The sequence below is a fragment of the Variovorax sp. W2I14 genome, assembly GCF_050435205.1.
GTDB classification, from domain to species: domain Bacteria; phylum Pseudomonadota; class Gammaproteobacteria; order Burkholderiales; family Burkholderiaceae_C; genus Variovorax; species Variovorax paradoxus_C.
In genome coordinates this window covers 5939205-6169890 of sequence record NZ_JBNDJX010000001.1, presented here as the reverse complement: position 1 = coordinate 6169890, position 230686 = coordinate 5939205, and the positions used below count along the sequence as shown (strand labels likewise).

Sequence of the window (230686 nt, the reverse complement as noted above, 5' to 3'; positions counted from 1 at the left end):
GCGTGGTCATCGTCCACGGTGCGTTCGCCGACGGCTCCGACTGGGCCAAGGTGATTCCGCTGCTGCAGGCCAAGGGCGTGAACGTGGTGGCGGTGCAGAACCCGCTCACTTCGCTCGACGACGACGTGGCCGCCGCCAAGCGCGCCATCGATGCGCAGCCAGGCAAGGTCGTGCTGGTCGGCCACTCGTGGGGCGGCTCGGTCATCACCGAAGCGGGCGCGAACGACAAGGTGTCGTCGCTGGTCTACATCGCGGCCTTCGCACCCGACGCGGGCCAGACCTCGGCTGAGCTCGGCAAGGACTACCCGGCTGCGCCCGGCTTCGCGCACATCAAGGCCGATGCGAGCGGCTTCCTGTCGCTCACGAAGGAAGGCATGTCCAAGCACTTCGCACAGGACCTTCCCGCCGCCGCCACCTCGGTGATGACCGCGACGCAAGGGCCGATCCAGGGCAAGTCGTTCGAGCAGAAGCTGACGGTGGCCGCCTGGAAGACCAAGCCCTCGTGGTTCCTGGTCGCGAGTTCGGACCACATGATCCAGCCGGCGCTGCAGCGCGACATGGCCAAGAAGATCGGCGCGACCGTCACCACGGTGAACAGCAGCCACGTGCCGCAGCAATCGCAGCCGGCCAAGGTGGCGCAAGTGATTCTGGACGCCGTGAACCAATCCAAGTAAGGTGCCCGGCGCGCTGGCCCAGGCCGGCGCGCCCTCTTCCTTTTATTCTTCGATGTCTCCCGTGCAGCCTGCGCCCCATATCCCGGTCTTCGACGCCATCAAGGCCCTTGCATTCGTCGGCGACCTGAGCATGGGGCAACCCATCGACCATTCCGCGCGCACCGCGTGGATCGCCTCGCAACTCGCAGCCGCCCTCGGCCGCGATGCCACGGTGCAAGGCCATGCGGCCTGCGCCTCGCTCCTGCGATGGTCGGGCTGCACCGCGAATGCGCCCGAGTTCTCCGACCTGATGGGCGACGACGTCGGCGGGCGCCGCGCGATGCTCTCGAACGCATCGGCGAGCGCCGCGGCCGAGCTCGCGGCCTCCGTCGGTCCGATGGCGGAAATTCATTGCGAGGTGTCCGGCGACATCGCACCACGTTGGGCATGCCGCCGGAGGTCGAGCGCACGCTGCGCCACATGTTCGAGACCTTCAACGGGCAGGGCAAGCCGCACGGGTTGCGCGCCTCGCAGATACCCGAAGAGGTGTTCATCGTGTCGGTCGCGGGCGACCTTGAAATCTTCTCGCGTGTGCACGGCCTCAGCAACGCCTTGCGCTACATCGCCGACCGCGCCGATGCGCGCTATCCGGCCTTCGTGGTCGATGCGGTGCAGCAGCACGCGGTCGACTGGCTGCATGCACTGGAGCAAGGCGCGGCGGCCGACATGCAGTCGCCCTCCGATGCGTTGCGCGAGGCGACCGCATCGCTCGAACTGATCGCCGACGTGATCGACCTCAAGCTCCCGTGGATGACCGGTTTCTCGCGCCGCGTGGCCGATGCCGCATTCGCATGCGCTGCCGGCGTGGGACTGGGCGATGTCGAGCAGGGGCAGGTGCGGCGCGCGGCGCTCATCCACGGCATCGGCCGCGCGTCGGTGCCGAATTCGGTGTGGGATTCGCCAACTGTGCGCAGCGAAGCCGACAAGGAGCGCCTGCGGCTCGTGCCCTACTGGACAGACCGCGCGGCGCGCCGCATCGGCACGCTGCGAACCGAAGCGGAGATCGCCTCGTTCGTGGACGAGCGCCTCGACGGCTCGGGTTTTTTCCGCGGCATCAAGGGACCGGCCATCGATGTGGCGGGCCGTGTGTTGGCCGTCGCTGCGCATTGGGTGTTGTTGCGCACCAGCCGTCCGGGGCAGGCTGCGCTCGACGAAGCCGATGCGATTGCGGCGCTGAAACGCGAGGCGGAACTTGGGCGGCTCGATGCGGCGGCTGTTGCTGTACTGACGGGACATCCGCAGAGCGGCGCCATGCATGCGCCATCGAACGAAGCAGCCGCGCTTCTCTCCAGCCGCGAAGTCGAAGTGCTCGGGCGCATCAGCCTGGGCGACAGCAACAAGGAGGCGGCGCGTGTGTTGGGCATCAGCCCGAGCACCGTGCGTGCGCATCTGGAGAACATCTTTCGCAAGCTCGAATGCACGACGCGGGCTGCGGCTACGTTGAAGGCGTTGGCGCTCGGGTTGCTCTGAACGCAAGCTGCTGGTCAGGGTGGGTGCACAGGCCACCGGGTACTCCCCTCCGCGAATGTCCCCCGGGCTTCGCCCTCCTCCTTGATTTCGCTGCGGGGAGCACCCGATGCCCTGCGCACTTGCGCGCGCCGCTGGTGTATCGCTGATCAACGACGGCTCTGAAAACGAGCGTGCCGATGGGGTGCCTTGCGCAGCGAAATCAAGGAGGAGGCCGCAGGCCGGGGGACATTCGCGGAGCAAGGTACCCCGTCGGCGCGATCGCCGCCCTGAATGGCTTCCTTCAGCCGAAGGTGAACGCGTAGGCCTGCGCCCCGCCGTCCAGGAATTCGATCTCGAACAGCCGGTCGCTCGCACCGTTCTTCTGTCGCACGAGTTGGTAGAGCTTCTGCGCCTCGATGGTTCCGTAGCCTTGCGCGTCGGTGTCCGCGCCGTGGTCCGCGAGCGGCGCCTTGCCATCCACCAGCACGCGGAAGCGCACCGGCTTGCCATCGGTCATGGGACCGAGCACAAGGTGCAGATCACGCGCCTGGAAGCGGTAGGCGATGCGGCCGTTCGGCTGGTTCGCCACGGCGCGCTCGGACTCCACGGTCCATTCGCCGGCGAGCGCCCACTGGTTCGGGCGCAGCATCACGGGGCTTTGGTAGAGATGCGCGCGACCGTTCACCAGACCGCCGGGCGATGCGAAACCTTGCGCGCGTTCGGTGCCCACATAGGTCTCGCCCGACATCGCGAGTTCGTCGCCCGGCGCGGCCTGCGTGCCCTCGCCCTTCGGTGCGACCACGCCAGCCGGCAGGTTGCGTTGCCCCGCTTCGGCGAGCAACTGCTGGAGGATCTGCTCGGCCTTGTCGTAACGGTTCTCGCCGAACTGGTGATGGCGGATGCGCCCTTCTGCATCGATGAAATAGAACGCGGGCCAGGCCTGGTTGTCGAAGCCGCGCCAGATCTTGAAGTCGTTGTCCAGCGCCACCGGGAACTCGATGCCGAGGTCCTTCGTCGCCTTGCGCACGTTGGCTGAGCGCTTCTCGAATGCGAACTCCGGGGAGTGCACGCCGAGGACGACGAGCCCCGCGTCCTTGTACTTCTCGGCCCAGGCGCGCACGTAGGGCAGTGTGCGCAGGCAGTTGATGCACGAGTAGGTCCAGAAGTCGACCAGCACGACCTTGCCGCGCAGGGCTTCGGGGGTGAGTGGCGGCGAGTTGATCCATTCGGTCGCACCGGCGAGCGAAGGGAACGGGCCCTCGATGCCGAGCTTGCGCACGGGCGCCGGTTCGGGGAGCACGGCGGCTGTCTTCACGAGGCCGGTGTCTTGTTGCTGCGGGGCAGATTCGACCAAGGGCGTGGATTGCGGTTGCGGCTTCGGCATGTCGATCTTCTCCACGAGTGCTTTTTCGAGTGCAGAGGTGGTGCCCACCGAGAGCTGGCTGAGCACGCCGGTGTCGAGCCCCAGCGCGATCGCGCCGACGCCCACCAGCACGGCGACGCCGGCCACGCGGCGCACCCACTCGCCGGTGTGCAGCGACCGCTTCATGACTGCGAACAAGCGTCCGCCGAACAGCAGCGCCGCCGCCAGCGAGGTGCACGCGCCGGCCGCGTACGCGAACAGCAGCACGGTAGTGCCGACGCTCGCGCCGTTGAGCGCGGCGCCCGTGAGAATCAGCCCGAGGATCGGACCCGCGCACGGCGCCCAGAGCAGGCCCGTGCCGACACCCAGCAACAGCGGCGAGAACACCGAAGCCTTGGCGTTTGGTCCGTCGGGTTGCGCTTCCGCCAGGCGAATGCCCAGCGCGACCAGCGGCCGGCTCATGCGGTCGGCCAGGCTCGGGAACAGCAGCGTCACGCCGAAGAGCGCGAGCATCGCGATCGCCGCGTAACGCCCGTACTCATTGACCGTGACCACCCAGCCGCCACCCACTGCCGCCAGCGTGGCGATGGCGGCGAAGGCCACCGCCATGCCCAGCAGCATCGGCAGGCCGTGCGAGCGGAACGGGCGGTCGGCGCGTGCGAACACGAAGGGCAGCACCGGCAGGATGCAGGGGCTCAGGATGGTGAGCACCCCGCCCAGGTAGGCAATGAGAAGGAGCAGCAGCATGGTTCGGGTCTCGTTTGTAGCGGTCGGTGCGCGCCCTCGGGGCGTGCGGGGTCTTCACGGTCTCGACGCACGAGCCGCGGTTGCAAAAAACAGTGGGCGGAGACGGCCGCAGCGTGCGCGGCCCGCTTCCTCTAGGCGATTCGCGTGGGCATGGTCAGGCGTGCCTCCAGTCCGCCTTCGGGGCGGTTCTGCAGCTTGAGCTCGGCGCCCATCGCCATCGCCAACTGGTGCGCGATGGCAAGGCCGAGGCCGGTGCCGCCGGTGCTGCGGTTGCGCGAGCTTTCGACGCGGTAGAAGGGCTTGAGCACCGCGCCCAGTTCGTCGGGCGGAATGCCGGGGCCGTTGTCTACCACGGCGATGGCCAGTTGCCCATCGCCGGGTTGCACGCGCACCCGCACATCGCTGCCGAAGATCAGCGCGTTGTCGATCAGGTTCATGACGATGCGGCGCATCGCGTTCGGGCGGCCGACGATCGGCGTGCCCGCCTTGCCTTCGAGGTGCACCGTCTTGCCGGCGTCCTCGTAGTCGGCCAGCATGCTTTCGAGCAGCGCGTCGGCGTCCATGCGCAGCGGCGGCTCGGTGGCGCCGTGCAGGGTGCGCGCATAGGTCACACCTTCGCGCACCAGCGAATTCATCGCGTCCAGGTCCTGGCGGAACTTGGTGCGGTCGTGCTCGTCGTCCATCATCTCGGTGCGCAGCCGCATCCGCGTGATCGGTGTCTGCAGGTCGTGCGAGATGGCAGCGAGGATTTCCACGCGCTCGGACATGTAGCCGCCGATGCGCTGCTGCATCGCATTGAAGGCGCGCGCGGCGTGCGCCACTTCGGTGGGGCCTTCTTCCGCGAGCTTCTGCGCCTTGAGGTCCGGGCCCAGGTCGTCGGCCGCGGCGGCCAGATCGGCCAGCGGCCGCGTGACCAGCCGCACCGCGAACCAGGCGCAGACGGCCAGCACCAGCAACTGGATCACGAGCACCCACATCACCCAGCTCGACACCGGCATGCCCACCCGCATGGCGTGCACCACGACGGAAGACCCATCGTGCAGCCGCACCTGGATCTGCAGGCCCTCGGGCGGATGGGCCACCTGCCCGACCTTGACGATCTCGAACGGCCGCATCGCCTCGACGATGGCGGTGGCGAACTGCTGCGACAGCAGCGACTGGGGCGCCACGCCTTCGGCCATGCCGCCCAGCACGAAGCGGTAGTTGCGCCGCTCCAGCTTCTCGAGCCAGGCGGGGCGTTCGGCGGCAGGCAGGCGGTCGAGGATGGCGACCGAGCTGGCGATGTCGCGCTCTATGCCGATCATCATCAGCTCGCGCATCGCCATGTCGCGCTCGTAGCGGATGGCGGCGAAGGTGAGCAACTGGGCGATCGCCAGGCCCACCACGATGATCAGCGTCACGCGGGAGAACAGCGACCGCGGCACCAGCCGGCGCAAGCCGCCGGTGGTGCTTGCAGGAGGATTCACGACGGCGGGACTGGCGGGTGGGGTGGACATGGGCTCGTTTATAGACCCGGGCCTCGCCCGAAAGCCCATCGCATGTATCGCAGTGTGTTCAGCAGCAAGAAGCGACATGGAACATTACCCGTTCGGCCTCGTCATGCGCCCTGTCAGACCACGTTGATGGTGACGTCGATGTTGCCGCGCGTGGCCTTGGAGTACGGGCAGGTCTGGTGCGCCGCATCCACCAGCGACTGGACGACCTCGCGCTCGATGCCGGGCACGCTGACGTTCAGGCGGGCCTTCAGGAAGTAGGCGCCATCGGTGTTGGCCAGGTCGACCTCGGTGTCCACGGCCAGGTCGGCGGGCAGCTTGATCTTCAGCTTGCCGGCTGCCAGGCCCATCGCGCCGATGAAGCAGGCGGACCAGCCGGCGGCGAAGAGCTGCTCGGGGTTGGTGCCGGTGCCCGGGCCGCCGGGGGACGAGAGCTTGACGTCCAGGCGACCGTCGCTGCTGGTCGAGGCGCCGTCGCGGCCGCCGGTGGTGTGGGTCTTGCCGGTGTAGAGGATCTTTTCGGTGGAGGTCATGGTGTTTCCTTGGAAGGGTTGGTTGGGAACGGACCGGATTGTTGGGCCGCCCTTGACCCCTGGGATCACCTTGCGTATGCCTCTGTATCTGCCGGAGAAACCCACACAGTACGTTTCACTGCCGGGCTGCGCCGCGGTCGCAATGGCGGTATCTCTCCTCGAAGGCACCCCTTCCTGCCATCGGCTTTCCGATGAAACGTAGTGTGTGGATTTCTCGCGTCGATACACGGGCATACAGCCTTCGGATCGGAGAGGGAAAGCACGGCCAAAGATGCGCCCGTCCGTTCATTCGGGCGGCCCGCAAGGCCTTCTCGCTTCACTCTCAATCGACGAAAGAAAGATCACCATGTCTTCTGTTTCTTCTGTGCCTCCAGCGCCCACGCGGCGCCACTTCTTCGCCACCACCGCCGTCGCGGGTGCCGCCGGTTTCGGGCTGCTCTCCAACCCGGCTTTCGCACAGGGCTCGGGCGCTTCGGCCGCTGTCGATGTTCCCGCCACGACGAAGCCTCGCGCGCCGACCGGCGACACGTCGATCCGCCCCTTCCGCATCCATGTGCCCGAGGCCGTGCTGGTCGACCTGCGCCGCCGCATCCAGGCCACGCGCTGGCCCGACCGCGAGACGGTCAACGACCAGACGCAGGGCGTGCGGCTCGAGAAGCTGCAGCCGCTGGTGCGCTACTGGGGCACGGGCTACGACTGGCGCAAGGTGGAGAAGCGCCTGAACGCCCTGCCCCAGTTCATCACCGAGATCGACGGGCTCGACATCCAGTTCGTGCACGTGCGCTCGCGCCATGCGAACGCGATGCCGCTGGTCATCACGCACGGCTGGCCGGGCTCGGTGATGGAACTCCTGAAGGTCATCGGACCGCTCACCGACCCGACGGCGCATGGCGGCCGTGCGGAAGACGCCTTCCACCTCGTGCTGCCCTCGATGCCCGGCTACGGCTTCTCGGGCAAGCCGCAAAGCACGGGCTGGGGCGCCGACCGCATCGCGACCGCGTGGGACGTGCTGATGAAGCGCCTGGGCTACACGCGCTATGTGTCGCAGGGCGGCGACTGGGGTTCGGTGGTGGCCGACAAGATGGCGCGCCAGGCGCCGCAAGGCCTCTTGGGCATTCACGTGAACATGCCTGCGACGGTGCCGCCGGACGTGGCGAAGGCGCTCAACAACGGCGACCCCGCGCCGGCCGGCCTCTCGGAGAAGGAGAAGGCCGCCTTCGAATCGCTCAAGTATCTCTACACCAAGGGCGGCGGCTACGCGGCCATGATGGTGACGCGCCCGCAGACGCTGGGCTATGCGCTGGAAGATTCGCCCGCTGGGCTGGCCGCCTTTTTCTACGACAAGTTCAACGAGTGGACCTACAGCGGCGGCGATGCCGACAAGGCGCTCACACGCGACGAGATGCTGGACGACATCACGCTCTACTGGGTGACGAAGACCGCGACCTCGGGCGCGCAGCTCTACTGGGAGAACAACGCCAACAACTTCAACGCGGTCGATATCTCGATTCCCGCGGCGGTGACGGTGTTCCCCGGCGAGATCTACCGCGCGCCCAAGAGCTGGACCGAGCGGGCGTACCGCAACCTGATCTATTTCAACGAGGTGGACAAGGGCGGCCACTTCGCGGCGTGGGAGCAGCCTGAGCTGTTCGCGGTGGAGATCCGGGCGGCGTTCAGGTCGCTGCGCTGAAGAGCCAATGAGGCGGAGGTCGCGAAACATAGTGTCGCGACCTCCGCCTGCAGATACTTGCGAATACAAACCCCCGGCCCGTTCGCGGCGGGCGAGATACATTGCGGCTGCGGCGCACTTCACACCCCTACACAGCCATGACTCCCAAGACCTCCGATCACATCCTCATCGTCGACGACGACCGGGAAATCCGCGAACTGCTCACGACCTACCTGGTCAAGAACGGCCTGCGCGTGGTGGCGGTGCCCACCGGGCGGCACATGCGCGCGGCGCTCGAGGAGTCGGGGCCGTTCGACCTCATCATCCTGGACCTGATGCTGCCGGGCGAAGACGGGCTCACGCTGTGCCGCGATCTGCGAACCGGCAAGTACAAGGCCACGCCGATCCTGATGCTCACCGCGCGCAGCGAAGAGGCCGACCGCATCCTGGGCCTCGAGATGGGCGCCGACGATTACCTGGCCAAGCCTTTCTCGGCGCGCGAGCTGCTCGCGCGCATCCGCTCGGTGATGCGGCGCACGCGCATGCTGCCGCCGAACATGGGCGCGGTCGAGCCGTCGCAGAAGCTGGCCTTCGGCGACTGGCATGTGGACACGGTGGCGCGCCACCTGCTGGACGACAGCGGCACGATGGTGGCGCTGAGCGGCGCCGAGTACCGCCTGCTGCGCGTGTTTCTCGACCATCCGCAGAAGGTGCTGAGCCGCGACCAGCTGCTGAGCCTCACGCAGGGCCGCGAGGCGGAGCTCTTCGAGCGATCGATCGATCTGCTGGTGAGCCGCCTGCGCCAACGGCTGCGCGACGATGCGCGGGAGCCGCGCTACATCAAGACAGTGCGCAGCGAAGGCTACGTCTTCGCCTCGGCGGTCGAAGCGCGGGACGACTGAGCGCCGCCCCTCGCCCTGCGCCTTTTCATGAACGGGCGCGTTTCCGAGGGCCCGCCAACTCGCGGGCCGCGATGCATTGGCAACTCACCGGGTTGCGGACTTCGTGCGCGAAGCCGCCCGCGAAGAAAAGCAGCGCGAACCAGAGCTTCTTCATCTCAGCCTCCGGTGGTAGCAGTGGGAGCAGCAGCAACGGCCGGCGACGGCTCGGCCAGCAGCGCCTGGATCTTTTTCTCCGTCGTGCCGTAGCTGCCTTCGCCGAAGTGCGAATAGACGATCTTTCCCTGCTTGTCGATCAGGTAGACCGCGGGCCAGTACTGGTTGTTGAAAGCCTTCCAGGTGCCGTAGCTGTTGTCCTGCGCCACGGCGTGCTGGATCTGCAGGCGCTTGATCGCGTCCTGCACGTTCTTGGTCGACTTCTCGTAGGCGAACTCGGGCGTGTGCACGCCCACGACGACGAGACCCTTGTCCTTGTACTTCGCGTTCCAGTCCTTGACGTACGGCAGGTGGTTGAGGCAGTTGATGCAGGTGTAGGTCCAGAAGTCGACGAGCACGACCTTGCCGCGCAGGTCCTGCAGCTTCAGCGGCTCGGAGTTGAGCCACTTGTCGATGTTCTGGAATTCGGGCGCCTGCAGCGCGGCGCCCGCGGGAACCTCGCCACCGGGAGGCGGAGCGGCAAAGGTGAGAACGGCGACCGAGGCCGCGACCGCCGCAACGGCGAGAACTACATTGGATCGAATGCTCATGATGATGTTTTCCTGGACACGGAAGTGGAGGGTGGTTGGCGAAAGAACGAGCGGATTGTTCGCCGCACCTCGCGCCTCGGGCACGCATTGCGTATGCCTCTGTGTCGGCCTTGAAAACGAACACACTACGTTTCACACGCGGCGCTTTCGCCCCCTTGCGAGACCTCCGGAAAATTCAGACTTGGCCTACAGACACCCGATTTCCAGGGGAACATCGTCGGGCCATGACACATCCGATCGAACTCATCATCGAGGAGCCGGTGCCCGGCTCGTTCGTCTGGCGGCTGCTGGAAACCGATGCGAACGGCGCGAACCCGACCGTGCTTCGCAGCGCCTTCGATGCGGCCGACAGCTACGAGGCCGCGCTGGCCTCGGGGCAGCGTGCCCTGCACAGCGAAATACGCAACATCGCCGCCAGCGCGCACTGAGGCGCGGCGCGGTCGCCACCTTCATCTCCATCGCCGTCTCTTGCGGAGAAGGTGCGCGCATGCGTACACGCCAGATGCCGCGCGTCAGCATGTGCTTACGGCTGGTTCACGAGGCGTCCTACCGCTCGCTCGTCGCCGCTTCCTAGGATGGTTTCAGGCGCCGGACCCGATGCAACAACCAACACCGGCGTCAAGGAGATGACCATGCAAAAGTTCCTGCGGATATGCGCGACCGCGTCGTGCTTCATGGCGATTGCGGCCCATGCGCAAACAACCCCGCCTCCGGCGGCAACGATGGACCCCGCCGTGGCGGAGCTCAAGGCCGGGCGCGACAAGATCGCCGCCGACTACAAGGCCGACAAGGCCGCCTGCGATGCCATGAAGGACAACGCAAAGGACGTCTGCGTCGAGGAAGCCAAGGGCAAGGAAAAGATCGCCAAGGCCGAGCTCGACCAGAAGGTGCGGCCCAGCGACAGCAACGCACGCAAGGTGGCCGAGGCCAAGGTCGAAGCCGCCTACGACATCGCCAAGGAAAAGTGCGACGACCAGAAGGGCGACGCCAAGTCCGCCTGCGTGAAGCAGGCCAAGGCCGAAGAAAGCAAGGGCAAGGCCGACATCAAGGCGATGAAGAAGTAACAACAGCAGCAACAGCCGGCGCGCTCGCGCCTTGGCGGAACTGCCTTGGCGTGACGCCGATCTGCTGTCGAAATCGCCGGCTGAAATAGTCGGCATCGCTGAAGCCGCATTGCTGCGCGATGTCGCCGATGCGGACGCTGGAGGTCAGCAGCAATTCCTTTGCGCGCTCCAGTCGCCGCTCGGTGACGAGTTCGGTGAAGGTGCGGTCGGTCTGCTTCTTGAGCAGATGCGCGAGGTAGTTGGGCGACAGCATCGCCGCAGCCGCCGCTTCGTTGAGCGACATCTCTTCGCTCAAGTGCTCGCGCACATAACGCATCACACGCTGCAGCGCATCGCGCCGCGAACTGCGGCCGCTGTGGCGTGCGGCTTGCTCCAGCAATGCTCCTTCGTGCCGCTGGCAGGCCAGCGCGATGAGCTGCAGCAGGATGCCGCGGATCGCGCCCGCGGTGGCGAAACCCCGCGCGCGGTTCAGAGCGGAGAGTTCATCGAGCCAACGCAGGATGCGCGCGAAATCCGCTTCGTCGAAAGAGAAGTCGACGTACTCCTGAAAGAGGAATGGCGCGAGTTCGGGATGCCGCGCGACGGACACCTCTTCGAGGTCGAGCGGCTCGACGGCCAGTTCGGGCCAGAGAAAGCCCTGGTCGAAGTTCACGATGGCGTAGCGTGCACCGACGGGATGCGGCACCACGTGCACGCGGTACGGCAGCACGAAGCTCAGGTGCCCCGCGCGGAACGGCCGCACCGCGCCGCCGATGAGTTGCTGCTCGCCGCCTTCGATGCTCACCTGGATCTGGAAGTACTCGTGCCGGTGCGGCCGCGCGAGCACGTCGCGCGCGCCTTCGAAACGGATGTCGAAGTCGAGATGGTTCGCTCGCTCCTGCATGCCGTAGAGGCGCGAGCTGGAGGCGCTGGACTGATGGGGAGCCGGCATGGCGCGATGGTAGCGAGAGGCGTGGGCAACGGCTTTGGTGCGCGTGTTGCTTGCGTCCTGTTTTTGCGTAGATGCGTGCGGCGCGGCGGCCTTGCCTCATCCCAGAATCGACGACGCGCTTTCAGACATAACCCCGAAGGAGACACAGAACATGTCCAACACCTCATCACGTCGCGGCCTCCTGGCCGGTTCCGCCGCCATGGCCACGGGCGCCATTGCCGGTTGCGCGCTGCCCGCCGGTGCCGCGCGCGCGGCGCCCACGCCTTTCGATGTCGCCGCATCGACCGTGCCGATCGTCGGCAGCGAACAGGTGTACCCGGTGCGCCGCATCTATTGCATCGGCCGCAACTACGCCGCCCATGCGCGCGAAATGGGCTCGGACCCGACGCGCGAGCCGCCCTTCTTTTTTCAAAAGCCGGCCGACGCGATCCAGGTCGTGATGCCGGGCAAGGTGGCCGACCACCCCTACCCCACGCTCACCAAGAACTATCACTACGAGGTGGAACTGGTCGTCGCGCTGGCCAAGGGCGGCAAGAACATTCCGGCGGCGAGCGCGCTCGACCATGTGTACGGCTACTCTCTCGGCCTGGACATGACGCGGCGCGACCTGCAGCGCGAAATGGGCGACCAGAAGAAGCCGTGGGAAATCGGCAAGAGCTTCGACCACTCGGCGCCCATCGGGCCGATCCATCCGGTGGCGAAGGTCGGTCATTTCGCCGACGGCGCGATCTGGCTCAAGGTGAATGGCGAGACCAAGCAGAACGCCACGCTCAAGTACATGATCTGGTCGGTCGCCGAGCAGATCAGCCGCCTGTCGCAGGCCTTCGAGCTGATGCCCGGCGACATCATCTACTCGGGCACGCCTGAGAACGTGGGGCCGGTGGTGCGCGGCGACCTGATCGAGATCCATATCGACGGGCTGCCGAACCTGTCGGTGCGGATCGTCTGATCCGGCTTACTTGCGCGCCTTCTCGATCTCGGCCATCAGTTCCTTGACGGTGGCTTCGCCCACCGAGGCCGAGTACTTGTCGATGACCGGCTTCACCTTGGCGCGCAGCTTGGCCATCTCTTCGGGCGGCAGTTCGGAGACGGTCATGCCGGCCTTCCTGAGCGCATCGAGCGCGCTGTCGGCCGCCCCGCGCGAGGCCTGGCGCTGGAACACGGTGGCCTCGGCGGCGGCGTCGGAAATGATCTTCTTCTCTTCGGCGCTCATGCCGTCCCAGGTCTTCTTGCTGACGAGGAGCGCCTGCGGGTTGTAGATGTGGCGCGTCTGGGTGATGTACTTCTGCACCTCGGCGAACTTGGACGAGAGGATCGTCGTGTTCGGGTTCTCCTGCCCGTCGACCGCCTTCTGGTCGAGCGCCGGATAGAGCTCGGGGAACGGCAGCGGCGTGGCATTGGCGCCGAGCGCGCTGAAGAGGTCGATGTAGATCGGCGACTGGATGACGCGGATCTTCAGCCCCGCGATGTCGTCCGCCTTCACGATCGGCCGCTTGCTGTTGGTGAGGTTGCGAAAGCCCAGGTCCCAGTAGCCCAGGCCGTGCAGGCCCTTCTCTTCGAGCCTGGCCATCAGCTTCTGGCCGAAGGGACCGTCGGTGACGGCATCGGCTTCCTTGCCGCTGTTGAAGAGAAACGGGAAGTCGTAGGCCGCGAACTCCTTCACCTGCGCGGAGAGGATGCCGGCGTTGAGCACGGTGATCTCGACCGTGCCGCCCTGCAATGCGGACACCGTCTGCAGGTCGCCGCCGAGCGAGCCGCCCGCGAACAGCTTCACCGTGATCTTGCCGCCCGACTTGGCCGCGACGATGTCGGCGAACTTCTGCGCGCCCTGCGCCTGCGGATGGCCGGTCTGGTTCTGGAACGCGAACTTGAGCGTGCGCTCCTTGATCTGCGCGAACGCGCTGCCGGTGGCGAATGCGGCGACGGCCGCAATGGTGGCCAGCACCGCGAGCTTGCGAATCGAATTGCTCTTCATGGCTTGTCTCCTTTTATGTAAGCCGACTCAGGCTCTTTTCTTGAACAACGCCGATGCGCCGCTGGCACGCGCAACGTCTTCGGCGGTCTGGAGAAGCGCGGGTCCGAGCGCTTCCATCCGTTGCGGCGTCAGGCGGCTCAGCGGCCCCGCGATGGTGACGACGCCGATGGCCGTGCCGTCGGCGCCGCGCACCGGCGCAGCCATGGCCGTCATGCCCGGCGCGAACACTTCATTGATCATGCTGAAGCCGCGCTGGTGCGCAGCCTTCACGAAGGCCATCACGGCCTTGATGGAGGTGGGCGCCTTGGGGCCGTAGTCCTGCGGCGTGCCCAGTCCCTTCTTCGCGACGAGCACGGTGGCGGCGTCCTCGCTCATCGTCGAGAGCCATGCGTGGCCGGCCGCGCTGCAGGAGAGGTTGACCGACAGGCCCATGTCCGGGTCGTAGCGAAGGCCGCGTGTGGCGCCCTGCGCCTTCGCCACGAAGGTCAGGTCATCGCCATCGACCACGGCCAGCCGCACCAGTTCGCCCGAGGCCGAGGCCAGTTGGTCGAGCAGGGGCTGGGCAATGTCGACGATGCCGGAGCGGCTCAGGAACGACAGGCTGATCGAGACGAGCTTGATGGTCAGCAGGTAGTGGCCATCGCGCGGGTCTTGCCGCACGTAGCCGCAGCGAATGAGTTCCGTGAGCAGGCGGTGCGACGCGCTCAGTGGTATCTCCAATTCGCTTGCCAGGGCAGAGAGCGCACAGCCCTCCGGATGTTCGGCCAGGTATTCCAGCACCTTGAAGCTGCGTTCCAGTATCCCGCTCATATCGCTCTTTCGAATTTCATTTCACAGACGACGGTGATCTTGCCCGGCGGAGCGTAACAGACAGGGAAGGGATTTCCATAGTGGAAACGCTTTCCAAGAAAATCCATAATCGCGCCCAATCGGTTTTTCCATCTCCTTGAGGACCTCTTGTGAAACTTCTTCGTACGCTTGCCATTGCCAGCTTCTGCGTCGGCCTTGCCGCTCCGTCGTGGGCGCAGCAGGATCGCGTGATCCGCTTCGGCCACCTGAACAACGCCGACCACCCCGTGAGCTTCGGCGTCAAGCGATTCGCCGAGCTGCTCTCGGCCAAGAGCGGCGGCAAGATGAAGGTCCAGGAATTCCCCGCCTCCCAACTGGGCAACGAGATGCAGCAGCAATCTGCCCTGCAGGGCGGCGTGCAGCAGATGTCGGCACCGGCCACCACTTCGCTCGCTGGCATCGTCAAGGAGTTCGGCCTTGTCGACTTCCCCTTCTCGGTGAACTCCTTCGCGCAAGCCGATGCGCTGCTCGATGGGCCGCTCGGCCAAGCCCTCATCGCCAAGCTGCCCGAGAAGGGCCTCGTCGCTCTCGGCTACTGGGACCTGGGCTTTCGCAACGTGACGAACAGCAAGCGCCCCATCACCAAGCCCGAGGACCTCGAAGGCCTGAAGATCCGTGTGATCCCGAACCCGGTGTTTCTTGAAACCTTCAAGGCCTTCAAGGCCAACCCGGTGCCGATGCCCTTTGCGGAGCTGTATGGCGCGCTCGAAGCGAAGGCGGTCGATGGCCAAGAAAACCCGTACGCCGTGATCCTCTCGAACAAGTTCTACGAAGTGCAGAAGTTCGTCAGCGCCACGAACCATGTCTACGCGGCCAACATCGTGCTGGTGAGCAAGAAGTTCTGGGACTCGCTCACCCCCGCCGAGCAGAAGATGATGAACGACGCGGCCAACGAGGCACGCGGTTATCAAAGGCAGGTGAGCCGCGCCGCAGCGCAGAAGGCCGTGGGCGACCTGCAGGCCAAGGGCGCGCAGTTCAACGAACTCACCCCCGCCGAGCAAGCGCGCATGCGCACTGTCGCCAAGCCCGTCGTCGACAAGTTCGCCGCACAGTACGACCCCGCCATCGTCAAGCTCTACAACGACGAGCTCGCACGCATCCGCAAGTAAGCAAAAAAAGCCCTCTCACCGAAGCTCCCCATGAAGATCCTCGTCCTCCACGGCCCCAATCTCAACCTGTTCGGCCGCCGCGAACCCCACATCTACGGCAAGACCACGCTCGCCGAAATCAACGCACAACTGCAGTCGCTCGCGGGCGAACTCGGCGTGACGCTGGAGACGATCCAGTCGAACCACGAAGGCGACCTGATCGATTTCCTGCACACGCACATCGACGATGCGCAGGGCGCGCTGGTCAACCCCGCGGGCCTCACCCAGCATGGCGTGCCGCTGCACGACGCGATCAAGGCGATGCCGTTCCCGACCATCGAGGTGCACATGTCCAACATCGCCGCGCGCGAAGCGTGGCGCGCGCACTCGATCATCTCGCCCGCGGTCAAGGGCACGGTGCAGGGGCTCGGGCCGCTGTCGTACCTGGCCGCGCTGCGCGCGCTGGTGGAGATGCAAAGAACAGCCTTGGCCGCGGCCGCGCCATGAGCCGCTGGATCGACCGGTGCTGCACCGGCATCGAGGCGCTGATCGCGGCCGCGCTCGCGGTCATGGTGGTGCTGGTGTTCGGCAACGTGGTGCTGCGCTACGGCTTCAACTCGGGCATCACCGTGTCCGAGGAAGTCTCGCGCTGGCTCTTCATCTGGATGACCTTCCTCGGTGCGGTGGTCGCGCTGAAGGAGCACGGCCACCTGGGCGTGGACATGGTGGTGCAGAAGCTGCCACCCATCGGCAAGAAGATCTGCCTGGCCGTCGGCCACGCCGTGATGCTCTACATCGTGTGGCTGCTGTTCCAGGGCAGCGTCGCGCAGGCGCGCATCAACTGGGACGTGACGGCACCGGTCACCGGCGCGTCGATGGCCATCGTGTATGCCTCGGGCGTGGTGTTCTCGGTGCTCGCGGGTTTCATCCTCGCGCTTGACCTTTTGCGCCTGCTTACCGGGCGCATTGCCGAGAGCGAACTGGTGATGGTGCAGGAGTCGGAAGAAGCCGTGCAGCTCCAGCAGATCCTGGGTTCGCAGAACGAGACGCCGGGAGCACGCAAATGACCATCCTCGTCTTTGTCGGCTCTCTCCTCCTGGCCATGGCGATGGGCATTCCCATCGCCTTCGCGCTGCTCGCAAGCGGCGTGGCGCTCATGTGGCACCTGGACCTCTTCGACGCGCAGATCCTCGCGCAGAACGTGATCGGCGGCGCCGACAGCTTTCCGCTGCTGGCCGTGCCCTTCTTCATGCTCGCCGGCGAGATCATGAACGTGGGCGGTCTTTCGAAACGCATCGTCGACTTCGCGCTCGCGGTGGTCGGCCATGTGAAGGGCGGGCTCGGCTACGTGACCATCATGGCCGGCTGCCTGCTCTCGGCACTCTCGGGTTCGGCGGTGGCCGACGCCGCCGCGCTCACCGCGCTGCTGCTGCCGATGATGGTGAAGGCCGGCCATGACAAGCCGCGCGCAGCCGGCCTCATCGCGGCCACGGGCGTGATCGGGCCGGTGATTCCGCCGAGCATCGGCTTGGTGATCTTCGGCGTGGCCGCCAACGTGTCGATCTCGAAGCTGTTCCTCGCGGCCATCGTGCCCGGCCTCATGATCGGCGCGGCGCTGTGGCTCACCTGGGCCTGGCTGGTGCGGCGCGAGAAGATCGTGCCGCCGCCGCGCAAGTCGTCGGCCGAGATCTTCGCCACCTTCCGCAAGGCGATCTGGGCGCTGATGCTGCCGATCATCATCCTCGTGGGCCTGCGCATGGGCGTGTTCACGCCGACCGAGGCCGCGGTCGTGGCCGCGGTGTATGCGCTCTTCGTCTCGACCGTCATCTACCGCGAGATCACCTGGCGCGACCTGTACGGCATCTTCGTGAGCGCGGCCAAGACCAGCGCGATCGTGATGTTCCTGATCGCCGCGGCGATGGTGAGCGCCTGGCTCATCACGGTGGCCGACCTGCCTTCGAAGATCGTCGGCCTGCTGGAGCCCTTCATGGGCAACCAGATCCTGCTGATGATCGCGATCATGGTGATCGTGATGGTCGTGGGCACCGCGATGGACATGACGCCCACCATCCTGATCCTCACGCCGGTGCTCATGCCGGTGGTGAAGGCGGCGGGCATCGATCCGGTGTATTTCGGCGTGCTGTTCATCATCAACAACTCGATCGGACTGGTCACGCCGCCGGTGGGCACGGTGTTGAACGTGGTGGCGGGCGTCGGGAAGATATCGATGGACGACGTCACGCGCGGCGTGGTGCCGTTCATGATCGCGGAGTTCGCGATCCTGTTCGTGATGGTGGCGTTTCCGCAGCTGGTGATCGTGCCGGCGCGGTGGTTCGGGGGCTGAGATGCGCGGCGCTCTTCTCTCCGCCATGCGGCCCGCGTGGCTGGCAGCCCTCGCGCTGTCGGTGCAACTGCCCGCCGTTGCGCAAGACCCCGAGCGTGAGGTGCTGCCCGAGCAGCGCCAGGCGCTGGCCTTCGTCTCGCCCACCGGGCTGGCATCGCTCCAAGGGAAGATGCTCTTCAGCGCCTTCCACATCGCGTCGGGCCAGGAGCTGTGGATCACGGACGGCACCAGCGCGGGCACGCGCATGCTGAAAGACATCCGCCCGGGCTTCCGCGGTTCTTTTCCTGCCGGGCAGACGGTGTTCAGGAACCACGTCTACACCACCGCCACCGATGGCGAGAGCGGCCTCGAACTCTGGCGCACCGACGGCACGGCCGCGGGCACCACGCGCGTGATCGACCTGCGGCCCGGCGAAGAAGGTGCGATGCCGAGCGAACTGACCGTGTTTCGCGACGCGCTGTACTTCGTGGCGGACGACGGCAAGACGGGGTTCCAGGTGTGGAAGACATCGGGCACGTCGGAGACCACGACGCGCGTGTCGTCGATCGACGCCGGGCCGCGCGCGGTCGCGCGGCAGGTCACCGTGGCGGGCAAGCGCCTCTTCTTCACCGCGACCACGCGCGAGCACGGCCACGAACTCTGGGTGACCGAAGGCACGCCCGAGAGCACGCGGCTGGTGAAGGACGTTCGTCCGGGCGCCGAGGATGCGGGCATCCAGGCGCTGACCGCCGTCGGCGACGACATCTACTTCACCGCGCACGACGGCGAGCACGGCATCGAGCTGTGGAAGAGCGACGGCAGCGAAAGCGGCACGCGCATGGTGAAGGACATCCGGCCGGGAACGTCGCCCTCGCGACCTTCGCACCTGGTCGCGGTCGGCCGCACGCTGTACTTCGCGGCCGACGACGGCGCACACGGCACCGAGCTCTGGAAGAGCGACGGCACCGAAGCCGGCACGACGCTGGTGAAGGACATCCGTGCAGGCACGGGCGGTTCGATCTCGAGCCCGTTCGCAACGATGGGGGCCCGCGTCTACTTCGCGGCGACCGACGGCGCCTCCGGCGCGGAGCTGTGGCGCAGCGACGGCACCGCCAAGGGCACCGTGCTGGTGAAGGACATCGCACCGGGCGCCGAGAGCGGATCGCCCGCGCGCTTTGCGGTGATCGGCTCGACGCTGTGGTTCTCCGCGAACGGCGGCGGCACGACGGGTGTCGAACCGTGGACGAGCGACGGCACCACGGCCGGCACGCGCGCGGTCGCCGATGTAGCGGCCGGTGCGCGCAACGCGCTGCCGCTGGGCTTTCGCGCGCTGGGCGATGCCGTGCTCTTCGTCGCCGACGACGGCCATGGCAACGAGCGGCTGTGGACGCGCCGCAAGGACGGCCGCGTGACGCTGATTGGCGATCCGCTCAAGGAACGCTTGCGCTGAAGGTCTGCGTGTTCGCGTAGTTGCAGAGCGCCTGCTTCATCGCGGCGGCGAGCGCGGGATGCGTGGGGTCGTGCCCTGCACCTTGCGCCCATTGCAAGGTGGCCCGCCCGTGCAAGACCCGCGCGAGTGCCTGTGCGCCTTGCGGCGGGCACATGGCATCGCGCGTTCCGTGCACGATGAGTGTGGGGACCGCGGGCAGCGCGGCGCATCGCGCGAGCAGCGTGGGCGCGCGGAGCCAGCACCCGTGGTGCAGGTAGTGGCTCAGCACGCGGTAGCGCGGCACCAGCCGCTGCAACACGGCGTCGTCGGGCGTTGCAGCGGTGCCGCCCGAGAAGCGCTGCTCCCACGCGAACCAGCAAAGCGTCGCGCGCCGCTGCGCCTCCCACGTTCCGTGCGCGAAGATGTCCGCGAGCACCGTCGCGACCGGGCATCGGCGCCGCCGGGCTTCGTTCCACAGCACGCGCCATTCGGGACCGCCGCGCCGTGCGGCCTCGGCGAAAAAATCGTGGATGTCTGAAGTGCGCGCGAGGAACACGTTGCGCAGCAGGAGCCCGGCAATGGCGGAAGGCTGGTCCAGCGCGTGCAGGAGTGCCAGCGTCGCGCCCCACGATCCGCCGACCACCAGCCATCGGTCGACATGCAGATGTTCGCGAAGCAGCCGCAGGTCGTCGAGCAGATCGACGAGCGTGTTGTGCGAAATCGACCCCGTGGGCGTGCTTCGTCCCGCGCCGCGCTGGTCGGGGCAGATGATGCGGTAGCGCGTGGGATCGAAACCGCTGCGCAGAAGCGGCGAGCTTCCCGAGCCGGGCCCGCCGTGGAGCACCAGTGCGGGCAGTCCCTCCGGATTGCCGTGCTCCTCGACATGCATGACATGCCCGCCGCTCAACGGCAGGCGATGGACGATCGTCATGTTCGAGCCGGCTCAGCCGCGCGCATTGGCGTCGGTGCGGAAGACGAGTTCACCCGCACGCCGCGCGCCCGGCACGAAACGGATCGGCGTGCCGGCGTCGCGTGGGTCCGAGGCCGCAGCGACCATCGCCTCGACCTCCGCATGCTGCGGACTCTTCGGGCACACCGGGTCCGTCGCAGCCGCATCGCCGGTGAGCAAAAACGCCTGGCAGCGGCAGCCGCCGTGGTCCGTCTCCTTCTCTTCGCAGCTCTGGCAGGTGCCGCTCATCCAGGCGGTACCTCGGTAGGCGCCGAACGCCGGGCTCTCCTGCCAGATCTCGCGGATGGAGTGCTCGCGCACGCTCGGGAAGTCGAGCCCCGGCAGCATGCGCGCGCTGTGGCACGGCAAGGCCACGCCATCGGGCGCGACCACGAGGAACACGCTGGCCCAGCCGGCCATGCAGGGCTTGGGCTTGCCCTCGGCGTAATCGGGCACGACCCAGAGAATCTTCATGCGGCCATCCAGGCGCGGCCGGTGCTCGTCGACCACCGCCTCGGCGGCGGACAGCGCCGCGCGCGTGGGCATCAGCATCTCGCGGTTGCGCCATGCCCAGCCGTAGTACTGCACGTTGGCGAGCTCCAGGAAGTCGGCCTCCATCGACTCGGCCATCTCGATGATGCGGCCGACGTGCGGCAGGTTGTAGCGGTGCATCACGCAGTTCAGCACCATCGGATAGCCGAGGTCCTTGATCGTGCGGGCCACGCGCTGCTTGAGGTCGAAGGTCCTGGTCGAACTGAGAAAGTCGTTGAGCTCGCGGCTCGAGTCCTGGAACGAGAGCTGGATGTGGTCGAGCCCCGCCTTCTTCAATGCCTCGGCGCGCTGCGGCGTGAGGCCCACGCCCGAAGTGATGAGGTTGGTATAGAAGCCCAGGTCGTGCGCCGCCGCGACGAGTTCCGTGAGGTCGTCCCGCACCAGCGGCTCTCCGCCGGAAAAGCCCAGCTGCACCGCACCCATCGCGCGCGCTTCGTGGAACACGCGGATCCATTCGTCTGTCGTGAGCTCGCTGTCGTAGCGGGTGTAGTCCACCGGGTTCGAGCAGAAGGCGCAATGCAGCGGACAGCGGTACGTCAACTCCGCGAGCAGCCACAGCGGGGGCTTCGCGGCGACGCTGCCGCGCTGGATGTCAGCGGATCCAGTGGCGTCCATGGGCCTGCTCCAGGAACTCGATCACGTCGGCCCGCAGGTCGGCTTCGCCGAAGGTGGTCTCCAGATCGGCGACGAGCGCGGCCACGGAAGTTTTTCCGTCGCAACGCTTGAGGATTTCGGCGGCCGGCCCGTTCAGCTTGATCATGCCTTCGGGGAACAGCAGCACATGACATTGCTGCGCGTCTTCCCATTGCAGCCGATACATCGTGCCGATCGACGGCTGTGCGCTGTCGGTCCATTGCGTGGTCATGGCTGCTGCTCTTTCGCAAGATCGTCGGGGTAGGCCCGCTCGATGGCATCGAGCATGGCCCAGAGGATGTCGAGCTTGAAGCCCAGGATCTGCAATGCGCGCTCCTGCCGCTCGCGCGTGGTGCACCACTGCATCGCGACTTCGAGGCCGTGCTCGACGTCGCGGTCGGCCAGCGGGATGCGGCTGCGGAAGTAGTCGAGGCCCGAGGTGTCGATCCACGGATAGTGCGTGGGCCAGCCCGCGAGCCGGTCCTTGTGGATGCGCGGCGCGAACATCTCGGTGAGCGAGGAAATCACCGCCTCCTGCCACGGTGCGGTGCGCGCGAAGTTGACGTACGCATCGACCGCGAAGCGCACGCCGGGCAGCACCAGCGCATGCGATTCGAGCGTCTCGCGCTGGAGGCCGGTGGCGATGCCCAGGCGCGTCCAGATCTCGATGCCGCCCGCGTTGGCGCCTTCGTGGCCGTCATGCCCGTCGTGGTCGAGCATGCGCACCACCCAGCGCCGGCGCGTCGCGCGGTCGTCGCAGTTGGAGAGGATCGCCGCGTCCTTCACCGGAATGCGGCATTGGTAATAGAAGCGGTTCGCCACCCAGCCGCGCACCTGGAACGGCTGCAACTCGCCCGCGTTGAGCCGGCGGTTGAACGGGTGATGGCTGTGGTAGCGCGACTCCATGGCGCGCAGGTTCGCTTCGAAATCCTGCGGGGACCACGCATCCTGGTGCTGTTGCTGCGTCACTTGTTCAGATCTCCAGTTCCATGCCGTCGAAGGCGACCTCGATGCCGCGGCGCGTGAGTTCCGCGCGCTCCGCGCCGTCTTCGTCGAGGATGGGATTGCTGTTGTTGATGTGGATGAGCACCTTGCGTTTTGCCGCACAGGCGTCGAGTGCTTTCAGCATGCCGGGGCCGTGCGGCCCATCGCACTGCGGCAGGTGGCCCATGTCGGCCGCGCGCTTGGTGCCCAAGCCCGCGGTGAGCATTTCGTCTTCGGTCCAGAAGGTGCCATCGACGAGGACGCAGTCGCAGGCATCGAGGCTCTTGCGTTCGGCATCGCCGACCTGTGCGAGGCCCGGCGCGTAGAGCACGCGCTTGCCGGTGGCCGGGTCTTCGATGAGCACGGCGGCGTTGTCGCTGCGCGCCTCGGTCTGGCGGCGCGGCGAATACGGCGGCGCCTTGCCGGGCACGGGCACCGCTTGCAGGCGCAGGCCGGCGATGTCGTGCCACGCGCCGCCGCCGGGTTCGAGCGGCATCGGGTGCCAGGTGACACCGCAGTATTTGTCGAGCGCCTTCAGGAGCGGCAAGCTGCCGGTGAGGTCCTCGTAAGACTCGGGCGTGCAGTAGAGCTGCAGCCGCTGTCCTTCGCGCAGGCTCAGAAGGCCCGCGACGTGATCGATCTGCGAGTCCATCAGCACCACCGCCTGGATCGGCGAGTGGCGCACGCCGTGGCGTGGCCGCGGATGTAGCGCCTTCGACGCGCGCAGCTGAGCGCCGATGTCGGGCGATGCATTGAGCAGCACCCAGTCGTCGCCGTTGGCGGACACCGCGATGGAGCTTTGGGTGCGAGGGTTTGCCCGCACCTCGCCGGTTCGCTGGCCCGCGCACAGGCGGCAGTTGCAATTCCATTGCGGGAAGCCACCGCCCGCCCCCGAACCTAGAACCAATATCTTCATACGCGCCAAAAAAAACGGCACCGGTGGAAGCCGGTGCCGTTGTGGTCCGCTCTCAGCGAGCGGAGATGTACATCGTGATCTCGAAGCCGAAACGCATTTCTTCGAACTCAGGTTTGCACCATTTCATCGCATTGCTCCTTCAGGGTTGGGGGATTGAGGGACCGTATCAATATACGACGATCTTGCCCGTAGGACGCGGGCTATGACAGTCGTTGTAGAAGTACTCGCCGGGCGCATCGAAGGTGTGGGTCGCCGATTGGCCGGGGGCCAGGCGGAAGTTGAACCGTCCTTCGAAGAACTGTGTCGCGCAATGCGTGTTGGCGTTGGCGGCCGGATTGGTGAAGGTCACCGTGGTGTTGGCCGGCACGCGCATGAAGGTCGGCGTCATCGCATTCACCGCCGTCGACTCCGTGGCACCGGGCTCGTTCGCCGGCGTTTGCACACGCGCGAGGAACACGGTGTTGGGCGTCGGCAGCGCGGCACCCTCGACCGCCGATCCGGACACCGGACGGCGCACGACGGGCGGCGTAGGTGTTGCGGGAGGCATCACCGTGCCGCCGACCTTGAAGGCCCACAAGCGGTCGCCGCGCGGTGCCGAGTCGCCGTACGGAATGCCCGTGCCGCCCGAGTACACCGCGACGTACTGCTCGCCATCGATCTCGTAGGCGATCGGGCTCGCGCTGATGGCAGCGCCGGTCTGGAAGCGCCACAGCTCGCTGCCGTCGTTGGCATCCATCGCAAGCAGGTTGCCGTCGGGCTGGCCGATGAAGAGCAGGTTCGATGCGGTGGCCAGGATGCCGTTGCCGTGCGCGAGCGAGTACGGCATCTGCTTCTTCCACTTCACGAGGTTGGTGCTCGGATCGACCGCCACCACCGCGCCCGTCATGTAGGTGCCCGGCGGGCGCAGGCCGTTGCTCGACTCGGTGAGCGAGTGCGCGGCCGACACGTAGCCCATGCCCGTATAGACGAGGCCGGTGCGCTGGCTGAAGGCCTGGTGGTTCCAGTTCGCGCCGCCGCCGTGTCCGGGAATCGAGAGGATCGGCACGTCCCAGTGCGCGTCGTACAAGCAGCCCTTCACGTAGTTGGGCACGGCGCGGTTCGGGTCGCCGGGGATGGCGGTGCCCAGCGGCTGGTCGACGATGCAGGTCTCGGTCCATGCGCCCTGGCGCGGCAGCGGCTGCGTGGGCCAGCTCGCCTGGCGGGCGTCCTGCTTCACCGGCACTTCGTCGATGCCCAGCGGCGCGCTGCCGTCCTTGCGATCGAGGATGTAGTACATGCCGGTCTTGCTGCCGTAGATGACGACCTTGCGGTCCTTGCCGTCGATCTTCACATCGGCGAGCACGGGCGACATCACGTTGTCCATGTCCCAGATGTCGTGGTGCACCGACTGGAAGTGCCACTTGTATTCGCCGGTCTTGATGTCGAGCGCGACGATGGAATTGGCGAACAGGTTCAGGCCCGGACGCGCGGAACCGTTCTGCGACGAGCCGCCGCGCACGTTGCCGAAGGTCCAGTAGATGAGGCCGAGCTCCGGGTCCACCGCGGGATGGATCCACGGCGTGGCGCCCGCGCGGTCGGACTCGGCCGCGCCGCCCCAGGTGTCGTAGCCAATCTCGCCGGCGCGCGGCACGCCCCAGAACGAGGTCAGCACCTTGCCGGTGAGCGCATCGGCCGAGAACGCGGCACCGCGGTTGCCGTCGTTGGTGCCGAGGAAGAGGCGCTTGTCGTGATAGACCAGCGCCACCTTCTGCAGCGCGCCCTGGTAGTCGGGGTCGGTGGCGCTGCTCGGGTACTGCTTGATCCAGGCAATGGCGCCGGTGTCGGTGCGCAGTGCCACGAGGCGATTGCCGGTGGCCACGGTGAAGACCAGGCCCAGGTCCTTCGCGACCGCCACGCCGCGGCGCGTGATCGAGCCGTAGGGCGTCGTCCACTTCCATTTCGTGAGGCCGGTCTTGCCATCGACCGCGATCACGTTGCCGACCGCCGACTCGATGTAGATGACGCCGTCGACCACCACCGTCGTGCTCTGGTTGTTGCCGGTGGCCATGCCGCCTTCGATCTGGTTGACCCACGCGCCGCCGAGCTTGGCGACCTGGGCCTTGTCGATCTTCGCGAGGCTGGAGTAGTTCTGGTTGCCCAGGTTGCCGCCGACTTTGGGGAAGTCCTTGTCCCCCGCGGTGCAGCAGTCCGACAGGTTCGCCGAGGGCGTTGCGGGTGCGGGCGGTGGCGGCGGTGGCGCGCCGGGGCCGGGGGGCGGCGGCGCGGGCGGTGCGGGCACCACCGGGAACGAAGGCGTGCCCCCGCCCGATGAACCGCCGCACGCGGTGATCAGCAGCGGCGATGCGAGCACGCCGCAGGAAATGAGCAGCGTGACCAATGACTTTGGTTTCATGGATGCCTCTACGCGGTGAAGGTTGGAATGCCGTTATTCGGTGCAGAAAGGCGTGAGGCCCATCGCCGACTTGACGCCCTGCACGACCAGCTTCTGGAACTCGATGGCGCCGACGCCCGAGAGGTCGGCGGTGAACGAGTGCGCGTTGTGGCCGAGGGTGGTGAGCCATGCGCGGCCGCGCGTCGTAGTACTGGCACCAGGCGACCGGATGGAAGTCCGCGTGGCCGGGGTGCGGCGCGGAGGTGAGCGGCTTCAGCGTGGAGGTGTCGACCTTGGCGAGGAACTTCACCTTCGTCGGGAAAGGCGCGAGGTTGTACCACTCGTCCTGGAAGGAGAAGCGCTTGGGCACGTCCTTGGTCGACGGGTCGTCCGAGACGATTTCGACGTCGCCCGCGCGGTTCGGTCCGTGGTTGTAGAAGTTCGCGTTGCCCAGCAGGCCTTCGTAGTACGGCCAGTTGTATTCGGCGCCGAACGCGTTGTGCAGGCCGACGAAGCCGCCGCCGCGGCGCATGTAGTTGCGCAGCGCGGTGCGCGCCGCATCCTGGCTCGTCGTGACCGCGCCGTTCCACAAGGTGTCGCGGTTCGAGCTCGCGAAGATGATCGCCTTGTAGTTGTTGATGCGGCTGCCGAGCACCGCGACGTCTTCGGTCCAGTCGACCGTGATGCCTTCGGCCGACAGCATGCGGACCAGGCCGGCTTGCATGATGTTGTCGGGGTTCATCGTCGGGTTCAGGCCCGCGCCCATCGGCGTGCCGAGCACGGCATGGCGCGGGCCGGCTGTGCGCGAATAGACCAGCACGCGATCGGGCGTGGTGGCGAATGCGCCCCAGTCGTTGTAGCACTTGGGATTGGTGCCGCGGCACACGTTGTAGTAGGGGTCGAAGCTGTCGTCCGCCTCGGCCACGGGGTCGGTCGGCGGCACTGGCACTTCGTCGGTCGGCGTCGTCGGCTGGTTGGGCGCGGCCGGCGCCACCGGCTGGATCGGAAAGCCCGCGAACGACGGACCGCCGTCGCTGCCGCCACCGCAGGCGGTCACCGCCAGCGCGAGCGCCGCGGTCGATGCAAGTCCGAAGAGAAATGATCTGGAATATTTCAAGGGAGTCTCCTTTTTTGGTCGAAAGCGGGCCGCACGGGGGTGTTTTTCCCGAGACGGATTTGCTGCTCGGCGGCGGCCGGCAGGAGCAGCAGGTGATGAGGGTTGCCGGCGGACCGGAGCGGCGTTCAGCCCGGGGCGTCGTTCGCGGCGAGCGCGAAGTGCCGGGCGGTCATTCCTTGCGGATGCGTGCGAGCTCGTCGTTGTAGAGCTTGAGGATGGCGGGGTCGTACTGTGTGGCGAACTTGTCGATGACCGGCTTGGCGACGCTGCGCATGCGCGCTTGCTCGGCGGGCGTGAGTTCGTTGAACTGGGCGCCCTTGGCCTGCAGGTCGCCCACGGCCTTCTGCGCTGCGGCGCGGCTCACCTGCCTTTGATAACCGCGTGCCTCGTTGGCCGCGTCGTTCATCATCTTCTGCTCGGCGGGCGTGAGCGAGTCCCAGAACTTCTTGCTCACCAGCACGATGTTGGCCGCGTAGACATGGTTCGTGGCGCTCACGAACTTCTGCACTTCGTAGAACTTGTTCGAGAGGATCACGGCATACGGGTTCTCTTGGCCATCGACCGCCTTCGCTTCGAGTGCGCCATACAGCTCCGCAAAGGGCATCGGCACCGGGTTGGCCTTGAAGGCCTTGAAGGTCTCCAGGAACACCGGGTTCGGAATCACGCGGATCTTCAGACCTTCGAGGTCTTCGGGCTTGGTGATCGGACGCTTGCTGTTCGTCACGTTGCGAAAGCCCAGGTCCCAGTAGCCCAGGGCGACGAGGCCCTTCTCGGGCAGCTTGGCGATGAGGGCTTGGCCGAGCGGCCCATCGAGCAGCGCATCGGCTTGCGCGAAGGAGTTCACCGAGAAGGGGAAGTCGACAAGGCCGAACTCCTTGACGATGCCAGCGAGCGAAGTGGTGGCCGGTGCCGACATCTGCTGCACGCCGCCCTGCAGGGCAGATTGCTGCTGCATCTCGTTGCCCAGTTGGGAGGCGGGGAATTCCTGGACCTTCATCTTGCCGCCGCTCTTGGCCGAGAGCAGCTCGGCGAATCGCTTGACGCCGAAGCTCACGGGGTGGTCGGCGTTGTTCAGGTGGCCGAAGCGGATCACGCGATCCTGCTGCGCCTGCGCGAGAGCGGGAACGGCCAGTGCGAGGGCGAGGCCTGCGGTGGCCAGCGAGCGGTAAAGCGTTCTCAAGATTGGATCTCCAGCTTCGATGTAAGGGATGCGTGTCGGGGCGATCCACTGGCGCCCCGACCTCTGGCGGCGCGATCTTAATCGGCTAGTGGAAAATCTTTCTACTAGTGAAAACACTTGGCAAAATGCTAAAGTTGCCCGCATGACCGCCATACTCGAACGCAGCTTCAAGGTGCTTGAACACCTGGCCGGCCACCCCGAAGGCCGCGCGCTGTCGGCGCTCTCCGCCGAGCTGCAGATGCCCTTGAGCGCCACCCATCGCCTGCTGAGCGAACTGGTGCGTTGCGGCTATGTGCGGCAGGACCAGAGCCATGGCGACTACATGCTCACGATCAAGCTCGTGTCGCTCGGCCTGAGCTTCCTGAGCAACAGTGGCATCGTGGACATCGCCCAGCCGCTGCTCGACCGGCTCGCGGCCAGTTCGGGCGAGCTGGTGCGGCTCGCGGTGGTCGACGGCGACGAACTGACCTTCGTGGCCAAGGCGCAGGGCGCCACGCGCGGCCTGCGCTACGACCCGGACATGGGCCTGTCGGTCAACCTCTCGTCCAGCTCGGCCGGCCATGCGTGGCTCTCGACGATGACGGACGAGCAGGCGCTCCAGCTGGTCGCCAGGCAAGGCTTCGGACAACCCGAGGACTTCGGCCCGAAAGCGCCGACCACGGTCAAGGCGTTGCTGGCCTTTCTGCGCGCGGCGCGCAAGCGCGGCTTCTCGATGATCAGCGAGGTGTTCGCCCCCGCGATGACCGCCATGGCCGCGCCGGTGCGCAGCGGCAACGGCGCGGTGATCGGCGTGATCACGATCGCAGGGCCGATGGTGCGCCTCACCGAGGCGCGCATGCTGGCGCTGGGGCCGCTGCTCCTCGAGTCCGCGGAAGAACTGGCCCGCGCAAGCGGCGCCTCGATGCACTTCAAGAAGCGGGCCTGACGCGCAACGCGTCCGCCCGCCAAGTCAACCGGATCCCGGAGCGGTCCAGTGGCCGCGGCTGAGACATCAGCCATGCGCGGCGTTTTCGATACACGCCTGCGCCTGCGCCGCACAGCCAATCTCATACGTTGTCCTACAACTATGTGACTACTCTTGCTGATTCCAACGACATCGTCCGCATTCCCACTGTTGACCCTGACCGAGAGCTGACTCAATAATCCGCCCGCCGCAGCAAAGACAACAGTGTTGTATGACAACTGATGACTGTGACCCCGGTAGCACGGGACATTCAACCCAAAGAGGTCAATCCATGAAACGCAGGCAATTCGCAATTTCGGTCCTGACTCCCGTCGCATTGGCGGCATGTGGCGGAGGCGGAGGCGGCAACGGCCCCGTCTTTCCATTCCCCGTTCCGCCGCCGCCACCCGCGCCCGCTCCGGCGCCCACACCGCAGGCCACGGCCGCGGCGGCGCTCAAGCGTGCAGCGAGCTACATGGACGAAGTCGTCTCCTACCGTGGCGGCTACGTGTGGTCGTATTCGCCCGACCTCACGCAGACCTTCGGGGAAATGGAGGCCAAGCGCTCCATGCTCTGGCTGCAGCCGCCGGGAACCTCCTCCATCGGCCACATCTACCTGGACGCCTACCACGCGACCGGCGACGAGCGCTTCTATCAAGCAGCCGATCGCACGGCCAAGGCCGTCGCCGCTGCCCAGCACAGCTCGGGCGGCTGGAACTACATCCATGACTTCAACGGCGAGGCGTCGCTGCAGGACTGGTACGAGACGGTGGGCAAGAACGGCTGGCGCCTCGAGGAGTTCCAGCACTACTACGGCAATGCGACCTTCGATGACGCCACCACCGCCGTGGCCTCGCAGCTGATGCTGCGCATGTACCTGGAGAAGAACGATCCCATCTACCGGGCCGCGACTGACAACGCCATCCGATTCATCACCGACGCGCAATTCGGCCCCCAGTTCGGCGTGGCCGACGGGGGATGGCCGCAGCGCTTTCCGCACAACCCCAACGCAGTCGCGTCCATGCCGCTGCCCAACCCGGCGCAGCTCCCGGCGGGCGCACGCGCAGGCATGGAAGACGGCGACTACACGCTGCACGTGACCTTCAACGACGACGTGATGGGCGAGAACATCAAGTTCCTCACGATGTGCGTGATGACGCTGGGCCGCACCGACCTCGTGGCCAACATCACGCGGGCCATGGACTGCATGCAGCGGATGCAGTGGACCTCGCCGGCGCTTTCGCAGCAGTCGGGCTGGAGCCTGCAGCACCTGTCCCGCACGACGGGCGGCCGTGCCGCCGGCGAACCCGGCGGCGCGCGCTCGTACGAGCCCCGCTCCCTGGCCACGCACACCACGCAGACCAACATCCAGCAGCTCCTGGGCTACTTCACGCTGACCGGCGACAAGAAGTACCTGTCGCAGTTGCAGAAGGCGATCGACTGGCTGAAGTCGCCCTCGATCCAGTTGCCCGCCAACGTCGCAACGCTCAATCCGCTGCTCGCCGGACGCAACGTGGCCACCTTCATCGAACTCGACACGAACGAGCCGCTCTTCGTGCACCGCTACGGCTCCAACATCCACAACGGCGCCTACTTCTTCGACAAGGACATCACCAACACCATCAGCCACTATTCGTCCGGCCGCTCGGTGGACCCCGCCGCGCTGCAAAAACGCCTGGACGAATTGAATGCGATGACGCAGCCGCAGATCGATGCGATGGTCGCGAAGTCGCCGCTGAAGGCCACTGCGCCCCGTGCGCTGCCGAAGTACTTCGCCGCGGTGCGTGAAGTGGACTTTCCCGACCTGTTCGAAGGTGCGGTGCTGAAGACGCCCACGGTGCCCGAATCCGAAGCGCAGACGATCGTGGCCGCGCTGGTGAACGGCAATTACTGGACCGCGCCCGTGCCCGAGATCGTGAACCCGTACCGCGGCGACGGCCCCGCGGCGCCGTATACCGGCACGGCCTATCGCAGCCGCCACGTCGGCGACATCTACGACACCTCGCCCTACCCGGCCGATGCGCCGCCGGAGATCGAGCCGTATGTGAAGCGCGACAAGCCGCAGTTCATCACGACGGCGAATTTCATCGCCCGCATGGGGCGGCTGATCTCGTTCATTTCACCGGTGGCCTGAAGGCCGGCCGCGGCGCCGGTTTTTCAGTACCGGCGTCCGTACGGATTGAAGGCCGGCAGCGAGCCCGCGAGCCGAGAAACCGAGGATCGCGCGAGCACGTTTTCAGCCTTGGCTTACGGCGTGCGTCGGACCTCACTGACCGTAGGAACGACGGGAGGATTTTTAACCTCCGTCGATTGCCGGGCGGGCACGATTCTGGGTCCGCCCGGCAAGCGAACAGGAGATGCTCATGAGCAATCAAGTGCAGCACCGCCGCATCCAGGTTGGCGGTGTTGAAACCTTCTACCGCGAGGCCGGTCCGCAGGACGCGCCGGTCGTCCTGCTGCCGCACGGCTACCCGTGCTCGTCGTACGAGTTCCGTAACCTCATGCCGCGCCTGGCCGACCGCTGGCGGCTGGTCGCGCCCGACTATCCTGGCGCGGGCTACAGCGCGACACCGGAGGGCTTCGACTACAGCTTCGATGGCTATGCGGAATTCCTCGACGGCTTCGTGAAGACGCTCGGCATCGAACGCTTCGCCCTGTACCTGCACGACTTCGGTTCACCGATCGGCGCGCGCCTGGCCATCAAGGCGCCTGCGCGCGTGGCGGCGCTCATCATCCAGAACGGCGATATCCCTTACGAGGATGCGCTCGGGCCGAAGTACGCCGAGATCGAGAGCACCTGGACGCTGCCGCGGGCGCAGATGCGCGCGAAGCTCGCCGAGGCGATCACCGAAGAAGTGTTCAAGGAAGAATTCCTCAACGCAGTGAGGCCCGAGCTCGCCGGGCGCATTCCACCGGACCTGTGGAAGCTGCACGGGTCGCTGGTCACGCCACGGCGCAAGGAGATCGCGATCGACCTGATCGCCGGGCTGAAGGAAAACCGCGCCTGGTTTCCGCAGCACCGCCAGTACCTTGCCGAGCATCGGCCGCCGACGTTGATTCTTTGGGGACCGCAGGACCACTACATGCCCGAGAAGTCGGGACGCGCCTATCTCCGAGATCTGCCGGATGCGGAGTTCCATCTGCTGGACGGCGGGCACTGGCTGCTGGAGACGCACCTGGATGAAGTGGTGGCGTTGATGCGAGATTTTCTGGAGCGGGTGCATGGGTCGCCCGCGTGATGCCGCCCTGCGCTGACTGCTCATGCGGTCTTCGGGGGAATGTGTTGTGAGCTTTTCCAATGCGCATGAACATCGAGTGAGCCGCGTCGCCCACCGCCCATCTCACGCGATGGTCGCGATCGCCGCTCCCACCGCCACGTAGCCTCCCGCCGCGACTGATAACGCGATGCGGCCCGCGCGATGGGCAACGACCTGCATCTCCATCTTCATCGCTTCCATCACCGCGACGACGGCGCCCTCTGCGACCTCATCGCCATCCGCCACCTTCCATCCCTGCAGCGTGCCCGAGACCGGCGCGGCCACGGCGGCGGCATCGGCCGCGACAGCCGCCGGCGCGTTGGCGACCCCGGGCACGACACCGCCCAGGGCGGAGGCTGACGACAAGCCACGCAGCAACTCCGCCGGCAGCCCGAGCGACATGCGACGCCCGTCGATCTCGATGGCCGTGCGATGCAGCGATGCGTCCGGCAGCGGATCGGGCCGCACGCCGGCCGCTTCGTCGTTCGCGAAATCCGTCTCGATCCAGCGCGTGTGGATTTTGAAGGCATCGTCCGAAACGAAGTCCGCATGCCGCATCACCGCGCGATGAAACGGCAGCACCGTCGCCAGGCCTTCGATGTGGAACTCATCGAGCGCGCGGCGTGCGCGTGCAATGGCCTGCGCACGCGTGGCGCCGGTGACGATGAGCTTGGCCATCAGCGAGTCGAAGCTTCCGGGAACTTGCGAGCCGGCGTCGACGCCGGTGTCCACGCGCACGCCCGGACCCGACGGTGCATCGAACACGTGCACCGGGCCGGGCGACGGCAGGAAGCCGCGTCCCACGTCTTCGGCGTTGATGCGGAACTCGAAGGAATGGCCGCGCGGCACCGGCGTCTCTGTGACCGACAGCGGCAGGCCTTCGGCGATGCGCAGTTGCTCGATCACGAGGTCGATGCCGGCGGTTTCCTCGGTCACGGGGTGCTCGACCTGCAGGCGCGTGTTGACCTCGAGGAAAGAGATCGCGCCACTCGCACTCAGCATGAACTCGACGGTGCCGGCGCCGGTGTAGCCGGCGGCCGCGCAGATGTCGCGCGCCGACTGGTGGATGCGCTCGCGCTGCGCGTCGCTCAGGAACGGCGCGGGCGCCTCCTCCACAAGCTTCTGGTTGCGCCGTTGCAGCGAGCAGTCGCGCGTGCCGAGCACGACGACGTTGCCGTGCGTGTCGGCGATCACCTGCGCCTCGACATGGCGCGGGCGGTCCAGGAACTGTTCGACGTAGCACTCGCCGCGGCCGAAGGCGGTGATGGCCTCGCGCACGGCCGACTCGAAAAGGCCTTCGACTTCGTCGAGCCGCCATGCCACCTTGATGCCGCGTCCGCCGCCGCCGAAGGCGGCCTTGATCGCGATCGGCAGGCCATGCTGTTCGGCGAAGGCGAGCACTTCACTCGCATCCTTCACCGGATCGGCGGTGCCCGCGACGAGCGGCGCGCCGACTTTCAAGGCGAGCTTGCGCGCCTGCACCTTGTCGCCGAGCGTGGCGATGGCCGCGGGCGAGGGGCCGATCCATGTGAGGCCGGCGTCGATCACCGCCTGCGCGAAGGCCGCGCTTTCGGAGAGAAAGCCGTAGCCGGGATGCACGGCATCGGCGCCGCTGCGCTTGGCGACTGCGAGCAGCTTGGGAATGTTCAGGTAGGTGTCGGCGGGGCGATGGCCGTCGAGGCCGTAGGCCTCGTCAGCCCTGCGCACATGCAGCGCATTCAGGTCGGGATCGGCGTAGACGGCGACCGACTGCACGCCGTGGTCGGCACAGGCACGCGCGATGCGCACGGCGATTTCGCCGCGGTTGGCGATCAGGACTTTTTTCATCGGAAGACGCTCTCGATCTGAATCAAAAAATATCGATGGGACCCAGGCCCGCCAGAAGCTGGAAGCGGACGCGGGCGTTCACGGGAATCTGCCCCGCGCGGTCCAGGTGATGGGTGGCAACGGATGCGATCACCGGGTAGCCGCCTGTGAGCGGGTGATCGGCCAGGAACAACACGGGCTGGCCGCTGGGCGGCACCTGGATCGAGCCCCTCGCCGTGCCCTCGCTGGGCAGCTCGGCGGTGTTCGCGCGCACCAGCGGCGCCTCGCCGTTCAGGCGGATGCCGACGCGGTTGGACTGCGGCGTCACCAACCACGCCTGGCCGCACAGGCGCTCGAGCGCATCGGCGGTGAACCAGTCGGTGCGCGGGCCGGGCACGATGTCGAGCACGACGTCCTCCTGCACGGTGGGCAGGTCGGCCGGCGGCGCTTCGGCGGCGCCGACGACGGCGCCGGTGGCCACCGCGCGCACCGCCAACACATCGCCCGCGGCCGCGGCGGGCGGACCGATGCGGGCCAGCGTGTCGGTCGCGCAACTGCCCAGCACCGGCGCCACGGCAAAGCCGCCGCGCACGGCCAGGTAGCTGCGGATGCCGGCGACGGGTTCGCCGAAGGTCACGGTGTCGCCGTCGGCCAGCGCAATGGGCTGGTAGCGCGGCAACGGCCATTGCGCGCCATCGGCACGGGTCAGCGTGAGCGGACCGTCGGCGCCGGTGACGGCGATCACCGCCTCGCCGCGACAGACGAACTGGAAGCCGCCATACGCCATTTCGAGGCAGGCCGCATCCGACGCATTGCCGGCCAGTCGGTTCGCCGCCTGCAGCGAGCGCTGGTCCATCGCGCCCGAAGCCGACACGCCCTGCCGCGCCTGGCCATGGCGACCGCCGTCCTGCCACAGGGCCTGCAGCCCGGCGGCGCGGACTTCGAAGGCGCTGCCGCCTTCGACATTTGCAGACGCGGGCGCAGCGACCACTTTCTCGGCCACTGGCAGCGCCACCTTCACTGACGTGGCATCGACGAAGCGCACCGTGTCGCCGGGTTGCAGCAGCGCCGGTGTCTCGCGTGACAGGTCCCACATCGGGGTGTCGGTCACGCCGATGATCTGCCAGCCGCCGGGGCTGGCCTGCGGGTACACGCCGCTGAAGCTGCCCGCGAGCCCGACCGCGCCGGCCGGGATGCGAGTGCGCGGCACCGCGCGGCGCGGCACGTTCAGACTCGGGTGGCCACCGCTCAGGTAAGCGAAGCCAGGCGCAAAGCCGGTGAAGGCGACGGTGTAGTCGCTGCCGGTGTGGCGGCGCACCAGTTCCTCGGGCGCGATGCCCAGCAGGCCGGCCACCTCGGCGATGTCTTCGCCGTCGTAGCGCACGGGAATCTCGATGCGCTTGTCGACGCGCGTCTCGCGGGCATCGAGCCGGCGCTGCCGCACGAGGTGCGCCAGCGCGGCGGCCGACAGCACGGCAGGCCGGAAGGTGATGAGGATCGTGCGCGCGGCCGGTACCAGTTCTTCGATGCCGGCGATGGGTTCGGCCCGCAGCGAGGCCAGCAGCGCGAGGGTCTGGGCGAGATCGTCGAGCTCGACCAGCACCGCGTTCAGGTTGACGGAAAGAAAGCGCATCGGCGTCGTCACGCAGTCGTCGCCGACGCGAAGGAGCGGACCGTGACGCCCGCCTGCACCAGCCGCTCGCGCACGCGCCGCGCCATCTCGACCGCGCCGGGGCTGTCGCCGTGCACGCAGACCGAATCGGCGCGGATGCGCACCACGCTGCCGTCGATGGCAGTGACCGTGCCTTCGTTCGCGAGCCGCAGCATGCGCTCGGCCACGTCGTTCGCGTCGTGCAGCACGGCGCCGGGTTCGCGGCGCGACACCAGCGTGCCTTGCGGCGTGTAGGCGCGATCGGCAAAGGCCTCGGCCACCACGCGAAGGCCCTCGGCCTCGGCCCAGCCGATGAGCGGCGAGCCCGCGAGCGCGACGAGCACCAGGCCCGGGTCGATCTCGCGGATGGCGGCGATGACGTCGCGCGCCTGGCGCTCGTCGTGCGCGATGGTGTTGTAGAGCGCACCGTGCGGCTTCACGTAGCGCACCTCGGTGCCGGCCGCTGCGGCCAGGCCCTTCAGGGCGCCGATCTGGTAGATCACGTCGGCGCGCAGGTCGGCGCTGTCCACGTCCATGTTGCGGCGCCCGAAGCCGACCAGGTCGCGGTAGGCGACATGGGCGCCGACCGCGACGCCGCGCTCCTTCGCCTGGCGCAGCGTGCGCAGGATGCCGGCAGGGTCGCCCGCGTGGAAACCGCAGGCCACGTTGGCGCTGCTGACGATGTCCAGCATGGCGGCGTCGTCGCCCATGCGCCAGACGCCCAGGCTCTCGCCGAGGTCACTGTTCAAGTCGATGTTCATGTTCGTCTCCGGCGTGCGCGCGCGCACGCCTTGGGGGTCAATGCAGCCGGCCGGCGGTCTCGCGCACGTCGTCGCGCACGGTGAGCGCGGTGCGGATCGCCACTCGGAAGGCCTCCACCTGCGCGGCCAGCGCCATGCTCGCCGCTCCGGGTTTCGAGGCGGCCTGCTCGGGCAGGTAGGGCACATGGACGAAGCCGCCGCGCGTGTGCGCCAGTGCCGGACGCGTCGCGAGGCGGTGCATCAGCGCGTAGAAGATGTGGTTGCACACGAAGGTGCCGGCGGTGTTCGACACGGCCGCGGGCAGGCCCGCCGCGCGCACGTCGCGCACCATGGCCTTGATCGGCAGCGTCGAGAAGTAGGCCGCCGGGCCGTGCTTGACCACGGGGAGGTCGATGGGCTGCTGCCCCGCGTTGTCGGGAATGCGCGCGTCGTCGATGTTCAGCGCGGCGCGCTCCATCGAGATTTCGGTGCGCCCGCCCGCCGCGCCGACGCACAGCACCAGTTGCAGCGGTGGGCCGATCAATGCGGCGTCGAGCGCGTCGATCGCGCGGCCGAACACGCAGGGCAGTTGCACCGCCTGCACCACGGCGCCTTCGCAGGCCCAGCCGTCCAGCGCGCGGGCGATTTCCCACGCAGGGTTGACCGCGTCGTTCTCGAAGGGCTCGAAGCCCGCGACCAGCACCCGGGGTGCCTCTGCATCGATGGTCATGCGCGGTGCCTCAACGGAACATCAGGAAGTACAGCAGGAAGATGTTGACCACCAGCAGCGCGGCCGCGGTCGGAATCTGCACCTTGATCACCGCGTTCTTGTCGGGCAGCTCCAAGAGGGCCGCCGGCACGATGTTGAAGTTGGCCGCCATCGGCGTCATGAGCGTGCCGCAGTAGCCCGAGAACATGCCGATGGCCGCCATCACGGCCGGGTCGCCGTGGTACACGCCCACCAGCACCGGCACGCCGACGCCGCCCGTCATCACCGGGAAGGCCGCGAAGCCGTTGCCCATGATGATGGTGAACAGCGCCATGCCCAGCACGTACACCGCGACGGCCACGAAGCGGATGTCCATGTTGATGTAGCTGGTGGTGATGTGCGCCACCGCCTTGCCGACGCCGGCATCGGAGAACACCAGGCCCAGCATGCCGAGCATCTGCGGCAGCACCACGGCCCAGCCGAGCGCGTCGGTCAGGCGGCGCGATTCGCGCATGCCCTGCACCGGCGTCTCGCGCGTCAGCCAGCAGGCCAGCGCCAGCGCCACCACGCAGCCCACGCCCAGGCTCACCAGCGTGGTGTTCTTGGGGTCGAGCAGCAGCATGCCGCCCAGCTTGATGTGGCTCATGCCCACGGTGCCGATCACGGTGACCAGCGGGATCGCGAGCGCCGGGATGAACAGCCTGTTGCCCAGTCGCGTGGCGCTGGCCTGGTACTGCGCGGGCGTGGGTTCGCGGTGCTTGCCCGCGCCGACGCCGCGCAGGCCGGCAATGACGGCCATGCCGATCGCGCCGACGCCGACCACTTCGGGCGGCAGCTTGTCGCCGACCAGGAAGACCAGCGCGTAGATCCCCCAGAAGAGCGCGCTGGTGTAGCGCTTGGGGTGCTGGCGGTCGGCCAGCGTCATCACTGCCGTGACGGCGAGGATGAAACCGACCAGGAGATACAGGTGCTGGATCGAGAGAATCATGATGATCAGCGTCCTTCCTTGGCGGGCACGGCGGTGGCAAGGGGCGCATCGGCCTCCGCGGCGCCGCCCAGCTCACGGGCCAATGCCTGGTCGAGCCGGCGCAGGCGCCAGGCGTGGATGACGAAGGCGGCAATCGCCGTGGGAATGCCCCACATCGCGACGTGCAGCGGCTCCACGTCGATGCCGGCTTCGTGCAGGAAAGTGGTCATGAGCACGATGGCGCCGAAGGCCACGAAGATGTCTTCGCCGAAGAACAGGCCCACGTTGTCGGTGGCCGCGGCATAGGCGCGCAGCTTGTGGCGGATGCGGTCGGGCAGCTTGCCGTAGCGGGTCTCGGTGGCGCCTTCGGCCATCGGGGCGAGCAGCGGACGCACCATCTGCGGATGGCCGCCCAGGCTGGTGAGGCCCATGGCCGCGGTGAGTTCGCGCGCGGCGAGGTAGACGATCAGCAGGCGGCCGGCGGTGGCCGACTTGATGCGGCTGATCCAGTTCTGCGCGTGCTGGCGCAGGCCGTGGCGCTCCAGGAGTCCGATCACCGCCAGCGGCAGAAGAATGATCAGCGGCAGGTTGCGCGTCTTGATGAAGCCGGTGCCGATGGCCGCCAGGATCGCCATCGGGCTGAAGCCCGCGGCAAACGCCGTCACGATGGCCGTGACGATCACGACCAGCATCGGGTTGAAGCGCAGGATGAACCCCGCAATGATCACGGCCACGCCGATCAGCGGCCACAGGGGGACTTCAGGTGTCATGGTTGGTCTTTCGTTGCAATGCAAAAACACCGGCTGCATGCGCCGGCGCGGTCGATTGATGCAACCTCCATGCCAATGAATGAGCAATTCATTCCTCATGAGTCACTTATTCAGAACAAGTTGTTGAACAATTTATCGAAGTGTGCCCAACAACAGTGCCAGCATGCACCCATGAAAACCCTGAAATGGATGCTTTTCGGTGCGTCGGCGCGGGGCGGCGCATTGGGCGTCTGTTACAACGCAGGCTCGCTGCGCCCGCCCTCTCTTTCCCTCGACCGACCGGCATGACCCCACTGGATTCCTCCACCTCCTCCGCCTCGCCGGCCGCCGGCCTGCTCACGCTGAACGACCGCGTGGCCGAGCTGATCCGCCAGAAGATCGTGAAGGGCGAGTTCTCGCCGGGGCAGCGGCTGTCGGAAGCCGCGCTGGCCGAAAGCCTGGAGATCTCGCGCAATACCCTGCGCGAGGTGTTCCGCACGCTGACCAAGGAGGGTCTGCTCAAGCACGCCCCCAACCGCGGCGTGTTCGTGGCGGTGCCCAGCATCGCGTCGATCATCGACATCTACCGGGTGCGCCGGCTCATCGAATGCCAGGCGCTGGCGCAGGCCTATCCGCGCCACCCCGCCAAGAAGCACATGCGCGAGGCGGTCGAGACGGCGCTCAAGTGCCGCGACGCCGGCGACTGGCTCGGCGTGGGCACGGCCAACATGGAGTTCCACAAGGGCATCGTCGAGCTGGCCGACAGCGAACGGCTCAACGTGCTGTTCGCCCACGTCCTGGTCGAACTGCGGCTGGCATTCGGCCTGCTGAAAGACCCCGAGTTCCTGCACGCGCCCTACGTGGACATGAACACCAAGCTGCTCGAACTCATCGAGGCCGGCAAGTTCGCCGAGGGCTCGGCGGCGCTGAACGAGTACCTCATCCACTCCGAACGCATCGTGCTCGCGGTGTACGCGCGGCAGATGCCGGACGGCGGGTTCGACAACTAACCGGTTCGCGCCGACTCATTCAGGGCCACGGCAGGCGGGCCAGCCGTTGTCGTTGCCCAGGATGCTGGCGCGCCGCCCTCACTGCGTGAAGTTGTCCTTCAGCAGATCCACCACATCCGACGACCGGCCGCTGAGCACCGCCTTGGCCGAATACAGCATGGTTCCCGCGACCTGGCTGAACTCCACTTTCGGTGGCATCACGAGCTCGGTGCGGTTGACCTTCACATCCAGCAGCGCCGGTCCCGGGTGCGCGAGAAAAGCGCGCACCGCATCGGGCAACTGCTCCGCACGCTCGACCTTCTGGCCGTAGAAGCCGATCACCTCGGCGAGCCGCGCAAAGTCGGGGTTCAAAAGATCGGTGTAGTTGTCGAGCAGGCCTTCGACCTTCTGCTCGAGCTCCACGAAATTGAGGCTCGCGTTGTTGTAGACCACGACCTTGATCGGCAGCTTCTCCTGCACCGCCGTCATCAGGTCGCCGAGCAGCATCGCAAGACCGCCGTCGCCCGACAGCGAAATCACCTGCCGCCCCGGGTAAGCCTTCTGCGCGCCCAGCGCCTGCGGCATCGCATTGGCCATGGTGCCGTGCAGCAGGCTCACCACCGTGCGGCGCCGGCCGTTCATGTTCAGGTGGCGCAGCGACCACACCATCGGGCTGCCGCCGTCGGCGGTGAAGATGGCATCGTCGGCGGCCAGCTCGTCGATGACCTGCGTCAGGTGCTGCGGATGGATCAGGCCTTCCTTGCCGGGCCGCTCGTCGCGCCGCAGCGTCTCGACGGCCTCCTTGCGGTGCTGCAGGCACTCGTCGAGAAAGGCGCGGTCGCTGCGCTCTTCGAGCAACGGAATCAGCGCCTCGATGGTGTGCGCGACGTCGCCGACGAGACCGAGCGCAATCGGATGCCGCCGCCCCAGGTGGCTGCCGTCGGTGTCGATCTGCAGGATGGTGGCCTTGGACGGATAGAACTGGCTCCATGCGAAATCCGCGCCGAGCAGCAGCAGCGTGTCGCAGGCCTGCAGCGCGTGATAGCCCGACTCCACGCCGAAGATGCCGGTCATGCCCATGTTGAGCGGGTTGTCGTATTCGACGAAATCCTTGGCGCGCGAGGTGTGGGCGATCGGCGCCTTCAGGCACTGGCCGAGCGCCAGCAGCATCTCGTGCGCGCCTTCGCAGCCGTGGCCGGCATAGATCGCGATCCTGCGGCCCTTGCCGAGCAAGGCGGCCAGTTGGGCCAGTTCGGCATCGTTCGGTCGCACCACCGGCGCGGCACGGTGCACGGCGAAGGGCGCCCCTTCTTCCTTGACCTCCGCCTGCGCGATGTCGCTCGGCAGAATGACGACCGCCACGCCGCCGCGCGACAGCGCCGCCTGTGCCGCGAGCGCCGTGACGCGTTGCGCCTGGTCGGCCGAATACACCTGCGCGCAGAAGACGCTGCAGCCTGCGTAGATCGACTTGAAGTCCACCTCCTGCGGAAAGTCCATGCCGAGTTCGCTCGTCACGACCTGGCTCGCGATCAGCACCATCGGCGCGCGGTTGCGGTTGGCTTCGTAGATGCCGTTGATGAAATGCAGCCCGCCCGGCCCGCACGAGCCGGCGCAGGCCGACAGCTCGCCCGACAGGTACGACTCCGCGCCGGCGGCGAAAGCGGCCGCCTCTTCGTGGCGCACATGCACCCACTCGATCTCGCTGCGGCGGATCGCATCGGTGACATGGTTCAGCGTGTCCCCGACGATGCCGTAGCAGCGTTTGACGCCGGCCTGCTGCAGGGTTTCGATGACGAGGTCGGCGACTTTGCGGTGGGCCATGGGTGCTTCCTTTGCTGCAAAGCGCAAAGGCTACGGAGCCGTCGTCCCGCGCCCGTGGGTGCGCTTCGGAAGCCTCGGTAGGATTTCGCCGCACCGGGATCGCGGCCGTCGCTGCAGTTGCAGCCGGGAGCTAAGCCATGTCGGGCTGCCCGTTCGATGCCATGAGCCCGCCATCGACCGGCAGCGCAACACCGTTGACGAAGCTCGCATCGTCGCTCGCAAGAAACGCCACCACCGCCGCGATCTCTTCGGGCTGTGCGCCGCGGCCCAGCGGAATGCGCTCGTTGAACTTGGCCATCAGCTTGCGGTCGCCCTTCATGTCCTCGGTCATCGGCGTGAAGGTGAGGCTCGGGCACACCGCGTTCACCCGCACGCCGTCGCGGCCGTGGTCGAGCGCCAGCGCCTTGGTGAAATTCACGATGGCGCCTTTCGAGGCGTTGTAGAAACCCATGCCCCAGTCGCCCCCGAGGCCCGACACCGATCCCGTGTTGACGATGCAGCCCTTGCTCTCGATGAGGTGCGGCATGGCGGCGCGGCAGCCGTGGAACACGCCGCCGACGTTGGTGGCCATGATCTTGTCCCAGCCGTCGAAAGGCGCCTCGGTGACGGTGCCCTCCACCGCGATGCCCGCGTTGTTGAACAGCACATGCAAGGCGCCGAAGCGCTTGAGGGTCGCCGCCACCAGCGCCTGCACCTGCTTGTAGTTCGACACATCGGTCACCTTCACTAGCGTGCGCTCGGGCGGCAGGTCGCGCGCCACCCTGTCGAGCTTGGCCTTGGTGTTGCCGGCGAGCACCACGTTCGCGCCTTCCTGCGAGAAGCGGCGGGCCGTGGCCTCGCCGATGCCGGAGCCGGCGCCCGTGACGATGACGACCTTGTCGGTGAAACGTTGCATGTGAATCTCCTGGTACGACGACATCGAATGCATCGCATCTTTCGACGTCTTTCACGGCAAGTTTTCACAGCCCCGCTGGCGTGTTCATGTGGGACAAGCGCCTTCGCCTTTGTCTGACATTGCTGCGGCCGCTGCGAGCGCAGCGTTTGCTCCCCTTTTGCTCTTTTTCTTCTCTTCTCTCCTCTTCGACGAAAGGAGACTTCGACATGGACGATCGACAGGCAACGCGCGACGAGCGGGACAACCGCCGCGTTTTCGCATGGGGCATTCTGGCGGCCATCGTCATCATGCTGGGCACGCTGGCGTACTTCCATGCCGTGCAGAAGCGGTTCGATGCACCCGTGCAGATCGCGCCCGCGCAGAGCGAAAGCGCACCCGCCGAAGCGCCGGCCACCACGCCGGCCAAGTAGCCGGACACCTGGCGACAAGACCGGACACCATGGCCTCACGCGCACCGCACGCGGACATACGGATTGGCATCTCGGGATGGCGGTATGCGCCCTGGCGAAAACGGTTCTACCCGCCCGGCCTCGTGCAGCGCAACGAGCTCGCGTTCGCCTCGCGGATGCTCTCCACCATCGAGATCAACGGCTCGTTCTATTCGCTTCAACGGCCCGAGTCGTACCGGACCTGGCACGACGAGACGCCGGATGACTTCGTTTTCGCGGTCAAGGGCCCGCGCTACATCACGCACATGCTGCAGTTGAACGACGTGCGCACGCCGCTCGCGAACTTCTTCGCATCGGGCGTGCTGGCGCTCGGAAAGAAACTGGGCCCCGTGCTCTGGCAGCTTCCGCCGCGCATGCGCTATGACGCCGAACGCCTGGAGCGCTTTCTCTCGCTGCTGCCACATGACGCCAAATCCGCGGTGGCGCTGGCACGCGAACACGACGATCGGATGACGGGCCGGTCGCTGCTGAAGGCGCCGCGCGGCCTTCGAATCCGCCACGCCGTCGAGGTGCGAAACCGCAGCTTCATCGATCCCGCATTCATTGCCACGCTGCGCCGGCACGGGGTGGCACTGGTGGTCGCCGACACGGCGGGACGCTGGCCCCTCCTGGAAGACCTGACCGCGGACTTCGTTTACCTGCGATTGCATGGCGACGAGGAGCTCTATGCCAGCGGTTATGGAGACGCCGCACTCGATCGCTGGGCCGCACGCATCGACGCATGGCGGCGCGGCCGCCAGGTGCCCGATGCGAAGCTGGCGTCGACCACCGCCGCACGGCGCGGCAAGCGCGACGTGTTCTGCTACTTCGACAACGACGTCAAGGTGCACGCGCCCTACGACGCCGCCCACCTGGCGATGCGCCTCGGCCTGGCGACCGGCCTGGGCACCGACGACCGGTTCGCTCCGGAAATCGACACGACCGGCATCGGTTCGGCCAAGGCCTTCTGGACAAGCGCCTGATCTCGCGCGCGCCTGCACGCAGGCCATGCGTGCGATCAAGCCGTCTGGGCAACGGCTTTCCTTGCGCGCGCCGGCGCAGCCCTCTTGCGCGCTCTCGGCGGCGCCTTCTCGAAGATCGCCGATGCCTGCGACAGGTCGTCGAGCCACGCCTTCCAAGCCTCGGCCCGCTGCTCGGGATCGCCGCGCAGCAGCGCCGATGGATGCAGCGTTATCAACACCCGCCGGCCCGCCGCGTCTTCATGCCAGCGGCCGCGCTCGCTCATCACGGCCACGTGGCGTCCCAGCAGCGAGCGCGCCGCGACCGCGCCCAGCGCGAGCAGCGCGACGGGCTCCACCAGTGCGATTTCGCTTTCGAGCCAGTGGTGGCAGGCATCGGCTTCGCGCTGCGCGGGTGTCTTGTGGATGCGGCGCTTGCCGCGCAGCTCGTACTTGAAATGCTTCACCGCGTTGGTCACGTAGAGCCGCTCGCGCGACCAGCCGAGTTCCGCGACGGCGCGATCGAACAGTCGCCCGGCCGGGCCCACGAAAGGCCGACCCGCCAGGTCTTCCTTGTCGCCCGGCTGCTCGCCGACCACCATCAGCCGCGCATGCACGGGCCCTTCGCCGAAGACCGATTGCGTCGCACGTTCGCCCAGCGGGCACTCGCGGCAGGCATCGGTCGCGTCGCCGAGCTTGCGCAGCGCGATCTCTGCCGGCTTCAGGCCGCCACCATGCGCCGGCATTCCGCTTCGCACTGCCTGCAGGCTTCGGCGCAGCGCTGGCAGTGGTCCATGTCGTGGGTGGCGCATTCGGTGCCGCAGAGCTTGCAGATGTCGGCGCAGAGGCTGCACACGAGGCCCACGTTCTCGCTGTTGCGCGCCATGACGCCCGCGGCAGTCGTGCAGATCGCCGCGCAGTCCAGGTCCAGCGCGATGCACCGCGCCATGGTGCTCGACGCTTCCTCGACGCAGGCCGCGGCGCAGTGATTGCACGCCACCGCGCAGGCGTTGCAGAGCGCGATGCAGCGCGAGAAATCGTGCGGCTTCATCACGAGCCGCCTCCGCGCCGGGACTGGGTCTGGTTGCTGCCGCCGACATGGCTCTCGCGGTCGTGGCGGCTCTGGGGCGTGCGGCGCGGCTCGTTGCGGGAGGTGGGGTCCTGATGGCCTGCCTTGTTGTGTTCCGAGGGTTTGGTGTCGTCGTCGTTTCCGTCGTTGGTGGTGGCATCGCTGCCGCTCGCGGCATTGCGGGTGTTCGGGTTCGCCATTGCTGCTGCTCCTTGGCAAGTTGAAAACCACTTTTCTCTTCCCGCGACGAGCCGTGGCGTGTGGGAAGAGACCGACCCCGGGCGTCGGTCGCGCCTCGCGATGGCGGCAACGATGTTTTGCGGCTTCCCCTGTTCGGTCCTACACGGCCGGAAGCCGCCCACCGAGGATTTGCGTTGCATGGGTTGCCTACCTTGTGCCGAAGTTTCCTTTTCTTGCTTTCTGCTTTCGAAACCCAAATAGACCAAGCACGCCTGCGCATGTTCGAACTGGTGAGCGGTGAGTTCGCGAGAACGGCTGCCCGGCTTCAGGTCGGCGCAGCAAGCAGGTGCCACAGCTTGCGGCGCCGTGAGCTCCAGCTTCTCCGGGACAAGCATCACGGCTCGCGCCCAATCATCTGGCGAAGCACGTCGGCAAAGAAGATTTCAGTATTTTTGGATTCCGACGGGCACCAGGCCCGGCTGAACACTCACCAGGCGCCGGCAAACTCCGCGCTGAGCGTCGCCACCAGCTCGGCAACCGACGGCACGGTCGATACGCCGGAGACCGAGTGCCCCGCGCTCCAGAGATCGGCCCAGCGCTGGATCGTCGCGCCCTCGGAGCCGCCGCCGAAACGGCTTCGGGCTTCCTGCACGGACACGGCCTCGTCGAGCTCTGCAGGGTCCAGCCCCGCCTGCACGACGGAAGGCCGGAGGAAGTTCGCCGGCAGCCCGGTGAATGCACGCGTGGTCATCACGTCGTCCAGCGAACTCCGCGCCAGCATCTGCTTGTAAGGCACGGAGCCGAGGCTCTCGCGCGTCGCGATGAAGCGCGTGCCCATGGAGCCGAGGTCACAGCCGAGCACCGCGGCCGCCTTCAGCGCGACGCCGTCCGACAGGCCTCCGGCCAGCACGATCGGCCCGTCGAACAGCGCCCGCACCGCGCGCACGAATGCGAACGGGTTGACCCAACCGGTGTGCCCCCCGGCACCCGCCGTCAGCAGCACCAGGCCGTCCACGCCGGCCTCGAGGGCGCGCTCGGCGTGGTGCAGCGAGGCCACGTCGGCGAGGACAAGGCAGCCGCCGTCGTGCAGCGCGGGAATCACCGAGGCGGGCGAGCCGACGCTGGTGATCACCACTTCGGCCCGGTGGCGAACGATGATCTCGACCTCGGCCCTCACCTTCGCCGGGTCGCGCCGCATGATGAGGTTGGGGCAGTACGGCGCGTGGTTCCCGCCCGCCGCTTCGGCCTCGGCGTTCAGCCGCCGCAGCCAGGCGTCGAACTCCTCGAGCGAGGCACAGTTGGCGGTCGGAAAGGCGCCGACCACGCCGGCCCGGCACGCCGCCGATACCAGTTCGATGCCCGACACGCGAAGCATCGGCGCCGCGATGACCGGCACCGTGAGGCGGTCCAGAAAAGGCAATCGCTGCCTGGTCATGCCGGAACCTGTTGGAGTGAAGAAAGCCGACCGAGCGCTGTGCGCGCTTCGCCGAGCAGCTGGGCCACGATGGCCGACAAGGGTTCGATGCGCTGCGCGAACGCAATGGACGGGCCGAGCGACAGCATGCCGCGCTGCCAGTCGCCGTTCGCGTAGCAGTGATCGCGCGCCGTGCGGCCGCTGATCAGATCGCCGAAGGCCGCGTGGTCGGCCGCGCCGGCACGCTCGATGTCGTCGATGCGCCGTGCGGTGTCGTTGCGCAGCACGCGCCAGGTGTTGCCCAGCGTGTGCAGCAGGCGCACGGTGGAATGCTCGTCGCAGCCGAGCAGGTGCTCCTTGTAGCGACGGTGCGCGCCGATCTCCTCGCACACCAGGAAGCGGCTGCCCATCATCACGCCCTCGTGGCCCTGCGCGAGCACGGCGGCCAGTTGCCGCCCGTGCCCGATGCCACCGCCCAGCACGACGGGCACGCGAAACTGTTCGACGGCCAACGCGCCCATCAGCATGGTGGGCAGTTCGTTGGTGCCGGGGTGGCCGCCCTCTTCCATGCCGATGAGCGCGACCGCATCGGCCCCCGCACGTTCGGCCGAGAGCGCGTGGCGGATGCTCGGCGCCTTGTGCAGCACGACGGCACCGGCCTCGTGCAGCGTGCCGATGAGTTCCGTCGGCGCGTAGCCGGCCGTCTCGAATAAGCGCACGCCGTGCGCCAATGCGATGTCGAGCCAGCGCCGCACCGCCGCATTGGCCTCGGGGCGGCTCGACAGCGTGAGGTTCACGCCGAAGGGCTTGCCGCCGGTCAGCGATGCGCAGCGCACCAACGCCCTGGCAAAGTCTTCGTCGCTGTCGAATGAACGCGGCGTGATGAAGCCCATGCAGCCGGCGTTGACGAGCGCGGCGACGTAGTCCGCGTCCGAAAGCCACATCAGGCCGCCGCCCAGGATCGGGTGCGCAATGCCGAACAGCTCGGTGATGCGCGTTCTGAAGACCGGCGCCACGGCGTCAGTTCCGCGCGCTGTCGAGGGCCGGCGCGCCGCCGAGCCGGCCGGGTTGCACGCCGGCCATGGGCACCGGGTACCGTGCCACGGGCAGTACGCCGCCGGCCTCGAACTTGCCGCGCTGCGCGAACTGCGGCAATGCGGCCACGCGCGAGGGCTCGACCACCGGCGCCGCAGGCACGTCGTGTTTTTGCAGCAGTGCGAAGACCTCGTCCGCGTCGCGATCCGCGAGCACCTCGGCGATGCGGGCGTTGATGGCGCCTGCCACGGGCTTGCGCGCCTTCATTGCGCGGAAGGCTTCGCCGTTGTAGGGCGCCAGGTCGAGTGCCTCGCACAGGCGGGCCCAGAAGTGATCTTCGAGCGCGGCGATGGACACATGCCGCCCGTCGCGGCACGCGAACGCACCGTAGGCGGGCTTGACCAGCGTGGCCTCGCGTTGCGCCTCGAGGCTGTGCGCGCCGGCCTCGCGCCAGGCGCCGACGCGCGGGTTCATCCAGTGCAGTGCGCAGTCGGCCAGCGCCACGTCCAGGTGCTGCCCCTGGCCCGTGTGCTGGCGCTGGTACAGCGCGGCGAGCGTGGACGACAGCGCATACATCGCGCCGCACAGGTCCGCCACCGGCAGGCCGAAGCTCTGCGCCGGCCCGCCATCGGGCACGCCCGACACGGCCAGCACACCGGCCGCGGCGAGATAGTTGATGTCGTGGCCCGGCAGGTCGGCCCATGGCCCGGTCTGCCCATAGCCGCTCAGCGACACGTACACGAGACGCGGGAAGTCGGCCCGCAAGCTGGCCGCATCGAGCCCCAGGCGCGCCATCACGCCGGGCCGGTACGACTCGACCACCACGTCGGCGGTGGCGATGAGCGCACGCACCTCGGCGCGCTGCGCGTCGTCCTTCAGGTCGGCCAGCAGGCTCTGCTTGCCGCGGTTGACCGCCTCGAACACACCGGGGCCCATGCGGCGCACGTTGTCGCCACCGGGCGGACGCTCGATCTTGACCACGCGCGCGCCCAGCTCGGCCAGGCTCTGCGTGAAGAAGGGGCCGGGCAGCAGTTCGCTGAAATCGACGACGGTGATGCCGGCCAGCGGCGGCTGCGGCACGCTCGCCGCACTCATGCGCCCTGCTCCACGCGCTCGATGATCACGGCATCGAGCGGCATCGCGCCTTCGCCCTTCGCGCCGACCCAGACCGGGTTCAGGTCCATCTCCTCGATGCGATCGGCGTGCCGCACCACGAAGTCGGAGATGCGAACGAGCAGCGCTTCGAGCGCGGCCACGTCGGCGGCGGGCCGGCCGCGCGCGCCGTCGAGCAGCGGAAAGCAGCGCATCTCGCGCACCATCGCCGCCGCGTCGCGCGGGCCGATGGGCAGCAGCCGGCGCGTGACGTCGCGGAAGATCTCGACATAGATGCCGCCGAGGCCGAAGGTCATCACATGGCCGAACACCGGGTCGCGCGTCACGCCGATCATCAGTTCGACACCGCCGCGCGGCGCCATCTTCTCGATCAGCAGGCCGTCGATGGCGGCCTCGGGCTGGTGCTTCGCCACAGCGGCCATGATGTCGCGCCACGCCGCGGCCACCTGTGCCGCATCCTGCAGGCCGACCTGCACGCCGCCGATGTCGGACTTGTGCACGATCTGCTGGCTCGCGATCTTCGCGACCACGGGGTAGCCCATGCGATCGGCCAGTGCGCGCGCCTCGTCGGCGGTCGTTGCCAGCGCGTTCGGCAGCAAGGCGATGCCCGCGTCGCGCAGCAATTGCTTGGCCTGCGCTTCAGAGAGGCTGCGCGTGGCGCCTTCGCCCAGCGGTGCGGCGAGCGGCGGCAGCGCGACCGGCTGGATGTCGGGGTTCGCGCGCTTCCAGCGGCCGTAGTCCACCCAGCGCTGGATGGCCGAAATCGCCTTGCCCACGGAGCGCGGAGGAGCGAACCCTGCAGCCACGAGCCGCTGGTAGCCCTCGCCGAGGCGGTCGCTCATCCAGATCGGCACGATGGGTGCCGCGCAGCCCTTTTGCGCATTGATGATGTTGTCGGCCATGCGCGTGGTCGTCTCGCCGTAGTCGAGCGCGATGGGCACGATGGTCAGGCCCAGGTTCGCGTCGTTGGCCACGCAGCCGAGCGTGGTTTCCACCACGGTCTTGTCGCTCAGCACCATGGCGGTGGTGTCGACCGGGTTGTCGATGGCGGCGTAGGCCGGCAGCTTGGCGCGCAGCACCGCCGTGGTCTCGGGCGTGAACGTGGCGAGCGTGAGCCCGGCCGAGCCCACCGCGTCGGCCGCGAGCGCCGCGGTGCCGCCCGACGAGCAATAGATGCCCAGTGCGTCCTGCGCGCCCGGCATGGCGCGCGCGAACAGCCAGGCGGTGTCGACCAGTTCGTCGATGTCGTCGACCTCGATCACGCCGAACTGGCGGAACACGGCGCTGTTGACCTCGGCCGAGCCCGTGAGCGAGGCGGTGTGCGACTGCGCCGCGCGCCGGCCGTACTCCGACTTGCCGACCTTCAGCCCGATCACCGGCTTGCCGTTGGCTGCCGCGCGCTGCACCGCCGCCACGAACTTCGGGCCGTCCTTGATGCCTTCGAGCAAGGTGACGATGACCTTGATGTCGGGCGCGTCCGCCATGTAGTGGATGAAGTCGGCCACCTGCAGGTCGACCTCGTTGCCGGTCGAGGCCCACAGGCCGATGCCGATGCCGCGCTCCATGGCCTGCATCACGTTGCGCCCGAGGCCGCCGCCCTGCGTGGCCAGGCCGATGGGGCCCTGCACCAGGTCGTGCGGGAACGAGGGCGAGAAGGTCAGGCCCAGGCGCCCGTTGACGTTGGTGAGGCCCGGGCAGTTGGGGCCGTACAGGCGCAGGCCGCTGCGCTCGGCGATCTCCTTCATGCGCTGCTGTTCGCGCTCGCCCTCGGCGCCGGCTTCGCCGAAGCCCGAGCTCAGGATGACCGCGAAGGCCACGCCGCGCGCGGCGCATTCCTCGATGACGGTGAGCACGCCGCTCGCAGGCACGGCGACCACGGCCACGTCGGGCGTGCCGGGCAGCGCGGCCACGCTGGGCCAGCAGCGGCGGCCACGGATCTCGGGCCTGGTCGGGTTGACGAGGAAGACCTCGCCGCCGAACGCCGAGTGCGTGATCAGGTTGGTGAGCGTGCGTTCGCCGATGCTGCCTTCGCGGTCGGACGCGCCGACGAGTGCGATGGAACGCGGGTTGATGAGGCGCGACAGGTCGGCCGGGGTGTCGTGGGTGGGTGTCTCCATGGTGCGTGTTCCTCGCCGCGTCACGCGATGGCCGAGATGCCGAGGATCTCGCGCCCGACGATCAGCGTCTGCACCTCGGTCGTGCCTTCGGGGATGGTGCCGCCGCGGGTGTCGCGGAAGATGCGCTCGATCGGGTAGTCGGTCGAGTAGCCCAGGCCGCCGTGCACCTGCAGCGCCATGCTCGCCACCTCGTGCGCCGCCTCGGTGGCGTACAGCTTGGCGATGGAGCAGGCCATGCGCGCATCGTGCTGCGCATCGAGCGCGGCGGCGGCGCGCAGGCCGAGTGCGCGCGCGGCCTCCACGCGCACCGTCATGTCGACGATGAGCTTCTGCACCAGCTGGAAGCTGCCGATGGGCTTGCCGAACTGGGTGCGCGTGCGCGCGTAGTCGATCGACAGGTCGAGCGCCGACTGCGCCGCGCCGACCGCGCCCATGGCGATGTTGACGCGCGCGCTGTCGAGCCCCACGAGCATGCGCTTGAGCGCGCTGCCCTCTTCGCCGAGCAGGTTGGCGCGCGGCACCTTCACGTTGTCGAAGTTCAGCTCGGCGGTGCCGGTGCTGCGCAGCACCATGGTGTCGACGCGGCGCACCTCGTAGGGCGAGACCTCGCGCTCGACCAGGAAGGTCGACAGCTGCCCCTGGCAATCGGGACTGAAGGTGCGCGCGACCACGATGCCGAAATCGGCGAAGGCGCCGTTGGTGATCCACAGCTTGCGGCCGCTGAGCACGTAGTGGTCGTCCTTCAGGTCGGCGCGGGTCTGGACCTGCGCGATGTTGGAGCCCGTGCCGGGCTCGCTGATGGCGGTGAAGCAGCGACGCTGCGAGGCCAGCAGCGGCTTCAGGAAGCGCTCCTTCTGCTCGGGCGTGCCTTCCGACGCGATCTTGTGGATCGGGCCGTTCGTGATGTTGAGCATGGTGCGCAGCGACAGCCAGGCGTAGCCGGCCTCTTCCATCAGCAGGGCCCAGGTGAGCTGGTCCATGTCCATGCCGCCTTCGGACTCCGGCAGCCGCCCGCCGATGTAGCCGAACTGCGCCAGGCCCTTCAGGATCTCGAAAGGAAAAGTCTTCTCGACGTCGTGCTTCGCGATGAGGGGCGTCACCTCGCTTTTCATGAAGCGGCGAATGCTGTCGCGCAGCAGTGCCTGGTCGGCGTCGGGGGTGAAATTCATCGAGAGTCTCCTGGAGGTTGGGAAGAAAAAGAGCGCCCGCCGCGCCCCGCTCGCGCTACGGCGCGGCAGGGTCCTTGGCGTTGCGTGGACGAAAAACGAGGGCCTGCACTTCCTGCAGGGCCGCAAGAAAAGCTTCGCGCTGCTGGCGCAAGCGGTCGGTGGGGCCGGCCACCGAGAGCGCCATGGGCTCGCCGCCCACGTAGCCCCCGACGGCGAGCGCCGAGAGGCCGTCGCCGCCCTCGTTCTCGACCCAGATCCAGCCCTGCGCGCGCGCCTGCTCGACCTGCGCTTCGAGCACGGCGAGGTCGACGATGGTGCCTTCGGCGATCTTGCGCAGCGGCTTGAGCCGCAGTTGCCGCGCGGCTTCCTCGGGTGTGCCGAGCGCCAGGATGGCCTTGCCCAGCGCCGACACGTGCAGGCTCAGCTTGTCGCCGACGTTCTGCATGTAGCGCAGCGGATGCCGCCCTTCGGTGAAGGCCAGCACCTTGACCACGCCCCCTTCCACGCGGCCGCACAGGCCGGTCTCGCCGGTCTTGTCGCGCAGCAGCTCGGAGGCTTCGGAGGCCACCGCATAGAGCGGATCGCTCGAAGAGATTTCCCTGGCCACCGACAGCAGCCGCGCCGTTGGATAGAAGCGCCGGCTGCGCGCGGTGCGCAGCAAATAGCCGAGCTCATGCAGCGTGTGCAGCAGGTCGGAGCAACTGCTCTCGGGCAGGTCCATGAGCCGCGCGAGGTCCGAGTTGGACAGCTCTCGCTTCTCGCGGGCAAACAGTTCGAGCAAGGACATGGTGCGGGCGGCGGCAGGGACAAGTGTCGGCATATTTCCTCCGATATTTCGTAGACAAGCACGAATATTAACGGAGCGATGAGGGAACGTTTCCCTCTTGGTCTCGAAGTTTCTCGCCTCGGCCACCAAAATTCATCGGCACATCCTCTCTTGTTTTTCTACGAGTAATCGAAGTATATTGCGATTACTCGTAGAAATAAGAGACCAAAAACCAACTGGAGACATGCATGGACAAGTTCTGGAAACGGGCGCTCGGCAGCGTTTGCACCGCGGCCGCGACGCTGGGAACGCTGGGAATGAACGCCGCGCACGCGGCCGGCGAGGCCTGGCCGACACGGCCGATCACCTTCGTCGTGCCGTTCACGCCCGGGGGCATCACGGACAACACCTCGCGGCTGCTGGCGAAGATCCTGGGCGAGAAGCTGGGCCAGCCCGTGGTGGTCGACAACCGGCCGGGCGCCGGCGGCTCGATCGGCGTGGAAGCGGCCTCGCGCCAGCCGCCCGACGGCTACACCATGATCTACGGCACCCAGGGCACGCAGGCCGCCAACCTCGCGCTGTACAAGAACATCCGCTATGACCCGGTGAAAGACTTCGTGCCGGTGCACGCGATGTCGGAGACGCCGCTGATCCTGGTGATCAACCCCTCGCGGCCCTTCAAGACGGTGCCGGAACTCATCGCCTACGCCAAGGCCCACCCCGGCAAGCTCAACTTCGGCTCGGCCGGCCCGGGCACCGGCACGCACCTGACGGCGGAGCTGTTCCAGGTCGCCACCGGCACCAAGATGACCCACGTGCCCTACAAGGGCAGCAGCCCCGCCCTCACCGACCTGATGGCCGGCAACCTCGACCTGATGTTCGACTACCCCGTGGTCGTGATGCCCTTCGTCAAGGCCGGCAAGCTCAAGCCGCTGGCCGTGACCGGCAAGGGCCGGCTCACCGCCGCGCCCGACATTCCGGCCGTGGGCGAGCTTGGTTTTCCCAAGGCCGAATCGAGCGCCTGGAGCGCGGTCTTCCTGCCCGCCAAGACACCGCCCGAGATCGCCAAGCGCCTGGCCGACGCGATCGCGCAGGCCATCGTCGACCCCGAGATGCTGCAGGCGACCGAGAAGTTCGGCAGCGTGCCGCTCAAGGAACTGCGCGACGCGAAGCTCGGCGAGTTCGTCAAGACGGAAATGGTCCGCTGGCGCGACGTCGTCCAGGCGTCCGGCGCAAAACTGGAATGACCCTGCGTTTTCCCTTCATCCGCTTCACACACATGACCCAAGACCTGACTTCGATGAAGCCGCAGCGGCCTTCGCTCTACCGGCTGGCCGCCGACGGCCGCTCGCTCGACTTTCTCTTTGCCCAGTGCCCCGCCTGCCACGGGTTGAGCTTTCCAGCCAATGCGCCGGGCTGCATGCACTGCGGCCACCCGACGGCCGATGCCGAACAGGTGGCACGACCCGGGGGCGGCACGCTGCTCGCGTACGTGACGCTGCATGTGCCGCTCGTTCCGGGCATGCCTGCGCCGAGCATCGCGGGCGACATCCGCATCGCCGAACAGGTGGTGGAAGAAGGCGTGATCGCCGTCGGTGACGAAAGCGCGCTGCACCCCGGCATGACCTTGCGGGCGGTGGCCGTACCGCAGGCATCGGGCGACAGTTACGGCTGCGCGTTCGTGCCTGCACAGGAGGCCGCGCGATGAACAACACCAACAGCCACTGGCTCGACGGCAGCGACGGTGTCTACGTCGCGGGCATCGGCCTGCATCCCTACCAGTTCCCGAGCGACACGCCCTACACCCACCTCGGGCTCACGGCGGTGCGCGGTGCGCTGGTCGATGCGGGGCTGGACTGGAAGCAGGTGCAAAGCGCGTATGTCGGCACCACCTCCATCGGCATGGCCGCGGGCCGCGTGATGTTCCGCCACCTGGGTTCGACGGGCCTCTCGGTCACGCAGGTGGAGAACGCCTCGGCCTCGGGCTCCTTCGCCTTTCGCCAGGCCTGCATGGAAGTGGCGCACGGCATCAGCGACGTGGTGCTGGCCATGGGCGTCGACAAGCACGGCGACGGCCGCCGCGCCGCCAACAAGGACGGCCTCGAACGCCTGAGCGACACCGCCACCATCCCGGCCGTGAAGTTCGCGCTGATGGCGCGCAGCTATCTGCGCGAACGCGGCGCCGGCATGGCGTCGATGGCGAAGGTCGCGGTGAAGAACCACGCCAACGCCTCGCGCAACCCGTACGCGCAGTTCCGCAAGCCGCGCACGCTCGAACAGGTGCTCGCCTCGCCGAAGGTCGTGGGCGATCTCACCGTGCAGCAATGCTGCCCGCGCGGCGAAGGCGCGGCGGCCACGCTGCTGGTGTCGGGCCGCGCGCTCAAGCGCCTGGGCCTGGACCCGAAGCGCTGCGTGCGCGTGCGCGCCTCGTTCGCCAACAGCGAGCGCGACGAAACCACCTACGGCCAGGGCCCGATCGACCTCGTGCGCAGCAGCGCGCAGGCCGCGCTGGAAGCCGCCGGCATCGGCGCCACGCAACTCGACCTGCTCGAACTGCACGACGCGTTCTCCGTGGAAGAACTGCTCTACAGCGAAGCGGTCGGCGTGTGCGCGCCTGGCGAAGGCGCGGCGTACCTCGAACGCGGCGACTCGCAGATCGGCGGGCGCTGCGCCATCAATGCCTCGGGCGGGCTGATCGGCATGGGCCATCCGCTCGGGCCGACCGGCATCGGACAGATCGCGGAGATCACGCGCCAGATCCGCGGCGAGGCCGAAGGCCGCCAGCACCCGAATGCGCGCTGGGGCATGGCCCACATGATCGGCCTCGGCTCGGTGGCCATTGCGCACGTGCTGTCCGCGGCGCAGGCCTGAATGCACACGACACAGGAAGACATCACACCCATGACCACCCAGACCCCTCCCCCGCTGGAAACGCTGCAGTACGAGGTGCGCGACAACGTCGCCATCGTCACGCTCAACCGCCCGGACCGAATGAACACGCTCGGCGGCTCGATGAAGCCCGACCTCGCGCGCGCCTTCTTCGAGTACGCCCGTGCCGACGACCGCGTGCGCGCGGTGCTCGTCACCGGCAGCGGCGACCGCGCCTTCTGCGCCGGCGCCGACATCAAGGAGCGCGCCGGCAGCCAGGCGACCGGCACCGCGTACTTCGTCGCCCAGAAAGCCACGCACGACCTGTTCCGCAACATCGAGGAGTTCGAGAAACCCGTGATCGCCGCCATCAACGGCGTGGCACTGGGCGGTGGCCTGGAGATTGCGCTGTGCTGCGACATCCGCATCGCGTCGGAGACAGCGCGCTTCGGCCTGCCCGAGATCAAGCTCGGCGTGATACCGGCCGCAGGCGGCACGCAGCGCCTGCCGCGGCTGATCGGCGAGGCGCGCGCCAAGGAGCTGATCCTCACCGCCGACCTCGTCGATGCCGAGACCGCGCTGCGCTATGGCATCGTGAGCCGCGTGCTGCCGCAGGCCGACCTGATGCCCGAGGCCTTCGCCCTCGCGCAGCGCATCGCCGAGCACCCGCCGCTGGCGGTGCGCTTCGCCAAGCGCGCCATCAACCGCGGCATGCAGACCGACCTCGACTCGGGCCTCGAGTACGAGCGCTACGCGGCCGCCATGATCATCGACAGCGAGGACCGCAAGGAAGGCATGCGGGCGTTCGTCGAGAAGCGCAAGCCGGTGTTCACCGGGCGCTGAACCCTTTCCAATTTTTTGAACGACAACCCTCAAGGAACAACACATGAAACTCGGATTGGAAGGCCAGGTCGCGCTGGTGACCGGCGGCGGCCAGGGCGTGGGCCGGCAGATCTGCATCGAGCTCGCTGCCGAAGGCGCGCGCGTCATCGTCAACGACCTGTTCCCGGACCGCGCGCAAGCGGTGGCGAAAGAGATCACCGACGCCGGCGGCCAGGCGCTCGCCGCGCCGGCCGACATCACGCAGGCGGACGAAGTCGACGCCATGGTCGCCAAGGGCACGCAGCACTTCGACGCACCCGTGACCGTGCTGGTGAACAATGCCGGCATCATTCCCGAGCGCCGCGAGAAAGGCGGACGCACGCCGCCCTTTCTCGACATGCCCACGCTCGACTGGGCCAAGATCGTCAACCTCAATGTCTACGGCACCATGCACTGCTGCCGCGCCGTGCTGCCGGGCATGGTCGGCCGCAAGCACGGACGCATCGTCAACATCATCTCGGAAGCCGGGCGCATCGGCGAGGCCAACATGGCCGTGTATTCGGGCGCCAAGGCCGCGATCGCAGGCTTCGGCAAGGCGCTGGCGCGCGAGCATGGTCGGCATGCGATCACGGTGAATTCGGTCGCGCTCGGCGCCGTGTCGCATGCGGGCATCAAGGACGGGCCGCTCAACATCCACGCGACGGTGGAGAACGACGAACGGCTGGGGAAGATGCTGAACGTCTATCCCATCTCGAAGGGCGTGGGACGGTTGTCGCGGCCCGAGGACATCTCCGGGCTGGTCGCCTTTCTTGCGTCTGAGCGCGCCTTGTTCATCACGGGGCAAACGATTGGTGCGTCGGGCGGATTCGCGATGGTGTAGCAGGCCATGCGGCTCGGCCTCATCGATGCCGTGGAAGCGCTCCGGCGGTGGGACCCACTTGATGCGACCTCCAGGGGATTGGAAGCGCATGTCGCACCTTGTTTCTGGATAGCCCTCAGTTATCCCTCGTCGATGAGAGTTAGCCAGAGACAGCAGCAAGCGCGAGAAACAAAAAAGCCCTAAGTCGCTGATAACGCTTAGGGCTTGAGTCCACGCTAGACATGCGTGGATAGGAATTTGGTGGCCTGGGGCTCCGTCGAAAGATCCCTTGTAAGCCGCGCCAGCTCTAGAATTTTGTTCGGGTGTGATCTTGAGTTACTGCATCACTTACTGCACCCGAAAAACTGTTATGCCACGAAATCTAATCGGTTCCGACACCTCTCTCCGATCCATCAAACCCGGCGATCCGCGCAGGCGCATTTCTGACGGCGACGGCCTCTACATCCTGCTCTTCGTGAACGGCGGCGCCCACGGATGGCGCTTCGACTACAGCATCACCGGCAAGCGCAAAACGCTCTCGCTCGGCACCTACCCCACCATCGGCATCGGTCTGGCACGCGAGCGCGCCGAGGACGCTCGCAGGAAGGTGGCCCAAGGCATCGACCCCAGCGAGGCCAGAAAGGCCGTGCGTGCGGCGCATGTCCAGGCCCGTGAAGCGACGGCGCGCGCCGAGGCCGGCCTGCCTGTGCTCGACAGCTTCGAGCACGTCGCGCGCGAGTGGTACGAGGTGCGCCGCGCCGACTGGGCCGAGAGCTACGGCGTCAAGATCATCGGCCGGCTGGAGAACGATGTGTTCCCCTACATCGGCACGCGCCCCATCGCGAAGATTGATCCGCCTGAGCTGCTCACGGTCATCCGTCGCATCGAGTCTCGCGGCGTGGTCGAAACCGCCCACCGCGCGCTGGAGAACTGCGGCCAAGTCTTCCGCTTCGCCGTCGCCACCGGCCGCGCCACGAGCAATCCGGCCCGTGACCTGAAGGACGCCTTGCGCAAACCGCTCGTGCAGCACTTTCCGGCCATCACCGACCCCAAGCGCCTGGGCGAGCTGCTGCGCGCATGCGATGGCTACAAGGGGACGCACGTTGTGCGGACTGCCCTGAAGTTGGCCCCGATGATCTTGCTGCGTCCGGGCGAGTTGCGCCATGCGAAGTGGGAAGAGATCGACCTCGACGCCGGGCTGTGGACCGTGCCCGCCGCACGCATGAAGCGGAAGAAGGTTGGCAAGTTGCATGGGGCGCCTCACTTAGTGCCCCTGGCAACGCAGGCGGTCGAAGCATTGCGCGACCTGCACCCGCTCACGGGGCGCAGCGCCTACGTGTTCACCGGCGAGCGCAGCCACGAGCGCCCCATGAGCGATGCGGCGATCAACGCCGCGTTGCGTGCGATGGGCTTCGGCAAAGACGAGGTAACCGCCCACGGGTTCCGCGCGACCGCACGCACCATCCTGGCGGAGCGCCTCAACGTCGACGAGTCGGTGATCGAGGCGCAGCTCGCGCACGCCGTCAAAGACAGTCTCGGCCGCGCCTACAACCGCACAGAGTTTCGCGTGGAACGTTTTTCGATGATGCAGAAGTGGGCCGACTACCTCGATGAATTGCGCCGTGGTGCTGACGTGGTGAAGCTGCGCGCGGCTTGACGGGAACAGCCGAGAGCGCTTAAAGTTCACTCGCCTCGTGATGAGCGAGGTCGGGTTTGGAAGCCCGCTGCAATCCTGCGACGAAAGCCGCAGTCACCGCACATGGTCTGCGGCTTTTTCGTTCGCGCTCCATTTTTTGGCGGCTCGAATGGGAGGGCGCGAGCCCTGCCGGTTTCCGCAAGGATTGCCCGGTCTTCCAACCCGTTCGAGCTGCCGCCCTCTTTTGGAAGAGAGGACGGCGGTTGTAGCAAACCGCAATCCTTGGAGGCCCCATGGCCGACTCTTCTCACGCTGGCGCCGACGCAGGCTGCTCTTTCGCGAGCTATCGCCCCACCGCTCAATTCAAGCCCTTCGAATGGGTTCGAGGGGAAGGGCTGAGCCTGCCCCAGCAACGGCTCGCCGAATTTTTGAACGACGCGCGCGACGTGGTGCAAGGCACCCACATGCTCGCCCAACTGCTTTCCTGGGACGAAGACCGGCGCGAAGCGGCTTGTTCCGATGCGAGCCCTGCGCCCTTCTTTAACGCATGCCACCGCGGCGCGCTGGAACGGCTCATGTCGGTTTCGCTGGGACTTCTCGGCGCTCAGATCGAGCGCCAATGCGATGCGCTGGACAGCGCACGCCGCCATGGATAAGGAGCCGGTGATGACATCTTGGGCCTCCTCAATGTCACCTTCTCTCGGTGATCCTCATCCCATGTTCACTTCCGAAACCGTCCGCATGGCGTCGCCAACCCCTCTCAAAGTCGCGCCAGGCGACTGCTTTCTCAGGATTCAAGAGGTCGAGCGCCGCGTGTGTCTGAAGAAGAGCGCGATCTACGCGCGCATGGCGACCGGCGCATTCCCGCGAAGCATCTCGTTGGGCCGTCGATGCACAGTGTGGCTGAAGTCTTCCATCGACGGATGGATCGACGAGCAGATCGAGAGGGCCAATACCCTGGCAGTCTCGCCTGGGACCCATGGCGCAGAGCAAGCGCGGAGGGGTTGAGCGCCATGGCAGACATGCATTGGTTCCGGTGGCATCACGGGACGGTCACCGATCCGAAATTCGGATTGATCGCGAAGAAGGCGGGTGCGTCTGTGGCCGAGGTCATCGCGATCTGGGCGTACTTGCTGGAGGCGGCCAGCGCGTCCGAGGAGCGCGGCCATCCGGGCACACCGGACTTCGAATCCATCGACTTCGCCCTCGGGGTCCAAGAAGGCAGCACACAGCGCGTCTATGGGCTCATGCAGGACCGGGCCTTGATCGACAGCGACACAGGACGCCTTGCCGCGTGGGAAAGGCGGCAGCCCAAGCGTGAACGCGAGGACGAGACCAGCGCGGACAGAAAGCGCAAACAACGGGAGCGAGAAGCCTCGGGCGTGACGGCTGGCGCAAGCGCAGGTCACACCGAATCCGGTCATGTCACGCCATGTCACGCCACGTCCCGCCAAGTCACACCCAGAGGAGAGGAGAGGAGAGAAGATAAGAAAACACCCCCCTACCCCCCGCAAGCGGGGGAAGTGGGGGGCGAAGAATCGAAAACTCCCACGAAAGCGGGAACCGTCTGCCGGGCAATCAGGGCCAAGGGAGTGACCGATGTGAGCCCGTCGCATCCGAAGCTGCGCGCGCTGATCGACAAAGGCGTCGGCGTGGAGACCTTCGAGCAGGCCGCCGAGATTTGCACCAGGGCGCACCCCGCCAAGGGCGCGGAATACCTGCTTGGCATTGTGGAGCGCCAGTTGCGGGAGGCTGTGGACATCGGCGAGCGACCGGGTCTGCCGCAGGCTGCCTGGGACCAAAGCCGGGCCAGCATCGAGGCCAAGGCCGAAGCGCTTGGCATCGGGCGGTGGCGGGAGTTCAACCTCGGTCCCGATCACGAGCACTGGCCGGCGTATTTGCGGCGCGTCAAGGAGGCGGTCGAACGCGAAGCGCAGGTGCCTGAAGACCGTTGCGCAGCCGATCTGGAGATGGTGTCGAGGTGACATCGCGTGCCTTGTCGATGTCAGCTTTACTGCGCGATCCTCGCTCCATGTTCAATTCCGAAACTGTCCACATGCAAGCCCCACCCGTCCTCAAAGCAGCGCCAGGAGATCGCTTTCTCCGCATCCAGGAGGTCGAGCGTCGCGTGTGTCTGAAGAAGAGCGCGATCTATGCGCGCATGTCAGCCGGGAAATTTCCGCGCAGCGTGTCCTTGGGCCGGCGATGCACGGTGTGGCTCAAGTCGTCCATCGATGCCTGGATCGTCGAGCAGGTCGACTCGGCGAATGGCGTGAATGCACGATCCCCCAAGCTCACCGAGACGCAGGCATCGGAGGTCTGACGCGTCATGGCGGATATGCATTGGTTCAGATGGCATCACGGGACGGTCACCGATCCGAAGCTCGGGTTGATCGCCAAGAAGGCTGGCGTGTCCATGGCGCAGGTGGTCGCCATCTGGGTCCATCTGCTGGAGGCGGCGAGCACGTCCGAGGATCGCGGCAATCCCGGGGTGCCGGATTTCGAATCGATGGACTTTTACCTCGAGGTGGAGGAAGGTGTCGCGCAGCGGGTCTACGGACTCATGCAGGACAAGGGGCTGATCGCCAAAGACACCGGCCGTCTGGTGGCTTGGGAGCGGCGTCAGCCCAAGAGGGAGCGCGAAGACGAGGGAGGCGCGGAAAGAAAACGTCGGCAGCGGGAGCGCGAGACTGGGAATGCGGCCAATGGTGGCGAAGCCTCTCGCAGTCATCGAGGCCCGTCTATCGCTGCATCCACAGTTGAGGGGGAGAGCGCGGCGGAAGGAACGACGCCGGACGCGATGGCCAGTGCAGAGCGTGAAGCCCGGACGTCAAAGAAAGTGGCTGCTGTTTGCAAGGCCATCCGGGCAAAGGGCGTGACTGACGTGAACCCGTCGGATCCGAAGTTGCGCGATCTGGTCGAGGCAGGTGTCGGCGTGGAGATCTTTGAGGGGGCCGCGGAGGTCTGCGTCGAGGCAAGTCCGCCGAAAGGGATGGCATACCTGCTTGGCATCGTGAAGCGCCTGGTGCGGGAAGCAGAGGAGATCGGCGCGAGTCCAGATTTTTCTGATGTTGCGTGGGACCAGACGCGCAGCGGCATCGATGCGAAGGCGTGCGCCCTCGGCCTCACTGCATGGGACGAAGCGGCGTTCTCGGTGGGGCAAGGCGAGAGCTATCTCGCCTTCACTGCACGGGTCAAGCGCGCCGCTGAGAAAGCAGCGGAGACCGAATGCGCGTGAGTGAGGGCTTCAATATCGGCGGCCTCGCGAGCGTGCTGTTGCGGCTCAACGAGGTGTCGGGCAGGCAGACCAACGGCACGGGTCCTTCCGCAGAGGTATGCGTTACGGGTAATTCGAACCGCGCACTCGGACTGTTCACTGGTGCTCCTAAGGGGCTTAAGTGAAGGTCGGTAACGTAGTTACTAGACCCAATCGGCCCGAAAAGAATCTCCGTACTTACGACGGGCATCATCGGCTGGTCGGCTTGGCGTCTCAGGGACTTCATACCATCGCTGCCACTTTTTCTTGACCACCGACGCTTCAATGTTGAGCGCCTGACCGGCCAAACACTGCGTTTGAGAAGCCGTGATATCCGGAGCGGGTCCGATGCTGGCATGGCGCGGTCACTCTGAACGTTGGCTTTTTCAGGGCGGATTCAACCCGTCGTTGGTCGCAAGCTTCTTGGCAGCTACTTTCCGGTCGCATGCGGTCATGAGCAGCTCGCGGCTGTTCGGCGGCTATGCTCTTTGCGTCGACCCGTTAGTCGAGCTTGACCGCGAACTCTTGTTGTCCCCGGCCCATCGCTGCTCTTCGCATGCCGCTGAGTGTCATCTGCGCGTTGAGACAGCCGGTCTACTTTCCTCCGCGCTTGCGAGGCCCCGTGCGCGATCCCTGCGCAACTTCCAATGCCGACCCGTCGCGCATCCACGCACTGCTGACGACGCGGCCGTCATCCATCCATGCCACACCTTCGGCGCGGCGCCACGTGGCGGCGGCGTTGCTTCCTCCCGGCCATGCATTGCGTTCAGCCACCAGGAGCCACACGCAGCTCAGGCCGGATTCGCGTCTCAGTCGCTCCAAAGCCCCCTCACTCAAGAGCACCACATTGTCCTCTTCCGTGGATTTTCGAATGAAAACGCTCTGCCCCCCTCCGTCAACAAGCGTGCCCTCCGCACCCGGCAGGATGGTCCATCCCAATTTGTTCGCAAGCCAGGATGCCGGCAGGTACGCCCGCGCTCCGTCAGTCAGGCTGAGGTCAAGGTGCGACTCCCAGATGTACTGACAAATCGGATATGCCAACCGTATAGAGGACGGCACTTTAACGCCTCTGTCTGACCATTGTTCCATCGGTGCAATAGCCCTCCAGAAAACCTCACCGAGGTACGGTCCGTCGGTCAGTTGCGGGACTTCCCAGTCGCTAACGTCGATATCTTGGTCGTCCTTGACGGCCGCAACGAACTCTCCAAGACGCGAGGTTTCGACGAACACGGTAAAGATGCGCCGGAACTCCTGCTGGCGCATGCCATGTTCGACCGACTTTTCGCGGTATCGATCTGTCTTATGCGTGTGATCGTAAAGAGCAAACCATCGCTGGCCGTCGCCACCAACGCGCACAACCTTCTTGTCAAACTCCCTGCTTGGATCATCTCGAACGGGCCAGGCACCAAGGTCATCCTCACTGACCGCTTCCAAAGTGATCGGCTCGCCGAACATCCATGCATCACCAATTTTCGCAGTCGGCCGAGGATCGTGCAACAGCACAGTCGGGTCGACATCCCTGACAAAGCCAAAGTCCGTTGGAAAGTCGTACGGGCGCAGAGTGCGGTCCTCCTGCCAGCCAGACTCCAGACACAGCGTCGATCCCAAGCCGCACAGCAGTTCACTCAGAGCAAGCCATTGATACTTCTTGCTCAACCTCTCGACGACCGGCCGATCACTGGTGGACGTTGAATGGGGCCCATCGACCTCGATGGCGGGTCCGCCCATTTCGATGGCGCGCACAGCAACCCAAGTCTGGCAGCGCTTGAGGTCAACACGCTCGACCTGCTCTGAGCGGCTATCGGCCAACCAAGGCACCGCATCCTCTCGAAAGCTTCGGACCTCGTCCGGCGAGAGCAAGGCCAGCAATCGCTTCTCCAGAAGCTCGGCTCGAGCAATCTCCGCCTTCGACGGGGTCTTTCGCCTGAAAACTAGCTTGGTCTTACCCTTCACCATCTGCGGTATGTGCATCATCCGCAAGTGTTCCTCGAGTTCGTGAAACGCTGCGATTCGATCCATCCTGTCGGTGAGGACGATCGACCTGAAGTTTCTGAATGCTGACTCCCTTGTCGCGATAGGCAAGGTAGCCAAGGCGACCGTCGTGATCTCCCGTACTGTCGGCTTGATCTCATAGTCTCCAAAGTCACCAAGATGCAAGCACGATGAGACAATCCCCTGCGCCCCTCTGCTCATCCTTTGTTCGGTCGTTCTAGTCAGCTCACGGACCTTAGTCAGGTCGATGCAGGCCTCTGCGTATGGCGGCCTGCAACGAGTCGCGTCCACACCAGCGAGGTCTACGCCTACATGAGTTGCCAGCTCCACGATCGCGCGCGCGTAGTCCCGTAGCAGAAGGTCTTTCCGCGGGGAGGACGAGAAGACCAATTGCCATGCCACCTGCGCATACAGCTGAAGCCTCCCCCGACTCGGGTCGTTGCTGCAGGCACCGAAGGCCGCTGCCCACAGTCGCTCGAGGACGTAGTTGTCATCAACGTCGTTCAGCTTCTGTATTAAATAAGTCAGCAGATTCTCTTGAACCAGAAACAGCCGCGAAAGAGACTTCGTCGCCGTGTCACGGACCGGGCGGTTGCTGCACGTTAGGCACCAGGCAAGCGCCAGTGCAGCAAGCTCGCGAGTTCGGCTGCCAGCACTCCTGACTGCAGGGCTGGCACACCACTCTGCCAAGACATAAAACGCATGCCGCTCATCGTCTTGGCCGATCTCGTTGAGAGCCAGGCTCCACCGAAGATCACGCTCAGGCATCGACACACAACTAAGGCGGGCATGCATCCCATTAGCGTTCCATGGATGGTCTGCGACAGTCGCCAACTCAAGCAGCAGTGAGACCGCCCGCTTTCCGTAAGAATCCCACTCCTCGAACAGCTCCGTGGTCCGTGCGTTGAAAGCACCGGAAGCACGCAGTCCCAAGCTGTCCTCAAATGCCGGCTTAAGCACTTTGAACCCGCGCCACCGATTAAGGCCTCCGGGCATGACGTCAATCAATTCCTGTCCGAAGAGCTCCGGCACTTGGACGGCTAGCGCACCGATCAGTCCCGAGCCCAAAATCCGCCACTGCTTGTGGTCTGTCAGAAAATGAAGCGGTGCGTGCGGGTCGAACGCGTGCCCCAAGTCTTCGACTTGTGTTAGCAGCGCTTCAGCTATCAAATGGTCCTGGAACCGTTGAAACGCGAACCGTACAACGTTGATGCTCGCAGGCAGCGGATCACCAGCCTTCAGGTCTGGATCCGGGTCGAAGCGAAGGAGGCCGCTGCGATGAAGTACCTCGAGCCAGGTCGAGCCGCTGGGCTCTTTGAAAGAAGAAAACTGCGCACGCGCGACTGTGTCGGCAACGTCTCTGGAGACGAAGTCGCGCCGCTCTGCGGCCATCGCACGCGCGATCGCCAATACCGTATTTCGCGCGGGCCCCACGAGTTCGTTGCTGCCGTCATAGTCGGGCACGAGGTGTCGCGCGACGCTGTTGAGATACAGGCTCAGGATCTTCTTGATGCCAACAAGTCCGCGTGGGAACTCGCAAATGCCCTCCTTTCGCAACGCGATACAGACGCTGCGCAGAAAGAGCGGATTTCTGAACTCCTCAGTTAGCCATGGTGAGCTCGGACGGGCGATCCCGTTACGGTCCATGTAGACCGACGCGGCCTGTCTTTGCTCATGTGGCGTTACAAAGCCGCCCACCGTCACTTTGGCGAGGGTCTTTGCGACACCTTGGGGCACGACAAACGTCACGTACTCGGAACGGCAGCTAAGCACACATACGATGTTCGCGAATGGTCTGATCGTCTCCAGGAAGCTCGCCAGTTCCCCTTTCCACAATAGCGCGCCTGCTCCCTCGTTCAACGCGTCGACCAAGAACAGCGCTCGTTTATTGGCCGCTTCCGCTGCCGAGTCCAGTGCTTGCAGAAAAGTCTCGGGGGGCGTCCCTATCACACCGAGGCGTTCGAGGATTTGCGGCCATATGGCGCCCACATGTAGATGCTGACCCAGAACGAGTACGACCGGCCGGCCTTCCGCCACACCTCTTCGCGCTTGGTCGGCAAGAAGATGAGACTTTCCCGACCCGCCCCGTCCGTCCAGCAGCACCGCCCGATTGCGCTCAGCCTGCATCAAGGTGCTTGACCAACTTTGGTTCAGTGTTTCGAGGAGGGAGACTAGGTGGCCTAAAGCTATGAGCAGGTCTTGCTCGTCCCGACCTGCACCCCTGCCGGCGCTTTTTATGTCCTCGCGGACTAGCGTTGTCAGAATTGACACACTGCCCTGGGCGCTGCTGACCACGGATGCCCAGTTGCTCACTCCCCACGGAATCCACGAAGCAGCGTCCAGTCCCGCTTGCAGGCACAAGACTTTCTCGACGTCAGCGAAAGCGCGCCTCGCCTCTCCGGCACGCGAAGCTGGGATCCCCGGCGCCTCTGCGAGCCATCTGTTTGCGCTTTCCTGGAGCCGGTTCAAGCGCTCACGAAATTGCTCTTGGACCTTCCCGCTGCGGAGGACTACGTCGAATAGCTGTTCGACGCCCACCGGCACGTGGTCTTCGGCGTGGTATCGCTCGTCAAGATCGGCCACAGCTCTGTCGACCCGATGCGAGAGCCAGTCGGGCCTGAGAGCCAGCTGACCAAACCAATGCTCGAGCAATCCGGCCATCCGCGGTAACTCAAGCATGGCGCGCAGCTCAAACGCAGACCACGGCACGAAGGTGACTTCGTGTCCTAGCTCACTCTTCGCCAACGCTTCCCACCCCTTCTTGCGCTCTTCCCACCGTTCCCAGCCGGTCTTGCCCTTGCGGGAAGTCTTGTCGGTGAGGTCACACGCGATCGCGATGTAGTACAAGCGTAGCCGAGGATGCAGCTTCAGCGCCGTGGTGACCGAGTCGTCGATCGCTTCCCAACGAACGTCGCCCGACTTTATGTAGTACTTCGCCTGATAGCCAACCTCGCTGCCGTCATCGAGCACCCAGTAGGCTTCGACGCCGCCGTCCCCGCCGCCTCCGTGAATGCGCCTGAACTCAACCGCTTTCTCAGGTGGGCTCCGGCGTGCGAGCTGGCAGGTCAGCTCCTCGAATGCGTTGTCCTCGCCCTTAGCTGTCGAAAGAATGTCCTCGAATCGAACCGTCATATGTCTCGCTTGTTGCCTGAGTCTTCGCGGCCTTTTGCAACTCTAGCCTGCGCGGGAGATTGCGTGCAACTCGCGAGCGGCCGCTTTTGATCACACCGGCCTCTCCCCTATCTGCGGACGAAGTACAGCTATCAGTCCGAACCAGCCGTCGCCATAAGCAGCTTCGCAGCGGTTTCAGCTCAAGGGGGAGCCCCCTCAGCTTCTGGTCTCAGCCAAAATAAGGTAGTCGGGAACTAGGCAGGAGTCCGACGTCAACCACGAGGAGTCAACTTGACCGTCGGAACGATATGCGGAGAGGGTAGTCGCGGCCCCATCGACTTTGCCAACCGTGCAGGGCCGTTGACCGAGCCCCGATACACGTGAGTTGAGCAACATCTATGGAGTTTGTCGACCTGGGACGGCTATTCGTCCCGCTTAAGCGGGATGCGGACGCAACTCTCGAATGGGGACCGCACTGGGGACGCAAGTATGGTGGCTGGCTCGACTGGCAGAGTGTCCTTGGGCACTGGCGCGTGGTGCTTCTCGCAGAAGCCCTGAGCGGAAAAACCAAGGAACTGGAGCATCGGGCCGAGGTATTGAAGAGGGATGGCAAGCCCGCCTTCTTCCTCCGGATCGAGGACTTGGCTGATGACAGGTTCGAAGCGTCTCTCAATGACGAGGACAAGGCCGCATTTCACTCTTGGGTTGCTGTAGCCGCTGGGGAGGCGTGGTTCTTCCTGGACTCTGTAGATGAGGCGCGCCTGAACGGGAAGAAGCTAGTCACAGCACTTCAAACCTTCCGCACGGCGGTTTCGGGCAACCTCAATCGTGCCCATGTCATCGTGAGTTGTCGAGTTAGTGACTGGAGAGGCAAAGCGGATCGGGAGTCATTGCAGAAAGAGCTCCCTTATGTCCCACCTGCAAAGCACGATGCAACGGTCACGAATCCCGACGAGATCCTCTTGTCGCCGGTTTTTGACACCGCCACTCGAACAGCAAGATCCAAGGAGCCGCAGACCGGCGCAAACACTGGGGAGCTTCTGGTCGTCCAGTTGTCTTCTCTGACCTACGAGCAACAGGAGCGGATGGCAATCGCTGCTTCGATCTCCAATGTGCCTGAATTCTTGCAGGCCGTCCGCCGTTCGGGCCTCGAGGCGATGAGCGAGCGCCCCGGCGATCTCATTGATCTCATCGGCTACTGGCTCGATCACGGCGGTTTCGGTTCGCTCCAACAGATGACCGAAGAAGGCGTCAAGCGCAAATTGCATGAGGAGGATGCATATCGACCCGATGCTGGGATTCTGAGTCGGAACCGTGCCAGGCGAGGCGCCGAACGATTGGCAGCAGCTTTGGTGCTTGGCAAGACGTTCACCATTAAGGCGCCAGGTCAAGACCCCGACCCGACCCTTGCAAAAGGGGCGCTGGATCCGCGTGATGTCCTTTCCGACTGGGATCAAGAGGCCATCAACGCTCTCTTACGAACTGGCATCTTCGCACCAGGCACCTACGGAAGAGTGCGATTCCATCATAGATCTACCCAAGAGTACTTGGCTGCGTGTTGGTTGAGATGGCTGACTGAAAAAAACTGCCCGATCACAGAACTACATCGCTTGCTCTTTGTTGAGCCATACGGCGTTCCCACCGTGGTACCTACCCTTCGCGCGGTAGCGGCATGGTTGTCGCTGTGGCTCGTACCAGTGCGCGAACAGGTTATCCGACGGGAGCCCGTATCGCTGATAGTTCATGGTGACCCAAAGTCCTTACCACTGGAAGTTCGAGAGAAGCTGCTTGAGGCCTACGCAGCGCTGGACGCCAAGGGCGACCTCAATGTCGAGATGATCGACTTTCGGGCGGCTTGGATGTTTTCTTCGCCTGCTCTATCCGCGGCCGTTCGGCGAGCTTGGGGGGTAAACGCTCGGGCCGAGTTCAGGATGCATCTGCTGGAGTTCATCGAAGAGGGATGCATCAAAGAATGCGCGGACCTCGCGCGCGACACGGCTCTTGACCCTTCGGCAAACCAGTGGCACAGGCTCGCTGCGGCACGTGCCCTACTCGCGTGCAAAGACATCAGGGGCCTCAGAGCGCTGACAAGTGCGGTCAGGGCTGCTCCGGATCGTCTGAGCGCTCGGCTGGCGCCACAGATGGCAAGCCTGCTGTACCCCGCCTATCTGTCTACAGATGATCTTCTGAGCCTAATTGAGCGATCAGAACCAGCAGAGCCGTACCAAGTGGAAGGGTTCAGCTATCAACTAGCGTCCCTGCATGCACTGGCTCCCAGTCGCGCTGCACAGCGACAATTTTCGCTCGGCATTGCCACCCTGGTTATGAAGGCGCCATACGCCGACGAAGATTTGAGGGTTTCGAGTCGCCATGTCGAGCTTTGCAAAGGATTGGCTTCTCTCGCAAAGGCTGAACTGGATCGACGAGCGCCCGGCGACGTCGAGGACGGCTTGGTTCGTCTTCTGATGGCGGTCGAACGGGCCAGTGGCATGCACGCCGAGGAAGACGAAAGAGAGGGACTTGCCAAAAGAGTACGACAAGACAAAGCCCTCAACAGACAGCTGATCTGGGCAGACGCTCAGACTGACCGTGAAGGCAAGCCCAAAGAGACTCTACCGATTCGCATCTGGCAAGTTGGGCCCCACACGGGGCATATCTTGTGGCGAACCGACATGAGCGATCTCGAATGGCTAGTGGAAGATTCGCGTCGAATGGGTGAAGAGTACGAGCGTCGCATCGCTTTCAGCGCGATCCTGTCCGCCTTGCACTTCGCCGACCTCGCTGAGTCGAGGCGCGAGCTTCTAGATCAACTTGCAGCCGGTGATCCCGTATTGCAAGCCGATCTCGACGAATACCGAAAGCCTGCACCAGTCGACCCCTACGCTGCGGATGCGCAGGCCCGCAAGGAGAGGGCCAACAAGAAGACTCAGAAAGCCAAGCAGTCCTGGATCGATTTTCGTGACCTCTTGGAGTCGACGCCCGGAATCCTGGACGCTCCGGATGCCGTCAATTCTTGGAAGTCAGGGCGTCATCGTCTTTACGACCTGACCAACTGGATCGACATGAAGGCACGCCATGACGGCATCGAGGGGCCTGCGAAGTGGCAAGCGTTGACTCTGGGCTTTGGTCCTGTCGTAGCAAAGCACTACGCGCACGCTATGTCGCTGACGTGGCGCAGCGTCCACCCCGAGCGCCCGAAGAAGACAGGTGACAACCGGTTCAGCAGCAAGAGGGAGAACGCGCTGGCGGTAAGCGCAGTAGAGTTCGACAGCCTCAAGCCGGGTTGGGAGCACAGTCTGTCCGACGCTGAAGTCGCCCTGGCAGTACAGCATGCGTGCTTTGCCGGCACGATCCGAGCCGACTGGATGGACCGTCTTGTTCTCGCTCGCCCAAGCGCGGCTCTGCCCGTAATCATTTCCGCAGTTTCAACCGAGTACCGCTCCAACGGTACGTACTCGGATGTCATCGTGAGCGCCGCTCACAGGGACACACCAGCTCTTTCGACGATTGCCATGGAGATCTTGCGGCTACTGCGGAGGTCCGAGCCTGTAGACGACGTGACGCTGGAGCGGTCAATCCGAATCGTTCGTCGAGGACTCGCCGGGCCTGCGGCCATGCAAGCGCGCACTCTCGTATCGAGGCGCCTTGATCTTCATCTTGCATCTGCCAACGAGAAGCGCGCATTCGAGTACTTTGGAGCGTTAGCCTCCATTGATCCAGAAGAGCTCGCCAAAGTCGCCCTATTGAAACTCGCGCGAGGCGTCTCGGAGCCCGAAGCGGACTACGAGGAACGAGTTCCGCGCTGGCTAGGCGAACTCTTCGCTGGCCAGGGTGACCATGGGGTCGCCACCGATGCGCTGCCCAAAGTCCCCATTTTGTATCTTGCGCAGTTGCTACGCCTTGCGTACGAACACATCGCCGCCGTCGACTGGACCGCACGCCGATCCAGCTTGCGGCGGTCCTCGAGCGAGAAGGCGCAAAGCGCCCGGGGGACGCTCTTCAACGTACTTGCCGAGCGCCCCGGCGCGGAGGCCTACGACGCGCTACTGGCGCTTAGCGCCGACCCGGTCTTTGCTGACAGCTCCTTGCGCCTACGTGAAATAGCGCACGCAAGGGCGGAGGCAGATGGTGACTTGCCTGCTTGGCTGGCGACGGAGGTGACCAAGTTTGAGCACACTCACTCGACACCCATAAAGACTGGTGCTCAGCTCCTGATGCTCACGCAAGGGATACTCGCAGATATTCAGGCTTCGTTCACGACCGCCGATGCCAGTAGTCGACAGTTGCTTGCTCGTGCTGAGCACGAGGAAGAAGTCCAGGAATGGCTCGCCGAACGCCTCAATGAGCGCGCAAGGAGTCGATACAGCGCGGCTCGAGAGTCCGAAGTTGCGGAACGCAACGAGCCGGACATTGTTATCTCCTCGACTTCCGCAGACGTGCAGATTGCAGTGGAAGTCAAGAACGCCAACAAGAAGTGGACTGTGACCCAGCTGGAAAGCGCCATTCGTGGGCAGCTGGCACGGGACTATCTGCGCCCGGCCAATCGCCGCTACGGCATCCTCGTCGTCTCTCTCCACCGCAACAGGACTTGGCGCGTGGCTGAGGAGACGTGGGACTTTGCGCGCCTGATAGCTCACCTACAACAGATTGCCCAAGCGATAAGGGCCAACACCTCCGGTCCGGTACAAGTGTTGGTTTTCGGGCTCGACGCAAGAATTGACACGCAAAGCTCGACGAGGAAGCACAGCGGAAAACAGCGTCCTGCGACGTGACATGACGTGGTGCAAGTCAACACCGACTAGGGGTGTACGAACTATCGGTATCTCCGATAGCGTTCATTCGACTGGCAGGCTCGATCGACTGTAGTCACTCGGAAGTCGACTTCAGTCACGGGTGAAGCGATCTCTGTACTTCACCGCTCCGTCGGCGATCTTGATTGCGCCCGACGTCACAAGCGTGGCCATCACCTCGGCGACTTTTTCAGGTACGGGCTCGGGTCCAAAACGCCACTGAATTCTCTTTTCAAGCGCGCTCAAGCTTCTTGGCTTCCCTGCTTCAACGAAGTCTTTGAGTATTTCGGCGGAAATCTGAGCGACGGACTTCAGTTTCTTGGTCTTTAGCGCGAGTGGAGCACGTGAGACCGCGTCGCTGGCCGGAGGGCTTGACGTCGGCGGCGACTGCAACAGAGGCGCATTTTGAACCGGTGGAGATTTGACTTCGACAGGCAGTGACCCCAAGACTTCCACACGCTCGACCTGTAGCCCCTTCGATCGGGCATGCACGATCGCAGGGTCGTAATCTCCATCGGCCGCGATGATCACAAAGCGTGCCCTAGGCTCGTGTCGGCCGACCAGGTAACCCAGATACAGGACCAGGTGGAAATCGAGTGAGTTCTTGCCGGGTTTGGAGATATCGACGAGGGAGACCCTGTCGCCCAGTTCCATGTACTTCGCAAGCAGGCGAATCTCCTGCTCACCATAGAAAATCCAAGCCTCACCGTTCGCCCCCATCCACGACGCGACGCTTTCCGGCGCAGGCTGCCGGTTCTGCAGATCGATCAGCAGGTAGGTCTTGGTCACTGCCTGATGGCGTTGGCCACGATGAGCCGGGATGTCGCACGCGTGGCGCCGACGTAGAACAACCGCATCTCTTCCAACGCGTCGTCATCCTTGTCGAGCACCTCTTGGCCCGACACCGCCTGGCGCGCCCCCATCACCGCGACCACGGGAAACTCCAACCCCTTGCTGACATGAAGCGTCATCACCTTGATGGTGTCCGCGGCGGGGTCGAAATCGTGCGCGCCCTTGCGCACCTTGTGCGGCAAGCGGCGCCGGTCCAAGGCCCTGGAGCACTCTTCCATCAGCGTCCGGCTTCGACACAGCACCGCCATGTCGCCCCAGGCGTGCCCTTCGTTGTGCGCGCTGGCCATGAGCTCCGCGATCCGGTCGGCCTGTGCCCGGGTGCTTGGCAAGTCGATGACGATCGGCTCTGGCCCGTCCCTGCCGCAGCTCACGGGTTGCACGAGCGGCACGCCGTCGTCGTCCTTCTCCTGGGGCCGCAGAAGATCGGTTGCCATCGCACTCGCCGTCTGCAAGATCTGCCGGGTGTTGCGGTAGTTGATCTTGAGAATGGTCGTGCGGCCCTGTGCCTGCACGCCAACGCTCTTGAAGCTGAAGGGCTTGCCGCGCCGCTTGTCGTAGATGCTCTGGGCATCGTCGTACAGCAGCAGTAAGCTGTTGGTCGTGGGGTCGACCATCTGAGTGACCAGCTTGAGCCACTCGGGCGCAAAGTCGTGGCCTTCGTCGACCAGCACCGCCAAGTACTGGCCTGACGGAATCATTTTGCGGTCGACGCCGTCGATGACGTTGCGCACCATCTGGTCCATCTTGGCGCCCACGGCAAGGTCGTTTGGCGGCAGCGGCTGGCCGAACGCCACCAGCTGGTCACGGCACCATTTGTGGAAGTGTCGAACATGGACGCGGTCGGCCAGGGCCTTGGCCTGCATGGTGGCGTGCAGCTTGACGGCCAGCGGTTCGTTGTAGCAAAGCACGAGCACGGGCTTGTGCAGGTCGGTCGCGGCCTTGGCCAGGTACTCGGCGCGGTAGCCCAGGATCATGGTCTTGCCGGACCCTGCAACGCCGTGGATAACCCGGTGGCCGTCACCCAGGCTGCGCGCCAGCTGTTCCTGCTGCAGGTCCATCACACGCAGAAAATCGGGGATGGTCGCTTTGTCGTCCGCATCGTCGAAGAGCGCACCTTGCTCAGGAACGCGCACCTCGGGAAACAGGTTCCAGCGCACCCGGTCGATCTGGGGCAAGGACAACGCGCCGCGCATGAGCTGCGGAAACATGTCCCACAGCCGACTCTGGAAGGCCTCTGGTTCTGCGTCCTCCAGCATTTCGTCGGAGCAAACAACGCGGTTGGACTCGATCGCGCTCCCGAGCCCGGCGGCGTCGAACTGCTTGCGCGTGATGCGCGTGAAGGCGACGCCGTAGCTCCATGGGAAGGTGAGCATGCCCTGCCATTTGCCCTCGTGCTGGATTAGCTGCGCGTCGCGCTTGAGGGCATCGACGACCTGCAGCGCCTGATGCCGGGCCTGTTCGATCGGATTGGGAACGCTTTTGGGAACACCGTCAGGTGCAATCAACCAGTCGCCGCGGCTGGCTTTCTGGATGGTGTCCAGGCGCCAATCCTTGGTCTCCAAGATCAGCAAACCGCGACGGGGGTGCAGCACGACGAAGTCGGGATGGCACTGCTTGGGCCCGATGGGCACGTCGAACCACAGCAAGTAGTCTTCGTCGAGCTTCTGCTGCAGCCGCTCCGCCAAGCGCCGCTCACCTGATGTCATACGGGCGACGCAGGTGCTCAACGCAGGAATCAGGACAGCCATTGAAGATTCGATCGCCCTGAAGTCGACAGGGGGCAAGCAAGGGATTGAAACTTAACGTAACACGTCGATGCCGTCAATCGCCATGATCCCGCGCCTCTTTGCACCCTCGGCAGATCAACGCATGTGGTTGCATGCTCATAGCAATTGGCGTGGTGCTAGCGCCGGCGCGCGACAGTAGCTTCCGACGAGCAGAGTCTTCAGGACGGCTTTGCAGCGATTGCGAGCATTCACGATTGCTGATCGGCAGGCGGCTTTGTGCCCATAACGGCCATGGGCTCCATAGCTAGCTAAGCGGCGACCGACGATGTTGAGGGCGCTCGATCAAGTTGATGGCTAGGCAAATGATCAGCGCTCAGCTTTGAGGGCAAGCAAACTCAGCGAGGTTGAGGTGACGAGCCTTACCTTGTCGTACCGGATACCAGCTCGGGACCAGCGAGAGACGAGCCTCTCGCGGTTGTTGGACTCTCACTCGCTTTGGGGCCGAAGCTTCGGCTTTTGCTTGAGCAGCTTCGCAACATCGTCTAGCCATCTTTTGGAGAACATCCAGCCTTTGCCGCCATTACGAAGTGACATCCATCGACCTCCGATCTCCTTGAGCTTAGCTGCGAATTCCAAGCTATTTCCGCGTACGACAAAGGATTTGTCTGAATACTCTTCAAGCCAGATGCCTTCTTCCCCGTCTTTAGGCGACTTCTTTTTTGCAGGAACTGTCGGGGGCGTGTCAGCGCCAAGGTCCCCCCTCGTGGATTCGTGCGCCGCCCTCACTACACGTTCATCGACCATCGGGCTTACGGTCATGTCGCGCAATACGATTGTTAGGTGTCGAAATAGTCTCTGCTTGAGATCGTCAGTCGAAGTGAAATCTTCTTGAATTCCCTTGTCGCGAATAGACGCCTTGAATTCTTTCAACTTCTCAAGTTGTTTGGTATCGATGCGATCAAGATCTACTTGCTGCTTTGAATAATACAGCATCACGGGTTTATTTAGATTGAGAAAATAACGGATTTCCTCAACCGTTCCGCTATCCTCAACCCCTGTAGGAGACCCTAGCCTCGTCCAAAATGCCCCCACCAGCATATCGCAATTGCGAACGACCTGCTTATTAATAATAGCTTGGGGTCGGTCCCCCATTGCTGGCGCACTATGCGACTCCCACATGACTGGAAGTAGCACATATCCCATGGTTTGAGCGTGAAGCGCATTCCAATCATATAGTGTTGCTGCAATTGCACTTCGCGCCTCTGGTACATCTGAGGGCGAGGCTATGAGAACTTGCAACACTGTTGCAGAAAATGGCATTTAATTTCTCGAATGAAGGGTGAAGATAGGTATCTGCCGAACCGGCGTTGTCAATCTCATACTTGTTTGGAGGCGGAGTCTTTTTTCATCGCGTCAATCAAGACTATATCTGGGCAGTTGTGCAATTGATGCTTGGCAAGCAATCCCCTTACTTTATCAAGCTCCTTTTGACTGAAGAATAGGATGGCCTTTATGGGTGGCGTGGTTGCACGTGCTGCGTCAGTATAAATTTCAGCTTGATTTATAAGATTTTTTTCAAGTTGGCTATTTTTGGCTAACTTAAATTCGATAATCGTTTTGGAGTTGCTTCCATAAGAAACCAAAAAATCAGCCGGGCCTCTTCCGTTATTTACCTCTGCGTCCGCACTGAATTCTGAAGCAAACCAAGTAAGCTTAAACATGATTTGCAAGTCGCTTTCGCGCGATATCGGCCTTCCTTTCACGTAGAAAAGTCTGTATCCATCCTCTTTTTCGATGACATGTTTAAGAAAGGCAACCCGCTTCATTCCTTCCTCGTAGCTCGACGTGGGCGTCTTGAAAAATGCAGTTCGTTCATCTAGCACACCAATTAGGAGCGACAGATTCGCAACAAAAAGCTCTTGAGCCACTGCAATTTTTGCGGCACTTGTTTCTGTAGCTTCATCCGCCGCTTGCTCACGTAGCTTGACATACACATCCATTAAAAACGGATACTGGGCAACGACTTGTTCAACCGCCTTTTCGCGCTGTTCTTTTGTTGGCTCAATCGGCAGCTTTATTGCCAAATAATTTTCTACCTTGTGACGCAATTGTTCATTGTCTATGCAAGAGAGGACTTGGCTAAAATCCTCGATAAAGCCATTGTGTGAAATCCAGGCGTCATCTTTTGTCAGAATATCAACCGGGGTTAGCAATACATAGTCGTTGCCCAGTCTAGGTAAAATGAATTGCCTTGCCGTCCAGGACTCGGTTTCATAGTCAAATGAAACTTTGTCCACATTAAATTTTCCCAGCTTTTCCGTTGGGACATACTGTTGAGCGAACGCTTGGGTGTACTCGGCCAGAAAGCCTTTTATCAGATTGCAAGTAAAATCGCTAATCTGATCTTTTCCTACACCGTCTTTGATTAATGTAAGCTTCCCAAGATGTGTGTGCGTCGTTGTTTCGCTTCCGAAATCTTTGAATGTTTGGATGAAATTGCTTCTTAATGCCTTGGCAAAATCATTTCCCAATCCGCGACCTCGATTTCCCGACTTGCTGAATCCCATCCAATTTTGACGCACTTCTGGAAAAAAATACCAAGCCTTTAGAAGACCATTCGAAACTCCTGCGCCAGATTTTCCCTTTAAAAACATCATGTACTTGATCATCTCTTCGTGGAGTATTCGATATTGATCCTTCTCGCTATTGAAAAGCAAGAAGGGGTCTACGAATAGAGGGAGATCATTAATTAATGAGATGTCAAAAGCGCCGTATTCCTGCACCAATTCCGGCGGGACGTTGAAAAATCCCGAGAAGTAGATACGCAGCTTTTTTGTGGTCGCCATTACTGGTACCGGAGTGTGTAGAGGAAGGAGATTTGCAGAATGGAACGAATCGTTACGTTAGTGCGGCTGCTTGTCTACTGGGATATGCCCAAGGTCGTCTGGCGGTCGAGGTGATGGAGCCATACCGGATTGCTGCTGGTTCTTCATCCTGAGTTCCTCCAATGCTGCCAAGTAGTTTTGCTGGCCCCGCAGGAAATCTTCGGCGACGACAAGAGTGCGTTGGGTTCGCGGGTCTGCGTCAGGCCTTAGCCTGACGTTCCCGGACCATTTGCTTGATCAGGTCCTTGGCGGAATCGTAGGGTCGCAATGCGACGGACGATGAGCTAGAGCGGGATCTTCAAGACCATTGAGCCATTCGAACCGCCTGCGGCGTAATCCGAAGAGCTTCGAGGTGCAGGTTGCCGTGATTGCTGGCGGTTGCGGCGACCCGTTGAACTCAGGGTTTTGGCAACATTGAGCTTATGTGGGAGCCGGAACGCTCTGATCTCCTGACACAACGATCACGGCGCATGAGATGCACGAGGGGCCCACGCGAACAGGTCGCCCCAAGTGCCTCAACTCACCAACGCGGCTCGAAATGCGCTCGGCTAGCTGGCCGCCAGCGGACGCTTGCCGACCAAACTCACCTCTTTCGACTGCTCGGGGAACCAAGCGCCATCGTCGTCATTGAGCGCGTCCGGGCCAAGGTGCAGCAAGAGGTTGTGAAGGAAGTAGCCTGCCGCCATGTCGGGCAGTGAATATGCGTGCCAGGCTCGAAGGTCACGCCGGGGACGTGTCGGCGTCGTCGACCACCATTTGAAGAATTGGTCGTTCCCTAAGGCCACGTGGTCAATAACGCGGTACTGGCATTCCCGAGCCGCTGCGGCGAGCGCGTTCAAGGCTCTCTTGGGGCTAACGCCTTGGCTCTCATAGGAGAATAGACCGATAAACGCTCTTGATCCCCCTCGTCCACGACGGATGAAGTCACCGACGTCCGCCAAGCGTTCGCACGCCTGCCCGAAAAGCGCGGATGTCAGTCGAGACTTGACCTCCACAGCAGCCAAGCAAGCAGCTGGCGACACGAACACCAAATCTCCGTCTCGATACAGAACCGGATGCGCATTGTCGTAAACGAGAACATCAATCTGAGTCGACGCGCCCTCTCGCGTAACAACGAATCCACGGCCTACTGAGACCGTTGAGGGGGCAGATCTACGGATGATTGAGCGCACGACGGACTCTTTCCACTCGCCATCTGTAGGCCAGTGACCATCCTGAATCATGTAACGGACACGATTCTTCAAGGCTCCCAACTCGCCAGAGATCGAGCGAAAGTGCAGTTCAAGATTCATTGTTCACAGTTCCTCGTCCTGTGATGAATGATGCCGTGGCCACAGCGAGACCGGACATTTTTTTATCAATACTGGGCGAGCATCGTCCGCTTGCGAGAACGAGAAGATGTCGGGCAGGCTGAGCTCGATTGACTGCAACCAGTCTGTAGTCCGGAAACAATGACTACGTCGCAGCGAAAGCGGGTGTCGGGGTAACCCTGACCGTACGACAGCAACTTGGCGCCTTGCGGACAATCATCGGCAACTCACGTTGAACGCCAAGGCGATGAGCGTGCGAAGGGGCTGATACTCGCAACTTCGTCATGACACACGGGCGTCGATTCTTGGAGTACCTCCAGGTACTCGGGGATCGCAGCCCGGCGCAGGGGCAGCGGGAGGCGTTCGGAAAGATCCATGACTGCGGCGCGCCCTTGAGTTAAGGAGTTTAAGCACCATGACACAGCCGATGTTCAACATCTTTGACGCCCTATCTGCCTGGGGCAAGACGCTTCCCACTTGGCAGCATTTCCTGCTGAGCAACTTGGTGAAGGAAGTTGAACTGCCGGACGCGGTGCTCGATGAGGTCTTTTCAGAGTACCTGATTGACCAGAACCTGGCTGACCCCGACGCGGCTCGCGTGGCTTGGGACCTGGGACTTCCTCAGTTCCAGCCGGGTGCTCCTGCAGTGGTCAGTACCCTGACGACGATGACCGGCGTGTCAGGCGTCAACGCGTTGGCCGCCGGTGAAACGCTGAGCTTTGGCCCCAAGCTCACGGTGATCTACGGACCCAATGGGGCCGGAAAGTCTGGCTACGCACGGGTGCTGAAATCCGCGTGCTTTACGCGATCAAAGGATGTCGGGATCCTAGGCGATGTGAAGCTTGTGAAGAGCAAGCAGCTAAAGCCAACTGCGAAGTTCTTCTTCGACGATGGTTCAGCCGTGGACTTTGTTCACCAGGAACCCTGCCAGCGAATGCGCGATGGCTTCGCGGTCTTCGACTCGACCTGTGTACGCGTGCATCTGGACGGCCGGAACGCTTTCCAGGTCATGCCGTATCTGTTCGATGTCTTCCCGCGCATGGTGGCCGTGTTCACCGAACTGCAGACCAAACTCCGCGACCAGATCACACTGCGCACGCCTGCCGCCGACAAGTACGCCATCCAGAACAGCACATCCGAAGTCGCAACGGCACTCTCTGCCCTCACTGCACAGACGGATCTGACGCGGCTGCAAGAGCTTGCGGTGTACGGTGAAGCCGAAGCTGTCCGGCTCTCTGCGATCGAACAACAATTGGGCGAGTTGCGCACCACTGACCCAAAAGAGATCGTCAAGAGGAACGAACAGCGTATTTCCGACCTGGAGGCCGTTCAGGCGTCCATCGGTGCCCTGGCGCAGGCGATCCAACCGTCGCTCGTGCAAGGCATCGCTGAGGCGGTGTCGCGGACTACCGCGCTGATGGAGCAAGGCGCGGCGCTGTCATCGGCCCGTTTCGGCGGAGAGCCGGTTCAACCTGTCGGAACCCGCGCGTGGCTGGATCTACTGGCCGCTGCGATTGCCTATGGCGAGGAAGCGTATCCAGGAGTCCCATTTCCGCCCCAGACAGATGGGGCCCGCTGCGTGCTTTGCCAACAGACCCTGGATGCCGCCAGCGCGGACCGCCTGACCAAATTTTACGAGACGGCCACCAGCGGTGTAGAAGCTCAGCTTGCTGCCACCAGGCGCACGCTGAAATCGCACAGCGTTTCGCTTGGCAAGATCGGACTGTCTTTCTTCGGCGAGGAGAGTGCCGCGCGGCGCACCGTGCAAGAACTTGATGCGGCACTGGCGGCGGAGATCGTCGGGCACGTCGAGGGCTTTCGAACCGTTGTCGGCGTGTTGATCGATGCGGTAGCGACCGAGACGGACCCGGCACTGTCGTTGCTCGCATATGACGCCGTCTTAGACCGAGTGTCCGCGCTGGTAGATCGCCTAGATCAAGACAATGGATTGCTCCGGCAGAGCGATCCTCAGGCATTGATCGACGCGCTGCTTCTGGAGTTGCAATTGCTGAAGGACCGACAGTGGCTGGCCGGCCAGTACGTTGCCGTGGCGGAAACGGTCGAAGATTTGAAATGGGTGGTCAAAGCGAACGCATGCCTTCGCAGCCTGCCCACCATCCAGCGCGATGTCACGAGCAAGCAGAAGACCCTGGCCAAGGAACTCGTTGCACAGGGCTTTATCGCCCGATTCACCGAGAACTGCACCGCACTTCGGCTGACACTCCCGGTGCAATTCAAATTTGCAGGCGAGGCAGGGACCACGGACCGGAAGATCGAAATTGCCAACGCTGGGATGACCGGAGTCGATCCTTCGCAAGTGCTTAGCGAGGGAGAGCAGACGGCCGCTGCGCTGGCGGACTTTCTGACGGAGGTGGAACTCAACGGCGCTTGTGCGGGGGTAATCTTCGACGATCCAGTGACGTCGATGGATCACGTGCGCAAGGAAGCGATCGCGCAGCGGCTGGTGACCGAAGCCGATCGGAGGCAGGTCGTCGTCTTCACGCACGACATCCTGTTTACCAATTATCTCGCGACGGCTGCCGAGGATAAAGGCGTTGCGTTCGCCGGGCGCACCGTATGGCGCGATGATGCCAACTCGCCCGGAGTCATTGACCGGCTGGCCTTTCCACATGAGCACTACGAGGGGGCTGCGTATGACCGTGCCAAAGGCCACTACGAGTCTGCGCGGATGTTGGCGGGCGATCCGCAGCGGGACGCATTGGAAAAGGCCTGTGGCAGTTTGCGTACCGCCTATGAGGACTTCATCCAGAAGAGGCTGTTCAACAACGTGGTGAGACGTTGGCGGGAGAACATCACGTTCACACTGAATCAGGTGTACTTCGATGAAGCAATCGCGGAGCGCATTCATGATCGGATGGCTGCGCTATCGCGCTACATCGATGCCCATTCCCACTCGGAAGACTTCCACGAGGTGCCGCTCACGACCGATTCGGTCAAGAGCGAACTGGGCCTGTTCGACGCAATCAAGTCGGACTACAAAAAAACCCGTACAGAATGGGGAGAAGGCGAGGCCGAAGGCGGCGGGCGTCTTCAGTTAAATCTCTCTTGGAACACACTTGAACATGTACGACCTGCACCGCCTAGGATGGAGCAGCTTCCAGCAGCTTTGCCTCACCATCACCCGGGAAGTTCTTGGGCAGACGGTGCAGTCTTTCCTGGATTCGAATGACGCAGGGCGCGACGGTGCTTTTGCAGGAAGTTGGACTCCATCGCCAGGACAATACTTCAGCGGCAACTTCGTCATCCAGTGCAAGTTCTCCGGCAAGGCGGGGGGCTTGCTGACGAAATCCGGCATGGCAGACGAAATTCCCAAAGTCCGAAAGCTCGTTTCTGGCGGGCTTTGTGATGTCTACATCCTGATGACAAACGCTGGCGTGTCTGCAAAGCAGGAGGCTCAGATCAAAGCTGAGCTGAGCGGCGCCGGAGTGAAGGAAGTGTTGGTCTTCGGATCCACTTGGATCGAGGACCAGATCAGGGAGAACACGCGGCTGCGGATGCTCGTGCCTCGCGTGTATGGTTTGGGAGACCTCAGTCAGATTCTGGACCAGCGTGCCTACGCTCAGGCCCGCGCGGTGCTTGAATCGTTGCGTGATGATCTGGCAAAGGTCGTCATCACAGATTCCTATCGCAAGGCTGTCAATGCCCTCGACGAGCATGGATTCGTCTTGCTAATCGGTGAACCCGCCGCAGGCAAGACAACCATCGCCTCCATGCTGGCGATGGCGGCCGCGGACAAATGGAAGTCGTCGGTGCTCAAACTGGCCGACCCGGCCAAAGTCGTGGAGCGGTGGAACGTCGATGAACCTTCGCAATTCTTCTGGATCGATGATGCATTCGGCGTGACGCAGTACGAATCGCCTTTGGTGCACGGCTGGAATCACTCGCTGGCGCAGGTCAAGACGATGCTGCGCCGAGGTGCCAAGATCGTCATGACGTCCAGAGACTACATCTACAACAGAGCCCGCCAGGATCTCAAGGAAAGCGCATTTCCTCTGATCAGCGAGAGCCAAGTTGTGATCGATGTGCATGATCTGTCCGACTTGGAGAAGCAGCAGATTCTTTACAACCACCTCAAGCTAGGCAAGCAGACCGCCGACTTCCGCGCCACCCTCCAACCTCACTTGGAGTACATGGCGGCACATCCACGCTTCATTCCGGAAACCGCGCGACGCATTGCAGACCCCTTGTTCACGAACGATCTCTACATGAGCAAATACCATTTGGGCAAGTTCGTGGAAAAGCGGGAGCAGCTTCTGCTTGAAGTGATACAGGGTTTGGACGCGAGCAGCAAAGCAGCGCTGGGACTGATCTACATGAGAAAGGACCATCTTGAAAGTCCGATCATGTTGCAAGGCTCCGAGCCGCACGCCATCGAGAGGCTGGGCAGCACGTTGGGAGAGTGCATTCAGGCGCTCGATGCACTCAATGGCAGTCTCGTGACTCACATGCATGTCGATGACCAGCCGGTATGGCGATTCAAGCATCCGACGATCGGCGACGCTTACGCCTCGACCCTGGCTTTCAGCCCGGACCTGCTTGGCATCTTTCTCAGCGGCAGTTCCACCGAGAATCTTCTGTCTCAAGTCACATGTGGGAACGTCGGTGTCGAGAAGGCTGTCATCGTTCCCAAGTCGCTGTTTCCGACGATGATCGAGCGTCTGAGGGACTTCTCGGCCAGCAACCAATACAAGGTTGAGTGGATGTCCTCGTGGGGCGCTCGGTGGACGCTCTATCGGTTTCTTGCCAACCGCTGTTCGAAGGATTTTCTGGCTGCTTATCTTGAGCAATCACCAGACGTTTTGCAGCGCGTGGCCAAGCCAGGGCTGAGTCTCAGCGCCGTTCCCGAAGTCGATCTTGCCGTGCGCTTGCATGAATTCGGCCTTCTTCCTGAGGAGGACCGCAAGACATTTGTCGAGACGGTGAGCACTTATGCCGTTGACGGCGAAGATCTGTATGCGCTAAACGATCCTGGCGTTCGCAGCGTGTTCCAGGACAACGAGTTTGACGAGCTGGAGGAAGCGGTCAGAACGGATTTGCTCCCAAAACTCGCGGATGTCCGGCGCAATGCGCAGAGTAGCCACTCATCCTCAGATTCGCCGGACGGACACATGCAGGGAATCCTCGAATCATTCGGCACCCTCAAGAAGCGATTTGGCGAGGACGAACAGTTAGCCAAGCTCATTGATAAGGAAATCGATCTCGTGAACGAGTGGATCTCCGAAACAGAGCCGCCGGAGCCGAAGGTGGGACCCAGAGTCCTCGGAGCCGTGGAGCATTCAGATGAGAAGCACGGCACGCGAAGCATCTTTGACGATATTGCAGACTAGTGCTGCTCGGCGCCCGTCGGATTGGAGGATATCGTCACTGTGGCCGGCTGACATCTCGCCGCCAAGGAGCGGTTTGATGGGCAGACCAAGGTGGCCGCCTCACTGCGCCGGATGGGCGTGTTAGTGGGGCCTTGGACTGATGATGCCGGCTAAGTAATGCGGGCCGACGAAACCATAGCTGTCGCTCGGCTCATCAGAGTAGAGTGGCTCTGGCGACAAATTCGAGAAGCTGTGGACCAGGCACCTTCCCGCTGTTGCCCGTGAGGAAGAACACGACCTTGACCGCGCAAGCTGGGTCACGTTTTAGGGCTAGCAACGGCGACCCGGCGATGATCTTCACAGTCCGCTTTCGATCACAGCGGTCGTCCATTGACGGACATGTCGCTAGCAGCTCTCAGTCTGAAGGCGACATCGAAGGTGCAGCGGCAAGGTACGCACACTTTACGAACAGGCTCCACATGTCTTCAGCGTGCCTTCGGCCTTGCAGTACACAGGGAAAGAGCCGGTCATCCCCTATGCTCGAACGCCAAGCGCATAACAAATATGGAATCACTTACTTCCGAAGCAAGGCGGCGAGCTCTGGCGCTTTACGCCGATCAAATTGATGATGGTTCCGGCGGTCCGCCTTTCGACGGAACGCTGCTGCCGTATGACATCTGTCCGCTGATCGAGGTTGTGCAGTGGCGTCTTACGATGGTGGATCAACTCGTTCGCGGCGAGCTGCGTGAGTTTGCGAATACCCTCAATGCGTGGCGCGGCGAGCTTCGCCGTTGGTATATCTGGATGGGTGTGATGGAAACGTTCTCCGAGGAGGATGCGTGGTCCTTGCAATGGGAGTTCGTAGAACCGATTGCTTTCAAGTGTCTGTTCAATCCGAGTGCAGCGCGTGATCGATTCACATTCGTTGCAACCAACGCATTTCACCAGGTCCGCCTCGCGGCTGATGAGACATATTCCGACCGGCTCGATGGTGACCCGAAGAAGGCGGGAGCAAAACCTCGCTTTCTTTCGCGCACGCAGAGTGAAGAACAACTTGTGCGACTGGCAAATGCGCTGGCGCACGGCGCGGCATTTGTTGATGGCGTTCAATCACTTGATGGCGAAGGCTATCGAGATTTCACCCGCAACTTTCGCAATCTCTCCAGCCATGCGATAGCCCCACGCTTCAATGTCGGTTTGACAAATACGGTCACGCGTCGTGTTGTGAACGCGACGAAGCTGGTTGAGCAGCGCAACGGCACTTACAAAGAGGAAGAAATAGCGGGCAAGCAGGCCGTGAGATATGGGTTTGGCGGGACGCCACCCCTGCCCATGCGCGAAATGTTCCTCGCCAATTTCGAGGAGTTTGAGAAAGCACGGTCATGCTTCATGGCCTATGTCGAGGTTCTCGATACGGCACTTGGCGCGCTTCCGGCGAGCTCATGAGCAACGAAGGGGCATCCTATGGGGAGGGGGCGGGCTTTGCCCGGCTCGCCCAAACACAAAATTTCCGGTACGCTACATCTGGTGTTTCAACTTCAACAACTACCTAGATGTAGTGTTTAGGCTTCGGCGTGATGCCGACCCGAAAGGACTTCGCATGCTTGATTTGCTGCCTGAGTTTTTCCTGACCGAGCCAAAGCGTCTACTGGCGCTCGGGCGCGCAACAGCGCGCGCCGGCTGGTTCATCCTGTTCGCGGGGGCGATCGGTCATGCGGCCACGAGTGCCACGGCGGCAGTGCACAGCATCGCCAAGCAAACCGGGCTGGCAAACACGTTGGCGGACATCTATCCGTCACTTCCCACGTGGTGGGTGCCGGAATCAATCGTCGGCTGCCTGCCGGCCCTCATGCTGCTTGCGCTGGGCTTCTGGCTGGGCTCGCTCGGTAAGCAGCTGCAGCGCCTCTATCGCGGATGAGCAAGCATGCCGCTCCGACCCGTATGAAGGGGTGGCAAGGATTGTTTCCGTCGTTTGAATCTGTCAACGACGAGAGCGAGCGCGATCTTGCGACGCTTGAGCCTGCATGGGGTAAGGCTGCCGCCTTCTTTCGTACCGGGCATCGCTTCGGTCATAAATCCGGCTCCGTGCGCTGCATGTCACTCGTCGAAGTGCATCGCCTGCTTGGGGTCTTCCGCAAGCGTTACGAAGAAGGCAACACGCTCTCATTGCTGCAGGCGGTCAGCATGTGTGCGGAAGAGAATCTCCCATTGCCGCAGTGGCTTGCAGAAGCTTTCCGCACGAGCATGGACGGATTTCTGCAACCGGGCAAGGTGCATTCGCTCGACGACCTGTTCGCGGCCGACAACCTGCCTACCAAATCGGCCAAGAAGGCGGCAGCGGCCCGTCTCGACTGGCAACTCGGCGGCAAGATCTGGCATGACGTTTGGGATCTCGTACTTGCGGACGAAACACTGATCTCTTTCGACAGTGCCGTCAGCCGCACGCTGGCTGTGCAAGAGTATGGGATTGGCAAAACTAAGGCGAAATCGCTGATCAGCATGATCGAGAAAAGCCAGTCCGAGTTTCTGGCCAAGGACACTTCACTTTCGGCGTTTTTGGCGAAACGGCGAAAACTGATGACGTAGATCGAGCCGCTCCCTATCGTGGCGACATTGCGCAACAAGCGCGCTCATCACGAAAGGCCTGCCTTGATCCGTACTCCCAAGCTCACTGACATTGCTGCGCTGGTATTAGTCCTCGAACGTAATCCGTTCGGCGCGCTCGTTCTGCTCCTGCTGGCCTTGAGCATTGCGCTGATCGTCTGGGTGGCGCGGTAGCTGCAGGATGTCGCTGCGTCTGTCAGCCCGCCCGGTGCCGTATCCATTGCGCCCTGCCGGCGACGGCGACGAAGCCTGTGTTCGACGACGGGTTCGATCGTCAAGGGGGCAGCCCGACCTTTCACCGTTCAGGTCGGCGATGCAGCGGAAACCGTCCTTAGATGGTGTCGCGGCAAACGGCAGTGCAGCGAGCGCCGCGATCGGTGGCCTGCGTGTTCGCGCACCCCGTTGTGCGTCTGGCGAAAAGCCCGCGCCCGACAGGCCCTGATCAACCTGCCGGAAACCGTCCGCCCACAGATCGGCTCCGCCACGCTGTTCGGCCAGCCCGACGGCAACCAGCCACCCACCGTGTAGGATGATTTCGACGAATCAATCTGATTCGACCAGAGGCAATTGATGGACCCCGATGCCGAAGAAATTCAAGAAAAAGCACAACCAACGAAGCTCTTCGATCTGCCAGAGACAGAGGGGGTCAATGAATCCGAGCGCATCCTCACCGCCCTATGCCGACGGACCTTCTTACGCCTCTGGTCCCAAACAAACGTCTACACCGACGACGGCTTCAAGAATGGAAAGGGCGCAACGAAGGAGCTATGTGATGCGCTCGTCGTCTTCGGGAAAGAAGTCATTCTGTTCTCGGACAAACATGTCTTCTTCAACGACGCCAAGGGGCTCAAGGTCGCCTGGCCCCGCTGGTACAAGAAGGCGGTGTTCGAGTCGTGCAGGCAGCTCCATGGCGCGAAACTCTGGCTCGAGCGCTTTCCCCAGCGCGCCTTTCTTGACGCGAAGTGCACCCGGCCGCTGCCAGTCCCCGTCCCGACGGAGAACATCACCTTCCATTTAGTGGCCGTGACCCGAGGCAGCCGCGATGCCGCATTGGCGCACAACGGCGGGGTAGGTCGCGGATCGTTCGCGGTGATCAACGCGATAAAGGGAGACGCCCACAACGAGCTTCCTTTCGTCATCGGCATCCCACAACCGGAAAAGCACTTTGTCCACGTCTTCGATGAGGTGTCCATTGACCTAGTGCTCCGCGAGCTCGACACCGTCGTCGACTTCCTGGACTACCTCAAGAAGCGACAGGTGTTGCTCGGTACATCCGGGACCATGGTCAGCGCAACGGGTGAGGAGGAACTGCTCGCGGCGTACTTGCGGACGACGGACGCGCAAGGCCAGGAACACCTATTTTTCGACGTCGCCCACGGCGAAGCGCCCCCTGGCGCTATTGTCTTTGGTGCAGGTTCCTATGACGCCCTCACTGAGGACATCGGCTACAAACGGAAGCAGCTGGTTGACCGCGTTAGCTACGCCTGGGATCAACTGATCGACAGGTTCATCGACTACGGTGACCCGAAGCACCTCATGCCGTATTTGGTACAGACCAACGCCGAGACAGAGCACGGGTTGCGCCTCATGGCCGCGGAGTCGCGCTACCGTCGCAGGCAACTGGCCATGTCGCTCCTCAACGCCGTCGAACGAGTCGAGCCTGGTATGCGCCTTGGCAGGGTCGTGTATGGAGGCATTGCCGGCGAGACTGTCTTCGTCTTCGTGATCGTGCCCAAACGGTCGACTGAAACCTACGATGAGTACCGCACCTATCGCCGTGGCGTCCTCCACGCCTATGTGAGAACTGCCAAGTTGAAGGCCCCCCTTGGAACCGTCTTCGTAGGCATTGCGCTAGACAACCCGCACAAGGACTACGACGGAGGCGCGGAGGACCTGATGGTCTACTCGCAGGAGTCTTGGAGCGCGGCCGAGCTCGTCGAACTTGAGCGAAAGCGTGTAGAGCTGGGATTGTGGAAAGGCAAAGGTGAGCAGTGGCGCCTTCGCCAGGACGAGTTCCCTGGCGACGATCAGAGGGCCGCGCTCCGCAGGGTGGTCGAAGAACCGTTGGTGCCGAGTCAGAAGCACAACGCCGACAAGAAGCGGAAGGCTGCGAAGCGACAGCGCAAGGTTCAGGCCGCCTCGAAGCGGCGCAACCGTAATAAGAAGTAGGCTGTGCAGCCTTTCGGCTGGCTGCGCAGACAGCGCGAAGGCTGGGCCACGACGTGGACTATTCCGAGGCAGTCGGCCTCTGCCTCAAAGAAGCAGCAAGTCGTGCCTCGAAATCGTTGAGCATGGCTTGGAGCTGAGTCGATTCCGTCGCGCCGGGCTCGAGACCACCGCCATCGATGATGCCCTTGACCAAGTAGTACTCGGTCTCGGAGTTGATCACCCCCCGCTTCAGAATTTGCAGGTACTTCTTCGAGTTGCGTCGCCTGACCTCACTCAACGTGAAGGTGCCAGCGGCTGTGAACTTGGCATCGGCAGCGGCAACTTGGTCTGGCGTCCAGACTGTGCTCTCTTCAACAATATCGTTGAGCGCCATTTGCAACCCCTTCTTCGCATTGGCGAGAGAGGTCGCTTCTATGCGAGCCAAGAACTGCGAGGGAGAGCCTGGCGGTGTCGTCGGATATTTGGGCGCATACCACTCAAAGTGGCGATCAAGAAATATCTTGAGCGATTGATAGTCGTCGTTGGAAAGCGATTGCTTGATCATGGATCTACCTAGTTGCACTCGTTCCTGACGGGGCTACTTGGACCGTCGATTGTTCGGGAGCTGTTCGGCCGGTGATGAACAAGGCTCAGCGCGGGCTGGCTTCGACTACAGATGCAGGGAGTACTCGTCGCTGTGTCGCTCAGCAAGCGCGATGAGACCTTGCGAGAGATCGTTTAGCTGCTCGTAAGACACTGAAAACTCACAGTCCAGCGAGGCTTTGTATATGCTGATCCCCGCGTCGATTGGAACTGCCAGACTCACGTGCAGTCCGACCTTTCCGAGGGCGTCGGCAGGAAAAGCAGACACGTGAAGATGCGTCTGCGCTAAGCCCTTCATATCCTGCGTGAAATACCCGCCTTCAATCATGGCGCTTCGATCAGAAGGAACTGGATAAAGCGCGAATTTCTTCGCCGCATCATTCAGAGATTCCAGATCGACATAGCAACTACTGGCGCCTGAAAAATCTTGAAATTTGACTGTGAGAAAAAGCTCACCAGTCCCATCCTCCGCGTATTCCATTCGAAAGTGCAGGCTGTTCATACCACCCTCCAGTTATTTGAATTTAAGTTCCACATTGTTCATTCCATTGCTGAAGTAGTGGATAACCAAGAGCCGCCCATCTGGGCACTGGTGCTTGTGTTGCTTCTTAATCCACGGTCCTGGACCATAGAGCGCAATCAACCGCTGCTCATCCCCCATCTTCCCCATGATCGGCTCGCCAGCCCCCGCCTTTGCTTCGGCAAGAGCCAGTTGCTCGCAGAAGTTATTCGGTGAGACGTCTGGGATCGAGGGCTTACAGATAGCCGGAGGCTCCTCCGGTTTTGACGTGTCGCCGGACGTGTTCAGAATAGCTGCGAGAGCCACGGCAGTGCCAATAGCAGCACCGGTGCCACATCCAATCGGCCCGGCCCATGACCCAAGGGCACATCCTGCCGCCGGATTCAAGCCGAAGGGGTCTGCCAGGCCGAGGGGATTGCCTCCCACATATCCAAATCGATTCCATCCGCCGTCGAGTCCAATCGGATCTGGCTGGCTGTACCGCCCCGTCCTGGCGTCATAGCTCCTGAAATAGTTGTAGAACAACCCCGACTCCTCATCCGCATACTGCCCCGGATACCTCAGGTTGAACTTCACCTCCGAGATCCCCGTGGTGCCCGGGTTCGGCGTTGTCTCCAGATTTGCAAACCGGTTCTTCGCCAGCGTCGGCTTGTCTTCCCCGAACGCGCTGTAGCTCCACTGCCAGACCGCTTGCCCGTCTGCATTCGTGAGCTTGCGCGGCGTGTTCAGGTGGTCGCTGTGCATGGCATAGGTCGCACCATCGATCACCGCCGCAATCGGCATCGGCCCGTTGGCCGTGGGCAGGTAGATGTACTGCGCCTGGCCCGCGCTCTGCGTGCCGCCGCTTCCCACCTCTGCGATGAGGGTGCCCTGCTCGTCGTAGACATACGCATAGCCCAACTGCTCGGCCTGCGTGGTGCTCGGGCTCCACAGCTTGGTGAAGAACGCGATCAGGCTCGCCATGAAGCCCGGGTCGGCCTCGTCGCCCTGGCTGGGCGGGTACAGCGGCTCGGTCTTGAAGACGCGCTGGCCCAGCGCGTTGTGCGCGTAGCGCGTGGTCGGGCTGACATCCGTTGCGCCCGTCGTCGCCGCCGCCAAGCGCCCTTCGGCGTCGTAGGTGTAGCTGCGCAGGCCGTCGCTCAGCAGGTCGCCGTTGGCGTTGTAGCCGTAGGTGACGCTGGTGTTGCTCGCGCCGTTGATGCTTTGGGTGAAGCCCGTGAGCTGGTTGCTCGCAGCGCCCACCGTGTAGGTGCGGCTGGTGCTCAGACTGCCGAGCACGCGCGTGCTGCTCGAGCGGTTGCCGTTGGTGTCGTAGCCGAAGCCCGCGGCGTTGCCGGTGGCGTTGAAGCCGGTGATGCGGCCCACGCTGTTGTAGTCGACGGTCCAGGTGACGTTGCCGCTGCCGATGGTGCTGTGCGTGGGGTCGGCATCGCCGGGCTGGTAGAGGTTCTGCGTCAGGCTCGTGATGCGGCCGGCGGCGTCGTAGACGTAGCTGCTGAAGTCCGTCGCCGTCATGCGGCCCGCGGTGTCAAAGCTGCGGCTCGCGGCTGTCGCCGGGTTTGCAAAGGCCCAGGTCCAAGCAGTGGGCTGGCCCAGCGGGCTCCAAGCGACGTTGGCGACGAGCGGCGTGCCGTTCACGCTCAGGCCCGTGAGGCGGCCGGTGCTGTCGTAAGCATGGGTGAGCGTCGAGCCGTTTGGGTAGCCGATGCTCGCGAGCGTGCCGTTGGGGTTGTAGGCATAGCTGACCTGCTGAACGCTGCCGTTGATCAGCGTCTGCTTCTTGAGCGTCACGCGGCCGAAGGCATCGCGGGTGTACTCGGTGGTGCCGCTGCGGTCGACGATCTCGGACAGATAGCCCTTGCTGTTGGCCGTGAGGTCGTAGCGCAGCGTGGTGGTCTTGCCGTCGGCGAAGACCAAGCTGGTGGGGCGGCCCAAGGCATCGCGCGTGATGGTCGTCGCTTGGCCGAGCGCGTCGGTGATCTGGCTCGGGAGGCCGAGGTTGTCGTACTGGGTGCTGGCGGTGCCCGTGTCGCTGCTGCCTTCGGTGGTGGCGTTGCCTTGGGCGTCGCGGGCGTAGGTGGTGGCCACGCCCTTGAAGTCCTTCGCTTCGGTGACGGCGTCGAGGGCGTTGTACTTGAGCGTGGCAGTTGCACTGACTGCATCGGTTACGGCCTTGACGCGGCGCAGGCTGTCGAGGCCGTACTGGGTGCTTTGGTTCAGGCCGTTGGTCTGGGTGATCAGTTCGCCGTTGGCGTCATAGCCGAAGGAACTGGTCTGGTTCAGGCCTTCGGTCTTGGCGCTGAGGCGGTTGATGTTGTTGATGGTGCGCGCCGTGTTCCACGCCACGTTGCCGGCACTGTTCTTGATCTGCTCGGCGGTGCGGTTACCCATGCCATCGAGGGTGTAGGTGCCGGACTCGCCGCGGTTGTTGCTCCAGCCTGTGAGGCGGTGGGCGGCGTCGTAGGTGTAGGTCAGTACGAGGCCAGTGGGCAGCGTGATGGTCTCGACGGTGCCGTAGGCCTTGTAGGTGAGCGTGGTGGTTTGGCCGCCGACAGTCTGGGTCAGCAGGCGGTCGCGAGCGTCGTAGGTGTAGGTGGTGACGAGACCATTGAGGGCCGTCGAACTGACGACGCGGTTGGAAGTGTCGTAGCCGTAGCTGGTGACCTGGCCCAGCGCGTTGGTCGATGTGAGGACGTTGCCTCGGGTGTCGTAGGTGTAGCTCGACACAGCACCGTTGGGCTCGGTGGCTGTCTCAACCAGTTGCTGGGCGTTGTAGGTCCACTGCCAGAGCTGGGCCTTGCTGGTGGCGGTGTCGGTGACGGTTTTGGTCAGGGCATTGCCGACAGCATCGTAGGTGTAGGCGGTGGTGCGGTCAGCCTCAGTCACCAGTGTCGGCAACGAGAAGAGTGAATGCCATTGCGTTGCGATGGTCTTGGCTTCAGGCGTGCCGGATGCTTGCACGACAGTGAGGGGCAAGCGCCGAGCGGTATTCCAAGCCGTTGTCGTGATCACGCCCTTGAAGTCAGTCTCAGAGGTAATCAGGCCGTTGCCGTCTTGAACGCGAGAGGCGGCATCCGCTTGGCTTCGCTCCGATGGGCGAGAACTAGCAGCTACCGTGAGCTTGCCTGCTACGACGCCATAGTTGTAGCTGCGACTTGCACCCAATGGGTCAACAATGACAGCTGAACCTGTTGCAGGGTAGCTGACTTGATAGCTACCAGCTCCATCTGGCAGCGTGGAGCCGATGGCACGACCCTGCTCGTCATAGGCAAATGTGGCCCATCGAGCGCCAGTCTCATCCACGATTCCCGTGAGTGCCTGAGCATATGTGGCGTTCTCATACAGGAAGGTTCGGTTCTTGCCGTCAGGATAGAGTACTGATGCTAGGCGACCAGCACTGTCGTAGCCGTAGCTAACAATCCGGCCGTCGGGTGTGCCCAGCGTCGTTAGTTGATTTGCTCCGTTGTACGTAAACGATAAGACGCGACCGAAGGCATTGGTAACCGTGGCCAACTGGCCAGCTCCGTTGTAAGCATACGCTGTGACCCAACCGTTGCGAGCCACCGCACTCTGCAACTTGCCATCCGCAGTGAAGTTGTACGTATCGCCACTGTCGGTACGATGCCACGCCCATGTCCCAGCACCTGCTAACGCGAGCCCATCCGCGCTATCAGTAGGGGTCCAGCCAGCGCTGGTGGAAGTGCGCGTGAAGGTGCGCACATAGCCTTCGGGAAGCGCAACGGTAGCAGTCAGCGGTGCCCCAACAGGTATTGCACTCAACCCGATGTTGTAGTTGTGAGACCAAGCCTGCCCCAAACCAGAAGCCGGTCCGGTCGTACCATTGGCCCAACTGCTTCGATAAGTGCGGCTAAAGACAAGGGGGTCCGGTCCAACGGCGGACCAATCGGTTTGTGCTTCGTATTTTTCTGTGCTGCCAGGCAGGATGGGATTGCCGGCCGATGCACCGGCCATGCACATATTGGGTGGCTCTGAAAGCACTGGGGACGGTGCCGAGCCCGTTTTCAGGCAAGAAGATTGAGTGGAGTCCTCAACGTAACCGCCATAGCACAAACAAAGCCCGCCCCAGGAGTAGCTGTTTGCAGGGCAAAAAGTGGGACTGGATTCAATCAGCACAGCGCCGTTTGGCTGTACAGATCCGTCGAAAGCCTGAGTGACGATATTGCAGTTATTGCCGTCCCATACCGCCCAACCAGTTGCCCACCCTTTATATCGAGCCTCAGCCGGAATCATTGGAGAGGCCGCGCTACATGCATCAGCTTTTGCCGAGAAATAATCTGTATAGAGCAAATGCATGATCGACAGTTGTCCACGCCATTGGAATGGCAACGGACTCACTGCGGCCAGTGCGGGGGAGCTTCCTCCGCCGATAAGTAGCAGAAGGGCGATTGCAGGAAGGTCTAACCGGCCTCTGGAACTTGAACCGCGGCCAGTCAAGGGAAAGCTATCTACAACGGCAGCGCCGGCGCGTCGAATCGTTCTAAGAAATGCAAGTGCCCTATTTGCCACTTGGGCGATGCATTGCTGGCCACAAAGCCAAAGACCATGACTATCTCGGTCTGGCCGAGCTAACTTCAAATGACTCATTCCCCATCCCTCCCTATCCACTCGCATAGTTATCCAATCAATCGCGACGACCTCGTCGCGTTGTTGCGAAGGTCTGCATTTCTTGGACGATCAATCACCTACTCAGGTGGCGCGCACTGCCGCGCAGCGCTCTCCGTACAAGTTGTTTCAGATTAACCGAAAGGCAACAAGCGGACAAAGATAGATCGATGGGCACGCAGAGTTTCAATTGAAACCTGAATATAAAAGTACGCAGCGCTCGGGATTGCCGTTGTCAGAGAACGACTGGTGACGGTAAGCGGTCGCGCAAACCAAGCAAGTGCATCACCCGAGGCGGCTCTCTCGATTCAACCTGGGCTTGTGCACCGATTTTTCTACCAAACAATATATTCGCCGGACGGGCAATTCGGACCTCTCGACAAAGAGCAGTCGCTTCGAAAGCATCTCTTCACCGTCGACCCCCTGCCCGCGCCAAAGACCGGCCGCGACACTGCGAAGCACGAAGGTGAATAGGTCTCGGAGTCAGGCGCCATACCGGGAAACAGCGCATGGGCGCCCGTGGTTGCAGTAGTGGCAAGCAGCCGCGATGTTCGAAGCGATGGTACGCCCGCCATCCATCTGTCCCGTCAGGTGCTCGGCAGTCAGCCTAGACATTCGCGCTTGGTCGCGCGAGATGCCATGTTCGGCGGCGAACGCCATCACGCCTTGGCGCCACATCGGGTGCCGGCAGTAGAAACAAAGGTGGCCTTGGGCCGAGAAAGCGCTCTCGCGGAGCGCGCGGAGATTGGCTCTGTGCGTCATAAGGTTTCACGTTGAAGTGATTCCCCCGTTGACGCTTGGCGCAGCCCGGGCGCCAGCGGCACGACCGACTAGCGATGCGCCGGCAAAGTGCTGGTGCTGGTGCTGGTGCTGGTGCTGGTGCTGGTGCTGGTGCTGGTGCTGGTGCTGGTGCTGGTGCTGGTGCTGGTGCTGGTGCTGGTGCTGGTGCTGTCGGGATTCTCAGGCCCCGATCAGGCGCGAATTTATCTCGGCGCCGGCTGCATGAGCATGCGGTCGTTTCGGACGATGCCGAGCAACAGCTCTACTTCGGCAACGGTTGCGTGGAGATTTGGATTTGCCACCTCGCAGTAACTTTCACTCGCCTTTTGGTCTGAAGGCGCGGTTACTGAAGCAGTTACTGCACAATGCCTCGGAAGCACCTGGACCGATGCGGAGGCAAGCGCAATGAAAAAAGCCCTAAGTAGTTGATTTACTTAGGGCTTTTGGACTTACGCGGACAACCGCGAAAGTAATGTTGGTGGCTGGGGCGGAATCTTAAAATCGCCTGCAACCCGCACCAGCACTCGCTTTCGCCAATTCGTCCAATCTGCCGGGTACACGTTTGGGTACACCAAAACTGCCGGAAGCAGCCCCAAGTTTCAGGCATCACACCAGAGACAAACGGGCCGCCGAGACAGGATTATCTCACTTGCGAATCGGTGCTCCAAGTTACGCGCGGAGGTGCCCCAAGCCGGTTAGATGAGTGCCACAACATCGCGCAGGTGCGCTGCGGTCTGGGGCAACCCACGCTTCTCGAGCAGGGCGACTAACGCGATCGCGTCGTACCGCGGCCGGGCCCAGCGCTCGCGCATTCGCTTCAAAGCTGCGAGGGCGGTGAGCTTCTCCAGCATCAACTGGTTGAGGACGAATTCGTCAGGGGTCTGTACCTCGATGCCGAACGGGTCCAGCACTTCCCTGGGAAAGTCCTTTTCGTTCCACGTCACGATCGCATCCGCGTGCCCGGTGATCGCAGCCGCCAGCACATGGCGGTCATCAGGGTCTGGTAGCTTCAAGCCCTCGATCAGGTGTTCGTAGCCGGAGACGAGGCAGTCCGGAATGGCGTCCTCCATGGCTTGCGCAGCAGCGGCAATCTGGACGCCCATGTCAGGTCGGTCCCGCAACAAGCTGCGCGTCCACTCATCACGGATGTGGACGGACCACTTCGCGCTATAGAGGTCCGCGTCCGCCAGGCTGAGAAGCACGTCGCGCAGCAACGCCGGATAGAGGACGTTGGCGTCGAGCACCGCTGTGTACTGGGCGCTTCCGGCCACTCACAGCTCCTCGCCCATCTCCTGGGAGAGGTCGTTCAAGCGTTTGAGGGCGCCGGCCGACCGCTGCTTCTGCTCGTCCTTGTAGCGCATGAGTTCTTCGAACTCGATGCGGCGGTGCCGGTTGATCAGCCGGCACTTCAGCCGGCCAGCCTCGATCTCCTTGATCACGAAGGGACGCGACACATTCAGAAGTGCCGCCGCTTGCTGCGTCGTGAGCTCCAGCTTCTGCGGAACAAGCATCATCGGCTCGCGCTTGGCCATCTGGCGCAGCACATCGGCAAAGAAGCGCAACGCACGCGGAGGCAGGAGCAGCACTGGGGCCTGACCCTTGGTGTCCCCCTCCACTTCGATGGTCACCTTGACGGCTTTTGCCTTGGAGTGGTCCAGGGCCGCAACCAAGCACGCCGTCGCCGCGCCGGCCATCTCGGCTTCCATTTCGCTGGCTGGGTCGAGTATCTGGGTCATGCTGGGTCCTTTCATAGCTGGCGCTGTGCTGGCGCCCTTAAGCGAAATATACGCATCAAACGCAATATTCGCAACTGACCGGGCATCGAACGGAGATGCCATTCCTGCCGGTCCGGCCCTGTTGATTGCCACCCAAAACCGATCCGAATAGAGCAGTAATTTCCGTCCAAGACCGACCGCAAAACCCTACCTGCTCATTTTCGAGGCAGAGCATCTCGGAATGATTAAGACGTGGTTCGCGAGATAGCCAGGCGCACAGGCCTGTTTCGCAACAGCGCAAAGAAGTACCTGCGAGCGAGAGAAGAAATGCGGTGCTGCACCAAGCGGACAAGCTCTAGCAGGCTCGTTTTCTACGCCGAGAAGTTCGCGACCTGGATCGCGATCAGGGCCACCAAATCGCGGAAACCGCGACGCAATCTGCGGCTGGTTCACACACCATGCGCCCCGGATCGACGAGGGTGTCTGCCTAGGCGATCGTGGCGACCACCGCCCTCACGGATGCGATGGATTGGCAGGTGGCGATCGTCTTCTCTCAGCTCTCGCTCGGAAACCCGGCATAGCGTGCAAGAATGGTTTGGTCTCATCCGCTATCGACGCGCGCAAACGGAGTTTTTGTTGAGTCTTGTCTCCACGACCTCGCTTCGCTATTTCGCCGAGATCGTCCGCACCGGCTCGATCAGGGCTGCATCGGAAAATCTGTATGTCGCGGCCTCTGCGATCAGTCGGCAACTCGCCATGCTCGAGGAATCCCTTGGCGCCCCATTGCTGGAGCGACGACAAGGGCGCGGCAAGGTCAAGCTCACCGCGGCCGGCGAGCTTCTCATGCGTTATCACAAGAACATCGTGAAGGAGTCGGGGCGGCTGCATTCGGAGATCGAAGCACTCCAGGGGCTGAAACGAGGCCATGTGAATTTCGGCATGCCCGAATCGTTGACGCGCGATTTCATGCCGCAGTTCTTCTCGAGCTTCGCCAAGCACTATCCGGGCATCTCATTCAGCATCAAAGTCAGTGGCAGCCCGACGTTGGCGGAGATGCTGCTGCAGGACGACCTCGATGCGTGCTTCACCTTTGGGGAAATCGCATTCCAGGACCTATCGGTGGTCTATACAAGGTTGCTGCCGCTTTTCGTGCTTGTTCCCATCGGACATCCGCTGGCGAACCGCCGGTCCCTTCGCCTGTCGGACTGCGCCGAGTACAGCTTCTCGTCGCTCGACTCGTCCCTCTGGGCCAAGCAGCAGTCCGACGAAATGCTCGCGAAGGCCAAGATTCGCCCCCGCATCGCGCTGGAAACCAACTCCTATGAGCTCATGCGAAACGTGGCAGCCGAAGGCATGTGCCTCACTTTCACGACTCGGCCGTTGGAAGACCCCCTCGGGCCGCCCCGGGCAGGCGCCTACGTGCCGCTGAATGATCCGCGCGCCAAGCCACAGCGACTGGCGTTGAGCGTGCACAAGGGCCGGAGCCTGCCGATTCCCGTGGAGGCGTTTCTCTCGAATCTGACGGCCGCGCTTCAACAGGCGGAGCAGCGGGCCGGCACGGGCAAGGCCTCGGTTTGAGCCTTCATTGTCAAATTGCGACGCACCTACTGCGCTGCCAGCTCCGCGGGCGTCTTGTACTTCTGCACGGATGCGAATCTGCGCACTAGGTAGTCACCGGACTTGATGGGTGCATGTCGCGGCTCGCCTTGGCTCGGCAGGAATTCGGGCAGGCACGCCACCGGCGTCTCGTAGTCGAGATTGAAGAAGGTCGGAATCGAATAGCGCTCCCTGCCCGTGCGATTTGCGACGCGGTGAGCGTTGGACACGTAGGCCTCGTTGGTCCAGATCTTCACGAGATCGCCCAGATTGACCACCAGCGTTCCGTCGACATAGGGAGCCGCCACCCACTCTCCACTTCGCGTGCGCAACTCCAGCCCGCCGATGGGATCCTGCGCGAGCAAGGTGAGCATGCCGTAATCGGTGTGCGCGGCAGCACCCAGTTCAAGATTCGTGAATGACTCCTGCGGCGGGTAGTGAAAGAGCCGAGCCTGCGCCATAGGCTTCTTGGCGTACTGCAGGAAGAACCCCTCCTCCTTGCCGACGGCCGACGCGAATATCCTCAGCAGGTTTCGTCCGAGCTCGATGGTGGCGTTGAAATACGCCATGGCCGCAGGTTCCAGCCACGGCTTGTCGGCGGGCCATTTGTTGGGACCGTGCAGTGGGCGTCCGTTTGCCACATCTGGGTCAGTCATCGGCAGGTCCATGCCGAGCTCGTAGCTCTCCTTGAGATCCGGCTTGTGGCCGGGGTGCTGCGTGATCCCCATCGGCATGAATCCGCGCCGGAAGCGTTCATCGAACAGGTCCTTCAAACGCTCCTCCATCGGCAGCGACATGTAGCGACGCGTTGCATCGAATACCGCGTCAATCACGGTCTGCGGAACCCCATGGTTGCTGACATAGAAGAACCCGGTGTTGGTGCATGCAGCCTGGAACTGCTCGACCACGGGCCCGATTGGTCCGCCGGCCAGCCATGGCCCGAGATCGAGGATCGGCATCTCTTCTGCGGATGCCCTGCGAGGCGCATCCACCGCGTATTCGTTGAGGCTCATATCGTTGCTTCCTTCGTCAGGGTTGGGGATTGCTTCATGTTCCGCGAGACAAGTCGGTGAATGCGTCGGCCCAAAACACCACGCGCCGCGCGATCGCCTTCATCAGGCTGTGCAGCGCGATGCCAATGGCCGAGAGCACGAGAAGCACCGCGAACATGCCTGCCGCGTCCATCGAGAAGTTCCGCTGCAGGATGAGGTAGCCCAGTCCGGCTTGGGCACCCACGAACTCGCCCACGATCGCGCCGATCACAGCCAGCACGATGCCAATGTCCAGTCCGGCAAAGACATAGGGCAGCGCATGGGGCAGTCGGACCATGCGGAACACGTGCCATGGCGACGCCGTGAACGCGCGCATCAGGTCAATCTGGTCCTTCGGCGCCGAGCGCAAGCCCACGATCGTGTTGGCGAGCACCGGGAAGAACACGATGGTCGCCGTGATGACCACCTTTGATGTCGTGTCGAAGCCGAACCACAGGACGAACAAAGGCGCCACCGCCACCTTGGGGACCGTCTGAAAGGCGACCACGTACGGATAGAGCACCAACTCAAGCAGTGCGCTCTGGCCGATCAGCGCGCCCAGCAGGAAGCCCGCGATCGCGCCGAGCGCGAAACCCGCGAGGATCTCGTAGAGCGTCACGCCCAAGTGCGGCCACACCTCGCCCGAGCGGAAGGTCTCGTACACGGAGCGCGCCACGCCCGCAGGCCCCGGAAAGATCAAATGCGAGACATTCAGTCCGCTCACGACCAACTGCCATGTGGCGACCACGGCCACGAAGACGGCTGCGATAAGTGCCTTCCGGCGCAGCGGCGTCAGCCACGGTGCGGACGATTCGAAATCTGGCGTTGCAGCGTTCATCCGTCGAGCCCTCCACTGGCATTCAAGTTGGCCCGAATGCCGCGCACATGTGTTCCGAAGCGCTCGGTGTTGATGAGTTCGAGCGTGCGTGCTGCCGGGAGATCAACGTCAATCACCTGCGTGACTCGCCCCGGTCGCGGCGACATCACGATCACGCGGTCGCCGAGGAAGACTGCCTCCGGAATGCTGTGCGTCACGAGCATGATCGTGGCGCCGGTGCGCTCGCGCAGCTTCAGCAACTCGACGTTCATGGTCTCGCGCGTCATCGCGTCCAACGCGCCGAAGGGCTCGTCCATCAGAAGAAGCATCGGATCGTTGACCAGCGCGCGTGCGATTCCGACGCGCTGCTGCATGCCGCCGGACAACTCGCCGGGGTACTTGGTCTCGAATCCCGCAAGCCCCACCAAGTGCAGATAGTGCATGGCGCGCTCGTGCGCGACCTTCGGCTCGCGGCCCTGGATCTGCGCGGGCACGAGCACGTTTTCGAGAATGTTGCGCCATGGCAGCAGAACGGGCGACTGAAACACCACGCCCACGTCGCGGCTCGGTGCGGTATGGGGTCGCCCACCGAGTTCGACGACGCCGCGGCTCGCGCGCTCCAGACCGGCCAGGATGCGCAGGAGCGTGCTCTTGCCGCAGCCGCTCGGACCTACCACGGTGATGAACTCGCCGCGCGCGACGCTGAAACTGACGTCGTGCAATGCGACCACGTTCGCGCCATCCTTCGATCGAAAGGTCTTGTGCAGACCTTCGAAGCGGAACGCAGGCACAGCGTCCGCGGCGTCGTGCAGCGCCGCTCGCCTGCCAGGGAATTGGACGAGCGCGCTCATACGGCAGCCTCCTGCTCGCTACGCGCCACCCATGCATCAACGGCAAGTACCGCGGTCGAACGCTGCTCGGGCGTGATGAAGGCGGCCTCGAAGCTGTTGAGCGCCAGCATTGCCAGATCGTCGCGCTCGAGGCCGAGCGCCTGCTGACATGCCAGGTAGTTGTCGTTGACGTAACCACCGAAATAGGAGGGGTCGTCGGAGTTGACGGTCACGCACAGGCCCGCATCCATCAGCCTGCGCAGCGGGTGCGCGGCCATCGATGGCACCAATTGCAGCTTCACGTTGGACAGCGGGCACACCGTGAGCGGCATGCGCAGTTGAGCCAACTTCGCGAGCAGTGCCGGGTCGTCGAGGCAAGCGTTGCCATGGTCCAGCCGCTGGACCCTCAGCAAGTCGACGGCCTCTCGCACGTAGGCGGCCGGACCTTCCTCGCCCGCGTGCGCCACCACCTTGAAGCCACGCTCGCGGCAGCGACGGAAGAACTCTGCGAACTTCGACGGCGGGTTTCCTAGTTCCGCGCCGCCGAGGCCGAACCCCAGCAACCGGTCGTACCATGGGCGCAGGTCTTCGAGCATGTCGAGCGCCTCGGCCTCGCTGCGATGACGCTGCGCTACGACGATCAGGCCAGAACTGATACCGTGCTCGACACGCGCTGCATCCATCGCGCCCAGCACCCCTTCCATCACGGCGGCCAGCGGCACGCCGCGGCTCGTGTGGCCTTGCACGCCGATGAACATCTCTGCATGCAGCACACGGTCAGCGTGCGCGCGGCGCAGGTAGTCGCGCGTCACGTCGCGAAAGTCCTGCGCCTGAACGAGCACGCGGCAGCCGTCGTAGTAAAGGGTCAGGAAGTCCTGCAAGTCGGTGAAGCTGTAGGCAGCACGAAGCTCCTCTTCATTGCGCCAACGGATGGCTACGCCATTGCGGCGGGCAAGCCGAAGGAACAACGCAGGCTCGATGGAACCTTCGATGTGCATGTGCAGTTCGGCCTTGGGCAGGCCCGCCACGAATTCCTTGGGCGTCACGTCACAACCCCTTGCAGGCCTTGGCGGCGTCTACGACGGCGCTGCGGTCGAAGCGGTTGATTGCCTCCACGAAGCCCGGCTTCAGGTGGAGCATCGACTCGGGCGGCAGCGTGCGCTTGATCAATCCGTCTTTGAGCATCAGGTCCTGCATGCGGCCATAGGCAGCAGGGCTCATCGCACCGATCAGCTTGGTAGAGGTCATGGCTTCCGTGCCGGACATCGTCTCGAGCTGGGTCTGCAAGAGCGCGAGGTCCCATCTAGCGAGCGTGGCCTCATCGGCACCCGTCGGCTTGCTGCCAGGATAGTTTTTCCAGTGGATCCGGCGCGCGCACTCGGGATTGGTCTGGGCGAACAAGGTCGCCTTGGCTGCGCCGCGCGCGATCGCCTCCACCATCGCCGGATCGGCGTCGATCGTCTTCTGCATGGTGGCGAAGGTGAAGTCCGGCAGCGATCGCCACGTCGGATCGAACAGGATGCGCATCTTGGCGCCCGCATTCTGGAAGCCGGTGAGCGCGGAGCCCCAGAACATCAGGGCCTGCACGCGGCCTGCACGCAGCGCTTCCAACGCCGGTGCGCCGGCGCCGGTCGCGATGATCTGAACCTCTGTATCGGGGTTCACGCCGTTGGCGCGCAAGTAGCCCTTGAGCAGCGGCATCCCGCCCGTGCCAAGGCTGAAGATGCCGATCTTCTTGCCCCTGAGGTCGGCCACAGTGTTCACCGGGCTGTCCTGCAGCACACCGACGCCCCAGTCGATCACACCCGTCGCCATCAGACCGCGGACTGCGACCTGGTTCTCGGTGTTCGCCTGAATGAGCCCGGTGGAATTGACTTGCGCGAAGTCGACGCCGCCGCCCACCATCTGCTGGATGCCCTGGAGCGAGCCACCGGTGGTGACGATCTTCACGTCGTAGCCATCCTCCTTCCAGTAGCCCAGCGCAATGGGCAGCGTCAGCCAGGGATAGGTGACGTTGATGACCTGTGTGCCCAGCGCGATGGTCACCGGCTTCAACGGCCTGGGTTGCGCTTGCACCACTGGGACCGACAGCAGCAGCGTGAGCGCGGCGAGCGCGGCCGCGGCACGGCTGGCAAGACGAGCACAGGGGGTCAGACCGCCGAAGGCGTGTATCGAATGAGAGAACATGAACGATCCTGGGTTGCTCGGATCGTTGCGAGGTTAGCGCCGGACTCAGATTGCTTTGGATCAATATTCCGCGAGTCTTGTTCTAATTAATCGCACATTTCTCATTGCCTAAATCGCACTTCAGGCTTCGCGCACAACGTTCGGTCACTGCCGAGCGCGAACTCTGGGCGGCACGGTCAGCGCACAACCTTTTTGCGGGGGGCGATCGACCTCTTCGGGTCCTTTCTGCCAGGCGCTGCATTTGCACCGGGTGCGTTTGCGGGGGGCGGCGCACTGTCGTCCGCGATCGCCAGAATGAGTTCGATCAACCGAGCACGCTGGTCCGGCGAGAACGGCGACAATTTCAGCATCTCCATGAACCAGAGCCCTTCCGTTGCAGCGTGGACTAAGGCGCCGCGATCAAAGCCGGAGCCTGCCGAGATTTCAGGGAAGCGCTCTTTCCAATAGCGCCGGATTGGATCGGCCGACTCCTTGAGCATCGATCCTGCAGCCAGCATCTTTGTCGTGATCTTGTCGTTGTCGCCGCTGTTGTAGACCGAGGCGAGCACATAGGCCTTCAACGCGCGATTCGGCGACGGCGGCAGCCTCTCGGCTTCAGCGCTGCGCGCGTTCGCCAGCCGGCAGGCAATGGCTTCGTTCGCGGCCGTCAACAGTTCCTCCTTGAAGGGGAAGTGATACAGGAGGCCGCCCTTGCTAACGCCAGCGCGCTCCGCGACGGCGTCCAGCGTCAACGCCGGTGCACCAATCTCCTGCACCAAGGTCAGCGCCGCGTCGAGGATCTTGTCGCGCGCACTTGGCCTTCCGCGCTTGGGCTTGTTCTTCTCGTCCATTGCCATGCTTTCAAAAAATCCACCGCGTGTGTTTACTTCGGAATTAGTTTACCGTACAGTCCAGACGGTACAGTAATTCAGTTGTCATAGAGAGCGAGTCCACATTGAACCGATGGCCCTTGAACTCCTTGAACGGCGTACCGCCGTTGTCGCGAACGAACTGCGTAGAAGGGAGACACCGTGTTTGACTGGAGCGTCATCGCCCGCAGTCGCGAGGAACTGCTCAACGGCTTCCAGCTCACGGTGATGCTCGCGTGCCTGGCCGGCGGCCTCAGTCTCGTCGGCGGGCTGCTGCTGTGCGCAGCACGCCTGAAGGCACGCGGGCCGGCCGCATGGGTGCTGACAGCCTATGTCGAGCTCATGCGCAACACGCCGCTGCTCATCACGATGTATCTCATCTACTTCGGCTTGCCGATGGTGGGACTGCAGATACCGACATTCACCTGCGTGGTCGTGGTCCTGGTCATGCAGCACAGCGTGTTCGTCTCCGAGGTGCTGCGAGGCGGCTTCCTATCGGTGCCGCTCTCGCAGATCGAGGCAGGCCGCGCGATCGGGATGCGGCCGTTCGCCATCTTTCGCATCGTGCAGTTGCCACAGGCTTGGTCGGCTTCGGTCCCGGCCTTGATGTCGGTGCTTGTGCTGCTCATCCACGACACCTCGCTGGGCGCGGCCATTTCTCTGGTCGACCTCACGATGGCCGCCAAGGTGATCTCGCAACGCACGGCAGCAAGTTTCGAGCCCTTCGTCGCTATCGCCATCTGCTATTCGCTGCTGTCCTGGCTGCTGAGCCGAGCCGGCAGTTTCTTCGAACGCCGCAGCGGCATCGCAAGGTAACCCGCCATGGAAGTGACACTTCTTGTGAACGCGGCACCGCTGCTGCTGCAGGCACTCGGCCAGACGCTCGTGCTGGCACTCATCACGACGCTTCTCGCGCTGGTGCTCGGCTTTCTCATCGCCGAGGCAAGCATGCTCGGCGGACGCGCAGTGGCCTTCATCCTGCGCTGCGTGATCGAAGGCATCCGGGGCATCCCGCTGCTGGTGTTTGTCTTCCTTATCTACTACCTGCTGCCGCGGCTGGGCATCTTCATCGACACGTTCTACGCCGGCTGCGTTGCGTTGGCGCTTTTCTTCGCGACCTACGTCGCGGAGATACTGCGTGGGGCGCTTCGAACCATTCCGAAGGTCCAGATCGAGGCCGGCAAGGCCCTGGGCATGCGGCACTGGAAGATCCAGCTTGTCGTCGTGATGCCGCAGGCCGTGCGCATCGCCCTGCCTGCGCTCATGAACCTTGCGGCGATCGTGATCAAGGCCACCTCCGTGGTGTCGATCATCGGCGTGTGGGAACTCACGCTTGCCACGAACGAGGCAGTCATGCGCACCCTCGCGCCCTTCACCTTCTTCATTGCCGCCCTGGGCATGTACTTCGTTCTCTGCTACGGAACCGTGCGGTCCGCCGCGTACCTGTCCAAGCGCATGAACAGATCCCAACGGTCCTGACTACCAATCCCCTCATGATCTCCGTTCGAAACCTCTCCAAGTCCTTTGGCGCCAACGCGGTGCTCAAAGACATTTCCTTCGACGTCGCCAAGGGCAGGACCGCCGTCCTTCTGGGCAAGAGTGGCTCGGGCAAGAGCACCATGCTGCGCTGCCTGAACATGCTCGAACGCTGGGACAACGGCCACATCGAGATCGACGGCGCGGCGCTGGGGCGCACCCCTTCTACGGGCGGCGAATGGCGCCGATGGAATGCGCGCGAGGAAGCGCAGGCACGCCAGCGCATCGGCATGGTGTTCCAGCAATTCAATCTGTTTCCGCATATGACGGTCCTGCAGAACGTGATGTGCGGCCCGAAGCGCATTTTGGGCAAGGACGAGGCCACAGCGAAGAAGATCGCGCTAGCGCTACTCGACCAGGTCGGTCTCTCGGCAAAGCAGAACGCCTACCCGGCGTTCCTGTCGGGCGGCCAGCAGCAGCGAGTGGCGATCGCCCGCGCACTGGCCATGGAGCCGACGGTACTGCTGCTGGACGAGATCACCTCCGCACTGGACCCTGAGCTGGTCGGCGAAGTACTGGAGGTCGTGCGTGACCTGAAGCGACGAGGCCTGACCATGGTTTGCGTCACTCACGAGATCCACTTCGCGGAAGACGTGGCCGACCAGGTCATCTTCATGGAGGAAGGCCTGATCGTCGAGGAAGGCGCGCCGGAGTCCATGTTGACGAACCCACGCACCGAGCGCCTGCAAAAGTTCCTCACGCGCTTCCACGCCCAGAACCGCGGCGGCAAGGCGGCTGCCTGAAGACCCACAAAGATTACCCGTTCCTGTCCCGTCGTTTCTTCCATCGATCACCAAAGGTTCATCATGAAGTTCAATGCAATTCGCCAATGGCTCGCCATTGCAGCAACCGTGCTGGCTGCGTGCGCCGCCCCGGCCGCCCATGCAGACAAGCTGCAGGACATCCTCAAGCGCGGCTATCTCATCGTGGGGACCACGAGCTCGACGCCGCCTTTCGGCTTCAAGGACGACAAGGGCGAACTGCAGGGCTTCGACATCGACATGAGCCGTCTGGTCGCGAAGGCGCTGTTCGGCGACCCGAACAAGATCAAGTTCGAACTGCTCACCAATGAAGCGCGCTGGCCCGCACTGCAGAACGATCAGGTCGACATGGTGGCGCAGTTCGCCACCATCTCTCCTTCGCGCCTCGTCCGCGTGGCATTCACTCCGCGCTACTTCGACACCGGCATGACCGCCGCCATCCGCAAGGACTCGAAGATCAAGACGCTGGCCGACTTGAACGATCCCAGCGTCACGCTGGCCACGCTCACGGTGCCCGAGCAGATCGACCTGGCCAAGCGCATGGCGCCCAAGGCACAGATCGTGAGCTTCGGCTCCGTCGACCAGCAGGCGCTGGCGCTGCGGTCGGGCCGGGCGCAGGCCTTTCTCGTCGACCTGCCCATCGGGATGTGGTACGGCGCGACCAACGCAGAGATGAAAGTCATCCCCGAAGTGTTCGGCGGCTTCCAGAACTACGGCATTGCGTACAAGATGGGCGAACTCCCGTGGAGCCAGTTTCTTGACGGCTTTGTCACCGACCTGACCACGGGTTATTCGTACATCGAATACACGGCGATCTACAAGAAGTACTTCAAGATCGCCCCACCCCCGCAACGCAGCTACAAGATTCAGACCTCGAACTGAACGCCGGCGCGCCATGCGCGCCACACCTCCTGCGGCATAGGCGATGCCGCGACTCTTCCTATTTCCGGACATTCCAATGAACACAGTCGCGACTCGCGTCGGCGATCTCCTGGGCGCGATCGACACGCCCGCCCTCATCCTCGACCTGGATGCGTTCGAGCGCAACTTGCAGAAGATGGCCGATTTCGCTCGCGACGCAGGCATTCGCCTGCGTCCGCACGCCAAGACGCACCGCAGCGCCACCATCGCCGTCCGCCAGATCGAGCTGGGCGCCATCGGCCAGTGCTGCCAGAAGGTCGGCGAGGCCGAGGCGCTGGTGCGCGGAGGCGTGCGCGACATCCTGGTCAGCAACCAGGTGCTCGATCTGCAGAAATTGCGTCGCCTCGCGGGACTGGCCAAGCAAGCCAGGATTTCGCTTTGCTTCGACGCCGTCGAACAGGTCGACGCCGCGTCACGCGCCGCGCAGGAGTTCGGCGTCGAGCTCGGTGCCCTCGTGGAAATCGACCTTGGCATGTGGCGCTGCGGCGTGCCGCCGGGAGAACCCGCGGCGGCACTGGCGCGGCACATTGCGGTGTCGCCGGGCCTGCGCTTCGAAGGGCTGCAGGCCTATGAGGGTAAGGCCCAGCACCTGAAAACCTACGACGAACGCGCGCAGGCCGTTCAAGTTGCAGCGCAAGCCGTCCAGTTGAGCATCGACGCGATCGGGCTCGCCGGTCTCGAGTGCAAGGTGATCGGCGGCGGCGGCACCGGCACCTTCATGTTCGAGGGGGCTTCAAAGCTGTGGACCGAACTGCAGTGCGGTTCGTACGTCTTCATGGATGGCGAGTACGCGGCCATTGAAGGCAACGACGGCGCGCCCTATGCCGAATTCGAGCACAGCCTGTTCGTGCTTGCGACCGTGATGAGCACGGCCGGCAAGGGCCGCGTGATCGTCGACGCGGGCCTCAAGTCGTACACCTTGGAGAAGGGCTTGCCCACCATCGAAGGCCAGCCGAAGGCGCGTCTGGTGGCGGCCTCCGACGAGCACGGCACGATCGCACTGCTCTCGCCGGACGCCGACATTCCGCTGGGCACGCGACTCAAGCTGATTCCATCGCATTGCGACCCGACCGTCAACCTTCACGACCACTACATCTGCGTGCGCGGCGGCCGTGTCGAAGCCATCTGGCCCATCTCCGCGCGCGGCGCCAGTCATTGAAGAAAGCTCACAAGATGACATCCCCCGACCTTCACCCCAACTACCCCGATACGCAGCTGTTGATCGACGGAGAATGGCAGCCATCCACCACAGGCAGCACGATTCCGGTACTCAGCCCCGCCACTGGCCGGAAGATCGGCAGCGTCGCATCTGCGTCAATTGACGACCTCGAGCGCGCCGTTCTGGCCGCGCACAAGGGGTTCGAACTCTGGCGCGCCGTGCCCGCCGTGCAACGGGCTGCCGTGATGCGCAAAGCCGCGGGCCTGTTGCGCGAGCGGTCCGCCTCGATCGCACGTGTTCTGACCACCGAGCAAGGCAAGCCGCTGAGCGAAGCAATGATGGAGGTGCACGCCTCGGCCGACATCATCGAATGGTTCGCCGACGAGGGACTGCGCGTCTACGGGCGCATCGTGCCGCCGCGGAACCCAGCGATGCAGCAACTCGTGACCAAAGAGCCCGTCGGCCCGGTAGCGGCCTTCACGCCTTGGAACTACCCGGTCAACCAGATCGTGCGCAAGCTGTCCGCAGCGCTGGCCTGCGGTTGTTCGATGCTGGTGAAGGCGCCAGAGGAGACACCGGCATCGCCCGCCGCGCTGCTGCGCGCGTTCGTCGACGCCGGCGTGCCCGCAGGCACAGTGGGCCTGGTCTTCGGCGAGCCGGAGCAGATCAGCAACCACCTGATTGCGCATCCGCTGATTCGCAAGATCACCTTCACCGGCTCCACGGCGATTGGCAAGCAGCTCGCAGCGCTTGCCGGCAAGCACATGAAGCGCGCGAGCATGGAACTTGGCGGCCATGCGCCGGTCATCGTGGCCAGCGACGCCAATGCAGCCCTTGCCGTACGCTTTCTCGCACCGACTAAATTCCACAACGCCGGCCAGGCCTGCGTGTCGCCTACGCGCTTCCTCGTGCACAACAGCCTGCGGAAGAACTTCGAGGAAGCAATGGTCGCGTATGCAAAGAACCTCAAACCCGGCGACGGGCTCGCGGAGGCGACCACGCTGGGCCCGTTGGCCAATGCCCGCCGGCTGGCAGCGATGGAGCGCGTGGTCGAAGATGCCGTGCAATGCGGCGCCACGCTTGCAACCGGCGGAAGGCGGCTCGACATGGAAGGAAATTTCTTTGCCCCGACCGTGCTGACCGACGTTCCGCTGCAGGCGGATGTCTTCAACAACGAGCCTTTCGGTCCGATCGCGGCCATTCGGGGTTTCGACGACATCGACGAGGCCATCGCGGAAGCCAACCGCCTGGCCTACGGACTGGGCGCCTATGCATTCACCCAATCGATCGCCAATGCGCGACGGATCTCGCAATCGCTCGAAGCGGGCATGGTGTGGATCAACCAGCCGCCCACACCGTTCCCCGAGATGCCCTTCGGCGGCGTCAAGGACTCAGGATACGGCAGCGAAGGCGGTCCGGAGGCGCTGGAGGCCTACCTGGTGACCAAGACAGTTTCCATCATGGCTCTCTGAGCAGTGCGCGGGTCAAAGCCCCGCCCCTGCCCGCCCCCCTAGTTCAGCGATTGACGTCCACCACCACGCGCCCGCGCACCTGCCCGCGCAGCAGTTCGGGCGCGACTTCCAGCGCCTGCGCCAGCCCGATCTCGCGCGTGTTCCCTTCGACCACATCGTTGGAAAGCTCGTGCGACAGGCGCGTCCAGGCCACGGTCCTGCGCTCGAAGGACGCGTGCACGCTGTCCACGCCTTCCAGCGCCACGCCGCGCAAGATGAAGGGGGCCACGCTGGCCGGGAGATCCATGCCCTGTGCCAGGCCACAGGCGGCCACCGCGCCGCCATATCGGATGCCCGCCAGAACGTTCGCCAACGTATGACTCCCCACACAGTCGATCGCAGCGGCCCAGGATTCCTTTTGCAAGGGCTTGCCGGGCTCGCTCAGCGCTCGCCTGTCCATCACGCAGGTGGCGCCAAGCGCCTTGAGCCGCGGCGCCTCTTCCAGGCGTCCGGTCGAGGCCGTCACGGCATAGCCCAGCCTCGACAGCAGCGCGATCGCGATGGTCCCGACGCCGCCGTTGGCGCCGGTGACGAGAACGACGCCCGCCTCTGGCGTGATCCCGCGCGCCTCCAGCGCCATCACCGACAGCATGGCGGTGTAGCCCGCGGTCCCGATGCACATCGCAGCACGTGGCGACATTCGGGCCGGCAATGGCACCAGCCAGTCTGCGCGCACGCAGGCCCGCTGCGCCAGTCCGCCCCAATGGGTCTCGCCCACGCCCCATCCATTGAGCAGCACCTGGTCGCCAGGTCGGTAGCGCGCATCCGCGCTCTGTTCGACGGTGCCCGCCAGGTCGATCCCCGGCACCATCGGGAACTTGCGCACGACCGGCGACTGACCGGTGATGGCCAGTGCATCCTTGTAGTTGAGTGTGGAATACGCGATCCGCACCACGACGCTGCCAGCAGGCAGGTCGCCATTGCCCAGGGTCGCGACCCCGGCCAGCGTGGTCCCCGCGTCATCCCGGCGAAGCAGGACCGCGCGAAATGGTTCGGGGGGCGCGACCGTCGCGCACTGCGTCATCTTGACAGGCTCGGCCTGTCGGGCGCCGAGCGACGCTCCGATGCGTTCGTTCATCATTTCCGTCGTGCCGTCGGCCATGCACAGCGCCTTGGCGGCGACCAGCTTGGACACCAGGCCGCGTGCCTCGCCCATGCCCGTGGCGCCCATCGCCTGGATGCACGCCGCAACGCCGCGGAGGCATTGCTCGCCGGCAAACTTCTTGGCCATGGCGGCTGCGACAACGGCGCCGACACCTTCGTCATCCGCGATTCGTGTGGCCCGCAAGGTGAGCAGTTCCATGTTCTCGAGCGTCAGGCTGACGTCAACGAGACTCCAGCGCAGTCCCTGCTGTTCGAGCACGGGCCGTCCAAACGCCATGCGCGACGACGTGTATGCCACCGCATCACGCAAGGCGGTGGACAGGAGACCGCAGGCCATGGCCGCCACGTGCGTGCGCGCCTTGTTGACGCTCGCCATCGCCATCCGGAAGGCCGAGCCGGGCGCGTAGAGCACATCGCTGTCTGGCACTCGGTACGCGCTCAGCGCGAAGCCGCCGATGCCGGCCGGCGCCAGGCCGTGGACCGGATCTTCGGGAAGGCGCGTACAACCGGCCTTGCGCAGATCCACGATGAAGCATGCGATGCCCGCCGTACCTGCCGTGCGATCCGTCTGTGCGAATACCAAAGCGACCTCGCAGCCCCGTACATTCGCGACCCAGCGCTTCTCGCCGTCAAGCACCCAACCGTCCTCCACCCTGCGCGCGGTCGTGCGTATGGCCCCGAAGTCGCTGCCCGCCTCGCCTTCGGACATGGCCGTGCATCCGATCAGGTCGCCGTTGAGCATCCCGGGCAACCACTTCTCGCGCGCTGCGTCGGACGCGCCGAGCGCAATGCGCAGAGCCGCGCTGTGGTGATTGATGAATGCAAAGGCCAGCGAGAAATCCGCTCTGCCCAGTTCCATGGCTGTGCGTATGCGCGAGCCGAAGCTCAACCCCGAGCCGCCCAGGGACGTGGGTACTTCGATGCCGGCAAGCCCTTGCCTGCAAGCGTCCCGGATGAGCTCGCCCATCCAGATCTGCGCATGCGTGGCGCTCGCGATCTGCGTGCTGCGTGCGGCGGCGAACGCGGCCACACGCGCCTGGAACTCACGCTCCACCGGTTCGAGCGACCGGTCGAATTCTTCGATCACGTTCATGATTCAGGCCGCACCTGGAATCTTGTAGCTGCGCTGCGGCGGCGGGTCCATCCTGAAGTACTTCTTGTAGATGGCCGAGTATTCGATGTACGAATAGCCGGTGGTCAGGTCCGTAACGAAGCCGTCCAGAAACTGCTTCCAGCGCAGCTCGCCGAGCTTGTAAGCCAGGCCGTAGTTCTGATAGCCGCCGTACACCTCTGGCACCACCTTCAGGTCGGGGTTGGTCGCGGCGTACCACATGCCGATGGGCAGATCGACGAACAGCGCCTGCACGCGACCCGAGCGCAACGCGAGCGACTGCTGGTCGACCGAGCCGAAGCTAGACACTGTGGCCTTGGGCGCCATCCTCTTGACCAGATCGATCTGTTCGGGAACCGTGAGCGTCGCGATGGTCACGGCCGGGTTGTTCAGGTCGGCCAACGTCTTGATCTTCGAGTCGCTCTTGATGACCACCGTGATTCCGGTGTCGAAGTAGCGCGGCGTGAAGCCCACGCGCACGAGGCGGGACGGAGTGATGGTGGCCGAGTGCGCGAGCAGGTCGACCTGGTCGTTCTGCAGCGCGGGCCAACGCGTGTCGTTGCTGACAAGCTCGAACTTGATCTTGTTCGGATCGCCGAACAGCGCCTTGGCGATGAGCCGGCTCATGTCCACGTCGAAGCCCCGCAGCTCGCCTTTTTCGTCCTTCCAGCCGAAGGGGGGCGTGGCGCTCGTGGTGCCCACGATCAGATAGCCGCGCTTGAGCACATCGTCGAGTTTGTCCGCATGCGCCAGGAGCGGGGATGCGGCGCCGAGCACCGCGATCAGCGCGCCGGCAGCGCGCATCAGTTGCATGAGTTTCATAGACACCTTCGAACTTGGAAATGGAAAATGAATTGTTGGATTCATCCGCAACGCTGTCTTCTGCGTTCATGCTTTGCCGCGCGTGTGCTTTCAGAATCGTGCGCGCAGGAGCTGCCATGACGCCCAATTCCGCGCGCTTCGATGCGGCGCACCGCGTTCCATCCGCCTCCGCGCATGTGGGCCTGTCCATTCTTCACATCGACGGACCGGAGTACGCCGTCGCTCGCTCCGACCGGCTGCGCATCAGCTTCAACATCGGCCCGGCGTTCGCGACGCGGATTTCGGGACCAGGAAGCGATGGCGTTTTGTTCTGCCGAAGGAACGGGCTGTTGATCACGCCGCCGGGCCTGGCGCTGCGCCACCGTTCAACCTACGCTCTGAGCGCGGAGCGCGCGCCGAAGCCGGCGCGGCTCGTGGTCTTCGTGGTATCGACGCAGCTGCTGGCGGCGTGCTGCATCGAGCGAGGGCTCAGGTACAGCGATCTGGCATTGGTGCATCAGGCGCTGCTTCCAAACAGCGCGGTCCTGTCGCTCGCTCAGGCGCTGCTGGCCGACCTCAGCGAAGGAAGTCCCGACGGGGCGGCCGAGACCGAGTTTCTCGCCAAGTCGCTCGTGGCACGCGTCGCGCGGCAGCAGCGCGCGCAGTCGCCGACCGTCCACAAGGCCGATCCACTGCAGGCGGTCCGGGAGCACATCGACAGCAACCTGGCCACGGCGCTGCCGGTCTCGGAGCTCGCCGGGATTGCCGGCATGAGCCAATTCCACTTCTGCCGGGTGTTCCGCGACGCGACAGGCAAATCGCCGCATCAGTACATCCTTGCCGGGCGAATCCAGGCCGCCTGCCGGATGCTGTGGAGCACCGGCCGCCCGGATCCAGGGGCCAGGAGCATCCTGGACATTGCCCTGGCCTGCGGCTTCGGCTCGTCCAGCCACTTCTCGACGCAGTTCAAGCGGCACATGGGCCGGTCACCGCTTCAGTGGCGAGCGAGCCAAGGTTGATGGCGGGCGTCAACGCAGGGCGCGCAGCGCGGCCGCCAATGCTTCGAGTTCCTGCAACGTGTTGTAGTAGTGCGGCGAGGCACGCAGCACCGTCGGCAGTTGCCGGGCCAAGTGATCGAGCAACGCACTAGACGGCTTCGAATGGCTGATGTTGATGCCCGCCTTGAGCAGTTGCAGGTTGATCGCAGCCGCGTCGCGGCCCTGCAGCGAAAACGACACGATGGCCGAAAGCGCCGGGCCGGGGTCGTGCAGTTCGACACCTGGTATGTCGCGCAGGAGATCGCGCAGCGCCGACGACAAGTGCCTGCAGCGCCGCTCGGCTTCGCCCAGCCCCACCGCCAGCGCATAGTCGACGGCCGCGCCCAAGCCCAGCCGTGCCGCGTAGTTGTTCTCCCACGTCTCGAAGCGGCGCGCATCGGGACGAAGCTCATAGCGCTCGGGCGCCACCCACACCGCGCCGAAGTGGTCGATCATCGGCGGTTCTAGGTCGGGAATAAGCGACTTGCGCACGTACAGGAAGCCGGTGCCGCGCGGCCCGCGCAGGAACTTGCGGCCGGTGGCCGAAAGCATGTCGCAGCCCAAGCGCTCGACATCGACGGGCGTCTGCCCGACCGCCTGACACGCGTCCAGCAGGTAGGGAATGCCGTGCGCGCGCGCGATCCTCCCCACCTGCTCGGCCGGATTCACCAGGCCGCTGTTCGTCGGCATCCACGTCATGGCGATCAGGCGCACGCGCGCATCGATCATGCGTTCGAGCGCGGCGGGATCCAGCACGCCCTGAGCGTCGTCCGGAATCACTTCGATCACAGCACCGGTGCGCCGGGCGACCTGCAGAAACGCCACATAGTTGGCGGCATATTCGGCCCTGGCCGTCAGGATGCGGTCGCCGGGCTTGAAGCGCAGCGCGTAGAAGGCCATCTGCCACGCCACCGTCGCGTTCACGGTCAGCGCAATTTCGGGGGGCGAGGCGCCGATCAGGCGCGCGACGCTGTCGTAGACCGCCGCGAGCTCGCCCGATGCTTCGTAGGCGGCTTCGTAGCCGCCGATCTCTGCCTCGCGCCGCAAGTAGCCGACCATCTTCTCGAGCACGGGCTGCGCCAGCAGTCCGGCACCGGCATTGTTCAGATGGATGCGGTGCGCCACGCCAGGCGTGTCCCGCCGAAGTTGCTCGAGGTTGAAGAGCGTTGGGTTCACCGAGTTTCCATTTCTGACGATCGTCGAGGCCGGATCGCGTTTTTTGCGAGGGCGCCCACCCGAGCGAATGCCGGTTCGGTCTGCTGACCAGTACAGGCACTGCGGGGTGCCCGATGCTCGATAAGCAACGCGGATCGCTCCAGGGCATTCGCGATGCGACTTAACTATGCGGGCGGTCGCCGGCGATTGTCCGGATCCGCGTTGCGCTCGTCTCTCCAAATCCTGCGCGTGTACGACGAATCTTCAAGAACTTGCCATTGGGGGTCGGCCGCACGTTTTCGCTGAATTCCGCTGGCACACGCAAGAAACGAAACGACAGGGGCGACACCGCCTTGCAGAATCCGCCGCAAGGACCCATCGTCATGCAAAGAAACAACATCGTCGTTCTCGGTGCCGGCTCCATCGGCGCCTTCGTCGGCGGCAGCCTGATCGCCGCGCTGGCCGATGTGAGCCTCGTCGGCCGCGCCGCCATGCGCGGGCGCATCGAGTGCCATGGCCTCGTGATGTCCGGCGCGCGGGGCTGGGAAGCTCGCGTGCCCAGCGGCATGGTGCGTTTCTCCGAAACACCCGAAGCGCTGTGCGTTGCCGACCTGGTGATCGTTGCGGTCAAGAGCGCGGCGACGGCGGCCGCTGCGAAGCAGATCCTCGATCTCGTGCCCAGAGGCGCTCTGATTGTGAGCTTTCAGAATGGCATGGGCAACGTGTCCCAGTTGCGCAGCCGTCTTCCGCACCAGGCGGTACTCGGCGCCATGGTGCCGTTCAACGTCGTGCAACTCCCCGATGGCCGCCTTCACCGCGGGACGACGGGCGACATCGTGGTGGAGGACCATCCGCGCTGGCAGCCGTGGCTGCCCGTCTTCAGGTCCGCGCACCTTCCGCTCCGCCCTTGCGCGAATTTCCGTGAGGTCCAGTGGGGAAAATTGATCCTCAACCTGAACAACGCAGTCAATGCGTTGTCGGGCAAACCGCTGCGCACGCAACTGATGGACCGGCGCTACCGGGACGTGCTTGCCGCGCTGGTCGACGAAGCACTTGATGCACTTGAAGTTGCAGGAATCCACCCCGCGCAACTCGGCGGCGTAGCACCCGATCGTCTGAGTGCGCTGTTGCGCCTGCCCGATGACGAATTCGCACAACAGGGTGCCATCATGGCGAGCATCGATGCCCGCGCCCGCTCGTCGATGTGGGAGGACCTGGAGGCAGGCCGCCTCACCGAGGTCGAAGAACTCAACGGGGCCGTCGTCCGGCTTGCTCGCAGCCAGGGGCGCACGGCGCCCGCGAACGAAAGGATCTGCGCCCTCGTGCATGCGGCCGAGCGCGGAGGAGAACGCCACATCGATGCGCGCAGCATGCTCGACCATCTCGCGCTCCCCTGCCCCTCGCTACACGCCTGAGTGCGCACATCTCCGTCGTCCTTTATCCGTACCGCACGCAATGACCAGCACTTCTTTGGACGCATGGCCTGCCCACGCGCCGCGCAGCCTGCCAATTCCCCAAACCCATCTGTTCCGCAACGTGGAGATCTCCGCGCTGCGCTACGGCGAGCGGCCCTTCGTCATCTTCTACGACTCGTTGCTGTCGTTTCAGCGCTTCAAGGAGGAGACCGAGCGCATGGCTGGGTATCTGCAAAGCGAGTGCGGCGTGCGCAAGGGCGACCGTGTGCTTCTCTACATGCAGAACAGTCCGCAGTTCATGCTGGCGTTCTATGCCATTCTGCGCGCCGATGCCGTCGTGGTGCCGATCAATCCGATGAACGTGACCGAAGAGCTCGCGCACCTGGCCAGGGACAGCGGCGCGAGAGTTGCCTTTGCGGCGCAGGATCTTTTCGAGCGCATCCGCCCGATGCTTGGCGACACTATCGACCGCGTAGTCGTTGCGACCTACAGCGACTACCTCGAGCAGATCACCGACCTGGAGATTCCCGAATTCGTGACTGCGCCTCGGGCGGCCCTGAACCATCCACAAGCGGTGTCGTGGGCAGTCGCGCTCGCCACGGGCTGCGAACCGGGGCCTCTTCGCGCCGGCCCTGACGATCTGGCCGTGCTGCCTTACACCTCAGGCACCACCGGCCAGCCCAAGGGATGCATGCACACGCATCGCACCACCATGGTGAATGCGGTCACGGCGTCTGCCTGGTTCAACACGACGGCCGCGAGCGTCACGCTTTCGGTGCTGCCCATGTTCCATGTCACCGGCATGCAGAGCGGCCTCAACGGCCCGCTGTATGTCGGGTCCACAGTGGTCGTCCTACCGCGCTGGGATCGCAAGGCGGCAGCCGAGAGCATCGCGCGCTACCGCGTGACCAGCCTTGGGCTGATCAGCACCATGGCCATCGACTTCATGGCGAACCCGAAGCTCGACACCTACGACTTCTCCAGCCTGCGCCATGTCGGCGGCGGCGGCGCCTCGATGCCCAGTGCCGTGGCGCAGGCGATGAGGAATCGGCTCGGCATTGGCTACGCAGAAGGCTACGGCCTGTCCGAGACCATGGGTGCCACGCACCTCTGCCCGCCGGGCGGCGACAGGCTGCAGTGCCTGGGCATACCGCTGTTCGATGTGGACGCACGCATCGTCGACCCCGACACCTGCGAGGCGGTGGCGCCTGGCGCCGTGGGAGAGATTCTGATTCACGCACCGCAATTGATGCTCGGGTACTGGAACAGCCCGGCGGCCGACGATGCCGCGTTCGTTCGTATCGGCAACAGGCGCTTCCTTCGGACGGGCGATCTGGCCACCAGGGACGCACAAGGCTTCTTCGTCTTCGCGGACCGGCTCAAACGCATGATCAACGCATCCGGCTTCAAGGTATGGCCGGCGGAGGTGGAGGGCAAGCTCTATCAGCATCCGGCCGTTCAGGAAGCATGCGTGATTGCTTCGGGGGATGCCCGCCGCGGCGAAACAGTCAAGGCGCTTGTCGTGCTGAGGCCCGGCCTCGCCGACCAAGTGACCGAAGGCGAACTGATCCAATGGAGCCGCGGGCAGATGGCGGTCTACAAGAGTCCGCGAGTGATCAGCTTCGTGGCGCAGTTGCCCAAGTCGGCAACCGGCAAGGTGAACTGGCGCGCGCTGCAGGATGCCGAAAAAGCAGGATCCAGCTAGATTGCTTTTACCGCGTGCTGCTGATGACCTTGCCAGCTTGCCGCTCGACAACCACGCTGCTGTTCCTGCAGTGCGGTGCATAGCAAGTGGTTTGTCGGGCGACGTCCGTGGCGACGGACACGCAACCCTTCGATGAACGCGAGGCTTGCACCTTCTGCTCAGTTTCCAATCCAGACCCACAATTCCGAGCCCTGCCCATGAACGCCAACTCCCAATCCGAAATCCAGAAGCTCGTCTCCGCCGAGGAGTGGCAACTGCGCGTCGACCTCGCCGCCTGCTACCGCCTGGTGGCGCTCTATGGCTGGAGCGACCTTGTGTTCACGCACATCAGCGCGCGCGTGCCCGGCCCCGAGCATCACTTCCTCATCAACCCCTACGGGCTGATGTTCGACGAGATCACCGCATCGAGCCTCGTGAAGGTCGACCAGCAGTGCAACAAGATCATCGAGTCGCCTTACCCGGTGAACCCGGCCGGCTTCGTGATCCACAGCGCGGTGCATGCCGCGCGCGAAGACATCCTGTGCGTGCTGCATACCCACACCAAGGCCGGCATCGCGGTGAGCGCACAGAAGAACGGCGTGCTGCCCATCAGCCAGCAATCGACCTTCGTCTTGACCTCGCTCGCGTATCACGACTACGAAGGCGTGGCCTTCCGCGACGACGAGAAGCCGCGCCTGCAGGCCGACATGGGCCATGCCAACTTCCTCATGCTGCGCAACCACGGCCTGCTCACTTGCGGCAAGACCATTGCCGATGCGTTTCTGTCGATGTACAACTTCGAGACCACCTGCCAGATCCAGATTGCGGCGCAATCGGGCGGCAGCGAACTCACGCACGTCGATCCGAAGATCATCGATGGCGTGGGCCAGGCGAGAAAGGTGCAAAGCGGGGGGCTTGGTGGCATGTTCGTGTGGCCCTCTCTGATCCGCAAACTGGACCAGCTAGACAACAGCTATCGTCAATAACCTGCCGAGACATTTCCACCACTGGGCGTTACCAACGCAGCGGCGAGCGCCGACCTATTCCGGATCGTCATCGGTACGAGGCTGCGATTCACGCGTGAGCGTCCTGGCGAGCAACCGCAGGACGTTCGCCGACGCTTCAGCAGCCTTCGACAGGACAGCACCGCGACGGTAGGCGATTCCCAGGTCCATCGAGGGCACGGCGCTGGCCAGCACAGTCCTGCGGATTTTCCCGCCGTCGTGCGACCAGGGCCGGAACACCAGGTCCGACAGGATGGTCACGCCGATGTTCTGCGCCACGAGGCTGCGCACCGCTTCGATCGATTTGGTTCGGAAGACCACCTTCGGCTGGAGCTTGCTGGCGCTCCAGTAGCGACCCACGGTTTCCACGTGCTCGTCCATGTCCAGCAGCACGAAGGGAAGCTCGGCCACCGCGCGCAGTGAGACAAGCTTTTGCGACGCAAGCGGATGGTCGAACGATGTCCACAGGCGCCGCGGCGACTTCAGCAGATTCTCCCGACGGATGTCCGGTGCGCGCGAGAGGTTCGAGACCAGCACCACGGCGAGGTCGAACTCCTCGCTGCGCAGACCGCGCTCGATCTCCACGCGGTTGCGCTCCACCGGTTCGAGCTCGACCAACGGCAGTTGCGTGCGCATCGCGCCGATGATCCGTGGAAGCATGTATTCGGAGACGGTGTCCGTGATGGCGATCCGCACGCGCCCCTCCACCGAGGATTTCGAGTTGCGCGTCTCGTCCACAGCCGACGCGAGCGTGCGCAGGATGTGCTCGGCGTGCCGAAGGAACCCCTCGCCCTGCACGGTCAGCCGCAGCCCGTCCGAATGCCGCGTGAACAGCTGCACCTTCAACGTCGCCTCCAGGTTCTTGAGCGACGTGGTCAGCGACGGCTGGCTCACATAGCAGCGCTGGGCGGCGCGCGACACCTGTCGGGTCTCTGCGGCAGCCACGAAATGCTGCAACTGCTTGATGGTCACTGACATAGGCTGGCTCTATATCGCTCTATTGAAAATAGAGATTATGAATTCTTCGTGCAAATTCCTAACATCTGCCAGCACGCCATGTCGGGCGTGTGACGAGGACCCGACGGTTCCACCGCACAAGGACGAGACATGCCATCCACATCCACGCCAACGCCCGACCTCGAGTCCGGCCACCTTGCGCCTGCCGCGGGCAACGGCGCAGCCAACGCGGGGCTTCTGAGCCGCCTGGGCCTGCGCTTCACCGCGTGGGCGGAACGGTGGTTCCCCGACGCCTTCGTCTTCGCCGCGATTGCCGTGGTGGTGGTCGCCGGCGCGGCCCTGCTCAATGGCTCCAGCCCGCGTGAAGTGGCCAAGTCCTTCGGCGACGGTTTCTGGAGCCTGATCGTCTTCACGATGCAGATGGCATTGGTGGCGATCGGTGGCTACGTCGTCGCAACCTCGCCCCCGGCAGCGCGGCTCATCCGGCGACTTGCCGCTCTGCCGGTGTCGGGGCGCCAGGCCATCGCGTACGTCGCGGCGATCAGCATGATCCTGTCGCTCTTCAACTGGGGCATTTCGCTGATCTTCAGCGCGCTCTTCGTGCGCGCGCTGGCGGGCCGTCGCGAGCTGCGCATGGACTACCGCGCCGCCGGCGCCGCAGCCTACCTGGGCATGGGCGCGACCTGGGCACTCGGGCTCAGTTCTTCGGCGGCGCAGTTGCAGGCCAATGCCAGCAGCCTGCCCAAGAGCATCCTGGACATCACCGGTGTCATCCCGTTCAGCCAGACCATCTTGCTGTGGCAGTCGGCCGCCATGGCACTGGTGCTGATGGCCGTGTCGATCGCCATTGCGCTGTGGTCGGCGCCCAGCGCTCAGGACGCGGTCACGGCAGAGGAGCTCGGCGTGGACCTCTCGGAACCGAAGCCGGCGGCTACAGGCGTCGCGGTCCGCCGTCCCGGTGAATGGTTCGAGCGCAGCCCCCTGCTCACGCTGCTGCTGTGCGCCCTGGGCTTCGGCTGGCTCGCGCAGGAGTTCATGGCCAAGAGTCCGCTGGTCGCGATCTCGGGGCTGAACACCTACAACCTGCTGTTCCTGATGATCGGGCTGCTGCTGCATTGGCGCCCGCGCAGCTTCCTGGACGCGGTGTCGCGCTCGGTGCCCACGACGGCCGGCGTCATCATCCAGTTTCCGCTCTACGGCGCAATCGCAGCGATGCTGACCGGCGCCAAGGGCGACGGCGGCATCACGCTGTCGGACCGCGTCGCGCACCTCTTCGTGAGCATCTCCAGCGTCGACAGCTTCGCGGTGGTGATGGGCGCGTATTCCGCCGTGCTGGGTTTTTTCATTCCCTCGGGCGGCGGCAAGTGGATCATCGAAGCCCCCTACGTGATGCAGGCCGCGAACGACCTGAAGGTGCACCTGGGCTGGGCCGTGCAGGTCTACAACGCGGCCGAGGCGCTGCCCAACCTGATCAACCCGTTCTGGATGCTGCCGCTGCTGGGCGTACTTTCATTGAAAGCACGCGACATCGTGGGGTTCACTTTCCTGCAGTTGCTGGTGCATGCGCCGCTGGTTCTTTTCATGCTCTGGTTCTTCGGCAGGACCCTCGCGTACATCCCACCGGTGATGCCCTGACGCGACACGCTGGCTCCAGATGCAAACGACATCCACGCCCATGACGGCGACGTCCACCACAACGGAAACCAAAGCCGGTTTTTGCACGCTCTGCCGCTCGCGTTGTGGCACCCTCAACGAGGTGCGCGGCGACGCGCTGGTGTCGGTCCGGCCCGACCCTTCGCACCCCACCGGCCAGGCGATGTGCATGAAGGGAAAGTCCGCGCCCGAGCTGGTGCACAGTCCGCATCGCCTGCGCTATCCCATGCGCCGCACGCGGCCCAAGACCGACGCAGACCCGGGGTGGGTGCGCATCGGATGGGACGAGGCGCTCGCGGAAACCGCGCAGCGGCTGGCCGCGATCAAGGCCGAGAGCGGTGCCGAGTCGGTGGTGTTCGCCGTGACTACGCCCAGCGGCACACCGCTCTCGGACAGCATCGACTGGATCGAGCGCTTCGTGCGCCTCTTCGGCAGCCCCAACATCTGCTATGCGACCGAAGTCTGCAACTGGCACAAAGACTTCGCACACGCCTTCACTTTCGGCTGCGGCATGCCCGCGGCCGACTATGCGCAGGCGGATCTCATCGTGCTGTGGGGCCACAACCCTGCCAACACCTGGCTCGCCCAGGCCGGTGCCATCGCGCGCGGTCGCGCGAGCGGCGCGAAGATGGTGGTCATCGACCCGCGCCCCACCGCGCTAGCCAGGCAGGCGGACGCGTGGTTGCCGGTCCGCCCCGGCACCGACGCGGCGCTGGCGCTCGGCCTCGTCCACCTGCTGATCGCCGATGCGACATTCGACGAGGGGTTCGTGCGCGAGTGGACGAATGCGCCGCTGCTGGTTCGCGGCGACAACGGGCAGTTCCTGATGGAGCGGGACCTTCGCCCCGATGCGGAGGCCAATCGCTTCATGGTGTGGAGCGACGCATGCGGCGGCGCGGTGCCTTACAACACCGAGCAAGCCGTCGACCCCCTGGACGCCAGGCACTTTCGCCTGCGCGGCGCCGTGGTGGTCGATGCGGCAGCCGATCGACTCTCATGCACGCCGGCCTTCGAGCTCCTGGTGCAGGGTTGCGCCCGCTACACGCCAGGCGAAGTCGAACGCATCACCGGCGTCAGCGAGGCCTCGTTGCGCGCCGTTGCCGAACTCTTCGGCAGCAGCCGTCGCGTGGCCTACCACGCGTGGACCGGGATCGGGCAGCACACCAACGCCACGCAATCCGAGCGCGCGGTCGCCACGCTGTACGCGCTGTGCGGAAGCTTCGATCGCATCGGCGCAAACCGGGTGCGCACGGGCCCGCGCGTGAACCAGGTCAATGCCCTCTCCCTCTTGCCTGACGCACAACGCGCCAAGGCGCTGGGCCTCGCGCAGCGCCCGATCGGGCCGCCTTCGCAGGGATGGGTGACGGCGCGCGACACCTACCGCGCGGTCCTCGAAGGCGAGCCGTACAAGGTGCGTGCCATGGTGGCCTTCGGCACGAACCTGCCCGTGTCGCAAGCCGATACCGGCCTCGCACAGCAAGCACTGTCGCAGCTGGAGTTTCATGTCCACTGCGACCTGTTCGAAACACCGGCGGCGCGTTATGCGGACATCCTGCTGCCGGTCAACACGCCGTGGGAGCGCGAAGGGCTTCGCGTCGGCTTCGAGATTGACGACCGTGCGGCGAGCTGGGTGCAGCTGCGACAGCGCATGGTGCCTCCCCAAGGCACAGCACGCTCGGACAACGACATCGTGTTCGAACTGGCCGTGCGGCTCGGCATGGGCAACGACTTCTTCGGAGGCAGCCTCGAGCGCGGGTGGAACCACATGCTCGAACCCCTGGGCCTGACCGTCGCTGCGCTTCGCGAGCGCCCCAAGGGCATCGCCTGCGCCATCGACGCAAGCGAACGGAAATTCGCGCAGGCCACGGCGTCGGGTGTGCGCGGATTCGACACGCCCACGCGCCGCGTCGAGCTCTATTCCGAGACGCTCCTGCGCCATGGCCAACCGCCCGTGGCCAGTTTCGTGGAGCCCGCCGACACGCCGCGCGAAGCGAACGCCACGCACCAGGGCCGCTTTCCGTACGTGTTGAGTTCCGCGAAGAACGGCTTCTACTGCCACAGCCAGCACCGCAGCGTGCCGTCGCTGCGCAAACGCGCGCCCGAGCCGGTGGCCGAACTGGGCACCGCCCTTGCGGCCGCCAAGGGCATCGCGGACGGTGATTGGATTCGCATCAACACACGCGTGGGGCATGCGCGATTCGTCGCTCGCATCACGCCGCAATTGGCGGACGACCTCATCGTGGCGGAGTTCGGTTGGTGGCAGGGCTGCAGCGAACTCGACAGGCCCGAGCTGCCGACCGAAGGCGCCTTGAGCAGCAACTTCAATGCTTTGATCTCCGCCGACCAATGCGACCCGGTGAGCGGGTCCGTGCCGCACCGCTCGTTCCTGTGCGACGTCGAGCGCGACCAGGCCACGGAAAGGCGTCAGCGCAAGTGGACCGGCCACCGTCTTTTCGAGATCAGCGCGCTACGGGGCGAAGCAGAGGGCGTGCTCGGCATTCACCTGCGGGCGGCAGACGGCGGCGAGCTTCCCGACTATCACCCCGGCCAGCATGTCGAGATGCAGTTGACGCTGCCGGACGGCACCCAGGTCACACGCGCCTATTCGCTCACCGGCAACGCAGAGGAGCCGGGCCGGCGCGGCTACAGCGTCGCCGTGCGCCACCAGCGCTCGAGCCCTGGCGGCGCGGCACCTGAAGGCCTCGTGTCGAGCCACCTGCACCGCGCCTTGAAGGTGGGCGATACGCTCGCGCTGCGCGCCCCGTCCGGGGGCTTCGTCTTGCCCCGGCGCTTGCAGCAGCCGCTGGTTTTCTTCGCCGGGGGCATCGGCATCACGCCGTTCGCGAGCTTGCTCGAATCTCTGCCCGATGGCGCGCAGGAACCGGCCATCTGGCTCTACTACGCCAACCTGAACAGCAGGACCCACGCGTTCAGGGCGCGCATCGCGCAGCACCGCGCGCGGCTGCCCCACCTGCGGGTGATCGACCACTACAACGCGCCACTACCCGAAGACCGCCCTGGCCTCGACTATCAATCGAACGCCTACATCGATGCCAGCGTGGTGGACGACGCACTGATTGCACAACGCGCGCGCTTCTTCATGTGCGGCCCGCCCGCCATGATGGAAACCTTGACTGCCGGATTGGTGGCCCGAGGCGTTCCGCGGTTCGACATCTTCAGCGAAGTCTTCCGGTCGCCGGTCGTGAATTCGATGGATGGCGACGAACGCTTTGCCGTCAGATTCGACAGGACCGGCGGAGCAGCCGCGACCTGGACGCCCAGTGAGGGCACGCTCCTGACGTTCGCCGAGTCGCGCGGCCTGCAATTGCCAAGCGGCTGCCGCGTGGGGCAATGCGAAAGCTGCGCGGTGCGCCTGCTCGCCGGAAAGGTGCGCCACCTTCATGGCACCGAGCCGGAAGACCCAGCCATCTGCCTGACCTGCCAGGCAGTGCCGCTCGAGGACATCGTGCTCGATGCGTGACCGATCCCCCTCCCCTGTTCCTCGTCCTCTTCCTCATTCTTCTTCGATCCCGCCCATGAAAATCATCGACGCCGAAAGCACACGCCGCGCACTGCCGTTCGACCGGCTGATTCCAGCGCTGCGCGACATGTTCGTCGCGGGCTGCGAAGTTCCGTTGCGGCACACGCACGCACTGAACCCCACGGCCGACGGCCCGCAACAGACGGTGCTCGTCATGCCGGCCTGGCAGCAGGACCGCTACTTCGGCATCAAGACCGTGACGATCTTCCCGGGCAACGCGGCGCGCGGCTTGCCGGGACTCTTTTCGACGTACATGCTCTACGACGCGCGCACGGGAGAGCCCCTGGCGCAAATCGACGGCAACGAGATCACGTCCCGGCGCACGGCGGCGGCGTCGGCGCTTGCCGCCTCGTACCTCGCACCTGCGGACGCGCGAAGCCTGCTCGTGGTCGGCTGCGGACGTGTCGGCAGCCTGTTGCCGGAGGCCTATCGCGCCGTGCGGCCCATCGATCGCATCGCGCTGTGGGACCGAGACGAAGCGGCAGCCACGGCACTGGCCGCGCGGCTTCGGGCGCAGGACATCGACGCCGTCGTGGCACTCGATCTGGCCGCGGCCGCGGCCAATGCCGACATCGTGAGCTGTGCGACGCTGGCCACGCAGCCCGTAGTGCGAGGCGCATGGCTGCGTGCGCAAGGCCACCTCGATCTGATCGGCAGCTTCACCCCGCACATGCGGGAAGCCGACGACGCCTGCTTCGCGGGTGCCCGGCTTTTCGTTGATACCCAGGAGGCGTTGTTGAAGAGCGGCGATCTGCTGGGGCCTATGTCGCGCGGTGTATTCGAAGCGCGGGACACGGCAGGCACGTTGGCCGACCTAGCTGCCGGAAAGGTGATGGCGCGATCCACAGGGTGTGGGCGGACCGTCTTCAAAGCGGTCGGCACAGCACTTGAAGATCTCGCCGCTGCGATTTTGGTGTTGGAGCACGACTCAATGAGAAACGCTCCTTCAGATTGCTGCCGAGAATTGGCCCAGCTAACGCAGTAATTTCCGTCTAAGACGGCCCAACGGAACCCCTTGTCCTGCAATTTTCAAAGCAGGGATCTTAGGATTAATAGAGGTGGCGACATGGTTCGCGATTGAGGCAACTAAATCGCGAAAACAGCGGGACAAGCTGCGGAAGATCCACACAGGCGTTGACGGGCTAGGCTCGCAAAGGCGAACTCGCGCATCCAAGGGGCCAGCAAGATCAGATATCCAAGCTTGCAGGACACGCCTTTTAAGACGAGAAGTGGAAGCAAGCAAGGAAACTTGGAATCGAATCACAAACCGTGGCTCGCAGCGGTAAGTCGTTGATTCTGCGAGACTGGCTGAGCAGCCAAAACCCCAATTAAAGCTGGGGCGGAATCTTAAAATTGCCTGCAACCCGCACCAGCACTCACTTTCGCCAATTTGTCCAATCTGCCGGGTACACGTTTGGGTACACCAAAACTGCCGGAAACGGCCCCGAATTTCAGGCATCACACCAGAGACAAACGGGCCGCCGAGACAGGATTATCTCACTTGCGAATCGGGGCGCCGAGCCGGTTAGATGAGTGCCACAACATCGCGCAAGTGCGCTGTAGTCGGCGACAAGTTTTCGTCCACCCCCACAAGCCAGCGATCGGCGGAATTCAACAAGCAGAAGGCTTGGCCTGTGCTTGTCCCGCTGCAATGCTCCTCACTTGGCATTCAACGCCAACTGAGATCTACCCTTCTTGCGACGCCCCATCGTAGTACCGACGATTGCCTTCAATTCGGCTCCAGTTTTCGCGGATCCACGACGTGAACCCCTCCAACGCCGGCAACATGCTGGCGCCCATGTCCGTCAACTCGTACTCAACCCGTGTAGGCACCTCGGGGTACTGATGGCGACGCAACAAGCCGTCGCGTTCTAGGTTGCGCAGCGTTAGGGTGAGCATGCGCTGGGTAATCCCTTCGATGCCAGCTTTGAGTGCCGTGAACCGCAGCCGGTGGCCAGGAACTACGGCAAGGTGCGAAACAACCAAAATCGTCCACTTGTCGCCCAGCCGCGCCAGCACGCTATGCGGGGCGCAAGGCTTGAACAAGGGACCATTCGGCGTTTGGGTGTAGGGACGGCCGTGCACAAAGTCGCCTTGTGCGTTTTCGGCATCAGTATTTTCTGTCTTCGCCGGTACCATTTTTGTGCCTTAGGTTATCGAGAGTGCCTACCAACGCTTGCAGCTTCTATTCGCTCCAATCGTTGCTCTTTCTGACAAGAGGCGATCGTATGGGCAATGAAGTTTCGGTTTTCGGTGCCACGGGACAGCAGGGTGGATCGGTGGCGTGGGCGCTACTAAACGCAGGGTGGCAAGTGCGTGCGCTTGTGCGAAACCCGAATAGCGCCGGGGCGCTGGCGTTGCGCGATGCGGGGGTCACTCTCATAAAGGGCGAATTCGCAGACGATCTTGCCATGCGCCGGGCCATCGAGGGCGTACATGCGGTCTTCAGTGTGCAGCCTAGTTCCGGACAGGGTGCGGTGTTGGGAATAAGCGATGAGGAAGAAGAGAGTTTTGGCATCGCCATTGCCGACCTTGCCGCGCAAAGTGGCGTGCAGCACCTGGTTTACTCAAGCACAAGCGCAGTGAGCAGCGGGCTCACGGGCATGGGTCATTTCGATAGCAAGCTGCACATCGAAGATCACATCCGCAAGCTGCCCATCAACGCCACCATTCTGAGGCCAGCAGCGTTCATGGAAATGCTGCTTATGCCAGGCTTCGGACTGGATCGACGGCAATTCAATTTTTTCATGCGACTGGACCAGCCTATGCAGTTCATCGCCGTGCAAGACATCGGCGCGATCGTCGCAGCGGTTCTGGCTGACTCCGCGCGCTTTGGCGGCGCGACATTCGAAATCGCAAGCGCTACTGCCACGGGCGCAGACCTGCAGGCGCTGTTTAGCCAAGCCGCAGGTCGGCCCATTGCCTATGCGCGCTTTTCTGACGAGGTTTTGGCAGGGAATGCCTTCCTGCGGCGACTCACCGAGTTACTGGACGCTGGCCCGTTGGTTGGTAGTGCTGATCTGCCAGCCCTGCGGAAGCTGCATCCAGGACTCCAGACCTTTGAGTCGTGGCTTCATGGGCAAGGACGAAAGGCGTTTGAGAACGCACTGGGCGCGGCCGGGACGTGGGCCTATGGCACTGCCAACAAGGGGTAACGATGGCGAAGGCGAGCTCCGATGACTGGACGCTCACGCCAGCCGGATTATTCCAAATGCGAGCTAGTGCGGTGCTGGCTTGTTTGCTGAACAATCATCTAAGCAGCTTCAGGTTTCCCACGATCTTATTAATTGACTTGCGATGACCGGCAAGGCCGATTGACAGATATCCCAAGCGTTCGGGCGTCACATCCGCCATGACCCGGCGGAATTCTTCGTAGTCGACGGTCGTTTGACCTTCGAGGGGAAAGACGACGACGTCGCAGTTCGCGGCCGCCTTCTCACTTAGTGCGATCAACTCGCCGGGCGAAGCGCCCAGGATAGAAATTCCCGTGAAAATCACACCAGGATAGGACGTTCCTGTTCCATCCTTAAATTGCTCGCCAACCAGGGACGGATGCCTCTGCCCCAGAGTAAATGCGACAACGGCCGCAGCGTTGGCCGCCTTTCCGATCGGCAGTTCGTTATTGATGATGATGACACTTCGCTCGGGCGTTGCGCCGAATGCTTCAAGCATGAATAGACCTTAGTGGATGTTGGAATGAGCACGGATTTCATGCCGTCGCTCGGGGGACCATTCAGCGCGTTATCGATGATGGGCACCTGGTGTTGAAAAGAGCGCTACACCTGCAAACGTTCATCTGAAAAGCGACCGACAGCTACACCTGTATTCCAGTTGGCTCTGGATGTAAGGACAGCGTTGTTTTTCGTAGGATGACGCTTCGAGATGATTTTATTGAGCAACCGATTGAAGGAACGGTCATGAGCGAAGATACGAAAACTGTTCGGCGTACTCGGGACCGTCGGGGTCAGGTGGACGCCACGGACAGAAAATTGTTAGGCCTTCTGGCGCAGAACGCCGAACTCGGCTACGCCGAACTGGGCAAGAAAACTCACCTTTCCGCTCCCGCCGTCCATGAGCGAGTCAAGCGCCTCAAGCACAGCGGTGTGATTCGGGCGACAGTGGCATTGCTTGATGGCTCGAAGATCGGAAGGAGTCTCTTGGCGTTTGTGCATCTTGAAACGAGCAACTGGGAGACAACCCGGCAGGTACTCGATATGTCGGCAGTTCCTGAAATCGAAGAAATACACACAGTGGCCGGGGATACAGCCATGATCTTGAAAGTGCGTACTGAAAGCCCCGCCGCCCTCGAGGAGCTTCTAAGCAAGTTCCATCAATTGGACGGATTCAAGGGCGTCAGAACCTTCATCGCCCTCGGGACCTATCTCGAACGCGGTCCCCTACCCAAGTAACTCGCGCGCCTGCTAGCAGGCCAACTCATGGCACTCACGATAGGGTTTCGAGCTGTGATGGAGCGCCCCTGACAGCTATTGGCGAGAAGCCAAAACGCTTTTTGAACCGGACCGAGAAGCGTGAGGCCGATTCGTAGCCGACCTGAGAGGCGATATCCGCAATCGGCCGGTCCGTCACCTGCAAGAGCGTCAGTGCCGCCGTCATGCGCACATCAATCAGAATGTCGTTGAATGACTGTCCCTGAGCCGCAAGCCGGCGCCTGAAGGTCGCTTCGCTCATGGCAAGAGATTGGGCCAGATCTCTCGAAGTCCACATGTTCTCCGGTGCAGCTCCGATCATTAGACGCACCTTCCTTTGCAGATCGGAAGCCGTCTCCACGCCGAAGATCACCCCGGTATATGCCAGCCAGGCCAGCAGTTCCTGCATCCGGTGCTCCGCAACGACGTCTGGAATCCGATCAGGCAAGACAATGGTGTGCATGACGCGCTCGAACGATTGCACGAATTCATCGCCCAAGTTTTTCAGGGCGGCAATGTGTTTCAGCTTCTGATGATCAGGAAAAGCCTTCTCTACTTTCGACAGGATAGGGTTTGCGCAGACGATCCAAGAGGACTCAAACTCTCCACGCTCTGTTTCGTTTTGAACATCGCAAGTCGTGCTCGGCGCGATCGCCACGGCGTCGCCCGGTAACAGACTGATCTTCTTGCCGTTGATCTTGATCGTCTTGCGACCACGTCTGAGCAGAATGAGCGCGGGATGATCAGTGACGAAGGTGTGAACGAGCAAATCGTTTCGTTGGCGAACCGATGCAGTCAGGCCCACGTCCTGTCTGAACCATACTCTCCGTTGGATCCGGGCTTCCGAGTTCATATGCAACCTCGTCATGAGCCTAGCCGATTGGCGGACGGAGTAAATCACATTGATCGAATCGCACATCAAGTGATTGCGTCGGCACATTCAAGGAAGTGCGTCAGATCTATTCTTTCGCAGAACCTTGAACAACGGAGAAGATCGATGATTCTGTATTCCTCGCCGCTAGCCTGCTCGAGCGCAGCACACATGATCCTGCTTGAACTTGGCATCCCCCATGAAATCGCGTTCGTCGACATCTACGCGCAGCCGCACATATTGATCGAAGGCGGGACACCTTTCACTGATGTGAATCCCAAGAACTCAGTTCCCGCGCTCAGGCTGGACTCCGGCGAGGTGCTGACCGAAATCGGCGTCATCCTCCAGTACATCGCTGACCTGAAGCCGGAATCCGGCCTGCTTCCGAAAGCAGGCAGTTTGGCGCGCTATCGCGTGATGGAGTGGCTGAGCTATGTGGGCTCCGATGTGCATAAAACCATCGGGCCATTATTCCACCCGCATATGCCAGCCACTGGAAAGGAGATACACAAACAGAACCTGAATCGCAGGCTGACCTACATCGAGCAGCGGCTGGTACACGAATCGTATTTGATGGGCGAGACTTTTACCGTAGCTGATGCCTACCTGTTCGTGATGATCGGGTGGGAGCCCTACTTCAAATTCGATCTGGCGCCATATCCAAACCTCGCCAAGTTCCACAAACACAAACGGGTGGCATCGAGACCGTCATTTGCAGACGTTCTTCAGCTCATCGACCCGGTGCTTAAACGGGTGAATCTTCCGGTATTCCCGAGTGCGACCCACATTCGCGACGACGTTGTGCGGCATGCCTGATGCAGGACCAAGACCTCGTCGCTTCCACCTTCGTGAGTACATCGCGCCGCAGCAGTTCGAGAGAGTGGGGCTTGGAGAAGTGATGCATTGGAACTCCAACATCTTCGCCGCTTCCTTGCAGTAGATGAAGGACTCTATCTCCCTGGTGCGGCGAAGCGTCTGCGTATCGAGCAGTCGCTAACGGGGCGGAAGATCTGGGCGTTGAAGTAGGCCTCAGCGTTCGGCTATCCATCCGCAACGTAAGCACGCAACCGACACATCTCAACGACCGCGATCTGAGATGTGCCCGGTTGGCCTCGACGTGGTCATCAGCTTGTAGCAACATCTGCCAATGCCGAAGTACCGATGGTCATGTCTCGCTTGCGGTGAGACGAATTCGAGTGAGGTGGAGGCTTGCACCACGTGCCAGTGCCCGGCCCATGCTACGTCGGCGCAGATCACCGCGAACCGAACGAGGCATGTCGAGGGAGGCGGTCGGCTTCTGGGAGAGGCTGCGATCGGCGCTTCCGAAGATCTCTCGGCTTTCGAGGTTCTCTGCAAGCCGGTGATCTTGTTCCTCTTTGGATGGTGGCCAGGCAGGCGGCCTTAGGCGGTCAACTTGGCTTCCAAAGATGCGGCAACAGTTCGTCGATGCGGCTGTGCGGCTGTGCGGCTGTGCGGCTCATCAGTACGCGCCTGTCGCGTGCCAGAAAGAGGCGACGCCCTTGATTCAGAACCGGGCGATGTGGCTCACCCAATTGCTGGCACAGACTGAATTGATCTCATCTCGAGAGATTTTTCGGCCACCGGATTAGCCGTCCCTTCGACCTTCAACCCTTCCGAGCTTCGAACATGCGCTGAAGCAACTTCTGAAGGAGCTGCTGATCTGACGCGCTGAGTTGTTCGATGATCGGGGCCAGTGCCTGCTGCCCTTGGACACGCAGCCGCTTGACGAGCTTGGCCCCGTCGCTCGTCAGAAAAACGTCTGTCGCCCTGCCATCTTCTTCGTTCGGCGCACGCGCTACCAGTCCCCTCTTTTCTGCTCGGGCGATAAGCCCTGACATCGTCTGCTTCTCCAACCCGAGGTAGTCGGCGAGTTCGGCCATTCGCGGGCGCCGATCCCACAGGATTCCCAGGACGCGGATCAGCGAGAGAGACAGGTCGTTCTCGGCGCCAATCTTGTTGATCACGGCCATCGTGACAAAGGCGGTCGTCACAAGTGCATCGGCCAACTTCTCATCGGACGCGGGGACGTCCTTCATGGATTTTTTCTCTTTCGTCATGGCGTCATGTTGACATAGTTCGTATTACGTACCAATAATAGGTCGCATTACGAACTTTATGGTCGACGTGCCCACCGAAGGAGAACCCATGAAAGCTGCTGTCATCACCTCGTTCGGCCAACCGCCGCACTACAGCGACTACGCCGATCCCGTGCCCCAAGGGCCGGGAGAAATGCTCGTCGAGGTGCTCGCGGCCGGCCTGCATCACGTCACTCGCGGCCAAGCTTCGGGCGCTCATTACTCCGGCAGTGGCGGGCTGCCGCTCGTCCCGGGTGTCGATGGCGTCGGACGCGGTACCGACGGCAAGCTGCGCTACTTCGTGCAGAGTCCCGGGCAAATCGGCACGATGGCCGACAGGACGGTGATCGAACTCGACCACAGCATTGAGCTGCCGATCGACAGCGATCCAGCAACGATCGCGGGCGCGATGAATCCCGCGATGGCGTCCTGGCTCGCGATGCGTTGCCGCGCACCGTTTCAGAAAGGGCAGAAGGTGCTCATCCTCGGTGCCACCGGAAGCTCAGGAAGCATGGCCGTGCAAATCGCCCGGCATCTCGGAGCGTCGCGGGTCATCGCCGCTGGGCGCGACGAGGAGAGGCTCGCGAAACTGCCCGCCCTTGGCGCCACAGAGATCGTGACGCTGGGGGATGCCGGGTTGGGCGCCCTTGCGCGCGACGTCGATGTCGTGCTCGATCTCGTTTGGGGTGAGAGTGCGGTTCGCGTCATGGAGACCGTACTCAAGCAACGGACGGATCGCAGCTTGCCGATCACCTGGATACACATAGGCTCGATGGGAGGGGAAGTTGCTGCCATTCCAGGCGCCTTCCTGCGATCTGCAAAACTCCAGATCGTGGGCAGTGGATACGGCTCGGTGTCAGGTCGCGAGATCCTCATGGCGTTGCCAGCGCTGGCGAAAGAGATCGCACGCGGAACGTTCCGCATCGACGTGAAGGCCATGCCACTGCGCAACGTGGAGCAAGCGTGGTCCGGGGTGGCCAGCACCAACGAGCGCATCGTCTTCACGCCATGACGGTCGGTCGCCTGTCCTCCCTGCTCGCGACCTGCGGGCTGATCCTGCTGTTGACTGCCTGCGCAAGCCCGTCATTGCGCGCGCCTGCAGCCATTGAGCTGCCCGATGTCTGGCGCGCGTCCTTGCCCCATGACGGATCGACGGTGGCACTCGCCGATTGGTGGAAGGCATTTCCCGATCCGATGCTCGTCAAGTTGGTCGAACGTGGCCAGGCCGCCAACCCGAACGTGCAGGTGGCCGCCGCCAGGCATCGGCAGGCGCGCGCCTTGGTCACACAAGCCCGAGCCGGCCTGCTACCGCAACTTGGCCTGAATGCCACATCGAGTCGTGGCAAGAATCTCAACAGCGTCCCAGGCGTTTCCACCCAGTCCGACGCCCAGTTCAATGCCAGTTGGGAGATCGACCTCTTTGGCGGCAAGCGCGCCGAAGCCGATGAACAGGCGGCGCAAGCTGACGCCGCGCAACACGACTGGCACGCCGCCCGCGTGACACTGGCAGCCGATGTCGCCGGAGCCTACGTGAACCTGCGGCTGGCTCAGGCGCGCGAGGAAGTAGCCGAACTCGACGGCCTGCTGGCAGCTCAGCTTGCCGCGTGGGGGCGACAACAGCAGGCAGTCGGCCTCATGAACGCCAGCGACGTGGCCTTGTTGCGGACCGATGCTTCCCTCGCCACGGCCCGTCGCAGTGCCGAGCGAGCCGAAGCGCAGGTGGCCCTGCAGGAACTGGCCTTGCTGCTCGGCGTGTCGGCGGCCCCGTTGGCCACCGAGCTGCAAGCCCCCGCCTTGCCCGCCGCCTGGATATCTCCTCGCCGCTCGCTTCCCGACGCGCCCGCCTTCGCGGTCCACACGATGCCGGCACAGCTGCTGGCGCAGCGTCCGGATGTGGCCGCAGCCCATCGGCGCTGGTTGGCCGCGCAGGCCCACCAACGCAGCGTGGACGCCCAGCGTTATCCGCAGCTCAGTCTGGGTGCATTGATCGGCGAAGCGCGCCTGCGTGCAGGCGGAGAGAGCTCGGTGAGTTCACTGTGGTCGATCGGCCCGAGCTTGACGCTGCCGCTGTTCGACGGTGGGACACGGCGGGCACAAGGCCGGGCTGCGCTCGCCGCAGTCGATGAGGCGGCTGCAACCCTGCAAGCGAAGTGGCAAACCGCCGTCGCCGAAGTCGAGGAGTCAATGGAGCGCACGGCAGCCACGCGCGACCGCCAGCGCGAAGCTGAATCCGTAGCGCGTGAGTGGCGGGGCATTGCACAGCGTGCCGTCCTGCAGGCGCAGGCAGGCCTGCACAGCGGAGCGCAGCGTGTCACTTCGCAACGCAATGCATTGACGGCGCACGGCGACTTGCTTGCCGCCCAAGCGGATCAGGCACAAGCCTGGTTCCGCCTGTACCGCAGTCTTGGCGGTGGTTGGAACGCCGGCCCAAGTCCCATCGATCAACTTGCCGCTCAACCATGAAACTTCACCCCGTCTACCCCTTTTCTGCAGTCGTCTGTCTTTGCGTTGCCTCCGCCGTGCTGCTTGTCGTCACGCGCAGCGCCGCCCAACCGACGCCGTCCCCTGATGCGCCACCCGCACTGACGGTCAAGGCAACTTCCGCCGTTGCACAGCGATGGCCGCAGACACTGGCCGCAGTCGGCAGCATTGCTGCCTGGCAGGAAGTGGTGATCGGTGCCGAGATAGGTGGCCAGCGCCTGTCGCGGCTGCTGGTCGATGTCGGGGACAGGGTGAAGCAGGGGCAGCTTCTGGCGCAACTCAGCCCTGGCACCCTGGAAGCCGATCTGAACGCCAGCCGTGCTGCGCTTCAGGAGGCCGAGGTCAATGCCGCAGAGACGGGCCGCGCTGCCGCCCGCGCCAAAGCGCTACAGGGCACCGAGATCTTGTCGGCCCAGGCCATTGATCAGGCACTGGCGGCCGGCGATGCCGCGCAAGCCCGTCTGGCCGCAGCCCGCGCACGGGTGCAGGCCGACACGCTGCGGCTGGCCTACACCCAGGTGCGCGCGCCAGACGACGGTGTGATCAGCGCCCGGCCCGCTGTTGAAGGTGTGCTCGTTCAAGCGGGCGCAGAAATCATGCGCCTGCAGCGCCAGGGCCGGCTGGAATGGCGCGCCGAATTGCCGGGGCCGGAACTCGGACGCGTGGCACCAGGCCAGGCCGTGGTCATCAACCCAGGCGGTGCGCAGGCCACCGAAGGCCGCGTGCGCAAAGTCTCGCCTCAGGTCGATCCGCAAAGTCGTACCGGCATCGTGTACGTGGACCTCAAGCCCGCCGCGCCGGTGCGCGCCGGCCTGTTCGCCCGTGGTGAGCTGCTGTTGGACCAGCACACGGTACTGACGCTCCCCGAAACCGCCGTCCTGCTGCGCGATGGTTTCAGCTATGTGCTCCGCATCGAGGGCGACAGGGTGCGCCAGCAGAAAGTAGCGTTGGGCGCGAGGCGCGGTGATCGGGTGGAGATCCGCGAAGGGCTTGCCGCCGACACGGCAGTCGTCGAATCCGGCGTCGGTTTCCTTGCGGATGGCGTGACGGTGCGCGTCACCGCCGTCAGTCCGAATGCATCCCCCCAGACCACCACGCGCTGAAGGGGAAGACCATGAACTTCTCCGCCTGGTCGATCCGCAACCCCGTGCCGGCCATCCTTCTATTCGTCATGCTCACGGTGGCTGGGCTGTTCGCGTTCCACGGCGCCAAGGTCCAGAACTTCCCGGACGTAGATCTGCCCATGATCACCGTCATGGCCAGCCTGCCAGGCACTGCTCCGGCCCAGATGGAAACCGAGGTTGCGCGCAAGCTGGAGAACGCGATGGCCACGATGAAAGGGCTCAGGCACCTGCACACGAAGGTGCAAGACGGCGTGGCCACGGTCTCCGCGGAATTCCGCCTCGAGAAGCCGCCGCAGGAAGCCTTGGACGACACGCGCGCTGCCGTGGCCCGTGTGAGAGCGGACCTTCCTGCGGCCTTGCGTGATCCCGTCATCAGTAAGGTCGAGTTCAAGAATGATCCGATCCTGACCTATACGGTGGCATCGCCGCGCATGGACGACGAAGCACTGTCTTGGTTCGTCGATGACCAGATCACCCGGCGCCTGCTCGCCGTGCCCGGCGTCGGTTCCGTCATCCGCGTGGGCGGTGTGAACCGAGAAGTGCGCGTCGAACTCGATCCGGACCGATTGCTGGCATTGCGTCTGAGTGCAGCCAATGTCTCGCGCCAGCTTGTCCAAGTGCAACGCGAGGCCCCGGGCGGACGTGCCAGGCTGGGCAGTGGCGAACAGCCTGTGCGCATGGTCGTCGCGGCACCCTCGGCCGGCGCCCTCGCTGCCATGGAGATCCCATTGCCCGATGGGCATGTCGTGCGGCTGGATCAGGTGGCCACCGTCACGGATGGGCTGGCCGAGCGGCGCAGTGGCGCCTTCCTCAACGGCAAGCCGGTGGTCGGCTTCGAGATCCTGCGCACCACGGGCGCCGGTGACATCGACGTTGCCAACGGCGTGCGCCGGGCGCTCGCGGTGCTGAAGACGCAACAACCGGACATCCAAATCACGGAGGCGATCAACGCTGTCGATCAGGTGGTGGAAAATTTTGAAGGCAGCATGTCGCTGCTCATCGAGGGTGCCTTGCTCGCGGTGCTGGTGGTGTGGATCTTCCTGCGCGATCTTCGCGCGACGTTCGTCGCCGCCGTGGCGCTGCCGCTGTCCATCGTCCCCAGCTTCCTGTTCATGCAATGGATGGGGTTCACGCTGAACCTCATCACCTTGCTGTCGCTGTCGCTGGTGGTCGGCATCCTGGTGGATGACGCCATCGTCGAAATCGAGAACATCATGCGCCACTTGGCGCAAGGCAAGGAGCCCCTGGTGGCCGCGCGCGAGGCGGCCGACGAGATCGGGCTCGCAGTGATCGCCACTACTTTCGCGCTGATCGCCGTCTTCCTGCCCACCGCCTTCATGACAGGTCTGGTTGGCAAGTTCTTCGTGCAATTCGGCTGGACGGCATCCATCGCCGTGTTCTTCTCGCTGGTCGTGGCGCGTTTGCTCACGCCGATGATGGCGGCCTACCTGCTGAAGAAGCCGAGCCGACCCCATGCCGAACCATTCTGGATGCCGGCCTATCTGAAGGCGGCACGTTGGGCCTTCACCCACAAGGTCGCCACACTGGCGATCATGGTGGCCTTCGGCATCGCCAGCTGCACGCCGCTGTTCATGGGTGCGATCAAGGTCGACTTCATGCCGCCGGGCGATTTGAGCCAGACCCGGATCAGCGTCGAGTTGCCGCCAGGCAGCACCTTTGAACAGACGCGCGCCATCGCCGATCAGGTGCGCGCCGCGGTGACAGCGCATCCGCACGTGACGATGATCTACGCAGCCGTCGGCGGCGGCAGCACAGGAGGCAACTTGACCGGCGGCGTTGCCGAAGCGCGCACGGCAAATTTGACGCTGAACCTGACGCCACGCAAAGAGCGCCCGGGCCTTACCCAGCAGCATATCGAGAGCGAGCTGCGCACACGCCTGCAGGACGTTGCCGGTGCACGTGTCAAATTGGCCGCAAATGTAGGCTACACGCTGGTGCTCTCCGGTGAGGACAGTGACCTGTTGGCGCAACATGCGGCCACGGTGGAGCAGGAACTGCGCAGCCTGACAGGGATCGGCCAGGTGACCAGCAGTTCGAGTCTGCAGAGACCCGAGTTGATCGTGCGCCCGGACACTGCCCGCGCGGCCGATCGGGGGGTAACGACCGATGCCATTGCGGAGACGGTGCGTGTGGCGACCCTGGGAGACTACGACCAGTTGCTTCCGAAGCTCAACCTGAGCCAGCGCCAGGTGCCGATCGTGGTGCGGCTGCCCGACGAAGCGATGAGAGACCCGGAACTGCTGCATCAGCTGACGGTGCCGGGTGCGCGCGGTCCGGTTCCGCTGCGTGATGTGGCGCAGATGGAGATCGCCAGCGGCCCCGCGCAGATCAATCGCCTCGACCGTTTGCGCAACGTGAACTTCGAGATCGAACTCAACGGTCAGGCCCTGGGCGATGTGCAGAAGCGCGTCGCCGCGCTGCCCAGCCTATCGCACCTGCCGCCTGGTCTGTTCAAGAACGAGATTGGACCTGCGGAAACATCCAACGAGCTTGGCCGGAGTTTCCTGTTGGCGATGGGAACGGGCGTGGTCTGTATCTACATCGTGCTGGTGCTGCTGTTCCACGCCTGGGTGCAACCGGTGACGATTCTCGGAGCGCTGCTCTTGTCGATCCCGGGAGCGATCCTGGCGCTGTTCGTGACCGGCACCAACCTCAGTATGCCCGCCATGATCGGGATGATCATGCTGATGGGCATCGCCACCAAGAACTCCATCCTGCTTGTGGAGTACGCCATCGTGGCGCAGCGCGATCACGGCATGTCCCGGCTCGAGGCGCTGCTCGACGCCTGCCACAAACGCGCACGTCCGATCGTGATGACCACCCTGGCGATGGGCGCAGGGATGCTCCCCATCGCGCTGGGCTTTGGCGCCGATCCGAGTTTTCGCGCGCCGATGGCCATCGTCGTGATCGGCGGCCTCATCACCTCCACCTTTCTGAGTCTGCTGGTCATTCCAGTCCTCTATGAGGTCGTTGATGACTGCGTCCAACGCTGCACGCCGAAGCGCTGGATGGCGAAGCGCGAAGGAGTCTCGATCGTTCGCACTTTCCCCAACCCTTGAACCGCGCTTGATCGCCTGCATTGGCAGGCGCTCTGCCCCCAACGCAACCGATGCGGCGACTCAACGGCCATGTCGAGTGACGGCCCCGTGGTCAACATCCAGCGACCGAACGCTGCGTCCACCAACCTTGTGATTTTCTTTCCTCAACGCCTGCCTACCGGACATCCATATGAAAGCTCACCCTACCCTGTTGCTCGCCGCGATGGTTCTGGCCACCAGCGCGTGCGCCAGCAGTTCCGCCCCACATCAGATACAGCGCGCGTCGGTGTCCGTCGCTCCATTCGACGCCGCGCCGGCGACGCTTGCAGCAGCATTGCCACAAGATGAGTCAAGTGCCATGCGTTCCGGTGCCGACACGAACGACATTGCCTCGTCCGATCCGGATGCAGAAGCGATTTATGAACAAAAATGGGCGCGCGATCCCTGGGAGCGTTTGAATCGAAAGATCCACGGATTCAACAACGCGGCGGACAGGTGGATGCTTCGGCCGGTGGCGGTGGGCTACGACACGATCACGCCTGCGTCGGTGCAGGCGGGCGTCTCGCGCTTCTTCGCCAATCTGCGCATTCCCGCGACGGCCCTGAACCAGGCCCTGCAGGGGCGCCCCAAGCATGCGGCGCAATCGCTCGGGCGACTCGTCGTCAACAGCACCGTTGGCATGGGGGGACTGTTCGATCCGGCTTCCCACCTGGGAATTGCGAAGCGCAACGACGAAGACTTCGGCCAGACGCTCGCGAGCTGGGGCTGGCGCGACTCGCGCTATCTGGTACTTCCGCTGTTGGGCCCACGCACGGTGCGCGATACCGTTGCCATGGCGGGCGATCAACCGATGTCGCCCATCGGGCAGATTGACGACAACGGAACTTACAACGGACTCCTGGTACTGCAAACAGTCGACGGTCGAGCGCGGATGCTGCCGCTGGACAAGTTTCGTCAAGATGCGTTTGACGACTACATTCTCGTACGCGACGCATGGGTTCAGCGGCGAAACCATCAGATCCGACAGGATCTGCGGCCCCATCGCGATTGAGGTGGAAATGCAACCGCGCGTCCCCTTCGGGATAGCGATTACAGAGAGTGCGACACCGTGAACGGACGGCGGCAGCAGCCACGAGGGCGGCCGCTTGAACTCGCGCCGTTCGATGGGCGCATTGGCGGGTTTTCAGGCCCCAAGTGCAACACCGGGATACGTCTTCGGTCCGTACCTTAGGTCGCGTGGATTGCAGATGGGCGCTTCGGCAGCGCTGCCCTGCCAACCGGCCAAGCGCTCCGACGACGGCAACGTACTTGCCTGTTGCATGCCTGCCGCCTGCGGAGCACTACGTCTCGATGATTGCTTTGACCAGAACGGTTCTCGACTCGCCGATGTGCTTCTTGAGCAGCTCGCAAGCGCGGTCCACCTCGCCAAACCTGACCGCAAGAAGAATTTCCGCGTGATCGGCACTCGAGGTTGGATCCCAGTCCTCGGCGTGCGTGGCACCGATCATGTAGCGTGTTCTTGCGACATGCAGTTCCCTGATCGAATTGAGCAAGATCGGCATTCCGCAGGGCTCGTACAAGGCCATGTGAAAGCGCCGATTTGCCTCCTCCCAATCTCGCATGTTCTTGGCTTTCTCGCTCGCGGCGATGGCCGCCTTCGCCAGCGCAAGACTCTCGTTCGTCATCCTCTTCATCGCCCCGGCCAGCGCCAGCGGTTCCAAGGCTTCACGCATCATGGTGATTTCGACGACAGACGCGAGATCCAAAGGTGCGACCCGCACACCTTTCCTTGCTGTGGCAACCAGCAGGCCCTCGGATTGAAGCTGCCGGAATGCTTCGCGTACAGGGATGTGGCTCGTGCCGAACTCCTTGGCGACCGCGTCCTGAAGCACTCTTGCGTCCGCCTTGAGCGTGCCATTGACAATTCGCTCTTTCAGGATGCGCGCGATCTTCTCGGACCACGACAAGTTCGATAGATCGTCCAACTTCAGGGAAGAGGTCGTATTCATTTTTTCGGCTACAGATCAAGCGAGCCCACCGCTGCCTCGACTGCGGCGAGTATCGAACCGTCAACGACGGCCTTCTTCAGCGTGTCCAGGTCATCATGAACCCAGCGGTCCTCGCCCCATGTTGCCGGAACCACCGCTCGTACGGCTTTGAGTGCGGCCTGGCTGCCGACCCCCAACGCAAACTGCTTCAAGTTGCGCTCGCTCAGGTCGAGCGCCTGGGCCGCCAGAAGCAATTCAACCGCGACGACGGCCTGCGCATTTTGGACCACCGTGCGGCTTCGCCGGGCTGCGAAGCATGAGTTGCTGATGTGATCCTCGGTGTTGCCTTTCGCAGGCAGACTGGTCGCGCTGGCAGGACTGCACAGGCCCATGTTTTCGAGCACCAGGCCCGTTCCCATGCTTTGCACGGTCGGAAAGCCGGAATTCACACCAGGACGTTCCGCAATCAGATTGGCAGGCAGCCCGAAGTTGCAAGCTGGATCAATCAGGCGTGAGCTGCGGCGATCGCAGATGGCACTGAGATCGGTGACGACCAGCGCGAGCAAGTCCATGGCCTGTGCGATGTACTGGCCATGGAAGTGACCCGCGGAGATGATCTCGTAAGTATCATCTTCCGGAAAAATCAGCGGGTTGTCGGTCGCGCTGTTCATCTCTGTCTGGAGAATGCCATCGATGTAGTCGAGAGCGTCCAAAACGGGCCCATGAACCTGCGGCGCACAGCGCAGGGAATATGCGTCCTGAATCCTCGGCGCTAGAGGCGGATTCTGCGGCAGCCCCACCGTCGAGCTCTGGGCATTCGGCGTTCCCCACAGAACGATCTGTCGCGCAGGCTCCGTACAGCGCGCCGAATTCTCGATGAGCTTGCGGATCGATGCGGCCACGCGCCGCTGGCCTTTGTGGGGTCGCGCCAGCATGACGCGATCCTGGAAGCACGCGACATCCGCGCGCAGCGCCTCGAGCGAAAGCGCAAGTGAGACCGTTGCGCTCGAAAGCAGCGCACGGGCGTCATGCGCTGCAAGCACTGCGTACGCCAGGGAAGCAGTTGCCCCGTTGATCAACGCCGTCGCGTCCTTGGCCTGCACGTCCAGGGTAGGCGCGAGGCCCGCTCGCTCGAATGCTGCGGCCGCTGAGAGCACCTCGCCCTCGTATTCGACCTTGCTCTCGGGCATTCCCATCATCGCCCCCGCCATCAGCGCCAGCGGCGCAAGATCACCACTTGCTCCCACGCTGCCCTTAGAGGCGACGATCGGCGTGATGTCGTGATTGAGCATGTCGACCAGGCGGTCGACCATGGCCAGCCGAACACCGGAGTGATTGCTTGCGAAGGCATTCACCCGCAAGACCATCATGGCGCGCACAACCTCCTTCGGCATCAACTCACCCGTGGATGCCGAGTGTGACCGGATCAAGTTTGTCTGGAAGGCGACGACATCCTTCGCCCCGATCCGCAGGCTCTTGAGCGAGCCAACGCCGGTATTGAAGGCATACATGAGGGGCGCCGCGTCAGTCAGCCAGTTGGTCTCTATGTACTGACGTGCCTGGGCAAGCGCAGTCCTGCATTCCTTGTCCAGCTCGAGCCATTGGTGCCCTCGTGCGACCGCGACCAGCGACGCCGGGGTGAGGGTTCTTCCATCAAGGATGACAGGAGCATGTTCGGTGTTCATGGATCGCCCGCTTAGTTTCATATATTATCTATGATACTTCGCGACAATGATCCCGCCTCTGGGCGCACACCACAGCTTGGATGCCTATTCATGTTGCGCCCAACAGGTGACCCACGCGCCGCTCGACGCGACGGCATCGGGCCATGAGCCTGCCCTGCAGCCGTTCGGCGTGCTACCGGTCGTCATGATGTGGGTCGGCCGGCATTTCGACGACGCGACGGTGCTGGCCGCCGCCTTCGCTTTTGAGCAGGCAGGATTCGCGTCACTCGATTGAGCCAGCCCAGCGCGGGCTGCAATAGAGCTGACGACAAGGAACATCCGTGCCTTCGCGGGTGCCGGGTGCCGTGGCGATGTTCTGGAGTGCCCGCTGACCTCCTTCGTCCGTGATGGCTCAGCTCATGACCCCGAGAAATGCAAGCAAGAGTGAGTCGTTTGCCGGCACCTTCAAGGTGTCCTGAATCTCTGCTTGCCTTGCGGATCGCCGCCTCCGCGGAGTACGGAAAGTCGTGCGCGCTAGGCGTGGCCAGACGCGCAGCGTTCCGGCTTTTTCGTGTCGCGCTGCCCTATCGCGCCGGCCCGACCGGTCCCTTCGGGCAGCAGGTGCGCCCAAGCGTCCTGCAACCGCTCAACAGCAAAGTCAATGAATTGCCGGACACGTGGCGCAAGTTGACGGCCATGCGGAAAGACCACATGCAAAGGCTCCATCGGAGCCGCGAAGTCTTGCATCACATGCAAAAGGCGGCCGGCCTGGATGTGCGAGCCGACATCCCAAACCGACTTGAAGAAAATCCCGGCTCCCTCCAATGCCAACGACTGCGCCACATCGCCGTCGTTCACAAGAAAAGTCCCTTGGATCTTGACCGCGAGCGGTTGCCCGTTGACTTGAAATAGCCAATGGCCAGCAGGACGCGGGCCGTAGACGATGCATGCATGCTGGGACAGTTCGTCAGGTGTTGTCGGCGCACCATTGCGTGCAACATAGGACTGCGCGGCACACAGAACTCGGTAGTTCGGCGCAATTTGACGCGCACTGAGCGACGAGTCGTGCAACGTACCGAAGCGGAAGGCAACGTCGATGCCACTCTCGACCAAGTCCATGACGTCGTCACTCAGTTTCAGGTTGATAGACAACGCGGGATGCCTTGCCTGAAAAGCGGCAACGATGGGCGCCAAGTATTGCCGTGCAAACGTGCGGGGAGCGGTCAGCGTCAGCATGCCGCTGACGGTATCGCGACTGCCCGCCATCAGGTGCTCCGCGCCCTGGATTTCCTGCAGGATACGGGCGCAGCGCTCGTGGAAAGCCACCCCCTCTGGAGTGAGCGACTGGCTTCGCGTGGTGCGCAGCATCAGGCGCACGCCCAATTTTCGCTCCAGCGACCCGATCCGCTTGCTGATCACCGCCAATGACAGGTCCATATCGCGGGCTGCGGCTGACATGCTGCCGGTCGCGACCACTCGAACAAAGACCCTTAGATCCACAACATCGTCAATCATGCGGCGGCCGCTCTCAACGTTATGAAGAGAGTGTATCTATTGCTCGCTACTTTATTAACCTTCCGGAGATGAAGAAACTGGCGTTATCGCTCTCAACCCAGGAAAGTCTCGATGACTGCACGTCAATCTTTCGCCCCGATGCTCGCCGCGCTGCTGATCGCCATCGGTGCCGGACCTTTCTCATCGGCCCATGCACAGCACAGCGCCGCCGAGCCCCTGACCAAGCTTGCCAAAAGTCAGGCGGGTTTCTATCGCTTAAAAATCGGTGACATCGCCGTGACCGCTTTGTCTGATGGGACCATCCCATTGGAGACGAAGATTCTGACGAACACGAAGGGCCACCACGTCGCAAAACTGCTCAAGGATGGATTTGCCGGAACGACCATTGACGCGTCGATCAATGCGTTCCTGATTGAAACCGCGGGCAAGCTCATCCTGGTCGACGCCGGCACCGGAGAGCTCTATGGGCCGACGCTAAACAAGTTGCCCGCCAGCCTGCGTGCCATCGGCGTGGAGCCAGCGCAGATCACCGACATTCTCCTCACCCACGTCCACACGGATCACAGCGGCGGCTTGATGGACGGCACAACGCGAGTCTTCCCGAACGCCGTCATCCACGTTGAGCGCAAAGAGGTCGACTACTGGCTGGATCCACAAGCACTCGCACGAGCGCCCGAGTCTCAAAAGCAGTACTTCCAGCAAGCCAAGGCGAAGATCGGTCCCTACGCCGACTCCGGCCAAATCAAACCGTTTGACGGCGCTGTCGAATTGTTTCCAGGCATCCGCTCCGTGCCCGCTCCGGGTCATACTCCCGGCCACACGTTCTATTCACTCGAGAGCAGGGGCGAAAAGCTCATGTTCTGGGGCGATGTGCTGCACGTGGCAGAAGTACAGTTGGCGGCGCCCGGTGTGACGATCCAGTACGACGTCGACCCCAAGGAAGCGGCCGCTGCGCGACGGCGCGCGTTCGCCGACGCAGCAGCGAAGGGTTATCTGGTTGCGCCTGCACACTATTCCTTCCCGGGTGTCGGCCATCTGCGCAAAGTGGCCGATGGCTATCGCTTCGTGCCGCTGACCTATGTCAACGACGCGCTACCGGTAAAAAGATAGACCTCGGAGCCCGGTTCGCCTTGAACCGAGCGAAGGGGGCGTGGCGCGAATGGCCGAACAAGCCGCGTGTCAGGAATCTGATGTCGCCTGGGGTGCATGCCTCGCGTTTTCCATAAAGCGTCGAGCGCCTTCACCGCCTCCTTCTCTGCCCCTTGGCCACATCCTGAGCGATGGCAGCGTGCAACTTACTGCCTCCGAGAGATTTGCGCCCGTTCGCAATGGGTGAACCAGAACCGCCTGGACATGCCTTGCATGATCTTCCTCGACGAGACGGCGAACTCGTCGCGGGCGGCGTCGAGCAGCAACTGGTCAAGACGCCAGCGCAACACCGAAAAAGCCTGACCATCGTTGCGCTTGGCTTCCGAGAGGCCCAAATTCAGACGAACTGACGGCATAGCTGCGTACCATTTCTCGATCCGAAAAGCCGCGGCGGCCGGCCTATGATCCTCGCCATGTCATCCACAGAGAAGCGCGCTAGCCACACGTCGTCCCAAGCCGCAGGTCAACCGTCATTGGTGGATCCTCCCGAACGGGCCATCTTCGAAGGTCAATCGGAAGACTTGCTGTCCGACCGGCTGGCGCGGCAGATCCGCATCAGCATACTTCGCGGAGACAACCCCGCGGGCTCCCGCTTGAACCTTGACGAGATGAAGGGGCGATACGACGTCAGCCTGAGTCCCTTGCGGGAAGCGCTTTCCCGCCTTACCGCTGAAGGATTCGTGCGCTTCGAAGCAAAACGCGGTTTTCGCGTCAGCGAGATGTCGGGCGCCAACCTCGGCGAGATCACCACCATCAGGAGACTCTGCGAGCCAGTCGCGATCCGGGAATCGGTCTTGCATGGCGACGACGACTGGGAGGAGCGGGTAGCAGCTGCTGCGCACATGCTCGGCAAGCGCGTTGCGGCGGAGCCGAGCCCGATCTCGGCCGCCGAATGGGAAAGCGCCCATCGGAAGTTTCACCTCGCCGTGCTGTCGGGTTGCGGCATGCCGATGCTCATGCATTTCTGCAGCACGCTGATGGACTTGCAGGATCGCTACCGCCTGCAGCTGGCAAAGGGGGGCGCCTATTCCCGTCGGGCCGATGGCGAACATCTGGCCCTGCTCGATGCCTGCCTGACGCGCAATGCGAAGCTCGCCGAGAAGCTCGCACTTGAGCACATCGATCGCACCCACCAGGAACTGATCGCCGCGATGAGCGGCACGCCATTGCCAGTCGCGAAACCCCGGGCCGGAGCGCGCCGCCGAAAGAGCTAGCAATCGCTCAAGTGGCGCACGGCGCGCCATGCGAACGTCATGCCCGGCCCGAGAGTCGCTCCTGGGCCCGGGTAGGCGCCCCGCATCATCGAGGCCATGTCGTTGCCGCACGCATAGACGCCCGGGATCGGTCGTCCTTCGGCATCGAGGACGCGCGCGTCCGAATCCGTCCGCAGGCCCACGCTCGTTCCCAGGTCAGCGACGTGAATCTCGACTGCGCACAGGGAACGCGTGTCGAGAGGGCGCAAACACCGATTCGGTGTGCTCGTCGGATCGCCATTGTGCTGATTGAGCGCCGACTCGCCGCGATGGAAATCCACATCCACTCCGCCAGCAGCGAGTTCGTTGTACCTGGTCAGTGTGCGCTCGAGCGCACCGGGCTCGAGCTGAAGGCGTTGTGCGAGTTGGCGGGGCGATCCAGCTCTCGTGAGATAGCCCGCCCGCGTAAGGCGCCGCGGCGACCTTCGGCCTGGATGCGCCAAGCCAAGGCCATGGCGTTCGACGAATGCAGCATCGGTGATCAAGAAGAAGCGCTCGCTGCCCGTGCGTCGGTTCGATTCGAGCATGCCCTCGCAAAAGTGGTGATACGAGTCCGCCTCGTTGGCGAATCGGTTGCCGGTCGCGTCCACCGCGAGAAGACCTGGCTTGGCCCGGTCCATGACGATGTGCGGAAAGGTCGCGACGCTGCCATCCGTTCGCTTCATGGTCGAGACTGGCATCCAGAACGCAGGCGGCATGTGGTCGCCGTCCATCGTGCCGCCCAGCGAAAGCCCCAGTTGGATGCCTCCGCCGGTCCCGCCCGCGTGCGCGACGCTGTACGCACGGGCGACCGCTGGCAACCAGCGCTGCCGCATCGCCGGGTTGCCCGAGAACCCACCGGTCGCCAGCACCACCGCCTTTCGGGTCCGCACCTGCCGCTCCCCTTGCGCGTCGGAAAGCGTGCAGCCGAATCCCGACGCCGTCCGCACCACTTGGGTGACCCTTGTATCGAAAGCGATCTCGACATCCGAATGCAACAAGCTGTCGAGAAGCTGCGCGACAAGCGCATTGCCCATGACGAGCCGCGTTCCCCGGGCACGGGCGAGCCGGTCTCTCGCGTATCGGGCGACCAGTCGTGCTGCCTGCAGGAAGGCTCGCGGCTCACGCAGTGCGCTCAGCAGGATCGGGATGTCGGTCTTGGAAACCATCATCCCGCCCAAGACCATGAATTCCGGCAGCGGCGGACGTACACGCGAAAAACTACGGCCGAGCCGGCGGCCGTCGAACGGATCGGGAGCGAATGCTCGACCGCCAAGCGTGGCGCCTGGCAGCCCTTGAAGGTAGTCGGGGTGATGGCGCACCGCTTCGAGGCGTACCTGCGTCTGCTCGCGAAGAAATCGCAGAAGCTCGGGCCCCGATTCAAGGAGCGCGTCGATCTTGGCGCGGTCGGCGTCCGCCCCGATGCATGCCTGCAGGTACGTGCTTGCCGCCTGGCGGCAGCCAGTGATGTCGTTGACGTCCAGCGGGGACGCGCAAGGAATCCATAGCGTGCCAGCCGACGTCGCGCTCGTGCCGCCCACCTGGTTGGTCGATTCGACGAGGAGAACCTTCAAGCCTCGGGCCGAAGCGCACAGCGCGGCCGTCATGCCAGCCGCACCTGCTCCTACGACGAGGACATCGAAGTCCAGCGCCTGTGGCATCACGCCTCGCTTTGAAGGATGGCGCCCTGCTCCCGCAAACGGTGCTGCAGCTCGGGAATGGATGTCTCCCGGACGTCGCCTGTCCAGCTTCGATCGGTCGAGCACATCGCGGCCGCCGTGCCCGCAGCCTGGCCCATCGCCATGCAGGTGCCCATCACGCGCGCCGAGCTTTGCGCCTCGCGCGTGGCGGACAGGCATCGGCCGACAACGAAAAGGTTGCGGACATCCTTGGCGATCGCGACAGCTAAGGGAAGATCGTAGGACCCCCCTTCCCTGATCGTCTGGCGGCGATGGGAAGATACCGCGAACAGGTCGATTTCGTGGCCGCCCTTGGCGACCACATCATCGCGCTTGCGCGCGGTCAGCACGTCATCTTCATCAAGGACGTAGTCGCCCACGATCCGACGCGTCTCGCGCACGCCGATCTTGCCCGCGACACCCGAGAAGTGTGCGTCCTCGAAGCCGGGCACGCGTTCCTTCAGGAATCGCATCGATTGCTCGATCTGAGCAAAGAAGGTCGGTACTGCCGCGCTGAGCCGCCGCATATCGGTCGCATCGACATTTCCGATCTGCGTGCAGTTGATGCTGACTTCGCGGCGCGCCGTGGAGATGGGCACCACAGCGACGATCGACGTGGGGAACATCTCACCGGCCTCCACCGCCCGCTGCAGGATGCCGCGCTCGCCAAGGAGCACCACCTTGGGCTGGCCCTGTTTCCAAAGGGCCTCGGCGCATTGTTCGCGCGACATGCCCAGGCCGGGAAATTCCGCGAGTCCGTAGTCTTCCGGGTGGCTCCTCACGTTCCCGAGCAACCGGGGCGTGTCCACGCCAGTCATGCGGAAAATCAGCGACGGTGGCTGGAAGAAGCGTCCGTCCTTGCCCAGTTCCGTCTTGCCGCCGGCAGCATCCACGAGATCGGCGTCTCCGCTGGCGTCGATGACGACCTTGGCGCGCACCAGGTGGCGGCCGGACTTGTTCTGGACAAAGACCCCGCGCACCTGTCCGTCGACAGAAAGAACTCCCGTGGCGAGCGTGTAGAGCATCAGCTCGACGCCCGCCTTGTTGAGCAGACCCACGACAGCGAACTTCATCAGTTCAGGGTCGAAACACACGAGATGCAGCGATCGATAGTCGAAGACGGGACCGATGTAGCCGCCGAGCGTCTCGACCTCGCGCAACAGGTCGCGAGCCACGCCGCCGACGATCCATTCGCCGCGCGTCGAGATCATGCCCAGCATTGAGATGCCGCTGACAAGTTCTCCGCCCACCATGGGCGAAGCTTCGACTAGCAGTGTCTTCGCGCCATTGCGTGCTGCGCTGACCGCAGCGGCAACGCCCGCGCTGCCGCCGCCCACGACCAGCACGTCGCATTCGATTTCATGAGTGATGTCCAGCATGGAAAAGCTCAAGTAGTGATTTTCTTTGTGATGACGATGTCGCCCCAGCGCTTCACCTCGGAACGCAGCAGGGTCATGAACTCTTCTCGCGAGCCGGCAATGGGAGTCGACCCCAGCGCCGCAAAGCGAGCGGCGACCGCCGGATCTGCGAGCGCCTTGTCGAGCGAGGCATTGAGCTTGTCCAGCACTGCGGCCGGCGTGCCCGCTGGCGCAAGCAGCCCATACCATCCCTGGGCATCGAGTCCGGGCATCGTTGCCTCGGCGAGCGTAGGCACGTTCGGCAACTGCGGTGAACGCCGTCGGCTGCTGACCGCGAGCGCGCGCAGCTTGCCACCCTGCACCTGCGGGAGTGCCGTCTGTACCAGATCCATGACGAACTCGATCTGGCCGCCGAGTAGGTCGACGATGGCAGGGCCGGTGCCACGGTATGGCACATGCGTGAAACTCGCGGCGGTGCTGGATGCCACCAACTCCGGAAGCAGATGCGTCAGCGTGCCGGCGCCGCCTGAGCCGTAGGGAACGGGCTTGGACCTGGCCGCCGTGATGACGTCGGCGAACGTCTTGTAGGGAGAGTCCGCGCGCACGACCACGACAAGCGGAGTCTGCGCAACGCCGCCGACCGCGGCGAAGTCTTCAACTGCGTCGAAGGGCAGCGGCTTCATCATCGTGGCATTGACCGCGTGTCCGTTGGATGCCATCAACAATGTGTAGCCGTCCTTGCGTGCCTTCGCGACCAATGCTGCGGCGATCGTGCCGCCGGCACCGGCACGGTTGTCCACCACGACGCTCTGCTCGAGCTGCTGCGAGAGCAGGGATGCGGTGATGCGGGCAAGCGTGTCGGCAATGCCACCGGCGGCGAATCCCACGACGATGGTGACGGGTCGGGCGGGAAAAGCTGGCTGCGCGTGGGCCAGCGGGGCCAGGCTGGCGAGGCCAATCGCGCCGAGAAACTGCCGCCTGCGCACAAGCCATTGGGGCAGGTGAGCGCTGGGAAGCCGAGGGTCTGTGGTTTCCATTGAATGTCTCCGGTAAGTTCGAATGGCGGGGAGCCGCTGCGTCAGCGGAAGAAATCGAGCAGCCGCTGCAGCTGCCCGTCCAATACCTGCTTGCCTGGGTGGATCTCGCAGCCCAGCTTGCGCGCGGCATGAAGAAGTGGCGTGAGTTCCGGGGTCATGACCACCTCGGCAACGACGTGGAATCCACGCAGCAGATCCGTGTCAATAGGTGAACGCGTGTCACCGGCCATTCCGGTCGGCGTCGCATTGACGATCAGCTGGAAATCGGCCGCCGATGTCGCGCTTCCCGCATCGAAGCGCGTTCCCGCCGGGCCGTGTTCGGCAAGGCGCAACGCGAGCTGTTGCGCGCGCCAGCCATTGACGTCGACGACGGACACACGCGCAGCACCTTCCTGCGCAAGTGCAAGTGCAATGGCTGAGCCGACCCCGCCGGCGCCGATCACGAGTGCCGAGCACCCCTTTGTCGCAAACCCACGTCTGGCGAGCCCCGACACAAAGCCGTAGCCGTCGAAAAGATCGCCGAACGCCTTGCCGTCGCGAAACCGGACGGCATTTACGGCGCCTGCCACGCGTGCGGCCACCGAGAGTTCGTCCATCCAGTCGACCAAGGCGATCTTGTGCGGGACCGTGGCGATCCAGCCGCGCAAATTTCGAATCCGACGCGCTCCCTCGAAGACCGTTCGCAGATCCTCGCTGGATACCGGTACGGGCAGGACGAGAAGGTTCTCGCCCGCCGCAAGGTAGTGCGGATTCATGGCTTGGGGCGCCTTCACCTGCGCGATCGGGTCGCCGACGATCCAGACGAACTCGGTCGCGGCATCTATGAGCGACGCCTTGCTTGAAGCGCTTTGATCGTTTTCCATTCATCGATGGTATCCTAATCATCGATGATATGACAACAATCGATTATTCTTCGGACACTCTGATCACGCGAAATTGCGTCACTTCATACCACCGAGGAGATCACGATATGAAGCGAAGGACCCTTCTAGGCACCGCTGCGGCCAGCGCGCTGACTGCATGTGCGAATGGCTCACACACCCCTCAGGCCAAGCCGACACTGTTACTCGTGCACGGTGCCTGGCACGGGGCTTGGTGCTGGGAACGTGTTGTGCTCTTGCTGGGCAATGGCGGATATCGCAGCGTGGCAGTCACGCTGCCGGGCATGGGCGAGCGACGCTCGGAGTTGTCTGCAGCCATTGATTTGGACTGCCACATCAACGCTGTTTCCGAGGCGGCGCGCGCCATCGAAGGGCCGGTCGTTCTTGTCGGCCACAGCTACGCGGGCTTTGTAATCACCGGCACCGCAGACCGCCTTGCCGCTTCTGGCACGCTTCGGTCGCTGATCTACGTGGATGCATTCGTACCGTCCGAAGGCGAGAAGGCTTCCGACTACATGCCAGAGGAGGCGCGCACAAAACTCGCCGCAACGCTCGCGATGGGTGATCCCGCTTATCCGCCGATACGGGCGGAGTTATTCGGCCTCGAACAACCCGAAGATGTTGCGTGGGTGCAGGCCAGACTCACCGCGCAACCGGCGGCGACCTACTTCCAACCCATTCGGCTCGACAACAGATTGGGCGTCGGCATCAGGCGTAGCTATGTGGCGTGTCAGTCGCCCCGCCTCCCCGTCTTTGATTCGACCAAGGCACGGATCCGTGCGGACGCCTCGTGGATCTATCAGGAATTGCAGACGGGACACGATGCCATGATCACGTCCCCGGATCGCTTGGCCAAGTTGCTCATTCAGCTTGCCTGAGTGGAAGGTCAGCGGGTCGAATGAGCCACTTGAACGAAAAACAGCGTCTGGCGGGAAATCGTTGGAGGCTATGCCGTCCGGCCTCGCATGACCGGGAGCATCTGTGAACGCGACACGGCATGCGATCGACGCATCCAGCCGTGTCAGCCACGCGCGTGCTTGCAGACTCAATGTTGCTCCGAGACACGAGCGCGCTTGCGCACTTCCAACATCGCGGCACCCGAAGCGAGTACCGTGACGACGAGCCCTTGGCGAGCCAGTTGGCGGCGGTCTACATGGCCGGCACGGGCGAAATCTTCCGAGTGCCACTGGCCGGAGCACCCGAGGGCCTTGCGCTAGCGGAAGTTGTCGGAGCTCGGGCCGCGGCGCCCAACAGTAGCTTGAACACCCTGTCCGAGAGCCACCAGCCAGTCGCTGCTCTGGTACACACCGACGGTCACCACCACATCCCCCGCATCGACGACAACGACGCTCGCGCAGCGCGGCATCCCTGAGCGGGCCGGGCGATGGACAGGGAGCACCATGGGGATCTTCGGTGGGTCAGGCGGTGGCCGCAGCGGGTCCGGCTCCACGCGAACGCAGCAGGTCGAGCGCGACGTCGACGATCATGTCTTCCTGGCCGCCGACCATGCGGCGCCGGCCGAGTTCGAGCAGGATGTCAACGGCTGGCAGGCCGTAGCGTGCCGCGGCGGCTTCCGCATGCCGCAGGAAGCTGGAATAGACGCCGGCATAGCCAAGCGACAGCGTCTCGCGGTCCACGCGAACGGGCCGGTCCTGCAGCGGCCGCACGATGTCGTCGGCCGCATCCATAAGCGCCTTCACGTCGCAACCATGGTTCCAGTGCAGCCGCTCGGCCGCCGCCACGAAGACCTCGAGCGGCGCGTTGCCGGCGCCGGCACCCATGCCGGCCAGGCTGGCGTCCACGCGGTCGCAGCCTTCCTCCACGGCCACGATGCTGTTGGCGACGCCGAGGCTGAGGTTGTGGTGGGCATGCATGCCGGTTGCGGTTTCTGGGCGCAGCACGTCTTTGAAGGCGCGGAACCGGTCGCGCACATCCTGCATGCCCAGTGCCCCGCCCGAGTCGACGACGTACACACAGGTGGCGCCGTAACTTTCCATCTTCAGTGCCTGCTGCGCGAGTTCCGCCGCGGTGGTCATGTGGCTCATCATGAGGAAGCCGACGGTGTCCATGCTTAGCTCGCGCGCGGTCTCGATGTGCTGCTTCGCGACGTCGGCTTCCGTGCAGTGCGTCGCCACGCGCACGACGCTGGCACCGGCCGCGTGGGCCGCCTTCAGGTCGTGCACGGTGCCGATGCCCGGCACGAGCAAGGTGGCGATGCGCGCCCGGCGGACGGCGTTGCGCGCCGCTGCGATCCACTCGAGGTCGGTGTGCGCGCCGAAGCCGTAGTTGAAGCTGGAACCGGCGAGTCCGTCGCCATGGGCGACCTCGATGGAGTCGACGCCTGCGGCATCGAGCGCGGCCGCGATCTGCGCCACCTGTGCCACCGTGTAGCGGTGCCGCATGGCGTGGCTGCCATCGCGCAGCGTCACATCGGAGATGTAGATCTTCTTGTCATTCATGGAAATCTCCTCACGCGATCGCTGCGGCACGGGTAGCCAGCAGGCGCGCCGCGATGCGCTCGCCGCTCGCGAGGGCCGCGCTCGTCATGATGTCGAGGTTGCCCGCATACGCCGGCAGGTAATGCGCCGCGCCTTCAACCTGCAGGAACACGGAGGTTTTGAGTCCAGCGAGCCTTCCCACGCCAGGAATCTGCAGCGCCTGCCCGGGCGGGATGTGCTCGAACTGCACCGCCTGCTTGAGGCGGTAGCCGGGCACGTACTGCTGCACGGCCGCCACCATGGCCTGCACCGAGACCGCGATCGAAGCCTCGTCGCCGCCGGCGCTTAGCGTGTAGACGGTGTCGCGCATCAGCAGCGGCGGCTCGGCAGGGTTAAGGATGATGATGGCCTTGCCCTGGCGGGCCCCGCCTACCACCTCGATGGCGCGGGCGGTGGTTTCGGTGAACTCGTCGATGTTGGCCCGCGTGCCCGGGCCCGCGGAGCGGCTCGACACCGACGCGACGATCTCGGCATAGTGCACGGTCGCGACCTGCGCGACGGCACGCACGATGGGGATGGTCGCCTGGCCGCCGCAGGTGACCATGTTGAGGTTCGGCGCGTCCAGGTGCTCGTCGAGGTTCACCACGGGGACGCAGTAGGGACCGATGGCGGCCGGTGTGAGGTCCACCATGCGGAGGGCCGGCTTGCGCTCGCGCAGGAAGGCGTCGTTGCGGATGTGCGCCGCAGCCGAGGTCGCGTCGAACACGATGTCGATGTCGGCGAAGGCGGGGTGGCGGGCGAGCCCCTCGACGCCCTGGTCGGTGGTTGCCACGCCGAGGCGGCGTGCGCGCGCGAGGCCGTCCGAGTTCGCGTCGATACCGGCGAGCGCGACCACCTCGAGGTTTCGCGCGCCCCGCAGCGCCTTGATCATGAGGTCGGTGCCGATGTTGCCGCTGCCGACGATGGCAGCCTTGATCTTGTCCATGGAGTTTCCTTTCAGGGTCAGGTGAACCGCGCCGCGACGCGGCCGAGGCCTTCGATGTGCGCCTCGAAGAACGAGGGCCCGCTGATCGTCACCATGGGCCCGAGCGCCCCGGTGAGCACGACGTCGCCTGCGCGCAGCGGAGTGCCGAGGCGGGCCAGTTGCCGCGTCAGCCAGACGGCGGCATTCAGGGGGTGGCCCATGCACTCGCTGCCGCGGCCCTGGCTCGCCTCGCGGCCATCTTCGGTCAGTGTCATGCCCGCGTCGCGCAGGCTCAACCGGTCCAGCCGCTTCGGGTCGGCGCCGAGCACGTAGCCAGCGGCCGATGCGTTGTCGGCGATGGTGTCGAACAGGCGGATGTCCCAGGCCGCGATGCGGCTGTCCACGATCTCGAGCGCGGGCACCGCATAGGCGGTGGCCGCCAGGAGGTCGGCCAAGGTTGCGTCGCCGGCCGTCACATCCTTGTCGAGCACGATCGCGACTTCGGCTTCCACCTTGGGCCGGATGAAGCCGGCCAGCGGGATCTCCGCGCCGTCGCCAAAAGCCGTGGAGCTCCAGAGCGCGCCGTAGTCCGGCTGGTCGACGCCGAGCTGCCGCTGCACGCTGGCGGCAGTGAGCCCGATCTTGCGGCCCGTGACGCGGTCGCCGCCCGAAATACGGTGCGCCTCGTTGATGCGCTGCACGGCGTAGGCGTTCTCCTGGGTAGTCGGCCAGCCGAGAGACTCGGCACGGTGCCGCAAGGGCGTGCAGGGGGCGCGCTGCTGCTCGGCATCGCGCAGCGCCGCGGCCAGGGCTTCGGCGGGTTCGGGTGGATGTTGCATGGATGGTTTCTTTTGATGGGGTTCAGTTGAGGCAGCGCTAAACGCAGGTGAGTCGGCACCGCCCCGTACATCTGGGCCAGGCCGGTCAGGTCCGACACGCTGGCCGGGTTCACGGTGAGGTGCGCGGCTGCGCCAGGATCGTGGCGATCGCGTTTTTTCAGGGGTCACGCCACCCGGGCGCACCATGTGTTGAAAGACTCGGACTCGTGTGGGTTGGCGAGCGACGCCAGGTAGTGCGGCTTCCAAGTGTTGCGAAGGAAGCTCTCCATCGTGGTGGGCAGCGGCCGGCGCTCGCCATGGAAGCGCACACGGCGGTCGTTCAGCGCGGCAAGCGTTTGGTTTTCGTAGAGCCACAATTCCGGGGTTCCGAACCTCTGGAGGAACTCGGCCTCGACCTCCTTCCGGTTCCTGTCGATGAACCGGTATTCGACCGGGCGCTCGATCTCGCGGCTGATCATCGCTGTCACCTCCGGCATGGAGAGGTCTTGCGAACCGACCTCTCGGACGATGCGCCTGTCCCCCGTGGGATGATTCAATTCGTGGGCCGCCAGCTCGGCGATGTCGTGCGTGGCCACCCAGGGCATCCTTACGTCGGGGTTCAGCGAATAGCCGATGCGTCCATGCCTTGCGATGGCACCCGTCCAGGCCAGCAGGTTCTCCATGAACCAGCCGGCACGCAAGTGCACCAGGTCGATGTTCTCGAGCTCGTTCAGCTTCTGATCGAGCTGGTGGAAGCCGGCGAAATGCCCGGTGTCACCCTCCACTTCAGAGCCGATGCCCGTCAGGCTCACGACCAGCCGGACCGGCGAATCGCGCAGCGCATCGACGAAGCGGCGTGCGACCGCCAGATAGTGCCCGTGGATGTCGTTGGCCCAGTCAGTCTTCACCATGAGGAAGGCGGCATCCGCGCCGTGGAAAAACTTGCTCGGTTCTCCTGCGCCCGTGTCGAAGCTTCCCAAGAAAGGCTCCGCACCGGCCTGCACCAGTGCGTCGAGGGACGGACCGCCCCGCGAGAGGGCCCTGACCTGGTGGCCCGCACGCAGCAGCTTTTGAGTGAGTTGGGCACCGATTCTTCCGGTGGCTCCGACGACGGCAATTTTCATGTTGTTTCTCGAGAGGATTTCAGTTCAAAAGGCAAGGGCGTCCAGCAGGCGCGTGGTGTGCGCGATCTCGTGCGCGGCGTGGACCTCGGGCCGCATGAAGAAGTCGGACTTGGCCCGCGCAACGGGCTCGAGGTCCGCTGCGAAATGCTCCGACGTCACTTCGTTGAGCCGGATGCGCTTCGCCCGCACGCCCCGGTCGGAGTTCGCGGCGTCCGGTGAACGCAAACACGTTGCCCGCGAATTTGCTGCGCGGGCGATGTCGGTCCTACGATCGTGTTTCGCCTTTTCATACGACTGTCTCCTCTGATAGCAATGTGATTCGAGGAGAGGTTAGCGACCGGGCGATTGCGGCGGAAATGCTTTGTCGGCATGGAGCCCATGCCGATCCGGGTGTCACGGTCCGGGAGGTAGCGGTCGGCGCCAGCGCGGGTGAGAGATTCGATCTTCGCCCGGTCATCCCCGGCAGCAACCATGAGCGAGCGGATGTGTCGGGGCATTGGCGATTCCTAGGCGAGACTCTTGTTGGAACCGCCGTCTACGGCGAGCGTGGTTCCGGTCACGTAGGAGGCCATGGGCGACGCGAGGAACGCCGCCACCGCGGCGATCTCTTCCGGCTGTGCAATGCGGCCCAAGGGGATCGAAGCGACCAACTCCTGGAACTGCTGGCTCTCGCCTACGTTCGCAGCGTCGAGCCGCGGCGTCTGCACGAAGCCCGGGCAGAGGGTGTTGATGCGGATGTTATCGCCCGCGAGCTCCAGCGACAGGGTCTTCGCGAGCCCGATGACGCCAGCCCAGGTCGCAACCGACAAGCCGAACTTCGGAATCGGCTGCAGCGCAGAGAGCGCGGCGATGTTGACGATGCTGCCACCGCCGCGTCGCTTCATGCCGGGGACGACGCCACGCACCATGCGCACGACGCTCATCAGATTCTGTTCCACCGCCCGCATCCAGCGCACGTCGTCGAATTCGATCGCCTCGCCGACTGGTGGCGCTCCGTCGTTGTTGACGAGGATGTCGACGCCGCCTTGCGCTTCGACGGCGGCGAGGATGTTCGCGCAGCCGTCGGCCATGCGGATGTCGCCGACGACGGTTCGGATGGTCCCGCCGGTCTCAGCGCGCAGCCGCTCGGCGGCGGCCTCGAGCGCATCGAGCTTGCGTGCGCTGATCAGCACCTCGGCGCCTTCCGACGCCAGCGTATGAGCGATCGCGAAACCGATGCCCTGGCTCGCGCCGTTCACGACGGCAAACTTGCCGCGCAGTTTCATGTCCATGGTACTTCTCCTTTAAGTTTCTTCGGATTGGCCGGGTCCCGACCTCTTCCCGAATGCAAGTTCACCTTCTGTACTGGCCTCATACCCTTGCCAACAGCTGTTTCACCAGCTCGGGCCGGCGGATCTTGCCGCTGGGGGTCATGGGGAATTCGGTCATCACCTCGAGCTGCTCGGGCAGCTTGTAATCGGCCACTCGGCCTCTGAGCAGGCCCGCCACTTCGTCCAGCGTGAGCGACTGCCCGGGCTTGAAGATGGCGCACAGGCAGTTGCGTTCACCGAGGCGCGCATCCGGCATGCCGACGATCGCCACCTGCAGGAAGGCCGGATGCTGGTAGAGCAGCTCCTCGATCTCGCGCGGGAAGTACTTCTTGCCGGCGCGGTTGACGATCTCTTTCTTGCGGCCGGAGATGCGCAGGTTGCCTTTGTCGTCGGCCATCTCACCGAGGTCGCCGGTGCGGAACCAGCCGTCCGGCGTGAACGAATCGCGATTTGCTGCATCGTTGTCCAGGTAGCCCAGGTTCACCGAAGGCCCACGGGCGACGATCTCGCCATCCATGATGTCCACTTCCATCTGCGGCAGCACGCGCCCTACCGTGCCCATCACTGCGAGCGGGTCGTCGTCCATTCGGGTGCAGGTGTGAATACCCGTTTCCAGCATGCCGTATGCCTCCACCAGCTTCACGCCTGGCAATGCCGCCTGGAAGTCCTTGATCGCTTCCACCGACGCTGGCGCACCACCGCTGAGCATCACGCGCAGCGACGACAGGTCGTGGCGGCGCAGTTCCTCGCTGTTGATCATGGAAACCATGGCCGCTGGCGGCGTCGGAAAGTACGTGACCCGCTCGCGCTCGATGAGGGCCAGCGCGGCAGCCGCCGAGAAGCGTTCCATCAGCACGCCGCGCCCACCCGCCAGCACGATCTGCAGCAGCGTGCAGTACCCGGTGTTCAAGCCCACTGGCATGAACAGCAGGACGACATCGTCGCGCCCCAGGCGCAGTGGCATGTTCATGAATTCCGCGGTGCACAGCGTCGTATTGAAGCTGTGCAGCACGCCCTTCGGGTTGCCGGTGGTGCCCGAGGTGAAGCACATGCGCATCACCTCGTCGGGGCCCATGCGCACGCGGTCCCCGTCGGCAATCTCCGGCGTGTTCTCGAGCGCCTGCGCGAAGGAGATGACACCGGGCGCATCGACCGTATCGATGCAGATCACCGTGCGCAGGTCGGGCAGGCCGCCGCGGAGGCCCTGGATCATGTCGACGTAGTCGTAGCCCTTGAACACGTGCGGGCAGACGTACGCCGCCGACTTCGAAAACCGCAGGATGTAGTCCAGCTCCAGCTTGCGCAGGTCAGAGCTGACCTTGTTGGCCACCGCGCCGATCAGCTCCAGCGCGAAGAAGACCACCGCAAATTCGATCCGGTTGGGCAATTGCAGCGTGACGACGTCACCGCGCCCGACGCCCTGGCGGCGGAGGAATTCGGCGAAGCACTTCACCTCGGACCACAACTGTCCGTAAGTGAGGCTGCGCTTGTCGTCCTTGAAGGCGGTGCGGCCGCCGTCCTCGCGCGCACGCTGCGCCAGCACGTCACTGAAGACGCGATCGCTCCACCAGCCCTGCCGCCGGTACTCGGCCTGCAACTCCGGGGGATGGCTGCGGGATGCCTGGATCATGCTCATTCCTTGTTCATGCATGCGCTGACTGAGCGCTCAGTTTAAATAATGCACGCACCATTGTCAATGCGCGGTGCGCGCCTGATCAGGGGCTGGTATGGGGTCTGCTGGCGCTGTCAATTACGGGGCGACACAAACGTTGCACCCATTCCGATGCCGGAGCTCACATCTCGAGAGCCTTGGCGCAGCCGATGACTTAGACCAGACCGCCAAGGGAGCTGCCATTGCGACGGTGCGGCGCTTCACGACCGCGGAAACGACGCTGAAACTACTGCCGCCTTCTGCCGTCGTGTGTGGCAGCGCCGCCCTCACGGACATCACGATGTAGCAAAAGTGCTGTGCGAGCGCCTGCATCCAGATCTCCTCGTTGAGCTCCGCGATGCTTCGGAGGGGAGATCGGCCGTCGTTGCGAGCCCCCACCCATCACTCAACTCCTATGGATGCCAGGAACGAATCGGCATTGCGGAAAAACACGTCGTCGAGAACATCCTGTTCGAAGCCCTGCTCGGCCCATTCCCTCGCGATGCGTTCGTGATTGAGCATCGGATAGTCGGCACCAAAGAAGGTCTTCTTCCGCAGTCGTCTTGCAATCTCGCGCTTCAGTTCGTCCGAGAAATAGCGGGGGGACCAACCATGAAGCTCCATCCAGACGTTCGCCTTGTGGAGAGCGATCGCGATCATCTCGGACTGCCAGGGCCACGCGACGCGAGCGGCGATCACGTTCAGGTCCGGGTACTTTGCGGCGACTCGGTCAACGTACCGCGGGTGCGCGCCCTCGAGCGTGATGCCCATACCACCGCGAGTTCCCGCACCGGTTGCGGACATGCCCACATGCATCAGGATCGGTCGGTTGGCCTCGATGCACATTCTCAGACACCGATCCCACGCGGGTTCATCCGGAGTGCCCGCGGGCGTGAGCGAGTGAACCGCCAGCCCGACAAGTCCCGGGCCATCCTGCAGGCAGCGCTCCAACTCTCTGACGTGGTCCGGCTGCGTTGGGTCGATGCCGATCCAGTTGCCCAGGACGACGTCCGGGTGCTTGCGCGCGTAGTCGAATGCGTAGTCGTGCTGGTCGCGCACCGCTCCGACGTCCATCCTGTACGTAAAAGCGAAGTCGAGCATGACCCGGACGTTGTCCCTACGGAACTGCGCGGCCTGCTCCTCCTCGCTGACAAAGCTCATCTCCCATTTGAAATAGCCCTTCAAGGCCTTGCGATCTTCTGCCGTCTCGAACGGGCTGCCCTTCCAGCCTCGCTCCGTCCCCCAATGGGAGTGGAAGTCGATCATTCGGGGTGGGGTTGTGCTCACTCTGGGTACCTTTCTTGCTGGCGTGACGAACGAATGCGGATGAATCAGTTGACGTTGCGCGTCGTCTTGCGCCAGTAGGGCGCGCGCAGCGCTTTCTTGTCCACTTTCCCGACTGGCGTAAGGGGCAATGAATCCAAGACGACGATCTCTTTGGGCGCATACATCGAGCCCTTGACCTGCTTCACATGGTTCTGGAGGGCAGCCGCATCGACAACCTGCCCGGGACGTGCGACCACGAACGCAGTGACTGACTCGCCCCACTTCTCGTCGGGAACGCCGATGGCTGCTGCCGAGCTGATGGACGGGTGTTCAATCATGGCTCGCTCGACTTCGCTGGCGTAGATGTTGAAGCCGCCCGAGATGATCATGTCCTTCTTGCGGTCGACGATGTAGATCAAGCCTTGATCATCCTGGCGAGCGAGGTCACCGGTGTGCAACCAGCCGCCCTTGAGGGCCGCCTCGGTTTCGTGAGGAAGGTTCCGGTAGCCGAGCATGACGCCACGACTGCGCATCGCGATCTCCCCTACATCGCCCAAAGGAACGTCATGGCCGTCATCGTCGACCAAGCGGATTCGCGTGCCGACCATTGGTCGCCCGCAGGAAGCAAGCTGCTCCAAGGTGGCGGTCGCGTGCGCCGCCTTGGTGTGCAACGTCCCGACGCCGGCTGACTCGGTCTGACCATAGAGTTGGCAAAACACCGGTCCGATGCGCTCGCGCGCTTCGGCCAGTCGGGCCGGCGACATCGGCCCCGTCGCATACCAGATCGTCTCCAGGCTAGAGAGGTTTCTCGTTTCGGGGCGGCCGTGGTCCAACAGCGCGTAGATCATTGTCGGGATCGCGTTGGTCCAGTTGATCCGCTCGGTCTCGATAAGGTCCAAGAATCGCTCGGGATCGAAGCCCTGCTCGACCACCACGGTGCCGCCGCGAAGCAGGGCAGGCAGGACGCCGAGTCCCGTGGCGTGCGTGAGCGGCGCGGCTGCCAGGTAACGAGGCACGTGAGGCAACTCGGCGTCGGCCATGCAAGTGGCGACCGTGTGGACCATCGCGCGATGCGACACCATCACGCCTTTGGGCCTTCCCGTCGTCCCGCCGGTGTATTGCAGCCATGCGACATCTTCTTCGGTCGCCGGCCCTGAATCGAGCGCTCGGGATGGATGCGACTCGCCTTTGGGCAAGCCGCCCTCGTTCGGAATCACGATCACATGCGAGAGCGAAGCGACCTGATCGAGGATGTGGTGCGCCTGGTCCTTGAATGGTGCCGCGGCCACTAGCACGTAAGCCTCCGCGTCATTGCACACCACGATGTGCTCCTCGGCTGATGACCGGGTCTGCAGCCCTGTAAAGCGCCCTCCCAGCAGGTACACCGCAGCCGCGACGATCCAGGACTCCGGCATGTTCCCGCTCAGCATCGCGACCCCGACACCGCGGCCGACGCCTCGAAGTGCCAGCGCCGACATGAATTGCGACACAAGATCCGAGGTCTGCGCATAGGTGATACGCCGGTCGCCGGCAACGAAGGCCTCTGCCGAGCGATGCCGCGAGAGTGCCTGGACGATCACGTCGCCGAGCGACACGCCGGACGAAGCAGTCCGTGCATTTGCCGAAGCGGGTGCACCATGGGTGGCAGTGGGTTTAGACATGGTTCATCTCCTCGACTTGATACTTGCGCGCTGCAGACTATCTGCGGCCTGCTCGAATTCGCCTGCCATTCGCTCTACGAGTTCCGCTACGGTTGGCGTGTCGTAGATCGACCCGACGCCTTGGCCGGCGCTCCAAATGTCGCGCCACCTTTTCACGTCCTCCATCGGATCGATCGTTCCCGCTTCGATGGCCAATTGCGGCATCGTCGACTTGAGCCAATTCCCGCCCACTCCACCAACCTTGTCCGAATAAACGATGTCGGTAATGTCCGAATCGACTATCAGCTGCTTGTGACCTTCCTGGGCGCTGCTCTCCCGAGTCGCCGCCATCCGCGTGCCGACGTAGACCAGGTCGGCACCAGCGGCGATCGCACCCGCCATCGAGTACCCATCGCCGATGCAGCCGCCCAGGAGCAACGTGCGCTCAGGCCCCACGAGTGGTCGCAGTTCTGCGAGAAATGCAAACGGGTTGTACGTTCCTGCGTGTCCTCCTGCCCCGTCGCACACGGCGATGATCCCGTCGACATTGGCATCGAGTGCCTTTCGTGCGTGGCGCACACTGATCGCGTCATGGAAGACGAGTCCGCCGTAGCTATGAACCGCATCTGTGATCTCCCGCGTGATCCCCATGGACGTGATCAGGAGAGGGACCTTGTGATCGACGGTGATCGCCAGGTCTGTTTCCACGCGAGGATTGATCCGGTGGATGGGGAGTTGCACGCCAAAGGGGACGGTCTCGCCGACCCGGCTACGTATCTCCTTGAGCCAATCCTCGTAGCCATCAGACGTGCGCTGATTGAGCGCCGGGAAGGTCCCTACGATCCCTGCCTTGCAGCTGGCGACCACGAGGTTGGGGTTCGAGACCAGAAACATCGGTGCGGCCAACATAGGCAGACGCAAGGCGCTCTGAAGCTGCGGGGGAATCATGTTGCCCCTTGATGAGTGATTCCGAGGTAAGCCTCGGCCACGCGTGGGTCACTTACCAGTTCCGCTGCGGAGCCCTCAAGCGCCACAGAGCCGTTCTCCAGGACGTATCCGTACTGCGCAATCCGCAGGACCTTGCGCGCACTCTGCTCCGCGATCAGGACCGACGCACCAGCCGCATGAATCTCGCGCACCTTGTCCAGGATTCCGTCGAACACCTTGGGCGCCAGCCCCAGCGAAGGCTCGTCCAGCAGGAGGAGGCGCGGCTGCGTCATGAGTGCACGGCCGATTGCGAGCATCTGCTGCTCGCCGCCGGAAAGGTACGCTGCCGCTTGCCAGGCACGCTCCTTCAACACGGGGAACATCGCGAACACCTGTTCGAGGCTGCGCTCGCGTGCGGCACGGTCGCGTACCAGGTACGCCCCGAGTTCCAGGTTTTCCAGGACGCTCATTGCGCCAAAGAGCGCGCGCCCCTGCGGGACTTGCACGACCCCGAGCTCGGTGATGCCCGACGGATGGCGTCCTTGCAGCGTGATGCCGTCGAAGGCCACTCCGCCGCCGCGGATGCGATTCAGCCCGCTGATCGCGCGCATCACCGCAGTCTTGCCCGCGCCGTTAGCACCGAGTAGCGTCACGATGGAACGCTCGGGCACACGCAAACTCAACCCGCGCACGGCGTCCACGGCCGTGTAGCCGGAATACAGCTTCTCAAGCGCCAGCATCGGTTTCCTCGCCGAGGTAGGCCTCGATCACGCGCGGGTCGCGCTGGATCTCGGCTGGCGTGCCTTCGGCGACGAATGTGCCGAATTGCATCACCGTTATGCGCTGCGCGAGTGCCATCATCACGCGCATGTTGTGTTCCACCACAACCAGGGTAATGCCGCGCAGCGCTGCCAACTCGCGGGCTGCTGCGACGGCGCTGTCTGCTTCCGACTCGCTCATGCCGGAGGTCGGTTCGTCCATCAGCAGAAGCTTCGGCGCAGCGGCAAGCGCCCGGGCGAGGTCCATCCGCTTCAGAAGACCGAATGGCAACTCGCTGGCGGGCATGTCACGCACCGCCGCGAGCCCAAATGCCTCGAGGCTCTCCTGCGCCAGGTTGTGCATGGCAGCCTCAGCGTCGCGCGCAAGGCGCGTTCGCAGCGCCTGATGAAATACATTCGCGCTGGCGCCGGCCCGACCCGCGCCCACCAGCACGTTCTCCAGCACGCTCAGTTCGCCGAAAGGCTCCACATGCTGGAAGGTACGGCCTATGCCGCGCCTGCTGCACAGGTGCGCCGGCAGCCCGCCAATGTCTTCACCGTCGAGCCGAATTCGGCCCGCTGCAATCGGCACGGCTCCTGTGATGGCGTTGATCACGGTGGTCTTTCCGGCGCCGTTCGGCCCAATGAGGCCGTGGATCGCGCCAGCGGCAACAGAGAGGGAGAGAGCCTGGACGGCGTGCACGCCGCCGAAGCGAACGTCCACGGCTTCGAGGGCGAGCCGCGGCGGGGTCATGCGACCGCCTCGCGACGACCCGAATGCCCCGCCAGAGCGGCACGCCACAGCACCACCAAGCCATGCGGCAGAAGCAGCATGAATGCCAGTAGCACAAGCGCGAACACGAGGTCGTTGTATTCGCGGACGGGGCGCAGCAATTCCGGCAACCCGGAGAGCACCACGGCACCGAGCACCGCGCCCGCCAGCGAACCCACACCACCGACGACAATGAACGTCAGCTGGCGTATGGCCGCCGAAATGCCGAACTCGTTGGGATCGATGAATCCGACGAGTTGCGCAAACAGGCCACCGGCAAAGCCTGCGTAGGCGGCCGACAGGGTGAACGCCGTGAGCTTGATCCGTGCCAAGGAGATGCCGAGTGCTTGCGCAGCATGTGGGCTGAGACGCAGCGCGTTGAGCTCCCGGCCGAGCCGTGAATGCAGGAGGTTATGCGCCGTCCACACTGCTAGCACGCAACCAGCCACTACGACACAGTACACGGCGAACGGCGTCAACACCGCGCCGGGCCACAGCTCCGGCTTCGGGATCTTCAGGCCGCGTACCCCCCCAGTGACGCTGCTCCACTCCTCCAGGGCAATCTGCACGATCTGCATGAAGCCGAGCGTCGCAAGCGCGAGATAGATGCCTCCCAGACGCCGCGCCGGGAGCGCGAGCAGGGCTCCCACACCCGCAGCAAGTGCCGTACCGCAGGGGATTGCCAGCCAGAACGGCAGCCGCGCATACGCGGCGAGCAGCGCCGCCGAGTAAGCGCCGATAGCCATGAAGGAGGAGTGGCACAGCGAGATCTGCCCCGAGTTTCCCACCAGCAGATTCAGCCCGATAGCGGCGATGACATTCACCATCGCCAGCCCGATCATGTAGGCGGGGTAGCTGCCAAGTACGGCGCCGGCCAGCAGAAGTGCGGCAACGACGATCGCCGACCATACGAAGCGTTGTTCAAACACGATGCACCTCTCGCGTGCCGAACAGGCCGTATGGCCGAAAGGCGAGCAGTAACAGCAGCACGATGAAGGGCACCAGGTTCTTGAACGTACTGCCCACCGCGACTGACGCGAAGGTTTCGATCAGTCCGACTGCAAAGCCCCCGACCACGGCGCCGGCGATGCTCGTGAAGCCACCCAGGACCGCAGCCACCAGGCCGCGCAAGATCAACTGTCCGACTTCCGGATTCACACCGACCACGGGCGCCACGAGCAGGCCAGCCAGCGCCCCGATTGCGGCGCTGATGGCCCAGGCCCAGCGGTAAGTCGCATGCACCCGGATGCCCATCAATGTTGCAGCCTCCGGGTTGAGGGCCACCGCCCGCATCGCCATGCCGTTGCGCGCGTAACGAAAGAACAAGGTGAGTAGCGCCGTCACCGCCACCGTGCAGAAGACAATCCAGAGCGAAGTGGGATTTGCGCGCAAACCCGCGAACAGCAACGGATCGTCACCAAATGGACCTTCCACACTGAAGACCGTGTCGCCCCATCGCACGGAGACCGCGCTCTTGATCGCGAGGCCGATGGCGAACGTCGCGATCACGAGAGTAAAGGCGGGAGCATTCGCGATGGGCCGGATCAGCAGCCGCTCGATCACCATGCCGAACACCGCGCCACCCAGCAGCACCAGCGCGAATGCGACGCCGTACGGGAGTTGAAACGACGCGAGCACCAAAGCAGCGTAGGCCCCCATCGTCGCCAGTTCGCCTTGACCGAAGTTGAGCACACCGGAAGCCTTGTACGGGATGACGATGGCTACGGCGACGAGCGCGTAGACCGCCCCGACGGCCAAGCCGGCAATGGCCAGCTGAAGGTAGAAAGTGGCACCCATCGCAGCACCTACTCGTAGCGCTTGAGGATCTCGGTCGGGTGCGTGCTACTCCACTGCACCGGTTCCCAGTTCCCGTCACGCACTTCCACAGGCGAGAGCGTCAGGTTGCCGATGTGGTGCTTGGCTGTGAAGCTACGAGGCGAAGCGACCGGGCCTACGCGGTAATTCTGCAAGCCTTCTAGGCCGCGGATGAACGATTCCGGCGTCGGCTGCGGCCCTGCACGGCGAAGGCCTTCGACCACGACATATGCATCAGCGTAGGCCAAGGCATCGAAGATGCTCGGCCGGCCGGCGCGGGCATTCGGATATTCACGGCGCCAGGCCGCCTCCCACTTTTGCATATCCGGATGTTTGGAGCCCGGCAGCATCGGAATGAGCGCGAAACCCTTCACGCCTTCGGCACCGCCCTTCGAGGCGGCGATGACGCCCTGGTCGACAATGGCCGATCCGACGAAGATCGGCTGCTTCAAGCCGAGATCCCGTGCTTGCTTGAGCGCGATGGCGGCTTCCGGCTGGGCTGCCGAAGACGGCGATCACGTCGGGGTTGGCGCGCTGCGCCGCGATCAGCTGGGACGTGAAGTCCTTGTCGCCATTGTTGAACTCCAGGCGGCTCTCAGGTTCTATGCTGAACCACGCCTTCAGCTTCGCCACAGTGGCATCGCCCTCGTTGCGCGAGTATTCGTCGCGGCTCGTCATCAGCACGATTCTCTTGGCTTGGTAGTGCGACGCGAGGAACTCGGCGTACACCTCGCCGTAGCGGGCCGCCTCGGTGGTTGCGCCCCTGAACAGGTTTCGGGCAAACGGATAGGTGACTTCAGGTGCGGACGCGATCGACACGTACATCGGCGTGCCACGCTCCTTTACGTACCCGATCGTGCCGGCAGTCGCATTGCTGCCACCGACGGACATCAGCATGAACACCCTGTCCTGTTCAACCAGCTTCTTGACTGCCGCGAGCGCGCGGACCGGCGAATGCGCGTCGTCCTCGAACTGCATCTGGATCTTGCGACCGTTGACGCCACCGAGGGCGTTGATTTCCTTGAACGCGAGCGCTGCACCGTCACGCCCGGCCAGTCCCAAGAATGCGGCGGGTCCTGAAATTGGGCCAAAGGCGCCGATCAGGATGTGATCGGTCGCGACGCCGGCAGTTTGGGCACTCGCCGTGGTCGCGGTGAGCACGAGGTAAGCCGATGCGGCCCACAGCAACAAGCGCTTCATCTGTTGTCTCCTTCGAATATGTTTGACTGACTGAGCGCTCAGTATTAAACGGCGGGAGGGTCGCGTCAACCCCCGGGGTTATACTGACCCGGTGCTCAATCGGCAGGTTCTGAAGGAGAGTTGATGGCCGACGTGAAGGTAAAAATGGCCCCGGGACCGAAGGAGGCGCCGGCGCGACGCGGCCGGCCAGTGAAAGCCGCCAGCAAAGACGCGGACCTGGTGCGCGAAAGGCGCGGGCTCTTGGTGGCCGCTGCCGTGCGTGTCTTCAAGGAGAAGGGCTTCCACGAGGCGACCGTGCGCGACATCGGTCGCGAGGCAGGCATGACCCAGGGGACGATCTACAACTACGTCGGTTCCAAGGACGACATCCTCTACTTGGTCTGCGACCAAATCGTCTCCGAATACCAGGAGGAGACCCGCAAGGCCCTCGACAATTCGGCCGATCCGCGCACGCGGGTGCGCAGCGCGGTGCGCGCCTTATGCGAAGTGATGGTCAAGCACCAGGACGAGGTCCTCCTTACCTACCAAGACAGTCATCTGCTCGATACACGCTCGAGGCGCGTGATCTTTGCCCGGGTGGAGGAGTTTGTCGGGATGTTCGAGACCATCCTGACGGACGCGGCTCGTGAGTTGGGGCGCCCGCTACCGGAGCCACACTTTGCGGCGAATGCCATCACCTTCTTTCCGACCATGCTCGCGCTCAGGCGATGGTCGCTAAAGGCGAGGCACCGGCAATCCGAACTGATCGAGTGGCTCGTGGATTTCCTCGTGCAGGGCTTGGGATTCGACTAGCGCGACCTTCTGCGACCAGCGCAGGCCGACTCAGGCGGCCGTCTTCGACTTCGATCCAGCCACTCGCAGCAAGCTTGCTGCTTGGTCCCCACTTTTGCTGGGCGCGAGGGCCCTATCGAGCCTACTCAACTGCAAGTCCGTCATCTGCTCGGCGATCGAGATGGTCCGCTGACGCGTCGGTAGGGCGGGGACCACCGGCGAAGATGGGATGATTGGACGCTCACCCCGAAGCGGACAACCCCCCGCTAACTTGATCGAGGCCTGCCCTCGGCGAGCGCGGGAACTTGCCCTCTGACGCCAGCAAATGTTCGAACGCGAGCGGCTCAATGCCCAAAGCAGTTGCCGCTCACGCGTCTACGGCAGTAGGCGTACTCGAGCAGTACCGTCGCAGCTCGAACTTCTGGATCTTGCCGGTGGAAGTCTTGGGCAGTTCGCCGAAGACCACCGCGCGCGGCACTTTGAACCCAGCTAAGTGCTTCTTGCAGTGCGCGATGATGTCTTCGGGCGCGAGCTTCGCGCCCGCCTTAAGCTCGACGAAGGCGCACGGTGACTCGCCCCACTTAGGGTCAGGCTTGGCCACCACGGCGGCTGCCAGCACGTCCGGATGCCGATACAGGACGTCCTCCACTTCGACCGAAGAGATGTTCTCTCCGCCAGAGATGATGATGTCCTTGCTGCGGTCCTTGATCTTGATGTAACCGTCCGGGTACTGTACTGCGAGGTCACCGGTGTGGAACCAACCGCCCGCGAACGCCTGCTGCGTCGCCTTGGGGTTCTTGAGGTAGCCCTTCATGGTGATGTTCCCGCGGAACATGATCTCGCCCATGGTCTCGCCGTCCCATGGTACGGGCAGCATCGTCTGAGGATCCATCACGATGACGCCCTGCTGCAGGTGGTAGCGCACGCCTTGGCGTGCGTTCAACCGCGCGCGCTCGCCGATGTCCAGCCCGTCCCATTCAGGGTGCTTCGGGCAGACCGTCGCCGGACCGTAGACCTCGGTCAGGCCGTACACGTGGGTGAGGTCGAAGCCGAGCCGCTCCATACCCTCGATCATCGAGGCGGGCGGCGCTGCGCCGGCCACCATCGCTTTGACGCCGCGCGGCAAGCTGCTCTTCAGCTCATCAGGCGCGTTGACCAGCATCGAATGCACAATCGGCGCGCCGCAGTAATGTGTGACCCCGTACTCCCGGATCGCCTTCGCCATCGTGCCGGCATCCACTTTGCGCAGGCAGACGTTCACCCCGGCCCGCGCCGCGATGGTCCAGGGAAAGCACCAGCCATTGCAGTGGAACATCGGTAGCGTCCAGAGGTAGACGGCGTGCTTGGGCATGTCCCACTCCAGAATGTTGGACAAGGCGTTCGTGGCCGCGCCGCGGTGGTGGTAGACGACGCCCTTGGGGTCGCCAGTGGTTCCGCTCGTGTAGTTCAATGCGATGGCGTCCCACTCGTCTTCAGGCAGGGCCCAGGCGAACTGCGGGTCACCTTCGGCCACGAGTGCGTCGTAGGTCACCTCGCCGATGCGCTCCACCGGCCCGGTGTAGACCGGATCCTCGACGTCCACCAGCAGCAGCGGCGCGCTGCTCTTGCGCAATGCAAGCGCCTTCTTCAGCACGGGCGCAAACTCCGGATCGACGATGACCGCGCGGGCCTCGCCGTGATCCAGCATGAAGGCAATGCTCTCCGGGTCCAGCCGCGTGTTGAGGGCGTTAAGCACCGCCCCGGCCATGGGCACGCCGAAGTGCGCCTCCACCATCGGGGGCGTGTTGGGCAGCATGACCGCAACGGTCTCCCCTCTTCCGATGCCGCGCCGCTGCAGCGCGGAAGCCAACCGGCGGCAGCGGGTGTACACCTCGGCCCAGGCGCGGCGCAGGTTCCCGTGCACGATGGCCAAATGCTGTGGGTACACCTCGGCGCTTCGTTGGAGGAACGGCAGCGGAGAGAGCGACACGTAGTTCGCGGATGTTTGGGGAAGGTCCCGGTCGAAGAGCGGAGTGTCCATGGATGTCACCTATTTAGCCGCGGGGGAGTCAAGCTCGATCGTGACCTCCGAGCGACCTTCGACGAAGGCGTGGTGCCCGGACGCGGGAAATGTTCAGCTCCCGACAGCGGATGCCGTGCGCTCTCAGGGCCAGCGAATTTGAGATCAGTGTTTCCGATGGTTCGATCAGCAGCTTTTCCACGGCTCGATCAAGAATTTCATTCCCGTTGCGGGACGTGCGCACACCTTGAGTACTTCGGGTGAGGTGACCTCTTCCGGCGAAACACATCGGCTGTATCGGCTCGCAAATGTGGTTGTGAGCCCTGAAGCAACCCGGGGCTTTGAGCGCGTCAAGGGTTTTCCGTTGTGCCACCTTGAGATACCGAAGAACAAGCCAGCCGCCAGCGGCCCATGCGGTGCCGATGTCGCGCGGTATCTCAATCGGGCGAGGATCAAGAGTGCCGTAGACATACAGCTGTTTGAGAACTTCGGAGCCGAAACGGGTGACCACCTGGCCGGGACGGCGTCTGATGGCTGCTTCCATGCAACTCAAAATCTGCCCCCCCGCTGCCCCACCAATGAGATCGAGAGCAATCGTCGCTCCCGTGGCCGCAATAGCGTCAATGAGCTGTTCTCTGAAATGGTCGGAACTTGAATTGCAAACGTAGCGTGCACCCTGCTCTCGCAAGAGTCCCACTTTCTGCTCCGATCGCACAACGTTGACGAGCGGGATATCGTCAGCAAGACAAACCCGAAGGAGGATCTGTCCGAGATTTGACGCAGCAGCAGTTTGGACAATCGCTGTGTGCCTTTCACTGCGAGCTGTTTCAATCATCCCTAACGCGGCCAGAGGGTTGACGAAGCAAGAAGCAGCCTGTGCAGCACTAGTCCCCTCGGGGAGAACGAGGCATTTCGCCGCCGGTATACAGCGATAGCGCGCGTACATACCTCCAGCCATCGCGGCAACCGTTCGCCCCATCAAAGACTGCGCAGCATGTGAACTTCCTGCCGCCACAGTTGTACCCGCACCTTCAAGACCGACCCGCATCGGCGCATCCCCGCGCGATTGCATCGCCTTCAATGATTCCACAGGCACAGGCGAAAGAGAGAGCTCAACCTGTCCTTCGGGAGTAACAACAGAGCGGAGTTGGAGTGACGCGCCCGGAGTTTGATTTTTCATGGTGAATGCCGGGTTAAAACAGTTGCAAGGCTCGTCCGGTCGAAAAACCAAGCACGAGCACCCATGCGCCATGCAGCACGCCAGTGCGCCGACGGCTGCGCAAATCCAGTATCTGACTATCCCGGCGTCTTCCTTGAGGTTGAAGGCGCGGGCGGCAGGGTGCGGTCAAAACGGCCGCCGCTGCGCGGCCCATTCCACGCCGCGCTTCACCAGCTCTTGGAACACCGGCAGGCCCCAGGGGCCACGATAGTCGGACTGATCGGACGCGTCCGGGAACGGCTTGTCATAGGGTCGATTCGCGTGGCCGAGCGCGAGATAGAGCACGCCGCCATCGCCGACCGCCCGGCGGTAGAGCATCGGGCGATCGGCCTCCTCGAACTGAACGTCGCCGAACGCTTCGCCGCCCCAGCGCGTGTGGAGCAGCACATCGAGGTCCTTGGTGACATCCTCGATGCAATAGAGCTCGTCGGGCACTTCGAAGTTGCCGATGCCTTGGAGCAGTGGCTCTTCCGGCCGCGTCACCTTGACCGGAAAGGTCATGTACTTCGGGTGCGAGATGAAGCGCGTGCCGAGGATGCGCGGCATCGCCTGATTGCCCGCGACCGAATTGCTCGCATGCAACGCGAACCAGCGCCCGCCGCGATCGAGGAAGCGCCGGATCGTGGTGCCGGCCTTGTCGCTCACCGGCACCTGCGAGGTGTAGCTGACGAGCAGGTCAGCGCCGAGGATGCCGGCCGAATCCTCATAGTCGTTGTAGCAATCGGTGCGGATGCCGTGCGCGCCGTAGAGCGCCTGGGCCAGCTGCAGCCGCGCCCAATCGAAGTCGTGGTTGCGGTGGGGGCTGCCGCACACCAGCGCGGCGACGAGCGGGCGCGGCATCGTTCAGCCTACGCGCCCGAGGTGCCGCGTCGCGTCCTTGATCGGCAACGCCTCGATGAAAGGGGCCGGCATCAGAAGTCTGCTTTCCTGCCGGATGAATAGCGGAGCGACCTCGGCGACATACGCTTGCCACGCGGGGAGGTCGGCGAGCGCGGCGCGCCGGCGCATCCGGTCCTCGAACGAACTGAATCCCCAAATGAAGATCACTTGGTTGAGGTCCCCGACTTCCGTCGTGTAGCACCCGGCCATGTGCCCGAGCACGTCACACTGAAGGGACTTGCCCTTCTCTGCGTAGATCGCGAGGTAGTCCTTCAGGCGTGACGGCGGCAACTGGTAGGTCCGCATCTCGAAGAGCATCTTATCTTCCACCCGAGATGTCGATGACAGCACCGTGTACGTACGACGAGCGTTCCGAGGCCAGCCAGAGCACAGCGTCGGCGACTTCGTCCGCAGTGCCCGGACGCCGCATCGGGATCGTCGGCGCAATGCTCTCGATGAGCTTTGCGCCTCCGAACTCATCGTGCATTTCGGTGGCGATGACACCGGGTCGAACGCTGTTCACCCGAACGCCGAGTGGCCCGAGCTCCTTGGCGAGCGCGATGGTCATGCCGTCCAACGCGGCTTTCGTGGACGCATAGTGCACAAGCCCGGGCATGCCGCCATGACGTGCCGCGGCCGACGAGACGTTCACGATCGAGCCACCTTCGCCCCCGCTGGTGCGGCTCATGCGCCTGACAGCCTCGCGGGAACAGTAAAACGCGGAAAACACATTCGTCTCGAAGATCCGCCGCAACCTGTCCTCGTCGATTTCGGTGATCGAGCACCCGCTACCAGAGATGCCGGCGTTGTTCACCAGCGCGGAAACAGGGCCCAATTTTTGGTCAACTTCGGTGAAGAGCTTTGCGGCTCCCGCGCTGGTCGACACATCAGCGCAGATGGCAACGGCCCTGCCTCCTTGACTAGCGATGTCTCGTACGAGCGCTTCCGCCCGATCACGGTCACTCCGGTAGTTAACTGCGACCCCGTAGCCCTCCTTCGCACCAAGGAGCGCAATCGCGGCACCAATACCCCGGCTAGAACCGGTCACAACAAGCACTTTCGACACGTTCGTTCCTTCAGAAGTTGACACTTGTGACACCCTTTAGCTGCAGGCGCTCGCGCGCCTCCTCGGCAGAAGCGATCTCCAGCCCCAATCCTTCGATCAGCTTTCGCACGGCCCGGACCTGGTCCGCATTCGACTCAGCCAGCTTGCCGGGACGGAGCCAAATGGAATCTTCCAGGCCGACGCGTACGTTTCCGCCCATCGTTGCCGCCTGCGTCGCCACTCGCAGCTGCGCGGCGCCTGCACCGATCACTGACCAGTGGTACTGGTCCCCGAACAGCCGGTCGGCCGTCCGCTTCATGTGCACCACGTCCTCCGTGTGCGTCCCCGCTCCTCCCAGGATGCCGAGGACAGACTGGATGAAGAGAGGAGCCTTCACCATTCCGCGGTCCAGGAAATGCCGCAGGTTGTAGAGGTGCGCGGTGTCGTAGCACTCGAACTCGAAGCGGGTGCCCGTCTCGTACCCGACCCGCAACACGTGCTCGATGTCTTTGAAGGTGTTCCTGAACACGAGGTCGCGGGTGCCCTCCAGGAACGGCGCCTCCCAATCGAACTTGAAATTGCTGAAGCGCTCCAGCATGGGATACATGCCGAAGTTCATCGATCCCATGTTGAGCGAGGCGACTTCCGGCTTGAACTCGATCACAGGTTGAATGCGCTCGCTCACGGTCATGCCCGGCGCACCGCCCGTGGTGATGTTGATCACCGCATCGCATCGCTCCTTGATCTTCGGCAAGAACTTGCTGAATGCCTCCGGCGACTGGTCCGGGCGCCCGGTAACGGGGTCTCGCGCGTGCAAGTGGATGATGGCGGCGCCAGCCTCGGCTGCACCCACTGCCGCGTCCGCAATCTCTTGGGGGGTGATCGGCAGGTGGGGCGTCATCGAGGGCGTATGGACACTGCCGGTCACAGCGCAGCTGATGATCACTCGGTGTTGCTTCACGAAAATGGTCTCCTGGAGGGATGAATCACGCTCGTGGCGGGATCACGGGAAGAAGGACGGAAGACGGATGCGCCGGACCGGTATGGATCGTGACCCTCCCACCGAACACCGATTGCGGACGGTCCCGCTCGTCGTCGTGAACGAACGCCCCACAGCCTCGCATTTCGTGTGCGGGGTGCAACGCCATCACGGGTGGGCCGGCGTATTCGAAGTCCTTGCCACGGACGCTCAGGGCCAGTCGGTAGCCCGGCGGCACCACGATGCTCGTCGGCCAGATCTCCACGTCGACCGAATAGACCTCGCCTGGCACGAGCGGCATGATCTCGTCGTGCGCATGCCAGGGCCGCCAGGGCTTCGAGCGCCCTGCGTCCAGCTTCCGGTGCGACGCACGCAGCCACCCTTGCGCGATCGGCGTGTTCGGATCGTTGGCGCCCTGGAAGGTGACTTCCTTCATGTCAGGCGTGAACAGGCGAACGGTAAGAAAGAGATCCGCGTCGGTGGTCTCGGAGGAAATGTAGAGACGGGCTGCCAAGGGCCCCGTCACCTCGAGTTCGCTAGTCGAGGGCGGCAGCATGAACACCAAGCCCGCCCCGAGGGCCTCGTAGGTGACGGAAGCGTTGTCCACCGGGACGGAGCTGCTGAGGACGGCATGCCCTGGCTCTAGGTAATACGGGGTCCAGCGCGTGTCCGGAATGGGCCATGCCTGTTCCTTGCGTGCAACGAACCTGTCCACGTGCCGGATCTGGAGGTTCACCGGAGGTTCGGCGTCCCAGCCGTTGTCCGCGCCCTTCAGGAAGTGATCGAAGAACCTTTTTTGCAGGGCAACCGAACTGGCGATGTAGAACGAAGACCAGTGGTCGCCGCCATGCAACTCAAGCCACTTTTGCTTGGAACTCGCTTGCGTGAACCCTTCGATGTTGCCCCGCAGATGCAGGCCGAGCCCACCCCAATTGCCCGCCGAGAGAAGCGGCACGTCAACGGAGTCCCATCGTCCCGACCGAGCCTCAAAATACGGATCCGGGAGGGCCCGGCTCGTCAACTCGTGTTCAAGGTTTACCCGATTGGAACGCAGAGTCTCGTCATCCAGGGTCTCGGGGCCTGCAACCAACTCACCCGTCACGCGACTGCGCGGACCGCGATCGCCGGCGCCGTGCTGGACCTTCACGACTTGGGGTCCGTACCAGGACTTCCACAACGCCGTGCAAGCGATGCCACCATGGCGCACAGCGTCCCGATAGATGTCGGCGGCGCCTTCCCAAACACAGATCGCCGACAGCGACGGAGGACGGCGCGATGCAGTAAACCACTGGTTCACGCCGTAGTAGGAGATTCCGTTCATGCCGACTTTGCCGCTGCTCCATGGCTGCACTGCAGCCCAGGCAATCGCCTCGCAGATGTCGCTGATCTCTCGCTCCGACCAGGGATCCAGCAGTCCGGGAGAGCGGCCAGCGCCGCGGCTGTCAACGCGGACGCACACATAACCATCGCACACCCATTTCTCAGGATCCACCGTTTCCCAGTTCTGGTAGCGACCGCTGGATCCCTCCGCCACATCGGGATGGCTGCGGATCATGCCTTCCCAAGCAGCCGGATAGCCTTCCTGGAAGGCCAATCCCTTACCGTAGGGGCCATAGCTGAGGAGTACGGGGTAACGCCCATCCTCCACCGGACGAAACACGTCGGCGCGCAGAACCGTTCCGTCATCCATCGTGATGGGGACGTCCCAGTCCACAACGACGGCGTCAGCGATCGAGGCAACTTCAGACTCGTTCATTGCTTTCATTGCGTTGTCCTTAGGCTTTTCATGTAGGCAAGAATAAGAATGGCAATCCCGTTCGGGAAATGCTGTCGAGGCATGGCTGGCATGCCCTAGGAACGGCCTGCAAAAAAGCTCATCCTTTGCATGCTCTAAGCCCATGATTGCCAACCGCGTGGGCTCCGCCGAATCAGCTCGGTCTGGGCCTGTATCTGCCGACGAAGAAGACGCGCGAGCTCGAGTTTCTCGACGAGATGGATCGGGTCGTGCCCTGCAGCGCGCTGGTGCAGATCGTCGAGCCGCACAGCCCTCGGGCCAAGACTGGCCCACCGCCTTTTTTGTGTCGAGACGATGCTGCGTATCCATTGCATTCAGCAATGGTTTAGCCTGAGCGACCCACCGATGGAAGAGGCGCTACACCATGTGCCGCTGTACGGGAGTTCGCTGGCCTGGGTGATGGAGTGAGCCCCCTGCTCGACTAGGCCGCCATACTGCAGTTCGCCATCTGCTGGAGGCCCATGACCTGGAGGTCGACATGCTGCGCGTGGTCAACGGACATGCAGCACGATGCTGTGGACCGACACGACGGTGGATGCCACGCTGATCTCAGCACCGAGTTCGACCAGGAACCTTGAAGGCGATCGCGACCCGGAGATGTATTAGGCCTGGAAGGCAACCAGGGGCACTTCGGCGTGAAGGCCCACGTCGGCGAGGATGCTGCGTCGGGATTGGTGCTCACGGCGGTGGGCACGTCAGCGACATCAACGTCGCAGAAGCACTGCTGCAGGGCGCCAAGCACGCGGCCTTCGGCGACTCGGGCGACCACGAGATGCACAAGCGAGCAGAGGCCGCAGGGCCGATCTGGCATGTGGCAATGCGCCCGGGCAATCACAGGCTGCTCAACTCATTCATCGAGCCGGAGTTCGTAGCCGAGCGTGTCGAGAAGGCGGCCGCAGCGGCTGCGCCGCGCAGCAAATCGTTGCCGGCCTTGATCGATCGAACTATCTGATTGCGCCAGCACCGCTTTGTTTATTCAGCCGTGAGTGCAGAACGTGTTCTGCAGACCATCCCTAGACAGTGGCGGTTATGCGAGGAGCACGAAGTTCAAGATAAGCGGGCGACCGGAAAGTCGCCCGCTCCGATGGACTCGCGACTTTCAAGTCTGGATGTTCAACGACTTGATAAGCGGCCGCCACTGCGCCTCGTCCGCTGCGACTTGGCGCGCAAATTCCTGCGGCGTGCTCGGGGTCGGTTCAATACCCCTCGCAAGCAACTTCGAACGCACGTCCGCATCGCGCAGATAGCTGCTAGCGTACAGCGCCCATTGATCCAGCACCGGGCGAGGAGTCCCTTTCGGCGCAAACAACCCGAGCCACACCCCGAGTACCAATTTGAGGCCGGTCTCCGTCAATGTCGGGACATCGGGCAACTGGGACAAGCGCTTGTTCGCTGCCAATGCGAGCGGGCGGACCTTTCCGGCATCGATGAGGCCGCCGGATGATGCAACACTGTCAGCGAGGAAGTCGATTTCTCCGGCAACCAGCGCCTGCACGGCCTGCGGTGTTCCCTTGTACGCGACAGGCGTCGCTTTCGCGCCCAAGGTCTGCAGGTAGAGTTCGCCAATCAGGTGCGACATCGAGCCAGGACCGATCGTTCCGTAATTCAATTTGCCCGGATTTGCCTTAAGCGCTTCGGCAAGCTCCTGCGCGGTGTGGTACTTGGAATTGGCCGGCACAATCAGCAGTCCGTCCATCCGCCCAATTCCTGTGAGTGGCTCAAAGTCGGTTGTGCCGCTGTAGGGGGACTTCATGGTGACGGCGGGTCCCGTCACGATCGATGTCGTAGAGCCGTAAAGCAGCGTGTAACCGTCCGGTGCGGCTCGCTGGGCGAGTTGCGTTCCGATAATGCCGCTTGCGCCGGGGCGATAGTCCATGACGAGCGGCTGACCCGTCGCCTTATGCATTGCGATGCCGATTTCTCGTACTTCCGCATCGCCCGGCGATCCGGCTGGGAACGGAAAGATGAGCGTTACCGGGCGGCGTGGATAGTCGTTGCTACCCTGCGCGTGCAGTTGAGTTCCCAGCATCGACGCGATCGATCCCGCGATCATGTTTCGCCTGTTCATACGGCTGTCTCCTGTAGTATTTTTTGACTCGAGGAGAGACTAGCGGCCGGTCAATCGCGGCGGAAATGCTTTCTCGGCATGGGGCCCATGCCGATCCGGGTGTCACGTTAAAGGTGGCGAACGGCGCCGTCCTCTGACGGCATGAAACCCTTCAGCCTGGCAAGTGGCCAGCGACCGGTGGATATCTGCTCGTGTGCTACTTGACGAAGCATGAGTTGCATGCGCTGGCCTGCAACCGACAACCCCTGTTCGCGACCTTTGATCAAGAGCCAGGAGATCACCACGCCGTCGATGGGAGCCATGGAGATGGCACCCCGCTCAAGCAGGTCGCTCCCGGAACACAGGGGCAGGGTTGTGAAGCCCAACCCTGATTCCACCGCCTTCAGCACCAGTTGCCGAGTGTTGACCTCCATCGCCACGTTGAGGCGAAAATTGCGCTCGGCCATCGCACTCTCCACGATCATGCGCCCCACATTCGGGCGGCTCATCGCGACCATCGGCCGATCGACGAGATCTTCCACGTTCAATGGCTTGTTCATGGCAAGTCCCGATCCGGGCGGGCCGATCAGACACATTGGCTCTTCGATGAATGGGAAGGCTTCGAGACTGGCGAGCGGTTCTCCGGAGGCGACCACCGCTAAGTCCGCCCTACCCTGTGCAACCATCGACCAGGCGTCAAGGACGCCGCTCGAACCTTCGAATACTTTCAGCAAGACGTTAGGGAAGCTGGTCCTGAATCGCTGTATTACCGGAAATGCGAGCAGCTCCGACATGGACGGAGGTAACGCGATCGTCAGCTCACCGCTCGCATCGCCAGACCGGTCTCGAACCTCTGAGCGCACTCGATCGAAATGCCGCAGCAGTTCAACGGCGCTCTCGCGAAGGGATTCCCCGGCCTCAGTAAGCGTGATGCCGCGTTCGGAACGGTGTAACAGTGTCGCGTCGAGATCTTCTTCGAGCGAGCGCATCTGGCGCGACAGCGCCGGCTGGGCGATGTGCAGGACCTCCGCCGCGCGCGTCACGCTGCCGAGTTCGGCGATTTGGAGAAAGTAGCGCAGCTGCCTAACGTTCATGACTTGCCAAAAGCCGTGCCTCAGTAGCGCCGAAGTGGCGACATTGCGCTCCGATGGCGTGAGGCAGGGTCAGCAGCAGTTTACTCTGCAACAGCTATAGCGTGCGGGGTAGGCCCCACGGTCCATCAACAGGTTCTGGCCAATGACGTAGGCGGCGTAATCGCTGGCCAGGAATGCGCGCGCAATGCCGAATTCTTTCACTCCGGATCACGCGCAGCGGCGACCCGGATGCCCGACGCGTGACCGTTGTTCATAATGGGCCGTCATTCGTACGAATGACGGCCTTCCTTATCAAATCTGCCCGCTGAGACCATCGACTGCAACCTGCCTATCAGGTTGTTGGCCAAGCAACCATCCCCATCAGGTATTTCTGCTTGCAAGAGAGGCGGCTTGTGAAGAAGCGAAATGAAAACGACAAAAAACTTGGAATCGAATCACAAACCGTGACTCGGAGCGATAAGTTATTGATTCTTCGAGAATGGCTGAGCAGCCCGAGCCCCGTTTAAAGCTGGGGCGGAATCTTAAAATCGCCTGCAACCCGCGCCAGCACTCGCTTTCACCAATTCGTCCGATCTGCCCGGGTACACGTTTGGGTACACCAGAACTGGCCACAAGCAACCCCAAGTTTCAGGCATCACACCAGAGACAAACGGGCCACTGAAACAGGATTATCCCACTTGCGAATCGGCGCACCAAGCTACGCACGGAGGTGCCTCAAGCCGGTTAGATGAGTGCCATAACATCGCGCAGGTGCGCTGCAGTTTGAGGCACCCCACGCTTCTCGAGCAGCGCGACAACGCGATCGCGTCGTACTGCGACCGGGCCCAGCGCTCGCGCATTCGCTTCAACGCCGCGAGGGCGGTGAGCTTCTCCAGCATCAACTGGTTGAGGACCAATTCGTCAGGGGCCTGTACCTCGATGCCGAACGGGTTCAGCACGTCCCTGGGAAAGTCCTTTTCGTTCCACGTCACGATCGCATCCGCGTGCCTGGTAACCCGCCCGATCAATGGGTGGTCAAGAGCGCTTCTATCTGGCTCAGCAACCACCTTCGTCAGAAATCTCCGCTTGCAAGGGAGGCAACTTTTTGAAGACGAGAGCAGAAGCAAGCTTCTCTTAAAGGAAACCGGGTGCGCACTGGCTGCGCGACTCAGCCAAGAAGCGCTTCGATCGCGAGGGCCACGAGGACGCCGACGTACAACCACAGCGCGATGTTGCTCAATCGCAAGAGGTTTCTTCGAAACCGCTTGGTGCGACGGATCATGGTGCATCTCCCCAAACGGGCATGTGAACCATCTGCGGCAAAGTACAAATACAACGCGCCGACTCAGGCAGTTTGATCATGGGGCATCGGGTGAACCAGGTCACCTGGTGAGAAGACGGGCACTGCAGGTATTGGCGCGGCGGTGCGTCTGGGTTTGATCCGCACGACCAGATGAAGGTCTTCCATCAGTTGAAGATCACCACAACTGGTGCGTCGCAGCTTCACAGCCAGCAGACCCTGTAGCTCGGCGCGACGCCATTCAGCAGCGTCGTGGATTTCCGTGCGCGTCATGGCTGCGATTCCGATGCTGTGCTCCAGTTCGGCGGCGCGTAAGCAGGCTGTGACGCGCTCGACGCTCTTGAGCGTGCTCTCGATCACCTCCAAGCAACGTGCGGCCAACTTGTCCGGCTCATCCGAAGCGTTTCCGTACACGAACGCTTCGTACGGACGCGCTGCAGGTTTTGTATCAAACGGCACGAGCTAAGCCACCATCTACCCAGGCGAAGATTCGACGGCTCGATCGCCATCTGGCGGTTCAGTGCGAGACCAGATCCAAGCACTGCCTACGGCGCCACACCGCGCTGCGCACGGTTTGGCTGCCGTCGAACACGACTTTGTATTGGCATACGAGGTAATTGGCCGATCGCGGCATTTGGAACTTGAACTGGTAGTCCCACTCAGTGCCAAGCGCCCCGGGTTGTTGCCTCAGCGCCTGCCCCAGCACGGCGAGGACCTGGGCCTGATTGATCCCGGGCTTGATCTCGCGAAAGCGCTCGGGCCGCGACACGATGCCGTCGCGCAGAAAGGGCTCCTTGAAGTCAGGGCGGCGCGCCTCGACGTCGCGATAGTCCAGCTTGTCGGGGTTGCTCACGGCATCTACTGGGTTATCGCGCGCCGCCACATGGGTGGTGGCGCCGAGCAGCGCGGCGGCGAGCGCGAAGGCGGCAACGGTGGGTGATGCGTGCAGGGTCTTTTTCATGGCTAGCGTCCTCTTGGGTCAGATGAGATTCTTGGGAGAGATGCGCGCGCGAATTAGCGCTCGCGCATGGCTTCGCGCGCCTTGTTCAGCGGCTTGGTCAGGTAATCCCACACGGTCTTGCGACCGGTGCGGATGTCGGCGGTGGTCACCATGCCGGGCACGATGGGCATGCGGCGGCCGGCCTTGTCGGTGAGTGCGTCGGAATCGGTGCGCACGAGTACGGGGTAGTACACGATCTCGGGCTTGACCTCGTCGCGCTGCGTGTCAGGTGCGATGGTCACCACACGCCCTTTGAGGCCGCCGTACACGGCGTAGTCATAAGCGGTGACCTTGATCTGCGCCTCTTGGCCGGGCCGCATGAAGGCGATGTCGCGAGGCGAGATGCGCGCCTCGATCAGCAACTGATCGTCCAGCGGCACCAGGGTCAGGAGCGAGCCGTTAGGCGGCACGACACCGCCGATGGTGGTGACCTGCAAGCTCTTGACGATGCCGCGAACGGGCGAGTTCAGGGTGAGCCGCTCTAGCGAGTCTGCACGCCCGCGCACCACGGACGACAAGGACTTGACCTCGGCATCTGCCTTGGCGAGTTCTTCGCGGCTGCGCACCATGTAGTTCGATCGCGCCTCGGAGATCTTCAGCTCCAGGTCGGCGGCCTGGCGTTGCAGGCGGATGAGCTCGACGTTGCTGGCCGCGCCACTCACCTGCAGCGAGCGGGTGATGTCGAGCTCCTTGCGCACGAGCGCAAGCGCCTGGCCAAGTCCTGAAACGGTGTCGCGCATGCTGCCCTGCCGCGAGCGGAAGAGCGCGCTTTCCGAGTCGACCAGCTGCGCGTACGCCTTCAGCTCGGCGGGGAACTGAAGGGTGCTGCGCCCTTCCACCTCGGCGCGCAGGCGCACGCTGCTGGCCAGCGCGGCGCGGTAGCGCGCGGCGGTCTCTTCCACGCTCGATTCGCCGCGCGTGGGATCAAGCTGCGCGAGCACCTCGCCCTTCTCGACGATCTGGCCTTCGTGCACGCGCAGTTCGGCGAGGATGCCGCCTTCGAGCGACTGGATGCGCTGCTCACGCGAGCTGGGAATCACCTTGCCCATGCCGCTGGACACTTCGTCGATCTCGAAGCACCAAGCCCACACGAAGAACGCGAGCAGAAAGAGCGCGATGAACCACACGACGCGCGCGGAGCCGCTGGCGCGCGCCTCGTCGAAGTCGTCGGCGCCGCCGGGACCCCAGACGGTGGCGGCGGATACCTGTGCAGGCACCGGTGCCTTGGTCAATGTCACGGCGTTCATGCCTGTGCCTCCTTGCCACGGCCCGCGAGGGCCGTTGTCTCGCGCGATGCTGCCGCGCCTTGGCGCAGCCGCGCCATCACCTGGTCGCGCGGCCCGTCGAGCACGACGGCGCCGCCGTCCACCACGAGGATGCGGTCCACCGCATCGAGCACGGCCGGGCGGTGCGTGGCCAGCACCAGCGTGCGGCCTGCGGATAGCGCGCGCAGCTGCTCGATCACTTCGCGCTCGGCCACTTCGTCGAGCGAGGCGGTGGGCTCGTCGAGCAGCAGCACGCTGGGGCGGCGGAGCATGAGCCGCGCGAGCAGCAGGCTCTGGCGCTGCCCGCCCGAGAGGCCACGCCCGCCTTCCAGCAGCGGATGGTCCAGCCCCGTGGGCAGACGACGCACGAAGGCCCAGGCGCCGGTGGCTTGCAGGGCGGTGATCAGTTCGGCGTCGGTGGCATGGGGCGTGCCCATCTGCAGGTTCTCGCGCAGGGTGCCGTGGAACAGGCGCGCGTCCTGCGCGAGCAACCCGACGTCGCGACGCACGTCGGCCGGGTCGATGTGGGCCATCGACACGCCGTCGAGCACCACACTGCCTGCGCGCGGTGCGAGGAGACCGGACAGCGCCTGCAGCAGCGTCGACTTGCCCGCACCGTTGCACCCAAGCACGGCGATGCGCTCGCCAGGGCCGATGTGCAGCGCCTTCACGTGCAGCGCGGGGGTCTTGCCGTCGTGGCTGAAGACGGCGTCGCGCAGCGTGTAGTCCCCCTGCACGGCAGGCCGGTGCACACGCGTCTCGTGGGGCGGGTGGTCGACCGGGAGCTTCATGAGCTGGTCGAGCGATTCGCCGGCCACCTTGGCCTGCTGCCAGCGGTTGAGCACCTGCGTCACGCCGGCCAGCGGCGCGAGCATGCGGGTCGACAGGATCGATGCGGCCACGAGCACGCCGGTGCTCATTTGCCCGTCCATCACCAGCGGCGCGCCGAAGAACACGACAAAGGCGAAGGCGCCACCCTGCACGGTCTGCGTCCAGTTGCTCAGGGTGTTGAGCAGCGCGCGCAGTTTCAGGCCCGAGTCGGCGTTGACGGCGTTGTAGTGGTTCCACTGGTTCTGGAAGCGCGGCTCGGCCTGCAGCACCTTGATGTCGTCGATGCCCTGCACGGCTTCGACCAGCATGGCGTTGCGCAGCGACGATTCGCGCATGCCTGCTTGGGCCAGCGCGCGCAGGCGCGGCTGCGCCAGCAGGCTGGGCACGAGCAGCAGCACGCAAGCGGCCAGCGGCACGAGCACGAGCCAGCCCGCAATGAACCAGAAGAGCACGCAGAACACGAAGAAGAACGGCAGGTCGGCCACGGCCGCCACGGTCGTCGACGTGAGCATTTCGCGCACGGGCTCCAGCTCGCGCAGCTGCGAGATGAAGGTGCCGGTGGCACGCGGGCGCGCCGAGCCGCGCACGCGCAGCGCATGGCCGAACACGCGGTCTGAAATGCGCAGGTCGGCGCGCTTGCCCACCACGTCGGTGATGCGCATGCGCGCGCCGCGCATGACCCAGCTGAATGCAATGGACAGCAGCACGCCGCCGAACAGCACATGTAGCGTGGGCAGCGACTGCGCGGGCACCACGCGGTCGTACACCTGCATCGAGAACAGCGTGCCGGCCAGCGCCATCAGGTTGTAGGCGAGTGACGCGACGAGGATGTGGGCGTAGGGCCGCCAGTCGGCCAGCACGATCTGGCGCAGCCAGTGCGGCTCGACGGGGCGGATGTAGGCGTCGACCCGCGAGTCGGGCGCCGATTGCGCGGGCCGCAGCACGGCCATGGCTTCGAGTGCGGGTTGCAGCTCGTCGATCGTGCAGACGGTTTCTGCGCCCTGGTCGCCGCCGAGCATCACGCGCAGGCCCTGCGCCGAGATGGCGGTGACCACGGCCACCTGCCCGTCGCGCAGTTGCAGCACCACGGGCAGGCGCCAGGGGCTCAGGGTGTCCAGGCGCGGTGCGACCTGGCGCACGGTGAGCCCGGCCTGGCGGGCCATCTGGCGCACGCGCTCACCGATGTCTTCGTGGTCGCTCCATGCGGCAGCGCCGCGGATGCGCTCGCGCGAGGTGTCAAGGTGGTAGTGGGCGGCCACAGCGAGCACGGCATCGACCCAGCCGGCGAGCAGCTCGGGGCCGCGCGCGGCAGAAAGCTCGGGCATGGTGGCGGCGGTCATGGCCGGCCTCCGGCTACGAGGTCGCCCGCATCGACCAGCCCGAAGGCCTCACGCAGGCGGCCCGACTGATACAGGCACTCGACTGCGAGCCGCTGCACTTCGTGCGCGCTCTCGGCCTGCTCGAAGCGCGCGCCGTGGAACTCCTGCTCGGCATTGAGCAGGTCGAGCAGCGAGCGCGTGCCCAACTGCAGATATTGCTCGCGGTACAGGTCGCGCGTGCGCTGCGTGCTCTGCACGCGCGCGGCGAGCACGGGCAGGCGCTGCGCGTGGCCTTGCGATTGCACACGCGCGTCTTCGAGCCGCTGCCGCACGCTCAGCTGCGCATAGCCCAGCGCGGCCTCGGCCGCTTCGACGGCGTGCGCGGCGGCGCGCTGGCGGGACTGGCTGCGCCCGCCTTCGTACAGCGGCGCGGAGAAGTTGACGGTGAGCGTGCTTTCGGTGCCGGGCTGGCCGGCGAGCCGCGCGCCGGATTCGAGCCCCCGGTTGACGCCGGCGTTGAGCGACAGCGTGGGCAGCAACTGGGCATCGGCACCGCGCAGCGCGGCCTGTGCCATATCACGCTCGGCCTGGGCCTTCTGCACGGTCGGTGCGGGCAAGGCCGTCTGCGGCTGCGCGGCGCAGGCGCTCGCGAGCGGCGCCAGCGCTTCGCCGGCGATGTCGACCGGCATGCGGCCCTGGGTCAAATGCATGAGGGTAAGGCGCCAGCGCTCGGCCTGGGACGCGGTGTTGAGTTGCTGGGCACGCGCAGCCTCCAGGCGCGATTGCGCCTGTGCCACGTCGGATTGGCTCGTCGCGCCTTTGGCCTGACGCTCACCCACCAGGCCGGCCAGCGACTGCACGCCCTTCACCTGGGCCCGCGCGATCTCGCCGAGCATCTGCTGGCGATGGACTTCGATCCATGCCTGCGCTGTGTCGCGCACCACATCGTCGATCGCCACGAGCAGCTTGGCGCGCGCGGCCGCGGCCGAGGCCTCGGCCTCGTTCACGGCGCTCGACACCTTGCCAAAGTCGTACAGCATCTGGGTCACAGACAGCGAGGCCTGGTGCACCTGGCGGCGACCATCGGTCTGCAACTGCCGGTTGCCCGTGCGCGCGCTGAGGCCGGCGCTGACCTGCGGGTAGTAGTCCGAGCGCGCGGCAGCAATGCCCTCGCCCGCCTGCAGCGCTTGCCCGACCGCGTTGCGCACGGTCGGGTGCGAGGTCGCGGCCAGGCGCACCGCCTCGGTCATGCCCAGCGGGGTGACGGCACTGGCTTGCGCAAACGCCCCCGTTCCGGCGAGCAGGAAGAAAAGGCCCGCGGCGGCGGGCGGAAGACGACGGGAAGCAGACATGCGTAGGAACGTGCGAACAGCGTGTGGACCACAAGGTGTTGGCGCCGCATTCGGCGCCAACACCCGGTAGGTCAGTGGTGAAACGCGAGGCCCATGTGAAGCTCGTCGTCGAGCGAAGGGGCCACGGGCGGTGCGTAGGCCGTGAGCGAGTCGGCCGATGACGCCAGCGCCGGCACCGTGGGCGATGCCTGCGTGCTCGCAAAAGCCGGCGGGAACGCGGCCTGCAGCAGCGCCTGCAGCGACTCAGCCGCGGTGTAGGCGTGCAGCATGTCGGACAGCTGCGCGCCGCCCCACGGGCTGTCGCCGAAGGGGAAATGCGGCGCATCGTGCTGCTGCTCGAGCGACACCGTCACTTCGTCGACCCCGGCCAGCCCCAGCGAGTCCGCCGAGGTGTACATCGCTGCCATCCCGGTTGCACCGGCAGCGGGCGTGTAGTTGACGTGCAGCGTCTGCGTGGCCGCATTGCTCGCATCGCCGTCGCGGTCGACCACCTGGTAGCTGAGCGTCTCGTCGTAGTTGTGCGAAGCGGCGGTCCTCGGTGCCACCTGATAGCTGAACTCGCCCGAGTCGAAGTCCACGACCAGCTTGCCGCCCTGCGCCGTGGCAATGGTGACCTGGTGCGTCGCCGCGTTGTAGCTGAAGTCGCTGCCGGTGGCGGGGCCGGTCTTCGTCATCACGCCGGTGCTGCTGTCGAAGGCATAGGTAGTGCCGTCGATGCTCAGCGTGGACACATGACCACCGTCGGCACCGAAGCCCGACGAGCCGCCGAGCCCGCCGGTCAGCAGGTTGCTGACCGTGGGTGGCACGCTGATCGTTCCTTGCAGCACATTGTTCAGCTGGCTCGTGTCGGTGATGATCTGGCCGTTCGTGTTCGTGCCGGTGTTGCCGTTGTAAGCGATGGGGTCGATGAAGCCCTGCGCTGCAGGCAAGAGGTCGGACCCCAAGCCCAGTGCGAACGAGTTGATGTGGTTGTTCGTGAGAAAGTTCTTCCAGATCGTTTCTTCCGCCGCCTGGATGCCGAAGTCGGCCGAGCTGCTGCTGCTGTTGTTCGTCAGCTGGCCGGTGTTACCGTCTCCCCGCGTCGGTTCGCCGTCCGTGAGGAAGTAGGACACGTTCTGGGCCCCTGCCAGCTTGCCAGTGGCCGAGAAGCCGTTCATCGCCGCAGCCAGGGCCGCGTCGTAGTTGGTGTTGCCCGAAGCCTGCAGGTTCTGCACCAGCGCCTTGGCCTCTGCCGCCGTCATCCAGGCCTGCTGCGCCTGCCCGGTCGTGCTGAAGGTGACGAGCTGCACCCGCACGTCGCCGTACAGGTCGTAGCCGTCGATCAGGTTCTGCACAGCCGCCTTCGCACGGGAAAGCCGCGTCGGCGTCTCCTCGCCCATGCTCCCGGAGAGGTCCAGGACCACCATCAAGTTGGTATTGATCGGCGCCACGTCGACGGCCTGTTCGCCGCTCACGAGCACTGGTGCGTCGTCCTTGACGGGCACATCGAAGCCCACTGGCGCAGCAGCGGCCTGGCCGTCGGTCACATGCGCCTCGAAATGCAGGTTCGACACACCCTCGCCGTTGCCCGGCGGGTGGTCGATCGGCGCCTTCAGCGTGACGGTGTAGCCCGCCTCGAAAAGGCCCGTGCCCGTGGCAGTGACATTGCCCACGGCCACGGTCATCACCTCGGTGGCGACGCCGCCGACGGTGACGCTGCCCGTGAGCGTGTGCGTGCCTGCGTCCCAGGTCCATGACACTGGCTGGCCGCCGGAGGTGACGCCGGTCGGGCCGCTGAGCGACACCGACAGGTCGCCGGCCGCGCTGTCGGTATCCGCGATGGAAATCTTGCCGGTCGATTGCAGCGGCGGCTCTCCCGCAGCCGGAATGCCCGCGGGCAGGCTGCCTTCTGAGACAGCCTCGGGCGCAGTCACCGTGGCCGACGGCGCGTCGTTCACCGGGTTGACGGTCACGTTCACCGTGCTGGTGGTCGTGCCGCCGTGGCCGTCGCTCACCGTGACGGTGAAGCTGTCGGTCCCGTTGAAGTTCGGGCCGGGAACATAGGTGTAGGTGCCATCGGCGTTGACCGTCACGGTGCCGTGCGACGGGTCGGTGCCCTTGGTGTAGGTGAGCGCGTCGCCATCGACGTCGGTCCCGATCACGCTGCCGCTGACCGGCGTGTCTTCGTCCGTGATCTTGTTGTCGTCGGGCGCCGTCGGTGCTTCGTTGAGGTTCTGCTCGTTGAGCGTGACGGGGATGTTCGTCGTGAGCGTGCCGTCGTTCGCGCCGACCACCAGCGAGTGGGCATTCGCCCCTGCCTCGTAGTCGTTCACGAACGCCGCGGCGCCCGCAGCGGTGAGGCTGATCGCGCCCGTGACCGGGTCGATGGCGAAGTAGCCGTTGTCGTTGCCCGAGAGGATGCTGTAGGTGACCGTCGCGCTATCGGCGTCGGTGGCGTGGACGGTGCCGAGCACGGTGCCTGCAGGCCGGTTCTCGTCGTAGCCGAAGACGTAGCCGTCTGTTGTGTTCACCGGCGTGCCGCCGCCGTCGACGAACACGGGCGCGTCGTTGACGGGGTTGATGGTCACGGTCACGGTGCTGGTCGTCGTACCACCGTGGCCATCGCTGACCGTCACCGTGAAGCTGTCTGTGCCGTTGAAGTTGGCGCCGGGCGTGTACGTGTAGGTGCCGTCGGCGTTGACCGTCACGGTGCCGTGGGCTGGGTCGCTGCCCTTGGTGTAGGTCAGCGTGTCGCCATCCGCATCGCTGCCGATGATCTGGCCGCTCACGGGCGTGTCTTCGTTTGTGGTCTTGGTGTCGTTCGGCGCGGTCGGTGCGTCGTTGATGTTCTGCTCGTTGAGCGTGACGGGGATGTTCGTCGTGACCGTGCCATCGTTCGCACCGACCACCAGCGCGTGGGCGTTGGCCCCTGCCTCGTAGTCGTTCACGAACGCCGCAGCGCCCGCTGGCGTGAGGCTGATCTCGCCCGTGACCGGGTCGATGGCGAAGTAGCCGTTGTCGTTGCCCGAGAGGATGGTGTAGGTGACGGTCGCGCTGTCGGCGTCGGTGGCGTGGACGGTGCCGAGCACGGCGCCTGCGGGCCGGTTCTCGTCGTAGCCGAACACGTAGCCGTCCGTCGTGTTCACCGGGGTGCCACCGCCGTCGACGAACACGGGCGCGTCGTTGACGGGGTTGATGGTCACGGTCACGGTGCTGGTCGTCGTACCACCGTGGCCATCGCTGACCGTCACCGTGAAGCTGTCTGTGCCGTTGAAGTTGGCGCCGGGCGTGTACGTGTAGGTGCCGTCGGCATTGACCGTCACGGTGCCGTGCGCCGGGTCGCTGCCCTTGGTGTAGGTCAGTGTGTCGCCGTCGACGTCGCTTCCGATGATCTGGCCGCTCACGGGCGTGTCTTCGTCCGTGGTCTTGGTGTCGTTGGGCGCCGTCGGTGCGTCGTTGAGGTTCTGCTCGTTGAGCGTGACGGGGATGTTCGTCGTGACCGTGCCGTCGTTCGCGCCGACCACCAGCGAGTGGGCATTCGCCCCTGCCTCGTAGTCGTTCACGAACGCCGCGGCGCCCGCAGCCGTGAGGCTGATCGCGCCCGTGATCGGGTCGATGGCGAAGTAGCCGTTGTCGTTGCCCGAGAGGATGCTGTAGGTGACCGTCGCGCTATCGGCGTCGGTGGCGTGGACGGTGCCGAGCACGGTGCCTGCAGGCCGGTTCTCGTCGTAGCCGAAGGCGTAGCCGTCTGTCGTGTCCACCGGCGTGCCGCCGCCGTCGACGAACACGGGCGCGTCGTTGACGGGGTTGATGGTCACAGTCACGGTGCTGGTGGTCGTACCACCGTGGCCATCGCTGACCGTCACCGTGAAGCTGTCTGTGCCATTGAAGTTGGCGCCGGGCGTGTACGTGTAGGTGCCGTCGGCATTGACCGTCACGGTGCCGTGCGCCGGGTCGCTGCCCTTCACATAGGTCAGCGTGTCGCCGTCGACGTCGCTGCCGACGACCTGGCCGCTCACGGGCGTGTCTTCGTTCGTGGTCTTGTTGTAGTTCGGAACCGTCGGCGCATCGTTCACCGGGTCGATCGTCACGTTCACCGTGCTCGTCGTCGTGCCACCGTGGCCGTCGCTCACCGTGACGGTGAAGCTGTCTGTGCCGTGGAAGTTCGCACCGGGCGTGTACGTGTAGGTGCCGTCGGCATTGACGGTCACCGTGCCGTGCGCCGGGTCGCTGCCCTTCACGTAGGTCAGCGTGTCGCCGTCCACATCGCTGCCGACGACTTGGCCGCTCACGGGCGTGTCTTCGTTCGTGGTCTTGGTGTAATTCGGAACCGTCGGCGCATCGTTGACCGGGTCGATCGTCACGTTCACCGTGCTCGTCGTCGTGCCACCGTGGCCGTCGCTCACCGTGACGGTGAAGCTGTCGGCCCCGTTGAAGTCGGGGTTTGGCGTGTAGGTGTACGTGCCATCCGGGTTGACCGTCACCGTGCCATGAGACGGATCGCTGCCCTTCGTGTAGGTCAGCTTATCGCCGCTGTCAATGTCGCTGCCGGTCACACGGCCGCTCAGGGGCGTGTCTTCGTTCGTGGTCTCGGTGTAGTCGGGCGCCGTGGGCGCGTCGTTGACAGGCGAGACGGTCACGGGCACCTTCACGGTGGTGGTGCCGCCCTTGCCGTCGCTGACGGTCACTTCGAAGCTGTCGGGACCTTCGTAGCCGGGCTGGGGCGTGTAGAGGAACTGGCCGGTGGACGGATCGACGGTGACGGTGCCGTGCTCGGGGCCCTTGGCGACGGTGTAGCTCAGCGTGTCGCGGTCCGGGTCGGTGGCCTGCACTTGCCCGGAAACGGGCTTGTCCTGCGCGGTGACGACGGGCTCGGCCTTGCCTTCGGGGCCGCGGTTCTGCGGCGGGAGCAGCGGCGGAATGAAGCCTGGGCCACCGCCGCCGCCGCCGCCACCACCACCGCTCGCGGCGGCACCGACGCCCAGCACGCCGAGCGCACCCAGCAGCCAGCCCGGTACACCGTCGGGCAGTAGCGCGGCACCGGCGTCGTTCCACTCGATTTCGGTGAAGTGGAAGTCTTTCCAGGGCGCGGTGTACTGGCCCCACCACTGCACGCCCGCGCCGTCTTCGAGCACAAGGTCGTTGCGGCCGCCGTCAGCGTATTCGGCGAAGAAGCCGCGCACGGCGACTTCCTGGCCGTCGCGCAACACGAGCACGAGGTCGCCGCCGCGACGCTCGAACTTGAGCACGCTCTCGGGTGCGATCTTCAGCGAGACGATCGATGGGTGATCCAGAACCAGAGGGGTGTCTGCCGCCGCTTTGCGGGATGCGCCACCAGACTTGTAAACAGCTTCCATGATTTGTCCTTGCTTCTTGACTCCAGACCCCGGGGGCCTTCGTGCTAGACGAACAACCTGGGTCGCACATTGGGAAATCTCGAGTGCCGCGGCTCTCGAGGACTCGCCAGCACGACCCAACCGGGGTCATGCGGCTTGCACGAGGCGGGATTCTTGGTGCGGGGGGGGGGCCGGGCTTTTGCCGAAGAGGTCGCCGCTTTTGCCGTGACGGACAAGTTTTTACAAATGTGTGCAAACGTCAAATACTTCACACGATTTGTGAGATAAACCCGCGAATTCGTCGGTGAGCTAAACCGGGAGCAGGCGGGCAGTGGCGTTTTTTGCGCATCGGGCTTTTGCCAGAGCGTCCAATTGTTTTGAAGAAGCGGCCAGCCGGCTATTTCCCGCATTTCCGGAGACCCGGATTCGCCGCTTTCAAAGCGCCATTCCCCTCCTACGGAGTGTGCGAGGCGAGGATTTGTGGCGGCATACAGTTCAATGACCATCAATTCCGCCGGGCGTTACTTCCGGACATTGATGAACTCATGAACTTTGTGAGAATGATTTCCAGTTAATTTCTTGGTTTCATCGCCTTCACCCAAAGAGCGCGGCCCCAACTGCGCCGTGCCCGTTCTTCCATGTCATATTGGTCACCTCCGGAGCCCGGGAGAGTTCATCTTCTGGTGGTCGACGAAGGCGTCGACGAAATCAAACCCTTGCTGGAAACGCTACGAGGCGCCGGCTACCGCATCACCGTCGCTTTGGACGCGATGGAGGGCTATCGGCGCGCGACGACGCTGCAGATGGACCTGGTGCTGCTCGACGTGGGTCCGGGCAGCACCGACGGGTTCGCCGCCTGTCGCCTGCTCAAGGCTGACCCGGCCACGGCGGACATTCCGGTGGTCTTCCTGACCTCGTCGGCCAGCTTGGAACAGCGCCTGACGGGCCTGCGCGCTGGCGCGGTTGACTACATCGCGAAGCCCGTCGAACCGGCCGAGGTGATGGCCCGGATCGAGATTCATCTGGCATTGGCCGAATCCCGCAGGTCGCGCCTTGCCCCTGCCACAAAATCTGCGCCCCCACCTGACCTTCAAGCGACGAACGGAGACGTCACATCAGGCCCGGGCACGGACCGCATGCTCATGCAGGCGGCGGAGCGAGTGATCCTCGCCGACCTGAGCTGTGTATTGCCGCTGCGAGAACTGGCTGCGCGCGTGGGCACGCACGAGAAGCGCCTGTCGCGCGTGTTCAAGGAACTCGCGAACCGCACGGTCTTCGAGTTCGTACGCGAGGCGCGGCTGCACGAGGCGCACCGCCTGTTGCTCGAATCGGCCATGCGCATTGAGGAGATCGCCGCGGCGGTGGGGTTTTCGAGCGCCGCGAATTTTGCTACGGCATTCCGCGAGTACTTCAATTGCACGCCATCCGCCTGTCGCCAGGCGGGCGTGGGGCGGCGCGCCCCCGGCGCGTGACGCACCGTTGCGCACTCCCCCGACAGGCAGGCGGCTTGCTGCCGGGCGTGACGCTGTGCCTGGGGCTGCGCTGCCAGCGCAGCGGAAGCGGTCGACCCCGCGGCCGCCTATCGGCCAGCGAGGCGCCCGCCTTGCCGACCGGTGGTGCGAACGGATTCGCGCCCGCCACGCCGGGCCGGCTCGTGCGGGGATTCTCGACAGCGGCGGTCTGGCTGCGCCTGTTGTGGGTCAACGGCCCACCGCAGGTGCGCACCGCGCGGCCCGGGCTCAACGCGACGTGGCTGCCGCATGCTGACTTTGGACGCACACGCAGGCCGGCCCGTCCGACCCGATGGATGTTGCGCACCGCGGCGATCGCGTCCCGCAGCTGCAGATGGATCGGCAGCCGGCGGAGTCTGTACAGGTGCTGTTGCGTGCTGTGAGCACGGGCCAGATCAGGCCGACGATGGAATTTCACGCTGAAGGGCCGCGGCGTCACATCGAGCGCAACATGCGCTGCCGGGCGGAACACCGCTTTTCACGCGTCGCACGTGCAGTCGCGACTCAGTTGCCGATACGCCGCAGGCGTGCTGCCGAAGCGTTCCTTGAACGCCGTCGTGAAGTTCGCGGCACCCGAGAACCCGATGGCATGTGCCACCTCCTCGATGCTGAGCCGCGACTGGGCGAGCAGATGCTGCGCGCGCGACAACCGCTCCTCGCGCGCGAACTCGAGCACGGTGCGCCCTGTGTGGGCACGGAACGCCCGGGTCAGCCGCTTCTCGTGCGTGCCCACGCGTGCGGCGAGCGCCGGCAGCGGTGGAATGTTCGCAAGGTCGCTCTCGATGAGCCGCTGCGCAGCCCTGGCGATCACGCGGTCCAGGTCGTGCGGTGGTTCGGCTTCGGGCTCCGACGGTCTGCGCGGCGCCTCGGCGACACCGTCGGGCGGATGCGCGCCACGGCGTGCGAGCGCGAGATGGACCGAGATGCGGACCAGCACCTCTTCGGGTTCGAAGGGCTTGAGGATGTAGTCGACGCCGCCTTCTCGCAGGCAGGTCAGCCGCTCCTCGAGCGTCGCACCCGCGGTGAGAAAAATCACGGGGATGTGCGCGGTGGTGTGGTCCGCCTTGAGCAGCCGGCAGGTCTCGAAGCCGCTGGAGGCTTCCAGGTGCATGTCAAGCAGGATCAAGTCCGGCTGCAGCACACCGGCGCGGCGGTAGCCTCCGAGCGCGTCGAAGTCCAGGCTGATGCGATGGCCAGCGCGACGCAGCGCGGCAAGCAGCACCTGGAGCTCGTCGACGCTGTCGTCGATGACCATGATGTGCGCACGCTCGGAAGATTGGAACCAATAGGACATGAAGATGCGGCGCGTTGCGCGTACCGCATGGTGCAAGCCCTGCTCGTTTGTTTCATGCGCCTTTCCTGACCTTTTCTGACGGTTCCTGACCATGCGCCTGGCCCCGGTGCGCCCCGGCAGCGCGCCGCGTCAGTTCGCGAGCACGTACCCTGTGCCGCGCACCGAATGCAGCGGCAGGCGCATGCCGAGCTTCGCGGCCTTGCGGCGCAGCCGGCTGGCGATCGCATCGATGCGGTGCTCGTCGAAATCGAACACGTTGCCACCGAGCGCGCGGATCAGGTCGTCGCGGCTCGCCGCTGTGCCGCGCTGCCCGAAAAGGCAGCCGAGGAAGGCGCGCTCGCTCGTGGTGAGAGCCATCTGCCGGCCTTCGGGGTCGCCCAGGATCCAGTCGCCCTCGAGCAGGCGCCAGGCGGCAGGTGCCGGCGGCGAGGTCGCTGCGTCCCCCTGCGGAGCGACCGCGAGTCGCCGACCGACGGCGTTCAGCGTCTCGGCCAATTCCAGCATGTTCACCGGCTTGACCAGGTAGGCGTCTGCACCTTCGCGCAGCCCCAGCAGCCGGTCCTTGAGCTCGCCCCGTGCGGTCACCAGTACCAGCCCGAGCCGTTGCTGCACTGTGCGCAGATGTGAAACAACCGCGAGGCCGCTCTCGCCTGGCAAGCCGATGTCCACCACCGCGATGTCGCAGGGCCGGACCGCGAACGCCTTGTAGAACGACGGGGCGTCGCCGAAGCCCTGCACCTCGAAGCCGAGCTCTCCGAGTGCGAAGACGGTTTCCGCACGGATGTCTTCGTCGTCCTCGATCACATGGACGAGAAGACCGGTACGCTGGCTCGAGGATGGCATGGCGCGGAAAGTATAAAGTCGCGTCCCAATGCGCCTCGACGTCGAAACCACCCGGGCGGGTCCGGGCCGCTTGCTTGTTCTTCTGTTCCTGCTGCTGTGGTGCTTTGCAATGCCCGCCACGGCGCTGGTACTGTCGGCTTCCGATGGCCTCGGCCGCGGCATCGAACTCTCCGGGGACCTCGAGATCCAGCGCGACCCCTCGGGCGGGTGGCGCATTGCCGACGTCACGCGCGGCGCGCAGCAGAGCGGCTTCGCGCCGCTCGAAGGGCCGGTGGAGGAAGGCTTCAGCCGCGACGCGGTGTGGCTGCGCTTCTCGCTCGCGCGCACGGTCGACGCGCCCGCACGATGGCTGCTGCGCGTGCGACCGCCGCGCATCCACGAAGTCACCTTGTATGCGCCGGACGGGCGCGGCGGATTTGCCGAGACGCCGCTCGGCGACGCCCGCCCGTTCGCGGCGCGCGAGATCGTCGACCACAACTTCGTGTTCCCGCTCGACATTTCGACCGAGCCGGCTGTCTATTTCCTGAGGGTGCGCAACGACGGGCCGTCCCTGCGGGCCGAACTGGACCTGTGGCAGCCTGTCGGCTTCGAGCACGACCGCACGGCCGACTACACCATCATGGGCATGCTGCTTGGCGCCGTCCTGCTCGCCGTGTGCATGAACCTGATCTTTGGGGCTTGGCTGCGGGACGGGCTCTACGCCCATTACGCGCTGTACGTGCTCTGCATCGCGGCTCTGTCGATCAACCGCCAGGGATTCGCAGCGCAGTGGTTCCTCGACGCTCGCCCCGAACGCGTTGCTCAAACGCTGCTTGCCGTCAATTGCTTCTTCAACATGGTCGGTACCGCGTTCATGTCGCGCATCTTCCAGTTTCGGCGCCATTGGCCGCCCGCAGCACATTTCTTCAACGCGGTCGTGGTGTTCAACTTCGTTGTGCTCGTGCTGGTCCTGGCCCGCCATCACGCCGCCGTGGCGATCTGGGCTAGCGCGGGCAGCACCGCGTCCACGGTGTTCGGCGCGGTCTTCGTCTGCTACCTGCTCTTCGTGCGGCGCCAATTCCAATACCTGCTTCCGGCCTCGGCCTTCGCGGTGGGAACGGTGCTGGGACTCTACGGGCTGTTGAAGCTCTGGTTCGGCGACGGGATGCCCGGCGTGCCGCCTGACCGCATCTATTGGCTCGGCACCATGTGCCACCTCGTCCTGCTGAATGTGGCCGTGGCCGACCGGACGCGTCGCGCCGAGCGCGATTACCGCGCCGAGCGCGAGCGCGTGCGCGCAGTGCGGCTGGAAGCTGAACAAGCGCTCGAAGGCACGGTCGTGCGACGCACCGCCGAACTGCAGCAGACCAATGCCGCGTTGCACGAGGAGATCGCGGCCCGAGCCCGTCTGGAGGCCCGGCTGCGTGAGTCGCTCGAGGTCGAGCGCCAGGCGATCTTGCAGCAGCGCGAGTTCGTCTCGATGGTGTCGCACGAGTTCCGCACGCCCTTGACAGTGATCGACGGCGCGGCGCAATCGCTCGACATCTCCAGGCTCGGCGGGGAGCCGGTGGTGAAGCAGCGCACCGAGCGGATACGGCGCGCCGTGCAGCGCCTGACCATGCTGATCGAGAACATCCTGCTGGCCGACCGCCTCCAGCCCGAGAACCGGACGCTTCGCCTCGAAGTCCTTGACATGGCGGCGCTTGCGCGTGGCCTGTGCGAGAGCTTCCACTTTCCCGGCGCTTCGCGCTTGTCCATCGACGTGCATGAACCCCTGCCCAAGGTGCGTGGCGATCGCGCGCTGCTCGAGATCGCGCTGCAGAACCTGATGCAGAACGCATTGAAGTACTCGCCACCGGAGCGACCGGTGCACGCGGTGCTGCGGCAGGCAGGCGACATCGTGCAGGTCGACGTGATCGACCGCGGACCGGGCGTCGCAATGGCCGACGAGGCCCGCATCTTCGAGAAATATTTCCGTGCCGAAACCGCGAGCGCGGTGGCCGGCACCGGACTGGGGCTCCACCTGTCGCGCGAGATCGCGAGACGCCACGGCGGCGACGTGACACTGCACGAAACAGGCCCCAGCGGGTCGACATTCCGGCTCGCGCTTCCGGCTGCGCCGCCCGAACAAGTCACCTGACCCATGGCACGCATGCGGGAACGGGCACACGGCCTACGCACCGGCTGCGGCCTTGAGAAGGGCAAGGAGCTTCAGACAGGCGTACTCACATCAAGCCTTCCTCCATCTGTCCGTGTAGTAGGTTCGTACACGTACTGTTGGGGGGCAGAGATCGTCGGAATCCAACAGGTCAGTAGTCCAGCCGGACTGTCAGCCCCAGGGTGCGCGGCGTCCCGACCGATGCCACGTAGGCACCGTTCGCGGTGGCGGCCACGGTCGGGAAATACTTCTTGTCGAGGGCGTTGCGCAACCAAAGCGAAATGCTCCAGATTTCATCGCCCCGCGCGATCTTCCAGCCGGTGGCGAGGTTCAGCAGGCCATAGGCTGGGATGCGCGAGTGGACCGACCCGTCGAGCGTGCCGTCCTGTGCGGACCTCCACGCGTACGCCGCTGAAACGAAGTGCTGGATGGTGGCGCTCACGGACCTGCGGTATTCGGCGCCCACGTTGAATGTCCAGCGCGGCGTCCCGGCAACCTGCCGTCCGGTCAGGCTGCAGCGCCCCTGCGGCACGAACGCGCGTTCTGACGGACAAGCCGCGTCCTCGTAGCGTCGATACCGTGCATCGTTGAAGGCGGCGTTGGCCCACATGCTCAGCCCGCGCGCCGGTCGCGCAGTGGCATCCAGCTCCAGTCCCCGGCTGCGAAGATCGCCCGCGTTCGTGAGGATCTCGACGTAGTTGCCCGCGCCTGCGCCGGCGGGCACGAACATCGACGTCTGGTAGCCGCGCACGCCTGCCAAGAAGGCGTTCAGATTCAGTGTCAGGCGATCATTCCACAGGCTGCTCTTGACGCCGACGTCCAGGCTGTCGACACGTTCGGGCCCGATGATCAGCGACGAGGCGCCAAGTGGGCCGGGAGCGGCACCCGGCCCCGCCAGATTGATTCCGCCCGACCGCTCGCCGTGCGAAAAGCTGGCGTAGCCGATCGCGTCTTCGTTCAGCCGGTAGCTCGCACTCAGCAGCGCCGATGGGCTGGTCTTCCGGATGGCCAGCGAGCCTGTGTCGTAGGCACCAAGCACGATCGGACGATTGCGCAGGACCGCGGTGGCAGCGGCACCACCGGTCGAGTCGCCGCGATGGGTGCGCCCGTCCTTGCGCTCCTGCGTGATGCGCAGGCCGGCCGTGAGGTCGAGCCTGGACGTGGCGTGCCACGTGGCCTGGGAAAAGAGCGCGAGGCTCTCCGTGTCGAGCGCGCCGAAGCTCACGGTGCTCGCGTTGGCGAGCACCGGCAAGGACGTTCCCTGCAGAACGATGTCCGCCCGCGGACCGAACACAGTGAATATCTCGTTGCGCATGCGCTGGCGCATGTAGAACGCGCCCACCACATAGTCGACCGCACCGCCGGTGGGCCCCGCGTAACGCAGCTCCTGCGAGAACTGTTGCTGGCGCACGCGAGAGCCGCCGTCGATCAACACCGGGATATTGAGGTTGTCGTTGGTCGTCGGCACGAACCTCCATGAGCGGCCGGCGGTGATGGACGTGATGCTGGCGCCGGACCCGAGCTTCCAGCTCGCTTCGGCCGACACGCCACCCTGGGCGAGATCGACACGCTCCACGCCGTCGGTATTGACCGCATAGCGCCGCGGGTCGGTGACGATGCCAGTGGCGCCGCCGGCCAGCGCGCGGGCCAGCGCCGCTCCGCTTCCCAGCGAGTAGATGACGCGGGTCCCGTAGGTGGAGCGCTCGCGGTGCGCATCGGCGATCAGGCGCAGGCTGAAGGCGTCGCCGCGGCTCAGCAGCCATTGGCCGCGAATGCCGGATCGATTGCCGCCGTTGACGCGGCCGCCATCGTGGATGTTCTCGATGTTGCCGCGTTCATGGGTGCCGTACACCAGCAGCCGGCCAGCCGTCTCTTCAGACAAGGCGCCCGAGAAGATGGCTTGCCCCTGCGCAAGGCCGCGCTGCCCGATCGAGAGTTGCAGGCTGCGCTCGGTCTCGCGCGTCGGCGCACGCGTGTGCAACGCCAGCACGCCGGCGGTCGTGTTCTTGCCGAAAAGCGTGCCTTGCGGCCCGCGCAGCAGGTCCACCCGCTCGATGTCGAGCAGGTCGAATGTCGCCATGCCCGCGCGGCCCAGGTAGACGTTGTCGAGGTAGATGCCCGTGCTGCCCTCGAGGCCGTCGTTCGATGGATTCCTGCCGATGCCGCGCACCGCGACGGCCGATTGCCGCGGGTCGCCGAAGGTGATGCTGGTACTCGGCAACCATTGCTGCAGGTCTTCGAGCCGCCAGCTTTGCTGCGTCTCGAGGGCCTCCCCATCGATCGAGGTCAGCGGGATCGGAACTTGCTGGGCGGCTTCCGAACGGCCCCTGGCATTCACGGTGATGGCGGGGAGCGTTTCGCCAGCGCCCAAAGGCGCCCGCTGTGCATGGGCCGCCGCGGCGAGTCCGAAGGCGAAAGCGCTGACGCCCAGGGAACGGGCGAGGAGATCACATGGGCAGAAGGACATGCGCGTACTCTAGTGGACGCTCGCGCGTGGACGCGAGGTCTTGCCGGGGTTCAGCCGTGCGCGACCCACGGAGGGATGCCCTGGTCCGAACTCTATCGTCGGGCGTGGTGGCGTGGTGGCGTGGTGGCGTGGTGGCGTGGTGGCGTGCTACGGTATCGCGAGCCTCTTTGTTGCGGGCGAGGGAACCGCCACCGCCGCCACCTGGAATCTTTCCAAAGTCCTGAACGCATGCACGCAGACCGTACGGAAAAACTCCTCAACGCCCGAAAGGCGTACACGGACGGTCTGCTTTATTTGGCTTTTGATCTCTATGAGGTGCTGGCAGACGAGGGGCACGTTGAAAGCCAAGTCTTCATTGCCTGGATGCTCACCCGGGGAATCGGTTGTCAGAAGGACGAAAGCCGAGCCGCTATCTACTACGAGCGAGCGGCAGCGCACGGGCATCCCCTGGGCTGCTTTTATTTTGGTCGCTGGTTGACGAGAGCGGGTGAGCACGCGAAGGCATACCGCTTCTATGCGCGGGGCGCGGAGCTACGGCATTTGCCATCGATGTTTCGTGTCGGCTACTCCTTGGCCCACGGGAGAGGTGTTTCGCCCGATCTTGATCGGTCCTACGCCGTCTTGAAGGATGCTGCAAAGCACGGCCACGCTTTCGCTTTGCGAGAACTAGGCCTTCAAGATCTGCGCGGCAGGCGAGGTGCCATTTGGCAGCCCATAGGGCTCGTGGAGATTTTTGCCGCGGTCTGTTGGGGCTTCATGATCTCCATCGTCAATGACGATTCAGATCTCTTGCTGTCCTAAGTATCTCGAAAACGCGATCTTCGTATCACTGCATCACCAGCCCGAAGTTCACGATCCGCGGCGCGCTTCTGCCAGTGTTGTATCCAGCCTTCCATCGTAGTACTCGTGGTTGCCAAGCAGGTAGACCACCGGTTTGCCGCGAAAGCGATCCACCGCCCACTGGACCGCGCGCTTGACCGGCGAATGAATGTCGCCGGCGAGGATGACGACATCGAATTCGAGATCAGGTACCGGCTCGAAGGGAGCGAACTCGAGGTGAAGGTCGGAGAGGACCAGCACTTTGTAAGCGATTGGTCCTCCCACATTCGACGGCCATGAGTAGCGGCAACGCTGCCCGACAGTGAGATCAGATCGCGTCCTTGGGAATGTCTTGTGCATTCGCCAGACAAGTCGGGAATGTGCCGCTTGTGTGGGCAGTCGTGGTGCGGCACGCATTAGCCGGCGTCCACCAACTCCCAGTGATTCGCCAAGTGCATGAGGTGAGCGCGCGTGTATTCGGACTTGCTCAACGCGCCGTAGGCGAAGTGCGGTGCGAGCGCAGAGCTGTGTCGCTCGAAACGATTCAATACTTCCATGAGGTGCACCACGGCAGCATTCAGCGGCTGGCCAGAAGCAATCAGGGGTGCGCCAGGTATAGGCTCTTCCAACCCATGGCTCATCTTCCCGCGCGCCGAGAACACTGCAAATGCCATGGCGCCCAACGAGGCACGAAACCAGGCAGGTTTCATTTGTGGAAAACCATCCAGGGAATATTCGATGCTTTGCGCAGAGTGGTGCAATACATGGGCGAGATCCCAGCCTGACCGGGTATGCAGCGGCGCTTCGCTCAAGCGCTCGAACGTGCGCATGGTGTGAGAAAGGTCGGAAAAGTCATTCCTGGCGATCGGCTGGTTGGAATGAGTGACGACGTATCCGACGCCTGCGACGCAGGTGCCCGCCAGCAGCACGCCACCAGTCAGCAGAACGCGTCGGGAACGCGAGACGGGGCGGACATCCTTGTGATCGTTTTTCATGTAGTGCCGGATGGTACGCATCGGGTCACGTCGAAACTGTCAAATTTTCGACAGTCTTTGATTTCGGTTTTCCACCTCACGATTTGCAGAGTCCGGGTGCGGCACGGCATTCGCGGCGATCGGGCTGCACATCGAGCGCGATGAAGTCGGGCATCGGAAGGGTTGGGGCGTCAGTCGCCTTCGGACACGCAGCCTTGCGGTCGTCGGCACGCCACCGGTGCACCACGTTCGCATTCAGGTTGTACAGCTTCGCGATCGCCGCAGCAGAAGCATCCGGCTGCCGGCACGCCTCAAGGACCTCAGCCTTGAACCGCGCGCTGTGCTTGCGACGGGTCGCCCGTTTAACCACACCATCTATTGCGTCCACATCATTCATCGCGGACACGATGCCTGCCGACTCTCAAGCAATCAAGATGACTTCGCCGCGTGCTTACCTCTTTCTTCCAGGCTTGGCCGATTCGCCAGACAGCGTCTGGCGAATCTCCCTGATTGCTGGCACAAGAACTTGTTTCGGGAACGCGAGCATCCGATGCACCCCCGTCGGCGGGCACCGGCGCTGTCGAGCCTTCTCGATCATGGCGGCTTGAGGAGTTGGCGCCGCTTTTCACGCGCGTCAAGCAGTTCGAGCGCCTTTCCCATCGTTATCCGCGTCACGCTGGTCTATTTCACCTGCTCGGCGAGGTCGAAGTCGTCTCGGCTTCTGGGCGATCGTCCTGGTCATCGTCATGGCGGGGGTCGTCGGCGGCGGCAGTGCGCTCGACTACGCCGAGTCTCGCAACTACACCGAGCTGCTCTTCGTCTTCGTGGTGATGGAGATCGCGGCTTCGCGCCCCGTGCTGCGAACCGTGATGTCGCTGGTCAATGCCGTTGCTCGCATCGTTCCCGTTCGCAGGCCGCTCGCAACGGCGTGGCTGGGCTTGGCCGCTGTGCCACTGCTCGGCTCGCTGATCACCGAGCCTGCTGCAATGACGATTGCAGCTTTGATGCTCGCAGCGCAGATCTTTCGGCCCGACGTGCCGGAGCGCGTGTCTTGGTGGACACCATCCTTGCTGCGGAGGTGGCCGCGTTCAAGATGGGATGGCCGGACGTACATGGACGCCCCCTATGCCAAGCTCTCCATCTGCAACGACTCGAAGGTAAAGATTGCACCCGTACATCCGGACTTTGAGGCAGCCTTTTGAGCCGCTGTCCCTGATGGGATTTGCTGGTTGACGCCTCGATCGCTTACACGCACTCTGGGTGCCTCGTCCGGCGCGGGCTTTGCCAACCACGGTCTGACCTGTCTTGCCATCACTTCATGATCGCCTGAGCAATCGGTGGTTTGTTCCCTGACGTTGTTGTTGCTGGTTACTCTGACTCAAGCCACTGCTGTGCTGTGCACGTAGCCGGCGTCGAACTGCCGGTCATGCGCAAGCAGCGCCCACGCGATTCGCGCGTTCTTGTTCGCGAGCGCCACTGCGGCCACGTTCTTGTTTCGTCGGTTGACGACTGAGCTGATCCAACTGCATGCGTCGGCCCGCTGGCTCACGCGGTAGATCACCGAGCGCGCGCCGTGGATCAACAATGTACGCAGGTAGGTGTCGCCACGTTTGCTCATGCCAAGCAGGTTTGACTTTCCACCCGAGGAATGCTGCCGTGGAACCAAGCCGAGCCAGGCAGCGACCTGCCGACCGCCGTCGAAGTTCTTCGCATCACCGATCGATGCGACCAGCGCGCTGGCGGTGATCGGTCCAATGCCAGGGATCATGGCCAGCTTGCGGCTGAGGTCGCTGCTGCGATGCCATGCATGAATCTTGTCTTCGAGCTCCTCGACCTGGCGATCCAGCTCCTTGAGGTGATCAAGCAGCCGCTGGATGAGCAGTCGGAACGCACCCGGCAGTTCGTTGGCACCGTCTTCGATCAGCTCGGGGACACGCTTGGCGATGTGGCCGATGCCCTGCGGCACGATGAGGCCGAACTCGCCCAGTAGCCCGCGGATCTGGTTCGCCTGCGCTGTGCGCGCCCGTACGAATCCCTGCCGGACCCGGTGCAGCGCCAGGACTGCTTGTTGCTCGACGTTCTTCACCGGGACGAAGCGCATGTTCGGCCGCCCGACCGCTTCGCAGATGGCTTCTGCGTCGGCCGCATCGTTCTTGTTGGTCTTCACGTAGGGCTTGACGAACTGCGGAGCCATCAGCCGCACCGTGTGGCCCATGCTCTGCAGCTTGCGCCCCCAGTGGTGCGCGCTGCCGCAAGCCTCCATGCCGATCAGGCAAGGCGACAGGTTGACGAAGAACGCAGCCATCTGGTCGCGCCGCAACTGCTTCTTCAACACCGCCTTGCCATGCTCGTCGATGCCGTGGATCTGGAACACGTTCTTGGCAAGGTCGATGCCAACAGTCGTAATCTTCATGGTGGTCGCCCCTTTCGGTTCAAGTGGTTGGTGACACTTCCACTGTGGCACGCGAATGCCGGTACGGGTGGGGGCGTCCATCCCATTGTTTACGGTGGTCTGGAGCGCGCAGCGGTTCATTGCTTCAGTCTGCCAGAACCAACTGTTGAAAGGGTGTAGTCGCCGCGGCACGCCGCAGGGCTTAACGGCCTGAGAAGAGTTAGCGACCGGCTGCTTCGGGCCCTTTGCGCCGACCTTGCGTGGGGCTACAGTCGGCCAGGATCGGACATTCGTCACGGCCTCCCAGTTTTGTCCCTTGTAGGATGCCCTTTTGGCTGGTTGCAATCTGGCAGCGCGCCATGCCCACCGAAAGTTCCAGAGTTCTCATGACCATGCGCCCCCTTCGCTTCTTGAGTCCCGTCACCGCTGAAGGCTGCTTCATCCGACAAGCCGGTGGCATGCACCGGTTTGGCCGTGTAGTTTTGAGGATAGAGCCGTCTGAGGAGCCGGGCATGACTTACGCCTGGGAGGTCTCTGAAGCGCAGATTCCATCCATGTACCGCCAGGCCACTCTGGAAGGCATCGAGCGATGGTTCAGCCACGGCAGCGCGCTTCATGGGTATGAGCTTCAGCAGACGATGGTCCGAGTGGTCGATGGCGCACACCATAAGACAGATTCCAACGAGCTCAGCTACACCTTTGCCGCCGCAGAAGCGTTCGCGCTGGCGGTGAACGCCGCTGAGCTGATCGACCGACCACTTGTCTTCAACAAAGCAGAATAGAGGTCGCATAGCGGCCAACACCGGCCCTTCGAAGCCGAGGCAGAATCCGCTCAGAAGGAGACATTCGATGGCAGAAGGTGAATCCTCGGTGACTTTGCGCAGATCGCGGCGCTACTGTGCTGCAGTGCTTGGGCTTCTGGTCGGGATCACTCTTGTGACACCCCTCCAGGCCGCAGAAGACACGGCAAACCAGATCGCAGCACCGAGCACTTCCGTGTATCGGAACGTCGACGGTCGTGACCTCCGAGCATTCAAGTTTTCGCCTTCCGATCTCAGCGGCACTACTCGGCCGGGCATCCTGATGGTGCAAGGCGGCGCTTGGTCGCGCGGCAGCCCGGAGCAACTTTTCAGAGCAGCGCAGTTCTTCTCTGAGAAAGGATTTATATCTGTGGTGCTCGAGTACAGATTGGCGGATGCAACGAACTCGCCGGTCGAGTCCTTCTCGGATGTGTGCCACGCGCTAGCGTTTATGAGAAAGGATGCCGAGAGACTAGGCCTTACGTCATCGCGGATCGCACTCTGGGGCATCTCGTCGAGCGGCCAGCTCGCGGCAGCTGCGGCAACGACTGGCTGCGGCGCTGCCCAGGGCAGTGCGGGTAACGGTGGCCCCGACGTGCTGCTGTTGGTCTCGCCTGTAGTGGACGCCGTCTCAGATGGATTGTTTCGTGATCTGATGAAGGGTCACGCGAAGCCTTCGTCTTTATCGCCAGCCCACACGTTGACGCGGAGCATAGTTCCCACACTCATCATCCAGGGAGATGCCGACCGGACCACTCCCATCGAGCGGAGTAAGGCATTCTGCGCGCGAGCGCAAGAGCTAGGAAGCCGGTGCGAACTCGTAGCTCTCGAAGGAAAGGGACACGTACTTGACAGGGAAGCCCGAGATGGACTGCTGGACCGTCAGGCTACATTCCTTCGCGAGCTGTGGCAGGGACCGTAGCCTTTTGTTCGTAGGCGCGCTTTCGGCCGATTCTGTTGAAAAACTCAAGTGGCGCTCTCTTGGGCATATTTGCAGGGGTGGCCAAACCATTCCCTGGGCCGCGATCGTCGATCCTGGGTCGATCTGAGACGTCAATTTTCGCCACGGTGCAGCGGTGAACGCTGCGACCGAGTTTTTCAACAGAATCGGCCAACACCAGTCGTTCGCAATGAGTGTCCAACTCACCGCCAAGCGGACGTTCGAGGTCGGTTCAAGTCCATTGCTACTCAGAGACACCGAATCCTCGGCTTTAGGACTAACAATTCATTCAAGTCGACGCCGATTCGCGGCGCGGCGTAATTAAGGCGCTAGAGCGCATCATCATGGCACTCGACATTGGTTTCCTAGATGCTCATGGCAAGCATGACTGCCGGCTCCAGTTTGAATGCGATGGCTATTATTGGTTTTTGCACCCTTGGTTCAAAGCGCTTTATCAAGAGACTGGGAAATACGTCGACCTATATGGCGATTGCCATCTTCACTCAGGAAATGGCTTGTTGAACTTGCATTCCAAAATATCAGAAGCACTCGTAGCAGCGCAGAGGCAGCCGTCAAACTGGGTAGTTCATACCGGGACACAGCTTCGCCCCAAGGTCAAGGAGCTTTATTCCACGGTGGACCGAAAACGAATGGTTCAAGTTATCGAGGAATTTCGGGCGCTGCTAGAAGAGGCCCACAATACAAATGCAACGGTTGTATGCCTCGGCGATTAAATGCGCTCTAACCTAGCGGTCGAGATAATTCGCGTCGGCAAGGCGCCGCGCGGTTCAGCTTCACATTGGGCGGCTGCTATCGGCATCTGGCCACTTCCGCTTCGGGCCCGAAGCTGCCAGTGGAGAATCCGAAAGCAGTCGTTCAATCTTGTTGTGAAGCAATGTGCACCTGACCACGTCGGCGCAGAAAAGCCGACGCAGCGGCAGCAAGCGCGTCATCTTCGATGATCTTCGCCATAAGCTGGCCGCGCTCGTCTACATAGCCAACGAGGTGCGAACCCAATGCGACCCAACGATCCAAGGAAACACCGTCGCTCATCAGCGACTCAACAAGGTTGTCGTCAGTAATCTTCATCAAATTCTCGATGGCTGGTTCTGGCCGAATGTAGCCTCGCGCCAGGCTGGGGCGCGTGAGAGTGGAAAGAGCTACGAGCGCCAGGTGCCTTCACCAGCGTGCAGCAGCGCAAAGGAATGGGGATGGACCAGAAAGCCATACAGTTTTCCTCCCCCCGAGAGGGGCTCCGGCATCTTGTCGGCTGTGTAGTAGCTGACCACCAAAACTGAATCTGCATCCGCGAGCGCAGCTTGCAGTGCGACGCGCTCTTCGTCAGTCAGGCGCGCACGCTCAATAAGGCTCTTTTGAGAGCTGAAGATATCGCCCTCACAGTACACGTGAGCCGAAGCCTCTGCCCAAAGCGGGTGTTCCGAGACAACGCCTCTCGCTCTGTCCGCGTCAGATGGGCTCACGTCTTGGCTCATGTCCGCTCCTTCGATTAAATGTCCGGTCTTGGCCGACTTTAGCCGGTAGCGCCGCCGTCGCGAAGGCTCAAAGCGGGCCTTAAAGTGACTCGCTATGTCTCGGCTCTTGCGCCCGGTTGGCAGGCAACGCGCCTGCCGCACACAGGTGTGAACACCCTCCGCGCGAACGCGGGGCGATTTAGCAGATGAAGATACAGGGCCCGCCCCCGTTTTTGCCCCCGCATAGGGCCTTGTGCCGGATGGGCGAGCAGGTTTACCCGAACCTGTTGTACAACTGAAGCGTCCACCCAGTACCGCCCGAGCGAGGCAGCCGACCATGACCGCCATCGAGACCCGCCTGATCGAACGCCTGAAGCAATTGCCGCCCGGCCGCGTGGCCGAGGTCTTGGATTTCGTCGAGTTCTTGGCCGCACGAGAGGAGAGGGCCCCAGCTGCCGCCCGCCTGGGCGAGGCCATGGCCAAGCTCGACTCACTGAATTTGGCGCCGCTGTCCGAGGAAGAGGTCGAGCAAGAGGTGCAGGCCTCTCGTCAGGTTCGGCGCCAAGGCGCCTGAGGCCCAGGCTCCGTACGCTTCGTCATCGACACCAACCTGCTCGCCTCGGTCCTCATGTTTGGCGGGCTGCCACGCCAGCTCCTGGATGCAGCGCGTGCCGGCGATTTCGAGTTGTGCACGAGCGAAGTCCTTCTGGCCTAGTTGCTCAATTTGCTCGGTCGCAGCAAGCTCGCTGATCGCATAGTTCAAGCCAGCCTGAGCCCGCAGATTCTCGTGGATGACCTGCGCAAGCTTGCCATCGTGGTCACGCCTACAAACGTGCCGCGCGTGGTGCCCACCGATCCCGATGACGACCACGTGCTGCCAGCGGCCCTGGCCGGCGCAGCCGACCTCATTCCCTCGGGTGACCGGCGTGATCTGCTGCCGCTGGGCAACTATGCGGGCATTCCCATCGTCAGCGCGCGCCAAGCCATGGAGCGGATCGCTCCCAGATAGCACGTCGGACGAGTTGCGCGTCCATGCCCGGGTGAGTAGTCGACGGGTTTGCGGGGCATGTCGCACCTGCCAGGCCCCATGTTCTTAATTCCCATGGCGGCCACGTCAGAGCTTTGCAGCCCGAGACACCACTCGGCCATCGCAACGATGGTTTTTTGACGGTAGCGCAAGAGCTCTGGGACACCAAGGACGCGCCAGTGGCTTTGAGCTAGTGCCTTCTCCCCTGCCTGGCTCGCTCGCTGTCCAGCGACTTCCTAATGCGCCTCGTTAACCCAGCGCTACTGCGATGCCGATGTCTTGCGATGTTCATTCCAGGGTCATGTGTGAAGCGGTGACGATCTGTGCCATGCGCGCGCGTTCTTCCTGCAGGAATCTTTCGAAGGCCGCGCGCGGCAGCAGCATCGGTTGCGCGCCGCCGCGTTCGGTCTGTGCGACGAGATCGGCATCGTCCTTGTAGGCGGCGATGGTCACCTCGGCAATGCGGTCGAGGATCGCGGTGGGCGTTCCCTTCGGGGCAAAGATCCCACCCCAGTGCTGCATCAGGATCGTCGGAAAACCCTGCTCCACCGTGGTGGGCACCTGCTTCAATGGTCCCGTGCGCTCGCGCGCCGCGAGGGCCAGCGCACGCAGCTTGCCCGACTGCACGAACGCCGCCACGCCGATCGGCGCTTCGGAGGCCAAGTCGACTTCGCCGCCCACGATGGCGTTGACCGTCTGCGAGCCGCTCTTGTAGTGCACCAGCGTCACGGGTACCCCGAGCGCCGACTCGACCATCTCGGCGACGAAATGCCCGGTGCTGCCGCTGCCAGCGGTGCCGAAATTGAGACGCCCCTTCGCACGCGCCCAGGCCTGCAGTTCCTTGAGGTTCTGCACCGGCACGCCGGCGTTGGTGACCAGCACCGACGGCGCGGTGCTGGTGCCCACGACCGGCGCGAGGTCGCTCTCCGCGTAGGGCATCTTCGGCCGCAGCAGCGCATTGGCGATGGCGCCGTTGCCGGCCGAGAGCCAGGTGTAGCCGTCGGGCGCGCTCTTGGCCACGTACTCCGAGCCGATGATGCCGCCCGCTCCGGGGCGGTTGTCCACGATGATGGTCTGGTTCAGCCGCTTGCCCTGGGCCTGCGCCATCGCGCGCACGTTGGTGTCGCCTGGGCCACCGGCGGAGAAGGGCAGCACCAGGCGGATCGGCTTGCCTCCAGGCCAGGGCTCCTGCGCGCGGGCGGGCATGGCCGCGGCGCCCGCAAGGGCCAGCAGGCCGAGAGAGAAGCTGCGGCGATCGTGGCGAGGCGATGTGTTCTTCATGATGGCTTGTTTCCTTTCAGGGACCGCTTCAGTCGAAGGCCGCCGCAACCGGCGGCGCCAGCAGCGCGAGCAGCTCGCGCACATCGGGCAAGTCTTCGATGGAGCGCGTCATGTCCTCGATGGCCCGCTGTCGCGCGCTGTCGATCAGTCCGTCGGTCAGCATGCGGTACTTGGCCGCGACCGCGTCATCGGACTGCGGCGACTCGATGGCGCGCGAGGCATTGCGCTCGATCTGGATGCGCTGACCGTCAGTGAAGGTCACGGCCAGCCGCACGCGGCCGCGCTTGAGCGGTCCGCCCGCATCGAACTCGGGCTGGTGCCGCACCTCGATGCGCGGCAGCAGCGCCCACACGTCGTCGGCATCGATGCGTGCCGGCGCGAACTGCCTGACCATCGCCGCGCCGTCGAGTACCGCGACCGCCAGTGCGTAGCCGATGTTCATCTGCGCGCCGATGGGCGTGAGCGGCCGCTCGGGCACCCACCAGCCGTGGTGGTAGACCGCATGGCTCACCTCGACCTCGATGCGCGCGATTTCCTCGGCCTTGAGCTTGCGCTGCGCGCCCGCATCGAACAGCGCATCGAGCGGCGAGTGGATGCCGCCCATCGCCGCATAGGGCTTGATGACGATGCGCTCCACCTCCCAGCGCTCGCCCAGCGCCTCGGTGATCTTCGAGGCGTCGGGATCGTGGCCTTCGCCGAACGTGGAAAGAAAGCCGCCGTACTCGCGCTCGAACACACGCTTGATGCCGGTGTAGCCGCCTTCCGCCAGCACCGCCGCATAGAGCCCGTTGCGCGCCGAGAAGCCGTGGTGCATGCGCTTGCACATCGCCTCGTACTGCGCGGCCATGAGGCCGGCCGACTGCGTGCCCGCGAGCCCCAGTGCGTCCTCGAAGCGCGCCGCATCCAGTCCCAGCAGCTTGCCCACCGAAGCGGCCGCCGCGTGCGTGCCGAACACCGACCCCGAATGCCAGCCGCGCGACAGCATCTGCGCGCCATGCAGCGCCATGCCCACGCGCGGGCCGACTTCGTAGCCGGCCATCGCGGCTTCGAGGAACCGCCGGCCGCTGACCTTCAGTTCGCCCTCCGAGGCGGCCCACAGCGCGGGCAGCACGATCGATGCGCTGTGCAGCGGGCCGAGCGGGTGGTAGTCGTCCAGCTCGAAGCCCTGGATGAAGGTGCCGTTGAGCAACGCCGCGCCTGGCGCGCTGGTGCGTGCGCCCCAGCCGACGATGGTGCGATCGCCGCGGCCTTCGAACTTCTGCACGATGTGGGCGGCGGTGCGCGACCACGGCAGTTGCGCGCCGACGATGGCGCAGGCGATGCCATCGAGCGTGAGCGCCTTGGCGCGCTCGCGGGCGGAAGCGGGCGCGTCGTCGAGGCGAAAGCCGGCGAGCCAGTGCGCGAGGCGCCCGGTGGGACCCGCGGGGTCGGTGGCGTGGGTGGTGTCAGGGGTGGGAGCGGCTGCTTGCATCAAGGATTTCCGTTTCGATGAGTGAGGGGCTGGCTATTCGAGCGGATAGAGCTTCACGAGCGCAGCGAGGCGATCGCTCTCCTGGCGCACCTGCGCGGCGAACGCGGCCGGCGCATTGACCACCGGCTCGGCGCCGGCCGCGGCGATGGTCTTCTGCACATCGGTGTCTTTGACCGCCTCGCGCAGCGCGACGACGATGCCTTGCGTCACGCTCGCCGGCGTGCCCTTGGGCGCGAACAGCCCGAACCAGGTCACCGACTGGAACTGCGGGTAGCCGGCCTCGGCGGTGGTCGGCACCTCGGGCAGCGCGGCTGCACGCTTGGGCCCTTGCGTGGCGAGGATCTTCAGCGTGCCGGCCTTGTAGTGGGGCAGCGCGGCGGTGATGCCGGTGAACGCCATGTTGACGTTGTTGGCGATCATGTCGGTCACGATCGCGCCCGTGCCGCGGTAGTTGACGACGATCAGGTTCGGCAGGCCCGCCTCGGCCGCGAGCTGTTTGGCCGAGATGCGCGCCGTCGACTCGCCGGTGCCGAGCGAGCAGGGCTGCGCGGCCGTCTTGCAGTACTGGACGAACTCGCCGAAGGTCTTCACCGGCAGCTTCGCGCTCACGACCACGGCGGCGGGCGATTGCGAGACGGCGGTCACCGGCTCCAGCCGCGCGAGCGGGTCGATGCCCTTGAGACCCGGCGTGTATTTGGTGACGACGATGGAGGGCACCTGGAGCAGCAGCGTGTAGCCGTCGGGCCTGGCTTCCATCACGCGGCGTGTGCCGATGAGGCCGTCGGCGCCGGGCATGTTCTCGACGACCACCGGCTGCTTCCAGATCACGCCGAGCTGCTTGGAGACGGCGCGCGCCGTGGCGTCGGTCCCGCCGCCTGCCGAGTAGGGCACAACCAGCGTCACTGGGCGGTCGGGCTGCCAGGCTGTTTGGGCAAGGGCGGGTGGCCCGAGCGAGAGCAAGGCGGCTGCGGCAAGCAGGCCGGTGCCCGGTGGTGGCTTTCGATTTCTGAAGCGTTCGAGGATCATGTTGTCTCCGTCTTTTTGAACTGAATGGAACCGGGGGCGTGCAGCAGGTTCAGGGCGAAGGTGCGATCGGGCGACCTCGCCAGTCCCGGCGGTAGGCCCCATCGACCCGGCCGCGCGCCAATGCGTGCACGCGCAGCCAGGGCAGCAGCGTGGTGTCGCGCGACAGGCCTGCGGGCGGGGCCGTACCGAGCGCGTAGAGCTGGAACACATAGCGGTGCGGACCGTGCCCGGGCAGCGGGCGGGGGCCGTCGTATCCGTCGCGGCCGAGGCCGTTGGGCGCCAGTGCCACACCTGCAGGCGCGTGGCCGACGTTCAGTGCGCCTTCGGGCAATGCATCGAGCGGGCGCGGCCCCCACGCCAGCAAGTGCGTGATGGCGCGTGACATCGGCACGTCAGGGTCTTCGCACAGGAGCAGCCAGTGCGTGGCCTGCGGTGGCAGGGCATTCCATGCGAGCGCGGGGGAACGGTTGTCGCCGACGCCCTCCCCCGCATGCCGCAGCGCCATCGCGGCGCCATGCGCGAAGTCCGGGCTGCGCAACGCGAGCGTGACAGGCAGCTTCGCCAGCACATCGTCGCTGGAGGCCAGGCTCGCATCGCCGGCATGCCGGCCGCGCGTGAGGAGGCCGGCCCAGCGCAGCACCCAGGGGTGATGCCGCAGCGAAGGCGTGGCGGCGGCGTTCAAGCGGCGGCTCCTTGCACGACGGGCCAGGCCCAGGGGCGGCGCACCCGGTCGGCCTGCTGCCATTCGCGAATGAGTGCATCGTCCTTCAGCGTGAGGCCGATGTCGTCCAGCCCGTGCAGCAGCGCCTCGCGGCGCAGCGGGTCGACGTCGAAGGGCGACACTCGTCTGTCGGGTGCGGTGACGGTTTTCGCATGCAGGTCGACGGTGACTGGCGCGCCTCCCGCGCACTGCGCGGCCAGAGCCTCGACCTGCGCCATCGGCCAGCGCACCGGCAGCACGCCGTTCTGGAAGCAGTTGTTGAAGAAGATGTCGCCGAAGCTCGGCGCGATCACGCAGCGGATGCCCAGCCCCATCAGCGCCCAAACGGCGCCTTCGCGCGAGGAACCGCAGCCGAAGTTCTCGCCGGCCAGCAGCACGGGGGCATTGCGAAAGGCCGGCTGGTTGAGCACGCAGGCCGTATCTTCGCTGCCGTCCGGCCGAAGGCGCAGCGCCTCGAAGGCGTAGGGGCCGAGCTGGTCGCGCTGGAACGCGGTGAGCCGCTCGATGCGCACGATCACGTCGGTGTCGACGTTGGCGCGCATCAGCGGTGTTGCGGCGCCGGTGACTGCGGTGAAAGGCGTCATGGTCATGCGAGCGTCCTCACGTCGGTGATGCGGCCGGTGACGGCGGCGGCCGCGGCCATCGCGGGGCTCGCGAGGTGCGTGCGTGCACCGGGCCCCTGCCGGCCGACGAAGTTGCGGTTGGAGGTGGACACGCAGCGCGCCTGCGGCGGCACCTGTTCGCCGTTGGCGGCCACGCACATGCTGCAGCCGGGTTCGCGCCACTGGAAGCCGGCAGCCTCGAACACTTCGCGCAGCCCTTCGGCCTCGGCCGCGCGCTTGACGTTCTCGGAGCCGGGCACCACCCAGGCGGTGACGCCGTCGGCCACGCGCCGGCCGCGCGCCACGTCGGCCGCGGCGCGCAGGTCGGGCAGGCGGGAGTTGGCACACGAGCCGATGAAGACCCAGTCGACCGGCGTGCCCGCGATGGCCGCGCGAGGCGCAAGGCCCATGTAGGCGAGCGCGGCCTCGATGGCGCCGCGCGTTGCCGCGTCCGGGGCGCTGGCCGGGTCGGGCATGTGGCCGTCGATGGCGATGGCATCCTCGGGGCTGGTGCCCCAGGTGACGGTGGGCGCGACCGCGGCGGCGTCGATGACCTCTTCGCGGTCGAACTGCGCGCCTTCGTCGGAGGCCAGCGAAAGCCAGTGCGCAGCGGCCGCTTCGAAGACCGCGCCCGTGGGCGCGAAGAGGCGTCCGCGCACCCACTCGACAGTGCGTTGGTCGGGGGCGATGAGCCCGAAGCGCGCGCCCAACTCCACCGTGAGGTTGCACAGCGTGAGCCGCGCCTCTACGTCCAGTGCGCGCACCGCCTCGCCCGCGAACTCGATCGCATGGCCCACGCCGGCCGCGGCGCCGAGCGTGCTGATGATGTGCAGCGCCAGGTCCTTCGCGGTGACGCCCGCGCCGAGCACACCGTCGCAGCGGACGCGCATGCGCCTGGGTTTCTGCTGCCGCAGCGTCTGGGTGGCGAGGGCGTGCGTGCTTTCGGAAGAGCCGACGCCGAACGCCAGCGCACCGAGGCCGCCGTTGGTGCACGTGTGGCTGTCGCCGCAGATCACCGTGAGGCCGGGCAGCACGATGCCCAGCTCGGGCCCCATCACATGCACGATGCCTTGGCCCGGCTGGCCCAGGTCGTAGAAGCGCACACCCGATTTCGCGCTGAGATCGCGCAGCGCGCCGTGCAGTCGGCCGCCGAGCGGGAAGGTGCCGGGGGTGCGGCCCGGCTGGCTCGAGGCGGCGTGATCGGGCGTGGCGAAGTCAAGCTCCGGGTTGTGCAGCGGCAGCCCGCGCGCCGCCACCTCGGCCATCGCGGGCGGACCCGAGAGGTCGTGCAGCAGGTGGCGGTCGATGTGCAGCAGCGCCCAGCCGTCGCCGAGCTCGCGCACGACGTGCGCGTCCCAGAGCTTGTCGAACAGGGTGCGGGGCATGTCAGCGCTGCTCCATGGTCGCGCCGGCGTTGAAGCGAGTGCGCAGGGCGTCCCACTCGTCGGCACCGAAGCGGCGGAAGGTCTGGGCCACCGTGGCGTTGACGGTCGGCGCGCGGAATGTGGCCTTGAGCTCGGCGAGGGCCGCGTCGCCCGCCTCGATGGTGGCCTTGAGCATCAGGCCGGGAAGGATCGCGAGCTTGTAGCCCATGGCTTCGGCTTCGCGCAGGTCGAACACCGGCGTTCGGCCGCCCGGCACCACGTTGAGCAGGCAAGGGCCTTTGACGCGCTTCGGCACCGCAGCGACTTCCTCTGGCGTCTGCGTGGCTTCGACGAAAGCCATGTCGGCACCGGCTTCCAGCGCGGCGTTCGCGCGGGCGATGGCTTCGTCCAGGCCGAGCATGGCGCGCGCATCCGTGCGCGCGATGACCACGAAATCTTTCGAGCGCCGGGCTTCCACGGCGGCGCGGATCTTCGAGACGAACTCCGCCTGCGAAATCACCTCCTTGCCGTCGAGGTGGCCGCAGCGCTTGGGCGAGACCTGGTCCTCGATGTGGATGGCCGCGACGCCGCGCGCCTCGTACTCGCGCACGGTGCGCGTCACGTTCAGTTCGTTGCCGTAGCCGGTGTCCGCGTCGGCGATCAGTGGAATGGCCACCGAGCGCGCCATGACCGCGGCGTTGTCGACCATCTCGCTCATCGTGAGCAGGCCGAAATCGGGAAAGCCGCGCGCCGCCGAGGTGCCTGCGCCCGTCATGTACACGGCGGCGAAGCCGGCCTGCTCGATCAGGCGCGCGCCGATGGCGTCGTAGGCGCCGGGGGCGATCACCATGCCGGGCGCGTCGAGCAGCCGGCGAAGCGTGGAAGAGGAAGTCATGGCGGCGTTGTCCCGTGCGAATCGGCGGAGTTTATGTGTTTATATTCTAAATACAACTCACCGAAAGTCGCAAGCCGCGAGCCGACCGCCATCCAGGCGCCTTGCTATGCTCGGCGCCCAACCTCCTTCGCCATGGCACGTCCTCCCGCACCCGCTCCTTCGTTCGACCGCGTCCCTGGCACCTCGCTGCACCGGCAGCTGTTCGTGGTGCTGCGCGACGAGATCACGCGGGGCGTCTATGCCTCCGGCGCGCTGCCGAAGGAAGCGGCGCTGTGCGAGCGCTTCGGCGTCTCGCGCATCACGGTGCGGCGCGCGCTGTCCGACCTGGCTGCGCTCGGGTTGGTGGAGCGCCGCCACGGCCTGGGCACCTTCGTTCGCACCGACCTGCCGAAGGCACGGGCGCAGCCCAGCCTGGGGCTGGTCGACGGGCTGCGCAAGACGGCGCTCGAAACCGATGTCGAGGTGCTCGAGGTGGCGCAGGCCGTGCCGCCGCACGAGGTGGCTGCCGCGCTGCACCTGGACGCCGGCGAAAAGGCGGTGCATGCGCTGCGCCTGCGCAGCATCGACGGCACGCCGGTGATGCTGACCGATGCCTGGGTGCCCGCGCGCCTGGGCAAACGGGTCTCGGCCGCTGCGCTGCGCAAGCAGGCGCTCTACGAGATCCTGCTCGCGCAAGGCGTGAAGTTCGGCCGGGTGGTGCAGGAGATCACGGCCGAGGTGGCTGAGCCGGCGCGTGCAAGGCTCTTGAACCTGGAGACCGGCGCGCCGCTGCTCAAGTTCGTTCGCCTGCTTCACGATCTCGATGCGCAGCCGGTGCAGCACCTCACCGTGTCGCTGGCGGCCGAGCGCAGCCGCATCCTCATGGACATCCCGGGCGAGACGATCAATACGCTTTCCGCGGGTCAGGTGGTGCACGATGTGCACCCGGCCCCTGCGAGGCGACATCCCTAGCTCATAGCAAGCGTCCGCTCAAACTACGACGGCCGAGTCGTGGTGAACCACGTCTACTTCATTGCCTGGCCAAAGAAAACAGGGCTGGCCGCGGAAAGGGCGAATGCGCCAGCTGTTGCCGTGTCTGCATCGTCGAACTGCAGGCACCTTCGAGGACGAAGCCAAGGTCACCGACAACAATTTTCCCGGCCATCTACACGCTCGTACCGCAACCGGGAGCCCGCAGCGACGCGCAACTCATACGCGATACAGACCTCCCGCTGATCAATTCCGTGCCATCACGATCTCGTCGCGGATCTGTTCGGCCGTCTTCGGTTCACGCGGCACGTGGGTCTCCTCACGATGGAGGGAGCCCGTATCGCGCGTCAGTCTTCGAGGTCGAACTGCATCTGCAGCGTCCGGATGATCTGCGCGATGTCGGCCCGGTGGGTGCCGCGGTCGCTCACGACGCGGACCGTCCAGTTCGGACCGCCCTCCTCGGACGGCATCCCGATGACGCCGCCCCGGTGCACGTCGGTCTGCTGGCCTCGAAGGCCCGGCAGGGCTTCGATGCGCTGAATCAGCATCTGCTTCAGCTGCGTGGCGGTGCGTACGGGTTTGCTCGGCATCGTCAGGCCACTCCCTCGCGCAAATCGAGCACGCTTCGCGCAGCGAACATTGCTTCTGCGAAGGCTTGTTCAGTATTCGCGGCGGGCGACCGCTTGAGTCCCACAGGCTTCTCGTCAGCAATCCGAAATACCCAGCTGTACTTTCCGTCCACCAGGACGACTTCGACTGAGATACGCCTGCCGCGGTACTCGAATACTTCTTGCGTCACTGCTTCCCACTCCAGGATTCAAATGAAAGTATTTTGAACCTCCTCGGCACCTCCTTGGCTCGCCAATCGCGTGACCCTTGAACTTGGCCGTGAGGGCGAAACACATAGACCAAGAACGCGATTCCGAATCGCACACCGGCGTGTATTGCGGATTCACCTCCAAAATCTTGCACTGTCTCCACCGCTAGCTCGCCCGCTCTGCGGCCCACTTGTAACGATCGCAGTGAGCGCCGCGGCCGCGCTGGTCAAGGCCTTCTTTTAGTGCAAGCAAGCAGGAGCTTCAGGCGTTCGCTAGCGAGAGAACGCAAAGCGCGGACTTGCGCCGCTGAGCTGCGCTGACTCTCTGCAGAGCCATTTCGGATGCAATCGAGCAGATCCTTTTCCGCATTCCTTGCACGCAGTTCTGCTTCTCTCCAAAGCTGGTATTCGGGGCTTTCCCGCACAAACAGTCTCCTCAAGAACCGATCAACTAATCGACTGGCCCACATCCCTCCTCGCAGGCTTGCCCGGCCTTGATGCGCGAGTGACCCGCCGCCGACCCTCGGGTCCACTCCGGCGACTCGCCTCTCGGGAGATCGCCGCTACACCTGCAGTCTCACGTTGACCGCCGGCCCGTCCGGCCGGCTGCGCGCCACCACGACGACCCGCCCTTCCTCGATGCGCTGGAAGTGCAGATTCACGCGGCCGTCGCCCACCTGCAGGTCCAGCAGGCGCAGATGGTCGATGTCCGTCGGCAGGCGGGGATGCACGATTTCCAGCTCGCGGCGGATGCCGTCCACGCGCAGGCCGAGGCAGGCCTGCAGCAGCATGAACGCCGAGCCCGCCGCCCAGGCCTGCGGCAGGCAGGCCACGGGGTAAGCCACGGGGCCCTGGCCCGGCTGCCGTTCGAATCCGCAGAAGAGCTCGGGCAGCCGCATACCGAAATGCGCCGCCGCCTCGAACAGGTTGTCCAGGATGCGCACCACGCCGTCGCGCTCGCCGTAGTGCGCCATGCCCGCGGCGCACAGGGCCACGTCGTGCGGCCAGACCGAGCCGTTGTGATAGGACATCGGATTGAAGCGCACAGCCTCCAGCGGCAGCGTGCGGATGCCCCAGCCCGATTCGAAGGCCGGCGACAGCAGCTGCCGCGTGACCGCAGTCGCGCGCCCGGGTGTCGGCACGCCAGCGAACAGCAGGTGCCCCGCGTTCGACGAGCGCACCGCGCAGGGCCGGTTCTCGCCGTCGACCGCGAGCGCATAGAACTGCTGCTCCGGCAGCCAGAACTGGCGCTCGACCGCCTCGGCCACCTCTGCCGACCGCTGGCGCCAGTGCACCGCACGGTCGTCGCCGCGCAGTTCCGCCAGGCTCGCCATTGCCAGGAAGGCCGCGGCGGCGTAGCCCTGCACCTCGACCAGCGCGATCGGGCCTTCGGGCGAGCGGCCGTCGGCGTGGAAGATGGAATCGTGGCTGTCTTTCCAGCCCTGGTTCGCCAGTCCGCTGCGCTCGCCGCGCTGATAGGCCAGCAGCCCGCCGGGATGCCGCGCCATGCTGCGCTCCATCCATTCGCAGGCCGCGACGAGCGCGGGCCAGATGCCCTCGATGGCCGCGCCGTCGCCGGTGCGCTGCATGTAGGCGCCGGCCAGCGCCACGAAGAGCGGCGTGGTGTCGACGCCGCCGTAGTACTGGCCGAAGGGCAGTTCGTCGACCGCCGCCATCTCGCCCTTACGCGTCTCGTGCATGATTTTTCCGGGCTCGGCGTCGCGAAAGCTCGAGGTCTGGTGCGCCTGCCGCGCGGCAAGGAACTTGAGCACGCCGAGCGCCAGCATCGGATCGATCCAGAGCGTCTGGAAAGCCGTGACGATGGCGTCCCGTCCGAACGGCGTCGAGAACCACGGGATGCCCGCGTAGGGGTACGGCCCCGTGGCCATGTCGGTGGTGAGCAGCGCCAGGTCGGCGCGAGAGCGCTCGAGCCAGCTCTGGAACAAGCGCCCCGATGCCAGCAGGCGCGAGCCGCGGCGCTGGCGCGCGCGCATGCGCCAGCGCGCCAGCACGCCCGCCTCGCGAAAGCGCTCGGCCCCGGCCGCCGCGGGTTCGGTGCCCACCTCGATGTAGAGCGTCCATGCGCCGCGTGCGGCAAGCGTGACCTCGAACGCCGCGCCGTCCGCATCCAGGCGCTGCGGCGGTTCGGAGAAATCGATGCATGCGCTGCGCAGCACGGCGTCCAGGCCGCGATAGCGCAGCACGATGCCCCGCGCGCCGAGCTCGGGCGTGCCGAATTCGCCGCGCTGCGGGCGCACCTGGCCGCGCACTTCGAACATGTCGCGGAAGTCCGCGGCGAAGCGCAGGCTCAGCGGTGCGCGCGCGGGCTGGTCGCTGTAGTTGACGAGCCGCAGCCGCTCGAACATCCGCGCGCCCCACAGGAAACGCTTGCGCTCCAGGTGGATCACGCCCTGCGGGGTCGACGTCGAGCCGAGCACCGGCAGCGGCCGGTTGGTGAGGTTGGCAGTGAAGTAGACGTTGTCGCGGCTCACGCCGCTGGACAGCAGCGAGGGCCGGGTTCCGCTCAGCCGCAGCACGAAGGCCGAGAGCATGCGGGTGTCGTGATGGAACAGGCCATCGACGCCGCCGCCGACGTCGCCGTGACCGTCTATCACGATGTAGGTGTCGGCCTCCTTCAGCACGAAGGCATGCTGGACCGCGCGTTCCGGCGCCGCTTCGGCCTGGTCGGTTGCGGGTGTCTCGCTGCTCATGCTGATGCGAGCTCGCTGCAGAGCGCTTCCGCCGACACGGCGGCGCTGCCGTCGTCCTGGCCGAGGAGCCGGCGGTACTGCGCTACGTAGGCGCTGGCCATCGCGCGTGCCGAGAAGCGGCGCTCGAAGGCGTCCCGCACGCGGCGCCGGTCGAGCCGGTCGATGGCATGCACCGCGTCAACGGCCTGCGACATGTCGTCCACGATGAGGCCGCTCGTGCCCTCGTCGATGACCTCGGGCACCGAGCCGCAGCGCCAGCCGATCACCGGTGTGCCGCAGGCCATGGCCTCGATCATCACCAGCCCGAAGGGCTCCGGCCAGTCGATCGGAAACAGCAGCGCGCGGGCGCCGCCGAGAAACGCCGACTTCTCGGCGTCGCCGATCTCGCCCACGAACTCGATGGACGGGTCGCCCTGCAGCAGCGGCCGGATCACCTGCTCGAAGTAGTTGGCGTCCGCCGCATCCACCTTGGCCGCGATCTTCAGCGGCATCCCCGCCCTGCGGGCGATCTCGATGGCGCGGTCGGGCCGCTTCTCTGGTGAGATGCGTCCGAGGAACGCGAGATAGCCGCCGCTGCGCGGCTCGAAGCGGTAGGCCGATTCGTCCAGGCCGTGAGGCACGGTCGCGAGCCAGCTGGCGAATGGAATGGGCTTGCGCTGGTGGCGCGAAATCGAAACCAGCGGATAGCGGTTCCACCGTCGGTAGACCACCGGCAGGTCCGCGATGTCCAGGCGGCCGTGCAGCGTGGTGAGCGTGCGGTGCGCCATGTCCTCGAAGAAGGGAAAGTGCAGCAGGTCGACATGAAAGTGCAGCACGTCGAATTCGTGTGCGCGGCGCTTCAGTTCGCCCAGCATGTGCAGGTGGCTGGCGAGGTCCGACTTCAGCGGTGCCGGGTCCAGGCGCAGCGCCTGCGCGCGCATCGGCGCGAGCTCGGCGCGGGTGCGGGTGTCGGCGGAAGCGAAGAGGGTGACCTCGTGGCCGAGATCCACCAGTGCGTTGGCAAGGTGTGCGACGACACGCTCGGTGCCGCCGTAGAGCCGCGGAGGCACGGCTTCGTAGAGAGGCGCGATCTGCGCGATCTTCATCGTCAAGACAATCTCCTCGAAAGGGAATGAATAAACAAGGATGAGGGCGAAGATGGAAGACAGGGCTTCCGGCCGGAATGTAGCGGCGGGCGCGAATTTTTCAACAGGGCCCGCCATGGAAACCGCGGCGCTGCCGAACGCTCAAATCCTTTTTGGCCGACGTTGTTCTCCTTTCATTTGTGGAGGTGCGAATGAACCTTTTCGAAACCATTGCAGGCCATGCGGCCGCGATGCGCCTGCCGCTCTATGCGGTCACGGTGACCCGCGTGGCGAGGCGCGACGATGCGGCGCTCCTGTCCCTTCATTGGCATGGCTTCCTGCGGCGCACGCCGTTGAAGATTCCCGGCGTGGACCTGCCGCCGCGGCCTGTGGCCCAGTCGATGGCGCGCCTGGACATGTCGGGCGAGCGGCTCGATGGGCTGGAGAACGCGCTGCTCGAAGCGGCATGGCAGCTCGGCGCGTGGGACCTGGAGCGCGTGGTGCGCCCCGCGTGGTGGCGGCTGGGCGTGCCGGCGACCGAGGTGAGCGAGGCGCTGCGGGCCTTCGGCTACGTGAATGGTGACTTGGGCGGCGACGAGCCGGCGCAAGGCGACCACACGATGGCGGAGGCGCCCGACCGTGAAGAGATGCTGCGCGAGGCCGGCCGGCGCGGCTATGTGCGCTGGCTCTTCAGGCCGCGCAAGTGCGGCATCTGGTCTGCAGTGCATGACGGCTCCGACGAAACCCTCGACAGCACCGGCGGCCGGACGTTGCCTTGCCCAGTGGTTGCCGGGCCGCCGCGGGAAACTGAGCCCCAGCGTACCGTCTACCGGCTCGGCCGCGCAAGCGGATTGCAGCTTCGTCGCAGCTGAAAAAAACAGTCACAAAAAAAATCGTGTTCGCAGCCTCTTGAAGGCGCGCGCCGAAGCCCATAGCTCTCGCCCGCTGGCGCTTGCAAGCCGGCAAAAGGAAACGAACCGATCGCGCCGCCGGCGGGTGGCGCGGGTTCTCTTTTTGATGACCTTATCGCACAGGAGATCGAACATGAAACTTCATCCTCTCTACGACCGGGTGATCGTCAAGCGAATCGAACAGCAGCGCAAGACGGCGTCCGGCATCGTGATTCCGGATTCGGCCGCCGAGAAGCCCGAGCAGGGCGAGGTGGTCTCCACCGGCCAAGGCAAGCTGCTCGCGGACGGCACGCTGCGCCCCCTGCATCTGAAGGCGGGCGACCAGGTGCTCTTCGGCAAGTACGCGGGCCAGACGGTCAAGGTGGACGACGAGGAGCTGCTGGTGCTGCGCGAGGACGACGTCCTTGCCGTGATCGACAGCGGCGAGCGCGGCAACCTCAAGCGCGTCGCCTGACACGCCCGCGCATCGTCCGCTACAGACAGACAACCGATGAGTGAAGAAGAAGGAGCAATCTCGAAATGACTGCCAAAGACGTCCAGTTTCATGACAACGCCCGCCAGCGCATCGTCGCGGGCGTGAACATCCTTGCCGATGCGGTGAAAGTGACCCTGGGTCCGAAGGGCCGCAACGTGCTGCTCGAGCGCAGCTACGGCGCGCCGGTCATCACGAAAGACGGCGTGTCGGTCGCCAAGGAAATCGAGCTCGCCGACAAGTTCGAGAACATGGGTGCGCAGATCGTCAAGCAGGTCGCCTCCAAGACGGCCGACGTCGCGGGCGACGGCACCACCACCGCCACGGTGCTTGCGCAAGCCATCGTTCAGGAGGGCATGAAGCACGTGGCCTCGGGCATGAACCCGATGGACCTCAAGCGCGGCATCGACAAGGCCACGGCCGCCGTCCTGGACGAGCTGCACAAGCTCTCCAAGCCCATCTCTACCGGCAAGGAAATCGCGCAGGTGGCCGCGCTGTCCGCCAATTCGGACGAAGCCATCGGCAAGATCATTGCTGACGCGATGGAGAAGGTCGGCAAGGAAGGCGTGATCACCGTGGAAGACGGCAAGTCGCTCGACAACGAACTCGACGTGGTCGAGGGCATGCAGTTCGACCGCGGCTACCTGAGCCCGTACTTCATCAACGACCCCGAGAAGCAGGTGGCGCACCTGGAAGATCCGCTCGTGCTGCTGCACGACAAGAAGATCTCCAACATCCGCGAGCTGCTGCCGGTGCTCGAGGCCGCCGCCAAGGCCGGCAAGCCGCTCTTGATCGTGGCCGAGGAGGTCGAGGGCGAGGCGCTCGCGACGCTGGTGGTGAACTCGATGCGCGGTGTGCTCAAGGTCGCGGCCGTGAAGGCGCCGGGCTTCGGCGACCGCCGCAAGGCCATGCTTGAGGACATCGCGGTGCTCACCGGCGCCACGGTGATCTCCGAGGAAACCGGCAAGCAGTTGGACAAGGCCACGCTCGACGATCTTGGCAGCGCCAAGCGCATCGAGGTGCAGAAGGAGAACACCATCATCATCGACGGCGGCGGCGACCAGAAGCGCATCGATGCGCGCGTGAAGTCGATCCAGGCCCAGATCGAGCAGGCCACCAGCGACTACGACCGCGAGAAGCTGCAGGAGCGCGTTGCCAAGCTCGCGGGCGGCGTGGCGGTGATCCGCGTGGGCGCGGCCACCGAGGTCGAGATGAAGGAGAAGAAGGACCGCGTCGACGACGCGCTGCATGCCACGCGTGCGGCGGTGGCCGAAGGCATCGTGCCCGGCGGCGGCGTGGCGCTGCTGCGCGCGCGTGCCGCGATCTCCGGACTCAAGGGCGCCAATACCGACCAGGAGGCCGGCATCCGCATCGCGCTGCGTGCGCTCGAAGCGCCGCTGCGCGCCATCGTCGCGAACGCGGGCGTGGAGCCTTCGGTGGTGGTGGCCAAGGTGCTCGAAGGCAAGGGCAACCACGGGTACGACGCAGCCACCGGCGAATACGGCGACCTGGTCGAGCTCGGCGTGGTCGATCCGACCAAGGTGACGCGTACCGCGCTGCAGAACGCCGCGTCGATCGCGGGGTTGATCCTCACGACGGACGCGACGGTCGCGGAACTGCCGAAGCCGCAGAAGGCGCCTGCGGTTCCGGCAGGCGGCGGCATGGACTTCTGAGTCCGGGCATGGCGGGCCACGGCGCATCGGGATCCCGGTGCGCCGCGCGCCTTGCCATGCCACGCCGGCGCGTCGCGCCAAGGGGCAGGAGCAGGAGCAGGAGCAGGAGCAGGACAGCTTCAACGCCTCGATGCGACCGCCGGAGCCGAGCTTGCGCACCAGGCCGCCTTCGCGGCTGTTTGGTTCGAAGCGCACGGTGCGGTCCTTGCACACGGCGTGTTCATACACCTCCAGCGTCGCGCGCGGACCGACGCTCACGCTGTCGATGTCGATGTCGCGCTTGAGCTGGCGTGCAGTGCCCTTGTCCTGCGCTGGACCTGGGCCGGGCCGACGAGGGTGGCCACGTGGACTGGAAGTCGCGCTTCGTGGGTGCGTTACTGGGCAGGAGAACGATGTGCAGCTGCGCGTCATCGCTACGGCCATCTGCAGGTCCGACTTGTACATTTTCCGAGGCAGATTCCGGACATGGAGTCCGGTAACCTCCCGCTCACAAATTCATGGGCAGCGTGGAGAAAACCGGCAAGGGCGTGAAGCGGCTGAAGGTGGGCGACCGTGTGGTCGTGCCTTCCACCATGGCCTGCGCCCACTGCCATGAGCGCGCTGATGCAGCGCCTCGCCGAAGCTGCGTGTGTGCCACAACAACATGCAGCGAACAGCGCCTGACGAGCCTGGCATGGTGCAGCTGCAGCTTCTCGGCTCCGCCGTCGCTGGCTCCTCGGCAGGCCGCTGAGGCTTCTTGAAAAGGCACGAGGCATTTTTTAGAGCTGGCGCGAGAACTTAGCCCCGCACTCAATGACACGGCGGGGCTCACCGAAACGGCTACCTCGGTCGCAGCGGACCGCGCTGTCGCAACTTCGCATGCTTCTCACGATTGCGGCTCATCCGCGCCAGGAACGCGCTTACAAGACTGACGATGGCGAACTCGATGATCTGCTGCATTAATGCGGTCTTGGCCTTGTGCGTTTGAGCCTCGATCATCCGTTGTTGCTTCCCGACCTCCGACGTCACATGGACGGTGGAGTCGGTCCCTTTTTCGGCTTGCAAAGCAGCCGAATCCGTAGCAGCCTGCGCCTTGGCAGCGGCCACCGAACCATGGGCGGTGGCATAGACCTTGGTGAACTCGGCGCCCAGCAAAAAAATCTGTGCGGCGTAGTACACCCATGCCAGCAACACCACCAGGGAGCCGGCCGCAGCAAACGATTCGTTGACACCACTCTTCCCAAGATAGAGCCCGATCAGAACCTTTCCGACCTCAAAAAGCACGGCGGTCACGATGGCGCCGATCCAGACGTCATGCCAGCGGATGGGCGCGCTTGGCATGAACTTGAAGATCATCGCGAACAGCAGGGTCAGGATGCCCAACGAAACCAGGACATTGAGTCCCTGGAGCAAGGTTTCCCAACCCGGAAACAAGCCCATGCTCCAACTGCCCATGGCCGCCAGGCCGGCGCTGACGATGAGCGAGACCATCAGCAGGAACGCAAGCCCGAGGATCAAGCCGAACGACAGCACGCGCGCGCGCAAGATGCCCCATACCCCCTTGGGCTTGACCCGCTCCGGCACATGCCAGATGCGGTCGAGCGCACTCTGGAGTTCGGCAAAGACCGTGGTGGCGCCCAGGACCAGAACGAAAATGCTGATTCCGCCGGCGATGAGCCCTCTAGAAGGTTCGCTCGCGCTTTTGACAAGCCCTTGGACAGCGAGCGCGCCCTCCTCGCCAATCAGCCCGGAGAGCTGAGCCGCAATCTGCCCCTGCACCGCCTCGGCGCTGAACAAGGCTCCCGCCACCGCGATGACGATCACCAGCAACGGCGCCAGCGAGAACATGGTGTAGTAGGAGATTGCTGCACCCATGCTCGGCGCGAAGTCGTCGATCCATGCCGTCACAGCGTCCCTGCACAGGCGATAAAGCTGCATGGAATTCGGCTTGAGAGTTGAGGCGGTCACGGCAGGCTCCGAGTACGGCGCCAGTTTTGCGCAGCCTATGTCGTCGACCATCCGTCAACTGCGCACGCAGCGGTAGGCGGAAAGCGCGCCCATCGCGGCGATGAGTTCGCCCCGCTGCTTCCAGCTCCGGCTGCAGCTCCGATTCACCGCCCGATGTCTCAAATCGACGAAGCATGGGAATCATCTGCACCATCCTCACCGGATTCGTCGCCTGGCTCGTTGCTCGTGCGCATCCGGCAAGGACGGCCCTGCAAGAAGGCAGGCGGAGAGGCCGCGCACGATGCGCTCAATAACCTGCAATCCCCGAAGCTACGACGCTTGCCGGGACCATCGGCTGCAACCTGCCCTATCAATGGGGGTCAAGAGCGTCTCTGTTGAATTCTGCCGACCTCTGACCCCCCGGGGGGGGCGGACGCGAGGCGGTCGACTCGTACATCCGCTGGTGCTCTCTCAGCCCTATCGAATACCGGGTGAGCCTTGGACTTGCGGCATAAAACCAGTCCAAGTTTTTTCCGTACCCCCTTACTGCTCTGACCGGGTCAATTTTCGGCGGCAACCAACAGACTGCGTTCGGTCATTTGACCGCTCCACCCGTTGACTCGCCGCGGAGGCCATCGAGATAGTCAGCCCATCGTTGCATCATTTCCTTTCGCGCCGGTAGGTGCGCCGTGCGGTTGTAGGCGCGTCCGTTGGCATCCTTCACCGCATGGGCCAGTTGGTGCTCGATGAGGTCAACGCGCTCGCCCAACACTTCATCCAAGATCGTACGCGCCATGGCGCGGAAGCCGTGGGCAGTCATCACGTCCGATCCATAGCCCATGCCGCGCAAAGCGGCATTGATGGTGTTCTCGCTCATGCAGCGCTCTCCGGTGCGAATCGATGGAAACACGAAGCGGCCATGGCCCGTAATCGGCTGAACGGCCTTCAGTATCTCGACGGCTTGACGAGAAAGCGGCACCAGATGCTCAACCCCCATCTTCATCCTTGCACCCGGGATGCGCCACTCAGCCGCGTTGAGGTCGATTTCCGCCCACTCGGCCGCGCGCAGTTCGCCAGGTCGCAAAAACACCAGCGGAGAGAGCCTCAGCGCCGCTGCAGTCGTAGGGTGTCCAGCGTAGCCGGCAACGGCGCGCATGAGCTGCCCTACCTGTTTGGGTTCGGTGATGGCGGCATAGTGAGTCGTGTTGACTGACACCAGAGCACCGCGCAGGTCGGCCGTTACGTCGCGATCGACGAGCCCTGTTGCCACGGCGAAGCGCAGCACCTGCGAGCAGATTTGAACGATGCGATGGGCGCTCTCGTGGATGCCACGGGCTTCCATCTTGCGGGCCACCTTGTCCAGCACGTCCCTGGCCTTGAGGTCAGCAACCGGCATCCGGCCGATGCCAGGAAAAACATCCTTTTCCAACCAGTTGGTGACTTTCGCTTGCGTCGCGTCTGCGCGCTTGTTCGAGGTTTTATCGAGCCACTCTCTGGCGACCGCCTCGAAGGTGTTGGCCGCGGCGTTCGCCTTGGTCAGCTTTTCTTCGCGCTTGGCCTCGCTGGGGTTGATGCCATCAGCCAGTTGCTCACGGGCCTTATCGCGGCGTTGGCGGGCCTTCGCCAGTGACACCTCAGGGTAGACACCGAGCGCCAGCGTCTGAGGCTTCCCACTGATCCGATAGTCCAAGCGCCAGTACTTGCCGGCGGCCTTGACCCTCAGGTACATGCCGCCACCATCGGCGTAGCGCTCGCCGATCACCGAGCCCTTGTGCTTCACCTGCTTCACGAACGTGTCTGTCAGCGCCATCAGTCATCCTCGGTTGTCGGTACCTCGATTTCCGCCCTCTGCGGGATACCGACAGAAGTACCGACAAAGTACCGACATGGGATGCTACGGGCTGCGAAGCGCTGAGGCAAAGAAAAACCCGCTGCGCCTATGAAGCGAGCGGGTTTTGAGGTGGTGTGAGATGCCTTGAAATGAGGATCTGGTCCCGCCGCCAGGAATCGAACCTGGATCTCAGCCTTCGGAGGGCCGAATTCTATCCGTTGAAATACAGCGAGAGGATAGGTCCGGAAACGTCCGGAGCCAGAGATTATCGCCTATCAGGCAACAGCGGTTTCAGCCTCGTGCGCAACCATCGTGCCGATCGCCGGACGCTCGAACCCGAGCCCCGCCAGATAGACGCGGAAGGTGCGCCGCCCGGTAGGCACGAGGTCGAAGGCGGTCGGGTCGAGCAGCCAGTTCTGGATGAGGCCGCTGATCAGCGCATGCATGCCCTGCGCCGCCACATGGCCGGGCACCGGCAGCTTGACGTGGGCGCGGCGCGCGGCCAGCCGCAGGGCTTTTTCGAAGTCGACCACGCAGGCATTGCGCGCATCGAGATGGCGCTGCTGCACCGAGGCCATGTCGTGCGTGTATTCGACCTTGTGGGTGGCGACGTCGAACACGCGGCGCACCTGCGGGTCGGTGGTCATGAGGGTCAGCGCGTGGACCATGCCTTCCTCGATCTCGACCAGGGGATCGTCGCTGCCGGCCGAGGCGTCGCTCTTGGGCGCGGCCTCCAGCGGCAGGATGACGCGCTCCATCATGGCGTTGAAGAGGTCGGCCTTGTCCTTGAAGTGCCAATAGATGGCGCCGCGCGTTGCACCGGCCTGCTGCGCGATCTGCTGCAGCGAGGTCTGCGAGACGCCTTGCGCCTGAAACAGCAGCTCCGCGGCGTCGAGCAACCGATTCCGCGTAGCCATTGCCTCTTCCTTCGTACGACGTGCCACCAAGTCTCCTGATTTGTAAAGCGAACGCCCCTTGCGTATCGTGGGGCCATTAATGGAGTCAC

The 230686-nt window shown here is 64.3% G+C and carries 196 protein-coding genes, 1 tRNA gene and 7 pseudogenes (1 of these 204 running past the window's edge); 80 read left to right on the top strand and 124 right to left on the bottom strand.

The features are described from left to right. Both QF040_RS28815 and QF040_RS28810 read left to right on the top strand, forming a co-directional pair. Positions 1-674, top strand: the 3' portion of a protein-coding gene (locus QF040_RS28815) for an alpha/beta fold hydrolase (RefSeq protein ID WP_429613796.1). Its footprint begins 91 nt before the window's first position; the window shows 674 of its 765 coding nt (coding positions 92-765); its start codon lies beyond the left edge, outside the window; it ends in the stop codon at positions 672-674. A gap of 426 nt (positions 675-1100) precedes the next feature. Beyond that, a complete protein-coding gene (locus tag QF040_RS28810) occupies positions 1101-2183 on the top strand; it encodes an HD domain-containing phosphohydrolase (protein WP_429614707.1) in 1083 nt (360 codons plus the stop codon). Positions 2184-2463: 280 nt separating this feature from the next. Here the strand turns inward: QF040_RS28810 and QF040_RS28805 are convergent, their stop codons facing one another. From QF040_RS28805 to QF040_RS28795, 3 genes are all read right to left on the bottom strand, one after another. Further along, positions 2464-4269: a cytochrome c biogenesis protein DipZ gene (locus tag QF040_RS28805; protein WP_429614706.1), complete on the bottom strand. Its 1806-nt coding sequence runs from the start codon at positions 4267-4269 to the stop codon at positions 2464-2466. Between the two features lie 134 nt (positions 4270-4403). Beyond that, a complete protein-coding gene (locus tag QF040_RS28800; protein ID WP_429613795.1) occupies positions 4404-5768 on the bottom strand; it encodes an ATP-binding protein in 1365 nt (454 codons plus the stop codon). A 113-nt stretch (positions 5769-5881) separates the two neighbouring features. Next, the gene (locus QF040_RS28795; protein WP_306883126.1) at positions 5882-6298 is read right to left on the bottom strand and encodes an organic hydroperoxide resistance protein; all 417 of its coding nucleotides are present in this window, start codon (positions 6296-6298) and stop codon (positions 5882-5884) included. 346 nt (positions 6299-6644) lie between these two features. On the opposite strand from QF040_RS28795, the gene QF040_RS28790 reads away from it, so the two are divergent. Together QF040_RS28790 and QF040_RS28785 are read left to right on the top strand one after the other, a co-directional pair. Further along, a complete protein-coding gene (locus tag QF040_RS28790) occupies positions 6645-7988 on the top strand; it encodes an epoxide hydrolase family protein (protein ID WP_429613794.1) in 1344 nt (447 codons plus the stop codon). A 137-nt stretch (positions 7989-8125) separates the two neighbouring features. Further along, positions 8126-8869 carry a response regulator gene (locus QF040_RS28785; RefSeq protein WP_013539189.1) on the top strand — a complete coding sequence of 248 codons (744 nt, stop codon included), beginning with the start codon at positions 8126-8128 and terminating at the stop codon, positions 8867-8869. Between the two features lie 155 nt (positions 8870-9024). On the opposite strand, the gene QF040_RS28780 is transcribed toward QF040_RS28785, so the two are convergent. Continuing rightward, complete coding sequence (locus QF040_RS28780; protein ID WP_429613793.1) at positions 9025-9612, bottom strand: thioredoxin family protein; 588 nt, start codon at positions 9610-9612, stop codon at positions 9025-9027. Between the two features lie 224 nt (positions 9613-9836). On the opposite strand from QF040_RS28780, the gene QF040_RS28775 reads away from it, so the two are divergent. Together QF040_RS28775 and QF040_RS28770 are read left to right on the top strand one after the other, a co-directional pair. Next, positions 9837-10040: a hypothetical protein gene (locus QF040_RS28775; RefSeq protein WP_013539187.1), complete on the top strand. Its 204-nt coding sequence runs from the start codon at positions 9837-9839 to the stop codon at positions 10038-10040. 204 nt (positions 10041-10244) lie between these two features. Next, on the top strand, positions 10245-10676 hold the full coding sequence (locus QF040_RS28770; RefSeq protein ID WP_429613792.1) for a hypothetical protein: 432 nt from the start codon (positions 10245-10247) through the stop codon (positions 10674-10676). Here the strand turns inward: QF040_RS28770 and QF040_RS28765 are convergent. Then, complete coding sequence (locus QF040_RS28765; protein WP_429613791.1) at positions 10657-11607, bottom strand: AraC family transcriptional regulator; 951 nt, start codon at positions 11605-11607, stop codon at positions 10657-10659. The genes QF040_RS28770 and QF040_RS28765 overlap by 20 nt on opposite strands. Before the next feature lie 151 nt (positions 11608-11758). Between QF040_RS28765 and QF040_RS28760 the strand changes: the two genes are divergently transcribed. Then, complete coding sequence (locus QF040_RS28760; RefSeq protein WP_429613790.1) at positions 11759-12556, top strand: fumarylacetoacetate hydrolase family protein; 798 nt, start codon at positions 11759-11761, stop codon at positions 12554-12556. 6 nt (positions 12557-12562) lie between these two features. On the opposite strand, the gene QF040_RS28755 is transcribed toward QF040_RS28760, so the two are convergent. Then, entirely contained in the window at positions 12563-13582 is a 1020-nt protein-coding gene (locus QF040_RS28755; protein WP_429613789.1) for a TRAP transporter substrate-binding protein, read from the bottom strand. A gap of 27 nt (positions 13583-13609) precedes the next feature. Then, positions 13610-14392, bottom strand: coding sequence for an IclR family transcriptional regulator (locus QF040_RS28750; protein WP_429613788.1), 783 nt, complete (start codon positions 14390-14392; stop codon positions 13610-13612). 149 nt (positions 14393-14541) lie between these two features. Here QF040_RS28750 and QF040_RS28745 point away from each other — a divergent pair, with 149 nt between their 5' ends. Genes QF040_RS28745 through QF040_RS28725 form a run of 5 tightly spaced genes read left to right on the top strand, consistent with a single transcriptional unit; the run spans position 14542 to position 19292 of the window. Further along, the gene (locus QF040_RS28745; protein WP_307510891.1) at positions 14542-15540 is read left to right on the top strand and encodes a TRAP transporter substrate-binding protein; all 999 of its coding nucleotides are present in this window, start codon (positions 14542-14544) and stop codon (positions 15538-15540) included. A 30-nt stretch (positions 15541-15570) separates the two neighbouring features. Beyond that, positions 15571-16026 carry a type II 3-dehydroquinate dehydratase gene (locus tag QF040_RS28740; protein ID WP_013539180.1) on the top strand — a complete coding sequence of 152 codons (456 nt, stop codon included), beginning with the start codon at positions 15571-15573 and terminating at the stop codon, positions 16024-16026. After that, the gene (locus QF040_RS28735) at positions 16023-16586 is read left to right on the top strand and encodes a TRAP transporter small permease (RefSeq protein WP_429613787.1); all 564 of its coding nucleotides are present in this window, start codon (positions 16023-16025) and stop codon (positions 16584-16586) included. Before QF040_RS28740 ends, QF040_RS28735 begins: the two co-directional genes overlap by 4 nt. Next, a complete protein-coding gene (locus QF040_RS28730; protein ID WP_306883135.1) occupies positions 16583-17863 on the top strand; it encodes a TRAP transporter large permease in 1281 nt (426 codons plus the stop codon). Before QF040_RS28735 ends, QF040_RS28730 begins: the two co-directional genes overlap by 4 nt. A gap of 1 nt (position 17864) precedes the next feature. After that, positions 17865-19292: an ELWxxDGT repeat protein gene (locus QF040_RS28725; protein ID WP_429613786.1), complete on the top strand. Its 1428-nt coding sequence runs from the start codon at positions 17865-17867 to the stop codon at positions 19290-19292. Here the strand turns inward: QF040_RS28725 and QF040_RS28720 are convergent. The 9 genes and pseudogenes from QF040_RS28720 to QF040_RS28680 form a co-directional block, all read right to left on the bottom strand. Further along, a complete protein-coding gene (locus tag QF040_RS28720) occupies positions 19273-20202 on the bottom strand; it encodes an alpha/beta fold hydrolase (protein WP_429613785.1) in 930 nt (309 codons plus the stop codon). The two genes, QF040_RS28725 and QF040_RS28720, sit on opposite strands and share 20 nt — an antisense overlap. 12 nt (positions 20203-20214) lie before the next feature. After that, positions 20215-21387 (bottom strand): pyrroloquinoline quinone biosynthesis protein PqqE, encoded by a 1173-nt coding sequence (gene pqqE / locus QF040_RS28715; protein WP_429613784.1) that lies wholly within the window; start codon positions 21385-21387, stop codon positions 20215-20217. Beyond that, positions 21365-21637: a pyrroloquinoline quinone biosynthesis peptide chaperone PqqD gene (gene pqqD, locus QF040_RS28710; RefSeq protein ID WP_013539174.1), complete on the bottom strand. Its 273-nt coding sequence runs from the start codon at positions 21635-21637 to the stop codon at positions 21365-21367. Before pqqD ends, pqqE begins: the two co-directional genes overlap by 23 nt. Beyond that, positions 21634-22374: a pyrroloquinoline-quinone synthase PqqC gene (gene pqqC / locus QF040_RS28705; RefSeq protein ID WP_429613783.1), complete on the bottom strand. Its 741-nt coding sequence runs from the start codon at positions 22372-22374 to the stop codon at positions 21634-21636. The genes pqqD and pqqC overlap by 4 nt, the downstream gene beginning before the upstream one ends. Positions 22375-22378: 4 nt before the next feature. After that, positions 22379-23305 (bottom strand): pyrroloquinoline quinone biosynthesis protein PqqB, encoded by a 927-nt coding sequence (gene pqqB, locus QF040_RS28700; protein ID WP_429613782.1) that lies wholly within the window; start codon positions 23303-23305, stop codon positions 22379-22381. A gap of 52 nt (positions 23306-23357) precedes the next feature. Beyond that, a complete protein-coding gene (pqqA, locus tag QF040_RS28695) occupies positions 23358-23432 on the bottom strand; it encodes a pyrroloquinoline quinone precursor peptide PqqA (RefSeq protein ID WP_013539171.1) in 75 nt (24 codons plus the stop codon). Positions 23433-23471: 39 nt separating this feature from the next. Next, positions 23472-25697, bottom strand: a complete 2226-nt coding sequence (locus QF040_RS28690; RefSeq protein ID WP_429613781.1) for a PQQ-binding-like beta-propeller repeat protein — start codon at positions 25695-25697, stop codon at positions 23472-23474. Between the two features lie 244 nt (positions 25698-25941). Next, positions 25942-26442: pseudogene (locus tag QF040_RS28685) on the bottom strand (ThuA domain-containing protein); the annotation flags it as partial. A gap of 520 nt (positions 26443-26962) precedes the next feature. Beyond that, positions 26963-27973 carry a TRAP transporter substrate-binding protein gene (locus QF040_RS28680; protein WP_429613780.1) on the bottom strand — a complete coding sequence of 337 codons (1011 nt, stop codon included), beginning with the start codon at positions 27971-27973 and terminating at the stop codon, positions 26963-26965. A gap of 142 nt (positions 27974-28115) precedes the next feature. On the opposite strand from QF040_RS28680, the gene QF040_RS28675 reads away from it, so the two are divergent. From QF040_RS28675 to QF040_RS28665, 3 genes are all read left to right on the top strand, one after another. Further along, a complete protein-coding gene (locus QF040_RS28675) occupies positions 28116-28898 on the top strand; it encodes an IclR family transcriptional regulator (protein ID WP_429613779.1) in 783 nt (260 codons plus the stop codon). A gap of 310 nt (positions 28899-29208) precedes the next feature. After that, a complete protein-coding gene (locus QF040_RS28670; RefSeq protein WP_429613778.1) occupies positions 29209-31050 on the top strand; it encodes a pectate lyase in 1842 nt (613 codons plus the stop codon). A gap of 229 nt (positions 31051-31279) precedes the next feature. Beyond that, positions 31280-32155, top strand: coding sequence for an alpha/beta fold hydrolase (locus QF040_RS28665; protein ID WP_429613777.1), 876 nt, complete (start codon positions 31280-31282; stop codon positions 32153-32155). 102 nt (positions 32156-32257) lie between these two features. Here QF040_RS28665 and QF040_RS28660 read toward each other — a convergent pair whose 3' ends face one another. The 6 genes from QF040_RS28660 to QF040_RS28635 are packed head-to-tail and all read right to left on the bottom strand — an operon-like array spanning position 32258 to position 38816. Continuing rightward, a complete protein-coding gene (locus QF040_RS28660) occupies positions 32258-34000 on the bottom strand; it encodes an acetyl/propionyl/methylcrotonyl-CoA carboxylase subunit alpha (RefSeq protein ID WP_429613776.1) in 1743 nt (580 codons plus the stop codon). Between the two features lie 22 nt (positions 34001-34022). Further along, positions 34023-35612 carry a 5-oxoprolinase/urea amidolyase family protein gene (locus QF040_RS28655; RefSeq protein WP_429614705.1) on the bottom strand — a complete coding sequence of 530 codons (1590 nt, stop codon included), beginning with the start codon at positions 35610-35612 and terminating at the stop codon, positions 34023-34025. Positions 35613-35620: 8 nt separating this feature from the next. Next, positions 35621-36391, bottom strand: coding sequence for a LamB/YcsF family protein (locus tag QF040_RS28650; protein ID WP_429613775.1), 771 nt, complete (start codon positions 36389-36391; stop codon positions 35621-35623). A gap of 37 nt (positions 36392-36428) precedes the next feature. Then, on the bottom strand, positions 36429-37100 hold the full coding sequence (gene pcp, locus QF040_RS28645) for a pyroglutamyl-peptidase I (RefSeq protein WP_429613774.1): 672 nt from the start codon (positions 37098-37100) through the stop codon (positions 36429-36431). Between the two features lie 10 nt (positions 37101-37110). Next, positions 37111-38067: a DUF979 domain-containing protein gene (locus QF040_RS28640; protein WP_429613773.1), complete on the bottom strand. Its 957-nt coding sequence runs from the start codon at positions 38065-38067 to the stop codon at positions 37111-37113. Between the two features lie 5 nt (positions 38068-38072). Beyond that, positions 38073-38816 carry a DUF969 domain-containing protein gene (locus QF040_RS28635; RefSeq protein WP_429613772.1) on the bottom strand — a complete coding sequence of 248 codons (744 nt, stop codon included), beginning with the start codon at positions 38814-38816 and terminating at the stop codon, positions 38073-38075. 284 nt (positions 38817-39100) lie between these two features. On the opposite strand from QF040_RS28635, the gene QF040_RS28630 reads away from it, so the two are divergent. Then, positions 39101-39805 carry a GntR family transcriptional regulator gene (locus tag QF040_RS28630; RefSeq protein ID WP_307602059.1) on the top strand — a complete coding sequence of 235 codons (705 nt, stop codon included), beginning with the start codon at positions 39101-39103 and terminating at the stop codon, positions 39803-39805. A 78-nt stretch (positions 39806-39883) separates the two neighbouring features. On the opposite strand, the gene QF040_RS28625 is transcribed toward QF040_RS28630, so the two are convergent. Then, positions 39884-41605: a thiamine pyrophosphate-dependent enzyme gene (locus tag QF040_RS28625; RefSeq protein WP_429613771.1), complete on the bottom strand. Its 1722-nt coding sequence runs from the start codon at positions 41603-41605 to the stop codon at positions 39884-39886. Between the two features lie 130 nt (positions 41606-41735). Further along, entirely contained in the window at positions 41736-42500 is a 765-nt protein-coding gene (locus tag QF040_RS28620; RefSeq protein WP_013539157.1) for an SDR family NAD(P)-dependent oxidoreductase, read from the bottom strand. Between the two features lie 206 nt (positions 42501-42706). On the opposite strand from QF040_RS28620, the gene QF040_RS28615 reads away from it, so the two are divergent. Continuing rightward, positions 42707-42910 carry a hypothetical protein gene (locus QF040_RS28615; RefSeq protein ID WP_306883147.1) on the top strand — a complete coding sequence of 68 codons (204 nt, stop codon included), beginning with the start codon at positions 42707-42709 and terminating at the stop codon, positions 42908-42910. Between the two features lie 29 nt (positions 42911-42939). Beyond that, complete coding sequence (locus tag QF040_RS28610; protein WP_429613770.1) at positions 42940-43911, top strand: DUF72 domain-containing protein; 972 nt, start codon at positions 42940-42942, stop codon at positions 43909-43911. A 35-nt stretch (positions 43912-43946) separates the two neighbouring features. Here QF040_RS28610 and QF040_RS28605 read toward each other — a convergent pair whose 3' ends face one another. From QF040_RS28605 to QF040_RS28565, 9 genes are all read right to left on the bottom strand, one after another. Further along, entirely contained in the window at positions 43947-44633 is a 687-nt protein-coding gene (locus tag QF040_RS28605; protein WP_429613769.1) for a UdgX family uracil-DNA binding protein, read from the bottom strand. Further along, positions 44609-44938, bottom strand: a complete 330-nt coding sequence (locus QF040_RS28600) for a four-helix bundle copper-binding protein (protein ID WP_429613768.1) — start codon at positions 44936-44938, stop codon at positions 44609-44611. Before QF040_RS28600 ends, QF040_RS28605 begins: the two co-directional genes overlap by 25 nt. Then, positions 44938-45156 carry a hypothetical protein gene (locus QF040_RS28595; protein WP_429613767.1) on the bottom strand — a complete coding sequence of 73 codons (219 nt, stop codon included), beginning with the start codon at positions 45154-45156 and terminating at the stop codon, positions 44938-44940. Before QF040_RS28595 ends, QF040_RS28600 begins: the two co-directional genes overlap by 1 nt. 467 nt (positions 45157-45623) lie before the next feature. Further along, positions 45624-46571 carry an NAD(P)H-dependent flavin oxidoreductase gene (locus QF040_RS28590; RefSeq protein WP_429613766.1) on the bottom strand — a complete coding sequence of 316 codons (948 nt, stop codon included), beginning with the start codon at positions 46569-46571 and terminating at the stop codon, positions 45624-45626. Then, positions 46568-47566 carry an NAD(P)H-dependent flavin oxidoreductase gene (locus tag QF040_RS28585; protein ID WP_429613765.1) on the bottom strand — a complete coding sequence of 333 codons (999 nt, stop codon included), beginning with the start codon at positions 47564-47566 and terminating at the stop codon, positions 46568-46570. Before QF040_RS28585 ends, QF040_RS28590 begins: the two co-directional genes overlap by 4 nt. A gap of 4 nt (positions 47567-47570) precedes the next feature. Next, a complete protein-coding gene (locus tag QF040_RS28580) occupies positions 47571-48680 on the bottom strand; it encodes a CaiB/BaiF CoA transferase family protein (protein ID WP_429613764.1) in 1110 nt (369 codons plus the stop codon). Further along, positions 48677-50815 (bottom strand): acetate--CoA ligase family protein, encoded by a 2139-nt coding sequence (locus QF040_RS28575; protein WP_429613763.1) that lies wholly within the window; start codon positions 50813-50815, stop codon positions 48677-48679. Before QF040_RS28575 ends, QF040_RS28580 begins: the two co-directional genes overlap by 4 nt. Before the next feature lie 20 nt (positions 50816-50835). Continuing rightward, positions 50836-51984 (bottom strand): acyl-CoA dehydrogenase family protein, encoded by a 1149-nt coding sequence (locus tag QF040_RS28570; protein WP_319429274.1) that lies wholly within the window; start codon positions 51982-51984, stop codon positions 50836-50838. 55 nt (positions 51985-52039) lie between these two features. Beyond that, a complete protein-coding gene (locus tag QF040_RS28565; RefSeq protein WP_429613762.1) occupies positions 52040-52804 on the bottom strand; it encodes an IclR family transcriptional regulator in 765 nt (254 codons plus the stop codon). A 194-nt stretch (positions 52805-52998) separates the two neighbouring features. Here QF040_RS28565 and QF040_RS28560 point away from each other — a divergent pair, with 194 nt between their 5' ends. From QF040_RS28560 to QF040_RS28510, 11 genes are all read left to right on the top strand, one after another. Next, positions 52999-53997, top strand: coding sequence for a Bug family tripartite tricarboxylate transporter substrate binding protein (locus tag QF040_RS28560; protein WP_429613761.1), 999 nt, complete (start codon positions 52999-53001; stop codon positions 53995-53997). Positions 53998-54029: 32 nt separating this feature from the next. Then, complete coding sequence (locus tag QF040_RS28555) at positions 54030-54458, top strand: Zn-ribbon domain-containing OB-fold protein (protein WP_429613760.1); 429 nt, start codon at positions 54030-54032, stop codon at positions 54456-54458. Then, positions 54455-55621: a thiolase family protein gene (locus QF040_RS28550; protein WP_429613759.1), complete on the top strand. Its 1167-nt coding sequence runs from the start codon at positions 54455-54457 to the stop codon at positions 55619-55621. Before QF040_RS28555 ends, QF040_RS28550 begins: the two co-directional genes overlap by 4 nt. A gap of 30 nt (positions 55622-55651) precedes the next feature. After that, positions 55652-56461, top strand: a complete 810-nt coding sequence (locus QF040_RS28545; RefSeq protein WP_429613758.1) for an enoyl-CoA hydratase/isomerase family protein — start codon at positions 55652-55654, stop codon at positions 56459-56461. A 43-nt stretch (positions 56462-56504) separates the two neighbouring features. After that, entirely contained in the window at positions 56505-57320 is an 816-nt protein-coding gene (locus tag QF040_RS28540; RefSeq protein WP_429613757.1) for an SDR family NAD(P)-dependent oxidoreductase, read from the top strand. A 349-nt stretch (positions 57321-57669) separates the two neighbouring features. Next, positions 57670-58956 carry a tyrosine-type recombinase/integrase gene (locus QF040_RS28535; RefSeq protein WP_429614704.1) on the top strand — a complete coding sequence of 429 codons (1287 nt, stop codon included), beginning with the start codon at positions 57670-57672 and terminating at the stop codon, positions 58954-58956. Between the two features lie 272 nt (positions 58957-59228). Beyond that, positions 59229-59591 carry a hypothetical protein gene (locus QF040_RS28530; protein ID WP_429613756.1) on the top strand — a complete coding sequence of 121 codons (363 nt, stop codon included), beginning with the start codon at positions 59229-59231 and terminating at the stop codon, positions 59589-59591. A gap of 61 nt (positions 59592-59652) precedes the next feature. Beyond that, positions 59653-59943, top strand: a complete 291-nt coding sequence (locus tag QF040_RS28525; RefSeq protein WP_429613755.1) for a helix-turn-helix transcriptional regulator — start codon at positions 59653-59655, stop codon at positions 59941-59943. A 5-nt stretch (positions 59944-59948) separates the two neighbouring features. After that, positions 59949-60920 carry a hypothetical protein gene (locus QF040_RS28520; RefSeq protein WP_429613754.1) on the top strand — a complete coding sequence of 324 codons (972 nt, stop codon included), beginning with the start codon at positions 59949-59951 and terminating at the stop codon, positions 60918-60920. Positions 60921-60991: 71 nt separating this feature from the next. Next, positions 60992-61258: a helix-turn-helix transcriptional regulator gene (locus tag QF040_RS28515; RefSeq protein ID WP_240531431.1), complete on the top strand. Its 267-nt coding sequence runs from the start codon at positions 60992-60994 to the stop codon at positions 61256-61258. Positions 61259-61264: 6 nt separating this feature from the next. Beyond that, entirely contained in the window at positions 61265-62173 is a 909-nt protein-coding gene (locus tag QF040_RS28510; RefSeq protein ID WP_429613753.1) for a hypothetical protein, read from the top strand. Positions 62174-62785: 612 nt separating this feature from the next. Here the strand turns inward: QF040_RS28510 and QF040_RS28505 are convergent. After that, positions 62786-67315 (bottom strand): hypothetical protein, encoded by a 4530-nt coding sequence (locus QF040_RS28505; RefSeq protein WP_429613752.1) that lies wholly within the window; start codon positions 67313-67315, stop codon positions 62786-62788. A 377-nt stretch (positions 67316-67692) separates the two neighbouring features. Here QF040_RS28505 and QF040_RS28500 point away from each other — a divergent pair, with 377 nt between their 5' ends. Continuing rightward, complete coding sequence (locus QF040_RS28500) at positions 67693-72066, top strand: hypothetical protein (protein WP_429613751.1); 4374 nt, start codon at positions 67693-67695, stop codon at positions 72064-72066. Between the two features lie 111 nt (positions 72067-72177). Here the strand turns inward: QF040_RS28500 and QF040_RS28495 are convergent, their stop codons facing one another. The 5 genes from QF040_RS28495 to QF040_RS28475 form a co-directional block, all read right to left on the bottom strand. Next, on the bottom strand, positions 72178-72873 hold the full coding sequence (locus QF040_RS28495) for a PIN domain-containing protein (RefSeq protein WP_429613750.1): 696 nt from the start codon (positions 72871-72873) through the stop codon (positions 72178-72180). Further along, the gene (locus QF040_RS28490) at positions 72870-74684 is read right to left on the bottom strand and encodes a 3'-5' exonuclease (protein WP_429613749.1); all 1815 of its coding nucleotides are present in this window, start codon (positions 74682-74684) and stop codon (positions 72870-72872) included. The genes QF040_RS28495 and QF040_RS28490 overlap by 4 nt, the downstream gene beginning before the upstream one ends. Before the next feature lie 465 nt (positions 74685-75149). Beyond that, on the bottom strand, positions 75150-75983 hold the full coding sequence (locus QF040_RS28485; protein ID WP_429613748.1) for a hypothetical protein: 834 nt from the start codon (positions 75981-75983) through the stop codon (positions 75150-75152). 56 nt (positions 75984-76039) lie between these two features. Further along, complete coding sequence (locus QF040_RS28480) at positions 76040-77509, bottom strand: hypothetical protein (RefSeq protein WP_429613747.1); 1470 nt, start codon at positions 77507-77509, stop codon at positions 76040-76042. Between the two features lie 587 nt (positions 77510-78096). Further along, a complete protein-coding gene (locus QF040_RS28475) occupies positions 78097-78840 on the bottom strand; it encodes a DUF6602 domain-containing protein (protein ID WP_429613746.1) in 744 nt (247 codons plus the stop codon). Between the two features lie 433 nt (positions 78841-79273). Between QF040_RS28475 and QF040_RS28470 the strand changes: the two genes are divergently transcribed. The 7 genes from QF040_RS28470 (at position 79274) to QF040_RS28440 (ending at position 88958) form a co-directional block, all read left to right on the top strand. After that, complete coding sequence (locus QF040_RS28470) at positions 79274-82048, top strand: AAA family ATPase (protein ID WP_429613745.1); 2775 nt, start codon at positions 79274-79276, stop codon at positions 82046-82048. Further along, entirely contained in the window at positions 81942-84206 is a 2265-nt protein-coding gene (locus QF040_RS28465) for a hypothetical protein (RefSeq protein ID WP_429613744.1), read from the top strand. Before QF040_RS28470 ends, QF040_RS28465 begins: the two co-directional genes overlap by 107 nt. A 543-nt stretch (positions 84207-84749) precedes the next feature. Beyond that, positions 84750-85631 (top strand): hypothetical protein, encoded by an 882-nt coding sequence (locus QF040_RS28460; protein ID WP_429613743.1) that lies wholly within the window; start codon positions 84750-84752, stop codon positions 85629-85631. Between the two features lie 154 nt (positions 85632-85785). Then, the gene (locus QF040_RS28455) at positions 85786-86103 is read left to right on the top strand and encodes a hypothetical protein (protein ID WP_429613742.1); all 318 of its coding nucleotides are present in this window, start codon (positions 85786-85788) and stop codon (positions 86101-86103) included. Beyond that, the gene (locus QF040_RS28450; RefSeq protein ID WP_429613741.1) at positions 86100-86771 is read left to right on the top strand and encodes a hypothetical protein; all 672 of its coding nucleotides are present in this window, start codon (positions 86100-86102) and stop codon (positions 86769-86771) included. Before QF040_RS28455 ends, QF040_RS28450 begins: the two co-directional genes overlap by 4 nt. 63 nt (positions 86772-86834) lie before the next feature. Then, on the top strand, positions 86835-86963 hold the full coding sequence (locus QF040_RS28445; RefSeq protein ID WP_018907331.1) for a hypothetical protein: 129 nt from the start codon (positions 86835-86837) through the stop codon (positions 86961-86963). A gap of 396 nt (positions 86964-87359) precedes the next feature. Then, complete coding sequence (locus tag QF040_RS28440; RefSeq protein ID WP_429613740.1) at positions 87360-88958, top strand: hypothetical protein; 1599 nt, start codon at positions 87360-87362, stop codon at positions 88956-88958. Between the two features lie 58 nt (positions 88959-89016). On the opposite strand, the gene QF040_RS28435 is transcribed toward QF040_RS28440, so the two are convergent. From QF040_RS28435 to QF040_RS28420, 4 genes and pseudogenes are all read right to left on the bottom strand, one after another. Then, positions 89017-89502 (bottom strand): hypothetical protein, encoded by a 486-nt coding sequence (locus QF040_RS28435; RefSeq protein ID WP_429613739.1) that lies wholly within the window; start codon positions 89500-89502, stop codon positions 89017-89019. Positions 89503-89607: 105 nt separating this feature from the next. Next, positions 89608-90042: a hypothetical protein gene (locus QF040_RS28430; RefSeq protein WP_429613738.1), complete on the bottom strand. Its 435-nt coding sequence runs from the start codon at positions 90040-90042 to the stop codon at positions 89608-89610. Positions 90043-90054: 12 nt separating this feature from the next. After that, positions 90055-93021 carry an RHS repeat-associated core domain-containing protein gene (locus tag QF040_RS28425; protein WP_429614703.1) on the bottom strand — a complete coding sequence of 989 codons (2967 nt, stop codon included), beginning with the start codon at positions 93019-93021 and terminating at the stop codon, positions 90055-90057. 819 nt (positions 93022-93840) lie between these two features. Then, a pseudogene (locus tag QF040_RS28420) lies at positions 93841-94032 on the bottom strand (DUF6531 domain-containing protein); the annotation flags it as partial. A 1500-nt stretch (positions 94033-95532) separates the two neighbouring features. Here QF040_RS28420 and QF040_RS28415 point away from each other — a divergent pair. Beyond that, entirely contained in the window at positions 95533-95775 is a 243-nt protein-coding gene (locus QF040_RS28415) for a hypothetical protein (protein WP_429613737.1), read from the top strand. A 383-nt stretch (positions 95776-96158) separates the two neighbouring features. Here QF040_RS28415 and QF040_RS28410 read toward each other — a convergent pair whose 3' ends face one another. Further along, complete coding sequence (locus QF040_RS28410) at positions 96159-96734, bottom strand: PIN domain-containing protein (protein ID WP_429613736.1); 576 nt, start codon at positions 96732-96734, stop codon at positions 96159-96161. Beyond that, positions 96735-97199 carry a helix-turn-helix domain-containing protein gene (locus QF040_RS28405; RefSeq protein WP_307647007.1) on the bottom strand — a complete coding sequence of 155 codons (465 nt, stop codon included), beginning with the start codon at positions 97197-97199 and terminating at the stop codon, positions 96735-96737. Between the two features lie 615 nt (positions 97200-97814). On the opposite strand from QF040_RS28405, the gene QF040_RS28400 reads away from it, so the two are divergent. Then, positions 97815-98756, top strand: coding sequence for a LysR family transcriptional regulator (locus tag QF040_RS28400; protein WP_307647006.1), 942 nt, complete (start codon positions 97815-97817; stop codon positions 98754-98756). 26 nt (positions 98757-98782) lie between these two features. Here QF040_RS28400 and QF040_RS28395 read toward each other — a convergent pair whose 3' ends face one another. The 6 genes from QF040_RS28395 to QF040_RS28370 all read right to left on the bottom strand — a co-directional run bounded on the left by QF040_RS28395 (position 98783) and on the right by QF040_RS28370 (position 104469). Further along, positions 98783-99787 carry an isopenicillin N synthase family dioxygenase gene (locus QF040_RS28395; protein ID WP_307512516.1) on the bottom strand — a complete coding sequence of 335 codons (1005 nt, stop codon included), beginning with the start codon at positions 99785-99787 and terminating at the stop codon, positions 98783-98785. Positions 99788-99821: 34 nt separating this feature from the next. Continuing rightward, the gene (locus QF040_RS28390) at positions 99822-100643 is read right to left on the bottom strand and encodes an ABC transporter permease (RefSeq protein WP_307512515.1); all 822 of its coding nucleotides are present in this window, start codon (positions 100641-100643) and stop codon (positions 99822-99824) included. Next, the gene (locus QF040_RS28385) at positions 100640-101473 is read right to left on the bottom strand and encodes an ABC transporter ATP-binding protein (RefSeq protein ID WP_307512513.1); all 834 of its coding nucleotides are present in this window, start codon (positions 101471-101473) and stop codon (positions 100640-100642) included. Before QF040_RS28385 ends, QF040_RS28390 begins: the two co-directional genes overlap by 4 nt. Next, a complete protein-coding gene (locus tag QF040_RS28380) occupies positions 101470-102498 on the bottom strand; it encodes an adenosine deaminase (protein WP_307647004.1) in 1029 nt (342 codons plus the stop codon). The genes QF040_RS28385 and QF040_RS28380 overlap by 4 nt, the downstream gene beginning before the upstream one ends. 1 nt (position 102499) lies before the next feature. Further along, positions 102500-103639 (bottom strand): ABC transporter substrate-binding protein, encoded by a 1140-nt coding sequence (locus QF040_RS28375; protein WP_307512511.1) that lies wholly within the window; start codon positions 103637-103639, stop codon positions 102500-102502. 176 nt (positions 103640-103815) lie between these two features. Beyond that, positions 103816-104469 carry a TetR/AcrR family transcriptional regulator gene (locus tag QF040_RS28370; protein ID WP_307512509.1) on the bottom strand — a complete coding sequence of 218 codons (654 nt, stop codon included), beginning with the start codon at positions 104467-104469 and terminating at the stop codon, positions 103816-103818. 180 nt (positions 104470-104649) lie between these two features. On the opposite strand from QF040_RS28370, the gene QF040_RS28365 reads away from it, so the two are divergent. The 6 genes from QF040_RS28365 to QF040_RS28340 all read left to right on the top strand — a co-directional run bounded on the left by QF040_RS28365 (position 104650) and on the right by QF040_RS28340 (position 110336). Continuing rightward, entirely contained in the window at positions 104650-105303 is a 654-nt protein-coding gene (locus QF040_RS28365) for an amino acid ABC transporter permease (RefSeq protein ID WP_307512507.1), read from the top strand. A 6-nt stretch (positions 105304-105309) separates the two neighbouring features. Further along, complete coding sequence (locus QF040_RS28360; protein WP_307512505.1) at positions 105310-105966, top strand: amino acid ABC transporter permease; 657 nt, start codon at positions 105310-105312, stop codon at positions 105964-105966. 14 nt (positions 105967-105980) lie between these two features. Continuing rightward, positions 105981-106766 (top strand): amino acid ABC transporter ATP-binding protein, encoded by a 786-nt coding sequence (locus QF040_RS28355; RefSeq protein ID WP_307512503.1) that lies wholly within the window; start codon positions 105981-105983, stop codon positions 106764-106766. 63 nt (positions 106767-106829) lie between these two features. Then, positions 106830-107666, top strand: coding sequence for a transporter substrate-binding domain-containing protein (locus QF040_RS28350; protein ID WP_307512501.1), 837 nt, complete (start codon positions 106830-106832; stop codon positions 107664-107666). Positions 107667-107742: 76 nt separating this feature from the next. Next, positions 107743-108864 carry a DSD1 family PLP-dependent enzyme gene (locus tag QF040_RS28345; protein ID WP_429613735.1) on the top strand — a complete coding sequence of 374 codons (1122 nt, stop codon included), beginning with the start codon at positions 107743-107745 and terminating at the stop codon, positions 108862-108864. A 14-nt stretch (positions 108865-108878) separates the two neighbouring features. Continuing rightward, positions 108879-110336, top strand: a complete 1458-nt coding sequence (locus QF040_RS28340) for an NAD-dependent succinate-semialdehyde dehydrogenase (protein ID WP_307512864.1) — start codon at positions 108879-108881, stop codon at positions 110334-110336. A 43-nt stretch (positions 110337-110379) separates the two neighbouring features. Here QF040_RS28340 and QF040_RS28335 read toward each other — a convergent pair whose 3' ends face one another. The 3 genes and pseudogenes from QF040_RS28335 to QF040_RS28325 all read right to left on the bottom strand — a co-directional run bounded on the left by QF040_RS28335 (position 110380) and on the right by QF040_RS28325 (position 113412). After that, complete coding sequence (locus QF040_RS28335; RefSeq protein ID WP_307512862.1) at positions 110380-111399, bottom strand: MDR family oxidoreductase; 1020 nt, start codon at positions 111397-111399, stop codon at positions 110380-110382. A 39-nt stretch (positions 111400-111438) separates the two neighbouring features. Then, positions 111439-112572, bottom strand: a pseudogene (locus QF040_RS28330) (acyl-CoA dehydrogenase family protein); the annotation flags it as partial. Positions 112573-112575: 3 nt separating this feature from the next. After that, a complete protein-coding gene (locus QF040_RS28325; RefSeq protein ID WP_307512497.1) occupies positions 112576-113412 on the bottom strand; it encodes a transporter substrate-binding domain-containing protein in 837 nt (278 codons plus the stop codon). Positions 113413-113528: 116 nt separating this feature from the next. On the opposite strand from QF040_RS28325, the gene QF040_RS28320 reads away from it, so the two are divergent. Further along, complete coding sequence (locus tag QF040_RS28320) at positions 113529-114410, top strand: AraC family transcriptional regulator (protein WP_307512495.1); 882 nt, start codon at positions 113529-113531, stop codon at positions 114408-114410. A gap of 9 nt (positions 114411-114419) precedes the next feature. Here QF040_RS28320 and QF040_RS28315 read toward each other — a convergent pair whose 3' ends face one another. Further along, positions 114420-115604 (bottom strand): aminotransferase class V-fold PLP-dependent enzyme, encoded by a 1185-nt coding sequence (locus QF040_RS28315; RefSeq protein WP_307512493.1) that lies wholly within the window; start codon positions 115602-115604, stop codon positions 114420-114422. Positions 115605-115966: 362 nt separating this feature from the next. Here QF040_RS28315 and QF040_RS28310 point away from each other — a divergent pair, with 362 nt between their 5' ends. From QF040_RS28310 to QF040_RS28300, 3 genes are all read left to right on the top strand, one after another. Then, positions 115967-116998, top strand: a complete 1032-nt coding sequence (locus tag QF040_RS28310; protein WP_307512491.1) for a 2-dehydropantoate 2-reductase — start codon at positions 115967-115969, stop codon at positions 116996-116998. Positions 116999-117038: 40 nt separating this feature from the next. Beyond that, positions 117039-118703 carry a long-chain-fatty-acid--CoA ligase gene (locus QF040_RS28305; RefSeq protein WP_429613734.1) on the top strand — a complete coding sequence of 555 codons (1665 nt, stop codon included), beginning with the start codon at positions 117039-117041 and terminating at the stop codon, positions 118701-118703. 197 nt (positions 118704-118900) lie between these two features. Next, positions 118901-119668: a class II aldolase/adducin family protein gene (locus QF040_RS28300; protein ID WP_307512489.1), complete on the top strand. Its 768-nt coding sequence runs from the start codon at positions 118901-118903 to the stop codon at positions 119666-119668. Between the two features lie 54 nt (positions 119669-119722). Here the strand turns inward: QF040_RS28300 and QF040_RS28295 are convergent, their stop codons facing one another. Further along, on the bottom strand, positions 119723-120658 hold the full coding sequence (locus tag QF040_RS28295; RefSeq protein ID WP_429613733.1) for a LysR family transcriptional regulator: 936 nt from the start codon (positions 120656-120658) through the stop codon (positions 119723-119725). 135 nt (positions 120659-120793) lie between these two features. On the opposite strand from QF040_RS28295, the gene QF040_RS28290 reads away from it, so the two are divergent. From QF040_RS28290 to QF040_RS28280, 3 genes are read left to right on the top strand one after another with little or no spacing between them, the layout of a single operon-like run. Continuing rightward, on the top strand, positions 120794-122278 hold the full coding sequence (locus tag QF040_RS28290; RefSeq protein WP_373423544.1) for a short-chain fatty acid transporter: 1485 nt from the start codon (positions 120794-120796) through the stop codon (positions 122276-122278). 40 nt (positions 122279-122318) lie between these two features. Continuing rightward, complete coding sequence (locus QF040_RS28285; RefSeq protein WP_307512485.1) at positions 122319-125777, top strand: molybdopterin-dependent oxidoreductase; 3459 nt, start codon at positions 122319-122321, stop codon at positions 125775-125777. Between the two features lie 55 nt (positions 125778-125832). Continuing rightward, entirely contained in the window at positions 125833-126822 is a 990-nt protein-coding gene (locus tag QF040_RS28280; RefSeq protein WP_307512483.1) for an ornithine cyclodeaminase family protein, read from the top strand. 701 nt (positions 126823-127523) lie between these two features. On the opposite strand, the gene QF040_RS28275 is transcribed toward QF040_RS28280, so the two are convergent. Beyond that, positions 127524-127976 carry a winged helix-turn-helix transcriptional regulator gene (locus tag QF040_RS28275; protein ID WP_429613732.1) on the bottom strand — a complete coding sequence of 151 codons (453 nt, stop codon included), beginning with the start codon at positions 127974-127976 and terminating at the stop codon, positions 127524-127526. An 89-nt stretch (positions 127977-128065) separates the two neighbouring features. Here QF040_RS28275 and QF040_RS28270 point away from each other — a divergent pair, with 89 nt between their 5' ends. Further along, positions 128066-128992, top strand: a complete 927-nt coding sequence (locus QF040_RS28270) for an NmrA/HSCARG family protein (protein WP_429613731.1) — start codon at positions 128066-128068, stop codon at positions 128990-128992. A gap of 94 nt (positions 128993-129086) precedes the next feature. Here QF040_RS28270 and QF040_RS28265 read toward each other — a convergent pair whose 3' ends face one another. Further along, positions 129087-129509 (bottom strand): DUF2000 domain-containing protein, encoded by a 423-nt coding sequence (locus QF040_RS28265; RefSeq protein WP_307647137.1) that lies wholly within the window; start codon positions 129507-129509, stop codon positions 129087-129089. Between the two features lie 245 nt (positions 129510-129754). On the opposite strand from QF040_RS28265, the gene QF040_RS28260 reads away from it, so the two are divergent. Further along, entirely contained in the window at positions 129755-130246 is a 492-nt protein-coding gene (locus QF040_RS28260) for an Lrp/AsnC family transcriptional regulator (protein WP_429613730.1), read from the top strand. A 34-nt stretch (positions 130247-130280) separates the two neighbouring features. Here QF040_RS28260 and QF040_RS28255 read toward each other — a convergent pair whose 3' ends face one another. Continuing rightward, the gene (locus QF040_RS28255; protein WP_429613729.1) at positions 130281-131117 is read right to left on the bottom strand and encodes a helix-turn-helix transcriptional regulator; all 837 of its coding nucleotides are present in this window, start codon (positions 131115-131117) and stop codon (positions 130281-130283) included. Between the two features lie 144 nt (positions 131118-131261). Here QF040_RS28255 and QF040_RS28250 point away from each other — a divergent pair, with 144 nt between their 5' ends. Beyond that, positions 131262-131951, top strand: a complete 690-nt coding sequence (locus tag QF040_RS28250) for a glutathione binding-like protein (RefSeq protein ID WP_429613728.1) — start codon at positions 131262-131264, stop codon at positions 131949-131951. A gap of 809 nt (positions 131952-132760) precedes the next feature. Here QF040_RS28250 and QF040_RS28245 read toward each other — a convergent pair. Beyond that, positions 132761-133213, bottom strand: coding sequence for a MarR family winged helix-turn-helix transcriptional regulator (locus QF040_RS28245; RefSeq protein WP_429613727.1), 453 nt, complete (start codon positions 133211-133213; stop codon positions 132761-132763). Between the two features lie 88 nt (positions 133214-133301). On the opposite strand from QF040_RS28245, the gene QF040_RS28240 reads away from it, so the two are divergent. From QF040_RS28240 to QF040_RS28220, 5 genes are all read left to right on the top strand, one after another. Continuing rightward, positions 133302-134243 (top strand): quinone oxidoreductase family protein, encoded by a 942-nt coding sequence (locus tag QF040_RS28240; RefSeq protein ID WP_429613726.1) that lies wholly within the window; start codon positions 133302-133304, stop codon positions 134241-134243. Beyond that, positions 134240-135694 (top strand): efflux transporter outer membrane subunit, encoded by a 1455-nt coding sequence (locus tag QF040_RS28235; protein WP_429613725.1) that lies wholly within the window; start codon positions 134240-134242, stop codon positions 135692-135694. The genes QF040_RS28240 and QF040_RS28235 overlap by 4 nt, the downstream gene beginning before the upstream one ends. Next, positions 135691-136815, top strand: coding sequence for an efflux RND transporter periplasmic adaptor subunit (locus QF040_RS28230; protein WP_429613724.1), 1125 nt, complete (start codon positions 135691-135693; stop codon positions 136813-136815). Before QF040_RS28235 ends, QF040_RS28230 begins: the two co-directional genes overlap by 4 nt. An 11-nt stretch (positions 136816-136826) precedes the next feature. Further along, complete coding sequence (locus QF040_RS28225) at positions 136827-139916, top strand: efflux RND transporter permease subunit (RefSeq protein WP_429613723.1); 3090 nt, start codon at positions 136827-136829, stop codon at positions 139914-139916. A gap of 169 nt (positions 139917-140085) precedes the next feature. Next, entirely contained in the window at positions 140086-140946 is an 861-nt protein-coding gene (locus tag QF040_RS28220; protein WP_429613722.1) for an MlaA family lipoprotein, read from the top strand. Positions 140947-141235: 289 nt separating this feature from the next. On the opposite strand, the gene QF040_RS28215 is transcribed toward QF040_RS28220, so the two are convergent. Both QF040_RS28215 and QF040_RS28210 read right to left on the bottom strand, forming a co-directional pair. Further along, on the bottom strand, positions 141236-141904 hold the full coding sequence (locus QF040_RS28215; RefSeq protein WP_429613721.1) for a GntR family transcriptional regulator: 669 nt from the start codon (positions 141902-141904) through the stop codon (positions 141236-141238). A gap of 8 nt (positions 141905-141912) precedes the next feature. Then, a complete protein-coding gene (locus QF040_RS28210) occupies positions 141913-143568 on the bottom strand; it encodes an HAL/PAL/TAL family ammonia-lyase (RefSeq protein ID WP_429613720.1) in 1656 nt (551 codons plus the stop codon). 76 nt (positions 143569-143644) lie between these two features. On the opposite strand from QF040_RS28210, the gene QF040_RS28205 reads away from it, so the two are divergent. Beyond that, positions 143645-143842: a hypothetical protein gene (locus tag QF040_RS28205; protein WP_429613719.1), complete on the top strand. Its 198-nt coding sequence runs from the start codon at positions 143645-143647 to the stop codon at positions 143840-143842. A 239-nt stretch (positions 143843-144081) separates the two neighbouring features. On the opposite strand, the gene QF040_RS28200 is transcribed toward QF040_RS28205, so the two are convergent. Next, on the bottom strand, positions 144082-145062 hold the full coding sequence (locus QF040_RS28200; RefSeq protein WP_429613718.1) for a LysR family transcriptional regulator: 981 nt from the start codon (positions 145060-145062) through the stop codon (positions 144082-144084). 111 nt (positions 145063-145173) lie between these two features. On the opposite strand from QF040_RS28200, the gene QF040_RS28195 reads away from it, so the two are divergent. Further along, on the top strand, positions 145174-146172 hold the full coding sequence (locus tag QF040_RS28195) for an MBL fold metallo-hydrolase (RefSeq protein ID WP_429613717.1): 999 nt from the start codon (positions 145174-145176) through the stop codon (positions 146170-146172). A gap of 452 nt (positions 146173-146624) precedes the next feature. Next, positions 146625-147425, top strand: coding sequence for a GntR family transcriptional regulator (locus QF040_RS28190; protein ID WP_429613716.1), 801 nt, complete (start codon positions 146625-146627; stop codon positions 147423-147425). On the opposite strand, the gene QF040_RS28185 is transcribed toward QF040_RS28190, so the two are convergent. The 4 genes from QF040_RS28185 to QF040_RS28170 are packed head-to-tail and all read right to left on the bottom strand — an operon-like array spanning position 147422 to position 152380. After that, on the bottom strand, positions 147422-149104 hold the full coding sequence (locus QF040_RS28185) for an FAD-dependent oxidoreductase (RefSeq protein WP_429613715.1): 1683 nt from the start codon (positions 149102-149104) through the stop codon (positions 147422-147424). The two genes, QF040_RS28190 and QF040_RS28185, sit on opposite strands and share 4 nt — an antisense overlap. After that, a complete protein-coding gene (locus QF040_RS28180; protein ID WP_429613714.1) occupies positions 149104-150501 on the bottom strand; it encodes an FAD-dependent oxidoreductase in 1398 nt (465 codons plus the stop codon). Before QF040_RS28180 ends, QF040_RS28185 begins: the two co-directional genes overlap by 1 nt. 8 nt (positions 150502-150509) lie before the next feature. After that, on the bottom strand, positions 150510-151517 hold the full coding sequence (locus QF040_RS28175) for a Bug family tripartite tricarboxylate transporter substrate binding protein (RefSeq protein ID WP_429613713.1): 1008 nt from the start codon (positions 151515-151517) through the stop codon (positions 150510-150512). A gap of 41 nt (positions 151518-151558) precedes the next feature. After that, positions 151559-152380: a shikimate dehydrogenase family protein gene (locus tag QF040_RS28170; protein ID WP_429613712.1), complete on the bottom strand. Its 822-nt coding sequence runs from the start codon at positions 152378-152380 to the stop codon at positions 151559-151561. A 29-nt stretch (positions 152381-152409) separates the two neighbouring features. On the opposite strand from QF040_RS28170, the gene QF040_RS28165 reads away from it, so the two are divergent. Then, on the top strand, positions 152410-153276 hold the full coding sequence (locus QF040_RS28165; protein ID WP_429614702.1) for an alpha/beta hydrolase: 867 nt from the start codon (positions 152410-152412) through the stop codon (positions 153274-153276). A gap of 335 nt (positions 153277-153611) precedes the next feature. Here the strand turns inward: QF040_RS28165 and QF040_RS28160 are convergent, their stop codons facing one another. The 17 genes and pseudogenes from QF040_RS28160 to QF040_RS28080 all read right to left on the bottom strand — a co-directional run. Next, positions 153612-153800, bottom strand: coding sequence for a hypothetical protein (locus QF040_RS28160; protein WP_429613711.1), 189 nt, complete (start codon positions 153798-153800; stop codon positions 153612-153614). A 16-nt stretch (positions 153801-153816) separates the two neighbouring features. After that, entirely contained in the window at positions 153817-154857 is a 1041-nt protein-coding gene (gene dmpG, locus QF040_RS28155; RefSeq protein WP_429613710.1) for a 4-hydroxy-2-oxovalerate aldolase, read from the bottom strand. Positions 154858-154867: 10 nt separating this feature from the next. Next, positions 154868-155821, bottom strand: coding sequence for an acetaldehyde dehydrogenase (acetylating) (locus QF040_RS28150; RefSeq protein ID WP_429613709.1), 954 nt, complete (start codon positions 155819-155821; stop codon positions 154868-154870). Positions 155822-155838: 17 nt separating this feature from the next. Continuing rightward, entirely contained in the window at positions 155839-156639 is an 801-nt protein-coding gene (locus tag QF040_RS28145; RefSeq protein ID WP_429613708.1) for a 2-keto-4-pentenoate hydratase, read from the bottom strand. A gap of 164 nt (positions 156640-156803) precedes the next feature. Beyond that, on the bottom strand, positions 156804-157742 hold the full coding sequence (locus QF040_RS28140) for an NmrA family NAD(P)-binding protein (protein ID WP_429613707.1): 939 nt from the start codon (positions 157740-157742) through the stop codon (positions 156804-156806). 24 nt (positions 157743-157766) lie between these two features. Continuing rightward, a complete protein-coding gene (locus QF040_RS28135; protein WP_429613706.1) occupies positions 157767-157967 on the bottom strand; it encodes a hypothetical protein in 201 nt (66 codons plus the stop codon). Between the two features lie 281 nt (positions 157968-158248). Beyond that, positions 158249-159013 (bottom strand): SDR family NAD(P)-dependent oxidoreductase, encoded by a 765-nt coding sequence (locus QF040_RS28130; protein ID WP_307511054.1) that lies wholly within the window; start codon positions 159011-159013, stop codon positions 158249-158251. Between the two features lie 79 nt (positions 159014-159092). Beyond that, a complete protein-coding gene (locus tag QF040_RS28125) occupies positions 159093-160682 on the bottom strand; it encodes an AMP-binding protein (protein ID WP_429613705.1) in 1590 nt (529 codons plus the stop codon). 423 nt (positions 160683-161105) lie between these two features. Next, positions 161106-161969, bottom strand: coding sequence for an amidohydrolase family protein (locus tag QF040_RS28120; protein ID WP_307511058.1), 864 nt, complete (start codon positions 161967-161969; stop codon positions 161106-161108). A 65-nt stretch (positions 161970-162034) separates the two neighbouring features. Continuing rightward, complete coding sequence (locus QF040_RS28115; RefSeq protein ID WP_429613704.1) at positions 162035-163630, bottom strand: AMP-binding protein; 1596 nt, start codon at positions 163628-163630, stop codon at positions 162035-162037. Between the two features lie 3 nt (positions 163631-163633). After that, entirely contained in the window at positions 163634-164557 is a 924-nt protein-coding gene (locus QF040_RS28110) for an NAD(P)H-dependent flavin oxidoreductase (RefSeq protein WP_307511062.1), read from the bottom strand. Then, complete coding sequence (locus QF040_RS28105; protein ID WP_429613703.1) at positions 164554-165276, bottom strand: ABC transporter ATP-binding protein; 723 nt, start codon at positions 165274-165276, stop codon at positions 164554-164556. The genes QF040_RS28110 and QF040_RS28105 overlap by 4 nt, the downstream gene beginning before the upstream one ends. Beyond that, entirely contained in the window at positions 165263-166048 is a 786-nt protein-coding gene (locus QF040_RS28100) for an ABC transporter ATP-binding protein (RefSeq protein WP_429613702.1), read from the bottom strand. Before QF040_RS28100 ends, QF040_RS28105 begins: the two co-directional genes overlap by 14 nt. Beyond that, positions 166045-166995, bottom strand: a complete 951-nt coding sequence (locus tag QF040_RS28095) for a branched-chain amino acid ABC transporter permease (protein ID WP_429613701.1) — start codon at positions 166993-166995, stop codon at positions 166045-166047. The genes QF040_RS28100 and QF040_RS28095 overlap by 4 nt, the downstream gene beginning before the upstream one ends. Then, entirely contained in the window at positions 166988-167863 is an 876-nt protein-coding gene (locus tag QF040_RS28090; protein ID WP_307511067.1) for a branched-chain amino acid ABC transporter permease, read from the bottom strand. The genes QF040_RS28095 and QF040_RS28090 overlap by 8 nt, the downstream gene beginning before the upstream one ends. Positions 167864-167871: 8 nt before the next feature. After that, entirely contained in the window at positions 167872-168333 is a 462-nt protein-coding gene (locus tag QF040_RS28085) for an ABC transporter substrate-binding protein (protein ID WP_429613700.1), read from the bottom strand. Positions 168334-168394: 61 nt separating this feature from the next. Beyond that, positions 168395-169081 (bottom strand): annotated as a pseudogene (locus QF040_RS28080) (ABC transporter substrate-binding protein); the annotation flags it as partial. A 123-nt stretch (positions 169082-169204) separates the two neighbouring features. Here QF040_RS28080 and QF040_RS28075 point away from each other — a divergent pair. Then, the gene (locus QF040_RS28075; protein WP_307511071.1) at positions 169205-169873 is read left to right on the top strand and encodes a TetR/AcrR family transcriptional regulator; all 669 of its coding nucleotides are present in this window, start codon (positions 169205-169207) and stop codon (positions 169871-169873) included. Between the two features lie 346 nt (positions 169874-170219). Here the strand turns inward: QF040_RS28075 and QF040_RS28070 are convergent, their stop codons facing one another. From QF040_RS28070 to QF040_RS28040, 7 genes are all read right to left on the bottom strand, one after another. Further along, positions 170220-171872, bottom strand: a complete 1653-nt coding sequence (locus QF040_RS28070) for an acyl-CoA synthetase (protein WP_429613699.1) — start codon at positions 171870-171872, stop codon at positions 170220-170222. Between the two features lie 28 nt (positions 171873-171900). Further along, entirely contained in the window at positions 171901-173031 is a 1131-nt protein-coding gene (locus QF040_RS28065; RefSeq protein WP_429613698.1) for an NADH oxidase, read from the bottom strand. Between the two features lie 165 nt (positions 173032-173196). Further along, complete coding sequence (locus QF040_RS28060) at positions 173197-173910, bottom strand: ThuA domain-containing protein (RefSeq protein WP_429613697.1); 714 nt, start codon at positions 173908-173910, stop codon at positions 173197-173199. Between the two features lie 3 nt (positions 173911-173913). Further along, complete coding sequence (locus tag QF040_RS28055; protein WP_307511076.1) at positions 173914-174267, bottom strand: NIPSNAP family protein; 354 nt, start codon at positions 174265-174267, stop codon at positions 173914-173916. A 1-nt stretch (position 174268) separates the two neighbouring features. Beyond that, on the bottom strand, positions 174269-175015 hold the full coding sequence (locus QF040_RS28050) for an SDR family oxidoreductase (RefSeq protein ID WP_429613696.1): 747 nt from the start codon (positions 175013-175015) through the stop codon (positions 174269-174271). A gap of 10 nt (positions 175016-175025) precedes the next feature. Beyond that, positions 175026-175955 (bottom strand): 3-keto-5-aminohexanoate cleavage protein, encoded by a 930-nt coding sequence (locus QF040_RS28045; protein WP_307511080.1) that lies wholly within the window; start codon positions 175953-175955, stop codon positions 175026-175028. Positions 175956-175980: 25 nt separating this feature from the next. Then, positions 175981-177738, bottom strand: coding sequence for a CocE/NonD family hydrolase (locus QF040_RS28040; RefSeq protein ID WP_429613695.1), 1758 nt, complete (start codon positions 177736-177738; stop codon positions 175981-175983). Positions 177739-177875: 137 nt separating this feature from the next. On the opposite strand from QF040_RS28040, the pseudogene QF040_RS28035 reads away from it, so the two are divergent. Continuing rightward, positions 177876-178669, top strand: a pseudogene (locus QF040_RS28035) (transposase); the annotation flags it as partial. 198 nt (positions 178670-178867) lie between these two features. Here the strand turns inward: QF040_RS28035 and QF040_RS28030 are convergent. The 9 genes from QF040_RS28030 to QF040_RS27990 form a co-directional block, all read right to left on the bottom strand. Beyond that, the gene (locus tag QF040_RS28030; RefSeq protein WP_429613694.1) at positions 178868-179836 is read right to left on the bottom strand and encodes a Bug family tripartite tricarboxylate transporter substrate binding protein; all 969 of its coding nucleotides are present in this window, start codon (positions 179834-179836) and stop codon (positions 178868-178870) included. Positions 179837-179943: 107 nt separating this feature from the next. Further along, positions 179944-180909, bottom strand: coding sequence for a LysR family transcriptional regulator (locus QF040_RS28025; RefSeq protein ID WP_429613693.1), 966 nt, complete (start codon positions 180907-180909; stop codon positions 179944-179946). Between the two features lie 668 nt (positions 180910-181577). Further along, positions 181578-181880 (bottom strand): hypothetical protein, encoded by a 303-nt coding sequence (locus QF040_RS28020; protein WP_429613692.1) that lies wholly within the window; start codon positions 181878-181880, stop codon positions 181578-181580. 353 nt (positions 181881-182233) lie between these two features. Further along, complete coding sequence (locus QF040_RS28015; protein ID WP_429613691.1) at positions 182234-182647, bottom strand: hypothetical protein; 414 nt, start codon at positions 182645-182647, stop codon at positions 182234-182236. A 58-nt stretch (positions 182648-182705) separates the two neighbouring features. Continuing rightward, positions 182706-183149, bottom strand: coding sequence for an outer membrane protein assembly factor BamE domain-containing protein (gene bamE / locus QF040_RS28010; RefSeq protein WP_307646212.1), 444 nt, complete (start codon positions 183147-183149; stop codon positions 182706-182708). 53 nt (positions 183150-183202) lie between these two features. Continuing rightward, positions 183203-184435: an HlyD family efflux transporter periplasmic adaptor subunit gene (locus QF040_RS28005; RefSeq protein WP_429613690.1), complete on the bottom strand. Its 1233-nt coding sequence runs from the start codon at positions 184433-184435 to the stop codon at positions 183203-183205. Further along, positions 184432-186624 (bottom strand): type I secretion system permease/ATPase, encoded by a 2193-nt coding sequence (locus tag QF040_RS28000; RefSeq protein ID WP_429613689.1) that lies wholly within the window; start codon positions 186622-186624, stop codon positions 184432-184434. The genes QF040_RS28005 and QF040_RS28000 overlap by 4 nt, the downstream gene beginning before the upstream one ends. Then, positions 186621-187955, bottom strand: a complete 1335-nt coding sequence (locus QF040_RS27995; protein ID WP_429613688.1) for a TolC family outer membrane protein — start codon at positions 187953-187955, stop codon at positions 186621-186623. The genes QF040_RS28000 and QF040_RS27995 overlap by 4 nt, the downstream gene beginning before the upstream one ends. Before the next feature lie 71 nt (positions 187956-188026). After that, positions 188027-193291, bottom strand: a complete 5265-nt coding sequence (locus tag QF040_RS27990) for a tandem-95 repeat protein (RefSeq protein WP_429613687.1) — start codon at positions 193289-193291, stop codon at positions 188027-188029. A 617-nt stretch (positions 193292-193908) separates the two neighbouring features. On the opposite strand from QF040_RS27990, the gene QF040_RS27985 reads away from it, so the two are divergent. Further along, positions 193909-194742, top strand: a complete 834-nt coding sequence (locus tag QF040_RS27985) for a response regulator transcription factor (RefSeq protein WP_429613686.1) — start codon at positions 193909-193911, stop codon at positions 194740-194742. A gap of 517 nt (positions 194743-195259) precedes the next feature. Here the strand turns inward: QF040_RS27985 and QF040_RS27980 are convergent. Together QF040_RS27980 and QF040_RS27975 are read right to left on the bottom strand one after the other, a co-directional pair. Next, positions 195260-196075 carry a helix-turn-helix domain-containing protein gene (locus QF040_RS27980; RefSeq protein ID WP_429613685.1) on the bottom strand — a complete coding sequence of 272 codons (816 nt, stop codon included), beginning with the start codon at positions 196073-196075 and terminating at the stop codon, positions 195260-195262. A gap of 129 nt (positions 196076-196204) precedes the next feature. Then, a complete protein-coding gene (locus tag QF040_RS27975) occupies positions 196205-196918 on the bottom strand; it encodes a response regulator transcription factor (protein ID WP_429613684.1) in 714 nt (237 codons plus the stop codon). 28 nt (positions 196919-196946) lie between these two features. Between QF040_RS27975 and QF040_RS27970 the strand changes: the two genes are divergently transcribed. After that, entirely contained in the window at positions 196947-199037 is a 2091-nt protein-coding gene (locus QF040_RS27970) for a 7TM-DISM domain-containing protein (protein WP_429613683.1), read from the top strand. Between the two features lie 169 nt (positions 199038-199206). Here QF040_RS27970 and QF040_RS27965 read toward each other — a convergent pair whose 3' ends face one another. After that, a complete protein-coding gene (locus QF040_RS27965) occupies positions 199207-201393 on the bottom strand; it encodes a TonB-dependent receptor (RefSeq protein WP_429613682.1) in 2187 nt (728 codons plus the stop codon). A 357-nt stretch (positions 201394-201750) separates the two neighbouring features. Here QF040_RS27965 and QF040_RS27960 point away from each other — a divergent pair, with 357 nt between their 5' ends. Continuing rightward, the gene (locus tag QF040_RS27960; protein WP_429613681.1) at positions 201751-202323 is read left to right on the top strand and encodes a tetratricopeptide repeat protein; all 573 of its coding nucleotides are present in this window, start codon (positions 201751-201753) and stop codon (positions 202321-202323) included. Positions 202324-202371: 48 nt separating this feature from the next. On the opposite strand, the gene QF040_RS27955 is transcribed toward QF040_RS27960, so the two are convergent. From QF040_RS27955 to QF040_RS27945, 3 genes are all read right to left on the bottom strand, one after another. Beyond that, complete coding sequence (locus QF040_RS27955; RefSeq protein ID WP_429613680.1) at positions 202372-202602, bottom strand: metallophosphoesterase; 231 nt, start codon at positions 202600-202602, stop codon at positions 202372-202374. Between the two features lie 155 nt (positions 202603-202757). After that, positions 202758-203357 (bottom strand): DUF1569 domain-containing protein, encoded by a 600-nt coding sequence (locus tag QF040_RS27950; RefSeq protein ID WP_429613679.1) that lies wholly within the window; start codon positions 203355-203357, stop codon positions 202758-202760. A 55-nt stretch (positions 203358-203412) separates the two neighbouring features. Next, positions 203413-203712: a transposase gene (locus QF040_RS27945; RefSeq protein WP_429613678.1), complete on the bottom strand. Its 300-nt coding sequence runs from the start codon at positions 203710-203712 to the stop codon at positions 203413-203415. Positions 203713-203927: 215 nt separating this feature from the next. On the opposite strand from QF040_RS27945, the pseudogene QF040_RS27940 reads away from it, so the two are divergent. Continuing rightward, a pseudogene (locus QF040_RS27940) lies at positions 203928-204370 on the top strand (putative Na+/H+ antiporter); the annotation flags it as partial. A gap of 323 nt (positions 204371-204693) precedes the next feature. Here the strand turns inward: QF040_RS27940 and QF040_RS27935 are convergent. After that, positions 204694-205728, bottom strand: a complete 1035-nt coding sequence (locus QF040_RS27935) for an IS110 family transposase (RefSeq protein WP_429614628.1) — start codon at positions 205726-205728, stop codon at positions 204694-204696. A gap of 365 nt (positions 205729-206093) precedes the next feature. On the opposite strand from QF040_RS27935, the gene QF040_RS27930 reads away from it, so the two are divergent. The 3 genes from QF040_RS27930 to QF040_RS27920 all read left to right on the top strand — a co-directional run bounded on the left by QF040_RS27930 (position 206094) and on the right by QF040_RS27920 (position 208181). Further along, positions 206094-206489 carry a hypothetical protein gene (locus tag QF040_RS27930; protein WP_429613677.1) on the top strand — a complete coding sequence of 132 codons (396 nt, stop codon included), beginning with the start codon at positions 206094-206096 and terminating at the stop codon, positions 206487-206489. A 67-nt stretch (positions 206490-206556) separates the two neighbouring features. Next, on the top strand, positions 206557-207429 hold the full coding sequence (locus QF040_RS27925) for an alpha/beta hydrolase (protein ID WP_429613676.1): 873 nt from the start codon (positions 206557-206559) through the stop codon (positions 207427-207429). A gap of 362 nt (positions 207430-207791) precedes the next feature. Further along, positions 207792-208181 carry a hypothetical protein gene (locus QF040_RS27920; RefSeq protein WP_429613675.1) on the top strand — a complete coding sequence of 130 codons (390 nt, stop codon included), beginning with the start codon at positions 207792-207794 and terminating at the stop codon, positions 208179-208181. Between the two features lie 142 nt (positions 208182-208323). Here QF040_RS27920 and QF040_RS27915 read toward each other — a convergent pair whose 3' ends face one another. Both QF040_RS27915 and QF040_RS27910 read right to left on the bottom strand, forming a co-directional pair. Then, positions 208324-208536, bottom strand: a complete 213-nt coding sequence (locus tag QF040_RS27915) for a hypothetical protein (protein ID WP_429613674.1) — start codon at positions 208534-208536, stop codon at positions 208324-208326. 71 nt (positions 208537-208607) lie between these two features. After that, a complete protein-coding gene (locus QF040_RS27910) occupies positions 208608-208940 on the bottom strand; it encodes a hypothetical protein (protein WP_429613673.1) in 333 nt (110 codons plus the stop codon). A gap of 316 nt (positions 208941-209256) precedes the next feature. Between QF040_RS27910 and QF040_RS27905 the strand changes: the two genes are divergently transcribed. Beyond that, positions 209257-209493: a DUF2281 domain-containing protein gene (locus tag QF040_RS27905; RefSeq protein ID WP_429613672.1), complete on the top strand. Its 237-nt coding sequence runs from the start codon at positions 209257-209259 to the stop codon at positions 209491-209493. 141 nt (positions 209494-209634) lie between these two features. Next, positions 209635-209928: a PIN domain-containing protein gene (locus tag QF040_RS27900; protein ID WP_429613671.1), complete on the top strand. Its 294-nt coding sequence runs from the start codon at positions 209635-209637 to the stop codon at positions 209926-209928. A 306-nt stretch (positions 209929-210234) separates the two neighbouring features. On the opposite strand, the gene QF040_RS27895 is transcribed toward QF040_RS27900, so the two are convergent. The 7 genes from QF040_RS27895 to QF040_RS27865 are packed head-to-tail and all read right to left on the bottom strand — an operon-like array spanning position 210235 to position 217306. Further along, entirely contained in the window at positions 210235-211227 is a 993-nt protein-coding gene (locus tag QF040_RS27895) for a tripartite tricarboxylate transporter substrate binding protein (RefSeq protein WP_429613670.1), read from the bottom strand. A 28-nt stretch (positions 211228-211255) separates the two neighbouring features. Beyond that, positions 211256-212698 (bottom strand): MmgE/PrpD family protein, encoded by a 1443-nt coding sequence (locus tag QF040_RS27890; RefSeq protein WP_429609169.1) that lies wholly within the window; start codon positions 212696-212698, stop codon positions 211256-211258. Between the two features lie 33 nt (positions 212699-212731). Beyond that, positions 212732-213724 (bottom strand): Bug family tripartite tricarboxylate transporter substrate binding protein, encoded by a 993-nt coding sequence (locus tag QF040_RS27885; protein WP_429609168.1) that lies wholly within the window; start codon positions 213722-213724, stop codon positions 212732-212734. A gap of 49 nt (positions 213725-213773) precedes the next feature. Then, a complete protein-coding gene (locus tag QF040_RS27880) occupies positions 213774-214406 on the bottom strand; it encodes a YbhB/YbcL family Raf kinase inhibitor-like protein (protein ID WP_429609167.1) in 633 nt (210 codons plus the stop codon). After that, the gene (gene leuD, locus QF040_RS27875; protein ID WP_429614584.1) at positions 214403-215029 is read right to left on the bottom strand and encodes a 3-isopropylmalate dehydratase small subunit; all 627 of its coding nucleotides are present in this window, start codon (positions 215027-215029) and stop codon (positions 214403-214405) included. Before leuD ends, QF040_RS27880 begins: the two co-directional genes overlap by 4 nt. 2 nt (positions 215030-215031) lie before the next feature. Then, positions 215032-216432: a 3-isopropylmalate dehydratase large subunit gene (gene leuC / locus QF040_RS27870; protein WP_429609166.1), complete on the bottom strand. Its 1401-nt coding sequence runs from the start codon at positions 216430-216432 to the stop codon at positions 215032-215034. A gap of 1 nt (position 216433) precedes the next feature. Continuing rightward, positions 216434-217306 carry an isocitrate lyase/PEP mutase family protein gene (locus QF040_RS27865; protein ID WP_429613669.1) on the bottom strand — a complete coding sequence of 291 codons (873 nt, stop codon included), beginning with the start codon at positions 217304-217306 and terminating at the stop codon, positions 216434-216436. Between the two features lie 132 nt (positions 217307-217438). Between QF040_RS27865 and QF040_RS27860 the strand changes: the two genes are divergently transcribed. Beyond that, positions 217439-218257 carry a GntR family transcriptional regulator gene (locus QF040_RS27860; RefSeq protein ID WP_429613668.1) on the top strand — a complete coding sequence of 273 codons (819 nt, stop codon included), beginning with the start codon at positions 217439-217441 and terminating at the stop codon, positions 218255-218257. Between the two features lie 365 nt (positions 218258-218622). Here the strand turns inward: QF040_RS27860 and QF040_RS27855 are convergent, their stop codons facing one another. From QF040_RS27855 to QF040_RS27840, 4 genes are all read right to left on the bottom strand, one after another. Continuing rightward, complete coding sequence (locus QF040_RS27855) at positions 218623-218865, bottom strand: hypothetical protein (protein ID WP_307511095.1); 243 nt, start codon at positions 218863-218865, stop codon at positions 218623-218625. A gap of 2 nt (positions 218866-218867) precedes the next feature. After that, positions 218868-219074, bottom strand: coding sequence for a hypothetical protein (locus QF040_RS27850; RefSeq protein ID WP_429613667.1), 207 nt, complete (start codon positions 219072-219074; stop codon positions 218868-218870). 581 nt (positions 219075-219655) lie between these two features. Then, positions 219656-221803 carry an amylo-alpha-1,6-glucosidase gene (locus QF040_RS27845; protein WP_429613666.1) on the bottom strand — a complete coding sequence of 716 codons (2148 nt, stop codon included), beginning with the start codon at positions 221801-221803 and terminating at the stop codon, positions 219656-219658. Then, positions 221800-222888 (bottom strand): glycosyltransferase family 4 protein, encoded by a 1089-nt coding sequence (locus tag QF040_RS27840; RefSeq protein ID WP_429614701.1) that lies wholly within the window; start codon positions 222886-222888, stop codon positions 221800-221802. Before QF040_RS27840 ends, QF040_RS27845 begins: the two co-directional genes overlap by 4 nt. A 191-nt stretch (positions 222889-223079) precedes the next feature. Between QF040_RS27840 and QF040_RS27835 the strand changes: the two genes are divergently transcribed. The 4 genes and pseudogenes from QF040_RS27835 to QF040_RS27820 form a co-directional block, all read left to right on the top strand. Beyond that, positions 223080-223739, top strand: a complete 660-nt coding sequence (locus QF040_RS27835) for a diguanylate cyclase (RefSeq protein WP_429613665.1) — start codon at positions 223080-223082, stop codon at positions 223737-223739. Positions 223740-223911: 172 nt separating this feature from the next. Beyond that, positions 223912-224232, top strand: coding sequence for a co-chaperone GroES (locus tag QF040_RS27830; protein WP_307613184.1), 321 nt, complete (start codon positions 223912-223914; stop codon positions 224230-224232). A gap of 65 nt (positions 224233-224297) precedes the next feature. Next, on the top strand, positions 224298-225923 hold the full coding sequence (gene groL, locus QF040_RS27825) for a chaperonin GroEL (RefSeq protein ID WP_429610486.1): 1626 nt from the start codon (positions 224298-224300) through the stop codon (positions 225921-225923). 494 nt (positions 225924-226417) lie between these two features. Then, positions 226418-226663, top strand: a pseudogene (locus QF040_RS27820) (alcohol dehydrogenase catalytic domain-containing protein); the annotation flags it as partial. A gap of 79 nt (positions 226664-226742) precedes the next feature. Here QF040_RS27820 and QF040_RS27815 read toward each other — a convergent pair. From QF040_RS27815 to QF040_RS27800, 4 genes are all read right to left on the bottom strand, one after another. Next, a complete protein-coding gene (locus QF040_RS27815; RefSeq protein ID WP_429613664.1) occupies positions 226743-227870 on the bottom strand; it encodes a YihY/virulence factor BrkB family protein in 1128 nt (375 codons plus the stop codon). A gap of 574 nt (positions 227871-228444) precedes the next feature. Then, positions 228445-229659 carry a tyrosine-type recombinase/integrase gene (locus QF040_RS27810; RefSeq protein WP_429613663.1) on the bottom strand — a complete coding sequence of 405 codons (1215 nt, stop codon included), beginning with the start codon at positions 229657-229659 and terminating at the stop codon, positions 228445-228447. Positions 229660-229838: 179 nt separating this feature from the next. After that, positions 229839-229913: transfer RNA gene (locus tag QF040_RS27805), tRNA-Arg, on the bottom strand. Between the two features lie 42 nt (positions 229914-229955). Then, positions 229956-230597 (bottom strand): TetR family transcriptional regulator, encoded by a 642-nt coding sequence (locus QF040_RS27800; RefSeq protein WP_429613662.1) that lies wholly within the window; start codon positions 230595-230597, stop codon positions 229956-229958. Positions 230598-230686: the final 89 nt, after the last annotated feature.

What these genes read in the sequence shown, in the direction of transcription:
- QF040_RS28810 (WP_429614707.1), top strand. Translation starts at nt 1,101, where the DNA reads ATGCCGCCGGAGGTCGAGCGCACGCTGCGCCACATGTTCGAGACCTTC.
- QF040_RS28800 (WP_429613795.1), bottom strand. Translation starts at nt 5,768, where the DNA reads ATGTCCACCCCACCCGCCAGTCCCGCCGTCGTGAATCCTCCTGCAAGC.
- QF040_RS28795 (WP_306883126.1), bottom strand. Translation starts at nt 6,298, where the DNA reads ATGACCTCCACCGAAAAGATCCTCTACACCGGCAAGACCCACACCACC.
- QF040_RS28790 (WP_429613794.1), top strand. Translation starts at nt 6,645, where the DNA reads ATGTCTTCTGTTTCTTCTGTGCCTCCAGCGCCCACGCGGCGCCACTTC.
- QF040_RS28785 (WP_013539189.1), top strand. Translation starts at nt 8,126, where the DNA reads ATGACTCCCAAGACCTCCGATCACATCCTCATCGTCGACGACGACCGG.
- QF040_RS28780 (WP_429613793.1), bottom strand. Translation starts at nt 9,612, where the DNA reads ATGAGCATTCGATCCAATGTAGTTCTCGCCGTTGCGGCGGTCGCGGCC.
- QF040_RS28775 (WP_013539187.1), top strand. Translation starts at nt 9,837, where the DNA reads ATGACACATCCGATCGAACTCATCATCGAGGAGCCGGTGCCCGGCTCG.
- QF040_RS28770 (WP_429613792.1), top strand. Translation starts at nt 10,245, where the DNA reads ATGCAAAAGTTCCTGCGGATATGCGCGACCGCGTCGTGCTTCATGGCG.
- QF040_RS28765 (WP_429613791.1), bottom strand. Translation starts at nt 11,607, where the DNA reads ATGCCGGCTCCCCATCAGTCCAGCGCCTCCAGCTCGCGCCTCTACGGC.
- QF040_RS28760 (WP_429613790.1), top strand. Translation starts at nt 11,759, where the DNA reads ATGTCCAACACCTCATCACGTCGCGGCCTCCTGGCCGGTTCCGCCGCC.
- QF040_RS28755 (WP_429613789.1), bottom strand. Translation starts at nt 13,582, where the DNA reads ATGAAGAGCAATTCGATTCGCAAGCTCGCGGTGCTGGCCACCATTGCG.
- QF040_RS28750 (WP_429613788.1), bottom strand. Translation starts at nt 14,392, where the DNA reads ATGAGCGGGATACTGGAACGCAGCTTCAAGGTGCTGGAATACCTGGCC.
- QF040_RS28740 (WP_013539180.1), top strand. Translation starts at nt 15,571, where the DNA reads ATGAAGATCCTCGTCCTCCACGGCCCCAATCTCAACCTGTTCGGCCGC.
- QF040_RS28735 (WP_429613787.1), top strand. Translation starts at nt 16,023, where the DNA reads ATGAGCCGCTGGATCGACCGGTGCTGCACCGGCATCGAGGCGCTGATC.
- QF040_RS28730 (WP_306883135.1), top strand. Translation starts at nt 16,583, where the DNA reads ATGACCATCCTCGTCTTTGTCGGCTCTCTCCTCCTGGCCATGGCGATG.
- QF040_RS28725 (WP_429613786.1), top strand. Translation starts at nt 17,865, where the DNA reads ATGCGCGGCGCTCTTCTCTCCGCCATGCGGCCCGCGTGGCTGGCAGCC.
- QF040_RS28720 (WP_429613785.1), bottom strand. Translation starts at nt 20,202, where the DNA reads ATGACGATCGTCCATCGCCTGCCGTTGAGCGGCGGGCATGTCATGCAT.
- pqqE (WP_429613784.1), bottom strand. Translation starts at nt 21,387, where the DNA reads ATGGACGCCACTGGATCCGCTGACATCCAGCGCGGCAGCGTCGCCGCG.
- pqqD (WP_013539174.1), bottom strand. Translation starts at nt 21,637, where the DNA reads ATGACCACGCAATGGACCGACAGCGCACAGCCGTCGATCGGCACGATG.
- pqqB (WP_429613782.1), bottom strand. Translation starts at nt 23,305, where the DNA reads ATGAAGATATTGGTTCTAGGTTCGGGGGCGGGCGGTGGCTTCCCGCAA.
- QF040_RS28690 (WP_429613781.1), bottom strand. Translation starts at nt 25,697, where the DNA reads ATGAAACCAAAGTCATTGGTCACGCTGCTCATTTCCTGCGGCGTGCTC.
- QF040_RS28675 (WP_429613779.1), top strand. Translation starts at nt 28,116, where the DNA reads ATGACCGCCATACTCGAACGCAGCTTCAAGGTGCTTGAACACCTGGCC.
- QF040_RS28670 (WP_429613778.1), top strand. Translation starts at nt 29,209, where the DNA reads ATGAAACGCAGGCAATTCGCAATTTCGGTCCTGACTCCCGTCGCATTG.
- QF040_RS28665 (WP_429613777.1), top strand. Translation starts at nt 31,280, where the DNA reads ATGAGCAATCAAGTGCAGCACCGCCGCATCCAGGTTGGCGGTGTTGAA.
- QF040_RS28660 (WP_429613776.1), bottom strand. Translation starts at nt 34,000, where the DNA reads ATGAAAAAAGTCCTGATCGCCAACCGCGGCGAAATCGCCGTGCGCATC.
- QF040_RS28655 (WP_429614705.1), bottom strand. Translation starts at nt 35,612, where the DNA reads ATGCGCTTTCTTTCCGTCAACCTGAACGCGGTGCTGGTCGAGCTCGAC.
- QF040_RS28650 (WP_429613775.1), bottom strand. Translation starts at nt 36,391, where the DNA reads ATGAACATCGACTTGAACAGTGACCTCGGCGAGAGCCTGGGCGTCTGG.
- pcp (WP_429613774.1), bottom strand. Translation starts at nt 37,100, where the DNA reads ATGACCATCGATGCAGAGGCACCCCGGGTGCTGGTCGCGGGCTTCGAG.
- QF040_RS28640 (WP_429613773.1), bottom strand. Translation starts at nt 38,067, where the DNA reads ATGATTCTCTCGATCCAGCACCTGTATCTCCTGGTCGGTTTCATCCTC.
- QF040_RS28635 (WP_429613772.1), bottom strand. Translation starts at nt 38,816, where the DNA reads ATGACACCTGAAGTCCCCCTGTGGCCGCTGATCGGCGTGGCCGTGATC.
- QF040_RS28630 (WP_307602059.1), top strand. Translation starts at nt 39,101, where the DNA reads ATGACCCCACTGGATTCCTCCACCTCCTCCGCCTCGCCGGCCGCCGGC.
- QF040_RS28625 (WP_429613771.1), bottom strand. Translation starts at nt 41,605, where the DNA reads ATGGCCCACCGCAAAGTCGCCGACCTCGTCATCGAAACCCTGCAGCAG.
- QF040_RS28620 (WP_013539157.1), bottom strand. Translation starts at nt 42,500, where the DNA reads ATGCAACGTTTCACCGACAAGGTCGTCATCGTCACGGGCGCCGGCTCC.
- QF040_RS28615 (WP_306883147.1), top strand. Translation starts at nt 42,707, where the DNA reads ATGGACGATCGACAGGCAACGCGCGACGAGCGGGACAACCGCCGCGTT.
- QF040_RS28610 (WP_429613770.1), top strand. Translation starts at nt 42,940, where the DNA reads ATGGCCTCACGCGCACCGCACGCGGACATACGGATTGGCATCTCGGGA.
- QF040_RS28605 (WP_429613769.1), bottom strand. Translation starts at nt 44,633, where the DNA reads ATGCCGGCGCATGGTGGCGGCCTGAAGCCGGCAGAGATCGCGCTGCGC.
- QF040_RS28600 (WP_429613768.1), bottom strand. Translation starts at nt 44,938, where the DNA reads ATGAAGCCGCACGATTTCTCGCGCTGCATCGCGCTCTGCAACGCCTGC.
- QF040_RS28595 (WP_429613767.1), bottom strand. Translation starts at nt 45,156, where the DNA reads ATGGCGAACCCGAACACCCGCAATGCCGCGAGCGGCAGCGATGCCACC.
- QF040_RS28590 (WP_429613766.1), bottom strand. Translation starts at nt 46,571, where the DNA reads ATGACCAGGCAGCGATTGCCTTTTCTGGACCGCCTCACGGTGCCGGTC.
- QF040_RS28580 (WP_429613764.1), bottom strand. Translation starts at nt 48,680, where the DNA reads ATGAGTGCGGCGAGCGTGCCGCAGCCGCCGCTGGCCGGCATCACCGTC.
- QF040_RS28575 (WP_429613763.1), bottom strand. Translation starts at nt 50,815, where the DNA reads ATGGAGACACCCACCCACGACACCCCGGCCGACCTGTCGCGCCTCATC.
- QF040_RS28570 (WP_319429274.1), bottom strand. Translation starts at nt 51,984, where the DNA reads ATGAATTTCACCCCCGACGCCGACCAGGCACTGCTGCGCGACAGCATT.
- QF040_RS28565 (WP_429613762.1), bottom strand. Translation starts at nt 52,804, where the DNA reads ATGCCGACACTTGTCCCTGCCGCCGCCCGCACCATGTCCTTGCTCGAA.
- QF040_RS28560 (WP_429613761.1), top strand. Translation starts at nt 52,999, where the DNA reads ATGGACAAGTTCTGGAAACGGGCGCTCGGCAGCGTTTGCACCGCGGCC.
- QF040_RS28555 (WP_429613760.1), top strand. Translation starts at nt 54,030, where the DNA reads ATGACCCAAGACCTGACTTCGATGAAGCCGCAGCGGCCTTCGCTCTAC.
- QF040_RS28550 (WP_429613759.1), top strand. Translation starts at nt 54,455, where the DNA reads ATGAACAACACCAACAGCCACTGGCTCGACGGCAGCGACGGTGTCTAC.
- QF040_RS28545 (WP_429613758.1), top strand. Translation starts at nt 55,652, where the DNA reads ATGACCACCCAGACCCCTCCCCCGCTGGAAACGCTGCAGTACGAGGTG.
- QF040_RS28540 (WP_429613757.1), top strand. Translation starts at nt 56,505, where the DNA reads ATGAAACTCGGATTGGAAGGCCAGGTCGCGCTGGTGACCGGCGGCGGC.
- QF040_RS28535 (WP_429614704.1), top strand. Translation starts at nt 57,670, where the DNA reads ATGCCACGAAATCTAATCGGTTCCGACACCTCTCTCCGATCCATCAAA.
- QF040_RS28530 (WP_429613756.1), top strand. Translation starts at nt 59,229, where the DNA reads ATGGCCGACTCTTCTCACGCTGGCGCCGACGCAGGCTGCTCTTTCGCG.
- QF040_RS28525 (WP_429613755.1), top strand. Translation starts at nt 59,653, where the DNA reads ATGTTCACTTCCGAAACCGTCCGCATGGCGTCGCCAACCCCTCTCAAA.
- QF040_RS28520 (WP_429613754.1), top strand. Translation starts at nt 59,949, where the DNA reads ATGGCAGACATGCATTGGTTCCGGTGGCATCACGGGACGGTCACCGAT.
- QF040_RS28515 (WP_240531431.1), top strand. Translation starts at nt 60,992, where the DNA reads ATGCAAGCCCCACCCGTCCTCAAAGCAGCGCCAGGAGATCGCTTTCTC.
- QF040_RS28510 (WP_429613753.1), top strand. Translation starts at nt 61,265, where the DNA reads ATGGCGGATATGCATTGGTTCAGATGGCATCACGGGACGGTCACCGAT.
- QF040_RS28505 (WP_429613752.1), bottom strand. Translation starts at nt 67,315, where the DNA reads ATGACGGTTCGATTCGAGGACATTCTTTCGACAGCTAAGGGCGAGGAC.
- QF040_RS28500 (WP_429613751.1), top strand. Translation starts at nt 67,693, where the DNA reads ATGGAGTTTGTCGACCTGGGACGGCTATTCGTCCCGCTTAAGCGGGAT.
- QF040_RS28490 (WP_429613749.1), bottom strand. Translation starts at nt 74,684, where the DNA reads ATGGCTGTCCTGATTCCTGCGTTGAGCACCTGCGTCGCCCGTATGACA.
- QF040_RS28485 (WP_429613748.1), bottom strand. Translation starts at nt 75,983, where the DNA reads ATGCCATTTTCTGCAACAGTGTTGCAAGTTCTCATAGCCTCGCCCTCA.
- QF040_RS28480 (WP_429613747.1), bottom strand. Translation starts at nt 77,509, where the DNA reads ATGGCGACCACAAAAAAGCTGCGTATCTACTTCTCGGGATTTTTCAAC.
- QF040_RS28475 (WP_429613746.1), bottom strand. Translation starts at nt 78,840, where the DNA reads ATGAATCTTGAACTGCACTTTCGCTCGATCTCTGGCGAGTTGGGAGCC.
- QF040_RS28470 (WP_429613745.1), top strand. Translation starts at nt 79,274, where the DNA reads ATGACACAGCCGATGTTCAACATCTTTGACGCCCTATCTGCCTGGGGC.
- QF040_RS28465 (WP_429613744.1), top strand. Translation starts at nt 81,942, where the DNA reads ATGTACGACCTGCACCGCCTAGGATGGAGCAGCTTCCAGCAGCTTTGC.
- QF040_RS28460 (WP_429613743.1), top strand. Translation starts at nt 84,750, where the DNA reads ATGGAATCACTTACTTCCGAAGCAAGGCGGCGAGCTCTGGCGCTTTAC.
- QF040_RS28455 (WP_429613742.1), top strand. Translation starts at nt 85,786, where the DNA reads ATGCTTGATTTGCTGCCTGAGTTTTTCCTGACCGAGCCAAAGCGTCTA.
- QF040_RS28450 (WP_429613741.1), top strand. Translation starts at nt 86,100, where the DNA reads ATGAGCAAGCATGCCGCTCCGACCCGTATGAAGGGGTGGCAAGGATTG.
- QF040_RS28440 (WP_429613740.1), top strand. Translation starts at nt 87,360, where the DNA reads ATGGACCCCGATGCCGAAGAAATTCAAGAAAAAGCACAACCAACGAAG.
- QF040_RS28435 (WP_429613739.1), bottom strand. Translation starts at nt 89,502, where the DNA reads ATGATCAAGCAATCGCTTTCCAACGACGACTATCAATCGCTCAAGATA.
- QF040_RS28430 (WP_429613738.1), bottom strand. Translation starts at nt 90,042, where the DNA reads ATGAACAGCCTGCACTTTCGAATGGAATACGCGGAGGATGGGACTGGT.
- QF040_RS28405 (WP_307647007.1), bottom strand. Translation starts at nt 97,199, where the DNA reads ATGACCCAGATACTCGACCCAGCCAGCGAAATGGAAGCCGAGATGGCC.
- QF040_RS28395 (WP_307512516.1), bottom strand. Translation starts at nt 99,787, where the DNA reads ATGAGCCTCAACGAATACGCGGTGGATGCGCCTCGCAGGGCATCCGCA.
- QF040_RS28390 (WP_307512515.1), bottom strand. Translation starts at nt 100,643, where the DNA reads ATGAACGCTGCAACGCCAGATTTCGAATCGTCCGCACCGTGGCTGACG.
- QF040_RS28385 (WP_307512513.1), bottom strand. Translation starts at nt 101,473, where the DNA reads ATGAGCGCGCTCGTCCAATTCCCTGGCAGGCGAGCGGCGCTGCACGAC.
- QF040_RS28375 (WP_307512511.1), bottom strand. Translation starts at nt 103,639, where the DNA reads ATGTTCTCTCATTCGATACACGCCTTCGGCGGTCTGACCCCCTGTGCT.
- QF040_RS28370 (WP_307512509.1), bottom strand. Translation starts at nt 104,469, where the DNA reads ATGGACGAGAAGAACAAGCCCAAGCGCGGAAGGCCAAGTGCGCGCGAC.
- QF040_RS28360 (WP_307512505.1), top strand. Translation starts at nt 105,310, where the DNA reads ATGGAAGTGACACTTCTTGTGAACGCGGCACCGCTGCTGCTGCAGGCA.
- QF040_RS28355 (WP_307512503.1), top strand. Translation starts at nt 105,981, where the DNA reads ATGATCTCCGTTCGAAACCTCTCCAAGTCCTTTGGCGCCAACGCGGTG.
- QF040_RS28350 (WP_307512501.1), top strand. Translation starts at nt 106,830, where the DNA reads ATGAAGTTCAATGCAATTCGCCAATGGCTCGCCATTGCAGCAACCGTG.
- QF040_RS28345 (WP_429613735.1), top strand. Translation starts at nt 107,743, where the DNA reads ATGAACACAGTCGCGACTCGCGTCGGCGATCTCCTGGGCGCGATCGAC.
- QF040_RS28340 (WP_307512864.1), top strand. Translation starts at nt 108,879, where the DNA reads ATGACATCCCCCGACCTTCACCCCAACTACCCCGATACGCAGCTGTTG.
- QF040_RS28335 (WP_307512862.1), bottom strand. Translation starts at nt 111,399, where the DNA reads ATGACGCAGTGCGCGACGGTCGCGCCCCCCGAACCATTTCGCGCGGTC.
- QF040_RS28325 (WP_307512497.1), bottom strand. Translation starts at nt 113,412, where the DNA reads ATGAAACTCATGCAACTGATGCGCGCTGCCGGCGCGCTGATCGCGGTG.
- QF040_RS28320 (WP_307512495.1), top strand. Translation starts at nt 113,529, where the DNA reads ATGACGCCCAATTCCGCGCGCTTCGATGCGGCGCACCGCGTTCCATCC.
- QF040_RS28310 (WP_307512491.1), top strand. Translation starts at nt 115,967, where the DNA reads ATGCAAAGAAACAACATCGTCGTTCTCGGTGCCGGCTCCATCGGCGCC.
- QF040_RS28305 (WP_429613734.1), top strand. Translation starts at nt 117,039, where the DNA reads ATGACCAGCACTTCTTTGGACGCATGGCCTGCCCACGCGCCGCGCAGC.
- QF040_RS28300 (WP_307512489.1), top strand. Translation starts at nt 118,901, where the DNA reads ATGAACGCCAACTCCCAATCCGAAATCCAGAAGCTCGTCTCCGCCGAG.
- QF040_RS28290 (WP_373423544.1), top strand. Translation starts at nt 120,794, where the DNA reads ATGCCATCCACATCCACGCCAACGCCCGACCTCGAGTCCGGCCACCTT.
- QF040_RS28285 (WP_307512485.1), top strand. Translation starts at nt 122,319, where the DNA reads ATGACGGCGACGTCCACCACAACGGAAACCAAAGCCGGTTTTTGCACG.
- QF040_RS28280 (WP_307512483.1), top strand. Translation starts at nt 125,833, where the DNA reads ATGAAAATCATCGACGCCGAAAGCACACGCCGCGCACTGCCGTTCGAC.
- QF040_RS28275 (WP_429613732.1), bottom strand. Translation starts at nt 127,976, where the DNA reads ATGGTACCGGCGAAGACAGAAAATACTGATGCCGAAAACGCACAAGGC.
- QF040_RS28270 (WP_429613731.1), top strand. Translation starts at nt 128,066, where the DNA reads ATGGGCAATGAAGTTTCGGTTTTCGGTGCCACGGGACAGCAGGGTGGA.
- QF040_RS28265 (WP_307647137.1), bottom strand. Translation starts at nt 129,509, where the DNA reads ATGCTTGAAGCATTCGGCGCAACGCCCGAGCGAAGTGTCATCATCATC.
- QF040_RS28260 (WP_429613730.1), top strand. Translation starts at nt 129,755, where the DNA reads ATGAGCGAAGATACGAAAACTGTTCGGCGTACTCGGGACCGTCGGGGT.
- QF040_RS28255 (WP_429613729.1), bottom strand. Translation starts at nt 131,117, where the DNA reads ATGAACTCGGAAGCCCGGATCCAACGGAGAGTATGGTTCAGACAGGAC.
- QF040_RS28250 (WP_429613728.1), top strand. Translation starts at nt 131,262, where the DNA reads ATGATTCTGTATTCCTCGCCGCTAGCCTGCTCGAGCGCAGCACACATG.
- QF040_RS28245 (WP_429613727.1), bottom strand. Translation starts at nt 133,213, where the DNA reads ATGACGAAAGAGAAAAAATCCATGAAGGACGTCCCCGCGTCCGATGAG.
- QF040_RS28240 (WP_429613726.1), top strand. Translation starts at nt 133,302, where the DNA reads ATGAAAGCTGCTGTCATCACCTCGTTCGGCCAACCGCCGCACTACAGC.
- QF040_RS28235 (WP_429613725.1), top strand. Translation starts at nt 134,240, where the DNA reads ATGACGGTCGGTCGCCTGTCCTCCCTGCTCGCGACCTGCGGGCTGATC.
- QF040_RS28230 (WP_429613724.1), top strand. Translation starts at nt 135,691, where the DNA reads ATGAAACTTCACCCCGTCTACCCCTTTTCTGCAGTCGTCTGTCTTTGC.
- QF040_RS28225 (WP_429613723.1), top strand. Translation starts at nt 136,827, where the DNA reads ATGAACTTCTCCGCCTGGTCGATCCGCAACCCCGTGCCGGCCATCCTT.
- QF040_RS28220 (WP_429613722.1), top strand. Translation starts at nt 140,086, where the DNA reads ATGAAAGCTCACCCTACCCTGTTGCTCGCCGCGATGGTTCTGGCCACC.
- QF040_RS28215 (WP_429613721.1), bottom strand. Translation starts at nt 141,904, where the DNA reads ATGAATACGACCTCTTCCCTGAAGTTGGACGATCTATCGAACTTGTCG.
- QF040_RS28210 (WP_429613720.1), bottom strand. Translation starts at nt 143,568, where the DNA reads ATGAACACCGAACATGCTCCTGTCATCCTTGATGGAAGAACCCTCACC.
- QF040_RS28200 (WP_429613718.1), bottom strand. Translation starts at nt 145,062, where the DNA reads ATGATTGACGATGTTGTGGATCTAAGGGTCTTTGTTCGAGTGGTCGCG.
- QF040_RS28195 (WP_429613717.1), top strand. Translation starts at nt 145,174, where the DNA reads ATGACTGCACGTCAATCTTTCGCCCCGATGCTCGCCGCGCTGCTGATC.
- QF040_RS28190 (WP_429613716.1), top strand. Translation starts at nt 146,625, where the DNA reads ATGTCATCCACAGAGAAGCGCGCTAGCCACACGTCGTCCCAAGCCGCA.
- QF040_RS28185 (WP_429613715.1), bottom strand. Translation starts at nt 149,104, where the DNA reads ATGCCACAGGCGCTGGACTTCGATGTCCTCGTCGTAGGAGCAGGTGCG.
- QF040_RS28180 (WP_429613714.1), bottom strand. Translation starts at nt 150,501, where the DNA reads ATGCTGGACATCACTCATGAAATCGAATGCGACGTGCTGGTCGTGGGC.
- QF040_RS28175 (WP_429613713.1), bottom strand. Translation starts at nt 151,517, where the DNA reads ATGGAAACCACAGACCCTCGGCTTCCCAGCGCTCACCTGCCCCAATGG.
- QF040_RS28170 (WP_429613712.1), bottom strand. Translation starts at nt 152,380, where the DNA reads ATGGAAAACGATCAAAGCGCTTCAAGCAAGGCGTCGCTCATAGATGCC.
- QF040_RS28165 (WP_429614702.1), top strand. Translation starts at nt 152,410, where the DNA reads ATGACAACAATCGATTATTCTTCGGACACTCTGATCACGCGAAATTGC.
- QF040_RS28160 (WP_429613711.1), bottom strand. Translation starts at nt 153,800, where the DNA reads ATGGTGCTCCCTGTCCATCGCCCGGCCCGCTCAGGGATGCCGCGCTGC.
- dmpG (WP_429613710.1), bottom strand. Translation starts at nt 154,857, where the DNA reads ATGAATGACAAGAAGATCTACATCTCCGATGTGACGCTGCGCGATGGC.
- QF040_RS28150 (WP_429613709.1), bottom strand. Translation starts at nt 155,821, where the DNA reads ATGGACAAGATCAAGGCTGCCATCGTCGGCAGCGGCAACATCGGCACC.
- QF040_RS28145 (WP_429613708.1), bottom strand. Translation starts at nt 156,639, where the DNA reads ATGCAACATCCACCCGAACCCGCCGAAGCCCTGGCCGCGGCGCTGCGC.
- QF040_RS28140 (WP_429613707.1), bottom strand. Translation starts at nt 157,742, where the DNA reads ATGAAAATTGCCGTCGTCGGAGCCACCGGAAGAATCGGTGCCCAACTC.
- QF040_RS28130 (WP_307511054.1), bottom strand. Translation starts at nt 159,013, where the DNA reads ATGGACATGAAACTGCGCGGCAAGTTTGCCGTCGTGAACGGCGCGAGC.
- QF040_RS28125 (WP_429613705.1), bottom strand. Translation starts at nt 160,682, where the DNA reads ATGATCCAGGCATCCCGCAGCCATCCCCCGGAGTTGCAGGCCGAGTAC.
- QF040_RS28120 (WP_307511058.1), bottom strand. Translation starts at nt 161,969, where the DNA reads ATGATCGACTTCCACTCCCATTGGGGGACGGAGCGAGGCTGGAAGGGC.
- QF040_RS28115 (WP_429613704.1), bottom strand. Translation starts at nt 163,630, where the DNA reads ATGTCTAAACCCACTGCCACCCATGGTGCACCCGCTTCGGCAAATGCA.
- QF040_RS28110 (WP_307511062.1), bottom strand. Translation starts at nt 164,557, where the DNA reads ATGATTCCCCCGCAGCTTCAGAGCGCCTTGCGTCTGCCTATGTTGGCC.
- QF040_RS28105 (WP_429613703.1), bottom strand. Translation starts at nt 165,276, where the DNA reads ATGCTGGCGCTTGAGAAGCTGTATTCCGGCTACACGGCCGTGGACGCC.
- QF040_RS28100 (WP_429613702.1), bottom strand. Translation starts at nt 166,048, where the DNA reads ATGACCCCGCCGCGGCTCGCCCTCGAAGCCGTGGACGTTCGCTTCGGC.
- QF040_RS28090 (WP_307511067.1), bottom strand. Translation starts at nt 167,863, where the DNA reads ATGGGTGCCACTTTCTACCTTCAGCTGGCCATTGCCGGCTTGGCCGTC.
- QF040_RS28075 (WP_307511071.1), top strand. Translation starts at nt 169,205, where the DNA reads ATGGCCGACGTGAAGGTAAAAATGGCCCCGGGACCGAAGGAGGCGCCG.
- QF040_RS28070 (WP_429613699.1), bottom strand. Translation starts at nt 171,872, where the DNA reads ATGGACACTCCGCTCTTCGACCGGGACCTTCCCCAAACATCCGCGAAC.
- QF040_RS28065 (WP_429613698.1), bottom strand. Translation starts at nt 173,031, where the DNA reads ATGAAAAATCAAACTCCGGGCGCGTCACTCCAACTCCGCTCTGTTGTT.
- QF040_RS28060 (WP_429613697.1), bottom strand. Translation starts at nt 173,910, where the DNA reads ATGCCGCGCCCGCTCGTCGCCGCGCTGGTGTGCGGCAGCCCCCACCGC.
- QF040_RS28055 (WP_307511076.1), bottom strand. Translation starts at nt 174,267, where the DNA reads ATGCTCTTCGAGATGCGGACCTACCAGTTGCCGCCGTCACGCCTGAAG.
- QF040_RS28040 (WP_429613695.1), bottom strand. Translation starts at nt 177,738, where the DNA reads ATGAAAGCAATGAACGAGTCTGAAGTTGCCTCGATCGCTGACGCCGTC.
- QF040_RS28030 (WP_429613694.1), bottom strand. Translation starts at nt 179,836, where the DNA reads ATGAACAGGCGAAACATGATCGCGGGATCGATCGCGTCGATGCTGGGA.
- QF040_RS28025 (WP_429613693.1), bottom strand. Translation starts at nt 180,909, where the DNA reads ATGAACGTTAGGCAGCTGCGCTACTTTCTCCAAATCGCCGAACTCGGC.
- bamE (WP_307646212.1), bottom strand. Translation starts at nt 183,149, where the DNA reads ATGAAAAAGACCCTGCACGCATCACCCACCGTTGCCGCCTTCGCGCTC.
- QF040_RS28005 (WP_429613690.1), bottom strand. Translation starts at nt 184,435, where the DNA reads ATGAACGCCGTGACATTGACCAAGGCACCGGTGCCTGCACAGGTATCC.
- QF040_RS28000 (WP_429613689.1), bottom strand. Translation starts at nt 186,624, where the DNA reads ATGACCGCCGCCACCATGCCCGAGCTTTCTGCCGCGCGCGGCCCCGAG.
- QF040_RS27995 (WP_429613688.1), bottom strand. Translation starts at nt 187,955, where the DNA reads ATGTCTGCTTCCCGTCGTCTTCCGCCCGCCGCCGCGGGCCTTTTCTTC.
- QF040_RS27990 (WP_429613687.1), bottom strand. Translation starts at nt 193,291, where the DNA reads ATGGAAGCTGTTTACAAGTCTGGTGGCGCATCCCGCAAAGCGGCGGCA.
- QF040_RS27985 (WP_429613686.1), top strand. Translation starts at nt 193,909, where the DNA reads ATGTCATATTGGTCACCTCCGGAGCCCGGGAGAGTTCATCTTCTGGTG.
- QF040_RS27980 (WP_429613685.1), bottom strand. Translation starts at nt 196,075, where the DNA reads ATGTCCTATTGGTTCCAATCTTCCGAGCGTGCGCACATCATGGTCATC.
- QF040_RS27975 (WP_429613684.1), bottom strand. Translation starts at nt 196,918, where the DNA reads ATGCCATCCTCGAGCCAGCGTACCGGTCTTCTCGTCCATGTGATCGAG.
- QF040_RS27970 (WP_429613683.1), top strand. Translation starts at nt 196,947, where the DNA reads ATGCGCCTCGACGTCGAAACCACCCGGGCGGGTCCGGGCCGCTTGCTT.
- QF040_RS27960 (WP_429613681.1), top strand. Translation starts at nt 201,751, where the DNA reads ATGCACGCAGACCGTACGGAAAAACTCCTCAACGCCCGAAAGGCGTAC.
- QF040_RS27950 (WP_429613679.1), bottom strand. Translation starts at nt 203,357, where the DNA reads ATGCGTACCATCCGGCACTACATGAAAAACGATCACAAGGATGTCCGC.
- QF040_RS27945 (WP_429613678.1), bottom strand. Translation starts at nt 203,712, where the DNA reads ATGAATGATGTGGACGCAATAGATGGTGTGGTTAAACGGGCGACCCGT.
- QF040_RS27935 (WP_429614628.1), bottom strand. Translation starts at nt 205,728, where the DNA reads ATGAAGATTACGACTGTTGGCATCGACCTTGCCAAGAACGTGTTCCAG.
- QF040_RS27930 (WP_429613677.1), top strand. Translation starts at nt 206,094, where the DNA reads ATGACCATGCGCCCCCTTCGCTTCTTGAGTCCCGTCACCGCTGAAGGC.
- QF040_RS27925 (WP_429613676.1), top strand. Translation starts at nt 206,557, where the DNA reads ATGGCAGAAGGTGAATCCTCGGTGACTTTGCGCAGATCGCGGCGCTAC.
- QF040_RS27920 (WP_429613675.1), top strand. Translation starts at nt 207,792, where the DNA reads ATGGCACTCGACATTGGTTTCCTAGATGCTCATGGCAAGCATGACTGC.
- QF040_RS27915 (WP_429613674.1), bottom strand. Translation starts at nt 208,536, where the DNA reads ATGAAGATTACTGACGACAACCTTGTTGAGTCGCTGATGAGCGACGGT.
- QF040_RS27910 (WP_429613673.1), bottom strand. Translation starts at nt 208,940, where the DNA reads ATGAGCCAAGACGTGAGCCCATCTGACGCGGACAGAGCGAGAGGCGTT.
- QF040_RS27905 (WP_429613672.1), top strand. Translation starts at nt 209,257, where the DNA reads ATGACCGCCATCGAGACCCGCCTGATCGAACGCCTGAAGCAATTGCCG.
- QF040_RS27895 (WP_429613670.1), bottom strand. Translation starts at nt 211,227, where the DNA reads ATGAAGAACACATCGCCTCGCCACGATCGCCGCAGCTTCTCTCTCGGC.
- QF040_RS27890 (WP_429609169.1), bottom strand. Translation starts at nt 212,698, where the DNA reads ATGCAAGCAGCCGCTCCCACCCCTGACACCACCCACGCCACCGACCCC.
- QF040_RS27885 (WP_429609168.1), bottom strand. Translation starts at nt 213,724, where the DNA reads ATGATCCTCGAACGCTTCAGAAATCGAAAGCCACCACCGGGCACCGGC.
- leuD (WP_429614584.1), bottom strand. Translation starts at nt 215,029, where the DNA reads ATGACGCCTTTCACCGCAGTCACCGGCGCCGCAACACCGCTGATGCGC.
- leuC (WP_429609166.1), bottom strand. Translation starts at nt 216,432, where the DNA reads ATGCCCCGCACCCTGTTCGACAAGCTCTGGGACGCGCACGTCGTGCGC.
- QF040_RS27865 (WP_429613669.1), bottom strand. Translation starts at nt 217,306, where the DNA reads ATGACTTCCTCTTCCACGCTTCGCCGGCTGCTCGACGCGCCCGGCATG.
- QF040_RS27860 (WP_429613668.1), top strand. Translation starts at nt 217,439, where the DNA reads ATGGCACGTCCTCCCGCACCCGCTCCTTCGTTCGACCGCGTCCCTGGC.
- QF040_RS27855 (WP_307511095.1), bottom strand. Translation starts at nt 218,865, where the DNA reads ATGCCGAGCAAACCCGTACGCACCGCCACGCAGCTGAAGCAGATGCTG.
- QF040_RS27845 (WP_429613666.1), bottom strand. Translation starts at nt 221,803, where the DNA reads ATGAGCAGCGAGACACCCGCAACCGACCAGGCCGAAGCGGCGCCGGAA.
- QF040_RS27840 (WP_429614701.1), bottom strand. Translation starts at nt 222,888, where the DNA reads ATGAAGATCGCGCAGATCGCGCCTCTCTACGAAGCCGTGCCTCCGCGG.
- QF040_RS27835 (WP_429613665.1), top strand. Translation starts at nt 223,080, where the DNA reads ATGAACCTTTTCGAAACCATTGCAGGCCATGCGGCCGCGATGCGCCTG.
- QF040_RS27830 (WP_307613184.1), top strand. Translation starts at nt 223,912, where the DNA reads ATGAAACTTCATCCTCTCTACGACCGGGTGATCGTCAAGCGAATCGAA.
- groL (WP_429610486.1), top strand. Translation starts at nt 224,298, where the DNA reads ATGACTGCCAAAGACGTCCAGTTTCATGACAACGCCCGCCAGCGCATC.
- QF040_RS27810 (WP_429613663.1), bottom strand. Translation starts at nt 229,659, where the DNA reads ATGGCGCTGACAGACACGTTCGTGAAGCAGGTGAAGCACAAGGGCTCG.
- QF040_RS27800 (WP_429613662.1), bottom strand. Translation starts at nt 230,597, where the DNA reads ATGGCTACGCGGAATCGGTTGCTCGACGCCGCGGAGCTGCTGTTTCAG.